Source organism: Pseudomonas sp. GW822-FHT04H02, from assembly GCF_058800645.1.
On sequence record NZ_JBXAMM010000004.1, the window covers coordinates 765,778 to 996,463 of the forward strand.

Annotated in this window: 179 protein-coding genes, 3 tRNA genes and 2 pseudogenes (2 of these 184 running past the window's edge); 89 read left to right on the top strand and 95 right to left on the bottom strand. The window is 65.4% G+C overall.

All coding sequences use genetic code 11. The features are described 5' to 3' along the window. Nucleotides 1-221 carry the 5' end (the start) of a DUF2242 domain-containing protein gene (locus tag AC1RMG_RS20890; RefSeq protein ID WP_015636345.1) on the bottom strand. It extends 625 nt beyond the left edge of the window, so 221 of the gene's 846 nt are visible here — the first part of the coding sequence; the start codon lies at nucleotides 219-221; its stop codon lies beyond the left edge, outside the window. 92 nt (nucleotides 222-313) lie between these two features. Then, nucleotides 314-1,213: a LysR family transcriptional regulator gene (locus tag AC1RMG_RS20895; RefSeq protein ID WP_011062266.1), complete on the bottom strand. Its 900-nt coding sequence runs from the start codon at nucleotides 1,211-1,213 to the stop codon at nucleotides 314-316. Between the two features lie 124 nt (nucleotides 1,214-1,337). On the opposite strand from AC1RMG_RS20895, the gene AC1RMG_RS20900 reads away from it, so the two are divergent. Next, entirely contained in the window at nucleotides 1,338-2,543 is a 1,206-nt protein-coding gene (locus AC1RMG_RS20900; protein ID WP_047337323.1) for an MFS transporter, read from the top strand. 58 nt (nucleotides 2,544-2,601) lie between these two features. Here the strand turns inward: AC1RMG_RS20900 and AC1RMG_RS20905 are convergent, their stop codons facing one another. Then, complete coding sequence (locus AC1RMG_RS20905) at nucleotides 2,602-3,480, bottom strand: sterol desaturase family protein (protein ID WP_015636347.1); 879 nt, start codon at nucleotides 3,478-3,480, stop codon at nucleotides 2,602-2,604. Nucleotides 3,481-3,546: 66 nt separating this feature from the next. Between AC1RMG_RS20905 and AC1RMG_RS20910 the strand changes: the two genes are divergently transcribed. Then, nucleotides 3,547-4,512, top strand: a complete 966-nt coding sequence (locus AC1RMG_RS20910) for an AraC family transcriptional regulator ligand-binding domain-containing protein (protein WP_493170142.1) — start codon at nucleotides 3,547-3,549, stop codon at nucleotides 4,510-4,512. A gap of 69 nt (nucleotides 4,513-4,581) precedes the next feature. On the opposite strand, the gene AC1RMG_RS20915 is transcribed toward AC1RMG_RS20910, so the two are convergent. From AC1RMG_RS20915 to AC1RMG_RS20955, 9 genes are all read right to left on the bottom strand, one after another. Further along, a complete protein-coding gene (locus tag AC1RMG_RS20915) occupies nucleotides 4,582-6,453 on the bottom strand; it encodes a SurA N-terminal domain-containing protein (protein ID WP_015636349.1) in 1,872 nt (623 codons plus the stop codon). 226 nt (nucleotides 6,454-6,679) lie between these two features. Continuing rightward, nucleotides 6,680-6,952, bottom strand: coding sequence for an HU family DNA-binding protein (locus tag AC1RMG_RS20920; RefSeq protein ID WP_011062271.1), 273 nt, complete (start codon nucleotides 6,950-6,952; stop codon nucleotides 6,680-6,682). Nucleotides 6,953-7,100: 148 nt separating this feature from the next. Continuing rightward, a complete protein-coding gene (gene lon / locus AC1RMG_RS20925) occupies nucleotides 7,101-9,497 on the bottom strand; it encodes an endopeptidase La (protein ID WP_011062272.1) in 2,397 nt (798 codons plus the stop codon). A 162-nt stretch (nucleotides 9,498-9,659) separates the two neighbouring features. Continuing rightward, nucleotides 9,660-10,943, bottom strand: coding sequence for an ATP-dependent Clp protease ATP-binding subunit ClpX (clpX, locus tag AC1RMG_RS20930; protein ID WP_011062273.1), 1,284 nt, complete (start codon nucleotides 10,941-10,943; stop codon nucleotides 9,660-9,662). Between the two features lie 112 nt (nucleotides 10,944-11,055). Beyond that, on the bottom strand, nucleotides 11,056-11,691 hold the full coding sequence (gene clpP / locus AC1RMG_RS20935) for an ATP-dependent Clp endopeptidase proteolytic subunit ClpP (protein ID WP_011062274.1): 636 nt from the start codon (nucleotides 11,689-11,691) through the stop codon (nucleotides 11,056-11,058). A 92-nt stretch (nucleotides 11,692-11,783) separates the two neighbouring features. Further along, nucleotides 11,784-13,094: a trigger factor gene (tig, locus tag AC1RMG_RS20940; protein WP_011062275.1), complete on the bottom strand. Its 1,311-nt coding sequence runs from the start codon at nucleotides 13,092-13,094 to the stop codon at nucleotides 11,784-11,786. Nucleotides 13,095-13,505: 411 nt separating this feature from the next. Next, nucleotides 13,506-13,590, bottom strand: a tRNA-Leu gene (locus tag AC1RMG_RS20945). A 57-nt stretch (nucleotides 13,591-13,647) separates the two neighbouring features. Further along, nucleotides 13,648-13,723 (bottom strand) — tRNA-His (locus AC1RMG_RS20950). Nucleotides 13,724-13,755: 32 nt separating this feature from the next. After that, nucleotides 13,756-13,832 (bottom strand) — tRNA-Arg (locus AC1RMG_RS20955). Between the two features lie 280 nt (nucleotides 13,833-14,112). Here AC1RMG_RS20955 and folD point away from each other — a divergent pair. Further along, nucleotides 14,113-14,967 carry a bifunctional methylenetetrahydrofolate dehydrogenase/methenyltetrahydrofolate cyclohydrolase FolD gene (folD, locus tag AC1RMG_RS20960; RefSeq protein ID WP_011062276.1) on the top strand — a complete coding sequence of 285 codons (855 nt, stop codon included), beginning with the start codon at nucleotides 14,113-14,115 and terminating at the stop codon, nucleotides 14,965-14,967. A 282-nt stretch (nucleotides 14,968-15,249) separates the two neighbouring features. After that, nucleotides 15,250-16,188 carry a D-alanyl-D-alanine endopeptidase gene (gene pbpG / locus AC1RMG_RS20965; RefSeq protein ID WP_011062277.1) on the top strand — a complete coding sequence of 313 codons (939 nt, stop codon included), beginning with the start codon at nucleotides 15,250-15,252 and terminating at the stop codon, nucleotides 16,186-16,188. A 53-nt stretch (nucleotides 16,189-16,241) separates the two neighbouring features. Here the strand turns inward: pbpG and AC1RMG_RS20970 are convergent, their stop codons facing one another. Beyond that, nucleotides 16,242-16,916, bottom strand: coding sequence for a PA2778 family cysteine peptidase (locus tag AC1RMG_RS20970; protein ID WP_493170144.1), 675 nt, complete (start codon nucleotides 16,914-16,916; stop codon nucleotides 16,242-16,244). 222 nt (nucleotides 16,917-17,138) lie between these two features. On the opposite strand from AC1RMG_RS20970, the gene AC1RMG_RS20975 reads away from it, so the two are divergent. Further along, nucleotides 17,139-17,309, top strand: a complete 171-nt coding sequence (locus AC1RMG_RS20975) for a hypothetical protein (RefSeq protein WP_011062279.1) — start codon at nucleotides 17,139-17,141, stop codon at nucleotides 17,307-17,309. Nucleotides 17,310-17,388: 79 nt separating this feature from the next. Here the strand turns inward: AC1RMG_RS20975 and AC1RMG_RS20980 are convergent, their stop codons facing one another. Both AC1RMG_RS20980 and AC1RMG_RS20985 read right to left on the bottom strand, forming a co-directional pair. Next, complete coding sequence (locus AC1RMG_RS20980) at nucleotides 17,389-18,144, bottom strand: TerC family protein (RefSeq protein ID WP_493170146.1); 756 nt, start codon at nucleotides 18,142-18,144, stop codon at nucleotides 17,389-17,391. A gap of 30 nt (nucleotides 18,145-18,174) precedes the next feature. Further along, nucleotides 18,175-18,426 carry a hypothetical protein gene (locus AC1RMG_RS20985; protein WP_011062281.1) on the bottom strand — a complete coding sequence of 84 codons (252 nt, stop codon included), beginning with the start codon at nucleotides 18,424-18,426 and terminating at the stop codon, nucleotides 18,175-18,177. A 134-nt stretch (nucleotides 18,427-18,560) separates the two neighbouring features. Here AC1RMG_RS20985 and nhaR point away from each other — a divergent pair, with 134 nt between their 5' ends. After that, on the top strand, nucleotides 18,561-19,466 hold the full coding sequence (gene nhaR / locus AC1RMG_RS20990; RefSeq protein ID WP_019092849.1) for a transcriptional activator NhaR: 906 nt from the start codon (nucleotides 18,561-18,563) through the stop codon (nucleotides 19,464-19,466). On the opposite strand, the gene AC1RMG_RS20995 is transcribed toward nhaR, so the two are convergent. Next, nucleotides 19,467-20,624 (bottom strand): MFS transporter, encoded by a 1,158-nt coding sequence (locus tag AC1RMG_RS20995; protein ID WP_019092848.1) that lies wholly within the window; start codon nucleotides 20,622-20,624, stop codon nucleotides 19,467-19,469. It abuts the gene before it with no gap. Between the two features lie 341 nt (nucleotides 20,625-20,965). Here AC1RMG_RS20995 and sstT point away from each other — a divergent pair, with 341 nt between their 5' ends. Beyond that, nucleotides 20,966-22,195 carry a serine/threonine transporter SstT gene (gene sstT / locus AC1RMG_RS21000; RefSeq protein WP_011062284.1) on the top strand — a complete coding sequence of 410 codons (1,230 nt, stop codon included), beginning with the start codon at nucleotides 20,966-20,968 and terminating at the stop codon, nucleotides 22,193-22,195. 63 nt (nucleotides 22,196-22,258) lie between these two features. Here sstT and AC1RMG_RS21005 read toward each other — a convergent pair whose 3' ends face one another. Both AC1RMG_RS21005 and AC1RMG_RS21010 read right to left on the bottom strand, forming a co-directional pair. Next, complete coding sequence (locus AC1RMG_RS21005; protein ID WP_011062285.1) at nucleotides 22,259-22,768, bottom strand: DUF1993 domain-containing protein; 510 nt, start codon at nucleotides 22,766-22,768, stop codon at nucleotides 22,259-22,261. Nucleotides 22,769-22,840: 72 nt separating this feature from the next. Continuing rightward, nucleotides 22,841-23,863, bottom strand: a complete 1,023-nt coding sequence (locus AC1RMG_RS21010) for an AraC family transcriptional regulator (protein WP_410040521.1) — start codon at nucleotides 23,861-23,863, stop codon at nucleotides 22,841-22,843. Nucleotides 23,864-24,040: 177 nt separating this feature from the next. On the opposite strand from AC1RMG_RS21010, the gene AC1RMG_RS21015 reads away from it, so the two are divergent. Together AC1RMG_RS21015 and AC1RMG_RS21020 are read left to right on the top strand one after the other, a co-directional pair. Beyond that, complete coding sequence (locus AC1RMG_RS21015; protein WP_493170149.1) at nucleotides 24,041-26,560, top strand: flavin-containing monooxygenase; 2,520 nt, start codon at nucleotides 24,041-24,043, stop codon at nucleotides 26,558-26,560. 220 nt (nucleotides 26,561-26,780) lie between these two features. Further along, entirely contained in the window at nucleotides 26,781-27,431 is a 651-nt protein-coding gene (locus tag AC1RMG_RS21020) for a YceH family protein (RefSeq protein WP_019092845.1), read from the top strand. Between the two features lie 101 nt (nucleotides 27,432-27,532). Here AC1RMG_RS21020 and AC1RMG_RS21025 read toward each other — a convergent pair whose 3' ends face one another. Then, the gene (locus AC1RMG_RS21025) at nucleotides 27,533-28,351 is read right to left on the bottom strand and encodes a shikimate 5-dehydrogenase (RefSeq protein ID WP_493170150.1); all 819 of its coding nucleotides are present in this window, start codon (nucleotides 28,349-28,351) and stop codon (nucleotides 27,533-27,535) included. 249 nt (nucleotides 28,352-28,600) lie between these two features. Between AC1RMG_RS21025 and AC1RMG_RS21030 the strand changes: the two genes are divergently transcribed. From AC1RMG_RS21030 to AC1RMG_RS21040, 3 genes are all read left to right on the top strand, one after another. Further along, nucleotides 28,601-28,969, top strand: a complete 369-nt coding sequence (locus AC1RMG_RS21030; protein ID WP_015636359.1) for a hypothetical protein — start codon at nucleotides 28,601-28,603, stop codon at nucleotides 28,967-28,969. Nucleotides 28,970-29,217: 248 nt separating this feature from the next. After that, on the top strand, nucleotides 29,218-29,412 hold the full coding sequence (locus AC1RMG_RS21035; protein ID WP_011062291.1) for a hypothetical protein: 195 nt from the start codon (nucleotides 29,218-29,220) through the stop codon (nucleotides 29,410-29,412). A 107-nt stretch (nucleotides 29,413-29,519) separates the two neighbouring features. Then, nucleotides 29,520-29,702, top strand: a complete 183-nt coding sequence (locus tag AC1RMG_RS21040) for a hypothetical protein (RefSeq protein ID WP_053152771.1) — start codon at nucleotides 29,520-29,522, stop codon at nucleotides 29,700-29,702. Here AC1RMG_RS21040 and AC1RMG_RS21045 read toward each other — a convergent pair. Then, nucleotides 29,699-30,760 (bottom strand): AI-2E family transporter, encoded by a 1,062-nt coding sequence (locus AC1RMG_RS21045; RefSeq protein ID WP_011062293.1) that lies wholly within the window; start codon nucleotides 30,758-30,760, stop codon nucleotides 29,699-29,701. The two genes, AC1RMG_RS21040 and AC1RMG_RS21045, sit on opposite strands and share 4 nt — an antisense overlap. Before the next feature lie 159 nt (nucleotides 30,761-30,919). Here AC1RMG_RS21045 and trhP point away from each other — a divergent pair, with 159 nt between their 5' ends. Continuing rightward, on the top strand, nucleotides 30,920-32,245 hold the full coding sequence (gene trhP / locus AC1RMG_RS21050) for a prephenate-dependent tRNA uridine(34) hydroxylase TrhP (RefSeq protein ID WP_019092843.1): 1,326 nt from the start codon (nucleotides 30,920-30,922) through the stop codon (nucleotides 32,243-32,245). A 149-nt stretch (nucleotides 32,246-32,394) separates the two neighbouring features. On the opposite strand, the gene ctpM is transcribed toward trhP, so the two are convergent. After that, the gene (gene ctpM, locus AC1RMG_RS21055; protein ID WP_011062295.1) at nucleotides 32,395-34,074 is read right to left on the bottom strand and encodes a methyl-accepting chemotaxis protein CtpM; all 1,680 of its coding nucleotides are present in this window, start codon (nucleotides 34,072-34,074) and stop codon (nucleotides 32,395-32,397) included. Between the two features lie 191 nt (nucleotides 34,075-34,265). Then, complete coding sequence (locus tag AC1RMG_RS21060) at nucleotides 34,266-35,582, bottom strand: Na+/H+ antiporter family protein (protein WP_493170261.1); 1,317 nt, start codon at nucleotides 35,580-35,582, stop codon at nucleotides 34,266-34,268. Between the two features lie 566 nt (nucleotides 35,583-36,148). On the opposite strand from AC1RMG_RS21060, the pseudogene AC1RMG_RS21065 reads away from it, so the two are divergent. Further along, nucleotides 36,149-37,219, top strand: a pseudogene (locus AC1RMG_RS21065) (cache domain-containing protein); the annotation flags it as partial. Between the two features lie 102 nt (nucleotides 37,220-37,321). Then, nucleotides 37,322-38,077, top strand: coding sequence for a methyl-accepting chemotaxis protein (locus AC1RMG_RS21070; protein ID WP_370059513.1), 756 nt, complete (start codon nucleotides 37,322-37,324; stop codon nucleotides 38,075-38,077). A gap of 58 nt (nucleotides 38,078-38,135) precedes the next feature. Here the strand turns inward: AC1RMG_RS21070 and AC1RMG_RS21075 are convergent, their stop codons facing one another. The 4 genes from AC1RMG_RS21075 to AC1RMG_RS21090 are packed head-to-tail and all read right to left on the bottom strand — an operon-like array spanning nucleotide 38,136 to nucleotide 40,739. Further along, entirely contained in the window at nucleotides 38,136-39,449 is a 1,314-nt protein-coding gene (locus AC1RMG_RS21075; RefSeq protein ID WP_011062298.1) for a sensor histidine kinase, read from the bottom strand. Continuing rightward, the gene (locus AC1RMG_RS21080; protein ID WP_041119167.1) at nucleotides 39,446-40,114 is read right to left on the bottom strand and encodes a response regulator transcription factor; all 669 of its coding nucleotides are present in this window, start codon (nucleotides 40,112-40,114) and stop codon (nucleotides 39,446-39,448) included. Before AC1RMG_RS21080 ends, AC1RMG_RS21075 begins: the two co-directional genes overlap by 4 nt. Further along, complete coding sequence (locus AC1RMG_RS21085) at nucleotides 40,114-40,431, bottom strand: PepSY domain-containing protein (protein ID WP_011062300.1); 318 nt, start codon at nucleotides 40,429-40,431, stop codon at nucleotides 40,114-40,116. Before AC1RMG_RS21085 ends, AC1RMG_RS21080 begins: the two co-directional genes overlap by 1 nt. Next, nucleotides 40,431-40,739 carry a PepSY domain-containing protein gene (locus AC1RMG_RS21090; protein ID WP_011062301.1) on the bottom strand — a complete coding sequence of 103 codons (309 nt, stop codon included), beginning with the start codon at nucleotides 40,737-40,739 and terminating at the stop codon, nucleotides 40,431-40,433. The genes AC1RMG_RS21085 and AC1RMG_RS21090 overlap by 1 nt, the downstream gene beginning before the upstream one ends. 161 nt (nucleotides 40,740-40,900) lie before the next feature. Between AC1RMG_RS21090 and AC1RMG_RS21095 the strand changes: the two genes are divergently transcribed. The 16 genes from AC1RMG_RS21095 (at nucleotide 40,901) to codA (ending at nucleotide 55,088) form a co-directional block, all read left to right on the top strand. Continuing rightward, nucleotides 40,901-41,980 (top strand): patatin-like phospholipase domain-containing protein, encoded by a 1,080-nt coding sequence (locus AC1RMG_RS21095; RefSeq protein WP_053159522.1) that lies wholly within the window; start codon nucleotides 40,901-40,903, stop codon nucleotides 41,978-41,980. A 130-nt stretch (nucleotides 41,981-42,110) separates the two neighbouring features. Next, nucleotides 42,111-42,467 (top strand): 6-carboxytetrahydropterin synthase QueD, encoded by a 357-nt coding sequence (gene queD, locus AC1RMG_RS21100; protein ID WP_011062303.1) that lies wholly within the window; start codon nucleotides 42,111-42,113, stop codon nucleotides 42,465-42,467. An 83-nt stretch (nucleotides 42,468-42,550) separates the two neighbouring features. After that, nucleotides 42,551-43,003, top strand: coding sequence for a GNAT family N-acetyltransferase (locus AC1RMG_RS21105; protein ID WP_210458351.1), 453 nt, complete (start codon nucleotides 42,551-42,553; stop codon nucleotides 43,001-43,003). Nucleotides 43,004-43,020: 17 nt separating this feature from the next. Then, entirely contained in the window at nucleotides 43,021-43,527 is a 507-nt protein-coding gene (locus tag AC1RMG_RS21110) for a nucleoside 2-deoxyribosyltransferase (RefSeq protein ID WP_210671435.1), read from the top strand. A 140-nt stretch (nucleotides 43,528-43,667) separates the two neighbouring features. Next, nucleotides 43,668-44,528 (top strand): MurR/RpiR family transcriptional regulator, encoded by an 861-nt coding sequence (locus AC1RMG_RS21115; protein WP_015636369.1) that lies wholly within the window; start codon nucleotides 43,668-43,670, stop codon nucleotides 44,526-44,528. Between the two features lie 32 nt (nucleotides 44,529-44,560). Further along, nucleotides 44,561-45,118, top strand: a complete 558-nt coding sequence (ddpX, locus tag AC1RMG_RS21120) for a D-alanyl-D-alanine dipeptidase (RefSeq protein ID WP_011062307.1) — start codon at nucleotides 44,561-44,563, stop codon at nucleotides 45,116-45,118. A gap of 148 nt (nucleotides 45,119-45,266) precedes the next feature. Continuing rightward, nucleotides 45,267-46,841, top strand: coding sequence for an ABC transporter substrate-binding protein (locus tag AC1RMG_RS21125; RefSeq protein WP_019095855.1), 1,575 nt, complete (start codon nucleotides 45,267-45,269; stop codon nucleotides 46,839-46,841). 118 nt (nucleotides 46,842-46,959) lie between these two features. Beyond that, complete coding sequence (locus AC1RMG_RS21130; RefSeq protein ID WP_011062309.1) at nucleotides 46,960-47,976, top strand: ABC transporter permease; 1,017 nt, start codon at nucleotides 46,960-46,962, stop codon at nucleotides 47,974-47,976. A 1-nt stretch (nucleotide 47,977) separates the two neighbouring features. Continuing rightward, on the top strand, nucleotides 47,978-48,877 hold the full coding sequence (gene ddpC / locus AC1RMG_RS21135; RefSeq protein ID WP_015636372.1) for a D,D-dipeptide ABC transporter permease: 900 nt from the start codon (nucleotides 47,978-47,980) through the stop codon (nucleotides 48,875-48,877). After that, on the top strand, nucleotides 48,874-49,869 hold the full coding sequence (locus tag AC1RMG_RS21140; protein ID WP_493170154.1) for an ABC transporter ATP-binding protein: 996 nt from the start codon (nucleotides 48,874-48,876) through the stop codon (nucleotides 49,867-49,869). Before ddpC ends, AC1RMG_RS21140 begins: the two co-directional genes overlap by 4 nt. Continuing rightward, on the top strand, nucleotides 49,866-50,837 hold the full coding sequence (locus tag AC1RMG_RS21145) for an oligopeptide/dipeptide ABC transporter ATP-binding protein (protein WP_015636374.1): 972 nt from the start codon (nucleotides 49,866-49,868) through the stop codon (nucleotides 50,835-50,837). Before AC1RMG_RS21140 ends, AC1RMG_RS21145 begins: the two co-directional genes overlap by 4 nt. Nucleotides 50,838-50,938: 101 nt before the next feature. Then, complete coding sequence (locus AC1RMG_RS21150) at nucleotides 50,939-51,562, top strand: NUDIX hydrolase (protein WP_103408075.1); 624 nt, start codon at nucleotides 50,939-50,941, stop codon at nucleotides 51,560-51,562. 86 nt (nucleotides 51,563-51,648) lie between these two features. Then, nucleotides 51,649-52,023 (top strand): hypothetical protein, encoded by a 375-nt coding sequence (locus AC1RMG_RS21155; protein WP_011062314.1) that lies wholly within the window; start codon nucleotides 51,649-51,651, stop codon nucleotides 52,021-52,023. Next, a complete protein-coding gene (locus AC1RMG_RS21160) occupies nucleotides 52,020-52,217 on the top strand; it encodes a helix-turn-helix transcriptional regulator (RefSeq protein ID WP_015636377.1) in 198 nt (65 codons plus the stop codon). The genes AC1RMG_RS21155 and AC1RMG_RS21160 overlap by 4 nt, the downstream gene beginning before the upstream one ends. 172 nt (nucleotides 52,218-52,389) lie before the next feature. After that, nucleotides 52,390-53,661, top strand: a complete 1,272-nt coding sequence (codB, locus tag AC1RMG_RS21165) for a cytosine permease (RefSeq protein WP_493170157.1) — start codon at nucleotides 52,390-52,392, stop codon at nucleotides 53,659-53,661. A 170-nt stretch (nucleotides 53,662-53,831) separates the two neighbouring features. Beyond that, on the top strand, nucleotides 53,832-55,088 hold the full coding sequence (gene codA / locus AC1RMG_RS21170) for a cytosine deaminase (protein ID WP_210458347.1): 1,257 nt from the start codon (nucleotides 53,832-53,834) through the stop codon (nucleotides 55,086-55,088). An 83-nt stretch (nucleotides 55,089-55,171) separates the two neighbouring features. Here the strand turns inward: codA and AC1RMG_RS21175 are convergent, their stop codons facing one another. After that, a complete protein-coding gene (locus tag AC1RMG_RS21175; RefSeq protein WP_401025903.1) occupies nucleotides 55,172-56,161 on the bottom strand; it encodes a diaminopimelate epimerase in 990 nt (329 codons plus the stop codon). A gap of 108 nt (nucleotides 56,162-56,269) precedes the next feature. After that, on the bottom strand, nucleotides 56,270-57,268 hold the full coding sequence (locus AC1RMG_RS21180; RefSeq protein WP_493170160.1) for a cyclase family protein: 999 nt from the start codon (nucleotides 57,266-57,268) through the stop codon (nucleotides 56,270-56,272). 98 nt (nucleotides 57,269-57,366) lie between these two features. Here AC1RMG_RS21180 and AC1RMG_RS21185 point away from each other — a divergent pair, with 98 nt between their 5' ends. Continuing rightward, a complete protein-coding gene (locus tag AC1RMG_RS21185) occupies nucleotides 57,367-58,257 on the top strand; it encodes a LysR family transcriptional regulator (protein ID WP_011062320.1) in 891 nt (296 codons plus the stop codon). 3 nt (nucleotides 58,258-58,260) lie between these two features. Here AC1RMG_RS21185 and AC1RMG_RS21190 read toward each other — a convergent pair whose 3' ends face one another. Further along, complete coding sequence (locus AC1RMG_RS21190; protein ID WP_011062321.1) at nucleotides 58,261-58,731, bottom strand: Lrp/AsnC family transcriptional regulator; 471 nt, start codon at nucleotides 58,729-58,731, stop codon at nucleotides 58,261-58,263. A 241-nt stretch (nucleotides 58,732-58,972) separates the two neighbouring features. Here AC1RMG_RS21190 and AC1RMG_RS21195 point away from each other — a divergent pair, with 241 nt between their 5' ends. Beyond that, nucleotides 58,973-60,124 carry an MFS transporter gene (locus AC1RMG_RS21195; RefSeq protein ID WP_011062322.1) on the top strand — a complete coding sequence of 384 codons (1,152 nt, stop codon included), beginning with the start codon at nucleotides 58,973-58,975 and terminating at the stop codon, nucleotides 60,122-60,124. Between the two features lie 110 nt (nucleotides 60,125-60,234). Here AC1RMG_RS21195 and AC1RMG_RS21200 read toward each other — a convergent pair whose 3' ends face one another. The 4 genes from AC1RMG_RS21200 to AC1RMG_RS21215 all read right to left on the bottom strand — a co-directional run bounded on the left by AC1RMG_RS21200 (nucleotide 60,235) and on the right by AC1RMG_RS21215 (nucleotide 64,544). Then, complete coding sequence (locus tag AC1RMG_RS21200) at nucleotides 60,235-62,673, bottom strand: TonB-dependent siderophore receptor (protein ID WP_493170162.1); 2,439 nt, start codon at nucleotides 62,671-62,673, stop codon at nucleotides 60,235-60,237. A gap of 97 nt (nucleotides 62,674-62,770) precedes the next feature. Continuing rightward, nucleotides 62,771-63,754 (bottom strand): FecR family protein, encoded by a 984-nt coding sequence (locus tag AC1RMG_RS21205; protein WP_493170164.1) that lies wholly within the window; start codon nucleotides 63,752-63,754, stop codon nucleotides 62,771-62,773. A gap of 43 nt (nucleotides 63,755-63,797) precedes the next feature. Next, nucleotides 63,798-64,298: a sigma-70 family RNA polymerase sigma factor gene (locus AC1RMG_RS21210; RefSeq protein WP_011062325.1), complete on the bottom strand. Its 501-nt coding sequence runs from the start codon at nucleotides 64,296-64,298 to the stop codon at nucleotides 63,798-63,800. 93 nt (nucleotides 64,299-64,391) lie between these two features. Then, entirely contained in the window at nucleotides 64,392-64,544 is a 153-nt protein-coding gene (locus tag AC1RMG_RS21215) for a hypothetical protein (protein ID WP_011062326.1), read from the bottom strand. A gap of 124 nt (nucleotides 64,545-64,668) precedes the next feature. Between AC1RMG_RS21215 and AC1RMG_RS21220 the strand changes: the two genes are divergently transcribed. From AC1RMG_RS21220 to AC1RMG_RS21230, 3 genes are all read left to right on the top strand, one after another. Continuing rightward, the gene (locus AC1RMG_RS21220) at nucleotides 64,669-65,244 is read left to right on the top strand and encodes a helix-turn-helix domain-containing protein (RefSeq protein WP_011062327.1); all 576 of its coding nucleotides are present in this window, start codon (nucleotides 64,669-64,671) and stop codon (nucleotides 65,242-65,244) included. 69 nt (nucleotides 65,245-65,313) lie between these two features. Then, the gene (locus AC1RMG_RS21225; RefSeq protein WP_015636386.1) at nucleotides 65,314-65,760 is read left to right on the top strand and encodes a hypothetical protein; all 447 of its coding nucleotides are present in this window, start codon (nucleotides 65,314-65,316) and stop codon (nucleotides 65,758-65,760) included. A 41-nt stretch (nucleotides 65,761-65,801) separates the two neighbouring features. Continuing rightward, nucleotides 65,802-66,248, top strand: a complete 447-nt coding sequence (locus AC1RMG_RS21230) for a GNAT family acetyltransferase (protein WP_011062328.1) — start codon at nucleotides 65,802-65,804, stop codon at nucleotides 66,246-66,248. Nucleotides 66,249-66,265: 17 nt separating this feature from the next. On the opposite strand, the gene AC1RMG_RS21235 is transcribed toward AC1RMG_RS21230, so the two are convergent. Further along, nucleotides 66,266-66,682, bottom strand: coding sequence for a hypothetical protein (locus AC1RMG_RS21235; protein ID WP_493170166.1), 417 nt, complete (start codon nucleotides 66,680-66,682; stop codon nucleotides 66,266-66,268). A gap of 202 nt (nucleotides 66,683-66,884) precedes the next feature. Continuing rightward, nucleotides 66,885-67,700, bottom strand: coding sequence for an AraC family transcriptional regulator (locus AC1RMG_RS21240; RefSeq protein WP_011062330.1), 816 nt, complete (start codon nucleotides 67,698-67,700; stop codon nucleotides 66,885-66,887). Nucleotides 67,701-68,240: 540 nt separating this feature from the next. Between AC1RMG_RS21240 and AC1RMG_RS21245 the strand changes: the two genes are divergently transcribed. The 5 genes from AC1RMG_RS21245 to AC1RMG_RS21265 all read left to right on the top strand — a co-directional run bounded on the left by AC1RMG_RS21245 (nucleotide 68,241) and on the right by AC1RMG_RS21265 (nucleotide 70,402). Next, nucleotides 68,241-68,558: a YXWGXW repeat-containing protein gene (locus AC1RMG_RS21245; protein ID WP_041119210.1), complete on the top strand. Its 318-nt coding sequence runs from the start codon at nucleotides 68,241-68,243 to the stop codon at nucleotides 68,556-68,558. A 48-nt stretch (nucleotides 68,559-68,606) separates the two neighbouring features. Continuing rightward, nucleotides 68,607-69,188, top strand: coding sequence for an RNA polymerase sigma factor (locus tag AC1RMG_RS21250; protein ID WP_015636390.1), 582 nt, complete (start codon nucleotides 68,607-68,609; stop codon nucleotides 69,186-69,188). Beyond that, complete coding sequence (locus AC1RMG_RS21255; protein ID WP_011062333.1) at nucleotides 69,185-69,616, top strand: hypothetical protein; 432 nt, start codon at nucleotides 69,185-69,187, stop codon at nucleotides 69,614-69,616. Before AC1RMG_RS21250 ends, AC1RMG_RS21255 begins: the two co-directional genes overlap by 4 nt. 8 nt (nucleotides 69,617-69,624) lie before the next feature. Then, entirely contained in the window at nucleotides 69,625-70,092 is a 468-nt protein-coding gene (locus AC1RMG_RS21260) for a periplasmic heavy metal sensor (protein WP_401155683.1), read from the top strand. A gap of 91 nt (nucleotides 70,093-70,183) precedes the next feature. Next, a complete protein-coding gene (locus tag AC1RMG_RS21265) occupies nucleotides 70,184-70,402 on the top strand; it encodes a YXWGXW repeat-containing protein (RefSeq protein WP_011062335.1) in 219 nt (72 codons plus the stop codon). 3 nt (nucleotides 70,403-70,405) lie between these two features. Here AC1RMG_RS21265 and AC1RMG_RS21270 read toward each other — a convergent pair whose 3' ends face one another. After that, a complete protein-coding gene (locus AC1RMG_RS21270) occupies nucleotides 70,406-71,281 on the bottom strand; it encodes a LysR family transcriptional regulator (RefSeq protein ID WP_011062336.1) in 876 nt (291 codons plus the stop codon). A 227-nt stretch (nucleotides 71,282-71,508) separates the two neighbouring features. On the opposite strand from AC1RMG_RS21270, the gene ampC reads away from it, so the two are divergent. Next, nucleotides 71,509-72,681: a class C beta-lactamase gene (gene ampC, locus AC1RMG_RS21275; protein WP_011062337.1), complete on the top strand. Its 1,173-nt coding sequence runs from the start codon at nucleotides 71,509-71,511 to the stop codon at nucleotides 72,679-72,681. Between the two features lie 296 nt (nucleotides 72,682-72,977). Beyond that, nucleotides 72,978-73,694, top strand: coding sequence for a phosphatidylcholine synthase (pcsA, locus tag AC1RMG_RS21280; RefSeq protein ID WP_011062338.1), 717 nt, complete (start codon nucleotides 72,978-72,980; stop codon nucleotides 73,692-73,694). 116 nt (nucleotides 73,695-73,810) lie between these two features. Here the strand turns inward: pcsA and AC1RMG_RS21285 are convergent, their stop codons facing one another. Beyond that, entirely contained in the window at nucleotides 73,811-76,258 is a 2,448-nt protein-coding gene (locus tag AC1RMG_RS21285; protein WP_015636392.1) for a PAS domain-containing protein, read from the bottom strand. A 203-nt stretch (nucleotides 76,259-76,461) separates the two neighbouring features. On the opposite strand from AC1RMG_RS21285, the gene AC1RMG_RS21290 reads away from it, so the two are divergent. Beyond that, nucleotides 76,462-77,082, top strand: coding sequence for a LysE family translocator (locus AC1RMG_RS21290; RefSeq protein WP_152686327.1), 621 nt, complete (start codon nucleotides 76,462-76,464; stop codon nucleotides 77,080-77,082). A gap of 16 nt (nucleotides 77,083-77,098) precedes the next feature. Here the strand turns inward: AC1RMG_RS21290 and AC1RMG_RS21295 are convergent, their stop codons facing one another. Further along, on the bottom strand, nucleotides 77,099-77,881 hold the full coding sequence (locus tag AC1RMG_RS21295) for a sulfite exporter TauE/SafE family protein (RefSeq protein ID WP_011062341.1): 783 nt from the start codon (nucleotides 77,879-77,881) through the stop codon (nucleotides 77,099-77,101). Between the two features lie 332 nt (nucleotides 77,882-78,213). On the opposite strand from AC1RMG_RS21295, the gene AC1RMG_RS21300 reads away from it, so the two are divergent. Beyond that, the gene (locus AC1RMG_RS21300; protein WP_493170169.1) at nucleotides 78,214-80,814 is read left to right on the top strand and encodes a hypothetical protein; all 2,601 of its coding nucleotides are present in this window, start codon (nucleotides 78,214-78,216) and stop codon (nucleotides 80,812-80,814) included. A 25-nt stretch (nucleotides 80,815-80,839) separates the two neighbouring features. Here the strand turns inward: AC1RMG_RS21300 and AC1RMG_RS21305 are convergent, their stop codons facing one another. The 4 genes from AC1RMG_RS21305 to AC1RMG_RS21320 all read right to left on the bottom strand — a co-directional run bounded on the left by AC1RMG_RS21305 (nucleotide 80,840) and on the right by AC1RMG_RS21320 (nucleotide 85,707). Further along, nucleotides 80,840-81,370 carry a DUF3087 domain-containing protein gene (locus AC1RMG_RS21305; RefSeq protein WP_011062343.1) on the bottom strand — a complete coding sequence of 177 codons (531 nt, stop codon included), beginning with the start codon at nucleotides 81,368-81,370 and terminating at the stop codon, nucleotides 80,840-80,842. Between the two features lie 134 nt (nucleotides 81,371-81,504). After that, nucleotides 81,505-82,983 carry a PepSY domain-containing protein gene (locus AC1RMG_RS21310; protein ID WP_410919474.1) on the bottom strand — a complete coding sequence of 493 codons (1,479 nt, stop codon included), beginning with the start codon at nucleotides 82,981-82,983 and terminating at the stop codon, nucleotides 81,505-81,507. Nucleotides 82,984-83,036: 53 nt separating this feature from the next. Beyond that, nucleotides 83,037-85,205: a TonB-dependent receptor gene (locus AC1RMG_RS21315; RefSeq protein WP_123472796.1), complete on the bottom strand. Its 2,169-nt coding sequence runs from the start codon at nucleotides 85,203-85,205 to the stop codon at nucleotides 83,037-83,039. 118 nt (nucleotides 85,206-85,323) lie between these two features. Next, the gene (locus AC1RMG_RS21320; RefSeq protein ID WP_015636398.1) at nucleotides 85,324-85,707 is read right to left on the bottom strand and encodes a DUF2946 family protein; all 384 of its coding nucleotides are present in this window, start codon (nucleotides 85,705-85,707) and stop codon (nucleotides 85,324-85,326) included. 497 nt (nucleotides 85,708-86,204) lie between these two features. Here AC1RMG_RS21320 and AC1RMG_RS21325 point away from each other — a divergent pair, with 497 nt between their 5' ends. Both AC1RMG_RS21325 and AC1RMG_RS21330 read left to right on the top strand, forming a co-directional pair. After that, on the top strand, nucleotides 86,205-94,892 hold the full coding sequence (locus AC1RMG_RS21325; protein WP_493170172.1) for a glycoside hydrolase family 94 protein: 8,688 nt from the start codon (nucleotides 86,205-86,207) through the stop codon (nucleotides 94,890-94,892). A gap of 68 nt (nucleotides 94,893-94,960) precedes the next feature. After that, on the top strand, nucleotides 94,961-95,698 hold the full coding sequence (locus tag AC1RMG_RS21330; RefSeq protein ID WP_011062348.1) for a Crp/Fnr family transcriptional regulator: 738 nt from the start codon (nucleotides 94,961-94,963) through the stop codon (nucleotides 95,696-95,698). A gap of 14 nt (nucleotides 95,699-95,712) precedes the next feature. Here AC1RMG_RS21330 and AC1RMG_RS21335 read toward each other — a convergent pair whose 3' ends face one another. From AC1RMG_RS21335 to AC1RMG_RS21345, 3 genes are all read right to left on the bottom strand, one after another. After that, nucleotides 95,713-96,624, bottom strand: coding sequence for a universal stress protein (locus AC1RMG_RS21335; RefSeq protein ID WP_011062349.1), 912 nt, complete (start codon nucleotides 96,622-96,624; stop codon nucleotides 95,713-95,715). 92 nt (nucleotides 96,625-96,716) lie between these two features. Further along, entirely contained in the window at nucleotides 96,717-97,790 is a 1,074-nt protein-coding gene (locus AC1RMG_RS21340) for an NAD(P)-dependent alcohol dehydrogenase (RefSeq protein ID WP_053152835.1), read from the bottom strand. A 149-nt stretch (nucleotides 97,791-97,939) separates the two neighbouring features. Continuing rightward, a complete protein-coding gene (locus tag AC1RMG_RS21345; protein ID WP_123430443.1) occupies nucleotides 97,940-99,073 on the bottom strand; it encodes an MFS transporter in 1,134 nt (377 codons plus the stop codon). Between the two features lie 99 nt (nucleotides 99,074-99,172). Here AC1RMG_RS21345 and AC1RMG_RS21350 point away from each other — a divergent pair, with 99 nt between their 5' ends. Next, nucleotides 99,173-99,940 carry an AraC family transcriptional regulator gene (locus tag AC1RMG_RS21350; protein WP_401155699.1) on the top strand — a complete coding sequence of 256 codons (768 nt, stop codon included), beginning with the start codon at nucleotides 99,173-99,175 and terminating at the stop codon, nucleotides 99,938-99,940. Nucleotides 99,941-99,946: 6 nt separating this feature from the next. Here AC1RMG_RS21350 and AC1RMG_RS21355 read toward each other — a convergent pair whose 3' ends face one another. From AC1RMG_RS21355 to AC1RMG_RS21410, 12 genes are all read right to left on the bottom strand, one after another. Continuing rightward, a complete protein-coding gene (locus tag AC1RMG_RS21355) occupies nucleotides 99,947-100,822 on the bottom strand; it encodes an SDR family oxidoreductase (protein ID WP_493170175.1) in 876 nt (291 codons plus the stop codon). A gap of 25 nt (nucleotides 100,823-100,847) precedes the next feature. After that, nucleotides 100,848-101,996, bottom strand: a complete 1,149-nt coding sequence (locus tag AC1RMG_RS21360; protein WP_368995523.1) for an acetyl-CoA C-acetyltransferase — start codon at nucleotides 101,994-101,996, stop codon at nucleotides 100,848-100,850. Next, nucleotides 101,989-103,065: an acyl-CoA dehydrogenase family protein gene (locus tag AC1RMG_RS21365; RefSeq protein WP_370059409.1), complete on the bottom strand. Its 1,077-nt coding sequence runs from the start codon at nucleotides 103,063-103,065 to the stop codon at nucleotides 101,989-101,991. Before AC1RMG_RS21365 ends, AC1RMG_RS21360 begins: the two co-directional genes overlap by 8 nt. Nucleotides 103,066-103,075: 10 nt before the next feature. After that, nucleotides 103,076-104,242: an acyl-CoA dehydrogenase family protein gene (locus tag AC1RMG_RS21370; protein ID WP_401021390.1), complete on the bottom strand. Its 1,167-nt coding sequence runs from the start codon at nucleotides 104,240-104,242 to the stop codon at nucleotides 103,076-103,078. Between the two features lie 10 nt (nucleotides 104,243-104,252). Further along, entirely contained in the window at nucleotides 104,253-105,008 is a 756-nt protein-coding gene (locus AC1RMG_RS21375) for an enoyl-CoA hydratase family protein (protein WP_072452578.1), read from the bottom strand. Between the two features lie 11 nt (nucleotides 105,009-105,019). Continuing rightward, nucleotides 105,020-106,087, bottom strand: a complete 1,068-nt coding sequence (locus AC1RMG_RS21380) for an NAD(P)H-dependent flavin oxidoreductase (RefSeq protein ID WP_262212521.1) — start codon at nucleotides 106,085-106,087, stop codon at nucleotides 105,020-105,022. 2 nt (nucleotides 106,088-106,089) lie between these two features. Then, nucleotides 106,090-106,959: an enoyl-CoA hydratase gene (locus AC1RMG_RS21385; RefSeq protein WP_262212523.1), complete on the bottom strand. Its 870-nt coding sequence runs from the start codon at nucleotides 106,957-106,959 to the stop codon at nucleotides 106,090-106,092. 27 nt (nucleotides 106,960-106,986) lie between these two features. Next, nucleotides 106,987-107,784: a CoA-transferase subunit beta gene (locus AC1RMG_RS21390; protein WP_401155705.1), complete on the bottom strand. Its 798-nt coding sequence runs from the start codon at nucleotides 107,782-107,784 to the stop codon at nucleotides 106,987-106,989. A 12-nt stretch (nucleotides 107,785-107,796) separates the two neighbouring features. Next, on the bottom strand, nucleotides 107,797-108,684 hold the full coding sequence (locus AC1RMG_RS21395) for a CoA transferase subunit A (RefSeq protein ID WP_072452570.1): 888 nt from the start codon (nucleotides 108,682-108,684) through the stop codon (nucleotides 107,797-107,799). Further along, the gene (locus AC1RMG_RS21400; RefSeq protein WP_072452569.1) at nucleotides 108,681-109,586 is read right to left on the bottom strand and encodes a VOC family protein; all 906 of its coding nucleotides are present in this window, start codon (nucleotides 109,584-109,586) and stop codon (nucleotides 108,681-108,683) included. Before AC1RMG_RS21400 ends, AC1RMG_RS21395 begins: the two co-directional genes overlap by 4 nt. 211 nt (nucleotides 109,587-109,797) lie before the next feature. Then, on the bottom strand, nucleotides 109,798-110,919 hold the full coding sequence (locus AC1RMG_RS21405; protein WP_123724911.1) for an LLM class flavin-dependent oxidoreductase: 1,122 nt from the start codon (nucleotides 110,917-110,919) through the stop codon (nucleotides 109,798-109,800). Nucleotides 110,920-111,041: 122 nt separating this feature from the next. Beyond that, the gene (locus AC1RMG_RS21410) at nucleotides 111,042-112,226 is read right to left on the bottom strand and encodes an acyl-CoA dehydrogenase family protein (RefSeq protein ID WP_342402335.1); all 1,185 of its coding nucleotides are present in this window, start codon (nucleotides 112,224-112,226) and stop codon (nucleotides 111,042-111,044) included. Nucleotides 112,227-112,484: 258 nt separating this feature from the next. On the opposite strand from AC1RMG_RS21410, the gene AC1RMG_RS21415 reads away from it, so the two are divergent. From AC1RMG_RS21415 to AC1RMG_RS21440, 6 genes are all read left to right on the top strand, one after another. Next, on the top strand, nucleotides 112,485-113,000 hold the full coding sequence (locus tag AC1RMG_RS21415; RefSeq protein WP_493170180.1) for a flavin reductase family protein: 516 nt from the start codon (nucleotides 112,485-112,487) through the stop codon (nucleotides 112,998-113,000). 8 nt (nucleotides 113,001-113,008) lie between these two features. After that, on the top strand, nucleotides 113,009-114,679 hold the full coding sequence (locus AC1RMG_RS21420; protein WP_493170182.1) for an FAD-binding protein: 1,671 nt from the start codon (nucleotides 113,009-113,011) through the stop codon (nucleotides 114,677-114,679). After that, nucleotides 114,667-115,434 carry a glucose 1-dehydrogenase gene (locus tag AC1RMG_RS21425; protein ID WP_072452561.1) on the top strand — a complete coding sequence of 256 codons (768 nt, stop codon included), beginning with the start codon at nucleotides 114,667-114,669 and terminating at the stop codon, nucleotides 115,432-115,434. The genes AC1RMG_RS21420 and AC1RMG_RS21425 overlap by 13 nt, the downstream gene beginning before the upstream one ends. Nucleotides 115,435-115,436: 2 nt before the next feature. Further along, a complete protein-coding gene (locus AC1RMG_RS21430; RefSeq protein WP_370059412.1) occupies nucleotides 115,437-116,528 on the top strand; it encodes a 2Fe-2S iron-sulfur cluster-binding protein in 1,092 nt (363 codons plus the stop codon). Between the two features lie 101 nt (nucleotides 116,529-116,629). Next, the gene (locus AC1RMG_RS21435; protein WP_072452559.1) at nucleotides 116,630-117,376 is read left to right on the top strand and encodes an SDR family NAD(P)-dependent oxidoreductase; all 747 of its coding nucleotides are present in this window, start codon (nucleotides 116,630-116,632) and stop codon (nucleotides 117,374-117,376) included. A gap of 157 nt (nucleotides 117,377-117,533) precedes the next feature. Further along, a complete protein-coding gene (locus tag AC1RMG_RS21440) occupies nucleotides 117,534-119,108 on the top strand; it encodes a FadD3 family acyl-CoA ligase (RefSeq protein WP_493170184.1) in 1,575 nt (524 codons plus the stop codon). A 205-nt stretch (nucleotides 119,109-119,313) separates the two neighbouring features. On the opposite strand, the gene AC1RMG_RS21445 is transcribed toward AC1RMG_RS21440, so the two are convergent. Beyond that, nucleotides 119,314-120,192 (bottom strand): SDR family NAD(P)-dependent oxidoreductase, encoded by an 879-nt coding sequence (locus tag AC1RMG_RS21445; protein WP_342402327.1) that lies wholly within the window; start codon nucleotides 120,190-120,192, stop codon nucleotides 119,314-119,316. Beyond that, nucleotides 120,189-121,937 (bottom strand): FAD-dependent oxidoreductase, encoded by a 1,749-nt coding sequence (locus AC1RMG_RS21450; protein ID WP_493170186.1) that lies wholly within the window; start codon nucleotides 121,935-121,937, stop codon nucleotides 120,189-120,191. Before AC1RMG_RS21450 ends, AC1RMG_RS21445 begins: the two co-directional genes overlap by 4 nt. Before the next feature lie 254 nt (nucleotides 121,938-122,191). Between AC1RMG_RS21450 and AC1RMG_RS21455 the strand changes: the two genes are divergently transcribed. Both AC1RMG_RS21455 and AC1RMG_RS21460 read left to right on the top strand, forming a co-directional pair. Beyond that, nucleotides 122,192-123,769 (top strand): DUF1302 domain-containing protein, encoded by a 1,578-nt coding sequence (locus AC1RMG_RS21455; protein ID WP_072452552.1) that lies wholly within the window; start codon nucleotides 122,192-122,194, stop codon nucleotides 123,767-123,769. Nucleotides 123,770-123,792: 23 nt separating this feature from the next. Continuing rightward, a complete protein-coding gene (locus tag AC1RMG_RS21460) occupies nucleotides 123,793-125,178 on the top strand; it encodes a DUF1329 domain-containing protein (protein ID WP_123724918.1) in 1,386 nt (461 codons plus the stop codon). 85 nt (nucleotides 125,179-125,263) lie between these two features. On the opposite strand, the gene AC1RMG_RS21465 is transcribed toward AC1RMG_RS21460, so the two are convergent. Then, a complete protein-coding gene (locus AC1RMG_RS21465) occupies nucleotides 125,264-125,707 on the bottom strand; it encodes a nuclear transport factor 2 family protein (protein ID WP_493170189.1) in 444 nt (147 codons plus the stop codon). 270 nt (nucleotides 125,708-125,977) lie between these two features. On the opposite strand from AC1RMG_RS21465, the gene AC1RMG_RS21470 reads away from it, so the two are divergent. Then, the gene (locus AC1RMG_RS21470; protein ID WP_493170191.1) at nucleotides 125,978-126,679 is read left to right on the top strand and encodes an EthD domain-containing protein; all 702 of its coding nucleotides are present in this window, start codon (nucleotides 125,978-125,980) and stop codon (nucleotides 126,677-126,679) included. Nucleotides 126,680-126,781: 102 nt separating this feature from the next. On the opposite strand, the gene lipP1 is transcribed toward AC1RMG_RS21470, so the two are convergent. Further along, a complete protein-coding gene (lipP1, locus tag AC1RMG_RS21475) occupies nucleotides 126,782-127,708 on the bottom strand; it encodes a LipP1 family hormone-sensitive lipase (protein WP_262212541.1) in 927 nt (308 codons plus the stop codon). Then, entirely contained in the window at nucleotides 127,698-128,534 is an 837-nt protein-coding gene (locus AC1RMG_RS21480; protein WP_368994728.1) for an SDR family NAD(P)-dependent oxidoreductase, read from the bottom strand. The genes lipP1 and AC1RMG_RS21480 overlap by 11 nt, the downstream gene beginning before the upstream one ends. A gap of 177 nt (nucleotides 128,535-128,711) precedes the next feature. Between AC1RMG_RS21480 and AC1RMG_RS21485 the strand changes: the two genes are divergently transcribed. The 3 genes from AC1RMG_RS21485 to AC1RMG_RS21495 all read left to right on the top strand — a co-directional run bounded on the left by AC1RMG_RS21485 (nucleotide 128,712) and on the right by AC1RMG_RS21495 (nucleotide 131,323). Next, nucleotides 128,712-129,755 (top strand): 3-ketosteroid-9-alpha-monooxygenase, oxygenase component, encoded by a 1,044-nt coding sequence (locus tag AC1RMG_RS21485; RefSeq protein ID WP_262212542.1) that lies wholly within the window; start codon nucleotides 128,712-128,714, stop codon nucleotides 129,753-129,755. Between the two features lie 138 nt (nucleotides 129,756-129,893). Beyond that, nucleotides 129,894-131,024 carry a helix-turn-helix transcriptional regulator gene (locus tag AC1RMG_RS21490; protein WP_368994727.1) on the top strand — a complete coding sequence of 377 codons (1,131 nt, stop codon included), beginning with the start codon at nucleotides 129,894-129,896 and terminating at the stop codon, nucleotides 131,022-131,024. Between the two features lie 137 nt (nucleotides 131,025-131,161). Continuing rightward, nucleotides 131,162-131,323: a hypothetical protein gene (locus AC1RMG_RS21495; RefSeq protein WP_176876786.1), complete on the top strand. Its 162-nt coding sequence runs from the start codon at nucleotides 131,162-131,164 to the stop codon at nucleotides 131,321-131,323. A 36-nt stretch (nucleotides 131,324-131,359) separates the two neighbouring features. Here the strand turns inward: AC1RMG_RS21495 and dmpG are convergent, their stop codons facing one another. The 4 genes from dmpG to AC1RMG_RS21515 are packed head-to-tail and all read right to left on the bottom strand — an operon-like array spanning nucleotide 131,360 to nucleotide 134,949. After that, nucleotides 131,360-132,394 carry a 4-hydroxy-2-oxovalerate aldolase gene (gene dmpG / locus AC1RMG_RS21500; protein WP_072452537.1) on the bottom strand — a complete coding sequence of 345 codons (1,035 nt, stop codon included), beginning with the start codon at nucleotides 132,392-132,394 and terminating at the stop codon, nucleotides 131,360-131,362. 13 nt (nucleotides 132,395-132,407) lie between these two features. Next, nucleotides 132,408-133,316, bottom strand: coding sequence for an acetaldehyde dehydrogenase (acetylating) (locus AC1RMG_RS21505; protein ID WP_493170194.1), 909 nt, complete (start codon nucleotides 133,314-133,316; stop codon nucleotides 132,408-132,410). Nucleotides 133,317-133,333: 17 nt separating this feature from the next. Next, entirely contained in the window at nucleotides 133,334-134,125 is a 792-nt protein-coding gene (locus AC1RMG_RS21510) for a fumarylacetoacetate hydrolase family protein (RefSeq protein WP_493170196.1), read from the bottom strand. Continuing rightward, entirely contained in the window at nucleotides 134,122-134,949 is an 828-nt protein-coding gene (locus AC1RMG_RS21515; RefSeq protein WP_370059415.1) for an alpha/beta fold hydrolase, read from the bottom strand. Before AC1RMG_RS21515 ends, AC1RMG_RS21510 begins: the two co-directional genes overlap by 4 nt. 160 nt (nucleotides 134,950-135,109) lie before the next feature. On the opposite strand from AC1RMG_RS21515, the gene AC1RMG_RS21520 reads away from it, so the two are divergent. Together AC1RMG_RS21520 and AC1RMG_RS21525 are read left to right on the top strand one after the other, a co-directional pair. Further along, the gene (locus AC1RMG_RS21520) at nucleotides 135,110-135,886 is read left to right on the top strand and encodes an SDR family oxidoreductase (RefSeq protein ID WP_123724927.1); all 777 of its coding nucleotides are present in this window, start codon (nucleotides 135,110-135,112) and stop codon (nucleotides 135,884-135,886) included. A 63-nt stretch (nucleotides 135,887-135,949) separates the two neighbouring features. After that, nucleotides 135,950-136,420, top strand: a complete 471-nt coding sequence (locus tag AC1RMG_RS21525) for an SRPBCC family protein (RefSeq protein ID WP_262212545.1) — start codon at nucleotides 135,950-135,952, stop codon at nucleotides 136,418-136,420. A gap of 45 nt (nucleotides 136,421-136,465) precedes the next feature. Here AC1RMG_RS21525 and AC1RMG_RS21530 read toward each other — a convergent pair whose 3' ends face one another. From AC1RMG_RS21530 to AC1RMG_RS21570, 9 genes are all read right to left on the bottom strand, one after another. Beyond that, entirely contained in the window at nucleotides 136,466-136,849 is a 384-nt protein-coding gene (locus AC1RMG_RS21530) for a steroid Delta-isomerase (RefSeq protein WP_072452523.1), read from the bottom strand. A gap of 9 nt (nucleotides 136,850-136,858) precedes the next feature. Beyond that, nucleotides 136,859-138,061, bottom strand: coding sequence for an acetyl-CoA C-acyltransferase (locus tag AC1RMG_RS21535; RefSeq protein WP_342402311.1), 1,203 nt, complete (start codon nucleotides 138,059-138,061; stop codon nucleotides 136,859-136,861). Nucleotides 138,062-138,092: 31 nt separating this feature from the next. Further along, nucleotides 138,093-138,551, bottom strand: a complete 459-nt coding sequence (locus AC1RMG_RS21540; protein ID WP_072452519.1) for a MaoC family dehydratase — start codon at nucleotides 138,549-138,551, stop codon at nucleotides 138,093-138,095. A 2-nt stretch (nucleotides 138,552-138,553) separates the two neighbouring features. After that, nucleotides 138,554-139,336, bottom strand: a complete 783-nt coding sequence (locus tag AC1RMG_RS21545) for an SDR family oxidoreductase (RefSeq protein WP_493170199.1) — start codon at nucleotides 139,334-139,336, stop codon at nucleotides 138,554-138,556. Nucleotides 139,337-139,351: 15 nt separating this feature from the next. Continuing rightward, on the bottom strand, nucleotides 139,352-140,545 hold the full coding sequence (locus tag AC1RMG_RS21550) for an acyl-CoA dehydrogenase family protein (protein WP_262212547.1): 1,194 nt from the start codon (nucleotides 140,543-140,545) through the stop codon (nucleotides 139,352-139,354). Beyond that, on the bottom strand, nucleotides 140,542-141,714 hold the full coding sequence (locus AC1RMG_RS21555; RefSeq protein ID WP_493170201.1) for an acyl-CoA dehydrogenase family protein: 1,173 nt from the start codon (nucleotides 141,712-141,714) through the stop codon (nucleotides 140,542-140,544). Before AC1RMG_RS21555 ends, AC1RMG_RS21550 begins: the two co-directional genes overlap by 4 nt. 356 nt (nucleotides 141,715-142,070) lie before the next feature. Further along, nucleotides 142,071-143,513 (bottom strand): mechanosensitive ion channel family protein, encoded by a 1,443-nt coding sequence (locus tag AC1RMG_RS21560; protein ID WP_019094668.1) that lies wholly within the window; start codon nucleotides 143,511-143,513, stop codon nucleotides 142,071-142,073. A 133-nt stretch (nucleotides 143,514-143,646) separates the two neighbouring features. Further along, nucleotides 143,647-144,273: an isochorismate family cysteine hydrolase YcaC gene (gene ycaC, locus AC1RMG_RS21565; protein WP_011062354.1), complete on the bottom strand. Its 627-nt coding sequence runs from the start codon at nucleotides 144,271-144,273 to the stop codon at nucleotides 143,647-143,649. Between the two features lie 146 nt (nucleotides 144,274-144,419). Continuing rightward, nucleotides 144,420-145,295, bottom strand: coding sequence for a pirin family protein (locus AC1RMG_RS21570; protein ID WP_123472798.1), 876 nt, complete (start codon nucleotides 145,293-145,295; stop codon nucleotides 144,420-144,422). Between the two features lie 97 nt (nucleotides 145,296-145,392). Here AC1RMG_RS21570 and AC1RMG_RS21575 point away from each other — a divergent pair, with 97 nt between their 5' ends. Next, the gene (locus AC1RMG_RS21575; RefSeq protein ID WP_444434524.1) at nucleotides 145,393-146,301 is read left to right on the top strand and encodes a LysR substrate-binding domain-containing protein; all 909 of its coding nucleotides are present in this window, start codon (nucleotides 145,393-145,395) and stop codon (nucleotides 146,299-146,301) included. A gap of 221 nt (nucleotides 146,302-146,522) precedes the next feature. Beyond that, entirely contained in the window at nucleotides 146,523-147,326 is an 804-nt protein-coding gene (gene dkgB / locus AC1RMG_RS21580) for a 2,5-didehydrogluconate reductase DkgB (protein WP_072444609.1), read from the top strand. 76 nt (nucleotides 147,327-147,402) lie between these two features. On the opposite strand, the gene AC1RMG_RS21585 is transcribed toward dkgB, so the two are convergent. The 5 genes from AC1RMG_RS21585 to AC1RMG_RS21605 all read right to left on the bottom strand — a co-directional run bounded on the left by AC1RMG_RS21585 (nucleotide 147,403) and on the right by AC1RMG_RS21605 (nucleotide 154,382). Further along, complete coding sequence (locus AC1RMG_RS21585) at nucleotides 147,403-147,849, bottom strand: ANTAR domain-containing protein (protein ID WP_072452503.1); 447 nt, start codon at nucleotides 147,847-147,849, stop codon at nucleotides 147,403-147,405. A gap of 328 nt (nucleotides 147,850-148,177) precedes the next feature. Then, nucleotides 148,178-148,894, bottom strand: coding sequence for an MgtC/SapB family protein (locus AC1RMG_RS21590; protein WP_015636409.1), 717 nt, complete (start codon nucleotides 148,892-148,894; stop codon nucleotides 148,178-148,180). Between the two features lie 204 nt (nucleotides 148,895-149,098). Next, nucleotides 149,099-151,864: a magnesium-translocating P-type ATPase gene (gene mgtA, locus AC1RMG_RS21595; RefSeq protein WP_011062359.1), complete on the bottom strand. Its 2,766-nt coding sequence runs from the start codon at nucleotides 151,862-151,864 to the stop codon at nucleotides 149,099-149,101. Between the two features lie 548 nt (nucleotides 151,865-152,412). Next, nucleotides 152,413-153,750: a lysine N(6)-hydroxylase/L-ornithine N(5)-oxygenase family protein gene (locus tag AC1RMG_RS21600; RefSeq protein ID WP_011062360.1), complete on the bottom strand. Its 1,338-nt coding sequence runs from the start codon at nucleotides 153,748-153,750 to the stop codon at nucleotides 152,413-152,415. Nucleotides 153,751-153,899: 149 nt separating this feature from the next. Next, nucleotides 153,900-154,382 carry a sigma-70 family RNA polymerase sigma factor gene (locus AC1RMG_RS21605; protein WP_026020154.1) on the bottom strand — a complete coding sequence of 161 codons (483 nt, stop codon included), beginning with the start codon at nucleotides 154,380-154,382 and terminating at the stop codon, nucleotides 153,900-153,902. A gap of 326 nt (nucleotides 154,383-154,708) precedes the next feature. Here AC1RMG_RS21605 and AC1RMG_RS21610 point away from each other — a divergent pair, with 326 nt between their 5' ends. From AC1RMG_RS21610 to AC1RMG_RS21630, 5 genes are all read left to right on the top strand, one after another. Next, nucleotides 154,709-155,881 carry an efflux RND transporter periplasmic adaptor subunit gene (locus AC1RMG_RS21610; RefSeq protein WP_493170205.1) on the top strand — a complete coding sequence of 391 codons (1,173 nt, stop codon included), beginning with the start codon at nucleotides 154,709-154,711 and terminating at the stop codon, nucleotides 155,879-155,881. Continuing rightward, nucleotides 155,882-157,855 (top strand): MacB family efflux pump subunit, encoded by a 1,974-nt coding sequence (locus AC1RMG_RS21615; protein WP_493170207.1) that lies wholly within the window; start codon nucleotides 155,882-155,884, stop codon nucleotides 157,853-157,855. A gap of 7 nt (nucleotides 157,856-157,862) precedes the next feature. Continuing rightward, nucleotides 157,863-159,254: an efflux transporter outer membrane subunit gene (locus AC1RMG_RS21620; protein ID WP_493170209.1), complete on the top strand. Its 1,392-nt coding sequence runs from the start codon at nucleotides 157,863-157,865 to the stop codon at nucleotides 159,252-159,254. A gap of 100 nt (nucleotides 159,255-159,354) precedes the next feature. Next, nucleotides 159,355-159,654, top strand: a complete 300-nt coding sequence (locus AC1RMG_RS21625; RefSeq protein ID WP_015636415.1) for a DUF3349 domain-containing protein — start codon at nucleotides 159,355-159,357, stop codon at nucleotides 159,652-159,654. 18 nt (nucleotides 159,655-159,672) lie between these two features. Next, complete coding sequence (locus AC1RMG_RS21630) at nucleotides 159,673-160,110, top strand: SMI1/KNR4 family protein (RefSeq protein ID WP_053159572.1); 438 nt, start codon at nucleotides 159,673-159,675, stop codon at nucleotides 160,108-160,110. 10 nt (nucleotides 160,111-160,120) lie between these two features. On the opposite strand, the gene pvdP is transcribed toward AC1RMG_RS21630, so the two are convergent. Beyond that, on the bottom strand, nucleotides 160,121-161,749 hold the full coding sequence (gene pvdP / locus AC1RMG_RS21635; protein ID WP_210458322.1) for a pyoverdine maturation tyrosinase PvdP: 1,629 nt from the start codon (nucleotides 161,747-161,749) through the stop codon (nucleotides 160,121-160,123). A 207-nt stretch (nucleotides 161,750-161,956) separates the two neighbouring features. Between pvdP and pvdM the strand changes: the two genes are divergently transcribed. The 3 genes from pvdM to pvdO are packed head-to-tail and all read left to right on the top strand — an operon-like array spanning nucleotide 161,957 to nucleotide 165,588. After that, a complete protein-coding gene (pvdM, locus tag AC1RMG_RS21640; protein WP_077934544.1) occupies nucleotides 161,957-163,330 on the top strand; it encodes a pyoverdine-tailoring dipeptidase-like protein PvdM in 1,374 nt (457 codons plus the stop codon). 21 nt (nucleotides 163,331-163,351) lie between these two features. Then, nucleotides 163,352-164,647, top strand: coding sequence for a pyoverdine-tailoring periplasmic protein PvdN (pvdN, locus tag AC1RMG_RS21645; protein ID WP_011062369.1), 1,296 nt, complete (start codon nucleotides 163,352-163,354; stop codon nucleotides 164,645-164,647). Between the two features lie 47 nt (nucleotides 164,648-164,694). Beyond that, on the top strand, nucleotides 164,695-165,588 hold the full coding sequence (gene pvdO, locus AC1RMG_RS21650) for a dihydropyoverdine dehydrogenase (protein WP_493170212.1): 894 nt from the start codon (nucleotides 164,695-164,697) through the stop codon (nucleotides 165,586-165,588). Between the two features lie 54 nt (nucleotides 165,589-165,642). On the opposite strand, the gene AC1RMG_RS21655 is transcribed toward pvdO, so the two are convergent. Next, nucleotides 165,643-166,506: a formyltransferase family protein gene (locus AC1RMG_RS21655; RefSeq protein WP_493170214.1), complete on the bottom strand. Its 864-nt coding sequence runs from the start codon at nucleotides 166,504-166,506 to the stop codon at nucleotides 165,643-165,645. 344 nt (nucleotides 166,507-166,850) lie between these two features. Here AC1RMG_RS21655 and AC1RMG_RS21660 point away from each other — a divergent pair, with 344 nt between their 5' ends. Together AC1RMG_RS21660 and AC1RMG_RS21665 are read left to right on the top strand one after the other, a co-directional pair. Further along, a complete protein-coding gene (locus AC1RMG_RS21660; protein ID WP_125063808.1) occupies nucleotides 166,851-168,500 on the top strand; it encodes a cyclic peptide export ABC transporter in 1,650 nt (549 codons plus the stop codon). A gap of 95 nt (nucleotides 168,501-168,595) precedes the next feature. Continuing rightward, on the top strand, nucleotides 168,596-171,082 hold the full coding sequence (locus AC1RMG_RS21665) for a TonB-dependent siderophore receptor (protein ID WP_125063809.1): 2,487 nt from the start codon (nucleotides 168,596-168,598) through the stop codon (nucleotides 171,080-171,082). A gap of 432 nt (nucleotides 171,083-171,514) precedes the next feature. Here the strand turns inward: AC1RMG_RS21665 and AC1RMG_RS21670 are convergent, their stop codons facing one another. The 3 genes from AC1RMG_RS21670 to AC1RMG_RS21680 are packed head-to-tail and all read right to left on the bottom strand — an operon-like array spanning nucleotide 171,515 to nucleotide 207,042. Continuing rightward, a complete protein-coding gene (locus AC1RMG_RS21670; protein ID WP_493170217.1) occupies nucleotides 171,515-189,295 on the bottom strand; it encodes a non-ribosomal peptide synthase/polyketide synthase in 17,781 nt (5,926 codons plus the stop codon). 12 nt (nucleotides 189,296-189,307) lie between these two features. Then, nucleotides 189,308-195,895, bottom strand: coding sequence for an amino acid adenylation domain-containing protein (locus AC1RMG_RS21675; protein WP_493170219.1), 6,588 nt, complete (start codon nucleotides 195,893-195,895; stop codon nucleotides 189,308-189,310). Then, entirely contained in the window at nucleotides 195,895-207,042 is an 11,148-nt protein-coding gene (locus tag AC1RMG_RS21680) for a non-ribosomal peptide synthase/polyketide synthase (protein ID WP_493170221.1), read from the bottom strand. Before AC1RMG_RS21680 ends, AC1RMG_RS21675 begins: the two co-directional genes overlap by 1 nt. Before the next feature lie 212 nt (nucleotides 207,043-207,254). Here AC1RMG_RS21680 and AC1RMG_RS21685 point away from each other — a divergent pair, with 212 nt between their 5' ends. Further along, nucleotides 207,255-208,223 carry a siderophore-interacting protein gene (locus AC1RMG_RS21685; protein ID WP_015636427.1) on the top strand — a complete coding sequence of 323 codons (969 nt, stop codon included), beginning with the start codon at nucleotides 207,255-207,257 and terminating at the stop codon, nucleotides 208,221-208,223. A gap of 181 nt (nucleotides 208,224-208,404) precedes the next feature. Here AC1RMG_RS21685 and AC1RMG_RS21690 read toward each other — a convergent pair whose 3' ends face one another. Further along, nucleotides 208,405-209,145: a thioesterase II family protein gene (locus AC1RMG_RS21690; RefSeq protein WP_015636428.1), complete on the bottom strand. Its 741-nt coding sequence runs from the start codon at nucleotides 209,143-209,145 to the stop codon at nucleotides 208,405-208,407. Between the two features lie 70 nt (nucleotides 209,146-209,215). Next, a complete protein-coding gene (locus AC1RMG_RS21695; protein WP_011062379.1) occupies nucleotides 209,216-210,388 on the bottom strand; it encodes an MFS transporter in 1,173 nt (390 codons plus the stop codon). Nucleotides 210,389-210,523: 135 nt separating this feature from the next. Here AC1RMG_RS21695 and AC1RMG_RS21700 point away from each other — a divergent pair, with 135 nt between their 5' ends. From AC1RMG_RS21700 to AC1RMG_RS21740, 9 genes are all read left to right on the top strand, one after another. Then, a complete protein-coding gene (locus tag AC1RMG_RS21700) occupies nucleotides 210,524-211,111 on the top strand; it encodes a TetR/AcrR family transcriptional regulator (protein ID WP_011062380.1) in 588 nt (195 codons plus the stop codon). A gap of 112 nt (nucleotides 211,112-211,223) precedes the next feature. Beyond that, nucleotides 211,224-212,024, top strand: coding sequence for a glucose 1-dehydrogenase (locus tag AC1RMG_RS21705; RefSeq protein ID WP_011062381.1), 801 nt, complete (start codon nucleotides 211,224-211,226; stop codon nucleotides 212,022-212,024). Next, entirely contained in the window at nucleotides 212,017-213,843 is a 1,827-nt protein-coding gene (locus AC1RMG_RS21710; protein WP_065363171.1) for a glycoside hydrolase family 15 protein, read from the top strand. Before AC1RMG_RS21705 ends, AC1RMG_RS21710 begins: the two co-directional genes overlap by 8 nt. Before the next feature lie 66 nt (nucleotides 213,844-213,909). Next, nucleotides 213,910-214,287 (top strand): VOC family protein, encoded by a 378-nt coding sequence (locus tag AC1RMG_RS21715; RefSeq protein WP_011062383.1) that lies wholly within the window; start codon nucleotides 213,910-213,912, stop codon nucleotides 214,285-214,287. After that, a complete protein-coding gene (locus tag AC1RMG_RS21720; RefSeq protein WP_011062384.1) occupies nucleotides 214,284-214,745 on the top strand; it encodes a cysteine hydrolase family protein in 462 nt (153 codons plus the stop codon). Before AC1RMG_RS21715 ends, AC1RMG_RS21720 begins: the two co-directional genes overlap by 4 nt. Nucleotides 214,746-215,171: 426 nt before the next feature. Further along, nucleotides 215,172-216,077, top strand: a complete 906-nt coding sequence (locus tag AC1RMG_RS21725; protein WP_493170224.1) for an alpha/beta fold hydrolase — start codon at nucleotides 215,172-215,174, stop codon at nucleotides 216,075-216,077. A gap of 76 nt (nucleotides 216,078-216,153) precedes the next feature. Further along, nucleotides 216,154-216,627, top strand: coding sequence for a hypothetical protein (locus AC1RMG_RS21730; protein ID WP_015636431.1), 474 nt, complete (start codon nucleotides 216,154-216,156; stop codon nucleotides 216,625-216,627). 15 nt (nucleotides 216,628-216,642) lie between these two features. Next, nucleotides 216,643-218,085: a TIGR01777 family oxidoreductase gene (locus tag AC1RMG_RS21735; protein ID WP_019094101.1), complete on the top strand. Its 1,443-nt coding sequence runs from the start codon at nucleotides 216,643-216,645 to the stop codon at nucleotides 218,083-218,085. A gap of 14 nt (nucleotides 218,086-218,099) precedes the next feature. Further along, nucleotides 218,100-220,538, top strand: coding sequence for an alpha/beta hydrolase (locus tag AC1RMG_RS21740; protein WP_493170226.1), 2,439 nt, complete (start codon nucleotides 218,100-218,102; stop codon nucleotides 220,536-220,538). A gap of 9 nt (nucleotides 220,539-220,547) precedes the next feature. Here the strand turns inward: AC1RMG_RS21740 and AC1RMG_RS21745 are convergent, their stop codons facing one another. Beyond that, nucleotides 220,548-221,531 carry a GlxA family transcriptional regulator gene (locus AC1RMG_RS21745; RefSeq protein WP_493170228.1) on the bottom strand — a complete coding sequence of 328 codons (984 nt, stop codon included), beginning with the start codon at nucleotides 221,529-221,531 and terminating at the stop codon, nucleotides 220,548-220,550. A gap of 92 nt (nucleotides 221,532-221,623) precedes the next feature. On the opposite strand from AC1RMG_RS21745, the gene inhA reads away from it, so the two are divergent. Beyond that, on the top strand, nucleotides 221,624-222,310 hold the full coding sequence (gene inhA, locus AC1RMG_RS21750) for an isonitrile hydratase (protein ID WP_493170230.1): 687 nt from the start codon (nucleotides 221,624-221,626) through the stop codon (nucleotides 222,308-222,310). A gap of 4 nt (nucleotides 222,311-222,314) precedes the next feature. Here inhA and AC1RMG_RS21755 read toward each other — a convergent pair whose 3' ends face one another. Next, entirely contained in the window at nucleotides 222,315-222,659 is a 345-nt protein-coding gene (locus AC1RMG_RS21755; protein WP_011062391.1) for an antibiotic biosynthesis monooxygenase family protein, read from the bottom strand. Nucleotides 222,660-222,683: 24 nt separating this feature from the next. Next, nucleotides 222,684-223,316, bottom strand: a complete 633-nt coding sequence (locus AC1RMG_RS21760) for a LysE family translocator (protein WP_220223050.1) — start codon at nucleotides 223,314-223,316, stop codon at nucleotides 222,684-222,686. A gap of 87 nt (nucleotides 223,317-223,403) precedes the next feature. Between AC1RMG_RS21760 and AC1RMG_RS21765 the strand changes: the two genes are divergently transcribed. Continuing rightward, nucleotides 223,404-224,729: an aminotransferase-like domain-containing protein gene (locus AC1RMG_RS21765; RefSeq protein WP_015636436.1), complete on the top strand. Its 1,326-nt coding sequence runs from the start codon at nucleotides 223,404-223,406 to the stop codon at nucleotides 224,727-224,729. Nucleotides 224,730-225,063: 334 nt separating this feature from the next. Here AC1RMG_RS21765 and AC1RMG_RS21770 read toward each other — a convergent pair whose 3' ends face one another. Then, a complete protein-coding gene (locus AC1RMG_RS21770) occupies nucleotides 225,064-225,867 on the bottom strand; it encodes an aminoglycoside phosphotransferase family protein (protein ID WP_011062394.1) in 804 nt (267 codons plus the stop codon). A 78-nt stretch (nucleotides 225,868-225,945) separates the two neighbouring features. After that, nucleotides 225,946-226,404, bottom strand: coding sequence for an SRPBCC family protein (locus AC1RMG_RS21775; RefSeq protein ID WP_011062395.1), 459 nt, complete (start codon nucleotides 226,402-226,404; stop codon nucleotides 225,946-225,948). Between the two features lie 133 nt (nucleotides 226,405-226,537). Here AC1RMG_RS21775 and AC1RMG_RS21780 point away from each other — a divergent pair. The 3 genes and pseudogenes from AC1RMG_RS21780 to AC1RMG_RS21790 form a co-directional block, all read left to right on the top strand. Then, a pseudogene (locus tag AC1RMG_RS21780) lies at nucleotides 226,538-227,437 on the top strand (ADP-ribosylglycohydrolase family protein); the annotation flags it as partial. Continuing rightward, nucleotides 227,411-227,860, top strand: a complete 450-nt coding sequence (locus AC1RMG_RS21785; protein WP_225368814.1) for a GFA family protein — start codon at nucleotides 227,411-227,413, stop codon at nucleotides 227,858-227,860. The pseudogene AC1RMG_RS21780 and the gene AC1RMG_RS21785, both read left to right, overlap by 27 nt. 37 nt (nucleotides 227,861-227,897) lie before the next feature. Further along, nucleotides 227,898-228,299, top strand: coding sequence for a lysozyme inhibitor LprI family protein (locus tag AC1RMG_RS21790; protein ID WP_169894098.1), 402 nt, complete (start codon nucleotides 227,898-227,900; stop codon nucleotides 228,297-228,299). A 102-nt stretch (nucleotides 228,300-228,401) separates the two neighbouring features. Here AC1RMG_RS21790 and peaD read toward each other — a convergent pair whose 3' ends face one another. The 3 genes in view from peaD to peaB are tightly spaced (at most 23 nt apart) and all read right to left on the bottom strand, a layout consistent with a single transcriptional unit that may run on beyond the window. Next, nucleotides 228,402-229,520: a quinohemoprotein amine dehydrogenase subunit beta gene (gene peaD / locus AC1RMG_RS21795; protein WP_493170233.1), complete on the bottom strand. Its 1,119-nt coding sequence runs from the start codon at nucleotides 229,518-229,520 to the stop codon at nucleotides 228,402-228,404. A gap of 23 nt (nucleotides 229,521-229,543) precedes the next feature. Continuing rightward, the gene (gene qhpC, locus AC1RMG_RS21800) at nucleotides 229,544-229,867 is read right to left on the bottom strand and encodes a quinohemoprotein amine dehydrogenase subunit gamma (protein WP_011062399.1); all 324 of its coding nucleotides are present in this window, start codon (nucleotides 229,865-229,867) and stop codon (nucleotides 229,544-229,546) included. A 1-nt stretch (nucleotide 229,868) separates the two neighbouring features. Then, on the bottom strand, nucleotides 229,869-230,686 hold the 3' portion of the coding sequence (gene peaB / locus AC1RMG_RS21805) for a quinohemoprotein amine dehydrogenase maturation protein (RefSeq protein WP_015636440.1). It continues 616 nt past the right edge of the window; 818 of the gene's 1,434 nt are visible here — the last part of the coding sequence; its start codon lies off the right edge, out of view — the gene reads right to left on this strand; its stop codon occupies nucleotides 229,869-229,871.

Here is a 230,686-nt window from a genome sequence, read left to right on the forward strand (position 1 = left end):
AGCTTCGGATCGTTGCTGGTGATGATGTAGCCCTGGCTGAGCAGGGCACGCCGCGCGGCCTCACAGGAGGCGGCATCGCTCACCGGGTAATTGCGCGAAAACGTGCCGGAATCATCGAAGCTTTCGTGCTCGTAGATGGCGGTCTTGTGCGACGAACAGCCGGCCACCGCAGACAGCAGCAACACCCCGGCCGTGGCGCGCAGATGAAATGATTTAAACATCGAGAATCCTGAGGAAAACGCTCCGGCGCGTATTGTGCAACAGATCAGCGTCCCGCAGCGCGGGTAATTGGTGCCTTAAATCTCTCATCAGTTTACTGACCACTGTTTGCCGGAAAAAGTCGCTCGCTCAAGTGCTCGATCAGCACCCGCAGCTTGGCCGCTGCATGCCGGCTCGAGGGCCACAACACCCAGAAGGCGCCGTTGTGCTCCAGGTATGGGTCGAGCACGGTTTGCAACTCGCCACGGCGCACCGCGGCCTGGACCATGAAGTCCGGCAGGCAGGCAATGCCCAGCCCGCTGCGCGCCGCGTGCTCCACCGCCTCGATGGAGCTGCTGGTCAGGCGAGTGGGCAGCACCGGCTCCGGCGCATCCGCTTGAACCTTGAAGGGCCAGGCCTCGAGCTTGCCGGTGTGGTGAAAGGTATGCCGCAGGCAGGAGTGACTGCGCAATTCCTGCGGGGTCTGCGGCACGCCACGCTGCTGGAAATAGCCGGGGCTGCCCACCAGCACCATGCGAAAGCGCCCCAGCTGCCGGGCCAGCAACCGCGAGTCCTTGGGGTTGCCGGTGCGCACTACCAGGTCGAAACCCTCTTCCACCACATCCACCATGCGATCGGAGAGGTCGATATCCAGCTCGATCTGCGGATAGCGTTGCATGAACTCGGCCAGTACCGGCATCAACAACCCATGGACCTGCGGCGCGCTGACCCGCAGCTTGCCCACCGGCGCGCTGGAAGAGTCACATAGCTGGAACTCCGCCGCCTCGACTTCGGCGGCGATCCTGCGGCAGCGTTCGAGGAATCCGGCGCCTTCGGCGGTGAGGCTGATGCTGCGGGTGGTGCGATGAAACAGACGAGTCTCCAGGCGCTCCTCCAGACGGGCAATACTTTTGCCAACCGCCGAGGAAGAGACTCCCAGAAGGCGCCCCGCTTCGGTGAAGCTGCGGGTTTCCGCCACCTGCATAAATACCGGGATACTGCCGAGCCAGTCCATCGCGCCGCTCCGAAATTAAGGACACCTGTGTCCGATAAGTTCGGAACCTTAGCCTATTTTTCCGCCATGAACAGCGCCCTACCCTAGGCCCCTCACTTCCGAACCCACCCATCGGGGCCTTTCCATGAGCAATTGCGTCAATGCCTGCGAACCCTTGCAAGTACCTGCCACAACCCACGAACGCCTGCCTGTCGGCGGCCTGCTGGCCCTGGCCACTGCCGGGTTCATCACCCTGATGACCGAAACCCTGCCCGCCGGCCTGCTACCGCAGATGAGTGCCGACCTGGGCGTGTCTGCAGCGCTGATCGGCCAACTGGTGACCGTCTACGCCCTGGGCTCACTGCTGGCGGCCATTCCGCTGATCCTCCTCACCCAGGGCTGGCGGCGCCGGCCCCTGCTGCTGATCGCCATCGGCGGTTTCGCCGTGGTCAACAGCATCACGGCCCTCTCCACCGAATACAGCCTGATCCTGGTGGCGCGCTTCTTTGCCGGAGTCTTCGCCGGCTTGCTCTGGGCCCTAGTGGCAGGTTATGCCAGCCGCATGGTGGCGCCACACTTGCAGGGCCGGGCGATTACCCTGGCCATGCTCGGCGCGCCGCTGGCGCTGTCGGTGGGCATGCCCGCCGGGACCTGGCTGGGCGCCCTGCTGGGCTGGCGCATGAGTTTCGCCGTGATGACTGTGCTGACCCTGGGCCTGATCGGCTGGGTACTGGTGCAAGTGCCGGACTTCCCCGGGCTGCGGGCGCAGAAGCGGCTGTCGCTGAGTCGTGTCCTGACCCTGCCGGGGATCCGGCCGGTGCTGTTCGTGACCTTCGCCTATGTGCTGGGCCACAACATTCTCTACACCTACATCGCGCCTTTTCTTGAGCCGGCCGGGCTTGGCGGGGAAATCGAGCGGGTGTTGCTGGTGTTCGGCCTGGCCGCCTTGCTGAGCATCTGGCTGGTGGGCCTGCTGATCGACCGCTGGCTGCGTGAGCTGGTACTGGCCAGCTGTCTGCTGTTTATCGGCTCGACCCTGCTGCTGGGCCTGCTCGGCGACCGGCCACTGGCAATCTATGGGGCAATCGCTATCTGGGGGCTGTCCTTTGGCGGCATGGCCACCTTGCTGCAGACTGCGCTGGCCAAGGCCGCCGGCGAGCACGCCGATACTGCGCAGTCGATGCTGGTGACCCTGTGGAACCTGGCAATCGCCGGTGGCGGCCTGGGCGGCGCGCTGCTGCTGCAGGGGCCGGGCGTGGCCACCTTCCCCTGGGTGATTGCCGCCCTGTTGCTGGTGACCCTGCTAGTGGCGATGAACGCCCGACGCCAGGGCTTCCCTGCCCGGGCTTAAAATCCGGCTCCCGGCTCGGGTGGCCGGGGCTCCAGCACCAGGGCTCGTGAAAGAATGCCTAGCCTTGCGAAGCAGGGTTCGCCGGCAAGGCGCCCTCTACCTTCGCCCCTGCACTGGAGCGGGCTTTACGGCTGCGTACCAGCGGCCAGAACAACTCTTGCGTCCAGCTCACGGGTGCCAAGTGTTCGATGCCATAGGCAACGGGCCGGCGCCGAGTGATCTTCGCCGTACCAAACAGCACATCCCAGAGGAACAGCAGGTTGCCGAAGTTGCCCTTGTAATGGGTCACACCATCCTCGGCGCTCAGGCCGTGGTGCGCCGAATGGGTGGACGGCGTAGAAAAGACCCGCTCCAGCAACCACATCAGCGGCCGCAGAAAACCGATGCGGTACAGCTTGTCATCCCAGGCCACACTGCTGTGAGCGGCGAAGATCACCGTCATCTTGAGAATCAGGTAACCGTAGTAGACCGGCGCCAGCCCCAGATAAATCAGCACTCCCGAGAACCAGATGCCGGGCATCAGCAGGTAATAGAAGCTGTTGTTGCGGTAGACGATGCGAATGCTCATGTAGGGCGCCGAATGGTGCGCGCGATGCAACGCGTACAGCGCCGGTACGCGGTGGGTCAATCGGTGCCACCAGTACTGGGTCATGTCATCGAAGACCAGGAACAGCAGCAGGCCGAGTACCCAGGGGATCTGTGCCAGTGCTCCCTTTGCTTCGGGCAGCGATAGCTGCATGAGCGCGCCGCTGGCCCACATCACCAGGGGAAAGGTCACACCGAGCAACAGGCTTGAGCCCACCGCCTCGATCAACACATCACGGCGCTGGCCGCGAGGTTGGCCAAAGGCCGAACAGGTGATTTCCAGGAGGATGAAAAACACAAAGATCGCCGAAACGATCAGCAGCGGGTTGTTGGTCAGCAGGTCGTGGTTCATGGCATTCTCGCTCTTATCCTTGTGGGCATCGCCCCACCATTAGAGATCAGCAAGGCAGCCCGCTCTATGCGCGAACTGGACAGAATTCCGCGAGATCCGGCCAAGGGCATGGCCCCGCGTTTCCATCGCGGGCGCCTGGGTGAAGTCCTGCAACGCTTTCTCGATGACCAGAACACCGGCCCCCAGCAGGACTACAACCTGCTGCAGCTGGAGCAGCTGTGGCGCGCCGCGGCAGCGCTGGAGCCGGCCATCGGCCTCAAGCTGTTCGAACGCTTCACCCCCCAGGACTGGCACGTGATCGCCCACGCCAGCCTGTACTGTCCGGATGTCGCCGCGTCCATGGCGTTCTGGGTGCGCTACGCGCCCTTGGGTTCGGATACCGACCGGGTACAGCTGGTGGCGGATACCCGGGGGGCCGGTGTCGAGGTTGATATCGACACATCGGCGCAACTCGGCCGCTACCTGATCGAGCACTATGGCGTCATGTCCATCACTCAGTTGCGCCGTGGCACCGGCCTTGCAGTGCTGCCGGTACTGGCCTGCTTCAGCCATCCGCGCCCGGCCTATCACGCGCAGTACCATCACTGGTTCGGCGAGCGGATCGAATTCGATTGCCCGGCCAACCGTTTCTACTTCGACCCGCAAACCCTGCAACTGCCGCTGCAAACCCGCCACGCCGGCATGCTGGAACTGCTGAGCGAGGAGCTGGATCGACGGGTGGCCCTGCACCGGCGACAGAGCGGTTGGGCCGCCAAGGTGGCAGCGGCTTGTCGCCAGGCCCTGGCCGCCGGCCACTCACCAACCCTGGAAAGCCTTTGCGCGCAACTGCATCAAACCCCGCGAACGCTTCGGCGACGCCTGGACGAACAGGGGTTGAGCTTTCGCGAATTGCTCGACCAGACCCGCGCCGAGCTGGAAATGCACCTGCAACTGCAAGGCGAATCCCGGGCCCAGATTGCCCTGCAGTTGGGCTACAACGATCAGGCGGCCTACCTGCATGCACGCAAACGCTGGAAGAACGCCCTTGGCTGAGGTTTTTTCCAGCCCAAAAAAAGACCCCGGCATTGCGGCCGGGGTCTTTTCAACACTGTGGGTCAGGCATCAGTAACGCTTGATGTCCGCCTGGTTTTCCAGCTGCTTGCGGTAGGCGGCAAAGTCTTGCTGCCCTACCCGCGAGGCCAGGAAGCGACGGTATTGAGCCTTCTCTTCCTCGGTCGGCGCAGCGGCTTCGTTGACACCATTGAGCTGCAGCACCAACAGGTTGCCATTAGGCAGGGTCACGCTGGTGAAGGTCGGTTTGTCCTTGGACTCAGGCTTGGTCATGCGGAACAGCGCCTGCAGCACGGTCGGATCGATCCCTTCCTGGCCACGGGTCACGGCGTGCGCGACTTTCCAGTCCTGGCCATCCACCGGCTTGTTCAGCGCGGTCTTGCCGTCGCGCAGGCTGGCGATCAGCTCTTCAGCCTTGGTCTTGGCCGCGGCACTGGCGTGCTCTTTGGCCAATTGCGTGCGAATGGCACTGGCAACGCTTTCCAGTGGCAGTTGCTCAGGTTTGCGGTGCTCCTTGGCACGCAGCACTACCACGGTTTCCGGGTCCAGTTCGATGGCGGTGCTATTGGCACCCTCATCGAGGACTTCGGTGCTGAACGCCGCTTGTATCACGGCGCGGTTGGCTGCGATGCCGTCACCACCTTCACGGCCGAATGGCGCGGAAGTGTGGACAGTCAGCTTCAGGTCCTGGGCCGGTTGTGCCAGATCGGACGCTTCGAACGACGAGTCTTCCAGTTGCTTGGTGGCCTCGACGAAACGCTGCTCGACCTGCTGGGTCTTCAGATCCCGGGTCAGCTTGCCCTTGAGGCTGGCGAAGCTCGGCACTTCCGGCGCTTCGACACCCAGTAGCTTGATCAGGTGGAAACCGAAGTCGGTACGTACCGGCGCCGATACCTGGTCCTTGTTCAAGGCGTACAGGGCTTTCTCGAAGGTTGGATCATAGACGCCAGGACCTGCGAAACCCAGGTCGCCGCCGTTGCTGGCCGAACCCGGGTCCTGGGAGAACTCCTTGGCCAGTGCCTCGAAGCTTTCGCCCTTGGCCAGACGTGCCTGGATCTCTTCGATCTTGGCCTTGGCCTGGGCCTCATTCACCTTGTCATTGACTTCGATGAGGATGTGCGCGGCGCGGCGTTGCTCGGACAGGTTGGCAATTTCCTTCTGATACAGCGCTTGCAGGTCCTCGTCCTTGACGCTGACCTGATCGAAGAAGGCGGCCTTCTTCAATTCGATGTAATCAATCACCACCTGGTCCGGAGTCATGAACTCCTTGGCGTGCTGGTCGTAGTACGCCTTGACCTCGTCGTCGGTCAACTTGACCGCTGCCGGGTCGGCCTTGATGGTCAGGGAAGCGAAGTCACGGGTCTGCTTTTCCAGACGGGCGAATGCCAGCACCTGGGCGTCGGTGACAAAACCGCTGCCTGCCAGACCGGCGCGTACCTGGCCGATCAGCATTTCCTGAGTCAGCATCTGGCGAAATTGCAGGCGGGTGTAACCCAGTTGACGGATCACCTGGTCGAAACGTTCGGGGCTGAACTTGCCATCAACCTGGAACTCCGGCGTTTGCAGAATGACCTGGTCCAGCGCACCTTCGGAGAACGCGAACTTGGAATCCTGCGCACCTTGCAGCAACAGCTTGCGGTCGATCAGCCCTTTGAGAGCAGCTTCGCGCAGCATCTTCTCGTCCAGCAGGGAGGCATCGAAGTCTTTGCCCAGCTGCTGCATCAACTGACGACGTTGCATGTCGACGGCCTGGCTCAACTCGTTCTGAGTGATTTCCTCACCGTTGACCTTGGCCGCGTCCTGATTGTGGGTAGTGGCCTTGAAAATGGCATCGAATCCCGTCAACGCCAACAGCGCGACGATAACCCCGATGATGGTTTTGGCAATCCAGCCTTGTGAATTGTCCCTGATATTCTGCAGCATGCGTCCCCCAGAAACGGTTGTACTTCAATTTGAGCAACCGTGGAGCGTGGGTAGAGTCCGGATAGAAGAAAGGCGCATCCGAGGATGCGCCTTCTCGTAACTGGCGGAGCGGACGAAGGTTAAACCCGCGACCCTCGGCGTGAACCGGTGGTAGACCGGTTGACTAGCGCCCCGCTGCCAGATCAGGCATGACCCCGACCCGGATGGGCAAAGACCCTGAAGAAACTTAGTTAACGGCTTCTTTCAGTGCTTTACCGGCTTTGAAACCTGGCTTTTTAGCAGCAGCGATTTCCAGAGTCTTACCGGTCTGTGGGTTACGACCGATACGCGCTGGACGATCAGTTACGGAGAAAGTACCGAAACCAACCAGCACCACAGAGTCACCGGCCTTCAGAGCGCCAGTAACGGATTCGATTACTGCGTCCAGCGCACGGCCAGCAGCAGCTTTCGGGAGATCAGCAGATGCAGCGATAGCATCAATCAGTTCCGACTTGTTCACTCTAAGTCCCCTTATATATCTATGAGTATGATTCTAAGTTTTTTGGTGAAAGCAAAAACGAGTGCTGAATGGCCTACAGACACTTAAGAGCCGCTTTATAACAAGGGCTCTAAAAAGCTGTCAAGGAAGCCCCCCAGGCTAATGCGTACTAATGCGTGCTAATTCTTTCCTTAGAGTCAGACTCGCGTTTTTCGTCCTTTGCGACTATCTCGGGAGCCACATCCGGCAAGGGCTCCGGCGCGTATTGCAGCGCAATTTGCAGGACTTCGTCAATCCATTTAACCGGTTTAATCTGCAGATCCTGCTTGATATTGTCAGGAATTTCTTTCAAATCGCGAACATTCTCTTCCGGAATGATCACTGTCTTGATTCCACCCCGATGAGCGGCGAGTAATTTCTCTTTCAACCCGCCGATAGCCAATACCTGACCACGCAGAGTGATCTCGCCCGTCATTGCCACATCAGCCCGCACCGGAATGCCGGTCAGCGCCGAAACCAGCGCCGTGCACATGCCTACACCCGCGCTGGGGCCGTCTTTCGGGGTCGCCCCTTCAGGCATGTGGATATGGGTGTCACGCTTCTCGTGGAAGTCCAGGGGAATGCCCAGGCTCTTGGCCCGGCTGCGCACCACGGTCAGTGCTGCAGTGATCGACTCGACCATCACATCGCCCAGGGAACCGGTCTTGATCAACTGGCCCTTGCCCGGAACCACAGCGGCTTCGATGGTCAGCAGTTCACCGCCCACTTGAGTCCATGCCAACCCGGTCACCTGACCGATCTGGTCTTGCTGCTCGGCCAGGCCGTAGCGGAATTTGCGCACGCCGAGGAAGTGCTCCAGCAGGTCGGAAGTGACCTTCACCGAGAAGCGCTTTTCCATCGCATGCTCTTTCACCGCCTTGCGGCAAACCTTGGCAATCTGCCGCTCCAGGCCGCGTACACCGGCCTCGCGGGTGTAGTAGCGAATGATGTCGCGGATCGCATCCGGCTCGAATTCCAGCTCGCCCTTCTTCAGGCCGTTGGCTTGAATCTGCTTGGGCGAGAGGTACTTGACCGCGATGTTGATCTTCTCGTCCTCGGTGTAGCCAGGCAGACGAATCACCTCCATCCGGTCCAGCAAGGCCGGCGGAATATTCATCGAGTTGGAGGTGCAGAGGAACATCACATCGGACAAGTCGTAATCGACTTCCAGGTAGTGATCGTTGAAATTATGGTTCTGCTCAGGGTCCAGCACCTCGAGCAATGCCGAGGCCGGATCACCGCGCATATCGCTGCCCATCTTGTCGATTTCGTCGAGCAAGAACAGTGGGTTGCGCACCCCCACTTTTGTCATCTTTTGAATCAATCTTCCTGGCATCGAACCGATGTAAGTCCGACGATGCCCACGAATCTCCGCCTCGTCACGCACGCCACCCAGGGCCATGCGTACGAACTTGCGGTTGGTAGCGTTGGCGATCGACTCCGCCAGGGAGGTCTTACCCACCCCAGGAGGCCCCACCAGGCACAGTACCGGGCCACGAATCTTTTTGACCCGTTTCTGTACGGCGAGGTATTCGAGAATCCGTTCCTTGACCTCTTCCAGGCCATAGTGGTCGGCATCGAGAATATCTTCGGCACGTGCCAGATCGAGACGAACCTTGCTCTGTGCCTTCCACGGCACCTGAACCAGCCAGTCGATATACGAGCGAACAACAGTAGCCTCGGCAGACATCGGCGACATCTGCTTGAGCTTGTTCAGTTCGGCCTGAGCCTTGGTCATCGCGTCTTTTGGCAGGCCTGCGGCATCGATACGCTTTTTCAGCTCCTCGATTTCGTTGTGCCCTTCGTCGCCATCACCCAGTTCTTTCTGAATGGCCTTCATCTGCTCATTCAGGTAGTACTCGCGCTGGCTGCGCTCCATTTGCTTCTTGACGCGACCACGGATGCGCTTTTCCACTTGCAGCAGATCGATCTCGGCGTCCAGCAATGCCAGGACATGCTCGACCCGAGCGGACAGATCGATGATCTCGAGGATTTCCTGCTTCTGCTCGATCTTCAACGCCATGTGCGCAGCCATGGTATCCACCAGGCGGCTTGGCTCATCGATGCTATTGAGGGACGACAGCACCTCGGCAGGGACTTTCTTGCCCAGTTGCACGTACTGCTCGAACTGGGACAGCAGACTGCGAACAAACACTTCCGACTCACGGTCAGGAGCATCGACTTCGTCAATCAGGGAGACTTCGGCACGGCAATGGCCATCAACTTCGCTGAAGCGCTCAACAGCACCACGCTGTTCGCCTTCAACCAATACCTTGACGGTGCCATCAGGCAATTTGAGCAACTGCAAGACAGTCGCAATGGTACCTACGCGATAGAGTGCATCTTCACCGGGATCGTCATCAGCAGGGTTTCTCTGCGCCAGCAAGAGAATCTGCTTGTCGCCCGTCATCGCTGCCTCGAGGGCTTCGATCGACTTCTCGCGCCCCACGAACAGCGGGATAACCATGTGCGGATAAACCACAACATCACGCAATGGCAGGAGAGGCAATTCGATGGTTGTCTTCATGATTTCGCCTCTACGGCGGCCGTAAGGCCGTAAACAGATGGAAGTAAGCTTGAAACCAAGATGGGGGCTGACTGGAAAAAAAACAAGCTCAAAGACAGCACTTTAAGGCGCTAAAAACAAAGGGGCCCGAAGGCCCCTTCTTTCATTCCAACAGCGCGACGCTTACGCGTCTGGCGCCGCCTTGGCCGTCGGCTCACTGTTCTCATAGATGTACAGTGGCTGGGACTTGCCTTCAATAACGCTTTCGTCGATCACTACTTTACTCACCTCGGACTGCGAGGGGATTTCATACATAGTGTCGAGCAGAACACCTTCAAGAATGGAGCGCAGGCCACGAGCACCAGTCTTGCGTTCAAGGGCTCGCTTGGCGACGGACTTCAAGGCATCGGTACGGAACTCCAGGTCAACACCTTCCATCTCGAACAACTTGGCGTACTGCTTGGTCAAGGCGTTCTTCGGTTCGGTGAGGATCTGAATCAATGCCGCTTCGTCCAACTCATCCAAGGTCGCCAGGACAGGCAGACGACCGACGAATTCCGGGATCAGACCGAACTTGACCAGATCGTCAGGCTCGACTTCACGCAGGGACTCACCGACTTTCTTGCCTTCTTCCTTGCTGCGAACTTCTGCGTTGAAACCGATGCCGCCCTTGGTGGAACGGTTTTGAATAACCTTTTCCAGACCCGAGAACGCACCACCACAGATGAACAGGATGTTACGGGTATCGACCTGCAGGAATTCCTGCTGCGGATGCTTGCGACCACCTTGCGGAGGAACGGAGGCAACCGTGCCTTCAATCAACTTCAACAGGGCTTGCTGAACGCCTTCGCCGGAAACATCCCGGGTAATCGAAGGGTTGTCAGACTTGCGGGAAATCTTGTCGATCTCATCGATGTAGACAATGCCCATCTGGGCCTTCTCTACGTCGTAGTCGCACTTCTGCAGCAACTTCTGAATGATGTTCTCGACGTCTTCCCCCACATAACCGGCTTCGGTCAGGGTAGTGGCATCGGCGATGGTGAAAGGTACATTCAACAAGCGAGCCAGGGTTTCGGCCAACAGCGTCTTACCCGAACCTGTAGGGCCGATCAGCAAGATGTTGCTCTTGCCAAGTTCGACGTCGTCACTCTTCTTGTCACGCTGGTTCAGACGCTTGTAGTGGTTGTACACCGCTACTGCTAGAACCTTTTTTGCACGCTCCTGACCAATCACGTACTGATCAAGGATGCCGCTGATTTCTTTAGGCGAAGGCAATTTATGCGCGCTGCTCTCGGCCTGTGCTTCCTGCACCTCCTCACGGATGATGTCATTGCACAGGTCGACGCACTCGTCGCAGATAAAGACCGAGGGGCCGGCAATCAATTTGCGCACTTCATGCTGGCTTTTGCCACAGAAGGAGCAATAAAGCAGTTTGCCGTTGTCCTCGCCGTTGCGGGTGTCAGTCATTCGTTCGATCCAAATCCGATAGGCTTGCAACACAAGATGAAGGCTATTGCGGGCTTTTTCAAGCCCGCCACTGATCGGAACAACCGACCATGCCTATTTTGAGCTGCTTATTTTAAGCGGGGCGCTGGTTGATGACTTCGTCGATCAACCCGTACTCACGCGCAGCTTCGGCGCTCATGAAGTTATCGCGATTGGTATCGCGCTCGATTTCTTCCAGGGTGCGCCCGCTATGCTTGGCCATCAGCGTGTTGAGACGCTCACGGATAAAGAGGATTTCCTTGGCATGGATTTCAATATCCGATGCCTGGCCCTGAAAACCGCCCAGTGGCTGGTGAATCATCACTCGGGAGTTTGGCAGGCAGAAACGCTTGCCTGGGGCACCAGCTGTCAGCAAGAACGCGCCCATGCTGCATGCCTGGCCAATACAAGTGGTTGAAACGTTAGGCTTGATGAACTGCATGGTGTCGTAGATCGACATGCCGGCTGTCACCGAACCGCCCGGGGAGTTGATATAGAGATGGATGTCCTTGTCCGGGTTTTCCGCTTCAAGGAACAGCAGTTGCGCACAGATCAGGTTGGCCATGTAGTCCTCTACAGGGCCCACCAGAAAGATCACTCGCTCCTTGAGGAGGCGCGAGTAGATGTCGTAGGCGCGCTCGCCACGAGCGGACTGCTCGACAACCATCGGGACCAGGCCGCCTGCGGCCTGGATATCAGAGTTCTGCTGAATATACGAATTACGGAACATGCTCTGCAGTCACTCCCAAATAGTCACGTCTTGAATACGCATAAGCCAGCGCGAAGGCTGGCTTATGGTGTGTGCTTCGAACGAGAAGAAAATCAGTCGGCTTGAGGTGCTTCTACCGGCTTGACCGCTTCTTCGTAGGAGACCGATTTGTCGGTCACGCTAGCTTTCTGCAGAACAGTATCCACAACTTGTTCTTCCAGCACAACCGAACGAACTTCGTTCAATTGCTGCTCGTTCTTGTAGTACCAGGACACGACCTGCTCAGGTTCCTGATAAGCCGAAGCCATTTCCTGGATCAGCTCGCGAACGCGGTCTTCATCAGGCTTCAGATCGAACTGCTTAACAACCTCGGCAACGATCAGACCCAGCACCACGCGGCGCTTGGCCTGCTCTTCGAACAGCTCGGCTGGCAGTTGATCCGGCTTGATGTTGCCACCGAATTGCTGGACAGCTTGAACGCGCAGACGGTTAACTTCGTTGTCCAGCAGCGCCTTCGGCACTTCGATCGGGTTGGAGGCCAGCAGACCGTCCATGACCTGATTCTTCACTTTGGACTTGATGGCCTGACGCAGCTCGCGCTCCATGTTCTTGCGAACTTCGGCGCGGAAGCCTTCCAGACCTGCTTCCTTGATACCGAACTGAGCGAAGAACTCCTCGGTCAGCTCTGGCAGCTTAGGCTCGGAAACGCTGTTGACAGTCACAGTGAACTCGGCGGCCTTGTTGGCCAGATCCAGGTTCTGATAGTTCTCAGGGAAGGTCAGATTCAGGACGCGCTCTTCACCCGCCTTGGCGCCTACCAGGCCTTCTTCGAAGCCAGGAATCATGCGACCCGAGCCCAGCACCAGCTGGGTACCCTTGGCCGAACCGCCAGCGAAGACTTCACCGTCGACCTTGCCAACGAAATCGATGTTCAGTTGATCGTCGTTCTGCGCAGCACGATCGGCCACTTCAAAACGCACGTTCTGCTTGCGCAGGATTTCCAGCATGTTATCCAGGTCGGCATCAGCCACATCAGCGCTCAGGCGCTCAACGGCGATGTTTTCGAAACCGGCAACAGTGAACTCTGGGAACACTTCAAAAGTGGCAACGTACTCCAGGTCCTTGCCCTTCTCCAGCACTTTAGGCTCGACCGAAGGAGCGCCGGCAGGGTTCAGCTTCTGCTCGACAACGGCTTCATAGAAGGAAGCCTGGATCACATCACCTACTGCTTCTTGACGCGCATCAGCCTCATAACGCTGACGGATCACGCTCATTGGAACCTTGCCAGGACGGAAGCCTGGAATCTTGGCCTTTTGGGCAGTCTGCTGCAGACGCTTGTTGACCTGGCTCTCGATGCGCTCAGCCGGCACGGTGATGCTCATGCGGCGCTCAAGAGCAGAAGTATTTTCAACAGAAACTTGCATGGATATTCCTCGTTGCACAGACGTTAGCCGGCCGTTTTCCGACCCCAGAATCAAGGGCATGCATTCTAGAGGGTCAAACTCAAGAAGTCACCCTACTGAAAACGGGTAAAAAACCGCCGGCAATGTGAAGGCGGGGACAAAGGATTGAGCCTCGCCATGAGAGCAAATATTGCGAACCAAACCAGGGCCTCTACTTCAACCCTTCTATATATAGAAGGAGTCGTTCAGCACACCCCTGAAAAACGCCAGCCAATAGCTGAAACCCGGAACCTTCAACGACCAAAGGACAACATTCTGCCACTCAACCGGCTCATCGGATGCAGCCACTTAGAGGTATCGAATCCAGAAACGAAAACGGCGCAGCCCTTTTCAGGTGCTGCGCCGTTATCTGCTATTAACTAGCTACTTTATTGGTGCGGACGAAGAGACTCGAACTCTTACACCTTGCGGCGCTGGAACCTAAATCCAGTGTGTCTACCAATTCCACCACGTCCGCGTAACAAGCTTTTAAAGCAAAGGCGCCAGACTATTAATCTGGCGCCTTCTTCGAATATGGGGTGGACGATGGGGATCGAACCCACGACAACAGGAGTCACAATCCTGTGCTCTACCAACTGAGCTACGCCCACCATATTGCGTTACTTGTGCCAAAGCTGCCTAATGGCGCACCCGGCAGGACTCGAACCTGCGACCATCCGCTTAGAAGGCGGATGCTCTATCCAGCTGAGCTACGGGCGCCTTATTAATCTGTATTCTTTAACGATTACAAACTAATTGCTTTCAGTCGTTACGAGTTAAACATCAACTCTGCCCGACCTTCTTAACCAGTGCTAGGCTGTGCCCGACAAGTGCGACGAATGTTATAGACGGTCCGTTAGGTCGTCAACTCTTTTTTGAAAAAAATTCATTTAATTAAAGGGCTTAGGGGAATTTGCAGACCAAGCGCCTTTGCCCTCACGTTCCGACATGCGAGAATGCGTTCTCTTTTTCTCACCCTCTCGATGGTTAATCACGCGTCATGACTGCACAACTAATCGACGGCAAGGCGATCGCCGCTAGCCTGCGCCAGCAGATCGCCAAACGCGTCGCCGAGCGTCGCCAGCAAGGCCTGCGTACTCCAGGCCTCGCGGTGATTCTGGTCGGCAGCGACCCGGCCTCTCAAGTTTATGTCTCGCACAAGCGTAAAGACTGCGAAGAGGTCGGCTTCCTTTCCCAAGCCTATGACTTGCCCGCCAACACCACTCAAGAGGACCTGGCCGGCTTGATCGACCGCCTCAACGATGATCCGAACATCGATGGCGTCCTGCTGCAGTTGCCGCTTCCCGAGCACCTGGACGCTTCTCTATTACTGGAGCGTATTCGCCCGGACAAAGACGTGGACGGTTTCCATCCTTATAACGTCGGTCGCCTGGCCCAGCGCATTCCACTGCTGCGCCCTTGCACCCCCAAGGGCATCATGACCCTTCTGGAAAGCACCGGTGCCGATCTGTACGGCATGGATGCAGTGGTTGTCGGCGCTTCCAATATCGTTGGTCGCCCGATGGCCATGGAGTTGCTGCTGGCCGGTTGCACCGTGACTGTGACTCACCGCTTCACCAAGGATCTGGCTGGTCATGTCGGCCGTGCCGACCTGGTAGTCGTAGCTGCCGGCAAGCCGGGCCTGGTCAAGGGCGAGTGGATCAAGGAAGGCGCAATCGTCATCGACGTTGGCATCAATCGCCAGGACGACGGCAAGCTGGTGGGTGACGTGGTGTATGAAACCGCCCTGCCCCGCGCCGGCTGGATCACCCCAGTACCTGGTGGCGTCGGCCCCATGACCCGCGCCTGCCTGCTGGAAAACACGCTGTACGCAGCCGAATCGCTGCACAGCTGAGTTTGCTGCCCCGCAACAGAAAACCCGCCAATGGCGGGTTTTTTTATTCTGAAATTAAAGGCCACCCGGGCTCTTTATCACCCCTGACTCTTAGCCCACGCCCATTGCTGCGCAAAGCCCTACCGTTCAGGAAAAAAACGTGTTTTTTCTTTATTTTTAAGGGCTTTCGGCTGACCGTGGAAGAACAATCGACAGTTCTTCAGCCATACTCATAAAATGTAACGTTTTTCCCAGAAAGCCCGTTAGCCAACGGCATATCCATTCTTTATCGAGTCCGCCCGCGTGAAAATTCGTCTCTCCATTCTCAGCTTGTTGTTTGCTGTGTCCGGCACACTGATCGCGCACAGCGTCGACGCCAGCGAAACCACCGCGGCGCCAAGAGACACTTCACAATTGCATATCGCGTCCGGCAGCGCCCTGCTGCTGGATCTGCAGACCAACAAAGTCATCTATTCCAGCAACCCGGACGTGATAGTCCCCATCGCCTCGGTGACCAAGCTGATGACCGCCATGGTGGTCCTGGACGCCAAGCTGCCCCTGGACGAATACATCTCCATGAACATCAGCGATACCCCGGAAATGAAAGGGGTGTTCTCCCGGGTCAAGCTCAACAGTGAGCTGAGCCGCCGGGACACCCTGCTGATCGCCCTGATGTCTTCGGAAAACCGTGCTGCCGCCAGCCTGGCCCATCACTACCCGGGCGGCTACGCGGCGTTCATCGCAGCAATGAACGCCAAGGCCAAGTCCCTGGGCATGACCCACACCCGCTACGTGGAGCCTACAGGCCTGTCGATCCACAACGTTTCCACCGCCCGTGACCTGAGCAAGTTGCTGGTGGCTTCGCGCAAGTACCCGCTGCTCAGCGAACTGAGTACCACCAAGGAAAAGACCGTAGCCTTTCGCAAGCCCAACTACACCCTGGGCTTCCGTAATACCGACCATCTGGTGAACAAGGAAAAATGGGACATCAAGATCACCAAGACCGGCTTTACCAACCAGGCCGGCCACTGCCTGGTGCTGGTCACCAGCATGGGTAATCGCCCGGTAGCGCTGGTGATTCTCGATGCCTTCGGCAAATACACCCACTTCGCCGATGCCAGCCGCATCCGCAATTGGGTCGAAACCGGTAAGAGCGGCTCGGTACCGGACGTCGCCCTGCGCTACAAAGCGGACAAGAACCTGAAGAACCGTCAGGTCGCCGCTCCCCAGGCCTCACACTGATACCCGGCAAAAAACAACGGCGCCCTCAGGCGCCGTTGTTGTCTGTAGCACACTCAATGACTGTCCAGTGCCTTGCTCGCCCGGGCTGCCGCCTGCTCCTGGCCGGCCTGGGCCAATTCATTGACGGCTTTCAACCAACGCTGGCGATCCACCTTGGCCGGCAACTGGTTGGGGGCCTGGATCAATACCGCAAAGCTGCCGGCACTCTTCCAGGATGACTCGAACTCGCTGAAGCTCATCAGTTGCCGACGGCTTTTCGCCCCACGCAACAGCACTGTCTGCTTGTCGCGGTTGTAGCCGGCCAGTACGGCATAGCGCGGCTCAGCCCAGAATGTCGAACCCTCGGTAAAGCGCACCAGCACCGGGTAACCCGCCGCCACCTGCGTCAGCAACGCCGACAATTGGTTATCCAGGGGATAGACGACCATGCCGTATTCACGCGCCAGGTTCTGCATGTTCTGCTGCAACTGCCCCTCGGCACCCGGCAGATGCAATGGCTTGTCCAGCAGACCGGGCGTGATCACCACGCCCTGCTGCGACAGCATGCTGGCCAGTGCACCTGGGCCGCTCTGGTACATCTGGCCACGGAAAGACGGCACGCTGTTGAGTTCGACACGTTCCGGCAGGCGCTGGATGTCAGGCTGCACGCTACCGGCACAACCGGCCAGGGCCAAGACACAGGCGCTGGCCAGCAGCGCCACTCGAAACCGAGGAAATACCCGCACCATCTTTGCTCTCTATTCAGACACCGGGCGACCCGCCTCCGGCTGGGGCCCTGATAATAGGGCGCCCGCGGGCAAGGGTATAGCGTTAGGCGCCAGTTAATTGAAAACCATAGAGCGAAGTGTTCGAAGACTCTCGACTATTGGTCAATAGCTTGAAACACATAGGCTACTAGACTGTCGATTGTTAAGAGTGTGTGCCCCGCACGGGGCATAAAGGAGGCACTTATGAGCCTGACAACGACCATCCTGATGCTGATCCTCGGCTGGCTGGCGGTAGCCGCCGCTATGCTCTGGGGCGTGCTGCGCATCACCCGCCGCCACCACCATCAGCCCCGGCAAGCAGCCCCCGCCATCAAGGCTGGAAAGAGCGCCCGGCGTCCTGCCGCTGCCCACTGATCAAGGTTTCCCCTACCCCTGAAACAAAGCGGCCGCCTGACTCCAAGGAGTACAGGCGGCCGCCAGTCATGGCTGCGGATCAAGCGTCGCTATGGGCCGCCTGACGCTTCTGCCGGGCCCGGCGGGCCAGCATGTTGAGACTCTCAATGGCCGCCGAGAAGGCCATCGCCGCATACACATAGCCCTTGGGCACATGGGCGCCGAAACCTTCGGCGATCAGGGTCATGCCGATCATGATCAAGAAGCCCAGGGCCAGCATCACCACGGTCGGGTTGTCATTGATGAACTTGGCCAGCGGTTCGGCCGCCAGCAGCATCACCATCACCGACACCACCACGGCAATGATCATGATCGGCAAATGCTCGGTCATGCCGACTGCAGTAATGATGCTGTCGATGGAGAACACCATGTCCAGCAACAGGATCTGACCGATCGCTGCGGCAAAGCCGATAGCCACGCCCGGAGTCTCGTTCTTGGCCTGCTCAGGTTCAGGGTCCATGCTGTGGTGGATTTCCGTGGTGGCTTTCCACACCAGGAACAGGCCACCGGCAATCAGGATCATGTCCTTCCAGGAGAAACTCTGCCCCATCACTTCAATCACCGGCTCAGTGAGCTGGACGATGAACGCAATGGTACTGAGCAGCGCCAGGCGCAGGATCAAGGCCATGCCGATACCGATGCGTCGTGCCTTGGCCCGGTGCTTTTGCGGCAACTTGTTGGTGAGGATGGAGATAAAGATCAGGTTATCGATGCCAAGCACGATCTCCATCACCACCAGGGTGGCCAGGGCGACCCAGGCGGTGGGGCTTGCAGCGAGCTGTAAAAGGTAATCCATGGGTCAATCCTGACTCGGTTGTATGAAAGATCAGATTTCCTGGGACGCAGGCGCTGGTTTCTTCTCGCTGTCGTCCTCTGGCTTTTCCTTGCCGGTCACGCTCTGTGTCGCATCGCTGAGCGCCTGTTCTGCCGCTTTGTGGGTATCGTCGATGGCCTGCTTGGCCGACTCCGCCGCCTTGCCCAGCATCTGCTGCGCGCTTTTTTCCGCCTGGTCACAACCCGCCAGGGTCAGCATAGACAGGGCCAGCAGCGACGCTGCGCCCAAGGTTTTGAAAGACATGCCGTATTCCTCGATAGAACGGACGGGACCAAGTAGGGCCCCGGCGATAGCGAGGCATTCTAAGGAGAGTGATACTTCAGGAAAATTCGTTTTTTTAGCAGTTATACTTCGCTTTTTACGAACTGAATGTGCCCATGCTCAACTACCGCCAGCTGCATTATTTCTGGGTTGTGGCCAAGACCGGCAGCATCGTCCGCGCCTGCGACCAGTTGAACCTGACCCCGCAAACCATCAGCGGCCAGATCAGCCTGCTGGAACAGACTTACGGCATCGAATTGTTTCGCCGGGTTGGCCGCCAGTTGGAGCTGACCGAAGCCGGACGCCAGGCCCTGCCCTACGCCGAGCAGATGTTCCAGCTCGGGGGCGAGCTGGAAGCCATGCTCCGCGCCCGCCCCGACGAACAGCAGATCCAGTTCCGGGTCGGCGTGGCGGATGTGGTGCCCAAGTCCATCGTCTATCGCCTGATCGCCCCGACCATGGAGCTCAGCGAGCCGATCCGCCTGACCTGCCGCGAAGACAAGCTCGAACGCCTGCTGGCGGACCTGGCCATCCAGCGCCTGGACCTGGTGATTTCCGACAGCCCGATGCCCTCGCACCTGGACATCAAGGGCTACAGCCAGAAGCTCGGGGAATGCGGCATCAGTTTCTTCGCCACCGAGGAGCTGGCGCGACGGCACGGCGCCGACTTCCCCCGGGGCCTGCACGGCGCGCCACTGCTGATTCCCGGGCAGGAAACCGTGGTCCGCAGCCGCCTGCTGCGCTGGTTCGCCGAGCAACAGTTGCAGCCACGGATCATCGGTGAATTCGACGACAGCGCCCTGATGCAGGCCTTTGGCCAATCCGGCAGTGGAATCTTCATCGCCCCGAGCGTGATTGCCGACGAGGTCATGCAACAGTACGGAGTGCAACTGATTGGCCAGACCGATGCCGTGGCCGAGTCGTTCTACGCCATTTCCGTGGAGCGCAAGGTCAAGCACCCCGGCATCGTGGCCATTACCGAAGGGGCGCGACGGGAATTGTTCACGCCCCTCAATCTCTGATCAGGAAGCGCAGGCACTCGGCGCTTTGAGCTTCATCAGCAGCAGCGCCAGGGCGATCGACAGCAGAATGAAACCCGAGGCCGCGAACCCCAGGCTGCCCAGGCCCAGGGTATCGATCACCCGGCCGCCGACCATTGCCCCCAGGCCAATGCCCAGGTTGGCCCCGGCAATGTTCAACGAAGCGGCGAAGGCCGGCGCCTGGGGAGCCGCCTTGATCAAGCGCACATGGCTCACCAGGAACATCGCCGCCTGGGTCACGCCCCAGATGGCCATGGCCGCTGCCAGCCCCAGGGTCGAATGAATGCTCGGCACCAGGGCTACCATGCCGCCGATCATCAGTGCGCAGAACACCATGGAGGCGATCAGCGGGTGACGGTCCACCGCCCGGCCGCCCAGGGAATTGCCGATCAGGCCCACCGCGCCAAAGCCCATCAGGCACCAGCCCACCAATGCACCGTCGAACCCGGCCAGGCGCTCGAGTATGTCCGCCAGGTAGGTGTAGGCAGTAAACATGCCGCTAAATACCAGGATCGACAGCAGCACATGCCCTTGCATCAGCGGGCTGCGCAGGATGCGAAACTGCGCCCGCAGGCTCACCTGCTCGTTGTGCTGGCGGGTTTGCGGCAGGTAGATAAACAGCAACAGGGCCTTGGCGAACGCCACCACCGCCAGGATGCCGAAGGCGCTGCGCCAGCCGAACGCATCGGCAATCAGGGTGCCCACGGGAATCCCGAACACCGTGGCGCAGACAATGCCAAAGCCGATCTTGGCAATCGCCCGCCCGGCGTAGTCCGGGCCGACGATGTCCACCGCCGTCTCGCTGGCCAGGGCCCAGAACACCGGCAACCCCAGGGCCGGCACCAGCCGCGCCAGGGACATCACCCAGATGTTCGGCGCCAGCGCCGCCAGGGTATTGGCCAGGCCGAACATCACCAGCACGCTGATAAACAGCTTCTTGCGGGGAAAACGCGCGAAGTAGGCGGTCAGAAATGGCCCGAAGGCAGCCACGGTAAAGGCGAACAGGGTCACTAGCAGCCCGGCCTGGGACACGCTGACCTGCAGGTCGCGAGCAATCGACGGCAACAGGCCGACGATGATGAACTCCGTGGTCAGCACGGTAAAACCGGCGGCCGACAACAGCAGGATGGGCAACAGCATGCAGAACTCCAGAAACAGCGACAGCAGCGACAGCCCGAAGGGCCCGCTGACTGGATAGAAAAAGGGGATGGCGAATCTTAACAGAGTGCGCCCGGCTCCGGGCAACCACCGCGTGCACGGCTCTGCAAGGGGCAAGTGGCAGATCGTCACATCGACGCGGTAACCCCGGCCTGCTGTGATAAAGTCCGCCCCCTGCTGAAAACAGGCCCTGTCGAGTTCGTCTACCCTTCAAACGTCTCGATCGCCCGTCGCCTTTTCAGACTGCGTCTGTGCCTGGCGGTTCAACCACCGGCGCTGGCGACCGGCAGGCTCCGCACATTAAAAAAAACAGAGATACCGCTATGAGCGCTTCACCCCCTTCCTTTCTGCATTCCCTCAAACGCCTGAGCCTGGTCACGCAGATCGTTATCGGCCTGATCGCCGGTATCGCCCTGGCACTGCTGGCACCGGAGGTGGCGAAATCCACCACCTTTATCGGCAAGGTATTCGTCTCGGCGCTCAAGGCCGTGGCCCCGATCCTGGTGTTCGTGCTGGTGATGGCCTCCATCGCCAACCACAAGCACGGCCAGGAAACCCATATCCGGCCGATCCTGGTGCTCTACCTGCTGGGTACCTTCGCCGCCGCCGTGGTCGCGGTGATCGCCAGCAGCCTGTTTCCTTCCGCCCTGGTGCTGTCCACCCACGACGTGGCCATCAGCGCGCCCGGCGGGATCACCGAGGTGCTGCAAAGCCTGCTGCTGAGCGTGGTGGACAACCCGGTCAGCGCCCTGATGAACGCCAACTTCATCGGCATCCTGGCCTGGGCCATTGGCATGGGCGTGGCCATCCGCCATGCCGGCGAGACCACCCGCACCGTGCTCGATGACCTGTCCAACGGGGTGACCGTCATCGTGCGCGTGGTGATCCGCTTTGCGCCCCTGGGGATCTTCGGCCTGGTGGCCTCGACCCTGGCCACCTCGGGCTTCAACGCCCTGCTCGGCTACCTGCACCTGCTGGCGGTCCTGATCGGCTGCATGCTGTTCGTGGCCCTGGTGATGAACCCGCTGATCGTGTTCTGGAAGATCCGCCGCAATCCCTTCCCGCTGGTGCTGACCTGCCTGCGCGAAAGTGGCATCACCGCCTTCTTCACCCGCAGCTCGGCGGCCAACATTCCAGTCAACCTGGAACTGAGCAAGCGCCTGGGCCTGCATGAAGACACCTACTCGGTGTCGATCCCGCTGGGCGCCACCATCAACATGGCCGGCGCGGCAATCACCATTACCGTGCTGACCCTGGCCGCCGTGCACACCCTCGGTATCGCCGTCGACCTGCCCACCGCCGTGCTGCTCAGCGTGGTCGCGGCCATCTGCGCCTGCGGTGCTTCCGGCGTGGCCGGCGGCTCGCTGCTGCTGATTCCCCTGGCCTGCAGCCTGTTCGGCATTCCCAGCGAAATCGCCATGCAGGTGGTGGCCGTAGGCTTCATCATCGGCGTTCTGCAGGATTCGGCGGAAACCGCGCTGAATTCCTCCACCGACGTACTCTTCACCGCCGCCGCGTGCATGGCCCAGGAAGACAAGGCGCAAGCCGCCTGATCCAACGGCCACAAAAAAGCCCGGCCAGGGTCAACCTGGCCGGGCTTTTTTATCGCCTGGGGTTTAGAACGCGCCCATATAGTCGCGCTTGCCCACTTCCACACCGTTGTGACGCAGGATTGCGTAGGTGGTGGTGACGTGGAAGAAGAACTGCGGCAGGCCGTAGGTCAGCAGGTAAGACTGGCCACTGAAGCGCTTCTCTTTCGGGGTGCCCGGACGGGTCACGATCTCGATGCCTTCCTTGCCATCGATCTGCGCCGGTTGGATGCCGTCGATAAAGGCCAGGACCTTGGCGATCAGCGCCTGCAGGTCGGCGAAGGTGGTTTCAGTGTCGTCGTACTTGGGCAACTCGACTTCGGCCAGGCGCGCCGATACGCCCTTGGCGAAGTCCACGGCGATCTGCACCTGGCGCACCAGTGGGAACATGTCCGGGTACAGGCGCGCCTGCAGCAGGGCGTTGGGCTCGATGTTCTTCGCCGTGGCGTGGGCTTCGGCCTTGTGCAGCACGTCGCTCAAGGCATTGAGCATTTGCTTGAAGACAGGAACGGAAGCGGCGTACAGGGAAATAGTCATGACAGTCTCGACAGGGAATGGCGGGAATACAGCGAGCAGCGATTATAGCCACAGCACGCCAGCACGGGGCCTTTATCCGCAGCGCTCCTGGCGATACACGCTGGGGGCCACGCCGAACCAGCGCTTGAAGCTCTGGGAAAAACTCGACAGGTCACTGAAGCCAAGCCTTTCGGCCACCTGGGACAGGCTCAGCCGCGGATTGCCCAGCAACTCCAGGGCCCGGGCGCCTCGATGCCCGGCCAGTACCTGCCGATAGCAGGTGCCCTCCTCCTGCAAGCGTCGCTTCAAGGTCCGCACGCTGGTGCATAGCAGCCGGGCCATGGCCGGCAAGTCCGGTACGCTTGCCGCCGGCAGGGCATCCAGGTGCTGGCGGACCAGCGCGGCAACCCCCTGATGGGCCTGTCGCCGCTCCAGCAACTGCGCGCACATCTGCTCGCACATGGCCACCGTCAGCGGGTTGGCCTGGGGCAAGGGCCGTTGCAGGAAACGCCGGTCGAAGGCCAGGGTATTGGCGTCGGCCCGATAGTCGGCGGGCACCCCGAGAATCTGCGCCGGCTCGTCCCCTTCCAGCTCAGGGCTGACACTGCGACCGAAACGCAGCAGGCGAAAATCCGCACCGACTATTTCCTGCATCAGCGTCGCGGCGGCCGCCATGTCCCGCTGTAACAGGAACTGCGCCAACAAGGGGTCCGCCACCCGAGGCTCGGCAAATGTCAGCACCCCGAGCCCCGGCTCCACCCGGTAGCCGATCTCGGCAAAGGCATAGGTCAGCGGCAGGAAGCGCAAGGCCAGGGCCAGGGCATCCGCCGGGGTGGCGCTGCTGATCAGGCCGTAGCCGAACAGGCCATAGGTGGAGAAGTGATAACGCGCCCCCACTGCATACCCCAGGCCCCGGGGCTGGCCGAGCAGCGCCAGCAGGTTACTGGCCAGGCGCAACTCCTGGGCCGCCGACAGCAGGCTGTTGGGGTTTTGCAACTGCTCCCGGGACAGCCCGCAACCGGCCAGCAACCGCGCTGACGCCAAGCCCTTTTCGCAGCCGAAACCGAGCAGCAGCAAGGCGCTGGACGGTCCCCGGGTGAACGACTGAGTGCTCATGGGCGCGGCTCGTGAAGAAAGGTGTTGGCCCAAATACTAAAGCACTTGTCCCGTTACAGCATGGGGTCCACGGTTTATTCCCCGCATGCTTCACTGATCGGGGCTGCACCGCAGAAACAAGGAAGTGGCCCCGGGAGCATCAACCCTGCGCCGCACAACAATAACAACGAGGTCGTCATGCGCGAATTCGCACCTGCTACACACCCCGCCCCCGACTCGGCCACACCGCTGGAGGCCATCATCATCGGCAGCGGCTTTGGCGGCCTGGGCATGGCCATCGCCCTGCGCAAGGCGGGCGTGCACCGTTTCGTCATTCTTGAAAAAGGCCAGGACGTGGGCGGCGTCTGGCGCGACAACAGCTATCCCGGCGCTGCCTGCGACGTGCCCTCGCACCTGTATTCGTTTTCCTTCGAACCCAACCCGCACTGGTCCCGGGTGTTCGCGCCCCAGGCAGAAATCCATGGTTACCTGCAACATTGTGCCGGCGTCTATGAGCTCACACCCCATATCCGCTTCGGCGCCGAGGTGCGCCATGCCGAATTCGATACCGCCAATGCCTGCTGGCATGTCACCTGCGCCAATGGCCAGCGCCATGCCGCCCGCCTGCTGATCAGCGCCACCGGCCAGTTGAGCCGCCCGGCCCTGCCCGACCTGCCGGGCATGGACAGCTTCCGCGGCCGGGTCTTCCACTCCGCCCACTGGGATCATGACTATCCCCTGGCGGGCAAGCGGGTGGCGGTGATCGGCACCGGCGCCTCGGCCATCCAGTTCGTCCCGGAGGTTGCCAGGCAGGTGGCCGAACTCAAGGTCTTCCAACGCTCACCGGCCTACATCATGCCCAAGGCCGACCGCCCCTACAGTGCCGAGGAAAAGCAGCGCTTCCTGCGCCAACCCTGGAAGATGAAGCTGGTGCGTGCGGCCCACTACCTGCACTTCGAATCCCGGGCTTTGGGCTTCACGCGCCTGCAGGGCCTGACCAAATGGGTGGTCGGTGGCCCGTTCAAGAAGCTGCTGCACACCTCGGTCGCCAGCCCCGAACTGCGCCGCCAGATGACCCCGGACTACCCCATCGGCTGCAAGCGCATCCTGCTGTCCAACGACTACCTCAAGACCTTCGACCAGCCCCATGTGCACCTGCTGACCCGAGGCATCCGGCAGATCACCGAGCACGGCATCGAAACCCTGGACGGCGAGGAACACGCCGTGGACGCGATCATCTATGGCACCGGTTTCGCCGCCACCGAGTTCCTCTCGCCCATGCGCATCACCGGACGCGACGGGCTCGACCTGAACCAGGCCTGGCAAGGTGGCGCGGCGGCCTACCTGGGCATCAGCGTGCCGGGTTTTCCCAACTTCTTCATGCTCTACGGGCCCAACACCAACCTGGGCCACAACTCCATCATCCATATGCTGGAAAGCCAGATTTCCCACGTCATGCAGGCCCGCCAGGCCCTGCTGGACAGCGGCGCCAGCCATGTGGAAGTGGACGAGCAGCGCCACCAGCGCTTTCAACTGGGCATCCAGCGCCGCCTGGCCACTTCGGTGTGGAGCGGCTGCAAGAGCTGGTATGTCGACGAACGGGGGCACAACAGCACCAACTGGCCAGGCTTCACCTGGTCCTACCGCTGGCTGGCGCGCTATGCCGGGCTGGCGGCCTATCGCCTGTCCAGCCCGCTGGACACCCAATCCCCAGCCTGCGACGGGCAACGCATAGCCGCCCCCCGGGACTGGTTGGAGCGGGCCAACGCAGCCTTCCTGCGGGTTTTCCTGCGGGTCAGTTTCAGGGCCTTGATCGGCCCGCCCCGGGCCCTGGCCAGCCAGCGCAAGATCGTCGACCGGTTGTCATGGCTGATGCCCGGCTGCCTGGGCGTGAACCGCCGGAGCATGCAGTTGGACGGGCTCTCGTTGCAGATTGTCGACGCCGGAACCAGGGCGCCCAAGGGGGTGATTCTCTACCTGCACGGTGGCGCCTTCTGCCTGGGCAGCCCGCGCTCTCACTACAGCGTCACCAGCCGCCTGGCCAGGGGCAGCGGCTGCGCGGTGTGGGTGCCGGACTACCGGCTGGCCCCGGAACACCCCTACCCCGCCGCGCTGGAGGATTGCCTGGCCTGTTACGACGCGATCCGCGCCCAGCTCTGCCCGGCGGACAAGCTGCTGATTGCCGGCGACTCCGCCGGCGGCGCCCTGGTGCTGGCCCTGGCCCTGGCCCTGAAGGAGCGTGGTGACGGGATTGCCGCCGGGCTGATGCTGCTGTCGCCGGTCACCGATCCGGACCTGGGCGGCGCCAGCATGCAATCGCGCCAGGAGGCCGACCCGATGATCCGCCGCGACTGGCTGGAGCAAGCCCTCAAGGCCTACGCAGCGCCCGTTCAAGCACTGAGCCACCGCCCCCTGGAAGCAGACCTGCGCGGCTTGCCACCGATGCTGATCCAGGTGGGCGACCAGGAACTGCTGCTATCCGACTCCACGCGCCTGGCCGAGCGTGCCAGGCAGTCCGGGGTGGCTTGCCAGTTGGAAATCCACCAGGGCCGCTGGCATGTGTTCCAGTTGCAGGCGTTCTACCTGCGCTCCGCGAGAAACGCCCTGCTGGGCCTCGCCCGGTTTGCCCGCCAATGCCTGGAGACCGCGGGCCAAACCCCGCAGGCAGCCGACTCACCCCGTACGACACAGCCTGCAACAGATCCGCAACCCAGCTGAACCGGCCGCCCTCGCCCAAAGCATGGTGGCGGGGGCGGCCCGGTCAACCGGCGCCAGCGCGGGCCGCGCCAAGTTCTGATGGCAAGATCCGGGTTCTGGAGGTAAAACAGAGCCCCTCGAAAGTGGCCGACCCGGCCACGCAGAAAACCCGGACGCTGTTCCAGCGCCCGGTGGCGTTTTTTTCACGATCCATCCATCAGTGACCAAGGGACCAGCACTTATGAGCAGCGAGCACGACACACCTGGTGAAGCACTGCGCTTGAGCAGTACCGATATCCGCATCCTGGGTTCGTTGATCGAAAAGCAGGCCACCAGCCCGGAAACCTATCCCCTGACTCTCAACGCCCTGGTGATTGCCTGCAATCAGAAAACCAGCCGCGAACCGGTGATGAACCTGACCCAGGGCCAGGTCGGGCAAAGCCTGCGTGCCCTCGAAGCCCAGGGCTTCACCCGCCTGGTGATGGGCAGCCGCGCCGATCGCTGGGAACAGCGCCTGGACAAGGCCCTGGAACTGGTGCCGGCGCAACTGATCCTGTGCGGCCTGATGTTCCTGCGTGGCCCGCAGACGGTCAACGAACTGCTGACCCGTAGCGGGCGCATGCATGATTTCGAAGACAGCGAGCAGGTCCTGCACCAGCTCGAACGCCTGATTGCCCGGGGCCTGGCCCTGCACATTCCGCGGCAGGCCGGCCAGCGCGAAGACCGTTATACCCACGCCCTGGGTGACCCGGCGGACATCGAGGCAATCCTCGCCGCCCGCAGCAACCCGGTTGAGCGCAGCGCCGGCGGCGCGGTTTCAGTGGAACGCATCGAAGAACTGGAAGCGCGGATCGCTGCCCTGGAAGAGCGCCTGGCCCAACTCGAAGGCTGAACCCCGGAGCCGCTGCCGCAGGCTGCGATCGACCTCGAAGGGGGCTTCAGGGCCCTGCTGGCCTTGTCGCGGCCTGCGGCAGCGGTGACAGGGCTTCGGGCTCAGTGGCGGGCGAAGGCCACGGCCTTCTGGAACTGCTCTTCGCTCGGGCGCACCCCGGTATAAAGCACGAACTGCTCCAGCGCCTGGATGGCAATCACTTCCAGCCCGGTGATGACCTGCTTGCCCTCGGCCCGGGCCCGCAGGATCAACGGCGTCTCCGGCGGCACCGCCACTACATCGAACACCGTCTGCGCCGCCTTTATCGCCTCGGCGTCGAACGCCAGCTGCTGCGCCTCTGGCCCGCCGCTCATGCCGATCGGGGTGACGTTGATCAGCATCTGCGGCCGCAGGCTGCCCAACTCGCCCTGCCACTCATAACCCAGGGAGCTGGCCAGGGCGCGCCCGGCCACTTCGTTGCGGGCCACGATCACCCCGTTGGCATAACCACCATCACGCAAGGCACTGGCCACGGCCTTGGCCATGCCGCCGCTGCCGCGCAGGGCAAAGCTCGACTCTCGAGGCACCCCGTGGCCCGCGAGCAATTGCGCCACGGCGATGTAGTCGGTGTTGTAGGCCTTGAGATGGCCGTTGGTGTTGACGATGGTATTGATCGAGGCAATGGCCCGGGCCGAGGCATCCAGCTCATCCACCAGGGCGATGCAGTCTTCCTTGAACGGCATGGACACCCCGCAACCGCGGATGCCCAGCGCCCGGATCCCGGCGACGGCGCCGGGCAGGTCCTGGCTGCTGAAGGCCTTGTAGTAGAAATTGAGACCCAACTGCTCATACAGGTGGTTGTGAAAACGCAGGCCGAAATTCCCCGGGCGCCCGGACAAGGACATGCACAACTGAGTGTCTTTGTTGGGGTTCATTTGCATATCAGTTTCCTCGCTCGGCACTTTCAGATGGACGGGATTGGTCTGGCGCGCCGCTTGGCCTGATCATATCGGCGCGTGTTCACCGGCCTTCGCCACCGCCCAGGGATGACGGTAAAGAGACCGGTACAGACCTTACACAATATTTACTCAGCGGCTGTGCAGATTTCGCAGGAACCGCTGTCTTAGAAGTATCCCCGCGTCAGTTCTTGAGTCTGGTGCAGACCATAAACGCTGGGGTTGAACCGAGGAATGACCATGATCTCCAAAATCCCCAAGATAGCCTTGCTCATTGGTGCACTCGCTGTCGCAGGCCAGGCTTCAGCCCACGGTGGTGGTGGCTGGGTCGGGCCCGCCGCCTTGGGTGCTGTTGTCGGCGCTGCCGTAGTGGGTTCGGTGATCGCCAACCAGGATCGCCCGGTCTATGTGCAGCAAGCGCCGGTGTATGTCCAACCGCAGCCGGTCTATGCCGCACCGCCACCACCGGTCTACTACCAGCCGGCACCGGTCTATGTGCAGCAACCGGTCTACTACCGCCCGGCACCGGTGTACTACGGGCCACCTCGCGGTTACTACGGCCACCCGCATTACTATTACGGCCCGGGTCCCGGCCGCTGGTAAGCACTGGCAGAATCAAACAACAGGCCCCGCCCCCAAAGCGGGGCTTGTTGCATTTTGCCACTATCCGAATGTCTGAATAATTCTCAAGCATGTCGTGACTGGAACAGTATTTGCGTTTAAATCCGGCAATAGTGTACTGATCCCACGGCTGCGGTGAGCGACATGCGACTGTCATGTTTGTGTCATTCAAGGACGACAAGATCGACACAGTCCGCTCGCCACAGGCCCATAACAACAAGGACGAATCCATGCCCACGCAAAACCCGCACCGCGTCGCCGGCCTCTGCACCTCCAGCCGGGTGTACGACGCCCTGACCGAACTCAAGCACCTGGAAGGCCACCGCAGCGCCAAGTTCCTCTCGCTGCTGGCCCAGAACCTGGTGCGCAAGGGCCTGCTCAACGAGCAGGAAGTGCTGCACATGCTCGACCAGGTGGTGGACTGAACTGCCGGCTGCGGTAGCACCGGCATCAATGTCCACTATCAGATTGGGTGATTTTTCGTAGCACTTGGGGCTTTGTAAGGTAACCCCCTCAGATCGAGGAGGTTGTCATGCCCAAGGTTCAGATCATGTCCGTCATCGGCAGCGCGGTCCCCGCATCGCTCAGGGAACTGGGGTTGCTGGCTTGCTGGTACCTGGTGCGCGACGGCGAGATGGTCAGCGGCCCGCTGACCTCCCTGCCCGCCGCCCAGACCCTGTCCCGGCAACTGGCGCTGCGCATCGTCCAGCCCTAGGGCAACTGCACCCGGGGCCGGGTCTCGACGAACAGGGCCCAGCTGGACATGAACAGCGCGGCAATCAGGGGCCCGATGACAAAGCCGTTGAGGCCGAAGATCGCCAGCCCTCCCAGGGTCGAGATCAGGATCAGGTAGTCCGGCATCTTGGTGTCCTTGCCCACCAGGATCGGCCGCAGCAGGTTGTCCACCAGGCCGATCACGAACACCCCGAACAGCCCCAGCACCACCCCTTGCCAGATCGCTCCGCTGATCAGGAAGTAGGCCGCCACCGGCCCCCAGACAATCCCCGCCCCCACGGCCGGCAACAGTGACAGGAACGCCATCAGCACCGCCCAGAGCAAGGCGCTGGGAATGTCGAGGAACCAGAAGATCAAGCCCCCCAGGGCGCCCTGGGTCACCGCCACCAGCACATTGCCCTTGACCGTGGCCCGCACCACTCGGTTGAACTTCAATTGCAGGCGGCGCTTCTGGTATTCCGCCAGGGGCACGGCGGTGCGGATCTTGCGCACCAGCTCCGGGCCGTCGCGCAGAAAGAAGAACAGCAGGTAGAGCATGATAAAGAAGCTCACCACGAACTCGAAGGTGCCCTGGCCGAAGCTGAAAGCCTGGGTCGCCAGGTACTGGCTGCCCTGCATCGCGCTCTTGACCACCTTCTCCTGCAGCCCCTTGAGTTCGCCCAGGCCGAAGCGGTCCAGCAGGTGCTGGAAGTACGGCGGCAGGCTGTGCTTGAACTGAGCCAGGTAGGCGGCGATATCCAGCTGGCCGCTTTCGATTTTCTTGTACAGCTCGGCCCCCTCCTGCACCAGCAGCACGCTGGTGATGATCACCGGCAGAATCGCGATCACCAGGCAGATCAACAGGGTGCACAGGGACGTCAAGTTGCGCTGCCAGCCGAAGCGGGCCTGCAGCCGACGCTGCAAGGGGGCGAAGACAATGCCCAGGATCACTGCCCAGAACAGCGCACCGTAGAACGGCAGCAGAATCCAGATAAAGGCCAGGGTCACCAGTGCCAGCAACAGCAGCAGGCTTTTGTTTTGCAGGTTGGTTTGGTTCATCTACAGGTCCAGGTCTGTCACGCGGAAAATCAGCGTCCTGAGGCTTAGTCCCCGGCCGCGGCGCCGAGTGCCGTTTTTTCTGCTGTCGGCATAGATCCAGATCAATGAATACCCTAGCGCACTGGCTTACCCTCGCGACCTTTTGCGACCGACAGCCCCATGACGCTCCTCGCCAAACCCGAACTCCTGGCCCCCGCCGGCACCCTGAAGAACATGCGCTACGCCTTCGCCTATGGCGCCGACGCGGTGTACGCCGGCCAGCCGCGCTACAGCCTGCGGGTACGCAACAACGAATTCGACCATGCCAACCTGGCCCTCGGTATCCGCGAGGCCCAGGCCCAGGGCAAGCGCTTCTACGTGGTGGTCAACATCGCCCCACACAATGCCAAGCTCAAGACCTTCCTCAAGGACCTGGCGCCGGTGATCGAGATGGCCCCGGATGCGCTGATCATGTCCGACCCGGGGCTGATCATGCTGGTACGCCGGCACTTCCCGCAGATGCCGATCCACCTCTCGGTGCAGGCCAACACGGTGAACTGGGCCAGCGTCGAGTTCTGGCAACAGCAGGGCCTGACCCGGATCATCCTGTCCCGGGAACTGTCCCTGGAGGAGATCGAGGAAATCCGCCAGCAGGTGCCGGGCATGGAGCTGGAAGTCTTCGTCCACGGGGCGCTGTGCATGGCCTACTCCGGGCGTTGCCTGCTGTCGGGCTACATGAACAAGCGCGACGCCAACCAGGGCACCTGCACCAATGCCTGCCGCTGGAAATACAGCGCCCAGGCGGCCACCGAGAATGCCGTGGGCGACATCGTGCAGAGCTACCAACCGGAGCCGACCCTGGGCCTGGGCGCCCCCACCGACCAGGTGTTCCTGCTGCAGGAAGCCAATCGCCCGGGCGAGCTGATGCCGGCCTTCGAAGACGAGCACGGCACCTACATCATGAACGCCAAGGACCTGCGGGCGGTGCAGCACGTGGAGCGCCTGACCCGCATGGGCGTGCACTCGCTGAAGATCGAGGGGCGCACCAAGTCGCACTTCTATTGCGCACGCACCACCCAGGTCTATCGCCGGGCCATCGACGATGCCGCCGCTGGCCGCGAGTTCGACCGCCAGTTGATGAGCGATCTGGAGTCCCTGGCCCAGCGCGGCTACACCGAGGGTTTCCTGCGCCGGCATGTGCATGACGAGTATCAGAACTACCAGAACGGCAGCTCGGTGTCGGAGCGCCAGCAGTTCGTCGGTGAACTGACCGGCGAACGCCGCGACCGCCTGGCCGAAGTGAAGGTGAAAAACCGTTTCGCCCTGGGCGATCACATGGAACTGATGACCCCTCGGGGCAACTTCCACTTCGACCTGCACCAGTTGCAGAACGCCAAGGGCGAAGCCATCGAAGTGGCGCCAGGTGACGGCCATACGGTGTACCTGCCGATCCCTGATCAGGTGGACCTGCGCTTTGGCCTGCTGATGCGCGATATCAGTGCCTGAGCCGTGCAGTTAACACCCTGATGTAGCTGCTGACGGGGGCGGTGGGACCTTCTGGCGGGCTGCCAAAAGACCGCCACACAAGGCCCTTCGGGCCTTCTCGCAGCCTCGCAGGCTTGGCAGCGGCTACACCAGCCACCGGCGCCCCGCCCTCAGATACGGAATTGTCCCACCAGCCGCCCCAGGCGCTGACCCAGGTCCGCCAGGCTGCGGGAAGTCTGGGCGCCGCGCTGGGTTTCATCGGCCACACTGTCCACCGCCACGGCGATCTGATGCACGCTGCGATTGATCTCCTCGGCCACCGCAGTCTGTTCTTCCGCCGCACTGGCAATCTGCGCGTTCATCGAATTGATGGTGCCGATCAACTGGGCCATGGTGTCCAGCGACGCCCCGGCTTCGTTGGCCTTCACCGAGGTGCCGTCGCCGGCATCGCTGGAACGGCGCATGGCGTCCACCGCCACCCGGGTGCCCTGCTGCAGGCGGTCGATCATGCCCTGGATTTCCTGAGTGCTCTGCTGGGTGCGGCTGGCCAGGGCCCGTACTTCGTCGGCCACCACCGCAAAACCGCGCCCGGCCTCCCCGGCCCGAGCCGCTTCGATGGCGGCGTTCAGGGCCAGCAGGTTGGTCTGCTCGGCGATCGAGCGGATCACGTCCAGCACGCTGACAATCGACGTCACGTCCTGCTGCAGGCTGTCCAGGGAAGTACCGCTGTTGCGGATATCGCTGACCAGCGCATGGATCTGCTGAATACTGCCATCCACCACGCGCTTGGCCGCCTGGCCCTCTTCATCGGTCTGCTGGGCGGCAACGGCTGCGCCCTGGGCGCTGCGGGCCACCTCATGGGCTGCGGAGGACATTTCGTTGATCGCCGTGGCCACCTGATCGGTCTCGTGGCGCTGGCGCTCCATGGCCTGTTCCGAACGCTGGGCCTGATCCGAGACCTGGGTCACCAGCTCGGTGAGCTGGCCGGTCATCTCGGTGATCTGCCGCACCAGGCCGTGGATCTTGTCGACAAAGCGGTTGAACGAGCCGGCCAACTGCCCCAGTTCGTCCTGGCTGGTAATGGCCAGGCGCCGGGTCAGGTCGCCCTCGCCGGCGGCGATATCGTCGAGGTTGGCTTTCATCAGGTTCAGCGGGCGCAGCATGGTGTTGGCCACCAGCATGCCCAGGGCGGCGATCACCACCAGCACCACCGCGGCGATCCCGAGGATGCTCAGGACCATGCCTTCCATGCGCTGGTTGACGCTGCTCTGCACTGCGGCGACCTGGGCGTCGATGCCATCGAGGTTGACCGAGGTGCCCAGCACCATGTCCCACTTGGGCAGGTACTCGGTGTAGCCCAGCTTGGGCACCAGCACGTCGCTGCCCGGCTGGGTCGAGCTGTATTGCACATAGTGGCTGCCGTCCTTGCCGACCCGCACCAGCTCGCGGTTGACGTACACACCGTTGGGGTCGCGGTTGTCCTTGAAGCTCTTGCCCACGCCGTCCGGGCTGTTGCCCTTGAACAGGCGCACAGTCTCGGAGTCGTAGCCGAAGAAGTAGCCGTCCTTGCCATAGCTGATATTGGACAGCAGCTTGACCACTTCGGCCCGGGCGGCCTGATCGCCCTGCGCCGCCGCATCGTAGAGCGGCTTGACGGTAGTCAGCGCGACTTCCACATAACTCTGCAGGGTGGCCTTGGCTTCAGTCAGCAGCCGGTTGCGGGTTTCCTCGACTTCCTTCTGTGCCTGCTGGCGCAGCATGAGCACGGTGCTCAGGCTGATCACCAGGGCGAACAGCAGTACCGGGAGTACTGCCAGGGACAGGACTTTGGCCTTCAGGCTCAAGCGCATAGGGGGCTCACTCTTGGTTTTTTATTGGCGTGATATGCCGTTAACGGCACGCCAAAAAAAAAGTTGAGCCTGAACCCGTAGGAGCCGGCTTGCCGGCGAAGGGGCCCTCGAGCCTTGCACCGACCTTGCCGATGCCTTCGCTGGCAAGCCAGCTCCTACGACAACCCCCGGCTTCTACGAGAGCGAGATGATCAGAGGACCATGGCCGCCACCCAGCCGAAGGCCAGCAGCGGCAGGTTGTAGTGCAGGAAGGTCGGAACCACGGTGTCCCAGATGTGGTGGTGCTGGCCGTCGATATTCAGGCCCGAGGTCGGTCCCAGGGTCGAGTCCGAGGCCGGCGAACCGGCATCGCCCAGGGCACCGGCGGTGCCGACGATGCAGACGATGGCCAGCGGGCTGAAGCCCAGTTGCACACACAAAGGCACGAAGATCGCCGCGAGGATCGGCACCGTGGAGAACGACGAACCGATGCCCATGGTCACCAGCAGGCCCACCAGCAGCATCAGCAAGGCGCCCACGCCCTTGCTGTGGCCGATCCAGGCCGCCGAGGCCTGGACCAGGGAATTGACCTCGCCGGTGGCCTTCATCACTTCGGCGAACCCCGAGGCGGCGATCATGATGAAGCCGATCATGGCCATCATCTTCATGCCTTCGGTGAACAGGTCGTCGGTCTCGCGCCAGCGCACGATGCCCGACACCGAGAAAATCAGGAAGCCGCACAAGGCACCGATAATCATCGAGTCCAGCAGCAGCTGGATCACGAACGCCGCGACTATGGCCGCCGCGGCCACCAGCAGGGTCCGCGGGTTGTACTGCACCGCCACCTGCTCGACCTTCTCGATGCGGTCCAGGTCATAGACGCGCTTCTTGCGGTAGCTGAAGAACGCCAGCAGCAAGCCGCAAAGCATGCCCAGGGCGGGAATGCCCATGGCGTGGGTGACGTTGACCTGGCTGATATCGACGCCGCTGCGGGCCACGTTGGCCAGGAGGATTTCGTTGAGGAAGATGTTGCCGAAACCCACCGGCAGGAACATGTAGGGGGTGATCAGGCCGAAGGTGATCACACAGGCGATCAGCCGGCGATCCAGTTGCAGCTTGGTCAGCACATACAGCAGCGGCGGCACCAGCAGCGGAATGAAGGCAATGTGGATCGGCAGGATGTTCTGCGAGGCAATCGCCACCACCCACAGCAGGCCGATCAGCAGCCACTTGACCTGGCCGCCGCCGTTGGCGTCCTGCCGGTCCACCAGCAGCAGGATCTTGTCCGCCAACGCATGGGCCAGCCCGGATTTGGCAATCGCCACGGCGAAAGCACCGAGCAAGGCGTAGGACATGGCCACGGTGGCACCGCCCCCCAGGCCGCTATTGAAGGCCTTGAGCGTGGCCTCGATGCCCAGGCCGCCCACCAGGCCGCCCACCAGGGCGCCAATGATCAGGGCGATCACTACATGCACGCGGGACAGGCTGAGCACCAGCATTACGCCAACCGCGGCAATTACTGCGTTAATCATCGTTACCTCATTACTGCGCCGCTAAAAATGGCGCAAAAGCCTGTGACCGACCGGAAGGCAGCGGGCTGCCGACATCGAAATGAAAGAGGTTCTTATTAGGGGGGCGCACTTTGCAGCAGCCGACCCGGCTTGTCAAAACCCCGCACCCCGCCGCCCGCAGGAGCTAGCTTGCTCGTAAAGCCCCCAAGACCAACCCCGTACCCGTGGCGAGGGAGCTTGCTCGCACTGGGCTGCACAGCAGCCCCAGCGCCTCGCGGTTTATTTCGAACAAGCGTTTAAAGAACGCCATTGGTCGGCCGCTACAGTGCAAAGTCTCAGATATTTATCGAATAAAGGACGTCTCCATGTCGCTCAGACAACTTTCCATCCAATGGAAAATCACCTTGCTGGCCGGACTCTGCCTGTTGGGCATCGTGTCGCTGTTGGTGGGGCTTTCGCTGTATCGCATGGAGCACAGCTCCGAGCTGGTGAAGGCCTCGAGCATGGGGATGCTCAACGAAGCCGCCCAGGCGCGGATCGAGGCCCAGGGTGAAGTCCAGGCACTGGGCATTCGCCAGCAATTCATGGACGCCTATCAATACGGCCACGGCTTCTCGCGCCAGGTGCTGTTCCTGCGGGAACAGGCCGAGAAACGCTTCCTCGACGCCTTCGACCTGCGCGAGGACCTGACCCGCCAGGTCAAGTCGGCGCTGCAGGCCAACCCCGACTTGCTGGGCCTGTCCCTGGTGTTCGAAGCCAACGCCCTGGACGGCAAGGACGAGTTGTTCGGCGGCCAGAGCGAACTGGGCAGCAACGAAAAGGGCCGCTTCGCCCTGTACTGGTCCCAACCCACCCCGGGCAAGCTGACCTCCATGTCACTGCCCGAAAGCGACATGAGCGACACCCGCACCGGCCCCAGCGGCCAGCCGGCCAACGCCTGGTTCACCTGCCCGCGCAGCACCCTCAAGCCCTGCGTGATCGAACCCTACTTCTATGACATCGACGGCCAGAAGGTGCTGATGACCAGCATCGTCTTCCCGCTGATGGTGGACGGCAAAGTCATCGCTTCGCTGTCGGTGGACATCAACCTCAACAGCCTCCAGGCCATCAGCCAGAGCGCCAGCAAGCGCCTCTATGCCGGCCAGACCAACGTCAGCATCCTGAGCCCGGCGGGCCTGCTGGCCGGCTACAGCCCGGACGCCAGCAAGCTCAGCCAGCGCCTGGACAGCGTCGACACCACCAACGGCGCCGAGCTGATCCGCCTGCTGGCCAACAGCACCCAGACCCAGAGCCTGCACAGCAACCGTGAACTCAAGGTGCTGGCGCCCTTCACCCCGATCCCCGGTGGCAAGGCCTGGGGCGTACTGCTGGATGTTCCGGAAAAAGTCCTGGTAGGCCCGGCCGAAGCCCTGAAAAGCGAGCTGGATGCGCGCAACAACAGCGGCACCCTGATCGAGCTCGGCCTGGGCCTGCTGGCCGCGGTGGTGGGCCTGTTGCTGGTGTGGCTGATGGCCCGCAGCGTGACCCGGCCGATCCTCGGCGTGGCCCACATGCTCGAAGACATCGCCAGCGGCGAAGGCGACCTGACCCGGCGCCTGGCCTACGACAAGCCGGACGAACTGGGCCAACTGGCCGGCTGGTTCAACCGCTTCCTGGACAAGCTGCAGCCGATCATCGCCGAGGTAAAACGCTCGGTGCAGGACGCTCGCGGCACCGCCGACCAGTCCTCGGCCATCGCCACCCAGACCAGCGCCGGCATGGAGCAGCAGTATCGCCAGGTGGACCAGGTGGCCACCGCTTCCCATGAAATGAGCGCCACCGCCCAGGACGTGGCCCGCAGCGCGGCCCAGGCCGCCCAGGCCGCGCGGGATGCCGACCAGGCCACCCGCCAGGGCCTGAACGTGATCGACCACACCACCCGCAGCATCGACTTGCTGGCCGCCGACATGAGCGCCGCCATGACCCAGGTCGAAGGCCTGGCTGCCAACAGCGAGCAGATCGGTTCGGTGCTGGAAGTGATCCGCGCCATCGCCGAGCAGACCAACCTGCTGGCCTTGAACGCGGCCATCGAAGCCGCTCGCGCCGGGGAAGCCGGCCGCGGCTTCGCGGTGGTGGCCGATGAGGTGCGCAACCTGGCCCAGCGCACCCAGGAGTCGGTGGAAGAAACCCGCCAGGTGATCGAGCAACTGCAGAACGGCACGCGGGAGGTGGTGGGTTCGATGAACAACAGCCATCGCCAGGCCCAGGGCAGCGTCGAACAAGTGGGCCAGGCGGTCACCGCCCTGCGCCAGATCGGCGATGCGGTAACCGTGATCAGCGACATGAACCTGCAGATTGCCAGCGCCGCCGAACAGCAGAGCGCGGTGGCCGAAGAGATCAACAGCAACGTGGCGACCATTCGCGATGTCACCGAATCGCTGTCGGGGCAGGCCAATGAATCGGCGCGGGTCAGCCAGTCGCTCAACAGCCTGGCCAACCAGCAACAGAGCCTGATGGACCAGTTCCGCGTCTGACCCCGCTGTCGCAGGCTGCGATAGCCATCACGGGCGCCGAACCTGGCGCCCGGCAAGTTCAGCGCCTGGGCAGTTCGATCTCTACCCGCAAGCCGCCCCACTCGCTTTCCCCCAGGTTCAGGGTTCCACCGCAGGCGTCGACGATGTCGCGCACGATGCCCAGGCCCAGCCCGTGGCCGTGGGTCTGTTCATCCAGGCGCGTGCCCCGGCCGAATACCTCATCGCGCCGCGCTTCGGGAATGCCCGGACCGTCGTCGTCCACCGCCAGGCAGAAGCCCTGCGGCCGCTCTTCCACGCTCAGGCGCACCTGGGCATCCGCCCATTTGCAGGCGTTGTCCAGCAGGTTGCCCAAGAGCTCCAGCAGGTCTTCCCGGTCCCAGGGCAGGCGCAGCCCCGGTGGCGCCTGGTAGCTCAGTTCCAGGTGCTGGCCATGGATCATGTTCAAGGTCGCCAGGAGCCCCGGCAGTTCGGCATCGCACTCGAACAGCACCCCGGGCAACGCATCCCCCGCCAGCCGCGCGCGGTTGAGTTCGCGATTGAGGCGCTGCTGCACCTGCTCCAACTGTTCCTGGAGCATCCTGCGCACCTCGGGGTGGCCGTCGAGCCTGGGGCTCGACGCCAGGCTCAGGAGCACCGCCAGCGGGGTCTTCAAGGCATGGCCCAGGTTGCCCAGGGCATTGCGGGAACGGTTGAGACTGTCTTCGGTATGGGCCAGCAAGTGGTTGATCTGCGCCACCAGGGGCTCCAGTTCCACCGGCACCTGGGCATCCAGTTGCGAACGCTGGCCCTGTTGCAACTGGGCGATCTGCTCGCGGGCGGTTTCCAGCGGGCGCAGGGCGCGGCGCACGGTCAGGCGTTGCAGCAGCAGGATCAGCAGCAGCCCGGCCAGCCCCAGCCCGAGGCCGATCTGGCGCATGCGCTGGAAGCTTTCACGCACCGGGGTGTAGTCCTGGGCCACGCTGATGGAGATCGACTGCCCGAGGCGCTTGTAGTCGCTGCGCAGCACCAGCAGTTGCTGGCCCTCCGGCCCCAGTTGCAGGTTGCCCTGCAGGCCGGCGCGCTCCAGTTGCGGCAGTTCCTGGTCCCACAGTGAGCGCGAGCGCCAGTGCACATCGGCAAAATCGATACGGAAATAGTGCCCCGAAAACGGCCGCTGGTAGGCCGGCGACAGACGTCGTTCATCCAGCTGCAGCCCCTGAGGGCCGCGCACCAGGGCCAGCAGCAGGCTCTCGCTGTCGTTGCGCAGGCCGGCTTCCAGGTAGCGTTGCAGGCCCACCTCGAACAGCCAGAGGCTGGTCTGCGCCAGCACCAGCCCGACCACCACCATCACCGTGATCAGGCCCAGGCTCAGGCGGCGCTGGATCGATCTCACGAAGTGGTTCCGCCGAACAGATAACCCTGGCCGCGGCGGGTTTCGATCACACTGCGACCCAGCTTGCGCCGCAGGTGGTTGACGTGAACTTCGAGGACGTTGGAATCGCGCTCGGTTTCACCGTCGTAGAGGTGTTCGGCCAGGTGGCTTTTGGACAGGATCTGCTGCGGGTGCAGCATGAAATAGCGCAACAGGCGGAACTCCGCGGCGGTCAGCAAGACATCCTGGCCGTCGCGGACCACACATTGCCGGCCCTCGTCCAGGTGCAGCCCGGCGGCCTGCAGGGTCTGCTGGTTGGCCTGGCCATGGGAGCGGCGCAGCAGGGCCTGGACCCGCAGGTGCAGCTCTTCGGGATGGAACGGTTTGCTCAGGTAATCGTCGGCGCCGGCCTTGAGCCCCTCGATGCGCTCGGCCCAGGAGCCGCGGGCGGTGAGGACCAGCACCGGCGTTGCCAGGCCATCGGCGCGCCACTTTCGCAGCACCTCCAGGCCCGGCACCCCGGGCAGGCCGAGGTCGAGGATGATCAGGTCATAGGGTTCGCTGGCGCCCTGGTACAGCGCGTCGCGGCCGTCGGCCAGCCAGTCCACGGCGTAGCCCTGGCGGTTCAGGCCTTCAAGCAGTTCATCGGCCAGGGATACGTGGTCTTCCACCACAAGCAGGCGCATCAGTCGTCTTCCTCATCTTTCAACAAACGCCCGGTGGCGGCTTCCAGGTCCAGCTCGCGAACCACCCCGTCCACAGTCAACAGCTCGACTTCATAGATGTACACATCGTGCTTTTCTTCCAGCTCGGCCTCCAGCAGCTTGGCCCCGGGGTAACGGTCCATGGCCTGCTTGAGCAGTTGCTCCAGGGGCAGGATCACCCCTTGCTGGCGCAGGCGCAGGGCCTCGTCCTGGTCCAGGTCGCGGGCCATGGCCAGGGAGCAGAACAGCAGCAGCGCCAGGGCTGCACGGCTGCCGGCGGTGCGCAGAGTGCGGTTCATTAGGTGTCCTGATGATCCTTGAGTACCTGGCCGCTCACGGCGTCCAGTTCCAGGTCCCATTCCAGCCCCTGCGGGTCGCGCAGTTCAACCTGGTAGATGTACTTGCCGTACTCTTCTTCCAGCTCGGTTTCACTGATGCTCGCCCCAGGATGCCGGGACAGGGCCGTGGCATTGAGTTTTTCAAAGGACACAATGGTACCAGCGTCGCGCAGTCTCAGGGCTTCGTCCGGCCCCAGGTCGCGGGCGTGGGCCAGGCTGGCGGTCAGGGCGACAAGGCTGGCGCCGAACAGCGCGGCAAGGGTCTTCATGGCAGTTCTCCAAAGTCGGTGGCCAAAGGCCGATGCCGCAGACCATACCCAAGGCAACTTAATTGAAACTGAATGGCCAGCATGGGTCTGACACAGGTTTCACTCGGCCCGCGGCCCCAGGTGTCTCTATACTCGGCGGCTGATTCAAGAGTGAGCCCGGTATGACCGCCATCCATATCAAGTTTCCCGCCCTGACCCTCAAGGCCGGCCCCCGCGCCCTGGCCCGCATCCGCCAGCAAGGCCTGCACCCCCGTGAAGTCGGCACCTTGCCCGGCGCCGCCGGCGGCCCCAAGGCCCTGGGCATCCAGGGCCTGGACCTGGCGCTGTTCGGTGAATGGCTGCCATCGGCGCCCCGGGAACGCTCGCTGATCGGCGCCTCGGTGGGTTCCTGGCGCTTCGCCAGCGCCTGCCTGCCGGACGCCGCCGAAGGCATCCGTCGCCTCGGCCAGTTGTACAACGCCCAGAGCTTTGCCAAGGGCGTGACCATGGCGCAGATCAGCCAGAGCTCCCGGCGCATGCTCGAGGACCTGCTGGAGGGCCGCGACGCTTCGATCCTCGACAACCCTCACTACCGGCTGAACATCATGGTGGTCAAAAGCCACGGCCTGCTCGCCGACGACCATCGCGGGCGCCTCGGCCTGGGGCTGTCCTCGGTGATCGCCGACAATCTGCGGGGCCGCGCGCGCCTGGCCCGGCACTTCGAGCGCCTGGTGCTGCACGACCCGCGCCTGGCCCCGCCCTTGCACACCCTGGAAGACTTCCCCTCGCGCTTCGTGCCTCTGGACCGCGGCAACCTGCGCCAGGCGCTGCTGGCCTCGGGCTCGATCCCCATGGTCATGCAGGGCGTGCGCGATCTGCCCGGCGCCGGGGCCGGCACCTTCCGCGACGGCGGCCTGCTGGACTACCACCTGGACCTGCCCTACAGCGGCAGCGACATCGTGCTCTACCCGCACTTCACCGACCGGGTGATCCCCGGCTGGTTCGACAAGACCCTGCCCTGGCGCCGGGCCAGCCCCGAACGCCTGCGGGACGTCTTGCTGCTGGCGCCATCGAAGGAATACCTGGCGCGCCTGCCCTACGGCAAGTTGCCGGACCGCAACGACTTCAAGCGCTTCATGGGCGACGACGCCGGCCGGCAAAAATACTGGCGCAACGCCATGGACGAAAGCCGGCGCCTGGGGGACGAGTTCCTCGAGCTGGCCGCACAGAACCGCCTCGGCGAGCGCCTGCAGAGCCTCTAGAGAAGGCTTGCCGCTGCGGACTGACCCTTTAGTCAGGGTTTTTCCGCAAGCGCCGGGGCAAGCTGATAAACTCGCCGCCTGCCTCAACTCGCCCCCGGGCGATAGCCATCTGACAGAGCTGACCGACACTGTGGAAATCTTCAAAGAATTCACCTTCGAATCCGCCCACCGCCTGCCTTTCGTGCCCGAGGGCCACAAGTGCGGCCGCCTCCATGGCCACTCGTTCAAGGTGGCGATCCACCTCAGTGGCGAGGTCGACGCACACACCGGCTGGATCCGCGACTTCTCGGAAATCAAGGCGATCTTCAAGCCGCTGTACGAGCGCCTGGACCACAACTACCTGAACGACATTCCCGGCCTGGAAAACCCCACCAGCGAAGTCCTGGCCAAATGGATCTGGAATGAGCTCAAGCCCCTGCTGCCGGAGCTGAGTGCGATCCGCATCCACGAAACCTGCACCAGCGGCTGCATCTACCGCGGCGAATAAGCCCGCCGAAGAAACCACCCCACGGGGTGGTTTTTTTATGCCTATGATTGCCCCACCCCGCCGTTACCCGAGCACTCGCGCCCATGCCGCCGACCATTCGCCCCGCTGCCCTGCCCGACCTCGCCGCCATCGAAGGCATCGCCAAGCGCGCCTATGCGCCCTATATCGCGCGGATCGGCCGGGAACCGGCGCCCATGCTCGAAGACTATTCGTGCCTGGTGCTGGCCCGGCAGGTCTGGGTCCTGGAGGAGCAACAGGCAATCGCCGGTTTCGTTGTCCTGCTGGACGCCCATCAAGCCCTGCTGCTGGACAACCTGGCGGTCCACCCCGAGGCCCAGGGCCGGGGCCATGGCCGGCAACTGCTGGCCTTTGCCGAACAACAGGCCGCGGCCGCCGGTCACCGTTGCGTGCGCCTGTACACCAACGCAGCCATGAGCGAGAACATCGCCCTGTACAGCCGCCACGGCTACGTGGAAACCCACCGCGCCGTGGAGCACGGCCTGCACCGGGTGTACATGAGCAAGCCACTGGACTGAACCCAGGAGCCCTCTCCATGCCTCCACGTATCTACCTCGCCGGCTTCGATGTGTTTCGCGCCGACGCCCCGGCCCATGGCGAATACCTCAAGCAACTGTGCAGCGCCCAGGGCCTGCACGGCCTGTTTCCCCTGGATAACCAGGCGCCACCTCGCCTCACGCCAGAAGCCACCGCGCAGTGGATCTACCGGCAGAACCTGCTGATGATCCGCGGCTGCGATGCATTGCTGGCCAACCTGAATGACTTTCGCGGCCTGGAGCCGGATTCCGGCACCGCCTTCGAAGTGGGCGCGGCGGTCGCCCTGGGCAAACCGGTGTGGGCCTACTTCGAAGGCCCCGCCACCCTGCGCCGGCAGGTGCCCCACGATCACGCCGGGCGCGACGCCCAGGGCTTTGCGGTGGAGGACTTCAACCTGCCGCGCAACCTGATGCTGGCCTGCAGCTGGAGCGGCCGCAGCAGCAGTGTGGAAGCCGCCATCTTCGACCTCGGGTGCTGGCTGAGCGCTTCCCCTCCATCGGGCTGAGATAGCCGGCAACGTCACTTTCTGCCGAAAACGACCACCCCGGACAAAAGCCTTGTCTTGTCGCGAAAGCCGATGTTATGTTTCTAACACGAGATACAAAAATGAAACACAAATAACATTTCCAGCGAACGCCCGGCGAGATGGTCATGGACAAGAACAGTTTCCAAGTCACCCTGGAACAGCAGTTTGCAAGCCTGACCCCCACCGGCAAGCGCATCGCCACCTACCTGCTGGCCAACCTCCAGCAGTTGCCCTTCGAGACCGCCGACAGCATCGCCCAGCAAGCCGGCACCACGGGGATTTCCGTGGGGCGCTTCCTGCGCTCGCTGGGCTATCGCAACCTGGATGACGTCAAGCAAGGCCTGCGCGGCGATGCCCCGGCCTCCTGGCTGATCACCGATCGGCTCGGCGCCTTTCGCAGCGAAGCCCATCAGGACGATGCCCTGGAGCGCTCGATGCATCGCGAGATCGAGGCCATCCAGCATGTCTATGGCCTGGCCCGCAGCCAGCCCTTCGCCGCCATCGTGCAACAGATCGTCGAGGCCGACGCGGTGTTCATCATCGGCATCCAGTCGACCCGGGGCATCCTCAACGCCTTCCACAGCCACCTGGAATACATCCGGCCCAAGGTCTACTACGTGGACGGGCTTTCAGGCATCTACGCCGAGACCCTGAACTCCGGCTTTGCCAAGCCCTACGCGATCATCTCCGACTTTCGCGCCTACTCCAGCATCACCCAGACCTTCTGCGAAGTGGCCAATGCCAACGCCCTGCCCCTGGCCCTGGTCACCGACCTGCAGTGCCCCTGGGCCCGGGACTACCCGCTGGACCTGCTGCAACTGAAAACCGATGTCGGCCAGTTCTGGGATTCCCTCGCGCCCCTGACCTGCCTGTTCAACCTGATGGTGTCCGCCGTGGCCGAGGGCTATGGCGAGCGCCTGGACCAGCGCCTGGCCAAGAACCGACAGTTGCAGGAAGCCTTCGGCCAGTTCGAGTCCTGACCTTCAAGCGTTAACCCAGATGGAGTGAGTGAGTGAACAACAGCCCCCTTGTCGAAATCGACGCCCAGCGCCATCAGCTTCAGATCGACCTGATCTACGCCGGCGCCGACAACCTGGCCGGCCAGGTGATCTATCGCAACGCCCGCTGCCTGCTGCACAAGGACGCCGCCGCCTGCCTGTACAAGGCCAGCCAGCTGGCACGCATGGCCGGCCTGGGCCTGCGCATCTACGACGCCTACCGCCCGGCCTACGCCCAGCACCTGCTGTGGCAGGCCCTGCCCAACCCGGACTACGTGCGCGACCCGCGCCTGGGCTCGCACCACACCCGGGGCGTGGCCGTGGACCTGACCCTGGTGGATGAAACCGGCGAGCCGCTGGACATGGGCACCGCCTTCGACGCCATGGAGCCCAAGTCGCACCAGTTCTACAGCGACCTGCCGCCCCAGGTGCAGCGCAACCGCCTGATGCTGCTGGGGATCATGCTCAGCGCCGGCTTCGAGGCGATCCCCACCGAGTGGTGGCACTACGAGCTGCCCAACGCCGAGGACTTTCCCCTGATCCAGGAGCACGACCAGCCCTTCGAACACTGATTTCCCGTTCCCCACCGGCCACAACAACAGGCAGCTAACTGCCCCAAGCCGGTCCTACTGCAACACTGCTTCAGCAACAACTGCCCGGTTATAGCTTTTATAAAAAACCTGACGAACTTCCCAACATCGAATGATCAAGGAAACCGGCATGACCCCTAACCGCAATCACCCTGATGTGCGTCTGTCCACCCGTGTCGCCCTGTCCCTGCTGTGCGCCGCCCTGAGCCTGGGCGCGTGGCAGGCAGCCAGCGCCGCCGCGCCCAAGGACACCCTGATGATCGGCAAGGCCGCCGACCCGCAGACCCTCGACCCCGCCGTGACCATCGACAACAACGACTGGGCCGTGACCTACCCGGCCTACCAGAAGCTGGTGACCTACAAGGTCGAGAACGGCAAGGGCAGCACCGAAGTCCAGGGCGACCTGGCCGAGAGCTGGAGCACCTCCGCCGACAACCTGACCTGGGATTTCAAGCTCAAGCCGGGCAACAAGTTCGACGACGGCAAGCCGGTGGACGCCGCCGCGGTGAAGTTCTCCTTCGACCGCCTGATGCAGCTCAAGCAAGGCCCGTCCGGCGCCTTCCCGGATGACATGAGCGTGGCCGTGGTCGACCCGTTGACCGTGCGCTTCACCCTGAAGAAACCCTACGCGCCCTTCCTCTACACCCTGGCCCACAACGGCGGCGGCATCATCAACCCGGACGTGGCCAACAAGGGCGAGGACGTCAACGCCTACCTCTCGACCCACACCGCCGGCTCCGGGGCCTTCCGCCTGAGCAACTGGCAGAAGGGCCAGGCGCTGACGCTGGAACCCAACAGCTATTACGCCGGCCCCAAGCCGAGCCTGAACAAGGTGGTGATCAAGATCATCAGCGAGGCCTCGGTGCGCCGCCTGCAACTGGAACGCGGCGACCTGGACATCATCGAGGACATGCCCGAAGACCAGCTCGGCACCCTGGCCGGCAAGCCAGGCATCGTGATCCAGACCTTCCCCTCGCTGCGGGTCAACTACCTGTACCTGAACAACAAGCGTGCGCCCCTGGACAACGTCGAAGCGCGCCAGGCACTGGTCCAGGCCATCGACTACAAGGGCATCGTCGACGGCATCCTCAAGGGCCAGGCCAAGCTGATGAACGGGCCGATCCCCGACGGCATGTGGGCCCACGACCCGAGCCTGCCGCTGATGCAGCAGAACCTCGACGGCGCCAAGGCCAGCCTGGCCAAGGTCCCGCAGAAAATCAGCAACCTGACCTACCTCTACTCGGACAAGGACGCCAACTGGGAGTCCATCGGCCTGACCCTGCAAGCGGGCCTGGCGCCCCTGGGCATCAACCTGAAGATGGAGAAGCTGGCCAACGCCACCATGCGTGAACGGGTGGGCAAGGGCGACTACGACGTGGCCATCGGCTCCTGGAGCCCGGACTTCGCCGACCCCTACATGTTCATGAACTTCTGGTTCGACTCCAGCCTGCAGGGCTTGCCGGGCAACCGCTCGTTCTACAGCAACCCCGAGGTGGACAGCCTGATCCGCGAGGCGGCGGCCACCAACGACACCGCCAAGCGCATCGAGCTGTACCAGAAGGCGCAGAAGATCGTCCTCAAGGACAACGTCTACGCCTACCTGTACCAGAAGAACTACAGCCTGCCGATGCGCGATTCGGTGAAGGGCTACGTGTTCCACCCGATGCTGGAACAGGTGTTCAACATCGCTGAAATCAGCAAGTAGGACCGGCCCTGCGTTCCCCGTCGCCGGCCCCTGAAACGGGGTGGCGCCGGGTTGCCGTGTCCCCGGCGAGGGGCCGTCGTGCCCCCTGCCGTTCGTCAAGCGTTAACGAGGTTGCCTCATGGCCTTCCTGAATATGTTGCGCAAACGCCTGCTCGGCCTGTTGCTGGTCGTGGTCGGGGTTTCGCTGATTACCTTCACCATCTCGCACCTGATTCCCGGTGACCCGGCGCGGCTGATCGCCGGCGACCGGGCCAGCGATGCCATCGTGCAGAACATCCGCCACCAGCTGGGCCTGGACCTGCCGCTGTACCAGCAGTACGGGCGCTACATGCTCGACCTGCTGCACGGCGACCTGGGCACCTCGATCCGCACCAGCCGCCCGGTGCTGGAGGACCTGCAGAGCTTCTTCCCGGCAACCCTGGAGCTGGCCCTGGCCGCCCTGCTGCTGTCGGTGCTGGTGGGGGTGCCGCTGGGGGTGCTGTCGGCGGTCTATCACAACCGCTTCATCGACCAGATCGCCCGCACCCTGGCGGTCACCGGAATTTCCACCCCGGCGTTCTGGCTGGGGCTGGGGCTGATCGTGCTGTTCTACGGCCACCTCGGCTGGCTGCCCGGCAGCGGGCGCCTGGACGAAGGCCTGGAGCCGCCGCCCACGGTCAGCGGCTTCTACCTGATCGACTCGCTGCTGGCAGGGGACATCCCACTGTTCCTCAATGCCCTGCAGCACCTGATCCTCCCGGCAGTGACCCTGGGCTTCGTCAACCTCGGGGTGGTGGCGCGGCAGATCCGCTCGGCCATGCTCGACCAACTGGGCGAAGACTACATCCGCACCGCCCGGGCCTACGGCCTGTCGCGCTGGGCGGTGATCCTGCGCCACGCCCTGCCCAACGCCCTGATCCCCTCGGTGACGGTGCTCGGCCTGACCCTGGGCGATTTGCTGTACGGCGCGGTACTGACCGAGACGGTATTCGCCTGGCCGGGGATGGGCGCCTACGTGGTGAAGTCGATCCAGGCCCTGGATTTCCCGGCGGTGATGGGCTTCGCGATCCTGGTGTCGTTCATTTATGTGCTGCTGAACATGGCGATCGACCTGCTGTACCGGGTGATCGATCCGCGCATTGGCGAGGTAAGTTGAGATGTCCGCTCCCTTGAACATTCCCCTGCCACAACCCACCGCCCAGGCCAGCGGCTGGCGCACCCGCCTGGCCTACCTGGGCTACCGCGTGCGGCAAAGCCCGCTGACCATCGCCGGGCTGTGCATGACCCTGCTGGTGCTGCTGTGCATGGCCTTCGCCCCCTGGCTGTCGAGCCATGATCCCAATGCCCTGAACCTGGCCCAACGCCTGGCCGCTCCCAGCGCCGCCCATTGGTTCGGCACCGACGAAGTGGGCCGCGACCTGTTCAGCCGGGTGCTGCACGGCAGCCGCCAGTCGGTGGGCGTGGGCCTGTTCGTGGCCTTCGCCTCGTGCCTGGCCGGGGGCCTGTTGGGCTGCCTGTCGGGGATCATCGGCGGGCGCTTCGACAGCCTGATCATGCGCCTGATGGACATCATGCTCTCGGTGCCGTCGCTGGTGCTGATCATGGCCCTGGCCGCCGCCCTGGGCCCGAGCCTGTTCAACGCCATGCTGGCGATCACCCTGGTGCGCATTCCGTTCTATGTGCGCCTGGCCCGGGGCCAGGCCCTGAGCATCCGCCAGATGGGCTACGTCAAGGCGGCCCAGACCTACGGCGCCGGGCGCTGGCACATCGTCAGCTGGCACGTGGGGCGCAACGCCATGCCGCCGTTGCTGGTGCAACTGAGCCTGGACATCGGCAGCGCCATCCTCATGGCCTCGGCCCTGGGCTTCATTGGCCTGGGTGCGCAGCAGCCCACCGCCGAATGGGGGGCGATGGTGGCCACCGGGCGCAACTTTATCCTCGACAACTGGTGGTACTCGACCTTTCCCGGGCTGGCGATCCTGTTCACCGCCACCGGTTTCAACCTGCTGGGTGACGGCATCCGTGACCTGCTCGACCCACGGCAACAGGGGAAATGACCATGAGCTCATCCGCCGTTCTCAACATCGACAACCTGAGCCTGGAATTCCCCGCCTACCGCAGCAATGTGCAGGCCCTCAACGGCGTGTCGCTGCACGTCAACCCGGGGGAAATCGTCGGCGTGGTCGGCGAATCCGGCTCGGGCAAGTCGGTGACCGCCATGCTCAGCCTGCGGCTGCTGCCCGAGCGCAGCTACCGCATCACCTCCGGCAGCCTGAGCCTGCTGGGCCGCGACATGCTCGCCACCCCGGAAAAACAGCTGCTGCAGATCCGCGGCCGCGATGCGGCGATGATCTTCCAGGAGCCGATGACCGCCCTCAACCCGACCCGGCGCATCGGCCGGCAGATGCTCGACGTGATCATCCATCACCAGCGCCTGAGCCGGGAACAGGCCCGGGCCAAGGCCATCGACCTGCTGCGCGACATGCACATCGCCGACCCCGAGCAGGTGCTGCAGGCCTACCCCTTCGAGCTGTCCGGCGGCATGCGCCAGCGGGTGATGATCGCCCTGGCGTTTTCCTGCGACCCGCAGTTGCTGATCGCCGATGAACCCACCACCGCCCTGGACGTGACCGTGCAGCGCCAGGTGCTGCTGTTGCTGCGCGAGAAAGCCCGGCAACGGGGCACCGCGATCCTGCTGATCACCCACGACATGGCGGTGGTCTCGCAGTTCTGCGACCGGGTCTATGTGATGTACACCGGCGCCGTGGTGGAGCAAGGCAGTACTGCCCAGGTCATGCTCGACCCGCAACACCCCTACACCCGTGGCCTGCTCAGCGGCCTGCCGGAACAAGTCACTCCCGGCGCGCCGCTGCTGACCATTCCCGGGCAGGTGCCCAACCTTGCTCACCTGCCCGGCGGCTGCACCTTCCGCGAGCGCTGCAGCCAGGCCATGGCGGTGTGTGCCCAACGGCCGCCGCTGCATTCGATCAACGCCAGCCAGCAGCACAAGAGCGCCTGCTGGCTGGCTGCCCCGGAGTCCGCCCAATGAATGCTTCGCAACCCCGGGCCGGCAGCGAGCCGCTGCTGCGCCTCAACGATGTACAGGTGCGCTTTCCCCTGAGCAACGACTGGCTGGGCCGGCCGCGGGCCTTCGCCCATGCCCTGAACGGCATCGACCTGGAACTGCGCCCCGGGGAAACCCTGGGCATCGTCGGCGAATCCGGCTGCGGCAAGAGCACCCTGGCGCAACTGCTCATGGGCCTGGTCAAGCCCAGCAGCGGCGACCTGCGCTGGGCCTACGCCAGCGACCGCGAGCGCCACAGCCACGTGCAGATCGTGTTCCAGGACCCGCAGTCGTCCCTCGACCCGCGCCTGCCGATCTGGAAGATCATCACCGAGCCGCTGTTCGCCCTGGGCAACACCCCGGTGGCGCAGATGCGCGAAATCGCCGCCAAGGTGGCGCAGCAGGTAGGCATCCGCGGCGAATACCTGGAGCGCTACCCGCACCAGTTCTCCGGCGGCCAACGCCAGCGCATCGCCATTGCCCGGGCCCTGGCGTCGAACCCGGACATCATCGTCCTCGACGAGCCGACCTCGGCCCTGGACATCTCGGTGCAGGCGCAGATCCTCAACCTGCTGGCGGACCTGCAACGCAGCCGCGGCCTGACCTTCGTGCTGATCTCCCACAACGTCTCGGTGGTCCGGCACATGGCCGACCGGGTGGCAGTGATGTACCTAGGGCAGATCGTCGAGCTGGGCAGCGCCGAACAGGTGCTGGAGCGCCCGCGCCACCCCTATACCCAACTGCTGCTGGAGGCGGTGCCGCGCCTCGGTGCGCCCCTGGCGGACAGCCAGCTCTCGGCGCCCACCGAACTGCCGGGCAACCGCAAGCTGCCCGCCGGCTGTTTCTTCTTCGACCGCTGCAGCCGCCGCGGCCCGGGCTGCGAGCTGCCGCAACAGCTGCTGGGCGATGCGACGCAGCAAGTGCGTTGCCATCGGCAACAGCTCACCGGGTGATCCCACTGCGCCACGCCGCCGGCCACGGCGTGGTGCTTGCTCCCTGCGCGCCAAGGGCTTAAAACAAGCGCCTTCTCTCTGACGTTGCAGGAACCTCTCTCATGGAAAGCAGCTGGCTGACCCACGCCAAACGCCTGCAAGCCATCGCCTCCACCGGCCTGCATTTTTGCCGCGACGTGCATGATCGCGAGCGCTACCAGGAAGTCGCCGAGATCGCCCACGACATGCTCGCGCAACTGGGCAACGTGCCCCTGGAGCGCATCAACGAACTGGTCTCGGACTTCGCCCAGCGCTACTCGACGCCGATGGTGGAAGTGCGCGGCGCGCTGATCGAGAACGGCAAGATCCTCCTGGTGCGCGAGCAGCACGACGGACTCTGGGCCCTGCCCGGGGGCTACGCCGATGTGGGCCTGTCGGCGGCGCAGAACATCATCAAGGAAATCCGCGAAGAAGCCGGGCTGCAGGTTTCGGTGCGCCAGCTGTACGGCCTGCGGCACAAGGCCAAGGGGCCCTACAAGCCCGACCACCGGGACTTCTACAAGCTCTACTTCCTCTGCGAACGGCAAGACGCCGAGGCCCCGATGGCCGGCAGCGAAACCAGCGACGCGGCGTTCTTCGCCCCAGACCAGTTGCCGCCGCTGTCCCAGGGACGCACCGTGGAACGGGATATCCAGGAGGCCTTCGACTTCCACGAAGGCCGGCGCAGCGTGGCCCTCTTCGACTGAGCGTGACGGCGCCGATGTAAAGCACACTTGACATGAAAAAGCGCCCCGCCTAATGTAAAGGACACTTTACTAAAAGGAGATCGCCCATGGGCACCAAACGCTATTTCAGGGAATTCGGCCTGGCCTTGCTGGCCTACATCGCCTGCGTGCTGCTGAGCAGCCACTGGCTGGCGGACATGAACCCGGGCCCGGGCAAGATCGCCCTGGCCCTGGTGCCGGTGATCCCCATGGTGGCCATGGCCCTGGCGGTGGTGCGCCAGTTGCGGCGCATGGACGAACTGGCCCGGCGCATCCAGCTCGAAGCCCTGGGCCTGTCCTTTGTCTGCACCGCGCTGATCACCTTCAGCTACGGCTTCCTGGAAACCGCCGGCCTGCCCCGGCTCTCGATGTTCTACGTATGGCCCGTGATGGGCCTGGTCTGGGCCCTGGCCACGGTGGCCGGCGTGCGGCGCTACCGATGAACAACCAACTGCGCGAACTGCGCACCCGGCAAGGCTGGTCCCAGGCCGAACTGGCCACCCGCCTCGAGGTGTCACGGCAGACGGTGAATGCCATCGAGACCGGGCGCTACGACCCCAGCCTGCCCCTGGCGTTCAAGATTGCCCGGGCCTTCCAGCTGCCCATCGAAAGCATTTTCAGCCCCGACGAGGACTGAACCGCCGGTGAACCAATCTGGCCCAAGGGTGCACCGCTTTCGCCCCCGGGCCACAGGCACCCGGTGCAGGGGCACGGGCATCGGCTATAACTGCTGGGGCGCCCGGCCCTGCCGTCAAGGATTGGCACGGCGCCTGCAACAGCGTGGCATCACTGCGACCAGGGACAGGCCCATGACCCAGCACGAACCCGGCAACGACTACCCCTTGAGCGAAGTTCCGCAGCACGCCCGCAAGGGCCTGGCCTCCATGGCCATGGTGCTGCTGGGCTTCACCTTCTTCACTGCCACCATGTTCGCCGGCGGCAAGCTGGGGGTGGCCTTCGACTTCACCACCCTGCTGGTGGTGATCCTCGTCGGCAACCTGCTGCTGGGGATCTACGCCGCCAGCCTCGGCTACATCGCCTTCAAGAGCGGGCTGAACACGGTGCTGATGGGGCGCTTCTGCTTCGGCGAACGGGGCAGCAAGCTCAGCGACCTGATCCTGGGTTTCACCCAGATCGGCTGGTACGCCTGGGGCACCGCCACCGCCGCGGTGGTGCTGGGCAAGTATTTCCAGCTGGATCCGGGTGCGGTACTGGGGCTGATGCTGCTGTTCGGCATGGCCTTCTGCGCCACCGCCTACATCGGTTATCGCGGCCTGGAGATCCTGTCCTGGATCGCGGTGCCGGCCATGGGCCTGCTGTTGCTGCTGTCGATGTGGGTGGCCACCCGGCAGGTCGGCGGCCTCGACGGTTTGCTGGGGGTCACGCCTAGCGCCAGCCTGGACCTCTCCAGCGCCATCACCCTGGTGTTCGGCACCTTCGTCAGCGGCGCCACCCAGGCCACCAACTGGACCCGATTTTCCCGCTCGGCGCGGGTGGCGGTGAGCGCCAGCCTGATCGGCTTCTTTATCGGCAACGGCCTGATGGTGCTGATCGGTGCCTACGGCGCCATCGTCTACCAGCAGCCGGACGTGGTCGAAGTGCTGCTGCTCCAGGGTTTTGCCATGGCGGCCATGGCCATGCTGCTGTTGAACATCTGGAGCACCCAGGACAACACCATCTACAACTTCGCCGTGGCCGGCTGCAACCTGTTGCGCACCGATCGGCGCAAGACCGTGACCCTGGTGGGCGCGCTGATCGGCACCCTGCTGGCGATGCTCGGCATGTACGACCTGCTGGTGCCCTACCTGATCCTGTTGGGCACGGTGATTCCGCCGATTGGCGGGGTGATCATGGCGGACTTCTTCTACCGCTGGCGCGGCCGCTACCCGCGCCTGGCCGACAGCCAGTTGCCGGCCTGGAACTGGCCGGGCCTGGCCGCCTATGGCCTGGGCACCCTGGCGGCCTTCTGCTCGCCCTGGGTCGCGCCGTTGGTGGGCATCGGCGTAGCAAGCCTGAGCTGTGTCCTGCTCAGCGCCTGGCTCGGCGCCCGCACCAGCGCCACCCTCGACGCCCGGGCCTGAACCCGGGCCTTGCCCTCCCGGCGCGTTCCGGGTCTATCATGACCCGCCCCGAACCACCTGCCTGCTTCGACCGGTACCGGTTGAAGCACAGCCCAATGACCGAGGGACAAGGGCCGCCGCCCGGATCCCACGGCTGAACCGCTGATTGCCCGACCCGAGGAACCGCTCCGATGCTGATCACCAACGCCCGCCTGCGCCACCGTGAAGGCCTGCACCAACTGCACCTGGAAAACGGCCGCATCGCCCGCATCGTCCAGCAGGGCCCGGACGCCCCCACCGCCGCGCCGGCCTTCGGCCCCGAGCACCTGGATGCCGGCGGCAACCTGGTGGTGCCGCCCTTCGTCGAACCGCACATTCACCTGGACGCCACCCTCACCGCGGGCGAGCCGCGCTGGAACATGAGCGGCACCCTGTTCGAAGGCATCGAGTGCTGGGGCGAACGCAAGGCCACCATCACCGCCGAAGACACCCGCGCCCGCGCCCACAAGACCATCCGCGCCCTGGCCGCCCACGGCATCCAGCATGTACGCACCCATGTCGACGTCACCGACCCGGACCTCACCGCCCTCAAGGCCATGCTCGAAGTGCGCGAGCAAAGCGCGCACCTGATCGACCTGCAGATCGTCGCCTTCCCCCAGGAAGGCATCGAATCGTTCCGCAACGGCCGCGAGCTGATGGAAGAGGCCATTGGCCTGGGCGCCGATGTGGTGGGCGGTATTCCGCACTTCGAATACACCCGCGACCAGGGCGTGAGCTCGGTGAAGTTCCTCATGGACCTGGCCGAACGCACCGATTGCCTGGTGGACGTGCACTGCGACGAAACCGATGACCCGCACTCGCGCTTTCTTGAAGTGCTGGCCGAAGAAGCGCGCAGCCGGGGCATGGGCTCCCGGGTCACCGCCAGCCACACCACCGCCATGGGCTCCTACGACAACGCCTACTGCGCCAAGCTGTTCCGCCTGCTGGGGCATTCGGGCATCAGCTTCGTCTCCTGCCCCACCGAAAGCATCCACCTGCAGGGGCGCTTCGACAGCTTCCCGAAACGCCGCGGCGTGACCCGGGTCAATGAGCTGCTGGAGGCCGGGATGAACGTGTGCTTCGGCCAGGACTCGATTGTCGACCCCTGGTACCCCCTGGGTAACGGCAACATCCTGCGGGTACTGGAAGCCGGCCTGCACATCTGCCACATGCTCGGCTACCGCAACTTGCAGAACGCCCTGGACCTGGTCACCGACAACAGCGCCAAGGCCCTGGCCCTGGGCGAGCGCTACGGCATCGAAGAAGGTCGCCCGGCGAACCTGCTGATCCTGTCTGCCGACAGCGATTACGAAATGATCCGAAGCCAGGGCCTGGCGCTGTACTCCATCCGCCACGGCAAGGTGCTGATGCAACGGCAGATGGCCCAGGTGCAATGGCAAGACGCATGACCTGCAAAAAACCGTAGGCGCCAGCTTGCCGGCGAAGGCGCCCGTCAGATCGCTTTCGCCGGCAAGCCGGCTCCTGCAAGAAGCTACAAGCGCACGGCCTGACCAAACAGGCAGACCCGGCGCAGCTCGCCATCCTGTTCCTCCAGGCGCAACGGCGCGGTGCCGCCGGGCATCACCACCTGCACCTCGCCAGCCTTGACCCAGCCCACCCGCCACGCCGCGCTGGCCACGGCGCTGGCGCTGGTGCCCGACGACGCGGTCGGCCCTTCGCCGCGTTCGAACACCCGGGCGACGATGCGCTGCGCCGATTCCCGCGCCGCCCATTGCAGGTTGACCCCCGCCGGGCAGGGTTCGCCGCTGCCCAGGGGCAAGGCAAAAGCAGTGGCCGTCAGCCCTTCGGCCAGTGGCGCTTCGAGCATCTGCGGGTTGCCGGGCAAGGCCTCGGCATCCTCCAGCAGGGTCACGCAGTGGGGGTTGCCGATGCGCACGAACTGGCTGTGCTCCCACCGCGGGTCGAGTGCCTGCAACGGTGCCACCCGGCTCAGCTCGCGACCGTTCAGGGTCACCGCCTCGACGCCAATGGCGGCCACCGCCTCGGGCCCGAAGGACGGCTGGCCGAGGTCCAGCCAGAACCCCGGCACCCCCGCCACCCGGGCCGGCTCCACCACGGTGGCCACCGGCGAGGTACCGGTGGGCTGGTCATGGTGCACCTGCAACAGGGTTGGCCCCTGCTCGGCCAGCAACCCCTGCTCGGCCAGGGCCTGGGAAAAGATCGTCAAACCATTGCCACTGCGCTCGGCCAGGGTGCCGTCGGTGTTGACGATCAGCAGATCGAAGGGCGCCACGTCCTGGAACGGCCCCACCAGCAGACCGTCGCTACGGTGGGCCTTGGCCCCCGGCGGTCGGGTGCCCGGAGCCCAGTCACAGAGGGCGGCGATGGCCTGCTCGCTCCACAAGCGCCTGTCCCGCGCGGCCTGGGCGGCGCTGCCGGGCAAGGCGACCCCCAGGCTGCGCAACCGCGCGGGTGTCACCACCCCATAGATGTTGCCCCGTGCATCGTAGAACGCCGCCATCACACCGCCTCCTGGAAAACCGAGCCGCTGACATTACGGAGAAACCGGCGGCTCGACCAGAGGCCTGGAGACTCCCGGTGAGCGCGCGGGGCATCGCCACGCCTCGGCTCAGCGGATCGGCAGGGCCATGGGCCGGATCGGCGCGGCGTCCGCGCCACGCAACTTGAGCGAGGCACCGATAAAGGCGAACTGGTAGACCTTGTCCCGGGCCAGCCCTTCCAGGTTCACCAGCTCCATGATCGGCGCGCCCTGCATCGCCAGCAGGTAAGTGTGCAGCGGCAGGTAGTTGCCCTCGACCTCGGACGGGAAGGTTTCAAAGCTCAGGTTGTCCGCCCCCACCACCATGGCGCCGCCCTCTTCCACCAGGAACTTCGCCGCGTCCAGGCTCAGGCCCGGCGGGTTGGCCATGTAGCGCTGGGCATTGTCGTAGTCACGCATGCGCCCGGTGCGGATCAGCACCACGTCGCCCTTTTCCAGCGCCACCTTCTGCCTGGCCAGGGCCTGCTGCAGGTCGGCGCGGGTGACCCGGTAGCTGTCCGCCAACTGCTCCAGGCCCTTGGCCGCGGGCACATCGATCAGCACACCGCGAGCAATGATCGGCGGCAGTTTTTCCGCACCAGTGACGTTCCAGCCGCGGTCCCCCAGGTGCTGGTCGGCGCGGTAGCCGTTCCAGATCTTGCCGTTGAGGCCGAAGTGGTTCAGGGCATCGATATGGGTGCCCATGTGGGCGTACATCGACACCGCCGAACCGCTGTAGCTGACGTGCTGGTTCATTGGCTCGCCCACTTGCATCGGGTCGGCGATCACGTTGCCGTGGGGGGTGTGGGTCATCCACATCTGGTAAGGCGGGTCGCCGGCGGCCTGCCAGCTGGGCATGCCGACAAAGTAATCCACCGCCAGGTCATAGGCCTGTTCACCAGTGACCCGGGCCATGATCGCCGCCCGGGAATGGGGGGTGATCAGGTTCAGGCGACCGATCTCGTCCTTGGGGCCCCATGGGCTGATGCCCACCTCGGGCCGGGCCGCCTCGGCGGCACTGCACAGCCCGCTGACCAGGGACAGGGCCAGTAGCCCGGAAACCATCTTCGACATTGCGCGAATCGCCATGACAACACTCCTGTGAAATGAGGTGCCCATGGTATTGAGTGGCAGATCAGAGATAATCAGCCATTTCGTGGATACATATTCAACCCGGGAGAAACAATATGGATGTGTTGTTGGCCATGCGCACCTTTCGCCGGGTGGCGGAACGCTCCAGTTTCAGCCAGGCCGCCACCGACCTCGGGCAGTCCACGGCGGCGGTGAGCAAGCAGGTGCGCCAGTTGGAAGAGCGCCTGGGCAGCCTGTTGATCCTGCGCACCACCCGACGCATGAGCCTGTCGGAAGCCGGGCAGCGCTACTTCAGCGAGTGCTGCCACCTGCTGGACGAACTGGACGCCCTGGAGCGGGCCACCCAGGCCGGCCTGCACGAACCCGGCGGGCGCCTGCGAGTGAATGCGCCACTGTCCTTCGGGCTCAAGGTGCTGTCGCCGATCCTGGTGGCCTTCATGCAGCGCTACCCGCAATTGCAGGTGGACCTGACCCTCAACGACCAGGTGCTGGACGTGGTGGGCGAAGGCTTCGACGTGTCGCTGCGGATTCGCCGGCAACTGGAGGACTCCTCGCTGATCGCCCGCCAGCTAGGGCAGGTGGAGCAGATCATCTGCGCCGCGCCGGCCTACCTGCAGGCCGCGGGCACGCCGGCAAGCATCGCCGACCTGCATCAGCACCGCTGCCTGGCCTACCGCCTGGCGGAACACCCGGGGCGCTGGCACCTGCAAGGCCCGGAAGGCCAGACGCGGCTGGAGCTGCCGGTGCATTTTTCCGCGGACAACAGCCTGCTGCTGGCCGACATGCTGGTGGCCGGCCTGGGCATCGGCGCCCTGCCGGGCTTTGTCGCCCAGCCATTGCTGGACAGCGGCCAACTGCTGCGGGTGCTGCCGGACCAGCACCTGCCCGGGCGGCATATCTATGCGCTGTACCCCAGCCAGCGGCACCTGTCGCAGAAGGTCCGGGTGTTCGTGGATTTCCTGGTGGAAGCGCTGCAGGCCCGCTGAACCTCAGCCGGCCGTGGGCACTTCCAGGCCGACCTTGACCCGGTTCATCGCCACCAGGGTCTTGAAGCGCTTGACGTTGGGGTTGTCGAAGAACAGTTCGCGGGTCAGCTGGGTGTACTGGGCCATGTTGCGCACGCAGAAAATCAGCACGAAATCGCACTCGCCGGCCACGTAGTAGCACTGCTGGACCTGGGGGCAGGCCTGGAAGTTGCGCTTGAGGGCGTCGATCTGGTCGATGCGCTCACTCTCCACTTGCACCTCGACGATGATGCTCAGTTCGTGCCCCAGGGCATCCGGCGCGACGATGGCGCTGTAGCGCTCGATCACCCCCTCGTCGCAGAGGCGCTTGAGCCGCCGGTTGACCGCCGCGGTGGACAGGTTGACCCGCAGCCCCAGCTCGCTTTGCGCGGTGCTGGCGTCACGTTGCAGCTCGGCGAGCAGCTTCAGGTCGTAGGCGTCGAGGCTGGCATTCATGGGCAGGAAAACTCCGGGAAGGAACGGCACGCACTGCAACGTTTTTGTGCAAAGCCGCCGATTATGCGAAACAAACCGCCGGCCTGCGCAAATTTATTTCACCCGCAACCCTGTGCAGAAGCACTGCGCTGCGGATTTCTGCAACCTTCGAGGGCCAGATTTGTCACAATCCCCACCCGGCCGCCATCACGCCATGGGGGCATCAGGCGGCCGGCAGCGAGTTCGATCGCCAAGGATTTTTATGACTGCCAGCAACACCCACTTCCAGGCCACCCCCGGCCGCCTCGAACAGATGTCCACGCGCATCGCCTTTTTCATCGCCGGCTTCGGCATTGCCGCCTGGGCCCCGCTGGTGCCCTACGCCAAGGCCCGGGCCGGGCTCGACGAAGGCACCCTGGGCCTGTTGCTGCTGTGCCTGGGGGTGGGTTCGATCCTTGCGATGCCGATTGCCGGCGCCCTGGCCGGGCGCTTCGGCTGCCGCAAAGTGATGGCCGGCGGCACCCTGCTGATCTGCCTGGCCCTGCCCTTGCTGGCCACCCTGACCTCGATTCCGCTGCTGATGGCCGCGCTGTTCATGTTCGGCGCCGGGCTGGGCGGCGTGGATTCCACGGTCAACCTGCAAGCGGTGATTGTCGAGCGGGCCAGCGGCAAGACCATGATGTCGGGCTTTCACGGGCTGTTCAGCCTGGGCGGGATCGTCGGCGCCGCGGGGGTCAGCGCCCTGCTCGGCCTGGGCTTGTCGCCACTGGGCGCGACCCTGGTGGTGATCGCCCTGATGCTGCTGGCGCTGCTCAAGGCCGCGCCGCACATGCTGCCCTATGGCAGCCAGAGCTCGGGCCCGGCCTTTGCCGTGCCCCATGGTGTGGTGCTGTTCATCGGCTGCCTGTGCTTCGTGGTGTTCCTCGCCGAAGGCGCGGTGCTGGACTGGAGCGCGGTCTTCCTCACCGCCGAGCGCGACCTGGATGCCGCCTACGCCGGCCTGGGCTACGCCGCCTTCGCCCTGACCATGACCCTGGGCCGCCTGACGGGCGATGCCATCGTCCATCGCCTGGGCGCGCGCCGGGTGATCATCATCGGCGGCACCACGGCCGCCGCTGGCCTGTTGCTGGCGACCCTGGCCCCGGCCTGGGAGGCGGCGCTGGTGGGTTATGCCCTGGTGGGCGCGGGTTGCTCGAACATAGTGCCGGTGCTCTACACCGCCGTGGGCAAGCAGAACGTCATGCCCGAAAGCATCGCCGTGCCGGCCATCACCACCCTGGGTTACGCCGGCATCCTGGCCGGGCCGGCGGTGATCGGCTTCATTGCCCATGGCAGCAGCCTGAGCGCGGCCTTCGGCCTGATCGCCGTCCTGCTGCTGGCAGTGGCCGCCAGCGGCAAGGTACTCAAGGTCTGAGCCACTGAAGCAGCCATGGGCCGAACTCTGCGTTGCGTCAGAGATTCGCCGGCAAGCCGGCTCCTACAGGCGCCATCGTCATGTAGGAGCTGGCTTGCCAGCGAAGGGGGTCAGAAGCCGACGCTGGCCTGGACAAAGAAGGTCCGGGGCGCGCCCACATAGATCCCCGAGTTGTTGTCGCTGGAACGGGTGAAGTACTGGCGGTCGAAGACGTTCTTCACGCCGGCCCCCAGCTTCAGGTTCGACAACTGCGGCCCGAAGTCATAGCCACCACGGATGTTCCACAGCACATAACCCGGCATGTCGCCGTACCGGCCATCGGCGCTGCCATCGGTGATGTAGTTGCCGTTGAAGCTGCCGTTGGCGTTCACCCCGGTGCCCGGCGAGTGCTGCTTGGACTGGGCGAAGGCATCGATGTTGTAGGTCCAGCGGTCAATGTCGTAGCGCAGGCCGACAGTGGCCACCTGGCGCGAGTAGAACGGCAGGTCGCGGCCCTTGAAGCCGGGGATCTCGCCTTCATAGCTGGCGCGGGTGTAGGTGAAGCCGGCGTTGGCGGTCAGGCCGTCAAGGCGTGGGTCCAGGGCTGCCAGGTCGTAATGCATCGAGGCTTCCAGGCCCTGGTGCTTGGTGGCCCCCAGGTTGGTCCAGCCCACGTCGTTGCTGATGTATTGCAGCTCGTCGTCGAAGTCGATGTAGAACAGCGTCACTTCACCGCCCCATACATCGTCGTTGTAGCGGGTGCCGATCTCGTAGGTCTTGGCCTTCTCCGGGCTCAGGCCGTTGGCCGTCTGGTCGCCCTTGCCGCCCTGGCCCAGCTGGAAGTACTGCAGGCTGCCAAAGGAAGTCTCGTAGTTGGCGAACAGCTTCCAGGCATCGGACAGGTGATACATCACGCTCAGGGCCGGCAGCGGTTCGTTGCTGTCGATGCTGCGGCGCTTCTCCTGCACTCGCACGCCGTTGGTGCCCGGGACCGGCCGGTCGTGCCAGTTGGTGCTGATGTCCTCGAAGCGGATGCCCGGGGTGATGGTCCAGTTGCCGACGTCGATCTTGTCGTCGATGTAGTAGGCATTGGCCTCGGTGCCGCCGGTACGGTCCTGGTAGACATGGCCGTCGGAATCCGCGGTGAGCACCGGCTGGTTGTTCACCAGGGCCACGCGGCTGGCCTGTTCATGCATGCCTTCCTTGAGGTAGCGATAACCCACGCTGACTTCCTGGGTGGTGGGCCCCAGGTCGAACACATGGGACACCCGCGGCTCGATGCCGAAGGTGTAGTAGGTGCGCGGGTAGGAGACCAGGGTCTTCTGGTCGCTGGCGGCAATGTTGCTGCCGCGGAAGCTGTCGGAGTAGTAGGTCAGCACTTCGAACTGGGTGCGGTCGTCGACCTGACGCTGGTACTTGAAGGACACATCCTTGCGCCGGCCGCTGAAGTTGTCCCAGTCGCGATCGGAGTCGTAGGGCTTGGCGTCGTACTGCTTCTGGGTCAGGCCGCCGGGCATGTCGGCGGTGGCGTCGTAGTAATGCAGGTTGAACCAGAACTCGTCCTGCTCGGTGGGTGCCCAGTGGGTCTTGAGGATCACGTCGTCGATGTCGTTGCCGTTGTTGCCCTCGCGGTAGCCATTGCCGTTGACCCCGGAATACAGCAGCGCCACCCCCAGGCCGTTGTCCGCAGTGCCGCCGAGGAAAGCCGTGTCGATGTGCTTCCAGCCGCCCTGCCGTGAGGTTTCCAGGGTGGTGCCGATTTCCCCGGTGGCCTTTTCCGGAATCGCCCGGGTCACGAAGTTGATCACCCCGCCGACGTTCTGCGGCCCGTAGCGTACGGAACCGGCGCCGCGCACCACATCGATGCTGTCCAGGTTGCCGGAGGAAATCGGCGCCATGGACAACTGCGGCTGGCCATAGGGTGCAAAGGCCGCCGGCACGCCGTCGATCAGCACCGTGGAGCGCGGCGACAGGCGCGAGGTCAGGCCGCGCACGCCGACGTTCAGGGAAATATCGCTGCCACCGGTGCCGTTGGCATCCTGGACCTGCACCCCGGGCACCCGGCGCAACACGTCACCGACGTTCATCGCGCCCTGCTCCACCATGGCCTCACGGCGGATCACTGTGCGTGCACCGGGGTGGTTCTGGACCTTTTGCACATCGGCATCGCCCAGCCAGTCGCCCACCACGCTGATGCTGCTGGTGCCCAGTTCCAGGGCACCGCCCGTGGCTGCCGGAGCCGGGCTCAGGGTCACCGAACCGCCGTCGATCCGGTATTGCAGGCCACTGCCCTGGAGCAACTGGCCCAGGGCCTGTTCCGGGGACAGGTTGCCGTCCACCGCCGGGGCCTGCTTGCCGGCCACCAGCTCGGGGCTGAAGAACACCTGCAACGAGGTCTGCAGGCCCAACTGGCTCAGGGCCTGGCCCAGCGGCTGGGCCTGGATGTGAATGGCGGCTTGCCCGGCCTGGGCCTGGGGCAAGGCCGCACTGACCGCCAGGGCCAGGGCCAGGGGCAGCCAGCGGCGCGCGGGCAACGGGGATACGGCGGGAGAAACGGCTATTTTTTTCACGTCGGCGGCAGTCCTGTCGATCACACTAAGGTGCGTCTGTTAATGCAAACCAGTTGCAGTTGGACAAGAAGACGATGAACTGAAAAAAAACCTGAATCTAACGTGAAAAAATTTCCTGGCTACCGTCGGCAAGGGTCCGCACCTCCACCGGCAGGATGCTCGGCAGGGCCTTGAGCAGGGCCTGGGTGTCGTCGGACTTGAATACGCTGGTCAGGCGCAGCTCACCCACTGCGGCGCTGGCCACCCGCAGGGGCTGTTCGCGATAACGCGAGACTTCGGCCACCACCTCAGCCAGGGAGGCGTTGTTGAATACCAGCTTGCCGCTGCGCCAGGCCGTGAGCGCCTCGGGGTTCACCGCGTAGGCCTGAGCCACCTTGCCGTGCTCATCGACATGGGTGCCCTGGCCCGGGGTCAGGGCAATGAAATCATCCGTCGCGGCGTCGCGCCCCTGCACCTTGACCCGGCCCTGCTCCACCGCCACCCGGGTCTGGCGTTCATCGCGGCGCACATCGAAGCGGGTGCCGGTGACCGTGACCTTGCCCGCTCCCGCCGCCACCACGAAGGGCCGATCCGTGTCGTGCTCGACGTTGAACAGGGCTTCGCCTTCCACCAGCTCGATCAGCCGCTGGTTCCGGGCATAACGCACCTGCAGGTGGCTGCGGCTGTTCAGGTCGATCTGCGAGCCATCGGGCAAGGCCACATGGCGGCGCTCGCCCAGGGCGGTCACGAATTGCGCACTGTAGGAAACCGGCTGGTTGAGGCCACTGAACAGCCCCAGGCCCACGGCCAGCGCCGCCACCCCGGCAGCCAGGGCAAAGCGCAGCAGCGGGCGCCGCCGGGCCTTGGCCGGCGGGGTGGCGCACAGCGCTTGCAGGCGCGCCCTGGGCACCAGGTCGGTGGCCGCCCACAGGGCTTCGAGCAACTGGAACTCGTGCCGGTGCTGCGGATCCTCGGCCAGCCACTGCTGGAACTGCAGTTGCTGCTCCGGGCTCACCTCGGGCTCCTGCAGCCGCGTGAACCAGGCCGCCGCCTCGTCACGAATCCTGGCCTGCGCGCTGGCGCAATCGCGGCTGTCCATCATGCAAATTCCTGTTTGGCAGAGGGTGAGAAATCGCCACGACTGATCATGGGGCCGACCCGTCCAGACGGTCGCGCAGATGCCGCAGGGTGCGGATCATATACTTTTCCACCATGTTCTTTGACAGCCCCAGGCGCTCGGCGATCTCGGCCTGGGTCAGGCCCTCGATCTTCTGCCAGACAAACACCTTGCGACAGTTGACCGGTAACTCGCCAAGCGCCCGTTCGATGGAATCGGCCAACTGGATCGCGTGCATGAAATGCTCCGGGTCGCCGCTGGGCGACACGCTGAGGTGGACCCCCTGTTCTTCCAGGGCACCGCGCCGGTCTTCTCGGCGAAAGGCATCCACGGCGATATTGCGCGCGGTCTGATGCAGGTAGGCCCGCGGCTGCTGCACCGTGGCGGCATCGGATTCCAGCACCCGGACAAAGGTGTCGTGGGCCAGGTCCTCGGCCTGCTGGCGATTGCGCAAGCGCCGGGTCCAGGTGCCGATCAACTCTTCGTAGTGCTCGAAAAAGCCTGGTCTGCGGGGCGGCTTGGCTGTCATCGCGGGGCGCTGGGGAAGTGGGGCGTGAATAGTAATGCTTCGCATTAATGCAGGCAATGGATTCACCGCCCACCTCGCGCCCGGCGGTCGGCCCTAGCGGCTGTACCAGCGCGGCGACTCGACAAACAGGTGAGTCTGCCCCGCCACCAGCCAGTCCCCCAGGCACTGTTGCAGGTGGGCCAGGCAATGCACGGCCAGGTAGATTTCGTGGTACGGAATGACCATCAGGCGCAGGCTCAGGCCCATGGGCCCGCCTTGTACAATCGGTTCATCTCGGCGCCCTTGTTTTATTTATACCGAACATTTAACCGATATAATGAACGGCTAAATTTATCTGCGTCAAGAGAATCAAGGATGATTTAATAGAGATATGAACGATAAAACGAACGACCCAACCTCCCTGTCGCCCATCGGCCTGCTGGCCATGGCCATCAAGCGCGAGCGCCTGAACGCTGGTTTCTCCGTTTCGGAACTGGCCAAGCGGGCTGCGGTGGCCAAGTCCACCCTGTCCCAGCTGGAAGCCGGGCTGGGCAACCCGAGCATCGAGACCCTGTGGGCCCTGGCCCAGGCCATGGGCTTGCAGGTGACGCGGTTTTTCCAGCAACCGGCGCATCAGCTGAAAGTCATCCGTGCCCACGAAGGCACCACCGCCCATGCCGAGGATGCCCACTACGCGGCGACCCTGCTCGATGACTGCCCGCCGGGGGCGCAGCGCGACCTGTATCGCCTGAAGGCGCAACCCGGCCAGGCGCGCCAGTCCAAGGCCCACCTGCCGGGCACCGTGGAACACCTGGTGATCTGCAGCGGGCGGGCCCTGGCCGGGCCTGCGGACAGCCCGGTGAGCCTGGAGGCCGGCGACTACATCCGCTACAGCGCCGACCTGCCCCACGTGTTCGAAGCCCTGGAGGCCGACACCACGGCGATCCTGGTCATCGAACATCGCTAGAGCCCGGGCATTTATCTGCAGGGCCAAGTCTGGAATCATGGCCCACCGCCTCAACAGGAGTGAGCATCAATGCCGTATTTCTCCCGCCGCGCGCCCCTCCTCGGCCTGCTGCTGGCCAGCCTTGCCGCCCAGGCCGCCCCCAAGCAGGACCAGGACCTTCACATCTACTACAGCATGGTGCCCGGCCAGTTCATGCTGATCGGCAAGGAGCCCGATGGCGGGCCGACCTATTCGGGCACCGCGGTGATCCGCTACGAGAACCAGGCCCTGACCCTGGTCAAGACCATCGACGGCAAGACCACCACCGCCACCGGCAAAGTGGAACGGGCCACCATGGCCGAGGCCGATGTGCTGCGTTTCAGCTGGCCGGGGCACAACGCCACCTGCCTGGTGCGCGGCGACTTGGACAACTACTCACGCTTGAGCTGCTACTGGACCCGGGACGGGGTGGACCACAAGGAACCGGGGCTGGAGGCCTATTTCCCCACCGAAACCTGGCCCGGCCATCAGGACTGAAACCCGCCCTTCTGTGCTCCCACACTTTAGCGAGCCACGCCATGATCCAGATCGTCGAATACAGCAACCCCCACCATCGCCAGCCCGTGATCGACCTGTGGAACCGCAGCTTCGGCTACGACACGGCCCACAACACCCCGAGCCTGGCCATCGACCGCAAGCTCGCGGTGGATGACGCTCTGTTCTTCGTCGCCCTGGACCAAGGACAGGTCATAGGCACCCTGATGGCCGGCTATGACGGCCACCGCGGCTGGCTCTACGCCCTGGCGGTGGACCCGCAACAGCGCCGGCTCGGCACTGGCCGGGCCCTGGTGCGCCATGGCGAACAAGCCCTGCAGGGCCGCGGCTGCCTGAAGATCAATCTGCAGATCCTCAGCAGCAACGCCGCCGTGCAAAGCTTCTACCAGGCCCTGGGCTATCAGGTCGAACCGCGGATCAGCATGGGCAAGGTGATCAGCGCCAACCTCCCCGAACACCTGCGTGGCTAGGGGCCGCCGCCCCGCCCTCACCAGTTGTGCCGGTTGCTGCGCGGTGGCGCCAGCAGTTGCTGGGCCAGGCTGGCAGCCGCCAGCGGCGAGGCACTGTGCAACAGCGGATAACCCCAGAACTTTTCATAGGTATCGGCAAAGGCCTCGACCCCGGCCTGGACCTCGGGCTCCGGGGCGATGACGATCATGGCCTTGATCCAGCGACGGATCGCCGCCTTGTTGCGTTTCATCCATAACGCCCCCTGCTTGAGCAATGCCTTGCTCTGCTCGGTGTTGCGCTGCGCAGGATCGGGCATGGCATCGCTCATCAGGACGAAGGCCTGACCGCGCTGCATCAACGCCTCCAACTGCTGGAACGGCTCGACTCCCGGCTGCCCGGCGCCTTTGGCGGGGCGCATCCAGACCAGGGGAAAATGCTGATGATCGAAGTACATGGGAACACCTCAAGAAAGCTGACAAACAAGAATGGTTATCATCTTCCCGTACAAACCTGTCCGCATCAGTCGAGATTGACAAATTATTGATCAATCCGGCCAAACGACCACAGTGATGGAGGTGGCCGTGGCGGTTTTGCAGGCGCTGGTGTGCGTCAAGCAAGGCCCTGCGAGCCTTTGCGCAGCCTCGCGGGCGCGGCGGCTACAGGGGTAGGTCGTGTTCCAGGGCCTGGCGGCGTTCGGCAAAGAAGCGCCCCGGCGGCTGGCCGACGGCTTTCTTGAACATGCGGATAAAGGCGCTGGCGCTGTCATAGCCCAGGGTCAGCGCGACCCGTTCCACCGAGTCGCCCCGGCCCAATTGCTTGAGCCCCAGAAGAATGTGCAACTGGCGCTGCCAGCGGCCGAAGCTCAGGCCGGTCTCGGCCACAATCAGACGGCTCAGGCTGCGTTCGCTGAGGCCGATCTGCTCGGCCCATTGCCCAAGGCTCAGGCGGCGTTCCGGCTGTTCAAGGATCTGCCCGGCCAGGCGCCGCAGCTGTTCATGCCGGGGCATGGGCAGGTGGATCTGCTCCCGGGGCGCCGCCGCCAGCTCGTCCAGGGCCACGGCCATCAACCGCCCCTCGGCACCCTGCTGGTCATAGAGATAGGGCAATTGCGCGCAGCGTTGCAGCAGCTCCTGCAATAGGGGCGACACTGCCAGGGTGCAGCAGGCCTGCGGCAGTGAGCGGGCATGCTCGGGTTCGACGAACAGGCAATAGCCCAGGGCGTTCTCCAACCCCTGGACCCGATGGTCGGTGGCGCTGGGGATCCATACCGCGCATTGCGGCGGTGCCAGCCACAGGCCCTCGGCGCTCTCGCAACTGAGCACGCCGGACAATGGGAACAGCAGCTGGGCCTTGCGGTGGCTGTGCCACGGCCGCTCCCAGCGCTGTTCCTGAGTCGAGATGCGCAAGGCGCACACCGGGCGCGCAATCGCATCCGGATCCTGGGGCTGATCCTGTTCGTTCAAGACGGGCATCCACCTTCCTCCACGGCATCGGGCCATGCCCGCCATCCGTCTGACGGCCAGGCAAGCCCTGCAAGGTCGAGGATTGTGCCGGGCCCCTGGGGGTTAGCCAAGAACCGCGGGGCACACCGCTATTCATCCCAGTGCCCTAGCGGTAATAGCCATAGCGATAGCAGCAGCCGTGGTAGTGCCCGGGGTAAACCACGCAACCGCCCAGGGAGAGCAGGGTGGCCATGACAATCAGCAGTGCAATGCGACGGGACATGGTGAATTCCTCATGGGTTCAGTGATACGACCGGCAAGCGCCGCTGGCGACCATCGCCAGCCGTGGCTGCACGGTTACTGATTCAACGGCGTAGCGCGCAGAGATCCGTCGCCGCCCCTGCACAAATATTTCCAGCCGCCGCTGCCCGCGCCCTGCCCCCGCCAGCTGAACCCGGGTTGAACCAGGCGCGGATAAAAATTTCATTTGCCCGCGACGGATTCCCCGCCCATCTATCGTTGAACCCATCAGCTGCGTTCATCAGCGAACGCAGGCCTGAAGGAGTCATCATGAAGCTTGTCCGTTCCCTGCTGCGTCTGCGCACATTGCTGCTGATCCCCCTGGCACTTGGTGCGCTGGCAAGCACGCCCTCCTATGCCGAAACCATCATCATCCAGCAGGCACCACCGCCCATGCGCTATGAGCCGATGCCGGTGGCCCGCCCCGGCTACGCCTGGGACCGAGGCAACTGGCGCTGGCGCGGGCACGGCTACGTCTGGGTGCCCGGCCACTGGCAACCGGTGATGCAGCGCGGGCGCTGGATGCCCGGCCATTGGCAGGCCCATGGGCCGCGCTGGTACTGGGTCGAAGGCCGCTGGGTGCGCTGATGCCGTGATGCCCTGGACTACCCCGTTAGCGCACCGAGACTTGCCCACTTGAACGAAACCGACCCGGATCTGGAGTTGCTCAAACGCATCGGCAACAACGACGCGCAGGCCGTGAAGGAAATGGTCACGCGCAAGCTGCCGCGCCTGCTGGCCCTGGCCAGCCGGCTGCTGGGGGATGCCGACGAAGCCCGGGACATCGCCCAGGAGAGCTTTCTGCGGATCTGGAAACAGGCCGCCAGCTGGCGCAGCGAACAGGCACGGTTCGACACCTGGTTGCACCGGGTGGCGCTGAACCTGTGCTACGACCGCCTGCGCCGGCGCAAGGAACATGTGCCGGTCGATAGCGAGCACGCCTGCGAGGCCCTGGACACCCGCCCGGCGCCCGATGAACAACTGGAGGCCAGCGCGCAGAGCCGGCGCATGGCCCAGGCCCTGGACCAACTGCCGGATCGCCAGCGCGAGGCGATCGTCCTGCAGTACTACCAGGAACTGTCCAACACCGAGGCCGCGGCGCTGATGCAGATCAGCGTCGAAGCCCTGGAAAGCCTGCTGTCGCGGGCCCGGCGCAACCTGCGCAGCCACCTCGCCGAGGCCCCCGGCGCGGACCTCTCAGGAAGGAGAAAACCATGACCCCCGAACGCTTCGTGCACCTGGCCGACGCCTATGGCGCCGACCTGCAACGCTGGCCCAGCGCTGAACGCGCCGCCGCCCAGGCCCTGCTCGACTGCGGTGATGCCCAGGCCGTGGCAGCCCTGCGCCAGGCGCACTGGCTCGACAGCCAGCTGGACCGCTACCAGGTGCCCGCACCGAGCCCGGCCCTGGCCCAGCGCATCATCGCCGCCGCGCAGCAGCCCGGCGCGCCGTTCTGGAGCCGCTACGCCGGCTGGCTGGCCTCCCTGGGCTGGGTCGGGGTCGGCCTTACCGGAGTCGCCGCCGGCATGCTTGCGGTGGCCCTGAGCCTGCCGCTGTCGACCTCCGCCGAGGCCCTGCCCAGCGTGTTCGACCAGAGCGATGCGGAATTCGTCCTGAGCATCAATGCCGAGGAGGCCGAACAGTGAGCCTGTCCATGCGTGCGCTGAAAACCTGCCTGGTGCTGTCACTGCTGCTCAACGTGTTCCTGATCGGCGGCGTGGCCGGCGGCCTCTATCAGTGGCTTGGCCACCCCAAGCCGGCCCAGGCCCTGGCGGTACCCCAGCACGGCCTGCGCCAGGCCATGGCGCAGATGCCGGAAGAGCGCCGGCGCCAGTTGCGCCAGTTGCTGCGCCAGACTCGCATCGACAGCCAGCCGCTGATCATCGCCGGGCGCGAGGCGCGCCAGGCGGTGGTGCGTGAACTGGGGGCCGAACCACTGGACCGCAATGCCCTGGATGCCCAACTGGGCAAGTCCCGGGATGCCGACATCGCCCTGCGGGCCCGGGTCGACGAGGTCCTGGCCGACTTTGCCGGCAGCCTGTCGCTCAAGGAGCGCCAGCAACTGGTGGACGCCATGTACCTGCGGGGCCCGGGGAAAAACCGCGCAGCCAATAAAGATTGAAGGCCCGGCGACGGATTTCGCCCCGGGCCACGTTCAACCCTCAACCGCCCGCGATGGCCGCGGGCCCACTGCCCCCCTCAGGAAACCGCCCATGCTTCGTACGATCCAAAGCATTCTCATCGCCACCTTGCTTGGCACCACCCTGGCAGGCTGCGTGGTGGCCCCGGCCCATCCTCGCCGGCCGCCACCGCCGCCGCCCATTGTCGAGGTGATTCCGATGGCGCCGGCGCCGAGCTATCACTGGGTTGCCGGGCATTACCGCTGGCACGCCGGCCAGTGGGTCTGGACACCGGGGCATTGGCGCTATTGATGGCTAGCCGGCCACCGCTTCCAGCAGCCAGGCCTTGAACGCGCCCATGGCCGGGGTTTCGGCCCGGGACTGCAGGCGGGTCAGCCAGTAGCTGCCGGTGACAATGCCGATGTCGAAGGGCTGCACCACCGCGCCACTGGCCAACTGGCGCTGGAACATCAAGGGCGGCGCCAGGGCCACGCCCAGGCCTTGCAGCGCCGCTTCGAGCATGCCCAGGGACGAGTCGAAGACCACGCTCTGGGGCAACAGGCTGTTGGCCCCCAGCCCCGCCGCCTGGAACCACTGCGGCCATTCGTCGGTGCGGTAGGAGCGCAGCAAGGTCTGCCCCAGCAGGTCCGCCGGGCTGTGCAACTGGCGGGCAAGTTCCGGCACGCACAAGACCGACAGTGGCGCCTGCAACAACGCCAGCGCCTCGATGCCGTGCCAGGCCCCGGTGCCAAAGCGGATGGCATAGTCCAGGCCCTCCGCCGCCACGTCCACCCGGTTATTGTTGGTGCTCAGGCGCAGGTCGACATAGGGATGGCGTGCCTGGAAGTCCTCCAGCCGCGGCAGCAGCCAGCCCACGGCGAAGGTGCCCACCGCGCCCACCGTCAGCACTTCACGATAGTGCCCACCCTCGAATCGTCCCAGGGTCTGGGCGATGCGGTCGAAGCATTCGCGCAGCACCGGCAGCAGGGTCTCGCCTTCGCTGGTGAGCATCAGGCCCCTGGGCAGGCGCTTGAACAGGGTGACGTTGAGCTGGGCCTCCAGGCTCTTGACCTGGTGGCTGACCGCCGCCTGGGTCACGCACAGCTCGATGGCCGCACGGGTGAAACTCAAGTGCCGGGCCGAGGCTTCGAAAGCCCGCAGCGCATTCAGGGGCAGATGGGGACGGAGCATGGGCATTCCCTAGTTTTTCTAATGGCTCGTGCGAAATATGGTCGTTTGTCGATCTGCCCTAAACTGCCTACATTGGCCTCGCTCGCGCAGCACCGGCCACGCCCTCCTGTGCCAGGAAGGCTTCGCGGGCAGGCCGCCCGGAGCGTTCCCACGAAGAACGCCGGGGCCGCAAAGCCGCTGGGACAAACGCGGCGTACATAACCAGAACCCAGGGAAACCAACCAATCATGCGGCACACAACCTTGACCGGACTAAGCGTCATCAGCGCCTGCGCACTGCTACTGGGCGCCTCCAGCGCCTTCGCCGAGACCACCGCGGACAGCGCGCTGAAAACCACCGTGGACGCCACCATCCGCCCGCTGATGCACCAGCAGGGCATTCCCGGCATGGCGGTGGCGATCATCGCCAACGGCAAGCGACATTACTTTAACTACGGGGTTGCCTCCAAGGACAATCAACAGCCGGTGGACAACGACACCCTGTTCGAGGTGGGTTCGGTGAGCAAGACCTACACCGCCACCCTCGCCGGCTACGCCCAGGCCAGCGGCAAGCTGGCCCTTGAGGACCACGCCAGCCAGTACCTGCCGGCCCTGCGCGGCAGTGCCTTCGACGGCATCAGCCTGCTGCAGCTGGGCACCTACACCGCTGGCGGCCTGCCCTTGCAGTTCCCCGACGAGGTGCAGGGTGAAGACAAGACCCTGGACTACTACAACACCTGGAAACCCACCTTCAGCCCCGGCACCCAGCGCCAGTATTCCAACCCCAGCATCGGCCTGCTCGGCTACCTGGCCGCCCGCAGCCTGGGCCAGCCCTTCGACCGGCTGATGGAGCAGACGCTGTTTCCCAAATTCGGCCTCAAGCACAGCTACATCCATCTGCCCAAGGACCAGCTGGGGCACTACGCCCAGGGCTACGACAAGCAGAACCGGCCGATCCGCCTCAGCCCCGGGCCGCTGGACGCCGAAGCCTACGGGGTCAAGACCAGCGCCCCGGACCTGCTGCAATTCATTGCCGGCAACCTGCAACCGGGCCAGTTCGACCGCCCCCTGCAACAAGCCATGGTGGCGACCCAGAGCGGCTACTACCAGGTCGGCGACATGACCCAGGGCCTGGGCTGGGAGCGCTACGCCTACCCGGTGCCCCTGGCGCGCCTGCTGGCGGGCAACTCATCGGCCATGGCCCTTGAGCCGCACCCGGTGCAATGGCTGACCCCGGCCGCAGCCCCCAAGGCCGACGCGCTGTACAACAAGACCGGTTCCACCAGCGGTTTCGGCGCCTATGTAGTGTTCGTGCCGAGCCAGCAGATCGGCATTGTCCTGCTGGCCAACAAGAACTACCCCAACGAGGAACGGATCAAGGCCGCCCACGCCATCCTCACGGCCCTGGAGACCGGGAAGTAATCAACCCGGCAGCCCCTCCGGTGCCTGCGCCTGCCCGCAACGCCACCTGATCTTCGGTCACGTGGCGTTTTTCCTGTTGCCTCGTCCAGAGTGGCGCCTAGACTCAAACCAGCCCCCTCGACCGCGCACTCGGGCCAGGCCAGCCACTGGCCCGGCGCTTGCAGCGCCGGGCCTGATTCAAGGTTCGCGCTGAACCTTCTGCCAGGCTTTCCGGTCGATAACTGCAACCTGGCCAGGCTTGCCGGCGCTGCTGCGCCGGACATCGCCCGGGCACCACAGCCGCTGGAGAAACGTCCGTGATATCGACCCTGCAGATCGCCAGAATCAAAGCCTGGGGCGCCCATGGCTTCACCGCCACCGGGGTGGTCAGCGCCTTGCTCGCCACCCTGGCACTGTTCGACAACCAGCCCAAGGCCTGCCTGCTATGGCTGGGGGTGGCGCTGCTGGTGGATGGCGTCGACGGCTCCCTGGCGCGCAAGGTCAAGACCAGCTCGGTGCTGCCCAACATCGACGGCTCCGTGCTGGACCTGGTGATCGACTACCTGACCTATGTGTTCATCCCGGCGCTGTTCATCTACCGCTACATTCCCCTGCCGGAATACAGCGCGCTGCTGGCCACCTCGCTGATCCTGCTGTCGTCGCTGCTGTGTTTCTGCAACGTCAACATGAAGAGCCACGACAACTACTTCCAGGGCTTTCCCGCGGCCTGGAACGTGGTCGCCCTGTGCTTCTATCTGATCGAGCCCGGCCCCTGGCTGAGCCTGCTGAGCATCTTCGCCCTGGCCCTGCTGACCGCCACCCGGGTGCAGTTCCTGCATCCGTTCCGGGTACGTAAGTGGATGGGGCTGAACATCATCGTGACCTTCGTCTGGCTGCTCAGCGGCGCATTGCTGATCCTCAGCCACCCGCTGCACAGCCCGCCTATCATGGGCTTGTGGCTGGCAGCCTCGGCCTACTTTCTCGGCGTGTGCCTGTGGCGTTCGGCCCAGGAATGGTTCAGCAAGGCCAGCTGAACCCGGGCCGCGCGAACCATTGCCGGGGCCCGGCAAGCATGCAAGACTCCTGCGCCCAAGCCTCTGCAGCAGAGGCTTGGCGACTATTTGCCCGCCCGATGAGCGGGGACGGGTGCCTACGGCACCTCGGGCTGGCCGATCGCCGCGCTCAGGGCCAGGGCCAGTTCCGCCACCGAGTAGGGCTTTTGCAGGAACACGAATTCCCGGGTCTGGCCCTGGGCCAGGGCCGGGCTGTAGCCGCTGGTGAGGATGACCGGCAACCGCGGGTAGTCGCAACGGATCCGGCTGGCCAGTTCGATACCGCTCATGCCCGGCATCACCACATCGGAAAACACCGCCTGGAATCGGGTCCGCTCCTCGCCCAGGCGGCGCAGGGCCTCCGCCGCGCTGGTGGCCCATTCGGTCTGGTAGCCCAGCTCGTTCAGGGACTGGGCCAGCAGCACGCCGACTTCGGGATTGTCCTCCACCACCAGCAGGGTCATGCCCTGGCCGTCGATCATGGGCACCACCGCCTGGGTTGGCGTCGGCAAGCCGGCCAGGGCCTCCGCGCGCGGCAGGTACAGGGTAAAGCACGTGCCCTGCCCCGGCTGGCTGTGCACCGCCAGGCCGCCGCCCGATTGCTGGGCGAAACCGAACACCTGGGACAAGCCCAGGCCGGTGCCCTTGCCCACCTCCTTGGTGGTGAAGAAGGGTTCGAAGATCCGTTCGATCTGCTGGGGGTCGATGCCGGCGCCGGTATCAGTCAGGGATACCGCGACAAAGTCCCCGGCCTGGGCACCCTGGCTGGCACTGGGGGGAATCTGCGCCACCCGCTCCACAGCCACCACCAGCAAGCCTTCGCCCTGCATGGCGTCCCGTGCATTGACCGCCATATTGATCAGCGCCGTGTCGAACTGGCCGGCATCGGCGTGGATGTAGCAAGGCTGCTGCGGCAACTCGATACGCAGTTCGATGCAGGCGCCGATCAGTGGATTGATCATCTGCGCCAGCAACTGCACGCTGGCGCCGACGTCGAAGGTCTCCGGGCGCAGGTTCTGCTGGCGGGCATACGCCAGGAGCTGGCCGGTGAGCTTGCTGGCGCGGTCGACGGTGTCGGAAATCGCCTTGATGTACAGCTGCCGGCGCTCTTCGCTGAGGTTGCGGCGCAACAGGTCGGTGGAAGAGCGGATCACCGTCAGCAGGTTGTTGAAGTCGTGGGCCACGCCACCGGTCAGTTGCCCCACCGCCTCCATCTTCTGCGCCTGGCGCAGGATGTCCTCGGTCTTGCGCAGCGCCTGGGCGGCCTCGCGCTCGGCCTGCATGTCACGGCCCACGGCGTGAATGTGGTGCGGGTCCGGCACGGCGCTCCAGGCCATCCAGCGATAGGAACCGTCGCGGTGGCGAAAGCGGTTCTCGAAGCGCGAAAAGCTCTCGCCCCGGGACAGATCGGCCGCCGCCCCCGCTGCGGCCAGGCTGTCCTGGGGGTGGATGAAATCGTAGAAACTGCTGCCTTCCAGTTCCTCGCGCTGCCAGCCCAGGAGCTGGGTCCAGGCCGGATTGACGGCGACGATGCGGCCATTGAAGTCCGCCACCAGCATCAGGTCCGTGGACAGCTGCCAGATCCGGTCGCGCTCCTGGGTACGCTCCTGGACCCGCTGCTCCAGAGACTCATTGAGCCGCCGCAGTTCCTCCTGCGCCTCGCGGGTGGCGCTGATGTCCCGGGAAATGCAGAGGATCTTCTCCGGCTGGCCGGCCGCGTCGAGCATCGGCGTAACCTGCACATCCCACCATTTGGTGCGCCCCTGGAGGGTATCGGCGGCGCCCTGGAACCGCGCCGAGCGACCCTGGCGCGCGGCAGCAATGGCATCCCGGGCCTCCTGGTGGCCCTGGCCCTGCCAGAAGTCCGGCCAGGGACAGCCCCGCACCGCATTGAAATCACTGACCTCCATGACCCGCAGGCCACCTTCGCTCATGAACGACAGCTGGCCATCGAGGTCCAGCACCTTGATGCAGTCGTTGCTGGCGGCCAGCACCCGGGTATTGAGCTCGCGGGTTTCGCGCAGGTGCGCCTCGGTCTGCCGGGCGTGCCGGGCCAGCAGCACGCGATCGGTGGTCTCCACGGTGTGGCACAGCACTCCGAGCACCTGTTCGTCGTCCTCGTCATACACCGGGCTCATGGAGAACGACCACCAGGTCAGCTCTTCGCCAGGGTAGCGCTGCATGTTCACCGGCAGGTCTTCGTGGCGGCAGGAGTAACCGAGAAACGCCTGCTCCACCATCGGCTGGACATCCGGCCAGGCATCGGCCCAGAGGGTCTGGATGGTCTGCCCCAGGGCATTGGCCAGGCGCGGGCCGAGGACCGGGCGGTAGGCATCGTTGAAGAAGAACTGCATCTGCGGCCCCCACAGCAGGTACAGGCTCTCCGGGGACTCGAGCATCTGGCTCAAGGTACTGCGCAGCAGGCCGGGCCAGCCTTCACGAGGGCCCACCGCGGTCTGCGACCAGTCGAAGCGACGGATTGCAGCACCGATCTCGCCGCCGCGGGAGGTCTTGGGCGCTGCACCACGAGGTGGGGAAGTAGTCATGAACACATCACAGAAAAGGAAAAAGGCAACACTGCCATCCAATGGCCAGCGCAGGATAACTGACCCCGTGGATCCGCAGAAGTTGGCAAGCGGCAACGCTGATTCGACAACGGCGGCCAAAGTGCCCGGCGAATGCCTTTAAACCCGCGCCGGCCTGGGGCATTCTGCACCGGCATTGCCACCTGCCCGCCGAGAACCGCGCGATGAATACCACCACCTTGCTGCTCTACACCTCCAGCTGTTTTATCGGTGCCCTGATTCCCGGGCCGACCTCACTCCTGGCCATGGCCAACGGCACCTCGCGCAATCGCCAGCTGGTGGCGGTAGGCATGGCCGGTGCGGCACTCTCGGATGTGCTGATCATCGCTGCCGTGGGCCTCGGGCTGGGGGCCATGCTGATGGCCTCGCAGCAGTTGTTCATGGCCTTGAAATGGCTCGGGGTGTGCTACCTGGCCTGGCTCGGCATCCAGCTCTGGCGCAGTGCGCCCCAGGCCCTCGGAGCCCAGCAGGTGCAGGCCGGGTCACGGCGCGTCGAGGTGTTCCGGCGCAGCTTCTCGGTGGCCATGACCAACCCCAAGGTGCTGCTGTTCTTCACCGCGTTCCTGCCGCAGTTCGTCGACCCCGCCCAGCCGGTCTTCATCCAGTACGCCACTCTGGCGCTGGTCACTGCGGTGGTGGAGGTGCTGGTGATGGGGCTGTACGCCGCGGGTGGCGTGCAGGCGGCGAAGTTCCTGACCGCCAGCGGCATGCGCCGGCTCAATCAATGCTGCGGTGCGGCGATGCTGGCGCTGGCGGGGTTTCTAGCGCTGTATCGGCGCAGCTGAAACGCCGCGCCAGGTTTCAGAAGGCCAGCTTGTAACCGATGGAAAACAGCATGACCGCCAGGCACGGGCGCAGGATCTCGTCGGAAATGCGCCCGGTCATGTGGCTGCCGATCCAGATCCCGGGCAAGGAGCCCATCAGCAGGAAACCCAGCAGGTGCCAGTCCATGTTGCCCATGCTGGCGTGGCCCAGGCCTGCCACCAGGGTCAGGGGTACGGCGTGGGCGATTTCAGTGCCCACCAGGCGCTTGGTGGCCAGGAACGGATAGAGGATGAACAGCGCCACGGTGCCCAGTGCACCGGCGCCGATGGAGGTCAAGGCAACCATGGTGCCCAGGATCACCCCGGTGACCACGGTCAGGCCATTGAGCCCGCCGGGGCTGGGCTGGTAGTCGCTGCCATGGCGCTGGGCGAAGGCCATGAGTTTCTTCTTGAAGACAATGGCCAGGGCCGTGAGCAGCAGGACGAACCCCAGCCCCTGCTTGATCACCGCGTTCAGGGCCTGGGGGTCGGTGTCGAGATTCTTCAGGAACCACAGGGTCAGCGCCACCGCCGGCACGCTGCCCAGGGTCAGCCAGCCGGTGATGCGCCAGTCGATGTTGCGGTTCTTCTGGTGCACCAGCACCCCACCGGATTTGGTGATGGCCGCGTACAGCAGGTCGGTGCCCACGGCCGTGGCCGGGTTGATGCCGAACCAGAGCAGGATCGGGGTCATCAGCGAACCGCCCCCCACACCCGTCATGCCTACGATGAAACCCACTACCAGGCCCGCGACTACAAAACCGAAGTTACCCACATCCATCAATAAAGCCCTACAAATCACGCGGCCAGGTCAAAAACTGGCGGCAGCATAGCGGCTAAAGCTTATGTCCATTTATATGAATAAAATCTAACGTTATAACCAGGCCCATTTTTCTCATGCACAAGGCGCATGGCAGCCCCTGCGCAATTGCAGCCGCCACATGCCACGGCGCCCCTGGCACGCGGCTAAAAAAAACACTTGCCGACAGACGCCGAACGCTCTGCGCTGCACATCAGGGCCGCGGCATCCGGTATTCTGCCGGTCGCTTGCCGGGGCACCCGGCCTGGCACTCCCCCTGGCTCGTGCCCCACACCCGATTCCAAGGAAGGCCCATGACCTCTGCCGACACCTCGTACCAGATCGAGCACCAACGCATCCGCTTCAGGCGCCAGAGCCTGCAACAGGAAGCCCCCGAAACCGGCGCCCCCGGCCGGGGCAACTGGGGGCTGGCACTGTCCGGTGGCGGCATTCGCAGTGCAACCTTCGGCCTTGGGGTGCTGCAGGCCATGGCCCGGGCTCCGGCCCCCGCCGAGGCGCAACCACAGCCTGCGGGCGCGCGCGAACACAGCCTGCTGTCGCGCATCGACTACCTGTCCACGGTCAGCGGCGGTGGCTATATCGGCAGTTTCTTCAGCAGCCTGTTCCTCCCCGGGCGCCTGCAGCCGCAGGCTCCCCAGGACCCGGTGGCCCATGCCGCCCACAACGCCTACCAGGCCCTGCGCTTCGAGCCGCCGGGGCGCATCAGCACCGGCGTCGACTACGCCACCCGGCCACCGGGCCAGGGCCCCGCGGCCTGGCTGCGGGAAAACGGCCGCTACCTGACCCCCACCGGCTCCGGCGACATGCTCTATGCCCTGGCCATGACCTGGCGCAACTGGCTGTCGCTGCAGGCCATGATCGGCCTGCCCATCGTGCTGCTGCTCAGCCTGCTGAGCCTGTTCCAGGTCCTGAGCCAGGCCAGCCTGCTGCTCTGGCCGCTGATGGCCGGCGTGCTGTTCGCCCTGCCCTGCGCCGTGGCGTACTGGCTGGTCATTCCCCAGGGCGACCTGGACCGGCCGCCGAGCATGGGCAACGCGGCGTACCGGATCATGCTCGGCATAGTCATCGGCCTGTGGCTCAGCGGCGCCCTGGCCTACTGGCTGGCCCAGTGGCAGGCAGTGGGCGCCCTGACCCTGGGCTGTGCCCTGGTGGGCAGCTGCGCCTTGCTGATCACCCGGCAACTGGTGCGGCGCCTGGCCGACAACCGCGACCCGGCCAAGGACAACGCCTGCGCCAACAGCGTGCGCAACTATCGGGTGCAGATCACCCGCGCCCTGGGCCGGGCGATGGCCGCGGTGGCGGTGCTGGGTTTTCTCGCCCTGCTGGTGACTGCGGCCCAGGCGCTGTACAGCTACCTGCACGACCTGAGGGCCCTGGGCAGCCTACTGTTGCTGGTGGGCCTGGTGTGGCTGGTGCGGCGCCTGGCCCTGCTCAAGGATGAAAAACGCCTGCCGGGCTGGATGCACAAGCTGCCGCTGGACGTGCTCGCGCTGATTGCCGGCGGCCTGCTGCTGAGCCTGCTGTGCCTGTGCTGGGGCTTGCTGGTGCAGTGGATCGCCCACGACGGCGGGGTGGCGTCCGGCGACCACGCGGTGGCCTGGCGGCTGGCGGCGCTGAGCCTGCTGGCGGCCGTGCTGACCCACATCAGCGGGCGCTTCATCGGTTTCCTCAATACCTCATCGCTGCAGGCCTTCTACTCGGCGCGGCTGATCCGCGCCTACCTGGGCGCCTCCAATGGCCGACGCTTCAACGGCCCGGCCGCACAGCGCCGCACCTACATGAGCGTGGCCGAGCCCATGTCCAGCGACGACCTGTCGCTGCAGCAGTACTACGCCAGCCCCAGTGCCGGCCCGGTGCACTTGATCAACGTCACCATGAACCTGACCGTCGACCCGGCCGAACAACTGGTGCAGCGCGACCGCAAGGGCAAGCCGCTGTGCATCGCGCCGAACTGGGCACCCGACAGCCCGGCCCCCAGCGCCGAATGCCCGGCAGAACGCTACATTCTCGATGGCACGGCCTATCGTCGCGACCTCGACCATGGCCCGGCCTCGGAGATCATGAGCCCGCTGACCCTGGGCCAGTGGATCGGCGTCTCCGGCGCCGCCTTCAGCACCGGCCTGGGTCGCGCCACCAGCCTCGGCATGTCGCTGGTGCTGGGGCTGGCCAACGTGCGCCTGGGCATCTGGTGGCCCAGCCACTTCCTCGACCCCGGGCAACAGCACTGGGTGCCCCGGGACCTCAAGCCCTGGACCCGCTACGGCACCCAGGCCTACCTGTTCTATGAACTGACCGCGCGCTTTCACGGCTACCGCCGCGACTACCAGTACCTGTCAGACGGCGGGCACTTCGAAAACACCGGTACCTACGAACTGCTGCGCAAGGAGCGCAAGGTGGAATTGATCGTCACCTGCGACGCCGGCTGCGACCCCGACTACCAGTTCGACGACCTGGCCAACCTGGTGCGCCTGGCGCGCATCGACCAGGCGCTGGAGATCCGCGAAGACCCGGGGGCTCTGAGCCATCCGCAGCTCAAGACGGTGTTTGCCAGCCTTGAGGAATTCCGCCAGCCACCGAGCGCCGAGAACCAGAAGTGCGCCCTGCTGCTCAACGTCCATGCCCACTCCCCGGGCAGTGACGATGACCTGTGCCAGACGCCCCACTGCCGGATCCTGGTGCTCAAGCCCCGGCTGATCGCCGGACTGACGCCGGACGTGCTGAACTACGCCCGGACCAATCCGGGCTTTCCCAACCAGAGCACCGTGGATCAGTTTTTCGACGAGGCGCAGTTCGAGAGTTACCGGCAACTGGGCCTGAGCATTGGCCAGGCAGTCTTCGGCACCCAGTGCCAGCCCAGCGAGATTGCCCAGGCGTTGTGGCGGTATCTGCAATAGCCCCGGCAGCGCCGGGGCCTGCCGGTCAAGGGGTCTTGTGCCGCTTCACCGCTTCCAGCCATTGCGCTTCAAGGCGTTCCTGGTGCGGGTCGATGCCATGCTCGGCCAGCAGCGCCAGATGCCGCTCCACCTCACCGTGCATCTGCCCGTGGGCGCTGGAGTTGGCGTCCAGCTGGTGCATCTGGATCAGCCCCAGGTGATAGAAGCGCAGCAGCTTGAGGGCCGCAGGATCACCTGCCGCCACCCCGGCGGTGACCTGGTGCATGACGTTGGTCACCCGCATCAGGCTGCGCTTGAGGCGCCAGCCATAGACCGCCGCCGCCATCCACGGCTTGCTCCAGAACACACTGCGCAACAACGCCGCGCTGATCAGCAGGCCGGTGAACACACCTGCCGCGTTCCACAGCAGGTTGTCCCCGCCGGGCTGGCCGAACAGCGCCACCGCCGCGCTGGAAAACAGCATGGCCAGGGCAATGAACACCAGCGCGATGATCAAGGTGCTGCGCCGGGTTTGCCGACGGTAAGTCTCAGGGTCCTGCGGGGTGATGACGAACATGGGCGCGACGGGCTCCAATGGCTGAACGTGAGTGGCTGGCGCGCATTATCACCGCTGGACCGGCCGCCGGTGGGTTAAACGGGAAAAATATCCCATTAGGCTGATCCAGGTCGGTGTATTCCCCTGCCCCCGCGTCAACGCCGCTGCAACGACCGCCCCAGGCGCCGCCAGCCCAGCACCACCCCGCTGGCGCTGACCAGCAAACCTCCGGCGCTGAAGGCGATCATCCACAGATCCCACAACGGCCGGTTGGCCAGCAGCGGCAGCCAGTCCCAACTGTGCAGCAGGGCGAACAGCCAGCGCGAGGCGCGGCGCGGCTGGTCCAGTTGGCCGACGATGGCGCCGGTGTGCAGGTCCAGGTGCAGCCAGGTCTGCGCCGGGTCGTCGAAACGCACCCGCAGCACCGGCAGGCGCTGCTGCAGGTGGCCCATCATGCTCTGCGGTTCCCGGGCGTAGTAATAGAAGTCGTAGGCGGCAAGTTGCTCGACGAGCATCGGTTGCCCTGGCCGGATGGCCCAGGCCGCCTGCTGCAAGGTGCCGGGGTGGAACCGGCGCTGGACCCGATCCCCGGCCATGTCGAAGATCCGCGTACGCCCGGCGCCGTCATAGCCAATCACATACCCCTTGCCGGCGATCATCCGCCACTCCAGTTCCCGGGCCTGCAGGCCGTCATCGGCAAAGCGTTGCAGGACCTGCCCGGCATTCAGCGGGAAGGCCAGGGCGCCCAGTGGACCACCCTGGTACGCCGCCACCGACAAGGGCTGGGCGCTGCTGAAGAGCTTCCACGGGTTCATCGACATCAGGCCACTGAAGATCCAGGTGATCAGCAGCACGCCGAACAGCATGCCCCCCAGGTGATGCCAGCGGGCAAAACCCTGGTACGGCGAGTGCGAGCCGTTGCGGTAGGTGCGCTTGAAGCGCCAGCGCAGCACGCCCACCGCCAGGCCGAGCACCGCCATCAGGGTGGCGGCCAGGGACAGGTAGGTGACGATCGGCCCCCAGGCGCCATCGATGCCGATGCCCCGCAACGGGTACAGCCAGTGCAGCCAGGCGCCGATCCAGTTCCAGCCGCGTTCGCTGGCGGTAGCGTCACGCACCACCTCGCCGGTGGTGCCGGAGATATACAGCAGGCGCCGCTCGGCATCGGCAATGGCCACCCGGTGCAGCGGCCGGTCGGCATCCAGGGCCCGGGACAGGCTCCACATGTCTTCCTGCACGACGCCACGATCACGCGCCACCGCTTCGGGGGCGAACTGCCGGGCCGCGGCCAGGGCTTCGACCCTATCGGGGGGCGCCGCCGGCTGGCCGCTGTGGGAGTCGACCGCCACCTTGCGCGGCCCGGGGTATTCAAGGATGTAGCGCGGCTGCCCCGCCACCGTGGTCAGGCGGATGCGGGTGGGCGGCTGGTGCGGATCGGCGGCGTGCAGCACCTGCCCCAGGTCGGCTGGGGCCGGCTCCAGTTGCAGCACCGGCAGGTGGGCCAGGTGCTCGGCCGGGGTCAGCTTGGGGTAGCCGACATACAGCATCACCACCCCGGAGATAAACCACAGGGCCATGAACAGGCAGGCAACGATGCCCAGCCAACGGTGCCAGAGGTACAGGTAACGCTTCATCACGGGTAACTCGCAGATGCGCGGGGCGCCACCGGGCGCCCCGCTGGCTCAGGTTAAAAGCGCGTTTGCAGCGCCAGTTCGAAGGTCCGCGGCGCCCCCAGGTACAGCTGGCTCGGCGCGGTGGTGCGGGCGTAGACCTGATCGGTGAGGTTGCGCACCCGCCCGGTGATCCGCGTATCGGCGTTCACCTGATAGCCGACAAAGGCACCGAAGATCGTGTAGGCCGGCGCGTAGCGGCTGTTGGCCGCATTGGCGTACATCGAAGACACGTAGCGGGCGTCGCTGCCCACCTGCCAGGACGGCGCCAGGTCATAGGTCAGCCACAGGTTGCCGACCTTGTCCGGAGTGTTGGTAGGCCTGTTGCCCTTGCGCGATACCGGGCGCCCGCCGACGTTTTCATAGAACTCGTCGTATTGGGCATCGACGTAGGCGAAGTTGCCTTCGGCCAGCAGCCTGGGCGTCACCCGCAGCGATGCCGCCAGTTCCACGCCCCGGGAAGACTGCTGCCCCACCGGTTGGCTGCTGCCGGGGTTGCTCGGGTCGGCGGTGGACAGGTTCTTGCGCTCGATGCGGTAGGCGGCCAGGGTCGCCGAGCCGCGGCCGTCGAGGAAATCGAACTTGCTGCCGACCTCCCACTGGTTGCCGGTGCTCAGGTCGAAGTCGCGCACCTGGCCATAGCTGGCGGTGGTCAGGATGCCCGCCGGCGGGTCGGCGGCGGTGCTGTATTGCACGTACACGTTGGCCGCCGGGGTCAGCTCGTAGACCAGCCCCAGGCGCCCGGTGGTCGGGCGGTATTTACGCTGGAAGAACGCCGGGTTGGCCTCGGTGACGGCGCGGTAGTTGGTCACCTGCAGGTCGATCTGGTCGTGGCGCAGGCCGCTGAGCAGGGACAGGCGCTCGCTCAGTTGCAGGCGGTTTTCCAGGAACAGGGCCCAGGTGTCCACCTGGTTGCGGCGGTTCTTGTCGAAGCCGCGCTGCATGCCGGGCAAGTCCCAGAAGCTGCCCGGGTCGAAATCGCCCGGATCAACGCCGGGCAGTGAGCCCGACACCGAGCGCGGGAAGTTGCTCATCACGTTGTGGCTGTAGTCGATGCCCGCCGACCATTGGCTGTCCAGGCCGAACAGCGTGTTGTGATGCAGCAGCTCGAAGCGGTTGCCATTGAGTTCCTGGGCGTGGCGCTGGAGCAGGATGCCGGAACGCACCACCTGGCTGTTGTCGCTGTTGTAGGCGTAGGTCTCCAGGTTGCGGTATTCGCGGTCGGCGTTGTAGTGGTACAGGGTGTTGCGCAGCGAAGTACGGTCATCGACCTGATAGTCGATGATCGAGCGCAACCACTGCACCCGCTGTTCGTAACGGCCATCACGGACGTTGTAGTTCTCGAAGCGCCGGCTCTTGTCCACCTCCATCTTGCCCCCCAACGGGTTCAGCGCCGGGGTGCCCCAGTAGGGGCTGTCGACGCGCTCGTCCTGGTACTCGTAGGCCAGGGTGTGGGACAGCTGGTCGTTGAAATCCGTCAGCAGGGAGAAGGCCGTGGTCCAGGCGTCGCGCTGTTCACGGTCGACATAACCGTTGCTGGTGGTGTGGCTGAGGTCCAGGCGCGCGTAATGCCGCGGGCCGGCCCCCTCGTTCAGCGCGTGGTTGAAGCCGAAGGAGGTTTCAGTGCTGTCGTAGGAGCCGTAGCTGACCCGCCCTTCATTGAACGATTCGGTGCGCGACGGCAGCTTGGTGATGTAGTTGATCGAACCGCCCACCGCGCCGGCGCCGTAGAGAAAGCTCGACGGGCCGCCGACGGCCTCGACCCGGTCGTAGATCCAGCTGTCCACCGGGCGCGCGGCGATGGAGTCGTACTGCACGCTGATGCCATTGAACAATTGGGTGATCTGCGCCCCGGAGAAGCCGCGATAGGACACGAAGCCCGGCACCCCGGGGGACGAGGCCGCGTTCATCCCCGGCACGCTGGCCAGGATGTCCTGGGTATTGGCGGCGCCACGCTGCTCGATCTGCTGGCGGTTGACCACACTGACCGAAGCCGGGGTTTCCCGGGGCGTCAGGCCCAGGCGCGAGCCGGTGCTGCCCTGGGTATCGAGTTGCAGGCCGATCTTGCGTTCTTCGTCGGTGCTGATGCGCATCTGCGGCAACTCCAGCGGGGAGTCGGCCAGGGCATTGAACGACAGGGCGCAGCACAGCGCCGCGCAGTGGGGGGAGCGATTGAGGTGTTTCATGGACTCGGACTCGAAAAAAAATCATCGAACAGCGTCCGGCAACAGTCGCCGGAGCGACCGTGCAGCTAGTGCCGGAGGACGAGAAAGCGCGACCGCCGATGACGGTCGCCGGAGCGAGTCAGCCCAGAGGAGGTGCCCGGGGATTGAGCGCAGGCCAGCAAGAGCGCGGCGGTGCCTTGCTGCGCTGCTCGCCCCCCAGCCGTGGCGGGCGTTGGCGGCGCAGCATCCAGCCCAGGCAAAACAGCAGCGCGATGCCCAGGCTCACGGCCGAGCACAATGGGCACATGAACGTGCTCAACCCACCGGCGACGGCCTGATCGCTGAAGTCGCCGTCCAGGGCCGGGCCCGGGTTGCCCATGGCGGAACAGAATTGCCCGCCGACGCCATTGAGCTCCAGCCCGGCCATCTGCCCGTGGCCCAGGCCACAGACGAACACGTTGAACAGCACGCAGAAATACAGCGTCCAGGCAATGTGGGGGCGATGGGGGGAGGCATGGGTCATGGCGGCAAGATTAACAGTGAAAAAAGCGGCGGAAAATCACCCATGCAGGGCAAGCGAGACTCATGGGCCTGCCAGCGGTGAGGTTGTGGCGATCTTTATAGCCGACTCCCGAAGAGTGCAGTGTCGGACCAGAACTAAAAAGAAGGCGCATCGCCTCACCTTCAAAGCAGCTCCCAGCCCATGCGGTCCCTGTAGCCGCCGCAGGCTGCGAACGACTGCGAAGCAGGCGCCGCTCTTGAGAGTGCTGAAGGTCCTGCGGCCCTTGTCGCAGCCTCGCAAGCTCGGCAGCGGTTACAAGCAGCGTCACCCTTCATCCTTATCGCCAGGCTATGTGCCCCAGCGCACAGACAACCCTCGCCTCTGCCCGGCAACCTCAAGGTTGCAGATTTTTGCCTGACACGCTCGTCGCGACGGTGCCTCGATTTGACCGCACGCCCCGCTCCCGGCCCTCCCTCGCACCCCGTGCCGAGGGACGGCTCTGTTATGCCAAGGAAAACATGGACAGTCATTGGACCCACGCATTCCTGAGGTTCTGGCGGCTGCCCGCCGCCCGATACGGCCAATGGAAGGCCTCGCGCAACAGCGTCGAATACCAGGCGCCGCTGCGCTCGGAGCTGTTCAGCACTGAACAGATGGCCCGCCACGGCACCCTGCTGGCGCAACAGCATCGCCTGAGCCCGAGCCGCACCCCAGACTGGCTGCTGGCCCGCCTGGCGGACAACGCCAGCGCCCTGGCCAGTTGCTGCAAGAGCCTGACCGCCGCCACCCACGCCTCGCCCCGGGCCACCCCCGCCGCGGAATGGCTGCTGGACAACTACTACCTGCTGGAAGAACAGATCCGCATCACCCGCACCCACCTGCCCCGGGGCTACAGCCGGCAGTTGCCGCGCCTGGCCAACGGCCAGTCGGCGGGCCTGCCGCGGGTCTATGACATCGCCCTGGAAACCATTTCCCACGGCGACGGCCGGGTCGACACCGACAGCCTGGGGCGCTTCGTCGACAGCTACCAGAGCGTCACCCCGCTGATGCTCGGCGAGCTATGGGCAATCCCCATCATGCTGCGCCTGGCCCTGATCGAGAACCTGCGCCGGGTGGCCTTCCGGGTCATGGCCAACTGGAGCGAACGCAACCTGGCCAACGACTGGGCCGACCGCCTGATGGAAACCGCCGAGCAAGACGCCAAGAGCGTGGTGCTGGCGGTGGCCGACATGGCCCGCTCGGCACCGCCCATGACCGCCGCCTTCGTCGCCGAGCTGGCGCGTCGCCTGCAAGGACAGAACGCGGCCCTGGTGCTGCCCCTGGCCTGGATCGAGCAACTGCTGGGGGAAACCGGGCTGAACATCGAGCGCCTGGTGCAGCTCGACGCCCAGCAGCAGGCCGCCGACCAGGTCTCCATCAGCAACAGCATCTCCAGCCTGCGCCTGCTCTCGGCCAGCAACTGGCGCGAGTTCGTCGAGCTGATGAGCCGGGTCGAACAGGTACTGGAACAGGACCCCGCGGGGGTCTACCGACGCATGGATTTCGCCACCCGCGACCATTACCGCCATGTGCTCGAACGCCTGGCCCGGCACTGCCGCCACAGTGAAGAACAGGTGGCCCGCCAGTGCATCGAGCTGGCCCGCGCCCAGTACCGCGCCGAGGCGCCGGAAGCCGTGGCCGGCCACGTCGGTCACTACCTGATCGGCGCTGGCCGGCGCACCCTGGAACAGCAGATCGGCGCCCGAGTCCCCCTGGCTGAACGTGGCCGCCGCCTGCTGACCCAGGCGCCCCTGGGCTTTTTCCTGGTGCCGGTGATCCTGCTCTCGGCCCTGTTCGCCTGGCCCTTCCTCAGTGCCCTGTATCAGGAAGCGACTTCCGGCCACTACTGGCTGGGGCTGTTGGCGGTGCCGGCGCTGCTGCTCGCCAGCCGGCTGGCCATCGGCCTGATCAACGGCCTGGTGACCCTGACCGTGGCCCCCGGCATCCTGCCGCGCCTGGACTACAGCGAAGGCATTGCTCCCCGAGCCCGGACCCTGGTGGCGGTGCCCTGCCTGATCGGCTGCACGGCGGATGTCGAGGAGCTGGTGGAAGGGCTGGAGGTGCGCTTCCTGGCCAACCGCGACGCCCAGCTGTATTTCGCCCTGCTCAGCGACTTTCTCGACGCCCCCAGCGAAACCCTGGACGCCGATGCCGGCCTGCTGATGCTGGCCCGGCAACGGATCGAGGCGCTGAACCTGAAGTACCCCGAAGAAGCCGTGGAGCGCTTCTACCTGCTGCACCGGCCACGCCTGTGGAACCCGGCGGAACATTGCTGGATGGGCCACGAACGCAAGCGCGGCAAGCTCGAAGACCTCAATGCCCTGCTGCGCGGCCGGGGTCGGGAGCGTTTTTCGCTGATCGTCGGCGATATCCAGGCACTGCCTGAAATCACCTACGTGATCACCCTGGACAGCGACACCCAGTTGCCCCGGGACGTGGCCCAGCAATGCGTGGGGGCCATGGACCATCCCCTGAACCGGCCCCTGGCCGACCCGTTGAGCGGGCGCATCGTCAGCGGCTACGGGATTCTCCAGCCGCGGGTCGGCATCAGCCTGTCGAGCACCGCCCGTTCGGCCTATGCCCGGCTGTTCGCCAGCGACGCCGGGATCGACCCCTATACCCGCGCCGTATCGGACGTCTATCAGGACCTGTTCCAGGAAGGCTCCTTCGTCGGCAAGGGCATCTATGCCGTAGACACCTTCGAGCAGACCCTGGGCGGGCGCTTCGCCGACAACCGGATCCTCAGCCATGACCTGATCGAGGGCTGCTACGCCCGCTCCGGGCTGCTCAGCGATGTGCAGCTGTTCGAGGAATACCCGGCCCGCTACAGCGCCGACATCAAGCGCCGCCAGCGCTGGATCCGCGGTGACTGGCAACTGCTGCCGTGGCTCCTGCCCTGGTCGCCCAAGGCCGGTGGAGGCCTGGAAAGCAATCGCCTGAGCCCCCTGGCGCGCTGGAAGATCCTCGACAACCTGCGCCGCAGCCTGGAGCCCATGGCCCTGCTGGGCATGCTGCTGTGGGGCTGGCTGGGGGCCACCCACCCCGTGGCCTGGACCCTGGCGGTGCTGATTCTGCTGCTGGTGCTGCCACTGTCGGCGGCCTTTCGCGAGCTGCTGGAAAAGACCCCGGATGTGCCCCTGCAACAACATCTGGTGGCCGCCTTGGGCACAGCCGGCCAGCACCTGTGCCGGGCGCTGCTGCCCCTGGCCTGGCTGCCCCATGAGGTGGCCTACAGCCTGGGTGCCCTGGGCCGCGCGCTATGGCGCATGAGCATCAGCAAGGAGTATCGCCTGCAATGGCAACCGTCCCGGGAAGCCGAACGCGGCCCCGATGACAGCCTGCTGGAGCTCTACCGGCGGATGTGGGTCGGCCCGGCCCTGGCGTTGCTCCTGGCCGGGCTGTCGTGGCCGCGCCCACAGTTGCTGGTGGCCGTGCCCCTGCTGCTGGCCTGGCTGGCCGGCCCGGCCCTGGCCTGGTGGCTGAGCCGCCCCGCCAGCCAGGTGGCCTTCGTGCCCAACACGGGCCAGCGGCGTTTCCTGCAGAGCCTGGCCCGCCGCACCTGGGCCTTTTTCGACCAGTACGTCGGCCCCCAGGACAACTGGCTGGCCCCGGACAACCTGCAGGAGCAACCCCAGCAGCGGGTAGCCCATCGCACGTCCCCCACCAACCTGGGCCTGGCCCTGCTGGCGCACCTGGCGGCCCATGACTTCGGCTACCTGAGCAGCAGCCGGCTGCTGCAGCGCCTGGAACGGATGCTCGCCAGCATGGGCCGGCTGGAGCGCTATCGCGGGCACTTCTACAACTGGTACGACACCCAGAGCCTGGAGCCCTTGCCACCGCGCTATGTGTCCACGGTGGACAGCGGCAACCTGGCCGGGATGCTGCTGACCCTGCGCCCGGGCTTGCAGGGCCTGAGGGACAGCCCGCCGTCCCCGGTGCAGATCGCCAACGGCCTGCTGGACTGCCTCGACGTGCTCCAGGACGCCCTCACCGCAGCGGGTCAGGACACCGCGGCCGTACTGCGCTGGCGCCTGGAAACCCGCGCCGTGCATGAACATCTGAGCCTGCATGCCGGGGTCAGCGCCGAGGGCCTGCTGGGCCTGTTGCAACGCATTGGCGAGAGCGCCGCCGACTCCCACGGCGAGGCATCCGATGACAGCGCCTTCTGGCACCAGGCGCTGACCGCGCAATGTCGCGACCTGCATGACGAATTGCTCTGGCGCACCCCACCGCCCATGGCCGACGGTCGCCGCTTCGGCCTCCTCAGTTGGCGCCAGCTGGCCGAGCTGGACACCGACTATTGGCTGCCCCGGCACCATGGGCGGATCGCCGCGCTACGGGAACTGGCGCTGGAACGCTGCACCGCGGTGAACCAGTTGCTGGAGCAGGTGACCGGCATGGCGCAGATGGATTTCGGCTTCCTCTACGACACCCGGCGCCATCTGCTGGTGATCGGCTACAACGCCGACGAGCACCGCCTGGATGCCGGCTACTACGACCTCTTGGCCTCGGAAGTGCGCCTGACCCATTTTGTCGCCATCGCCCAGGGGCAGTTGCCCCAGGAAAGCTGGTTTGCCCTCGGCCGCCTGCTCACCAGCAGCGCCGGTACCCCGGTGCTGCTGTCCTGGACCGGTTCGATGTTCGAATACCTGATGCCGATGCTGGTGATGCCCAGTTACCAGGGCACCCTGCTGGACCAGACCTGCCACGCCGCCGTGGCCCTGCAGATCGAGCACGGCCAGCAACTGGGCCTGCCCTGGGGCGTGTCCGAGTCGGGCTACAACACCCTCGACAGCCAGTTCAACTACCAGTACCGGGCGTTCGGCGTGCCGGGGCTGGGGCTCAAGCGTGGCCTCGGCGCGGAACGGGTGGTGGCGCCCTACGCCAGCGTCCTGGCGCTGATGGTGGCGCCCCAGGCAGCCTGCCAGAACCTGCAGCGCCTGGCCCAGTTGGGCCTGCAGGGCCGCTTCGGCCTCTATGAAGCCGTGGACTACACCGAGTCGCGCCTGCCCCGGGGCCAGAACCATGCCGTGGTGCAATCGTTCATGGCCCACCACCAGGGCATGAGCCTGCTGTCCCTGGCATGGCTGCTGCTGGACCAGCCCATGCAGCGGCGCTTCGAATCCGACCCGCAGTTCCAGGCCATCGCCCTGCTGTTGCAGGAACGAGTGCCGAAAACCGCTGCCCAGTACCTGCATGCCGCCGGTGCCCCGGCGGCCGACGAAGCCGCCCGGGCCCACGAGAACAAACTGCGGGTGTTCGCCGACCCGGACCGCAAGCGCCCGGCGGTGCAACTGCTTTCCAACGGCCACTACCACGTCATGCTCAGCAGCGCCGGCGGCGGCTACAGCCGCTGCAACGAGCTGGCGGTGACCCGCTGGCACGAAGACCCGACCCGCGATCACTGGGGCCAGTTCTGCTACCTGCGGGACGTGGCCAGCGGCACGTTCTGGTCCGCCGCCTACCAGCCGACCCGAGGCCGCCCTTCAAGCTTCGAGGCGATCTTCACCGACGCCCGGGCCGAATTCCGCGTGCGTGAACAGGACTTCGACAGCCACACGGAAATCGTCGTGTCCCCCGAAGACCCCATCGAGCTGCGCCGCCTGCACATCTGCAACCGCGCCCGGGTACGCCGCAGCATCGAGCTCACCAGCTACGCCGAAGTGGTGCTGGCCCCGGCTCCAAGCGATGCCGCCCACCCGGCCTTCAGCAACCTGTTCATCGAGACCGAGCTGCTGCCCGATTGGCAGGCCATCGTCTGCAGCCGCCGTCCACGTTCCCAGGAGCAGCCGGTGCCCTGGATGTGCCACCTGCTGGCGGCCCACGGCGTGGACATCGACGCGATTTCCTATGAAACCGACCGCGCGCGCTTTATCGGCCGTGGCCGCGACCTGGCCGCGCCCCAGGCCCTGGACCCGCAGACCGAACGGCTCTCGGGCAGCGCCGGGCCGGTGCTCGACCCGATCGTGGCGATCCGCTGCCGGATCACCCTCGACCCCGGCCAGAGCGCCACCATCGACCTGGTGACCGGGGTCGCCGAAAGCCGTGAACACTGCCTGCAACTGATCCACAAATACCGCGACCGGCACCTGGCGGACCGGGTCTTCGACCTGGCCTGGACCCACAGCCAGGTGCTGTTGCGCCAGCTCAACGCATCCCTGGCCGAGGCCCGGCTGTTCCAGCAGATGGCGGCCTCGCTGCTCTACGCCAACGCCACCCTGCGCGCCGACAACAGCCTGCTGCAGGCCAACCGGCGCAGCCAGTCCGGGCTCTGGGGCCAGGGCATTTCCGGCGACCTGCCGATCGTCCTGCTGCAAGTGGGCGACCTGGCCAACATTGCCCTGGTGCAGCAGTTGATCAAGGCCCACGCCTACTGGCGGCAAAAAGGCCTGGCGGTGGACCTGGTGATCTGGAACGAGGACCAGGCGGGTTACCGCCAGCAGCTCCAGGACCTGATCATGGGCCTGGTGACCTCCGGCAGCGAAGCCAGCCTGATCGACCGCCCGGGGGGCATCTTCGTGCGCCCGGCCCAGCAACTGTCCGGCGAGGACCGCACGCTGATGCTGGCGGTGGCGCGCCTGGTGGTCAGCGACAGCCGCGGCAGCCTCGCCGAGCAAGTCCACCGGCGCCGCGCCGACCCTTCGCTGCCGCGCCTGGAAGCGCCCCTGGTACGCCTGCCACCACCCGCCAGCCGAGCCAGCACCGCTGCAGCGCCAGAGCTGATCCTGGAAACCCCCTACGGCGGTTTCAGCAGCGACGGCCGTGAATACCTGATCACCCTCAACCCCGGGCAGCCGACGCCCGCGCCCTGGGCCAACGTGCTCGCCAACCCGCTGTTCGGCACGGTGATTTCGGAAACCGGCGGCGCCTACAGCTGGCGTGAGAACGCCCACGAATACCGCCTCAGCCCGTGGCACGACGACCCGGTCAGTGACCCCAGCGGCGAGGCCCTGTACCTGCGCGACGAAGACAGCGGGCGGGTCTGGTCGCCCACTCCCCAGCCCTGCCCCGGAAGCGGCAGCTACCGCACCCGCCACGGCTTCGGCTACAGCGTCTTCGAGCATGAAGAGGACGGCATCCACAGCGAGCTCACGGTTTATGTGGCGCTGCAGGCGCCGATCAAGTTCTCGCGGCTGAAGATCCGCAACCTCAGCGGTCGGCCACGGCGCTTGTCGGCCACCTGCTATGTGGAATGGGTGCTGGGAGAGTCCCGCAGCCGCTCGGCCATGCACGTGGTCAGCGAAAGCGACCCGGTGAGCGGCGCACTGTTCGCCCGCAACCCCTACAACATGGAGTTTTCCGGGCACACGGCGTTTCTCGATACGGACGCCGAGGTCAGCAGCTTCACCGGCGATCGCAGTGAGTTCATCGGCCGCAACGGCAGCCTCGCGGCGCCGGCAGCCTTGACTCGGGGGCGCCTGTCCGGGCGCTCCGGTGCCGGTTTCGACCCCTGCGCGGCGATGCAGGTGAGCCTGGAACTGGAGGACGGCCAGAGCCGGGAGGTGCTGTTCCGCCTGGGGGCCGAAGTGGATGCCAAGGCCGCCACCCGCCGGGTCCTGCAGTACCGCGGCAGCCAGATGGCGCAGGCCGAGCTTGCGGCCGTGCACCAGCATTGGCAGCGCAGCCTCGGCGCGGTACAGGTGCGCACACCGGACCCGGCCATCGACGTCATGGCCAACGGCTGGCTGATGTACCAGACCATTGCCTGCCGCTTCTGGGCCCGCAGCGGTTTCTACCAGTCCGGCGGTGCCATCGGCTTTCGCGACCAGTTGCAGGACAGCATGGCGATGATCCACGCCGAGCCGGCCCTGGCCCGCGAGCACCTGTTGCTGTGCGCCGCCCACCAGTATCCCGAGGGCGACGTCCAGCACTGGTGGCACCCGCCACAGAATCGCGGGGTGCGCACCGGCTGCTCCGATGATTTCCTGTGGCTGCCCCTGGCCACCAGCCGCTATGTACAGATCACCGGCGACCACAGCGTGCTGGAGGTCGAAGTGGGTTACCTGGAAGGCCGCCTGCTCAATTCCGGGGAAGAGTCCTACTACGACCTGCCCCAGGCCAGCGGGCTGCGGGAAAGCCTCTACCTGCACTGCCGGCGCGCCATCGAGCACGGCCAGCGGCGCGGGGTCCACGGCTTGCCGCTAATGGGCACCGGGGACTGGAACGACGGCATGAACCGGGTCGGTGAACACGGCCTGGGGGAAAGCGTGTGGCTGGGCTTCTTCGGCCATGAAGTGCTGCAACGCTTTGCCGTCACCGCCGAGCAGCACCAGGACCCGGACTTCGCCCGGGAGTGCCGCGCCCAGGCCCTGGCCTTGCGCGCCGCCCTCGACAGCCAGGCCTGGGACGGCCAGTGGTATCGCCGCGCCTGGTTCGACGATGGCCAGATCCTGGGCAGCGCCAGCAACCAGGAGTGCCGCATCGACTCCATCGCCCAGAGCTGGTCGGTGCTGTCCGGCGCCGCCAGCGATGCCCGCCAGCACCAGGCCATGGCCTCCCTGGACCAGCACCTGGTGCGTCGCGACAGCGGCGTGGTGCTGCTGCTCGACCCACCGTTCGCCCACAGCTCCCTGGACCCGGGCTACATCAAGGGCTACGTGCCCGGGGTGCGGGAAAATGGCGGCCAGTACACTCATGCCGCGGTCTGGGCGAGCATGGCCTTCGCCCGCCTGGGGGACAGTGCCCGGGCCTGGGAGCTGCTGCACATGATCAACCCGGTAAGCCGGCGCAGTGCCGAACAGGTCGCCACCTACCGGGTCGAGCCCTACGTGATGGCCGCCGACGTCTATGGCGTGGCGCCCCACACCGGGCGTGGCGGCTGGAGCTGGTACACCGGTTCGGCGGGCTGGACTTACCGGCTGATCGTCGAGTCGCTGCTGGGCCTGCGCCGCGAAGGCCAGAGCCTGTACATCGAACCGGTGATCCCGGCGCATTGGCCGGGCTACAGCCTGGACTATCGGTTCGGCGAGACGCTCTACCGTATTGAAGTGCGGCAGAACCCCGGCGCCACCCTCAGCCTGAGCCTGGACGGCCGGCCGCTGGTGGGGCTGGCCATACCGCTGCTGGATGACGGCAGTACGCGCCGGGTGCTGCTCACCTGGCCCGCGGCCCTGCCCGCGCAGGCCGGGCATACCCCGACAGCGACCCATACGGAGCCGGCACCATGACAGACACCCGGCCACACCCTGGACTACCCTGAGTGAGCGCTGACGCCTTGCCATCCGGTGGTTCTGAGATGTTCGACAACCTTGGGCACGGGCCCAATCACTTGCTCAATGCACTGCCGGCGGCGGTGCAGGAGCGCCTGCTGCCCCACCTCAAGCCGGTGGCCCTGAGCCTGGGCCAGGTGCTCTACGAGTCCGGGGACATACCGCGCCACGTGTACTTCCCCACCGATGCAGTGGTGTCGTTGCTGTACCTGATGGAAAACGGCGCCTCGGCGGAAATCGCCGTGGTGGGCAACGAAGGGCTGGTGGGGGTGGCCCTGGTCATGGGCGGCGAAAGCACCACCAGCCGGGCCATCGTGCAGAGCGCCGGGCACGCCTTGCGCCTGCCCGGCCAGCGCCTCAAGGACGAGTTCAACCGCCACGGCGAAATGCTCCTGCTGATGCTGCGCTACACCCAGTCGCTGATCACCCAGATGGCCCAGACCGCGGTGTGCAACCGCCACCACTCCATCGACCAGCAACTGTGCCGCTGGCTGCTGCTGTCTTTGGACCGGCTGCCGGGCAACCAGCTGGTGATGACCCAGGAACTGATCGCCAACATGCTCGGGGTGCGTCGCGAAGGCGTGACCGAAGCCGCGGGCAAACTGCAGCGCCAGGGCATCATCGAATACAGCCGCGGCCGGATCAATGTGCTTGACCGGCCGCGGCTGGAGCAGCACAGCTGCGAGTGCTATGGGGTGGTGCGCAAGGAAACCGAGCGCTTGCTGCCGTACCTGCCTGGCAGCAAGCGCGCCGATCCGGACTGAAACGGGCGTGGGTGTCAGGCCGCGCCAGACGCCTTCACCGCCAGGATGCTCCCCGGCATCGAGTACAAGGCGCGTTCGGTGGTGCTGCCGATCAAGCGGCCAAAGCCGGTGCGGTGCACCGTGCCCATCACCACCACGTCCACCAGGTATTCGTCGACGAACTGGGCGATGCCCGGCACCGGCGGGCCCATGATGAAGTGGCGGAATTCCTGGGGCACGTTGTGCTCATCCCCCAGGCGTTCGAATTCCTTGTGCAGGGAGTCGCGCAGCTCGTCCAGGCAGTTGACGCTCCAGGCGGTGGACGCCACCGGCGCCACGCCATCGAGCATCGGCATCAGGTCGTAGGCGTACAGCAGGTGCAACTGGGCGTCGCATTGCAGGGCCAGGGCGTGGGCGGTCTGGATGATCTGCGTATTGAGCCCGCGGATCTGGGTGTCGGACTGGGCCGGGTCCACCGCGGCGACAATCCGCCGGGGCAGCTTGTGCGGCGCGTCGTTGACCAGGTGCACAGGCACCGGCGCCTCGCGCAGCAGGTGGCAATCCAGCGGGGTGACGAACACGCGCTTGAGGGCCGACTCCAGGGTCACGTCCTTGATCAGCAGGTCAGGCCGGAACTCGTCGATGTAGGCGAGCATGTCCTTGAGCACCTGGGTGCTCCAGATCACCTGGGTGGTGACCTGCACGCCCTCCTCGGCCATCCACTGCGCTTCCACCTGCAACCAGCGCTCGTGGCGCTGCAGGTAGGCTTCGCGCTCGCTGTCTTCCAGGTGTTCTTCCCATAGGTAGGTGCGCGCCGGCGGTTCGACGAACACCAGGGCGTGCAGCGCCGCGCCGCTGGCCCGGGCCAGGGCAACGGCACGGCGCGCCGCGGGGGATTGGTGCTGCTGTGGATCGGCGATCAGCAACAGACGCTGGTACTGGCTCATGGTGCTCCTCCTTGGGCGATACGTGAGCTTGAGTGTGGAATGCCGTGCTGCCGGGCGCCTTGACCGGTATCAAGGGCGCCCGGTGGCACGGATCATGGGGTGATGGCGATCTTCATCACGCCGTCGCGCTGGCTGGCGAACAGCTCGTAGGCGGCCTCGATATCGTCGAGCTTGAAGCGGTGGGTCACCAGCGGCTTGAGGTCCACCTGGCCACTGGCGACCACCTCCATCAGCCGGCGCATGCGTTCCTTGCCGCCCGGGCACAGGGTGCTGAGGATGCTCAGGTCGCCCAGGCCGGCGGCATAGGCATCCAGGGGAATGCGCAGGTCGCTGGAATAAACCCCAAGGCTCGACAGCTTGCCCCCCGGGCGCAGCACCCGCAGCGCCGACTCGAAGGTGCCCTGGGTGCCCAGGGCCTCGATCGACACATCGACCCCGCGACCGTCGGTGAGGTCCATGATCTGCTTGACCACGTCGCCCTGCTTGAAGTCCACCACATGGGTCGCCCCCAGCCCGCGCGCCACGCTCATGCGCGCGGCCACGGTGTCGACGCCAATGATGGTGGTGGCACCCTTGAGCCTTGCTCCGGCCACCGCGCACAGGCCGATGGGGCCCAGGGCGAACACCGCCACGCTGTCGCCGATGTTCACCTCGGCACGCTCGGCGCCGGAGAAACCGGTGGACATGATGTCCGGGCACATCAGCACTTCTTCATCGCTCAGGCCGTCGGGGATCGGGCACAGGTTGGCCAGGGCGTCCGGCACACGCACGTATTCGGCCTGGCAGCCATCGATGGTGTTGCCGAACTTCCAGCCGCCCGTGGCGCGAAAGCCGTGACGGGTGTCCGGGCCGTCCTGGGAGCCGCAGCCGCAGAGGCAGGCGTAGCTCTGGCCACTGGGGGTGATGGCCCCGGCGATCACTCGCTGGCCCTCGTGGAAGCCGCGCACCTGGGAGCCCAGGCGCTCGATCACCCCCACCGGCTCGTGGCCGATGGTCAGGCCCTTGGCCACCGGGTATTCACCTCGCAGGATGTGCACGTCGGTGCCGCAGATGGTGGTGGTGGTGATCCGCACCAGGGCGTCCAGCGGACCGATTTCGGGGATGTCCTTGTCTTCCAGCACGATGCGGTTCTTCTCCACGAATACCGCTGCTTTCATCTTGGCCATGTTGCCGATCTCCATTGCCGGGAAGGGGTCTGCGCGAATCCGCAGGTCTGCTGACAGACTGCGCGGATACCCCGGGGAAGGGCTTGATCATGGTCAAACAATGGCCCCTTGGCGGCCGCTGGGGCGACCGTGTGTCGCAAACTCGCCCTTCAGCCCTGCTGCCGGCGCGGCACCAGGCACAACAACAGCGCCGCAACCCCGCACAGGCCCAGGGTCGGCCCCAGGGCCTGGCCCCAGCCCACCAGCAGCAACCCGACGCCAATCAGCAGGTAGTAGAACAGCCCGAACCCGGCCCCGGCGCTGCCCAGCCGGTCGCTGTAGGCCGCCAGCGCCGAGCCGAGGATATTGGGGATGGCCAGGCCGAAGCCCAGCACCACGCCGAGCATGGGCAGCAGCAACCACAGGCTGTGCCCAAGCGCTGTCACCCCCAGGCCACCCAGGGTCACCGCCAGGGCCGCCAGCCGCAGCAGGGTGTCACCGGACCAGCCCCGCCCCAGCAGCCGACGATTGAGCCAGGCCCCCAGCCCCGAAGCCAGGGCCAGGCCCGCACCGCTGTAACCAAAGCCCTGCTCGCCCCACCCCAGGTCGCGAAACAGGAACGGCCCGAGGCTGTAGTAGCTGAGCAAGGCCACATTGAACAGCGCCACCAGCAGCGCCGAGCGCCAGATGCCCGGGTCCCTGAGCATGTGCCACAAGGTCCCGGCCAGGGGCGCCAGGTGCGGCGCCGGCGCACGGGTTTCCGGCAAGGCCCGGGCGCACCAGCCGAGCAAGGCCAGGGCCAGCACCAGCAACCCGGCCAGCGCGCCCTGGTAGCCCCAGGCCCGCACCAGCCCGGCCCCACTGAACAGGCCAATGGCCGGGCTGGCCGCCAGGACCATGCCCACCAGGGAAAACACCCGCACCAGTTCACTGCCGCGAAACAGGTCGCGCAGCAGGGTCTGGGTCACCACCGAGCCCGCCGCCACGCCCAGGGCGGCGAGGGCCTGGCACAGCAACAGCGCGGTAAAACTCTGCACCTGCAATTGCAGCCCGATGGCCAGGACGTACAGCGTCAGGCCACCCAGCAAGGCCGGGCGCCGGCCCCAAAGATCGCTCAAGCGCCCCCACAGCAGCACCCCCGGGGCAAACCCCAGGACAAACACCGAAAGGCTCTGGGCCGCTTGCGCGGGGGCCACGCCAAAGGCCCGGCCAAGATCGGCCAGGGCCGGGCTGTAGAGGGTCTGGGCGAGCTGCGGGAACATCAGCAGAGCCAGGGCCAGGGGCAACAGGGAACGGGGATTCATCAGGCAGTGCTCGGCAAAAAAAACATGCCGGCGATTCTAGGCAGCGGCGCCTGGCGTATTATCGCAACCCTGCCAACAAACATCGGAAGTACGCCAATCATGGCCTGGCTCGAACCACAGGCACTCTTCGACCCCGACCGCTTCGACGCCCCCCTGCTGGGCATCGCCGCGACCCTCGGCGACCACGACTCCGGCCTGCACCGCCACCGCCGCGGGCAATTGCTGTACACCCGCCAGGGCTGCACGCGGATCACCCTGGACCATCGCCTGTGCCTGCTGCCGCCCTCGCGGGCGGCGTGGATTCCCCCGGGGGTCACGCACCGCGCGCAAATGCAGCAGAGCGTGGACTACCGTTCGCTGTACTTCAGCGCCGAACTGAGCCAGCGCCTGCCGGCCGAAGTGGCGGTGATCGAGGTCAGCCCGCTGCTCCAGGCCGTGCTGGAACCCATGGCCCAGGCCGCCTTCGACTGCGACTGGAGCCAGGGCCGCTACCCGCACCTGCTGGGCCTGTGCATCGAGGAAATCCGCCAGGCCCTGCACCAGCCCCTGTCGCTGCCCCTGCCCCGGGACAAACGCCTGCAACCGCTGCTGGCGAACCTGGAGCAACTGCCGCCGCAATTGCAGGTACTGGCCACCCAGGTCGGCGCCAGCAGCCGTACCATCGGCCGGATCTTCCAGCGTGAAACCGGCCTGAGCTACCAGCAATGGCGCCAGCAGTGGCGGCTGATGCGCGCCATCGAACTGCTCGCCACAGGCCGCGGCATCGGCTACAGCGCCTGCGCACTGGGCTTTGCCAGCGACAGCATCTTCATCGCCTTCTTCAAGGCCATGACCGGCACCACGCCGCGGGCGTATTTCAACACCTGAAAGGCCTCAGCTACCGTAGACCTTCTGTGCCGGCGCCCGCTGCTCCAGCAGTTGCGCCACCGCCGCACCTATCTGCGTCACCTCCCAGCGCGCCTGGCGATCCAGGCTCGGCCCGGAACGCCAGCCCTCGGCCAGCGCGAGCTTGCCGCCTTCGATCTCGAACATCTGCCCGCTGACCCCCGCAGACTCCTCAGAACCGAGCCAGACCACCAGCGGCGCGACGTTTTCCGGAGCGAAGTGATCGAAACCGGACTCGGGCTTCTTCATCACTTCGGCGAACACCTGCTCGGTCATGCCGGTGCGCGCCGCCGGAGCCAAGGCATTCACGGTCACCCCGTAACGCTGCAACTCCGCGGCCTGGACCAGGGTCAGGGAGGCGATGCCGCCCTTGGCCGCGGCGTAGTTGGACTGGCCGACGGAGCCCTGCAGGCCGGCCCCGGAACTGGTGTTGATGATCCGCCCGCTGACCGCAACCCCGGCCTTGGCCCGATCCCGCCAGTAGCGCGCGGCGTGGCTGGCGATGCAGAAATGGCCCTTGAGATGTACGGCCACTACCTGGTCCCAGTCGGCCTCGCTGAGGCTGCTGAACATGCGGTCGCGACAAATTCCGGCGTTGTTCACCAGCACATGCAGATCACCGAAGCACTCCAGGGCTTGCCGGACAATCCGTCCGGCCGCCTCGTAGTCGGTGATGTCGTCGCTGTTGGCCACGGCGCTGCCGCCCTGGCCGGTGATCTGCGTTACCACCGCATCGGCCGCTGCTCGATTGATGTCATTGACCAGCACCCGGGCGCCGGCCTCGGCAAAAGCCAGGGCATAGCAGCGGCCCAGGCCTGCGCCGGCCCCCGTGATGATCACAACGCGGTTTTCACAGATATTCATCTTTACGAGTCCTCGGGCTGCTGTTCTACAAACGTTCGATGATGGTCACGTTGGCCTGGCCGCCGCCTTCGCACATGGTCTGCAGGCCAAAGCGCCCACCACTGCGCTCCAGCTCATGCAGCAGGCTGCACATCAGCCGGGTGCCGGTGGCGCCCAGGGGATGACCCAAGGCAATGGCGCCGCCATTGACGTTGGTCTGGGCGTGGGGATAACCGGTTTCCTTGAGCCAGGCCATGGCCACCGATGCGAAGGCTTCGTTGATCTCTACCCGGTCGATGTCTTCCAGGCGCATGCCGGCGCGGCGCAGGGCATGAGCGGTAGCGGGGATCGGCGCGGTGAGCATCCAGATCGGGTCGGCGGCGCGCACGCTCAAATGATGGATACGCGCGCGCGGGGTCAGGCCATAACGCTTAAGCGCGGTTTCGGAGACGATCAGCAGCGCGCTGGCGGCATCGCAGGTCTGGCTGGATACCGCCGCCGTCACCCGGTCGCAACCGAACAGGAATTCCAGCTCCGCCATTTGCGCCAGGCTGGTGTGGCGCGGCGTCTCGTCCTGTTCGACCCCAGCCAGGGGCAGGATCTCCCGAGCAAAGCGCCCCTGTTCCTGCGCCTGCAAGGCCCGGCGATGGGACTCCAGGGCGTATTCCTCGAGCGCGACCCGGGACAGGCCCCACTTCTCGGCAATCATCTGCGCCGCGCGAAACTGCGTCGGCGGCTGCGGTCCGTAGCGCCGCACCCAGCCCTCGGAACCGCTGAACGGATCGCTGAAACCCAGGGGTTCGGCGGCGCTCATGGCCGAGGCGATGGGAATCTGGGTCATGGTCTGCACACCACCGGCGATCACCACATCCTGGGTACCGCTCATCACTGCCTGGGCGGCAAAATGCACCGCTTGCTGGGACGAACCGCACTGCCGGTCGATGGTGGTGCCGGGCACTTCCTCGGCCAGCCCGGCAGCCAGCCAACTGGTCCGGGCGATATCCCCGGCCAGGGGGCCAATGGTGTCGACGCAACCGAAGATCACGTCGTCGTAGTCCACTTCGGGGATGCCGTTGCGTGCCACCAGAGCGCGCAGCACATGGCCCCCCAGGTCAGCGGCGTGGACCCGGCTCAGGCCGCCCTTGCGCCGTCCGGTGGGGGTACGCAGGGCATCAACGATATAGGCTTCAGGCATGTCTGCCTCCACATTCAAAGGTCTGGCCGGCGCCAAGCGGCGCCTGCGGGTCGAACAGCGCCTGGCGCACCCGTGCCTTGTGCAGGCAACGGTCGCCCCAGGTTTTGTCCAGGGCCCAGGCACGCTTCATGAACAGTTGCAGATCGACTTCCCAGGTGTAGCCCATGGCGCCATGGGCCTGGATCGCGTTCTTCGCGGCCAGCAAGGCCGCCTCGGCACAGGCCAGCTTGGCGTGAGAGACGTGCGCGTCCAGGCCGGGACCACCCTGATCCAGGGCCCAGGCCGCGCGAAACAGCGGGCCCTTGGCGAACTCGACCTGCACCGCGACATTGGCCATCAGGTGCTTGACCGCCTGGAACGACCCCACCGGCTGGCCGAACTGCTTGCGCTCGAAGGTGTAGTCCACCGCCAGGTCGACCATGCGCCGGGCCAGGCCGAGCAACTGCGCCGCCGTCCCCACAGCGCCACGATTGAAGGCCTCGGCCCAGAGCTGTCGGCCTTGAGTAGCGTCGGCCACGCAGGTGGCAGCGCTGGGCGTCCAGTGGACCTGGAACAACTGGCGGCTGGGGTCCATCGATTCGTTGCGAACCAGACGCACCGCCGCCGGCTCCAGCGCATGCACCTCATCACCGTGGGCCAGTAACAGCAGGTCGGCGACATGGGCATCGCTGACCAGAACCTGCCCCGGCTGCGCCACCGCCAGCCGCGTGCCGCCCTCGGCGATACGCGTCAGCCAGTGCTGCTTCAGCACTGCCCGAGCCTCATCGAGGGCCGCCAGCAGCGGCACGCCGATCAGCGCCGTGTCCACCCAGGGCTCGGCCAGGGCGGCATAACCACACTCCTGGGCCAGCAGCACCACATCGACCATTTGCAGGCCCATGCCACCGTATTGCTCGGGCACCGTCAGCAGGTTCAGGCCCAGGTCCGACAACTGGCCCCAGAGCCGCTCGCAACGGCCGCTGGGGCTTTGCCACAGCTCGCGCAAGCGTTCCGGAGGCACCTCGTTGATCAGGAATTTGCGCAGGTTGTCCTGGAACAGCAATTGATCGGGAGTAAAGCTGAAATCCATGGTCTGCTCCTCAGGCCCGGGGCATGCCCAGCATGCGTTCGGCAATGATGTTGCGCTGGATCTCGTTGGTCCCGGCGTAGATCGAACCGGCCTGGGCGAACAGGAAGCCCTCCAGCCACTGGCCGACGTCGCCGGCCGCAGGAGCATCGGACAGCAACTCGCCGCGCTGGCCGAGAATGCTCATGGCAATCTCGTGCAAGCGTTGGTCGAGCTCGGACCAGAAGATCTTGTTGGTGGACGATTCCGGGCCGATCTTGCCGCCCTGGACCAACTGCGAAGCGGTCATGTAGGTGTTCAGGGTATAGGCCTCGGCATCGAGCCAGGCGCGCATCACCGCCTCGCCAATACTCGGGTCGAGGTCGGCGCTGGCGCGGTTGGCCTGGTACAGCTGCACCAGGCGGCGCGCGCTTTCCTGATAGCGCGCCGGCGAACGCAGCAGCAGCCCGCGCTCGAAACCGGCGGTGGACATCGCCACGTGCCAGCCCCGGCCCTCGCCGCCCAGGACATTCTCCAGCGGCACCTTGACGTCATCGAAGAAGATGTCCGCAAAACCCGGCAAGCCGTTGAGCTGGCGGATCGGCCGCACGGTCACCCCCGGGCTGTCCAGGGGCACCAGGATGAACGTCAGGCCGTGGTGGCGCCGGGACTCGGGGTCGGTGCGAAAGATCCCGAACGCCCAGTCGGCCCAGACTGCCCGGGTCGACCAGGTTTTCTGGCCGTTGAGCACATAGTGGTCGCCGACCCGTTCGGCCCGCGAGCGGATCGCCGCCATGTCCGAGCCGGCACCGGGTTCGGACCAGGCCTGGGCCCAGATCTGCTCACCCGTGGCCATGGCCGGCAGGAAGCGCATTTTCTGCTCTTCGCTGCCGAACTCCATCAGGGTCGGACCGAGGAGGAAGATACCGTTCTGGTTGACCCGCGCCGGAGCCCCCGCGCGGTAATACTCCTCTTCGAAGATCAGCCACTGGATCAGGTCGCAGCCGCGTCCGCCCATCTCCCGGGGCCAGGTGACCATGCCCCAGCGCCCCTGGTTGAGCCTGGCCTCCCAGGCCCGGTGCTGGGCAAAGCCCTGTTCGGTATCGAAGGAAGCCAGCGGCTGGTCGGGCACGTTGGCCTCCAGCCAGGCCCGGGCCTCGGCCCGCAGCGCCTGCTGCGCGGGGGTGTAGTTCAGATTCATGCAAGTGCCTTCAGCCGTTGAAGTGAGCAGCGCGCTTCTCGACGAACGAGTCACGGGCTTCCTGGGAGTCCAGCGAGCGATAGGCTTCGAGGGTCAAGCCTTGCTCACGGCGGTATTTGTCTTCGAGGTCGCCATCCTCGATGGCATTCAAGGCTTCCTTGGCCAGGGCGATCATGGCCGGGCTCTTGGCGGCGATGGTCCGGGCCACCTCCAGGGCCGCCGCGCGCAGCTCCTCGCGCTTGACCACCCGCTCCACCGCCCCCAGACGCCAGGCCTCGGCGGCATCGATCATCTGTCCGGTGAAGTACATGTGGCGCACCTTCTGCAACGGAAACAACCGTTGCAGGTGCGCGCCGCCGCCCATGGCCCCGCGGTCCACCTCCGGCACGCCGAAGCGCGCGCAGTCGGCGGCCAGCACCAGGTCGGCGGCGCCGCAGATGCCGATGCCGCCGCCCAGGACAAAGCCATGGACCGCGACAATCACCGGCTTGGGGTTGCGATGAATGGCCTTGAAGGTGTCGTAGTTGCCCTTGTTCACCGCCACGATCAGGTCGCTGTCGGCAGCCAGCTCCTTGATGTCGACCCCGGCGCAGAAGCCCCGGCCCTCGGCCCGGATCAGAATCACCCGGACTTCAGGGGCCTGGCCCAGCCGCTGGATTTCCCGGGCGATGTCGGCCCAGCCCTGGCAGTTGAAGGCATTCACCGGGGGCCGGTCGAACACCAGCTCGGCGATGCCGTTTTCGATACTCACTTTGAATGCTTGCATGGGGGGCTCCTTCACGAGAGACGGCGGCACAGGTCCTCCAGGCGCGCTTGCGCGTCCTGGACGATCTGCTCGATCAATTCGGCGCAGCCGGGCAGGCTGTCGATGCTGGCGGCGACCTGACCGGCAGGCAGCACACCCTCGGCCGGAAGGCCTTCAACCATGGCTTTCTGGATCACCATCGGTGCATTGGCGGCCATCAGGCTCTGGGCCAGGGTCAGCCCGCCGCTCCGCTGCTGGTTCAAGGCCGCCAGCAACAGTTGGACCAGGCTCAGCCCACTGTGCCGGCGGTAGGCCAGCCCGCTTCCCAGGGCCAGCCACAGGCGGCGCAAGGCTCCACCGGTTTCCAGGCGCTGGAGCAATTCGTTGCGGATCATCCGCTGCGGCATGCCGTCGACGGCCCGGCTGACGATGATCTGCGCCGGGTCGCTGACCGCCAGGTAACGCGCCAGGGTCGCCGCGGGCACCGGGCTGTCGGCGCTCATCAGAAAGCGCGTGCCCATGGCGATGCCCGCCGCACCCTGGGCCAGGGCGGCCACCAAGCCGGCGCCGTCCTTGAACCCTCCAGCCGCCACCACCGGCACCGGCACCGCGGCCAGCACCTGACTCAGCAACTGCGAGGTCGGCACCGTGCCGGTGTGCCCGCCGCCCTCGGCGCCTTGCACCACTACCGCGTCGGCGCCCATGGCCACCGCCTTCTGCGCGTGCTTGAGCGCGCCCACCGTCGGAATGCAGACCACCCCGGCGTCCTTGAGCCGGGCAATCATCTGCTGGCCCGGCGAACGGCTGTAGCTCACCGCGCGCACCCGGTGCTTGAGCACCAGTTCGACAATCTGCGGTGCATTGGCCTGGTACAGATGGAAGTTGACCCCGAACGGCTGCGCCGTCAGACGCCGGGTTTCGAGGATTGCCGCCTCCATCTGCTGCGGCTCGATGGTGGCCCCGGCGAGAAAGCCGAAGCCGCCAGCATTGCCGGTGGCCGCCACCAACCTGGGGTCGGCGACCCAGCCCATGGCGGTCTGGATGATCGGGTAGCGGCAACCGAGCAGTTCGGTCAGCGGCGTATCGAGGGCAATCGCCATGTTCAGGCACCCTCGCGGCGCTGGGAACGGGCCATGGCCCGAGCGTCGTAACCCCCCAGCCGGTCGCCGGAGACCAGTTCGTTGTGGGCATGGGCAAAGTGATGCAGGCCGAAAGCCATGTCCATGCTGGAGCGCTTGCCCATCAGGTCCTCGGCGTTGTTCACCGCCTGTTTGCTCAGTTGCAGGCCCAGGCGCGGCATCTGCGCGATGCGCCCGGCAATGTCCAGTGTTTCCCGCTCCAGCTCGGCACGCGGCACCACTCGGTTGAGCATGCCCATCTGCAGCGCCCGAGCCGCTGGCATGCGTTCGCCGAGGAACAGGAACTCCTTGGCGATGCGGGCATTGAGTTCATGCACATGGGCGAAATACTCGACCCCGGGAATGCCCATGCGCACCACCGGGTCGGCGAAGTAGGCGTCGTCGCTGGCGATGATCAGGTCGCAGACCCAGGCCAGCATCAATCCGCCGGCAATGCACGCCCCCTGGACCATGGCGATGGTCGGCTTGGGCATCTCCCGCCAGCGCCGGCACATGCCCAGGTAGACCTCCTGCTCCCGGGCATAGAGAAACTCGCCACCGGGCTTGTCGACATGGTCGTACCACAGGCTGGCACGCTCGAAGCTCTGGTCGACGTCGCGGCCCGGGGTGCCGATATCGTGGCCGCTGGAGAAATGCTTGCCGGCGCCGCGCAGCACGATGACCTTGACCCCGTCGTCGTCACAGGCCCGGCGAAAGGCTGCGTCCAGGGCGTAGGTCATGCGCGAATTCTGCGCGTTGTGGTACTCCGGGCGGTTCAGGGTGACCAGGGCCACTCCCTCGCGCACTTCGTACAGCACCACCGGCTCCGGGCTCTTATCGTTGTGTTCAGGCATTGCTTGGCTCTCCGAAACGGGGTCCGCTCAGCCGACGCTGCGCAGCCCCGGCGGGTTGTCTTTGAGTTGCAGGGCCCGCAGGTTGTGCGGATCAAGGCGCTGGATCAGTTGCAACTGCTCAAGGGTCGGTGCCGCTGTGGTCGGGCAATGCTGCGGCACATGCAGGGCAAAGCCGGTGTTGTCCTGCACCTGGGCAAGGCTCACCCCGGGGTGCAGCGAACGCACGCGCATCTGCCGTTGCGGGCCCAGGAAATCGAGGACGCAGAGGTCGCTGACGATCAGGCGCAGGTCGATGTCGTCCAGGGACCAGCCCCGGGCCAGGCGCGCCGGGTTGTAGCCGACCGAAGCCACCACATCCACCTCGCCTTCGACGAACACCCGACGGCTGTGGCTGGTCACGCAAAACGAGTTGGCATGGCTGATGGAGTTGCCGGGAAAACCGCGCACCCCGAGCATCTGTGCCTTGGGCCGGGCGTAGTCGCCAATGCAGGAAATATTGCCCTGGCCGAAACGATCGATCTGCGACGGGCCGACCATGGCGTGGCGCCGCCCGCCCCAGAGGTTGTCGAAGATCCGCGAAAAGCCCATCCAGGCATCGCGCTTGGGCTGGTAGCCATCACGCGGGCCAAGGGGCACCGGCTCGGCCACCAGCCAGGCTTCGGAGTCGGTCATCAGCAACTGGCGGTTGCAACTGAGCATGGCCAGGGAAGCGGCCAGCCGCGGGATCACCCCGATCCCGGTGGCGAGGACGTCACCGTCCTCGGCGAAGGCTTCTGAGGCCGCGCAGATCATCAGTTCGGCGAGACTGTAAGTGCTGCTGTTCATGGCGAGGCTTCCTTAGAAAATCGGCAACGGCAGTTGGCGGATGGCCTTCAGGCCGCCGACCTTGTCCAGGTAGTCCTGATGGCTGCAGTCGACGTACTCGCGGCGGTACTCCTGCCAGCCATCGGCACGCTGCGCCGAGGCGTTGTAGGTATTGAAATGCGCGACATCGAAGCCATACAGCGGTGCACAGGAAGACGGGTGCGCACCACCGGGCACATGGGCCACGGCGCTGGTCAGGTTGGGCTCCCAGAACACCTGCCGGGCCTGCCCCGGATCGCTGTGCAGGGTGTCGCGCTCCAGCAGCTCGTCGCAGGTCACGTAGGTACGGGCCGCAGCGCGCACCAGCAGGTCATCCATGTAGTGGTCCGGTCCGCCGATCTGGCACAGCCCTCGGCTGTCGGCACGGTCGACATGGATCAGCGCCGCATCCAGCTTCAGCGCCGGCATCGCCACCCAGTCCCGGGCGTCGGCGTAGGGCGAGGCGATCAGCTTGATCTCGGGGTTGTGGCGCAACACATCAGTGCCCAGGCCCGCCGCCGTGGGCAGGAACGGCACGCGCATCGCTGCCGCCCGCAGCCCCAGCAACAGCATGCCTTCGTCGATTTCCATGACCTGCAACTCGCCCTGCTGGCGAGCCTTGCGGAAGTAAGGCTCCAGCGCAATGAAATCCAGGGAGACAAAGGCGAACACCAGCTTGCGGATCTTGCCGGCGGCGCACAGCATGCCGACGTCGGCACCGCCATAGGCGACCACCGTCAGGTCCTTGAGGTCCGAACGCAGGATCTCGCGGATCAGTGCCATGGGCTTGCGCCGCGGCCCCCAGCCGCCGATGCCCAGGGTCATGCCATCGCGCAACTGAGCGACCATCTGCGCGGTGCTCAGGGTCTTGTCCTGGCTCATTGTGCTTGCTCCCGGCCGACACTGAAGTCATGGCCCCAATGGCTGACCACCGTGCTCTCGAACGGCGTGTGTTGCTGCCAGTCCACCACCAGGCCGTCGCAGCCGTATTCCAGGTCAAAGCCCGATGGGGTCTTGATGTAGAAGGAAATCATCTGATCGTTGGTGTGCTGGCCCAGGGTCGCGGAAAGCTTCACCCCGTGGGCGTGGACCCGATCCAGGGCGCGACCGACTTCGTCCAGCCCCTGGACCTCCACCATCAGGTGCACGCAGCCATGGGGCATGGGGCATTCGAAGATCGCCAGGGAATGGTGGCGGGCGTTGTTGCAGTGCAGAAAGTGCAAAGCCTTTTGCGGCTCGGCCGGGTCGGGGGTGAAACGCACCTTCATCAGGTCGGAAAGGCCAAACCCCATGACCTGCTCATAGAACTCGCGGCAGCGCTCGAAGCTCGGCGCCGGCAGCACCACATGGCCCATGCCCAGGTCGTTGGTGACAAACCCCTTGAGCCCCACCGGCGAGACGAACCGGGCGAAATCCTGGCGCGGTCCCCAGAACACTTCATGGCGGTTGCCATCGGGGTCGAGAAAATGCGCCAGCTCCTGGACCTTGCGCTCCTCGGCCTGCGCGGCGCTGCCACGGTGCGCTGTCACCCCGTGCTGTTGCAGCTGCGCCAGGGCCTGCTCGAAGGCATCCTTTCCGGCCACTTCCCAGCCGCAGGCGCCGAAGCCGTCCTCGTTGCTGTGCTGGACCAGGATCCGGTAGGGCCGGTCGTCCATCTTCAGGTACAAGTGCTGCTCATCAGCCCCCGGCACGACCATCATCCCCAGCACCTGGCTGGCGTAATGGCGCCACTGCGACAGGTCCCGTGACCGCAAGGTGACGTAGCCCAACCCGCGAATATCCATGCAAGCACTCCTCGTTCAGCTCAACCCGTCCTCCTGGCAAGGAGGCCTTATGCAGCAGGATTTAATCGCCTGAGCGCGGCCCCGGCATCGTCCAATGGGACTAGCGCATCTGTGTGCCGAAGGCGGCCGGAAATGCCCCGGCGCAAAAACAAAAAAAGCCGCTTTGCCCTTACGGCAAAGCGGCGTGGCCAAAAGCTTGCAGCGCTAAGAGTCAGGCCTTGCGAAAATGCGGAATGACCTTCTCGCCGATATTGCGCAGGGTCTCCAACTGCGCCCATTGCGGCACGGTGCCCATCTGGCAGATGAACAGGATCTCGTCGGCGCCGGCATCCACCAGGCGCTGCACATAGCCGATGCAGTCCTCCACGGTGCCGTAGGCGTGGTTGGGGTTCATCATGGCCATGGTCGGATCGGAGAAATCCACGCTGACCTCCTCGGAGGCAAAACGCGACTTGATCACGCTCTGGCCACTGCCGTCGACGTAGGTATCGTCCTGCCACTTCGCCGGGTCCGGGCGCTCGCCGCCGCCGTACCAGTAGCCCAGGGACTCCATGAAATAGCGCTGGCCGCGAATGCCAATGCGCCGCGCCTCCAGGTTGTCATCGAGGACGATCGCCGGGCACAGCGCGGCGATGTGCCGGTTGGGCCGGAAGCCCACCTGCTGGCGAGGGTCGCGGCTGTCCCAGGCCTGGTGATAGACCTCGACCTTCTTGGCGATTTCCTCGGGGCCACCAAAGCCCAGCACCAGGGCGCCCATGCCCCGGCCGCCGGCGTTCTTCAGCGATTCAGTGTTAGTGCAGGCCAGGTACATCGGCGGGTGCGGGTCCTGGTAGGGCTTGGGGTGGATCGGCCGCTTGGGGATCTGCACAAAGTCGCCATGGTGCTCGATTTCGTCCTGGACGAAGATTTTCGGGATCAGGTACATGGCCTCGTCGATCTGCGGTTGCAGGGTCGCCAGGTCGTAGCCGAAGGTCCCGGCCTCCTGCTGGGTGCCGCCCTTGCCCACGCCAAAATGCACCCGGCCCTTGGACAGCAGGTCGAGGGTGGCGATGCGCTCGGCGACCTTGACCGGGTGGTTCATCGCCGGCGGCAGGCAGACCACGCCGTGACCGATGCCGATGCGCTCGGTCTTGCCGGCGACAAAGGCCAGCACGGTTTCCGGGGCGGACATGTGCGAATAGTTGGTCAGCGCCGTGTGCTCGACACACCAGAACGTGTCGAACCCCAACTGGTCGGCGAGCACGGCCTGCTCGACGGTTTCTTCGAAGACCTGCCGATCGCCGGCACGGCTGGCGTCCAGGGTCTGGGCTTCATAAATCAGGGAAAATTTCATGCTCGATCCTTGTGGTCGTAAAAAGCAGGCTCGGCGTGCTGCTCGTGCCTTGGCCTGCATGCTCGGGCAAAGCCCGGCCGGCGGAATCACGCAAACGGACTAGGGTTGTCGAGGCCTGCCGCCTAGAGGAAAAAGTCGCTGCTGTCCTGGCCCATGGCGACGCTGCCCAGGTTCCAGGCGTACTTCGCCGGATGGTTGGCGACGTGGGCACGGCCGGTATGGATGTCACGGAAGGCGCGGTTGATGCCGTGCCCGCGAAAGATCGTCGAGGCGCCGCTGTTGAACATCAGGTCGGTCACCGCCGTGGCGCACTTTTGCACCACCAGCGACGAGTCGTAGCGCATCTTCACCCGCTCCTGCATGCCCAGTGGCGTACCCTCCCGGGCCCGTTGCAGCATCAACTCGAAGTTGCTCAGCAGCACCGTCCGGCATTCGTCGACACATACCATGGCGTTGGCCAGGGCCGACTGGGCCGCTGGGTCCTGGACCATCTTGCGACCGTCATTGACCCCCACCCGAGCCCGGTTATGGGCAATGAACTGCGCGACCGCTCCTTGCAGGGCTCCGATGGCCGAGGACGACACTGCGCGCACGAAGATCTGCCCGAACGGCAGGCGGTACAGCGGGGCATCGTTGACCGCGTTGCCCGGGCTGTCCTGCATGAACCCGTCGAGGGCACGATGGGTGCGGTACTCGGGAACGAAGGCGTTCTCCACGAGGATGTCGTGGGAACCGGTGGCCGCAAGTCCCATGACGTCCCAGTTGTCGAGAATCTGGTAGTCCTGGCGCGGCACCAGGAAGGTCCGGTAGTCCGGCGCGCCGCCGGGTTCCGCGGCCGGCACCATGGCGCCGAGGAACACCCAGTCACAGTGCTTGCAGCCCGATGAGAAGCCCCAGCGGCCGCTCAGGGTGAAACCACCCTCGGTACGCGCCACCCGTCCCACCGGCATATAGGAAGAGGAAATCAGCACGCTGCTGTCCTCGCTCCACACGTCCCGGGCCGCGCGGTCATCGAACAGCGCCAGTTGCCAGTTGTGGATCGCGACCACCCCCAGCACCCAGGCCGACGACATGCAGCCCTCGGCGAGGGTCATCTGCACCCGGAAGAAATCGTTCGGCTCCAGTTCGTAACCGCCCCAGCGTGCCGGTTGCAGAATGCGAAAGAACCCGGCCTGCTGAAAATCGTTCAGGGTCTGGTCCGGCAAGCGGCCGAGCCGCTCGGCCTCGGCCGCTCGTTCGCGCAGAACCGGCACCAGTTCCTCGGCCTGTTGGTAGAGACGCTGGCGAAGCACATCGTGGTTGAGCATCAGGTCGTTCTCCTTGGGAACCCCGTCCGCCGGGGCGCGCGTGCTACGGCGGGCAACCGCCTGTTGCGGCGCATTCAAACAACCGTCCGCCCACCCGGCATCCCTCAAACGGACCATATGCCCGGGCTGGCGGATTTCCTCCGGGGTCAGGGCCTGTTGCTGTTTGACGACAGGTCCTAGTCCCCTTGGACGATGTTGGCCCCCTGCCCCGTTGCCAGAATTCATCGCACTCCATGCACCACGAACGAGGGCTGTGCGATGAAAGACGTCAATCTGCAAGCAGACATGCTCCAGGCCATGCGCCGCCTGGCCAAGTCGGTCACCATCATCAGTACCAGCAACGGCGCCGAGCGCTTTGCCATGGCCGCCACCGCGGTGGACTCCCTGAGCACCGAGCCGCCATCGCTGCTGATCTGCATCAACAAGAGCGCCTCCTCCCACGCAGCCCTGGCCACCGGTGCCGGGTTCTGCGTGAACATCCTCGGCCTGGAGCAGCAGGCCCTGGCCCACCTGTGCAGCGGCGCAATCAAGGGCGAGGCACGCTTCAGCAGCGGCAACTGGCTGACCAGCGTCGAAGGCATTCCCTACCTGGGGGACGCCCAATCAGCGATTCTGTGCCGCCAGGACGGGCACTTCAGCTACGGCACCCACACTGTGTTCATCGGGCGTATCGTGCGCATCCATACCAGCCCCAGTATCACCCCGCTGGTCTACCTCGACGGCCGCTACACCACCACCGCCCAGCCGGCCCAAACCCAGGCCTGCGCCGGTTGATTCGGGACATGGACTGCCGCGCGCCGCTGCGCATCGACACTCACGCCCCGCCCCACTGGGACGACGCCTGTGACTGGCTGGTGGTGGGCTTCGGTGCCGCCGGAGCCTGCGCCGCCATCGAGGCCGCCGAGCAGGGCCTGCAGGTGCTGGCCCTGGACCGCTTTGCCGGCGGTGGCGCCAGCGCCCTCAGCGGCGGGGTGATCTATGCCGGCGGCGGCACGCCCTACCAGCGCCAGGCCGGCTACAACGACAGCCACGAGGCGATGTTCGACTACCTGCGCGAGGAAGTCGGCGATGCCGTCGGCCAGCGCACCCTGGCCGACTTCTGCGCCGCCAGTCCCGGGCAACTGCAATGGCTGGAGCGCCAGGGCGTGGCTTTTGAAGCCAGCGTGCCACCGCACAAGACCTCCTACCCCAGCGACCGCTTCTATCTTTATTACTCGGGCAACGAAGCCCTGCCGCGCTATGCAGCGCTGGCGGCCCCCGCTCCCCGAGGCCATCGCTGCAAAGGCCCGGGCCTGTCCGGAGCGCACCTGTTCCAGGCGCTCAAGAACAGCGCCCTGGCCAAGGGCGTGCGCCTGCAGAGCCAATGCGCGGTACGCCGCCTGGTGGTCGACGATCAACAGCGGGTGGTCGGCGTCGAAGCCTGGCGCCTGGCTCCCGATAGCCGCCCCGCGCGCCGCCATGCACGCCTCGAGCGCTGGGCCCAGGCCCTGCACATGTATGTTCCGGCACTGGCCCGCCACCTGCGCAAACGGCAACAACGCATCGAAGCCAGCAGCGCCGAGCGCCGGCTGATCAGCGCCAGAAAAGGCGTCCTGCTGAGCGCCGGCGGTTTCATTCTCAACCGCCTCTGGGTGGCCGAGCATGCGCCGCGCTACCTTGCCGGCCTGCCCCTGGGCGCCGGTGGCTGCGACGGCAGCGGCATCGCCCTGGGCCAGAGCGTGGGCGCCGCTGTCGCGCGGATGGACAAGGTCAGCGCCTGGCGTTTCATCAACCCGCCCCTGGCGTGGGCCCGGGGCTTGATCGTCAATGGCCAGGGCCAGCGCTACGCCAATGAAGAGCAATATGGCGCCACCCTTGGCCAGGCGATGGTCGAACAGCAGCAGGGGCGTGCATTGCTGGTGCTCAATCGGACACTGGTGCGCCAGGCCCTGAAACAGATAGGCCCGGGCCAGGTCTGGCAGTTCCAGCGCCTGCCAGTGCTGCTCAACCTGCTGTTCAACGCCCGACGGAGCAACGACCTGGCAACCCTGGCCCGGCGCTGTGGCCTGCCGGAGCAGGCCTTGAAAGATAGCGTCGAGCGCTACAACCAGAGCGCCCGGGGCGAATGCGCCGATCCGTTTGGCAAGTCCGCGGCCATGCTCGCTTCCTTGGAACAGGGCCCCTGGTATGTCCTCGACCTGTCCTTTGCCAGCCGCCTGTTCCCTTGCCCGGTGATCACCCTCGGCGGCCTCAGGGTCTGCGAACGAAGCAGCCAGGTGCTGGATGCCCAGGGCACACCGATCGCCGGCCTCTACAGCGCCGGGCGCAACGCCGTGGGCGTCGCTTCCAACCTCTATGTGTCGGGCCTGTCTCTGGCCGACTGCATCTATTCCGCGCGCCGGGCCGCCCGTCATGTGGCCGGGCAAACCGCGGCTCAACCCGCACCATCAGGAGAATCACCATGCAACGTGTAGAAGGCAAAGTCTGCATCGTCACCGGCGCCGCCAGCGGTGTCGGCCGTGAGGACGCCCTGCTGCTGGCCAGCCAGGGCGCCAAGGTCGTACTGACCGACGTGAACCAGGAAGCCGGCCACCAAGTGGCTGCGCAGATCGGCGAAAACGCCCTGTTCCTGGCCCACGACATCACCCGCGAAGACGACTGGCAGCGGGTGGTGGAAACCACCGTGCAGCACTTCGGTCGCCTCGATGTGCTGGTCAACAATGCGGCGATCCTGGCCATGGCCAATATCGAGGACACGTCGCTGGAGCTGTGGCGCAAGGTGCTGACCGTCAACAGCGACGGCTATTTCCTGGGCTGCAAGTACGCCATCGCAGCGATGAAGCACAGCGGCGGCGGTTCGATCATCAACATGTCCTCGGTGGCGGCCCTGGGCGGTCTGCCGCTGTTCTGCGCCTACTCCGCCTCCAAGGGCGCGGTGGCGGCATTGACTCGCTCCGTGGCCGTGCACTGCAAGCTGCAGGGCTACCGCATCCGCTGCAACAGCGTGCACCCGGACGGCATCAACACACCGATGACCCAGGCCCTCATCGGCGGCCAGTCGGTGCCCCAGGAAACCCTCGACCAGGACCCGATGAACCGCATGTGCGCGCCGCGTGATGTGGCCAACGCGGTGCTGTTCCTGGCCAGCGACGAGTCGCGCTTCGTCAATGGCGCGGAGATACTCGTCGACAACGCGCAACTGATCAGCGGGATCTATGAGCCGAGGTGAAGATGGGCACGCCAATGTTCAACGCCAGCGTATCGGACAGCGCCGCATCGGCCGCTGGCAGCTATCGCCTGCAGGTGGCCGCGGTGATCGAGGAAACCGCCGACGCCCGCTCCCTGGTGCTCGATGTCCCCAGCGAGTTGCGTGAGCGTTTTCGCTACAAACCGGGGCAGTTCCTGAGCTTTCGCGTGCCCTGCGCCGGCCAGTTGCTGACCCGCTGCTATTCCATGGCCAGCTCGCCCCTGTGCGATCCACAGCCCAAGGTCACGATCAAGCGTGTGGCCGGGGGCCGGGTATCGAACTGGATGAACCAGCAGGTGCAGGTCGGTGACTGGCTGGAGGTGCTGCCCCCGGCCGGGCACTTCTGCCTGGAGAGCAATGCCGATAGCGACGAGCAGCGTCCGCTGGTGCTGTTCGGCGGCGGCTCGGGCATCACCCCGGTGTTCTCCATCCTCAAGTCGGTGCTGCACGCCGGGCGCCGGCCGGTGACCCTGGTCTACGCCAACCGCGACGAAGCCTCGGTGATCTTCAAGGACGAACTGCAACAGCTGGCCCGGACCCACGAGCCGCGTCTGGAAGTCCTGCACCTGCTGGACTCGGTTCAGGGTTTCGTCACTGCGGCCCAGGTTCGCCAACTGCTGCATGCGCGCCGGGGCGGCGAGTATTTCATCTGCGGCCCGGCGCCCTTCATGGACACTGTGGAAAGCACCCTGCTAGACCTGGGTGAGCCACGCCAGGCGATCCATGTCGAGCGCTTCCTGTCGCCGCCCGACCCGCAACCCCAGGCACAGCAGCAGGTCGAGCACACCGCCGGGCAGTCCTGCCAGAGCCTGACCGTCGAACTCGACGGCCAGGCCCACAGCCTGGCCTGGCACCCGGGGCAGACTCTGCTGCAAAGCTGCCGGGCCGCCGGGCTGGAGGTACCGGCGTCTTGCGAGGAAGGCATCTGCGGCGCCTGCATGTGCCGGGTGGAACAGGGCCGCACACGGCTGGCCCACAACGCCGTGCTCAGTGCCCAGGAGCTGGCCGATGGCTGGACGCTGGCCTGCCAGAGCCACCCCGACACGCCGGTGGTGCGGGTGCGCTTTCCGGATTAGGGGCGCCTGCGCCTCTAGTCTCAACGGACGACCCGGCAGCGCCGGGCAACGATTAGACTCGACCGCCAGGATTGGCCTACAACAATAAAAGAGGTGTATGCATGGCTCGGTTGCAAAACAAGGTCGCGGTGGTCACCGGCGCGGCTTCAGGTATCGGTCTGGCCTGCGTCCGGCGCTTCGCCGCGGAGGGTGCCCAGGTGGTGGGGCTGGACATCGGCAACGCACCGGCGGACTTTCCCGGGCGCTTCATGACCCTCGACGTGCGCGACGAGGCCCAGGTCGAACAGGTGATGGAAGAAATCATCGGCCACTATCGCCGGGTCGATGTGCTGGTCAATGCCGCGGGCGTCGCCGACCAGGGCAGCGTGACCCAGACCAGCACCGCCAACTGGCAACGGGTGCTGGACATCAACCTGACCGGCAGCATGCTCACCAGCAAGTACCTGCTGGGGGCCATGGAGGCGCAACGCGGCGGCTCGATCATCAACATTGGCTCGATCTTCGGCCTGCAAGGCTGCGACGGCAATGTCGCCTACAACGTGTCCAAGGGCGGTATCAACCAGCTGACCCGCTCCATGGCGGTGGACTACGGTTACGCCAACATCCGCGTCAATGGCCTGTGCCCGGGGCTGATCGAAACGCCGATGACCAGCATGGTCCGCGAACAGGCCGAATTCCACGCCTACTTCGCTTCCCAGCACATGCTCAACCGTTCCGGGCAACCGGAAGAAGTGGCCGCCGTGGCGCTGTTCCTGGCCTCCGACGAGGCCTCCTTCGTCAGCGGCCAGATGATCGCCGTGGACGGCGGTTTCTCTGCCGGCCGCCGCTTCGCGCCACCGCCAGCCTGAGTGGTTAGAGCCTGTTCACGATCTAGCGAGCGACGCTCAGGCACTTTTAACGCCGCATGAGCTAAGCGCAGCAGATCGTGAACAGGTTCTTAGCGGCCTGGCTCTCTGCCAGGCCGCCTCCCCCTTCGTTCAACAATCCTCTGCCTGAGGAGGCACCATGCCGTCTGCGCTCAACGCTCCCACCATCGCTCATCTGTTCGCCCGGGCAGCCCTGGCCTACGGCGACCGCCCGGCCATCGAGGACGCCGGCAGCATCAGTTACCTGCAGCTCGACCGCCTGCGCCAGCAGGCCGCCCGGGCCTTGCTGGCCCTGGAGGTCAAGGCCGGGGACCGGGTGGCGATCTGGGCCCCCAATACCTGGGAGTGGATTGTCGCCGCCGGCGCCCTGCACAGCGTCGGCGCCGCCCTGGTGCCGCTCAATACCCGGATGAAGGGCAACGAGGCCGGCTATATCCTGCGCCAGAGCGGCGCCTGCGTGCTGTTCGCCATCGGTGAGTTCCTCGGCGTCGACTATCCGCAGATGCTTGCCGGCGAAAACCTGCCTGAACTGCGCCAGATCATCAGCCTGCGCTCGCCCTCGCCGGCGGCCCTGGACTGGGACAGTTTCATGGCCCTGGCCGGCCGAGTGCCCGGCAGCAGCCTGCGCCTGCGTCAGGAACAGCTCGGCCCGCAAACCCTGTCCGATGTACTGTTCACCTCCGGCACCACCGGCAAGCCCAAGGGCGTGATGACCAGCCATGGGCAGAATCTGCGGATAGTGCGCGACTGGAGCGACGTGGTCGGCCTGGGCGAAGGCGATCGCTACCTGATCGTCAACCCGTTCTTCCACTCCTTCGGCTACAAGGCGGGATGGCTGGCGGCGCTGATGCGCGGTGCGACCATCATTCCCCAGCAGGTGTTCGACGTCGACGCGGTGCTCGAATGCGTGCAGCGCCAGCGCATCAGCGTGCTGCCCGGCCCGCCGACGCTTTATCAGTCGCTACTGGCTCACCCCCGGCGCGATGCCTACGATCTGTCCTCACTACGGGTGGCGGTGACCGGTGCCGCGGTAATCCCGGTGGACATGATCGGACGCATGCGCGACGAGCTGGGCTTTGCCACCATCGTCACGGCCTACGGCCTGACCGAAGTCTGCGGTTTCGCCACCATTTGCCGCCCCGGCGACGATCCGCTGCGAGTCGCCCAGACCAGCGGCCGGGCGATGCCCGGGGTAGAGGTGCGGATCGTCGCTGCCGACGGCCAGTGCCAACCGCCCAATGTCCCCGGGGAAATACAGATCCGCGGCTACAACCTGATGCAGGGCTACCTCAACGACCCACAAGCCAGCCAGGAAGTGCTGGACGCCGATGGCTGGCTCAATACCGGTGACGTCGGGGTCCTCGACGAGCAGGGCTACCTGCGTATCACCGACCGCCTCAAGGACATGTTCATTACCGGCGGTTTCAACGTCTATCCGGCGGAAATCGAGCAGTGCCTGCTGAAGTTTCCCGGGGTGGCCCAGGCGGCGGTAATAGGTATACCGGACGAGCGCCTCGGCGAAGTGGCCATGGCCTTTGTCCTGGCCACGCCGGGACAACTCCTGGAGTCGACAGCACTGCTGGGCTGGTGCCGGGAACAGATGGCCAACTACAAGGTGCCGCGACGATTCCAGGTACTGGAAGCCATGCCGCTGAACGCGGCGGGCAAGGTGACCAAGCAGGTGTTGCGCCAGTGGGCCGAAAGCCGCAATTGAGGGTGGCGAGGCGCGTCCCTCCTTGGGACGGGCCAGCCTGCGGAGCCTGACTGCCGCGTTTTTGCCGTCGCTTTGCGCGGTGCCTGTGGAATGCGTGAATCAGTGTGCGAGTGCCGAAACCCGGTGGCTGGCATTGGGGCGGCTCCGCCCCCCGCGGGAGCAAGCTCCCTAGCCACCGGCTAATTTGCGCTCGTTGCGCCGGGGTTTATATCACTCGCGCCGGATGCTGGCGCCGGGGCTCGCCCAGCAATGAGCGATGGGACGGCGGCTGGCGCCCCTGATCCTCGCTGATGCCATAGCCCGGGGCGATTTCCGCGGTGATCAGGGTCTGCCCGGACAGGCTCATCAGCCCGGGGTCATTGAGCAGCGCATGAATGACCCGGCCGTTGAACTGCGGGGTCTCGGCGTCCGCGAGAAAGGCCTGGTACTGCTCGCCGTGGTGCTCGCCGACAATCCGCGTGCGCTCGGTCAACTGCGGCCCCAGCCACAGGGACAGCGCCGCCACGCCACGCCCTTCAAAATCGATTGCCATGTCCGCCGCCAGCTTGTCGCAACCGGCCTTCTGCGCTCCGTAGGCGGGGCCGTGCATGTAGCAGCCGGCACCGAACGACGAAGTGAAACAGACCAGCCCCTGGGCACTGCGCAGCAACAACGGCGCGGCGTAGTAACTGGCGATGTAGGCCGAGCGCAGGCCGACATCGAGGATATCCACCAACTCCAGGGGCTTGTCCCAGAACGGCCCGGGCTCGATCAAGCGCTCATGGATGGCGGCCACGTTATTGACCAGCAGATCGAGGTGGCCGGCCTCCTCGGCGATCCGCGCAAACAGGGCCTGCACCTGGGCGTCGTCGGCATGCTCGCAGACCACCGGGATGCCCCGGCCACCGGCGGCGGTAATGGCTGCCGCGGTGTCCGCCAATGAACCTTGCAGCGCCTGTTCATAAAGCCGTGCCCCGGCCTTTTCCGGCGCACGCCCGGTCACGTAGACGGTCATGCCCTGTGCCCCGAGGGCCAGGGCGATGCCACGGCCCACGCCGCGACTGGCACCGGTGACCAGGGCCACCTGGGGTTGCTTGCTCTTCATTGACTGCTCCTTGCCAGAAAGGACGCCGGCTGCGACTGGCGCAGGCTTTGCGCCTTGATGTGATTGGCGGCGATATAGCCGAAAGTCATCGCCGGGCCGATGGTCGAGCCGGCTCCCGGATACGTGCGCCCCATCATCGATGCGGCGCTGTTGCCGATTGCGTAAAGGCCGAGGATCGGATGGCCGTCCTCGTGCAACACCCGGGCGTTGGCATCGGTCAGCAGGCCGCCCTTGGTGCCAATGTCCCCGGCATCCACCCGCACCGCGTAGAACGGCGCCTTGAGCAAGGGCGCCAGGCAAGGGTTGGGGCCGACGTGGGGGTCGCCGTAGTAGCGATCGAACAGCGACTCGCCCTTGTTGAAATCCTGGTCCCGGCCCTCCCGGGCCATGATGTTGAAACGCTCGATGCTACGCATCAGGCCCGGGCCGTCGATGCCGATCTGCGCCGCCAGGTCCGGCAGGCTGGCGGCCTTGTAGAAGTAGTCCTGCAGGTGTTCCGGCAGCCGCCAGTCGGGCTGGGCATAACCGGGCAACAGCGCGCCGCAGGGGTATTTGCGGCGGAACTCGGCGTCGAAGATCATCCAGCACGGCACGCTGACCGCTTCGGCCCGATTGCTCTCATACATCGCATAGACAATATCGGTATAGGGCGCCGCCTCGTTGACGAAGCGTTGCCCTGCCGAGTTCACCAGTACGCAGCCAGGCAAGGTGCGCTCGACGAACAGCGCACGCTGCTTTTCCTCACCTGCAACCCGGGTAGTGGGCGCCCACCAGCCGTGGTCCATCAAGGCAGTACGGGCGCCAATCACCTGGCCTGCACGAATACCGTCGCCGGTGTTGTGCGGTGGCGTGGCACTCCACTGGGCCTGGGACGGCTGCGGCAGGTACTGCTCGCGCATGGCCTGGTTACGCTCGAAGCCACCGGCGGCGATGATCACCCCGTGGCGCGCCTTGATGTTCAGGGTCTGGCCGTCGCGGCAGACCCGCGCGCCGCCGACTCGCTCACCGACAATCAGCAGTTCCTGCAAGGCGCAGTTGAGCCACAGCGGCCGCTGGCGATCCTGCAGCGAACAGCGCAAGGCGCCCACCAGGGCATTGCCCAGGGTCAGGAAACGGTCGCGACGCGACAGCCGCCGCCCCTCGCGATCACGCCAGTAGCGCCACATCACTCGCAGGGTCAGGCGCAGCCAGCCGGGGCCACGACACAGCAGCACCTGCGCCTCCTTCATGGTCATCGCCATGCGTCCCATCATCAGCGTGCCGGGGGAAGGCGCCCGCATGCGCAGGAACTCCTCGCCCAGCTCGGCGGCATCGAAGGGTTGCGGGTCCATGGAGCGATAGCCGGGCTTGCCACCGGGCACCTGCGGGTAGTAGTCGGAGTAAGCGGGCTGGGCCTCGAAGCGCACCCGGGTCTGCGCCTCCAGGTAGCGGACCATGTCCCGGCCCTGCTCGACATAGGCTTCGATGCGCCCGTCGTCGATCTCGCCGTGGGTCACCGCGCGGACATAGGCGATCCCTTCGGCCACCGAATCGCTACCGCCCAGGGCCTGGATCCGGTGGTTGTCGGGAATCCAGATGCCACCGCCGGACACCGCCGAGGTGCCGCCGTATTCGCCACTCTTCTCGATCAGCAACGTGTTCAACCCCAGGTCATGGGCCCGCAGCGCGGCGGTCATGCCTCCTGCGCCGGAACCTATCACCAATACATCGCAGCACTCATCCCATTTGATCTTGGCGTGTTTCATCCGCGCATCTCCGCAAGGCGCCTACAGGCAGGAAGCCGCCGCCACCGGCCCGGACTCCGGCGCAGTCGGTCCCGGGATTGTTCGGCAGCCTCAAGGCCCGGGCATCGTCCAATGGGACTAGCGCCCGCCACGGCCAAAACACTTAGTCTGGTTGGACGATGTCCGGGCGGGCCGCTGCTTCCATAGTCGCTCCTGCTGCACTTCCCCCCCTTACATCGCAGGTCGGGCGGGCCTGACCTGGGCACGAGGACGAGATGACAAAAACAATAATCGCCCCACCATCGCTACTCCCCCGACTGCACACTGCCCTGCTGATACTGGCCGGCGGGCTGGGCGGACCGGCCAGCGCCATGACCTTCCAGCCCAACGAGGATCTGACTGTCGACTGGGACACCACCCTGACCTACAGCCTGGCCTGGCGTACCGAATCCCGGAGCCACAAGCTGGTGGCCAATGCCAACGGCAACGATGGCGACAACGCTTTCGCCAGGGGCAGCCTGATCAACAATCGCAGCGGCTTTCTTACCGAAGCCAACCTGCGCTGGCGTGACGACTACGGCTTTTTCATTCGCGCCGACGGCTTCTACGACAACGTCTACGACCGCGACAACGACAACCCCAGTGGCACTTCCAACTGCTTTGCCGGCGGCAACTGCAGCCGTCCCGACCGTTTTTCCCAGGACACCATCGACCAGCACCGCAACGACCTGCGCCTGCTGGACGCTTATGCCTATGGCACCTGGAACCTGTCCGGGCACAACCTCAACGTGCGCCTGGGCAAGCAGGTGGTGAGCTGGGGCGAAAGCCTGTTCTACCCGGGAATCTCCGCGGCCCAGAGCCCGGTGGACGCCACCAAGTCGACCACCCCCGGGGTCGAGGTCAAGGAAGTGCTGCTGCCGGTGGGCCAGCTGTTCACCCAGTTCAGCCTGAGCGACAGCCTGGACGTCCAGGCCTACTACCAGTACCAGTGGCAGAAGACCGACCTGTTCGGCGTGGGCAGCTTTTTCTCCACCACCGACTACATCGATCGCGGAGGGGAAAACGACGCCACAGGCTTTGTCCACCGCCTGAAGAACGACACCCCGAGCAACAGCGGCCAATACGGCCTGGCCTTCACCTACGCCGCCGAATCGCTGAACAACACCGAGTTCGGCCTGTACTATTCGCGCTACCACGACAAGACCCCGTCCCTGGACTTCCAGAGCCAGCTGGGCAGCTACCGGGCAATCTACTTCGACAACATCGATCAGTACGGCGCGAGCTTCTCCACGGTGCTTGGCGACACCAGCATCGCCGGCGAGGTCAGCTACCGCGACGGCCAGCCGGTGATGGTGGACAACGGTTTCGCCAGCCCGGTGCGAGCCAAGACCCTGCAAGCCCAGGTTTCGGTGATCGAAGTGCTGGGGCCCACTTCCTGGGCCGACAACACCACCCTGACTGGCGAGCTGGTGTACAACCAGGTGCTGAGCAACGACAGCTCGCAGCCGACCCAGCTGGCCCCGGGGTTCAGCCTGCCGGGTACCGACAAGCTGCTCTACGACCGCTCGGCCTGGGGCTACACAGTGCAGGCCAGCTTTGACTACAACGATGTGTTCACCGGCTGGGACCTCTCGGTCCCGATCACCTTCAGCACCGCCGCGCACAACGACAGCTCCCTGGTGGGCTCGATCAACTCGGGCCAGGGCGACGACCGCGCAAGCATCGGCAGCTCCTGGCGCTACCTCGGCAACTTCACCATCGAGGCCCGCTACAACGCCTACCTGGGCAACGCCAACAACAGCCCGCTGGCGGACCGCGACAACCTCGCCCTCAACTTCAAGTACCGGTTCTGATTCCCTGCCCCAAGGAGCACAGCATGTCGAGCACTATCTACACTCAGTTGTTGCGCACGACCCTGGCCGCCAGCCTGCTGGCCGCAAGCCTGGCGACCCAGGCCAAGGTCAGCCCCGAGGAAGCCGCCCGGCTAGACCGGGACCTGACCCCCATGGGTGCGGAGCGGGCCGGCAACGCCGACGGCAGCATTCCTGCCTGGTCGGGAAAGTGGCTGGGCCTGCCCCCTCAGCTCAAGTACGACGGCCCCGGCAGCCCCTACCCCGATCCTTATGCGGCGGAAAAACCGCTGTTCGTGATCACCGCGGCGAACATGCAGCAGTACGCCGCCAACCTCACCGATGGGCAGAAGGCGCTGTTCAAACGCTACCCGCAGACCTTCACCATGCCGGTATACCCCAGCCACCGGGACTTTCGCTTCGACCAGCGGCTGTATGACGACATCAGGAAAAACGCCGTCAACGCCGAGCTGATCAACGACGGCAACGACACCCGCAACGCTTGGGCCGCCTCGCCGTTCCCGATCCCCAAAAACGGCAGTGAACTGATGTTCAACCACACCCTGGCCGGCCGCGCCTACACCGAGGAGGCCAACTACCAGCAGGCGGTGGTGTACTCCAACAAGGAGCAGGTGCTGGAGCAGGTCAACTACAAGATCTATTCGATCTGGTCGGCCCCGGACAAGACCCCCGAAAGCGCCAACGGCGTGCTCACCAACTTCCTTCTGACCACCCTGGAGCCGATCCGCAAGAAGGGCGAGATCATCGTCGGTCGCGAGTTCATCACCCCCACCGCCGCGCCGCGCCAGGCCTGGCAGTACAGCCCCGGGCAACGCCGGGTGCGACGCGCACCAACGGTTGCGTATGACTCGCCCACCGGCGCCGGAGGCTTTCGCGTGCAGGACGAGGACCGCCTGTTCAATGGCGCTCCGGACCGCTACGACTGGACCATCATCGGCAAACGAGAGATCTACATTCCCTATCACAACTACCGGATCGACGATTCCAGCGTGAATCTTGCGCAGATTCTCGCCACCACCGGCCACGTCAACCCGCAGTACATGCGCTACGAGAAGCACCGGGTCTGGGTCCTGCAGGCGACCCTCAAGGAAGGCGCACGGCATATCTATGCCAAGCGCGTGCTCTACCTTGACGAGGACACCTGGGCCGCCACCCTGGCCGACAACTACGACAGCCGTGGCCAGCTGTGGCGCACCAACATGCAAACCTCGGTCTACGCCTATGAGATGCAGCGCTACCAGGCGCGCCTGGGGATCTACCAGGACCTGATCGCCGGCTCCTACCTGGTCGACCGACTGCTGGTGGACCAGAAACCGGCCAAGCTCAATGCCAGCAACTTCGTCGATGACGACTTCACCCCGGGCAACCTGCGCAAGCTCGGTACCCGCTGAACCCGGCTGGCCCGGGCGGTTCACACTCCCGGGCTGGCTATCGCGCCGGCTGGCTGCAAAATCAGCTGCCTGCGGCGCTTCAGGCTCAGGCTGGTACTTGCCCTGCCACCATCGAGTGCGCGCTGAAACGGCATTCGACCAGCTTCCATTGCCCGGCAATACACCGGTAGCGGTCCTGGTAGATCCCCCCCAACTGGCGCGTGGCGCCACTCTCGGCATCCAGGTTGAAGTAGTACAGCGCCCAGCGCCCCCGGGCCTGATCCTCGCCGAGCAATTCAATCTCCGGGTTGGCGCCATGGTGGATGTCGATCACTCGTGGCTGGCAAGCCAGTTCCTGATACAGCGCGAGAAAGCTGTCGCGATCGCGAAAGCTGCCCAGTGGGCCGTAGTCGATCAGTATCTCGCCCTCGGCAAAGCAGTCGCGTATCACCTCCACCTGCTTCAAGTCACAAGCATTCAAGTAGCAATGCTTCAACTGGCGGATCGCTTCTAGCGCCTCCAGGCGGGCAATACGTTGTTCAAGAGTCATGGCACAGGCCTCGCAATCATCGTGGATCGACGCCGGGTGGCGGTCATCGTGCGTGCTTGTTCACCAGCCGCACATGCCAGGAAGTGTATCGACCGGCCGGCGCCGGCTGATCGTCTGTTGGGACTAGCCCCTGGCGCTCGACCCCACTCACGAAGCGGTTGCCCCACGGGCACTAGTCCGTTTGGTGGATTCGGCAAAGTGGCTCAGGCCCGACCCTGTCCTTCGCAGGACCCACCTGCCGTCGACCATCAACAGAGGAATCTGCCCGCCATGGAAAAAGTCATCTATCTGCTCTGGCGTGACCCCAGCAGCACCGATGAAACATTCGCCCGGCACGTGCGCCACGAGGTCATAGGGCAACTGCAAGCCCTGGGCGCCCAGGGCCTGCAGTTGAACCTGGCGGATAGCGAAGTCGCTCCCGCTGCGGCCCTGCGCCAGGAGAACCGGCCACCGCTGCCGGATGCCTGCCTGTCGCTGTGGCTGGACAGCGCCAACGCCGCTCCCCGGGCGCCTTTCGACCGGGTATTGGCACAGGCCACGACCCGCCTGGCGGCCTATCTGGTGTGCGAGTCCGAAGCGATCCGCAACACCCGTTTCCCCCCCTCACCTGGTGAGCGCACTTACGGCTTCGCCCAGGTGGCCCTGCTGACACGCCCGCCGCGCCTGACCCCGCAGACCTGGCTGGAGATATGGCGCAACCAGCACACAGAGGTTGCCATCGTCACCCAGGACAACTTCCAGTACGTGCAGAACCTGGTGGTGGCGGCCCTGACCCCGGACGCGCCGCCCATCGACGCCATTGTCGAGGAATGCTTCCCGCCCGCGGCGATGACCGACCCCCAGGCCTTCTTCGACGCAACGGGGGACGAAGCACGGTTCGAGAAAAACCTGGCGGCCATGATGCAAAGCTGTGCGCGCTTTATCGACTTCGACAAGATCGATGTACTGCCCACCAGCCAATATCGATTCTGACGCCTGGCCGGGCACTTTCGCGCAACGCCAAAGCCCGACGCCAGGCGTCGGGCGTCGGGCTTTGGTATCGGGCTTCGCCACCCGAAGGCCGACGCTGTCGCTTCAGCCGAGCGCCTTGCGCAGCTCTGCCGTTGCTTGTGCCAGCACCTGGGCGGCGCGTTCGACAAAGGGCGACAGGCTGATGAAGCCATGGATCATCCCCTCGCAGCGCTGCAACCGAACCGGTACAGCGCTTGCCTGCATGCGCCTGGCGAAGGCTTCGCCCTCATCGCGCAGCGGGTCGAACCCGGCGGTGATCAAGGTCGTGGGCGGCAGGTCGCCCAGATCTTGCGCGCGCAACGGCGAGGCCAGCGGTTCATCGACCAGGGAGGCTCCGGCACCGTACAGGCTCCAGAACCACCTCATCATCGCGGCCGTCAGCATGTAGCCTTCGGCAAAGTCGCGGTAGGAAGGGCTGTCGCACGCGGCGTCGAGTACCGGATAGAACAGGCATTGGTGGCGGATCTTCGGTCCCTGGCGCTGCGATGCCAGGCGGCTGACCGCCAAGGCCAGGTTGCCACCGGCACTGTCCCCGGCTAGCGCCAGGCGCGAGCCGTCGATACCCAGCTCGGCCGCGTGCTCCACCAGCCAGCACGTGGCCGCGTAGCAATCGAGCGGCGCGGCCGGGAAAGCCGCCTCCGGCGCCAGCCGATAAGCCACCGACACCACCACGGCCCCGGTCTGGCTGGCCAGGGCCCGGCACAGGTAATCGTGGGTATCGAGGGTGCCCATGATGAAACCGCCACCATGAAAGAACACCAGCAGCGGCAGGCGCTCCTGATCCAGCGGACGATAGAGCCGGGCATCCAGTTCGCCGGCATCGCCAGCCACGCGCAACTCGCGCACTTCATGCATGGCCGCGCCAGGGGGCATGGCCATCAGGTTGTCGGCGAACTGCCGGTACTGGGTCGCGTCCAGCTGGCTGAAGTCCGGCGGCGCCAAGCCCTCCAGAGATTGCAGTACAGCGGCGATCTGCGGATCAAGAGACATGGTCGGCCCCCTCGGTGTCAGGCATACGGAACTGCGGATTGGTTTCGTCGAGGATGCTGCGCACCCGGCGCTGCAGGGCCTCCTTGAAATCCTTGTGGGGCAAAACCCAGAAACGCTTGGCATCGATGGCATCGAACACCAGCGCGGCCAGTTCGGCGGGGCTCATGCCCTCGCGAATGCGTCCATCGAGCAACTGGCTCAAGCCATCGCCAGCGGCATCGCTGTGCTGGTTCGAACCCATGATGGCGCTGGCCACGGGCCCCGGGCAGATCACCGAAACCGCGATGGGCGCGCCCAGCAGCGCCAGTTCGTAATGCAGGGTTTCCGAAAGCGCCACCACCGCCTGCTTGGTGACGTTGTAAGGCGCCAGCAACGGGCTGCTGAGCAAGCCGGCCAGGGAAGCGGTGTTGATCACATGGCCACCACGGCCCTGGCGCAGCAGCAGCGGCAGGAAACTGCGGATGCCGTGGATCACTCCGTTGAGGTTGATGTCGAGCATGCGCTGCCACTGGGCCTGGCTGATCTCCCAGCTGTAACCGGTCTGCATCACCCCGGCATTGTTGAACAGCAGGTCGACGCCACCAAAGGACTCGACGGCGCAATCGCGCAAGGCCTCGACCTGGGCCAGTTGCCCAACATCGGTAACCCGGCTCACCACCTCGGTTGCGTTGGCCCGCAAGGCGTCACAGACCCGAGCCAGCCCGGGGGCATCCAGGTCCGCCAGCACCAGGCGCATGCCACGCCGTGCGGCCTCTTCGGCCAGGCCCCGGCCAATCCCGCTGGCGGCGCCGGTAATCACTGCTACCTGCCCTGTTTGACTGCTCATCGATAACTCCTGCGGTGGTCAAAGGCCTCAGTAGAGCCGGCTGGCCGGCACTGGCCATCGTCCATTCAGACGATGCCCCAAGGCACAGGGGCGGCAGAATCGATCAGGAGTGCAAGCACCGCCGGGCTTCGGCCTGAGGCCACGGCGGCCCCACCGTGACCCGGAGAAGAACAAGAGATGAACACCCTGCACCGAATCGAGACTCAACCCCTGCAATCACGCTACGCCAGAGGCTGGCATTGCCTGGGGCTGGCGGCCCAGTACCGCGACGGCAAGGCCCACCGCCTGGATGTGTTCGGCACCCGGCTGGTGGCGTTCGAGGGCGAAGACCGCCAGTTGCACATTCTTGACGGCTACTGCCCGCACATGGGCGCTGACCTGAGCACCGGCTGCATCGAAGGCAACGCGCTGCGCTGCCCCTTTCATGCCTGGCGCTGGGGCGCCGACGGCGTCTGCGACGACATTCCCTACGCCAAGCGGATTCCGCCACGGGCACGAATCAAGAGCTGGCCGCTGATGGAGGAAAACCAACTGTTGTTTGTCTGGAATGACCCCCAAGGCAACCCGCCCATCGAGCAGCAGCGCATACCGCGGATCGACGCCTGCTTCGACGAACAATGGGCCAACTGGGAAGTGGCGGAGCTGAAGATCGAGACCAACTGCCGTGAACTGATCGACAACGTCGCCGACATGGCGCACTTCGGCACAGTCCATGGTGCCCCGGTGCAGGCCTTCAGCAACCGCTTCGAAGGCCATCTGGCCACCCAGGAAATGCGCGCCCGCAGCGAACGCCTGTCCGGCGACAGCGAGCTGAGCACCACCGCCACCTACTTCGGGCCGGCCTACCAGATCACCGAAATGACCGGCGCGATGAACGGCCAGCCGATCCATTCGATCCTGCTCAACTGCCACGTACCCATCGACCTGGACAGTTTCACCCTGCGCTACGGAGTGCTGGTGAAGAAGATCCCCGGCCTCAGCGAAGAACAGAACCAAGCGATGGCCAAGGCCTATGTGCAACAGGCCCAGGAAGCCTTCTACGAGGACGTGGCGATCTGGCACAGCAAGACCCGAGTGGACAATCCGCTGCTGTGCGACGGTGACGGCCCGGTGTACCAGTTGCGCAAATGGTACGAGCAGTTCTACACCGATATCGAAGCCTTGCCGGCCAGCACCCAGGAGGCACGGGACTTCATCGTACGCGAGGGCCAGAACCTCTGACACAGGACCTTTTTCACCCCTGATCCGCCCCGGAGAGCTGCCGATCAGATGCCTTGCAAGAACCATTGCGCGCCAGCGATGCCGACCCTACTCTCGGCCCCCGCTACTACCCAAACAATAATAAAAACGGTTTTCGCCATGCAGAAGAACCTCAGCCTTGAGACGTTCAGTGACCTGATCGGCAATCTCTACCAGGGGCCCATGGAAAACATTCCATGGGCCACCTTCCTCAACCAGCTCAACCTCCATCTGAACAGCAAATACGTGACCTTTATCCTGCGCCCGCCCAGCGCCCAGGTGGATGGGCTGATGGTCAACACCACCGGCAGCTCCAGCGAGGTCACCACCTCCTACAACACTCACTTCTTCAGCCTCGATCCGTTCGTCGACCTGCCCAACCGCCAGGTGGTGACCCTGGCGGAGTTCGTCTCCAACGACGACTGGTTGCAATCGGAGTTCTACCGCAACTTCCTGGAGCCGGTGGGGGTGTTCCATATCCTGGGCGCCGACATCAACACCAGTGAAGGCGCCCAGTGTCGCCTGCGCATCAGCCGCGGACGCGACGACCAGCCATTCGACCAGCAGGAAAAGGAGCTGCTGGCGCAGTTCGTGCCGCACCTGGAACGCTCGATCAAGATGCACATGAAGCTCAACCGCATCGAAACCGAGCGCAATCTCTATGCTGGCGCCGTAGACCAGATGGCGGTCGGCACCATCATCCTCGACGAGACCGGCAAGGTGTTGCAGACCAACCAGGTGGCCGAGCGGCTGATCCAGGAAAAGGACGGCATCAAACTGGTCAACGACGGCCTGCAGGTCGGCACCGCCCGCGACACCCAGGAATTTCGCCGCCTGGTGAAACAGTCGCTGCTGTCGCATAAACGCAGCAACCCTTCGGTGGTCGAGGCGCTGCGGGTGCAACGGCCCTCGGGGCGCGCCGACCTGGGCATCATCGTACGCTCGGTACCGCTCTCTGCCTGGAGCGAAGGCAAGCGCTGCCCCACGGTAGTGATCTTCATCAGTGACCCGGAGCAGCAGTCCTGCGCGCCCCAGGAGATCGTCCGGGTGCTGTTCGACTTCACGCCGGCCGAAACCCAACTGGCCATGCTCCTGGCCAACGGCCTGACCCTGGACGAAGCCTCCCAGGAGCTGGGCATCAGCCGCAACACCTCCCGCGCCCACCTGCGCTCGACCTTCTCCAAGACCGGAGTCACCCGCCAGACCATGCTGGTGCGCCTGATCCTGCGCAGTGTGGCCGCCTTGGGCTGAGCGCCCGAAGAAGGTTCGCCGGCTGACGCTGCACCACTCGGCTCGCGTCCCGCCGGCTAGTCCAATCGGACGAGGCCGGACCCAGGGCTACGACATAAGGTCGACCTACAAGAACAACACCGCCGTGGAGGCTCGCCATGCGCAAATCCACCCTTTGCCTGCTGCTGTTCATCATCATCGGCACCAGTGCCGGCGCCTATCAGGTCTTCAAGAAACCGGCCTACCGTGCCGCCAGCATGCTCAGCCAGTGCGCCGCCAATCCCTGCTATCCGCCCCAGGTACGCGGCCTGCTGCCCTGAACCCCCGGTGTGGGCGTCCAGGGTGCGCCCTGTGCATCAGGTGGGCAGTACGCCACGGGCCCGGGACAGAGTCAGCGCCAGGTCTTCGATCATGTCTTCCTGGCCACCGACGGTGCCGCGCCGGCCCAGCTCCACCAACAGCTCGCGGGCCGAGATGCCGTACTTGCGCTCGGCACGCTTGGCGAACAGCAAAAACGAGCTGTAGACCCCGGCGTACCCCAGCGTCAGCGCATCACGGTCGAGCCGGATCGGCTGGTCGAGCATGGGCACCACCCGGTCCTCGGCGACATCCATGATCGCGTACAGATCCACCCCGCTGCTGACACCCATGCGCTCCAGCACCGCCACAAACACCTCCAACGGCGTATTGCCCGCCCCGGCACCGAGCCCCGCCACCGAACCATCGATGCGCGCCGCCCCGGCCTCGATCGCCGCCAGGGAGTTGGCGATCGCCAGGCCCAGGTTGTGGTGGCCGTGGAAACCGACCTCGGTCCCGGGGTTGAGCCCCTGGCGCAGCACGCCGATCTTCTCGCTGACTTCATCGGGCAGCATGTAGCCCGCCGAGTCGGTGCAGTAGATGCAGTTGGCGCCGTAGCTCTGCATCAGTTGCGCCTGCTGCAGGAGTTTCTCGGCGCTGAGCATGTGCGCCATCATCAGGAACCCCACCGTATCCAGGCCCATCTTCGCCGCCATGCCGATGTGCTGGCTGGAGACATCGGCCTCGGTGCAGTGGGTCGCCACCCGCACCGTGCTCACCCCGTGCTCGTGGGCCATGCGCAAGTGGTCGAGGGTACCGATGCCCGGCAGCAGCAGTGCCGAGACCCTGGCCTGTCTGAGCTGCGGAATCACCGCGGCGAAATACTCCTCGTCGCTGTGAGCCGGCAGGCCATAGTTCAGCGACGCGCCGCCAAGGCCGTCGCCGTGGGTGATCTCGATCAGCGGCACCCCCGCCGCGTCGAGCCCGGTGGCCACCGAGATCATCTGTTCCAGGCTGATCTGGTGGCGCTTGGCGTGCATGCCGTCACGCAGGCTCATGTCGTGCAGAACAACGCTTCTACCTTGCAGATTCATGGCAATTCTCCGGTCAACGAACAGGCAGTTGCAGGGCGCCCCGGTGGGCTTCTTCGGCAAACATCTCGGCGGTGCGCAAGCCGGCGGCGGTCATGATGTCGAGGTTGCCGGCGGACTTGGGAAGGAAATCCCCCAGCCCCTCGACCTCGATGTAGATGCTCACTTGGTTGCCGTCGAACACCGGGCCGTTGATCAGCTTGTAGCCCGGCACATAGCGCTGCACTTCCTTGACCATGCGCAGCACCGAGGCGCGGATCGCCGCCTGGTCGGGCTCCTGGTCGGTCAGGCAGTGAATGGTGTCGCGCATCATCAGTGCAGGTTCGGCCGGGTTGATGACGATGATCGCCTTGCCGCGCCGGGCACCACCGATGCGCTGCACAGCCTCGGCGGTGGTGCGAGTGAATTCGTCGATGTTCTGCCGGGTGCCCGGGCCCACCGAGGCCGAAGACACGGTGGCGACAATCTCGCCGTAGCTGACCGGCTGCACCTGGGCCACCGCGGCCACCATGGGGATGGTCGCCTGGCCGCCACAGGTGACCATGTTGACGTTCAGCGCCAGGCTCTGGGCGTGTTGCTGCAGGTTCACCGGCGGCACGCAGAACGGGCCGATGGCCGCCGGGGTCAAGTCAATCATGATCACCCCCAGGGCATTGAGCTGGCGGCTGTTCTCGGCGTGGACATAGGCCGAGGTGGCGTCGAAGGCGATGCGAATATCGTCGTCCAGGACATGAGGCAGCAAACCGGCCACCCCGTCCGAGGTGGTCTTGATGCCCAGCTCCCGGGCGCGTTCGAGGCCCACGGACTGCGGGTCGACACCCACCATCCACACCGGTTCGATCCATTCTGAGCGGCACATCTTGAGCAACAGGTCGGTACCGATATTGCCCGGGCCGATAATGGCCGCCTTGAGTTTCTTGCTCATTCACATACCCCCTTGGGTCAGGCGCAGAACGACACCCGGGCACTGCCCAGGCCATCGATGGTCAAGGAAAAGTGATCGCCGGCCCGGGCCGGCTCCAGGGGCACCAGGGACCCGGAGAGAATGATTTCCCCGGCCTTGAAGGCAATCCCGAAAGCGCCCAGGGTGTTGGCCAGCCAGGCCACCGCGGTCAGGGGGTTGCCCTGCACCGCCGAACCCAGCCCCTGGCTGATCAGGCAGCGGTTCTTGAACACCTGCATGCGCAGGTTGGGCAGGTCCAGGTGGTGTGGGTCGGCCCGCTCCTCCCCGAGCACGAAAACCCCGCAGGAAGCGTTGTCGGCCACGGTGTCCTGGATGCAGATGCGCCAGTCGTGAATCCGCGAATCGACGATTTCAAAGCACGGCGCCACCCATTCGGTGGCGGCCAGCACCTGGGCCTCGGTGACGCCGGGGCCCAGCAGGTCGTGCTTGAGCTTGAAGGCGATCTCGCCCTCGGCCCGGGGCTGGATCAGGCGGTTGCCCGACAGGGAAATGCTCGCGCCGTCGGCAAATGCCATGCCCTGGGTGATAAAGCCGAAATCCGGCTGGTGCACGCCGAGCATCTGTTGCACCGCCGCCGAGGTCACGCCGATCTTCTTGCCGACGATACGGTCGCCGTCCGCCACCCGCCGCTGGATGCCGTACAACGAGATCTGGTAGGCGTCCTCGATGCTGATGGCCGGCCAGCGTTCAGTCAGCGGTGCTAAGGTCCGGCCCTGGCGCAGGGCCTGGTACAGCTCTTCGCCGTACTGCTGTTGCAGAGTCTGGCTCATGGCTGCGGCTCTGCAAGAAAGTCCAGGCACTGGCGGTTGAACAGCTGGCGGTATTCGACCATCACCCAGTGCCCGCATTCGCTGAGCAGCAGCATGCGGATCTGCCGGCAATGCTCCATCAACGTCTGCGCCCCGGAGGCCGGGCAGAACTGATCGTTGACGCCCCAGAAACCGAGGATCGGACAACTCAGCTCGGCCAGGCGCGCCGTCAGGTTCGGCACCTGCATGGTGGACAGCACCTCCTGGGGTTGCTCCTGCACCACCGCGACCCGCTCGGCGACCGTTTCGTCGCTGATCAGGCTCGGGTCGAACAGTTGCAGGCTCAGCAGGCGACGCATGCCGGCGGCGTCCCGCAACTCCCCCTGGGCAAACGCTGCGGCCATCTGCTGGATACCGGCCATGCGCAGGTAGTACTGCTCCTTGTCCATCAACCCACCGGGGGCCATCAGCACCAGGCGGCTGACCCGCCGTGGCTGGTCCAGCGCCAGTTGCAGGGCAATCGCGCCACCCAGGGAGTTGCCGATCAGCACGCAGCGGCCAATGTCCAGAGCATCGAGCAGGCCGCTCAGGGCCTCGACGAAAAAGTCCAGGGTGTACTGGGCCAGCGGTTTGTCCGAGGCGCCGTAGCCCGGCAGGTCGGGAACGATGCAGCGATAGCCGGCGGCGGCGAACGCCGGGTAGTTGCCCTTGAAGTTGCTATGGCCGCTGGCACCCGGGCCGCTACCGTGGATGAACACCACCGGATCGCCGCTGCCCATGTCCTGGTAATGCAGTTGCATACCGTTGGGCAGCGTCACTGTCCGCCCCTGTGCTGAAGCCTTCATCTCCGGTCCTCCGGCCTGTTGTAGTGGGCCGATTGTGGGCAGCCCACGGGCCTGCAACATCGTCCGACAGGACTAGCCCACCTAGTCCCTTTGGACGTTGGAGGGCCAGGGCACGCGCTCTAGGATCAACGCCTCGACAACAGCCCAGAACGAGGCAGGCATGCACGATCCGATGGATTTCAAGGGCCGCGTGGTGCTGGTCACCGGCGGTGGCAAGGGCGTTGGGCGCGGCATCAGCCAGCGCTTTCTGGACTGTGGCGCCACGGTGCTGATCTGCGGGCGCCAGGCTCCGGAGCAGGTGCCCGCCTGCGCCGCACGCAAGGCCCTGTTCATCACCTGCGACCTGCGACAGGCAGAGCAGTCCCAGGCGCTGATCGACCAGGTGCTGGAGCGCTGTGGCCGGCTCGATGTGCTGGTCAACAATGCCGGGGGCGCGCCTCATGCCGAAGCCGCCAGCGCCTCGCCGCGCTTCAGCGAGGCGATCATCCGCCTCAACCTGCTGGCACCATTGAACCTCTGCCAGCAGGCCAATCGGGTGATGCAGGCCCAGGCCGAAGGCGGCTGCATCATCAATATCGCCAGTGTCAGCGCCAGTCGCCCCTCCCCCGGCACCGCCGCCTACGGCGCAGCCAAGGCGGGGCTGCTGAGCCTGACTCGTTCACTGGCGGTGGAGTGGGCCCCCAAGGTGCGCCTCAACAGCCTCAGCGCCGGGTTGATTCTCACCGAGCAGGCAGCCTTGCACTATGGCGACGCCGCCGGCCTGGCACGGGTCGCCGCCGGCATTCCCCTGCAACGCCTGGCCCGCCCCGAAGACATCGGGGATGCCTGCCTGTACCTGGCCTCGCCCCTGGCCCGCTATGTCAGCGGCAGCGATCTGCTGGTGCATGGCGGCGGCGAGCGGCCGGCCTTTCTCGATGCGGCCCAGGCCCGGGCCTGAACCCTGTATGCCAAACGCTGCCGCCGCTGGCGGCAGATCGCTCAACGTTTCCAGGAGGCATCAATGTCCGCAATTGCCAGCCACAGTGTCCTGCTCAACCTCGACAGCGCCGCTGCCTGGGCCATCCTGCGCGATCTGCGCCTGGCCCCGCATTATGTTCCAGGGCTGACCGGCTGCCGCCTGCACCCGGGGCCGGAACAGCAGGTGGGCGCCAGCCGCCGGGTATTTCGCAAAGGCGGGCAATGGCTGGATGAAAGCGTGGTGCAGTGGCAGGAGGGCCAGGGCTTTGTCCTGCGCCTGCACCGGGAACAGGCCGGTGCGCCCTTTCCCTTTCGCCAGGCATGCTTCCACTATCAGTTGCTGGGTGACGGGCCCGCGACCCGGGTCATCACCAGCCTGCATTACCAGATGCACGGCGGCCGCCTGGTGGAACGCTTGCTGGGCAAAGCCATGAACCAGGTAGTGAGGCAGATCGCCGAGAACCTCAAGGCGTTCTACGAGACCGGACGCACCCAGAATCCGGACTTCAAGTAGCAGGTTGCGGCGAGGCAGGCACACGGCGCCCCGCCGCCCTGGCCTTCAGCCCTGCGGCTGGATGTTGACGGGGCCCCAGTACGCCTTCATCGAGCGGATCAGGCCCTGCTCGTCGAACTCCATGACATCGATCACCTGCAACGAGCAGGGCTCGCCCTGCCAGAGCATATCGACGCGAAAAGCCATTGCCCCGCAGCCATTGAGGGTGGCCCGCACCGGGCCGGTGAGAGTCGCCGCGACCTTGATCTGGCCCAGCCCCTGGCGATAGAAGTCGCCAATGGCAGCCAGGCCGCGCAACGCTGGCTGGCCCACCGGGTCTTCCACCACGGCGTCCTCGGCGTAGAGCGCGACAATCGCCTCGATGTCGCCGGCATCCACCTTTTGCACGTAGCCGGCCATGATCGCCTGGATTCGTTCGCTACTGATCATTACTGCCTCCTAGACCACTTCGAACAGGGCGGCGGCCCCCATGCCGCCACCAATGCACATGCTGACCACCACATAACGCACGCCACGGCGCTGGCCCTCGATCAGGGCGTGACCCACCATGCGCGCCCCGGACATGCCAAACGGGTGCCCCAGGGCAATGGCGCCGCCGTTGACGTTCAGGCGCTCCATGGGAATGCCCAGGGTGTCGCGGCAATGCAGTACCTGGCAGGCAAAGGCCTCGTTCAACTCCCACAGGCCGATGTGATCCACCGTCAGGCCGTGACGCTTGAGCAACTTGGGAATCGCGTAGATCGGGCCAATGCCCATTTCATCGGCGTGGCAGCCGGCCACCGCCAACCCCCGGTAGATACCCAGGGGCTCCAGCCCGCGGCGTTCGGCCATCCGCGCACTCATCAGCACCGAGGCCGAAGCGCCGTCGGACAACTGCGAAGCGTTACCGGCGGTGATGAAGCTTCCGGGCCCGGACCACTCGCCACCGCCCCACACCGGCTCCAGGGCGCTGAGGCTGGCCAGGCTGGTGTCGCTGCGATTGCACTCGTCACGCTGCAGGGTCAGGGTTTCGTAACGGGTTTCGCCGCTGGCCTTGTCGAAGATCGCCTTGCGGCTGCTCATCGGCGCCAGCTCCCGATCGAAACGCCCGGCCTCCTGGGCACGGGCGGTGCGCAGTTGGCTCTCCAGGCTGTAGGCATCCTGGGCCTGGCGCGAAATACCGTAGCGTTGGGCGACGATCTCGGCGGTTTCAATCATCGGGATATAGGCTCGCGGGTCTTGCTCGATCACCGCCACGCTCTGATTGCGGTAGGTGTTCTTGTGGCTGTTCTGCACCAGGGAAATCGACTCCAGGCCACCGGCCACGGCAATCTCGATTTCATCGCAGATGATGCCCTTGGCCGCTGTGGCGATGCTCATCAGCCCCGAGCCGCACTGGCGATCCAGAGCCATCCCGGCCACTGTCGCGGGCAGGCCGGCGGCCATGGCGCACAGGCGTCCCAGGTTGTAGCCCTGAGTGCCTTGCTGGGCGGCGGCGCCCATCAATACATCATCCACTTCACCGGGCTCGACCCCGGCGCGGCGCAGCGCTTCGCGCACCACATGGCCACCCATGCGCGGTGCCTCGGTGTCGTTGAAGGCACCGCGAAAGGCCTTGCCGATCGGTGTGCGAGCGGTGGAAACGATGACGGCTTGGTTCATGCTCTGATCCTCGAATAGACAACTGGCCGGTTCAGGCCGGGTAGTAACGACTGATGGTGTCGACCACGCAGCCAGGACGTTCCTGGCCCTGGATCTCGACGCTGACCCGCAGGGTCGCCTGGACCCCGCCCTTGACCTGCTCCACGGCCACCAGCCGGGCACTGCCGCGCACCCGCGAGCCGACGCTGATCACCGCGGGGAAGCGCACCCGATCGCAACCGTAGTTGACCCCCATCGCCAGCCCGCGGACTTCGACGATTTGCGGCAGGAACAGGTTGACCAGGGCCAGGCTCAGGTAGCCATGTGCAATGCAGGCACCAAAAGGCCCGCTGGCGGCCCGCACCGGATCGACGTGAATCCATTGGTGATCGCCGGTGGCATCGGCGAACAGGTCAATGCGCCCCTGCTCCAGCAGCAGCCAGTCACTGACGCCCAACTCCTCGCCGACGGCATCGGCCAGGGCAGCGGGCGTGGCAAAGATCCGCGGCATGTTCAGGCCCTCTGGCTGGAGACCGAGAGCACTTCCCCGGTCATGTAGGAGCTGTAGTCGCTGGCCAGGAACATCATCACGTTGGCCACTTCCCAGACCTCGGCGGCGCGGCCGAAAGCTTCACCGGCGGCCAGGTGCTCAAGCACCGCCGCCGGTGCGCTGCGGCGCAGGAAGTCGTGCATGGCAATGCTCGGGCTGACGGCGTTGATACGAATCCCGTGTTCGGCCGCTTCCAGCGCCGCGCAGCGGGTCAGGGCCATGACCCCGGCCTTGGCCGCGGCGTAGTGGGACTGTTCTTTCTGGGCCCGCCACCCCAGCACCGATGCGTTGTTTACGATGACCCCGGCACCACGGCGGATCATCCCCGGGAGGATCGCCCGGGTCATGCGCATGGTCCCGGTGAGGGTCACATCCAGCACCCGCTGCCACTCCGCGTCGGGCATGTCCAGCAAGCGTCGCGAGCCGCCAAGGCCGGCGTTGTTGATCAGCACGTCGACCCCGCCCAGTTCGCGCTCGCCGCAGGCCACCAGATGCTGGACCTGGGCTTGGTCGGCAACGTCGCACAACTCGCCGTGCACCGCCTCAAGCCCGGTGGCCTGGCGAATGCCCGCCACTGCCTCGGCCAGCCGCCCCGGATGAATGTCACTGAGCATCAGCGCCCGACAGCCCTCCTCCGCCGCCCGCAACGCCGCGGCATAGCCGATGCCGGCACCGGCGGCCGCGGTGATCAGCACCGACTTGCCCCGCAGCAGGCCGTGGCCCTTTACATATTCAGGAACCGCCATGAACACACTCCTCGATCAAGAACCCGCGCGCGGTTCCCGGGGCATGCCCAGGGCGCGCTCGGCGATGATGTTGCGCTGGATTTCATTGCTGCCGCCGTAAAGCATGTCGGCACGGGAGAACAGGAACAGCGCTTGCTCGGGACTTAGTGCATAAGGCGCTCCCGGTAGCAGTTCGGCGTCGGCGCCGAGCACGTCCATCGCCAGTTTGCCGAGGCGCGCATGCCAGGTGGACCAGAACAGTTTGTAGATGCTGGCCTCGCGGCTCAGGCTGCCGTCCTGAGGGCCGCTGAGCATGCGCAGCGAGTTGTAGCGCATGGTCCGCAGGCCGCACCAGGCCTCGGCCAGGCGCTGGCGCAGCAACGGATCGCGGGCCGCGCCATTGCCGCGGGCAATATCGATGATCCGCTGCAATTCGTTGTGGAACTGCATCTGCTGCCCCAGGGTGGAAACCCCGCGCTCGAAACCCAGCAGAGCCATGGCGATCTTCCAGCCCTCGCCCGGACGGCCGACGATGTTCTGGGCTGCGGTGCGGGCGTCATCGAAAAACACCTCGTTGAACTCCGAGGTGCCGGTCATCTGTTCGATGGGGCGTACCAGCACGCCGGGCTGAGCCATGGGCACCAGCAGGAACGACAACCCTTGATGGCCGACGCTGCCGGCTTCGGTGCGGGCCAGAACAAAGCACCAATCCGCTTCGTGAGCCAGGGAGGTCCAGACCTTTTGCCCCTTGATCAACCAGTCGCCGCTCGCCGGGTCCTGGCTGGCCCGAGTCTTGACGTTGGCCAGATCGGAGCCGGCATCGGGCTCTGAATAGCCCTGGCACCAGAACGTTGTGCCATTGCGGATACCCGGCAACAGGCGGCGCTGCTGTTCTTCGTTACCGAAGGCGGCGATGGTCGGCCCCGCCAGGCCCTCGCCGATATGGCCCATGCGTCCGGGCCCTCCGGCGCGGGCATATTCTTCATGGAAGATCACCTGCCGGCTGATGGACAGGCCGCGCCCGCCATGCTCCGCGGCCCAGCCGACACAGGTCCAGCGCCCCTCGGCAAGGCGCCGCTCCCAGGCTTTGCGTGCCTCGGGAAAACTGTGTTCGTCCCCCGGACCGCCGCGAAAACGCAAGGCGGCAAACTCACCGCACAGGTTGGCCGCCAGCCACTGCGCCACCTCCTGGCGAAACGCCTCGTCCTCTTGGCTGAAACCGATCTTCATGACTGTTCCCCCAAAATCCGTGTGGCGATCTGTTCGCGGTGCAGCGCCGGTGAGCCAAGAAAGGCCTCGCTGGCCCGGGCACGCTTGAAGTACAGGTGCGGATCGTATTCCCAGGTGAAACCGACGCCGCCGTGCAACTGGATCGATTCGGCAGCGCACTGGTAATAACTTTCCGAGCACTGGGCCTTGGCCAGGGCCGCGGCCAATGGCAACTCCTCGGCCACCTTGGCGTCGCCTGCCGGGGCCAGCACCTCTTGCCCCACGCAAGCGGCGTAGTAGCCGGCCGAACGGGCACACTCCAGTTGCAGCATCAGGTCGGCGGCGCGGTGTTTGAGGGCCTGGAAGCTGGCGATCGGACGGCCAAACTGGCGACGCTCCTGCATGTAAGCCAAAGTCAGGTCGAGGACCTGCTGGGCACCACCGACCTGCTCTGCCGCCTGGGCAATGCAGGCCAGTTGCAAGACCCGTTCGAGTACCGGCCAGGCCGTGCCGTAGTCCCCCAGCAGGTGCTCTGCGGGCAGGTACAGCTGACGCAGCTCGATGCGCCCCAGGCGCCGGGTCTGGTCCAGGGTCGGCAGGCTCCGGCGCTGGATCGCCAGGTGCCCGACCTCCACCGCGAACAGGCTGATCCCGTCGGTGCCCACGCTGTGCGGGTGGCGCGCGGCAATGATCAACAGCTGCGCGCTGTGGCCATCGGGCACATGTTCGAGCACCCCATCGAGGAGGTAGCCATCGCCTTCGGCCAGCGCACTGACCTGAACCTGCCCAGCGCCCCAGCCATTACCGCTGCTGCTGGCCAGTGTCGCGGTGAGCGAACCTTCGGCGATCCGCGGCAGCCAGCGTTGCTTCTGCGCCGCCGAGGCTCCCAGAAGCAGGGCCGGAGTGGCCAGGCAGGCGGTGGCGAAGAATGGCGAGCACAACAGCCGGCGCCCCATCTGCTCCAGGAGGATCGCCAGCTCGACGAACCCCAGCCCCAGGCCGCCGTACTCTTCGGGAATATGAATTGCCGGCCAGCACAGGTCCCGGCACAGGCGCTGCCACAGCGCCGGGTCATATCCCAGCTCGCTGGCCATGGCCGCACGCACGGCGCCGCTGGTGGAAACGTCGGCGAGAAACTCCTCGGCCGACGCACGAATCATTTCCTGCTCGTCGCTGAATGCAAAGTCCATCGCTCACGCCTTGCTTGCTGAAGGTGGCGGGTGGCAACACCCGCGCCGCAAGCCACTATGGCGAGTCGCGCCCGAGGAATAATCGTCAGCCTTGCCTAGTCCGAATGGACGATGCGCGAACAGGCTATCCAGGCATGCCGGCTCATGACTTCGGTCCAGGCCAGGGCGGGAGATCGCCAGGCAAGGCCCTGCGGGCCTTTGCGCAGTTTCGCAGGCTCAGCAGCGGCTACAGGGCCAGGGCCGATCGGCGATTTTTGTAGCCGCTGCCGCAGGCTGCGAACGGCTACGCGCAGATGCGGCGATGCCAGGGATATTGTCAGGCCAGGGCTGGGCCGGGGCTTGGGGTGGCCGGCGCCTCAGGTGCGGCTGCGCAGCCATTGCAGGAAACCCTTCCTGGGCACTGGCTTGGGCGCAGCCTGGGACAGGGTCTGGGCCATGTGCCGGCGAAAATCCAGGAGGTTCTTCATGGCCTCGTTGATGTCGTGGCGCGCATCCAGGCAGGGCTTGAGGAACTCGTTGTCGATGCGGTAGAGGCTGCAGAAGGTCTTGGCCGCAAACTGCGCCACTGTGGCTTGATCGGCCACCACGCCGGCTTCGCCGATGACCTCCCCCGGTCCCATGCGCCCGGCCTCGAAGGGCTTGCCGTCGCGCTGCATGGTCACCGAAACCACCCCGGATTCGATGATGAACAGGTGATCGCTGACCTCGCCCTGGGCCAGGATGGTCTCGCCGGCACGGTAGGTCTGCAGGTGCATGTTCTGGCTGAAGGTGTCCTTCTCATCCTGGCGCAGGGTGGAAAAGATGCTCGAGGCGTCCAGCAGTGCCCGGGGCCGCGACAGGGTCGCCGCCTGGGCCGGCTCGGCGGCGGACAGCAGGCCGATGCCGCTGGCCTGCAAATGGCGGAAGGCCAGGTCGAACAGCTGGTTGCGCACCTCGCGCTTGTGCCCCATGTCGGCGACAAAACCGCTGATCTCGTATTCCGCGCCACTGCTGCTGGTGCTCTTCATCGCCACGCTGGCCGCCGGGGTGCTCAACAGCAGGCGGCAGCCCAGGGTGGCCCGTTCCAGGGCCTCGATGACTTTCTGCGGGCGCGCGTGGGGGCTGACCTGCACGCTCACCGACAGGCCATGAACATCCACCGGCCGGCTGAAGTTGGTGATCTTGGCCTTGGACGCCAGGGAGTTGGGGATCACCACCATGCTGCCCTGGGAGGTCTGCAGCCGGGTGGCGCGCCAGTCGATGTCCAGCACCCGCCCCTCGGTGCCGTCGATGGCGATCCAGTCATCGATCTGGTAGGGCTTGGTGGTGTTGAGGACGATCCCGGAAAACAGGTCGCTGAGGGTGCTTTGCAGCGCCAGGCCGACGATGATCGCCAAGGCCCCGGAGGTGGCCAGCACGCCCTTGACCGGCAGTTCCAGCACATAGGCCAGGGCGGCGATGATGGCGATGAGGAAGATCACCGCGCCCATCAGGTCCTGCAGCAGGCGCCCGGTATGCCCCACCCGCTGCATCATCAGGGTGCCCAGCAACACCGTCAGGGTCCGCGCGCCAAACAGCCACCAGCCAATTTCCAGGCCGGTGGCGGCCAGGTGCAGGGGCACGTCGTCGGGCCAGGGCGCGGCCTGCATCGGGTTCATGCCCTGGTTGAACAGCATCAGGCTGTAGAGGGAAAAGATCAGCACCCGTACCGCCAGCTTCCAGTAGTCGCCACGGCTGCCGATCAGGCGCCAGAGCAGCATATCCAGGAACAGCAGGAACAGCGCGGCCAACAACGGATGATCGCTGAACAGGGAAGACATCGAGGCACTCCGGCATGACGAAGACGGCACGATCGCACGAAAGACGCAGGAGCAGGTATAGCTGGAAAAGCCCGGGGCGTGCGCCCCGGGCCGGGATCGGGCGACGGGCGCAGGGCCCGCCGCGACTCAGGGATTACTGGCCCTGGGTCAGGGTGTTGTAGCTGGTCATCAGGTTGCGGTAGTCGGGGATGTGGTTGGAGAACAGGGTGCCCAGGCCTTCGATGTCGTTGCGCCAGTCGCGGTGCAGCTCGCAGGCCAGGCCGAACCAGGTCATCAACTGGGCGCCGGCATTGGACATGCGGTTCCAGGCCGAATCGCGAGTCAGGGCATTGAAGGTGCCGGAAGCGTCGGTAACCACGAACACTTCAAAGCCTTCTTCCAGGGCCGAGAGCGCCGGGAACGCCACGCATACTTCGGTAACCACGCCGGCGATGATCAGTTGCTTCTTGCCGGTGGCCTTGATCGCCTTGACGAAGTCCTCGTTGTCCCAGGCATTGATCTGGCCCGGGCGGGCGATGTACGGCGCATCGGGGAACAGCGCCTTGAGCTCCGGCACCAGCGGGCCGTTGGGGCCGGTTTCGAAACTGGTGGTGAGGATGGTCGGCAACTTGAAGTACTTGGCCAGGTCGGCCAGGGCCAGCACGTTGTTCTTGAAACGATCGGGCTCGATATCGCGGACCAGCGACAGCAGGCCGGCCTGGTGGTCTACCAGCAGAACGGCGGCGTTATCCTTGTCCAGACGCTTGTATGCAGTGGTCATGTGAAGTCCTCGCTAATGATCGATGCCGGAAGACCCGGCTTGGATGAAACCCGTGGCACGCTCCGCCGGGGTAACGGCGGGCGTCGGGGAGTAGCACGCGACTGACAAAGCCTGGTGACCGATGCCCGCCGCGCCAGTGCAACCGGTCAGTGACCGGTTGCGTCCATCTGGCCGAAGCGTCCCGATTGGAAATCGACGAAGGCCTGATGAATTTCTTCTTCGCTGTTCATCACGAACGGGCCGTGGCCGACGATGGGTTCGTCGATGGGCTCGCCGCTGAGCAACAGCACGATCGCGTCGTTGTTGGCCTCCAGGCTGATGTCCTGGCCGTCACGCTCCAGCAGCGCCAGCTGACCTTCGCGCACCAGCTCCTGGCCATTGACCTGCACCGTGCCGCGCAATACCACCAGGGCGCTGTTACGCCCCGAATGCAGAGGCAGGTCCAGGTGCTTGCCGGCTTGCAGGCGGATGTCCCAGACGTCGATCGGGGTGAAGGTCCGTGCAGGGCCCCGGTGGCCATCGAACTCGCCGGCGATCAGGCGCAGGCTGCCGGCATCGCCCGGCAGCGGGACCTGCGGGATGTCCGCCGCAACGATGGTCTGGTAACCGGGCGCCGCGAGCTTGTCCTTCGCCGGCAGGTTGACCCACAACTGGACCATTTCCAGGTTGCCGCCACGCCGGGCGAAGTCCGTGGAATGGAACTCCTCATGGAGGATCCCCGAGGCCGCGGTCATCCACTGCACATCGCCAGGGCCGATCTTGCCGCCGCTGCCGGTGGAATCCCGGTGTTCCACCTCGCCGTCATAGACGATGGTTACGGTTTCGAAACCGCGATGGGGGTGCTGGCCGACGCCGCGTCGGGCGCTGGTGGGGCTGAACTGCGCGGGGCCGGCGTGATCCAGCAGCAGGAACGGGCTGATGTGCTGGCCCAGGTTGTCGTAGGAAAACAGGGTACGGACCGGGAAGCCGTCACCGACCCAATGGGGCCGTGGACTGGTGTAGATGCCGATGATGTTTTTCATGTCGTCCTCCAGAACTATCTGATGGACACACCTTAAAACTCAGACCTTTGCCGCGCTAGACTGCAAAAATCACCCTTAGCGTTCTATCTGGAGAACGATCTTGGAAGATCTGAACACCCTCTACTACTTCACCCAGGTGGTGGAGCACCGTGGCTTTGCCGCCGCGGGACGGGCCCTGGACATGCCCAAGTCCAAGCTCAGCCGGCGGATTTCCCAGTTGGAGGAACGCCTTGGAGTGCGCCTGATCCATCGCACCAGCCGCCACTGTTCGCTGACCGAGATCGGCCAGGAGTACTACCAGCGCTGCCTGGCCATGCGGGTGGAAGCCGAGGGCGCGGCGGAAGTCATAGAACGCAACCGCTCCGAACCCCAGGGGCTGGTACGCGTGGCTTGCCCCACCGCCCTGCTCAATTCCTGGGTGGGGCCGATGCTTACCCGCTTCATGCTCAAGTACCCCCTGGTGGAACTGTTCATCGAGAGCACCAACCGCCGGGTCGACCTGATCCACGAGGGCTTCGACATCGCCCTGCGGGTGCGCTTCCCGCCCCTGGAAAACACCGACCTGGTGATGAAGGTGCTGGGCAACAGCACCCAGTGCCTGGTTGGCCACCCGGGTTTTCTCCAGCGCCTGTCGGTCCCGGCAACACCGGCCGACCTCAGCGGTTTGCCGAGCGTGCACTGGGGGGCGGCGCAACGTGAATATCAATGGCAATTGCTGGGCCCGGACGGCGCCGAGGCACTGATCCGCCACCGACCGCGGATGGTCACCGACGACCTGCTGGCGCTGCGCCATGCAGTGCTGGCGGGCATCGGCATCGCCCACCTGCCCAAGGTGGTGGTGCGTGAAGACCTGGAGGCCGGGCGACTGCTGGAACTGGTGCCCGACTGGGCGCCAAGGTGCGGCATCGTGCATGCGATCTTCCCCTCGCGCCGAGGGCTGCTGCCTTCGGTACGCAGCCTGATCGACTTTCTCGGGGAGGAATTCAGCCACAGCGACATGGCCTGAGGCTCAGAAGCAAGCGCCTGGAGCGGCCAGGCGGTGGCGGTTGGGCAGCCTCCCTGTGGGGTTCGTGCCTGGGTTGCACGATTCGCCGGCAAGCGGGTTCCTACAGGGGCAGGTGGATTCGTGAACGCGGGGCAATATTCCTTTGTGCCGGCGGCGGTTTTTCGCAGCGACGCAGGTACGGATACTGCCGGCCAATCCCACTGCAATGCCCGGAGTGACCCATGTCTGTACCCGCCTTTGGCCTCGGCACCTTCCGCCTTCAGGGCCAGGTGCTCATCGATTCCCTGAGCAGCGCCCTGGAACTGGGCTATCGCGCCATCGATACCGCGCAGATCTACGACAACGAAGCCGATGTCGGCGCCGCGGTGGCCGCCAGCGGCATTCCCCGCGACCAGCTGTTCATCACCAGCAAGATCTGGATCGCCAACCTGTCCCGGGAGCGCCTGATCCCCAGCCTCAAGGAAAGCCTGCACAAGCTGCGCACCGATTACCTGGACCTGACCCTGATCCACTGGCCCTCGCCAGACAACCAGGTGCCGGTGGCGGAGTTCATGCAGGCCCTGCTGGAAGCCAAGACCCAGGGCCTGACCCGGCAGATCGGCGTGTCCAACTTCAGCAATGCCTTGCTGCAGCAAGCCATTGATGCCGTCGGGGCCGAGCAGATCGCCAGCCACCAGGTGGAATTGCACCCCTACCTGCAGAACCGCAAGGTGGTGGAATTCGCCCGCAGCCAGGGCATTCACATCACCTCCTACATGACCCTGGCCTATGGCGAAGTGCTCAAGGACCCACTGATCCTGCAGATCGCCCAGGCACGCCAGGCCACCCCGGCCCAGGTGGTGCTGGCCTGGGCCATGCAGTCGGGCTATGCGGTGATCCCCTCCTCCACCCGCCGGGCCAACCTGCAAGGCAACCTCGCAGCCTGCGCCTTGACCCTGAGCAGCGCGGAGCTTGAGAGCATCGCCGGCCTGGAGCGCGGCCAACGCCTGACCAGCCCGGCAGGCATTGCCCCGCAGTGGGACTGAAGCGCGAACGGCGCTGACAAAAACGCCAAACGGCATCCCTGGGGATGCCGTTTGGCGTGGGGTGCGCAAACCTCGGTCAGTTCGGGCTGCCCCAATGGCCATGCAACTGCGCCAGCCGCTGCCGGGAAGGCCCGGCGGCATCGGGCAATGGCGGGTCCACCCACAGCATCAGGCGCTTGATCGCCGCGCTGTCCGGCCATTCGGCCGGGCTGACATGCACCTTGCACCACCGGCTGCCGGAAGTGGCTGCAAGATGCTGGCTGCCGTAGATCAGGGCTTGCTCGATATGCGGGTGGTCCAGGCAGAAAGCCAGCAGGTCGAAATCGCTGCGGACAGCCAGGTTGGCGTTGATGATCAGCAGGTCGAACGACTCGCAGGAATACTCCACCAGCGTCAGCAGTTCCTCCAGCCTGTGCACCGGGGCCACTCGGTAATAGTTCAGTTGATTCAGGGCTCTTTCGATCTGCATGCGACGAAAGTGCTGATCATCGGCAATCAATATGCGCAATGCTCTGTTGGACATTTTTCTGATCCTGCTGACAAGACTTCGGCACTGCGAATACCGGCCCTACTCCCGGGCCGCTGGAAGGCTAAGCCAGTGCGTGGAGGTTGGCTCTAGGAACAACCTGAAAGTCGCTGCCGAGGGCGCCCCGGCGGACGGCGCTCTACCCCAGCCGCCTGGCGCTCGCGGCTCGTCCTCCAGCCCCGCTGTGCAACCGTGCCCTACCATAACCACCGGCCACGGCTTTTAGCAGGGGCCAGCCCGCGGAAAAGTCTTGTTGTCCGGTAAGCCCCTTCCGAGAGAAACCGAGCCGTATCTCATGCCTCCCCTGGGCGGAGGCGAAAAATGCTCATTCGGTGGTGCTCGGGCTCCAGAACGCCTGCTGCACCCAGGGCGATGTGGACAGCCGGGCCACCAGCGCATCCAGTTCGTCACCGTCCACCGAGGTGGTCGCCAGGGTCGCCTCGATCTCCACATCCTCCGTACCGAAGGCGTGCACATCAACGTCGCTGGCGGGGTAGTTGCAGCGCGCCAGCTCCGCTTCCAGCAGGGCGAACACTGCCTTCTGCTTCGAGCGGTGGGCGATCACGTAGACGATATTGGTGACCTCGGCGGACACCACGTCCAGGGGCTGGCGGTTGATGTTGTTGACGATGGGCCGCAGCAGGGTATTGGCGGCCAGCACGAACAGGGTGCCCAGCAGTGCCTCGAGGATCAGGTCGGCACCGGCGCAGGCCCCCACCGCCGCCGAGGCCCAGAGGGTGGCGGCGGTATTCAGCCCACGGACATTACCCTCCTCGCGCATGATCACCCCGGCGCCGAGAAAGCCGATGCCGGAGACCACGTAGGCCACCACCCGCACCGCCCCTTCGGCGCCCCCCAGGCGGTTGGCCATGTCGACGAAGATCGCGGCCCCCACCGCCACCAGCACATTGGTGCGCAAACCCGCGGTGCGCTGGCGGTACTGGCGTTCGAAGCCGATCAGGCCCCCGAGGATAAAGGCGGCGCTGAGGCTGACCAGGGTATCGATCAGCGAGTCCAGGTTGATGTTGTGCAGGGCTTGCATGGCGACTGTCCTTGAGCGAAGGGCATGAATGGCACCAGAGGACTCTAGCAGCGGTCCATGAACGTCTCATGGCCTGCCGTGATGCACGGCTGACCGTAGGAGCTGGCTTGCCAGCGAAGAGGCCCGTGAGGACGCCTTCGCCCGCGGGGTAACTCTCGCTGGCAAGAAAGCCTTCGCCAGCAAGCTGGCTCCTACAGGGCAGCATTACTGCCAGCCGAAGCGCCGCACGTAGAAGCCCTTCACCGCCTGGGTCAGGGCCATGTAGGCCAGCAGGATCAGCGGCAGGAACACGAAGTACAGCGACGGCAGCGCCTGCAGCTTGAAGTAGTGCGCCAGCGGGCCCATCGGCAGGAAGATCCCCACCGCCATGATGACGCCGGTCATCACCATCAACGGCATGGCCGCGCGGCTCTGCAAAAACGGAATCTTCGGCGTGCGGATCATGTGCACGATCAGGGTCTGGGTCAGCAGCCCCACCACGAACCAGCCGGACTGGAACAGCGTCTGGTGGTCCGGGGTATTGGCGTCGAACACGTACCACATCAGGGCAAAGGTGGTGATGTCGAAGATCGAGCTGATAGGCCCGAAGAACAGCATGAACCGCCCCACATCCGCCGGCTGCCAGCGCTGGGGTTTTTTCAGCATTTCCTCATCGACGTTATCGAAGGGAATGGCGATCTGGGAAATGTCGTACAGCAGGTTCTGCACCAGCAGGTGCATCGGCAGCATCGGCAGGAACGGAATGAAGGCACTGGCCACCAGCACCGAGAACACGTTGCCGAAGTTCGAGCTGGCGGTCATCTTGATGTACTTGAGCATGTTGGCGAACGTCCGGCGCCCTTCCAGCACGCCCTCCTCCAGCACCATCAGGCTCTTTTCCAGGAGGATGATGTCCGCCGCTTCCTTGGCGATGTCCACCGCGCTGTCCACGGAAATACCGATGTCGGCGGTGCGCAGCGCCGGGGCGTCGTTGATGCCGTCGCCCATGAAGCCCACCACGTGGCCGTTGGCCTTGAGCAGGCGGACAATGCGCTCCTTGTGGGTCGGGGTCAGCTTGGCGAACACGTTGGTGGTTTCCACCGCCTGGGCCAGTTGCTCGTCGCTCATGCGCTCGATGTCGTTGCCCATCAGCAGGCCCTGCTGCTCCAGGCCCACTTCGCGGCAGATCTTCGCCGTCACCAGTTCGTTGTCACCGGTCAGCACTTTCACCGCCACGCCATGTTCGGCCAGGGCCTTGAGGGCCGGCGCAGTGCTTTCCTTGGGCGGGTCGAGGAATGCCACGTAGCCGATCAGGGTCAGCTCGCACTCGTCCGCCAGGCTGTAGGTATCGCGCCCGTCGATCATCGGCCGCGCGGCCACCGCCACCACCCGCAGCCCCTCTTCGTTGAGGTCGGCGGTCACCTGGCGGATCCGCGCCAGCAGGCTCTCGGTCAGGGCTTCCTCGGCTTCGCCGTGGCGTACATTGCGGCACACCGCCAGCACTTCCTCCACCGCCCCCTTGCAGATCAGCAGGTGCGGCCGGTCCTGTTCCGCCACCACTACCGACATGCGCCGGCGGGTGAAATCGAAGGGGATTTCATCGACCTTCTGGAATGCCGTGCCGACCTTGAGCTCGCGGTGCACTTCGACGTGCTCCAGTACCGCCACGTCCAGCAGGTTCTTCAGCCCGGTCTGGTAGTAGCTGTTGAGGTAGGCCATTTCCAGCACGTCGTCGGAATCCTCGCCCCAGACGTCCACGTGCCGCGCCAGGAAGATCTTGTCCTGGGTCAGGGTGCCGGTCTTGTCGGTGCACAGCACGTCCATGGCGCCGAAGTTCTGGATCGCGTCCAGGCGCTTGACGATGACCTTCTTGCGCGACAGGAACACCGCGCCCTTGGCCAGGGTCGAGGTGACGATCATCGGCAGCATTTCCGGGGTCAGGCCGACGGCGATCGACAGGGCGAACAGCAGCGCCTCCATCCAGTCGCCCTTGGTGAAGCCGTTGATGAACAGCACCAGGGGCGCCATGACGAACATGAAGCGGATCAGCAGCCAGCTGACCTTGTTGACCCCGCTCTGGAACGAGGTGGGCGCGCGGTCGGTGGCGCTGACACGCTGGGCCAGGGCGCCGAAATAAGTGCTGTTGCCGGTGGTCAGGATCACCGCCGTGGCGGAACCGGAGACCACGTTGGTGCCCATGAACAGGATGTTGTCCAGATCCAGGGGGTTGCTGGTGTCGGCGTCCTGCTGGCGGGGGAATTTCTCCACCGGCATGGATTCGCCGGTCATGGCCGCCTGGCTGACGAACAAGTCCTTGGCGCTGAGCACCCGGCAGTCGGCGGGAATCATGTCGCCGGCCGAGAGCACGATCAGGTCGCCGGGCACCAGTTGCTTGATCGGCAACTCGATGCGCTGAGCGCCCTTGACCTCGGCGGCGGCCCCCAGCAGGCGGCCGAGCATCGGCGCGGCCTGGGGCGCCGACCCTGGGCGCATGACCGTGGCGGTGTTGCTGACCATGGCCTTGAGGGCATCGGCGGCCTTGTTCGACTTGGCCTCCTGCCAGAAGCGCAGCAGGGTCGAGAGCACCACCATGGAGAAGATCACCGTGGCCGCCTTCATGTCTTCGGTCAGCCAGGAAATCACCGCCAGCAGGGTCAGCAGCAGGTTGAAGGGGTTCTTGTAGCAGTGCCACAGGTGGGTCCACCAGGGCAGCGCCTGCTCGTGCTCGACCTCGTTGAGGCCGTGACGCTCACGCAGGGCATCGGCCTCCTCGGTGCTGAGGCCGTCGGTGTGGCTGCCGAGCTGGTCCAGCAGTTGCGCGGCATCGCTGTTGGCCGCCGCCACCAGGGTTTGCGCCAGGGTCGGCGGCACGTCGCGACTGACGCTGGCATCGCTGAAACTTTCCAGCAGTGCCAGGCGGCGGAAGTGCCGGGCGAAATGCCGGGTCCGCAGGAAGCCGGCAAAGAACTCTTTCAACAGGGTGAGCTTCATGGTGATGACTCCTGCAGCAACGGCGTAGGGAAAACCGCAGGCAGGTACGATCGGGCGTTGCCGGAGGGTAATCCTCCATGCATGCCTGATCCGCAGGTCCTGGACCTGCGCGTCGATGCCACCACGACACGGCAGCCGGCCGGGTCGAAGGGGAAATAGAAGTCGCCAGGAAGTGGCGTCGGGAAGCGAACCATAGAAGTTCGCGATCGGGATGCCGCATCTCGCTGGACGGCGAGACAGCGGCAGGAAAAAGGCTGCGCGCTATCTTGCCGGGACTGCGCCGGTTACTGAAACCGGCCGACTCCTGTCACTCGAACAAGTACCCACACTGGGCCTCCACTGATTGAAAACGCGCGCAGCTTACGCCGCACTATTTGCAGAGTAAACCGGAGGGAAACCCTGGCAGAGGGAATCGAAAAGTTCTTCAGCCAAGGTTCAGGAATGCCTTCGCCGGCAAGCCGGCTCCTACAAAAAACACCCGGGATAGCCCCGAATGGCAGGAGCCGGCTTGCCGGCGAAGAGGTCCGCAAGAACGGAGGTGGCGCCGATCAGCTGGCGGTGGCCAGCAGCATGTCACGCACCGAACGGCTGTGACCGCGGCTCTTGCCGTGTTCGTAGAGCGAATCGGCAATCTCCTGGGCACGGATCGGCAGCACCGACAGCAAGGTGTCGCTCAGGCCATGGCTCGCCTGGCTGAAGCCCTGCATGTAGACGCCGGCCTTGCAGCGCTCGTCGGTCACCAGGCGGTAATTGCGGTCCACCTCGAAGTCACCCAGGTAGGCCTGCAGCGGCGCCAGCAGTTGACGATGCATCTGCCGCTCGTAGCCGGTGGCCAGCACCACCGCATCGTAGTGACGTACTTCGCGCTCGCCGCTGGCACTGTTGCGCAGGATCAGCTCGATGCCCAGGTCGGTAGCGGTGGCCTTCTCCACCGTGGTCATGGTGCGGAAGGTGTGGCGCGCGATGCCGGAAACCTTCTGCCGGTAGAAAATCCCGTAGATGCGCTCGATCAGGTCGATGTCCACCACCGAATAGTTGGTGTTCTGGTACTCGCTGACCAGGCGCTCGCGCTCACTGCCGGTCTGCTGGAACACCAGGTCGGTGAAGGCCGGGGAGAACACTTCGTTGACGAACGGGCTGTCATCCGCCGGCTTGAGTGCCGAACCGCGCATGATGATGTCGGCCTGCACCGAAGGGAAACTGTCGTTGAGGTCGATGAAGGCTTCTGCCGCGCTCTGCCCGCCGCCGATGATGGCGATGTTCATCGGTTTGCCACTGACACAGGGCTGGCTGGCCATGCGTTCCAGGTACTGGGAATGGTGGAACACCCGCGCATCGCCCTTGAGCCCCTTGAAGGTTTCCGGAACCCGCGCCGTGCCGCCGGCACTGACCACCACCGAACGGGTGGTGCGCACCAGTTCGCTGCCCTGGGCATCCCGGGAAATCACCCGCAACGCCTCGACCTGCTGGTTGTGCAGCACTGGCTCGATGGCCAGCACTTCTTCGCCGTAGCGGCTGTGTTCCTGGAAATGCCCGGCCACCCAGCGCAGGTAGTCGTTGAACTCCATGCGGCATGGATAGAAGGTGCCCAGGTTGATGAAGTCCACCAGGCGCCCGTGGTGCTTGAGGTAGTTGACGAAGGAATAGGGGCTGGTGGGGTTGCGCAGGGTCACCAGGTCCTTGAGGAAGGAAATCTGCAGTTCGCTCTGGGTTACCAGGGTGTTGCCGTGCCAGCGATAGTCAGCCTGCTTGTCGAGGAACAACGCGTCCAGCGGACCGTGCTCCTGCCCGCGCTCCTCCAGCGCAATGGCCAGCGCCAGGTTCGAGGGGCCGAAACCGATACCGATCAAATCGTGAACGTGGGCCGATGCAATTGCCTGTGTCATTTCCAGTGTCCTCTGGATAAACCGCCTCAACGCGGGGGATAAAGTGTCACGGTGACCCGACTGGCCCATGCAGGACAGCAGATCGTCTGTTGAGTAGGGACGAGGACAATGAAAAAAAATTTAACTAAATACGTCTCAACGGCAACGCGTTATTGAGCATCCCACTGGCGCAGGCGCGACCGGCAATGCTTCATGGCATTGACGATGTGTTTCTCCACCAGGCTGCGGGAAATCCCCAGCTGTTCGGCGATCTGCGGGTGGGACAGGCCTTCGAGCTTGCGCAGCAGGAAGCTCTCGCGACACAGCCGGGGCAGCTCGGCCAGGGCCCGTTGCAGCATTTCCAGGCGCTGGCCGTGATCCAGGCTGGTCTGCGGCGAAGGGTTGAAGTAACGCTCTTCGTTGTCCAGCACCTCCAGGGGCTCGGACTGGCGCAAGGCATTGCGCCGATGGCCGTCGATCACCAGGTTCAGGGCCGTGCGATAGAGAAACGCCCGCGGCTGCTCGATGGGGGTATCGCTGGAGCGCTCCAGGACCCGCACATAAGCGTCATGCACCACATCCTCGGCCACCTGGCGATTGCCCAGTTTGGCGTTGAGGAAGCACATCAGCTCGCGATAGTAGTTTTCCAACAGGGCTCCCGAGCGCCCACTGGGGCGGTTCTGTCCTTGAGCAAGTCCGGCCATGGCCGATTGCACCCGGTAATTCGTGATGGCTGTTTAGTAGCGGCGTAATTTATAGTAATTCTCATATAGATTTAAAGTAGCGCAGCACCGCGGTGGGTTTATTTTCAGTGTTCCGACAGCTGTAACGCCATGTGTCGGCAGTTAAATTCCCCCCCCGGCATCTCGTTTACCTGACAGCTCCCCGTCTCTGCCGTTCCTGCGGCAGCCCCAAGCCTGGCTGCCCCTTGTGCAGCTGGCCGTTGTGACGGGCCGATATCCCCTGGCCGGAACCCTGCATGAAACGTCCTCGCCCTACCCGACGCGCCCTGCTTGCCGCACTGTGTGTGATCCCCCTTGTTGCCATCGCTGCCTGGAAGTTCATCCCGGCAGGCCGTGACCAGTTCACCACCGTGCAAGTGAGCCGCGGCGATATAGAAAGCAGCGTCACCGCCCTGGGCACCTTGCAGCCACGACGCTACGTGGATGTGGGCGCCCAGGCGTCCGGGCAGATCCGCAAGATCCACGTCGAATCCGGTGATCAGGTCAAGGAAGGCCAGTTGCTGGTGGAGATCGACCCCTCCACCCAACAGGCAAAACTCGACGCCAGCCGTTTCTCCATCGAGAACCTACAGGCCCAGTTGCAGGAGCAGTACGCCCAGAACCAGCTGGCCCGGCAGAAGTACCAGCGCCAGCAGAACCTCAAGGCCGGCGGCGCCACCCGCGAGGAAGACGTACAGACCGCCCAGGCCGAACTCAAGGCCACCCAGGCGCGGATCGACATGTACAAGGCGCAGATCCGCCAGGCCCAGGCCAGCCTGCGCAGCGACCAGGCCGAACTGGGCTACACGCGCATCTATGCGCCCATGTCCGGCACCGTGGTCGCGGTGGACGCCCGCGAAGGCCAGACCCTCAACGCCCAGCAGCAGACCCCGCTGATCCTGCGCATCGCCAAGCTCTCGCCCATGACCGTCTGGGCCGAAGTCTCGGAAGCCGATATCGGCCACGTCAAACCCGGCATGCACGCCTACTTCACCACCCTGAGCGGCGGCAACCGACGCTGGACCAGCACTGTGCGGCAGATCCTGCCGATCCCGCCCAAGCCCCTCAACGAATCCAGCCAGGGCAGCGGCAGCCCCAACAGCACCAGCAAGAGCGGCAGCGGCCGGGTGGTGCTCTACACCGTGCTGCTGGACGTGGACAACGCCGACAACGCCCTGATGGCGGAAATGACCACCCAGGTGTTCTTCGTCGCCAATCAGGCAAAAAATGTGCTCACTGCCCCCATCGCCGCCCTGCACGGCAGTACCGAGCCGGACCTGCAGATGGCTCGGGTAGTGGCCAAGAACGGCTCGATCGACGAACGCAAGGTCCGGGTCGGCATCAGCGACCGCCTGCGCATCCAGATCCTCGACGGCTTGAACGAAGGTGATCATCTGCTGATCGGCCCGGCCAACAGCAGCGGGGGTTGAATGCAGACGCCTCTGATCGACCTCAGGAACATCCGCAAATCCTACGGCGGCGGCGACAGCCCGCAGGTCGATGTCCTGCGGGGCATCGACCTGTCGATCCACGCCGGCGAGTTCGTCGCCATCGTCGGCGCCTCGGGCTCCGGCAAGTCGACGCTGATGAACATCCTCGGTTGCCTGGACCGCCCGACCTCGGGCGAGTACCTGTTCGCCGGGGAGAACGTGGCTCACCTGGACAGCGACGAACTGGCCTGGCTACGCCGCGAAGCCTTTGGCTTCGTGTTCCAGGGCTACCACCTGATCCCCTCGGCCTCGGCCCAGGAAAACGTCGAGATGCCGGCCATCTACGCCGGCACCCCGACCGCCGAACGTCACGCCCGCGCCGCCGCCCTGCTGGCGCGCCTGGGCCTGGCCAGCCGCAGCGGCAACCGCCCGCATCAATTGTCCGGTGGCCAGCAGCAACGGGTATCCATCGCCCGCGCCCTGATGAACGGCGGCCACATCATCCTCGCCGACGAACCCACCGGCGCCCTGGACAGCCACAGCGGCGCCGAAGTCATGGCCCTGCTGGACGAACTGGCCAGCCAGGGCCACGTGGTGATCCTCATCACCCACGACCGCGAAGTGGCGGCCCGGGCCAAGCGCATCATCGAGATCCGCGACGGCGAGATCATCAGCGACACCGCCACCAGCGATCCCTCGGTACAACTGAGCGCCAACGCCGGCGCCCTGCAAGCCGTGGACCTGCGCCAGCGCCTGGCCGACGGCAGCGAGCCCACCGGTGCCTGGAAAGGCGAACTGCTGGAAGCCATACAGGCCGCCTGGCGGGTGATGTGGATCAACCGCTTCCGCACCGCCCTGACCCTGCTGGGGATCATCATCGGCGTGGCCTCGGTGGTGGTGATGCTGGCGGTGGGCGAAGGCAGCAAGCGCCAGGTGATGGCGCAGATGGGGGCGTTTGGCTCGAACATCATTTACCTGAGCGGCTACTCGCCCAACCCGCGCACCCCGGAAGGCATCGTCACCCTGGATGACGTCGCCGCCCTGGCCAACCTGCCCCAGGTGAAACGGATCATGGCGGTCAACGGCGCCAAGGCCGGGGTGCGTTTCGGCAACGCCGACTACGTGAGTTTTGTCGGCGGCAACGACACCAACTTCCCGGAGATCTTCAACTGGCCCGTGGCCCAGGGCAGCTACTTCAGCGAGGCCGACGAACGCTCGGCGGCGGCAGTGGCGGTGATTGGCCACAAGGTCCGGGAAAAGCTCCTCAAGGACGTGGCCAACCCCATCGGCCAGTACATCCTCATCGAAAACGTGCCGTTCCAGGTGGTCGGCGTACTCTCGGAAAAAGGCGCCAGCTCCGGCGACAGCGACAGTGACGACCGCATCGCCGTGCCCTACTCCGCCGCCAGCATCCGCCTGTTCGGCGACCACAACCCGCAGTACGTGGCGATCGCCGCCGCCGATGCCAGCCGGGTCAAGCAGACCGAACAGGAGATCGATGAACTGATGCTGCGCATGCACGGTGGCAAGCGCGACTTCGAACTGACCAACAACGCCGCGATGATCCAGGCCGAGGCCCGGACCCAGAACACCCTGTCGCTGATGCTCGGCGCCATCGCCGCGATCTCGCTGCTGGTGGGCGGCATCGGGGTGATGAACATCATGCTCATGACCGTGCGCGAACGCACCCGGGAAATCGGTATCCGCATGGCCACCGGTGCCCGCCAGCGCGACATCCTGCGCCAGTTCCTCACTGAAGCAGTGATGCTTTCGGTGGTCGGCGGCCTGGCCGGCATCGGCGTGGCCCTGATCATCGGTGGCATCCTGATTCTCAGCGAGGTGGCGGTGGCCTTCTCCCTGGCCGCAGTGCTCGGCGCCTTCGCCTGCGCCCTGGTCACCGGCGTCATCTTCGGCTTCATGCCGGCCCGCAAAGCTGCCCGGCTCGACCCGGTCACGGCCCTTACCAGTGAATGATCGATCTATGAAAGTGCACCTGACCCTCCTGGCCGCCAGTATTTTGCTGGCGGCCTGCAGCAGCCCGGCGCCGCGCCCGGAAAGCGGCCTGCAAGCACCGGCGTCCTGGCACTCTCCCGCCAGCCAGGGCGACCGGCAGCAAGACCTGCGCTGGTGGACCCGTTTCGGCAGCCCGGAGCTGGACCAACTGATCGCCGAAGCCCGGGCCGGCAGCCATGACCTGGCCGCCGCCATGGCCCGGGTCCGCCAGGCCCAGGCCAGTGCCATCGTCGCCGGGGCACCGCTGCTGCCCAGCGTCAATGGCACCTTCAACGCCAGCCGCAGAAAACAGTTGCGGGGCAACGACTCCAGCCAGCTCGATTCCAGCAGCAACAGCAAGGTCACGAACTCGTTCGACGCGGGCCTGAGCGCCACCTATGAAGTCGACTTCTGGGGTGGTCGCCGCGCCGCCTACGACAGCGCCCTGCTCGGAGTCCAGGCCAGCGAATTCGACCAGGCCACCGTTGAGCTGACCCTGCTCAGCGGCGTGGCCAACAGCTATGCCCAGGTCCTGTCGTTGCGGGAACAGAGCCGTATCGCCGAACTCAACCTGGCCAATGCGCAGAACGTGTTGCAACTGGTGCAGACCCGCTATGACTCCGGCTCGGCCACCGCCCTGGAACTGGCCCAGCAGAAAAGCCTGGTGGCCGCCCAGCAACGCCAGGTGCCCCTGGTGCAACAGCAGGCCGAAGAGGCGCAGATCACCCTCGCCACCCTGCTGGGCCGGCCGGTACAGAGCCTGAAACTGAACGACCAGCCCTTTGCCCAATTGAACTGGCCGACCATCGATGCCGGGGTGCCCAGCGAACTGCTGACCCGCCGTCCCGATATCGCCGGTGCCGAGGCCCGGCTGGCGGCGGCCCAGGCCGATGTCAAAGTGGCGCGGGCGGCCATGCTGCCGACCCTGACCCTGACCGCCAACCTGGGTTCGAACGCCGACAAGCTGGGCAATGTCTTGCGCAATCCCTTCTACAACCTCACCTCCGGGCTGGTGGCGCCGATCTTCAACAACGGGCGCCTGAGCGCCGAACGGGACAGGGCCACAGCGCGCCAGCAAGAGCTGCTGGAGACTTATCGCGGGGCGATCATCAATGGTTTTGCCGATGTGGAAAAAGCCCTCAACAGCATTCGCGGACTGGACCAGCAGCGCCAGTGGCAGAGCGAAGAGCTGAACCAGGCGCAGCGCGCCTTCGAGATCGCCCAGAGCCGCTATCAGGCCGGCGCCGAAGACATGCTGACCGTCCTGGAAACCCAGCGCACCCTGTACACCGCCCAGGACCAGAACGTGCAACTGCGGCTGTCGCGCCTGCAGTCGAGCATTGCCCTGTACAAGGCCCTGGGGGGCGGCTGGAGCCACTGACACGGCGGGAGTGCCCGGCCCGGTCACTCCCGCGCCCGGCGCAGCGGTCGAGCGTGAAATCGCTTAGAATCCCCTCCCGCCCCACCGCCAACAGAACCCCATGTCCCTCGAAAATGCGCCGCACGACCCACTGGCAGACCTGCTGGCCCTGCTGCGCAAGGTCTACCCCGACGGGCTCGACAACCGCGACTACAAGCGCCTTCTGGTGCTGCTGTACCCGCACTTGTGCGACCGCAATCTGGCGCAGTTGATGGCGCAGCTCACCCACAGGGACGCGGACCTCATTCTCAACGACCTCTACGCCGCCGTGACCGGCCAGCCGCCGCCCGCCGCAGAGCTGGAAGCGTTGCAGGCGCTACTGGAGCGGCACGGCGCCCGGGCCATCCTGACGGACGACTGACTGCGCAAGGAGCAAACAATGAACGTCGAGGACTTCAAGCAACTGCTGGACGAGCGCAAGCGCAGCCATCCGATCTGGTTCGAACTGCCGTCGGACCGCCTTGCCAGCCAAACCCAGATCCTGGAGGCGCAGCAGGCCTTGGGGCTGCAACTGCCAGCCGAATACGCCTGGTTCCTAAAGGAGTGCGGCGGCGGCTACTTTGCCCTGGGCACGCTCTACTCACTGGACAGCAGCAGTGATTTCCACCTGGTGCAGATCAACCGGGCGCACCAGGCCATCACCGGCCGTCACCTGCTGTTTTCAGAGAACGGTTGCGGTGACTTCTACGGGTTCAGGATCGAGAACCGGCACTGCCTGGCACCGGTCGAGTTTTTCGACCACAGTTGCGGGCAATGGCAAACCAGCCGATACAACGGGCTCTTGAGCTTCCTCGCCGAAGTGGCCCTGAGCAACTGAATCCCCCGCCTCAGAGCTTCAAGTGCTGGGCATACCAAGGCCGCCGCGGTGCCCGCTTGAGCAGGTCCGGCACCTCTTCGTCGCGGCTCAGGGCGATGCGCAAGGCCAGCTTCATGACCTCCTGATCCATCTCCAGGGACATTTCTCCCGGGGCATTGCCCAGGGGGCCGCAGCCATGGGTCGAGGCCCCCAGCCACGGGTCGTCGATCTCGACCCAACGCCCGGGGGCGAACCAGGGCACGCCATTGACCTCACGGCGCAACACTTCGCCGGGGTGGTAGCGCTCGTGGGCCCGGAACCAGTCGTCGATCCGGTCATCGATCCAGCCATGGAATTTCCAGAACATGGGGTGCACGTGGGACGAGAAGGGATCGCCGAGAAAGTCATTCTGCGGCTGGTACCAGCGCCCGGCGAAGTCCGAGGACAGGCGCGCTTCCATCACCGGCATGCCGTTGGAAGGATCGCGGGCGACATCCGCCCAGCGCATGTGCAGCCAGTCGTGCAGGCCCAGCTCGACCTCGGACCCGAACTGGCCCAGGGTCAGGCGGCTGAGGTACTCGGGGTCCTGGTACTGCGACTCCCAGACCTGGAAATTGCCATAGAACGCCGCATCGCTTTTCAGCCCGTGCAGCCATTGGGTGAACTCTTCATCGTCGTCGGCCACCCAGGCCGGCGGCACCGAGCAGCCGTCACGGTTTTCGTAATAGCGGATAAAGGCCTGCCGGTCCTGCTCAAGGCGGGCACAGGGCAGCGGCAACTGCTGCCAGGACACCAGGTCCGGCTGCAACGAGCGGGCGTGCAGGAGCATGTGCCGGTGCATGAACAGAAAATCGATGCCCGAGGCATTGCGGTGCTTGCGCCGCCCACGGGCGTCACGTTCATGCTTGACCGGGCCCGGCTGCCAGCCGAGCCCCCGCAGGCTGTTGCGCTTGTCCTTGGGCAGGGTGTGCCAACGGTCCCGCGAAGCGTGCCAGAGCTGATGGAACAGGCGGTGCTGCGGCGAGACCAGCCACGCCAGCAAGGCGGGGCTCAGCCCGCTCTGGTCCCGGGCGGCAGGAAAGACTCGCTTGCGCGCCACAAAACGCGCCGCGGATACCGGCGCCAGTGGCGACGCCTGCAGCGACTGCAGGCTGCCACTGAGGGTGCCGCTGCCGGCATTGCCCCAACTGGCCCAGACCTCATCGAGCACCACCTGGCATTCATGGCTGGGGGCACCGGCGATGCGGCCACCGGCAAACAAGCGCCAGCGCAACCTGGCGGCGTCCACCGACGCCAGGTCGCCCTGCACCATGAACTCCACCGGGCCGTCGCCTCGCAGGCTCTGCGCACGCCCCAGGAGGCCACGCAAGCCGCGCCCGGTGGGGCCGGCATCCAGTAACAACTCACAACCTTTACGAGGCAGGGATTGCGGTCCGTTGGCGTCGAGAAACTCGATATCCCAGATGCCCCGCAGGTGATCGGCAAGGCGCACGCCAGGGTCCAGGGCCACCTCCAGCTTGGCTTCCCCGGGGGTGATCTCCTGCTCTTCCTTGCGGCGAACATCCTGACGCAGCAACTCCTTCTGGGTGTAGTACGCCACAGGGATAGCCGCTCCCGTCACCGCCAGACCGGTCAAAAATCCTCTTCTCGAAAACCTCATCGCTCTACCTTTATCCAGTGGCGCGTCACGCATCTAGCTAGAACGTTGGATTTGCAGGGAAATTTACCGGCCAGCGATTGCCGCGACGCTAAATTTGCTCTCGGCCAGCTCGTTTATCGCGGATAGATGTGCACAAAAGGTCGGACCCGGCAGCACTGAACCCCAGGGCCCGACCCCGTCATCAGCCCGCCTGCGACTGGGATAGCAATGATCAAAATATCTGGTAAGAAAACCCTCTATCTGAGCCTGCTGATACTTATCATCGCCGCCCTCGGCGTCGGTGCCGGCGCGGCCTGGCACTACTACTGGAAAGACCGGGTGTCCTACCCCAACGAGATCGTCAAGCACGCCAACGACCTGCAAGAACGCATCATCTCCTTCGACAGCCACATCACCGTGCCCCTGGATTTCGGCACCGAAGGCAGCGAAGCGGACAAGGACACCTCTCGCCAGTTCGATCTGGTCAAGGCCGGTCGCGGCCGCATGTCCGGCGCCGCCCTGAGCATCCTGGCCTGGCCGGAGATGTGGAACGGCCCCAACGCGCCGCACCGCCCCACCGCTGGCTTCGTCGAGGAAGCCCGCCACCAGCGCGAGACCCGTTACCGGATCATCCAGGGCATGGTGCGTGACTTCCCCAACCAGGCCGCCATCGCCTACACCCCCGCCGACCTGCGCCGCATTGCCTCCGAAGGCAAGGTGGCGGTGGTGATCAGCCTGCTCAATGCCTACGCCATGGGCGACGACCTGGACCAGCTGGACCAGTGGGCCGCACGGGGCATGCGCCTGTTCGGCTTCAGCTATGTGGGTAACAACGACTGGGCCGACTCGTCGCGCCCGCTGCCCTTCTTCAATGACACCCGGGACGCCCTCGGCGGCCTCTCGCCCGTCGGCAAGCAGGCGGTGCAGCGGCTCAATGACCTGGGGGTGGTGATCGACGTCTCGCAGATGTCGAGCAAGGCCCTGGACGACGTTGCGAGCCTGACCCGGGCACCGGTGGTGGCTTCCCACTCCGCCCCCAGGGCGCTGGTGGATATCCCGCGCAACCTCAGCGACCAGGAAATGCAACAGATCAAGGCCACCGGCGGGGTGATCCAGGTCGTGGGCTTCTCCACCTACCTGCGCCCCCTCAGCCAGCCGACCCTGGACAAGCTCAATGCCTTGCGCAAGCGCTTCGACCTCGGGCCACTGCAAGGCCTGGAGAACGCACTGATGCCCGGCGACGCCGTGATCACCATCTGGCCGGAACAGCGCTTTGGCGAATACGCCAGCTCCCTGTACGGCATCCTCGATGAGGAACCCAAGGCCAGCCTCAAGGACTATGTCGACGCCATCGATTACACGGTGAAGAAAGTCGGCATCGACCACGTCGGCATCAGCTCGGACTTCAACGAGGGCGGTGGCGTCAATGGCTGGATGAGCGTGGCGGACAACCGCAACGTCACCGCCGAGCTGATCCAGCGTGGCTACAGCGATATCGAGATCGCCAAGCTCTGGGGCGAGAACTATCTGCGCGTCTGGGAACAGGTGCAGAAACTGGCCAAGCCTGCAAAACCCGCCCCTCAACCCGCCATCGCCGGCTAACCCATGACCACGAGCCTTCCTGTGACCAACCGTCGGACATTCCTCAAACAAGCAGGCCTGTTGGCCGCCGCCCTGCCCCTGGGCAACCTCGCCATCAGCCAGGCCCGGGCCGACAGTGCCACCGCCAGTGCTTCGCAGTGGACCCAATTGCGCCAGTTGTTCGACCTCGACCCGGACTACGTGCACCTGGCCAATTTCCTCATCACCTCGCACCCGAGGCCGGTGCGCGAGGCCATCGAAAAATACCGCGCAGTGCTCGACCGCAACCCGGCCATGGCCATGGACTACGACACCCAGTACACCTGGAAGCGCGAGGCCCAGGTGCGCGAAAGTGTCGGCCGCTACCTGCAGATCAAGCCCGGCCAGGTGGCCCTGACCGGCAGCACCACCGAAGGCCTGGCCCTGATGTATGGCGGCATCCACGTGCGCCCCGGACAGGAGATCCTGACCACGGTTCACGAGCACTACTCGACCCGCAACGCGCTGAAGTACCGCACCCAGCGCGACGGCACCCAGGTGCGCACCATCGAACTGTTCAAGTCGCCCCACCGGATGTCCACCGACGAAGTGCTGGGCAACATCGACCGCAACATCCGCGCCAACACCCGCGTACTGGGCATGACCTGGGTGCAGTCGGGCAGCGGCGTGAAACTGCCGATCGGCGAGATCGGCAAGCTGGTGGACCAGCACAACCGCAATCGCGATGAGCACGAGCGGATTCTCTACTGCGTCGATGGTGTGCACGGGCTGGGGGTGGAGGACATCACCTTTGCCGACCTGAACTGCGACTTCTTCGTCGCCGGCACCCACAAATGGATGTTCGGCCCGCGGGGCACCGGGATCTTCTGCTCGCGCTCGGAACAGCTCGAACACCTGACGCCGATGGTGGCGACCTTCTCCGAAAACCAGAACTTCGCCACCACCATGACCCCCGGTGGCTACCACAGCTTCGAGCACCGCTGGGCCGTGGACCAGGCTTTCGACCTGCACATGCAGCTGGGCAAGGCCAACATCCAGTCGCGCATCCATGAACTCAACAGCTACCTCAAGCAGCGCCTGCAGGAGCACCCGGGCATCGAACTGGTCACGCCCCTGAGCCCGGAGCACTCCGCCGGCTTCACCTTCTTCCGCGGCCAGAACCTGGACACCGACGCCACCGCCGCCTGGCTGATCGAGAACCGCATCCTGGTGGACGCGGTGGACCGCGATGCCGGGCCGGTGGTGCGCATGGCCCCCGGCCTGCTCAACAGCGAGGCGGATATCGACCGGACCATGGACCTGCTGGGCAAGCGCCTGCGCAGCAGCAAGACCGCCTGAGCCGTTGCCACGCCCCCTGAACTCACATTGCACAAGGCTATTGACTGATGAAACCCATCGCCTGTTCCTCCCTGGCCGCCCTGGCCGGTTGCCTGATCAGCCTCAACGCACACGCGGTAGAACCGCCCAGGCCCGGCAGCGTGTTCAAGGACTGCAAGAACTGCCCGGAAATGGTGGTCCTGCCGGCCGGCAGCTTTGTCATGGGCACCCCGGAAGACGAAGTGGGCCGCGAGCCCGATGAAGGCCCGCAGCACACCGTGACCTTCAAGAACGCCTTCGCCATGAGCCGCTTCCATGTCACTGCCGCCGAGCTTGATGCCTACATCCGCGAAACCGGTACCGTGATCAAGGACGGCGACGACCGCCCCGGCCGCCTGTGCCAGGCCAGCAAGCCACGCTATGAACAGGGGCCGCGCCAGCCGGCGGTCTGCGTCGACTACGCCGACGTGCAGGCCTATACCCAGTGGCTGTCGAAGAAAACCGGCAAGCACTACCGGATGGTCAGCGAGGCGGAACGCGAATACGCCGCACGCGCCGGCAGCACCGGTTCCTTTCCCTTCCCTTTCGACGAGGAAGGCCAGTACCAGATCACCAAGCACGCCAACACCTACGGCCCCAAGGACGGCTTCAGTTTCACCGCCCCGGTGGGCAGCTATCCGCCCAATGCCTTCGGCATGTATGACATGCACGGCAACGTCTATGAATGGGTCGCCGACTGCTGGCACCCCGACTACGTGGGCGCACCTGCCGATGGCCGGGCCTGGATGGAAGAGTCGGAAGGGGTGTGCCTGGATGCCCAGATTCGCGGCAACGACTGGGGCGAGGCACCGGTATTCTCGCGTTCGGGCAACCGCAACAGCCGCAAGCGCGAAGTGCGCGGGGACTGGCTGAGCTTCCGGGTCGTGCGTGAGCTGGAACAGCCCGGCGCCAGCCACAAGTAGACACCCCGATGAACAGCGGCCCGGGGCAACAACCGCACCGGGCCACTGGCAGTATCAGGCGACGTCCCGGGCCTTGCCGGCCTGAGCCTGGCGAAGGTTCTCCAGCATCAGCCACAGGCCCTGGCGCAAGGCCGGGAACAGGCTGTTGTTGAAGTTGTTCCAACGCAGTTCGAGGATGGTGTCCTCGGGGCCGATTTCGGTGTTGAGCACGTCATGCAGCACCTCGCCGGAGTCGATACCGTTGTCCACGTAGTGGAACGACGCCCCGGTCAGGTATAGCGGCGCGGTCGGCTCGGTTTCCTTCGTCGCCCAATCCACTACTTTCTGCCCACGGGCGCCGTACAGGGCATTCCAGGTGGCATAGGCCCCGCGACGCTCATAGGGCGATTCGATGCGGGTGATGCCCGGGTGGATGTTCATGATCCGCCGGGCGAAAGGCGCTCCCGGGCGCACCAGTTCATCGAGGATCACCAGCAGGCCGTCGAGCACCACGATATCGGCTTTGAGCTCCACCAGGGTGTCGTGCAGGCGGCGTTCGAAATCCTGCTTGCCGGCGATGTGTTCGGCACTGCCGCGGGGATGGCGGCGATAGGTGGACGGCACGCTCAGCAGCAAGTCGTTGACCCGCTTGCCCTGCACTTCCAGGTCCGCCGGGTACAGCCACTGGCGGCCCGGCTGGTAGGCAAAGCCGTAGTCGCTGACCAACTGCTGGTCCCGTGGCGACTGCTCGTCATCGTCGTAGACCACGCCCACCAGTTCGTAGGCCTCGCCCAGGGGCGTCTGGTTCAGCGTCTGGACCAGAAACTCCAGCACCGATTTCATGTAGCGCTCGTGGTCCTTGTAAGCCACCGCCTGCCCGGCCTTGTCGGCGGCGGCATTTCGCAGGGACCAGATGTAGGCAAGCTTTATCTTCTTCATGGGTTCGCAATCTAGGAAGGAATCGGGAGCTGCAAAACCGCCGGCAACAGAACGCGACCACAGCGTTCAGCCAAGGGTTGTCACAGCGTGCTCCCTTGATTAACGAACGGCCAGGCGACGGATTTACGTGGCGAAGTCGAGGTTTTACCGCCCCAGCCCCCCGGCTCCCATGGCCACGACTGCAGCCTTTGCCCCTCTAAATCGCCACGGTGGTACTTCGTTTAGTCATTCAAGAGGTAATGGGTCCGACAGGCCCCTTACGCCTGCCGCCCTGCCCCGCCCTTTTTGCGCAGCAGCTTGCCCCAGCGCGGCCCATAGACCACAGATCGAAACAGGAATACCTAATGACCAATCCGGCACGCGGCGCCACCCGCGAACTCCTGGGCCTGCTACGGCCTTTCTGGTTCATCGTGACCGTCTCCATCCTGCTGGGGGGGCTCGCGGGGCTGAGTGTCACCAGCTTGCTGGCGACCATCAACAGCGCACTCAACACCGACGAGGGCATGAGCCGAGGGGTCGCCCTGCTGTTTGCCGGCCTTTGCCTGCTGGCCATCTTCAGCTCGATCTTTTCCGATATCGGCAGCCACTATGTCGGGCAGCAGATCATCGCCAAACTGCGCAAGGAGTTGGGGGGCAAAGTACTCTCGGCGCCCATCGAGCAATTGGAACGCTTTCGCAGCCACCGACTGATCCCGGTGCTGACCCACGATGTCGACACCATCAGCGACTTCGCGTTCACCTTTGCCTCCCTGGCCATTTCGCTGTCGATCACCATCGGTTGCCTGGTCTACCTGGCCACCTTGTCAGTGCCGATCTTTCTCATGGTGCTGGTGGCCGTGGTGATCGGCGTGCCGGTTCAGTACTGGGCCAGCGCCAAGGGCATCAAGGGTTTCGACGACGCCCGGGAAGAAGAGGATGTGCTGCAAAAGCACTACAGTGCGATTGCCGACGGCGCCAAGGAGCTGCGCATTCACCGACCACGCCGCCAGCGCATGCTGACCGATAAGATCCAGGCCACCGCGGACCGGATCTGCGCCCTGCAGATCAAGTCGGTGAACACCTTCATCATTGCCAGGAGCTTCGGCTCCATGCTGTTCTTCGTGGTCATCGGCCTGGCCATCGCCCTGCAGGCTATCTGGCCCAGTGCCGACAAAGCGGCGATGAGCGGCTTCGTGCTGGTGCTGCTGTACATGAAGGGGCCACTGGAACACCTGCTGGGCACCCTGCCAACCGTCAACCGCGCACGCATCGCCTTCCACCGGATCATGCAGTTGTCCGAGCAGTTCTCCTCCCCTGAACCCCATCTGCTGAGCCATGATGCCGAGGTGCGCAAGCAAGCAGTGCAGAGCATCGAGCTGTGCAACGTGCGCTACGACTATCCGACCGTGAGCGGAGGCAATCCCTTCAGCCTGGGGCCGGTGAACCTGAAGATCGAGCAAGGCGACATCGTCTTTATCGTCGGCGAGAACGGCTGTGGCAAGACCACCCTGATCAAGTTGCTGCTGGGCCTCTACAGCCCGCAATCCGGCGAGGTCCGACTCAATGGCCAGGCGGTCCAGGCCCGGGACCTGGATGACTACCGGCAGTCGTTCACCACGGTGTTCTCCGATTACCACCTGTTCGACGACCTGATCCAGGCCAATCCGACCCTGCCGGTGGACGTCAGCCAATACCTGGAGCGTCTGGAGATCGCCCACAAGGTCAGCATCCACGAAGGCAACTTCAGTACCACCGACCTGTCCACCGGCCAGCGCAAACGCCTGGCCCTGGTCAATGCCTGGCTGGAAGAACGCCCGGTACTGGTGTTCGACGAATGGGCTGCCGACCAGGACCCGACCTTCCGGCGGATTTTCTACACCGAGCTACTGCCGGATCTCAAGCGTCTGGGCAAAACCATCATCGTCATCAGCCACGACGATCGCTACTTCGATATCGCCGACCAACTGGTGCGCATGGAGGCCGGGCAAGTCATGACACATCTGCAACCGGCGTGATTGTTTCCGGTTTATGGCAACTGGTGCGTCATACAGATAGAACTGAGAATTACTAGCATTAACAATCATTACATCTGCCGGATCTATAAGAGCATATGAGCATGCCCGCACAACACCGACTGACCCCTCTGACCAAAGCACTGCTTTGCCAGGCGTTCTCGCCCAAGATAGCTTCCCGCACCCTGGGCCTGGCCCTGACGGTGCCCTTGATGGCCCAGGTCCAGGCGCAGGAGATCCATTTCAACATCGCCGCCCAGTCCATGGCCTCGGCCCTGCAGGAGTTCGGGCGCCAGGCCAACATGCAGGTGTTGTATAGCCCTGACGATGTGCAAGGAAAACGCAGCAACGCGCTCACCGGCAGCTATGCGCCGGAGCGGGCCATCGCGGCCATGCTCAATGGCACGGGGGTGGCCTACACCCTCAAGGACAACTCGCTGACCATCCTCAATCGCACCAGCAGTGGCACACTGGAACTGGGGACCAGCACCATCAGTGGCCAGAACCTGGGCAGCACCACCGAGGACACCGGCTCCTACACCACCGGCCCCATGCAGACCGCCAGCAAGCTGGCCCTGACCGCTCGGGAAACCCCGCAATCGGTCACGGTCATCACCCGCCAGCGCATGGATGACCAGAACATGCGGACCCTGGAGGATGTGCTCAAGAGCACCCCCGGCATCGCCATCACCAAGGACGGCCCGCAGCGCTCGACGTTCTACTCCCGCGGGTTCGCCGTGGAAAACCTGATGACCGATGGCTTGCCCAACGACCTCTCCCACTACCTCAGCCGGGACATGAACTCCGCCCCGGACATGGCGATCTTCGACCGGGTGGAAGTGGTGCGCGGCGCCACCGGGATGATGCAGGGCTCGGGCAACCCGGCGGCGGCGGTCAACATGATCCGCAAGCGCCCCACCGCCACCCCACGCGTCACCATCACCGGCAGCGCCGGCAGCTGGGACAACTACCGTACCGAATTCGACGCCTCCAACGCCCTGAACGACAGCGGCACCCTGCGTGGCCGGGTGGTTACCGCCTATGAGAACAAGGACAGCTTCCAGGACCATGTCAGCTCCGAGCGCTCGGTGTTCTACGCCATCACCGAAGCCGACCTGAATGAAGACACCACCTTCACCTTCGGAGCCTCCAACCAGAACGCCAACAACAACAGTGCCTGGGGCGGCTTGCCCGTTGCCCGCGATGGCAGCGACCTGCACCTCAAGCGCTCCAGCTACCTGGGCAGCGACTGGGAATACTGGGACCAGGACAACACCACCGCCTTCACCCGCCTGGAATACCGCTTCGCCAACAGCTGGAAAATGCTCCTGTCCGCCAGCAAGAGCTGGTCTGACGTTAAGATGCATGGCTCGCTCCCGGAGCGCACCATGGACAGTGACTACCTTGAGTTTGGCCAGTACATCGGTCGGTACGAGTACGAAGACCAGCAAAACAGCTACGACGGTTATGTCACCGGTCCCTTCTCGCTGTTCGGCCGCACCCATGAACTGGTGGTGGGCGCCAGCCGCCGCGACTTGTCGTTCAAGGGCAAGGGCAACGCTGAGAGTTACGCGACCAACACCAACATTTACCGCCCCAGCAGCATCCCCAAGCCGGACATGAGCGCCACCCCCTGGACCCAACGCCGCACCAGCCAGCAGGAAGGCACCTACATCACCACTCGGCTGAACATCACCGATGACCTGAAATTCATCCTCGGTGGGCGCCTGGACTGGTACGACTTCGATGTGACGACGGCCTGGAACGGCAAGCCCAACTCCTCCAGCCTGCCGAACAAGGTCACCCGCCACTTGACCCGTTACGCCGGTGCCATCTATGACCTGGACCAGAATCACTCGGTGTATGTCAGCTACACCGACATCTTCCGTCCACAGACCGAGCTCGATACCCAGAACAACGCACTCAAACCCATCGAGGGCAAAAACTACGAACTGGGTATCAAGGGCGAGTACTTCGACGGCAGCCTGAATGCCAGCGCGGCGATCTTCCGCATCGATCAGGAAAATCGCGCCAAGGAAGTCACCAACCGCAACCTCTGCACCCCGGCAGGCACCACCTGCTACGAAGCGGCCGGCGCGGTTCGCAGCGAAGGTATCGAACTGGAGATCAACGGTTCCCTGGCGCCAGGCTGGGAGCTGGGGGCCGGCTACACCTACTCCGCCGCCAAGTACACCAAGGACGCCAACGAGGACAATGTCGGCCGCCTGTTCAGCACCAACATTCCCCGTCATATCTTCAAGGCCTTCACCAGCTACCAACTGCCTGGCGACCTCAATCGCTGGACCATCGGTGGCGGCCTGTATCGACAGAACACCGTCTACAACAAGGGCTCCAACGACGCTGACGCGCCGCCGCCCTACAGCTACCGCATCGAACAGAAGTCCTACACCCTGGTGGACCTGATGGCCACCTACAAGGCCACCGAGAACGTCGATGTGCGCCTGAACCTGAACAACATTTTCGACAAGCGCTACTACCGGGACATCAGTTCCAATCCTGACTTCGGCAACAGCCTGTACGGCGACCCGCGCAACGCCATGGTCACGGTCCGCTGGTCCCTCTGATCCCCTGCCCCACGCCTGGGGGACGTCGCCAAAGGCGACATCCCCCTCAAGGCGGCCATACCCGTTCCCCCTCCTTCCCTGCCTGATTCCCCCAGATCCCTTCCTGCATCCTGTAGGAGCCGGCTTGCCGGCGAAAGGGCCCCCAAGCCTGATGTAAGCCTTGAAGCCGCCTTCGCTGGCAAGCCAGCTCCTACGCGGGGGATGGACGCGCAAGCGACCTGTAGGAGCCGGCTTGCCGGCGAAAGGGCCCCCAAGCCGGGTGTAAACCTTGAAGCCGCCTTCGCTGGCAAGCCAGCTCCTACCCCGGGGGAATGGGCGCGCCAGCTCCTACGGGGGTGGCCCCATGCGCTCAGCGGGCTGCTGGTGACCTTTGGCCACCCATAAAAAAGGCCCGGACCGTTGCCGGTCCAGGCCTTGGGGCTACTTTTGGGTTCAGGCCATCAACTGCTCCTTGAAACTCTCCAGGAGCTCGGTTGAATAGACCATGTCCTCGTGGCCACTGGCGATCCGCAACGAAGCCCGCAGGCCGCCCTCCCCGACCTGGCCGGCCAGGGCCCGCTCAAGCTCGACAATCTCCTGTTCGCTGTAGTCACTGGACCACCACAGATGCGGCGCAACCTGCAACGGCCGGTAGGCATACTGGGCAAACAAGTGGCTCAAGTCTTCGAACACCGAATGGATCAACGAAGCGTCGAACTCCGCCTTGAACGCACTCACGGCCCGTTCGAGCTCGGCGGCATCCAACTGGACATGCCTGACGACCCAGGCATGAATGCTCTCCCAGGTCAGTTCGGCCTCCTGCGCCAGGCGGCTACCGATCAGTTCGGCATTGCCAGGGAACAACAGGCTCAAGCGCTCGATCACCGCTTGCCACTCGGACTCGGCGTTCACAGGCTTGGGCGTGTCCCGCTCCAGCAGATGGATCTCGCCGTTCACCTGGGGCGGTGTCGGATCGAACAGGCCGAGGAAATGCACCTCTTCACCTGCCGCCTCCAGTTCAGTGGCCGCATCCATCGCGATTGAACCACCCAACGACCAACCCATCAGGTGGTAAGGCCCGCTCGGCTGGATCTTGCGGATATTGGCCACATAACGCTCAACCATGGCCTGCCACGAAACCTCGTTCCAGTCTGCTTGCAGGTAGGACTGATGCAGTACCCCATACACGGTGCAATGGTCGCGCAACTGCCCGGCCAGGGCGAGGTAGCCGTAGACACTGCCACCTGCTGGATGGAAGCAGAACAGTGGTTGCCCCGAGCCCCCCAACAGAACGATGTTATCCGTCCCGCGCGGGTTGTCGGCAGCGATCAAACGGGCCATTTGCGCCACACTCGGCGAAGTGAACAAGGTATTGACGCCCAACTCCAGGTGCAACGCCCGATTGATCATCCCGATCAGCCGCAATGCATCCAGAGAATGCCCGCCCAGCTCGAAGAAGTTATCGTCACGACCAATCCGCTCGACCCCCAGCGCCTCGCCCCAAAGGGCTGCAATCCGCTCCTCCAGCTCACCCTGAGGGGCCTGGTACTGATGCTGCAGCGTGGCCGCGTCGGCGGCAGGCAGGGCCTTGCGGTCCAATTTGCCGTTGGGGCTCAGAGGCAGCCGCTCGAGGAACAACAGATACGCCGGCAGCATGTAGTCCGGCAATACGTCCTTGAGTGCCGAGCGCAAGCACTCACGCAGAACGGCCTGGTCCTCGATGGTCTGCGCCGCCACGCCCGCGGCCGGCACGATGTACGCCACCAGCTGTGGCCCACTCGCCCCGTCCTGAGCCAGGACAATCGCCTCGCGCACCTGGACCTGTTCCAACAGGCGCGCTTCGATCTCGCCCATTTCAATGCGGAAGCCGCGGATCTTCACCTGATGGTCGATGCGTCCGGCGTAGTCGATCACCCCATCGGCATCGTAACGAGCCAGGTCGCCGGAGCGGTACAGACGCCCGCCGTCGGTGCTGAACGGATCAGGAATGAAGCGCTCCGCCGTCAACCCCGGACGCTCGTGGTAACCCCGGGCCAGCAGGTCGCCGCCGATCATCAATTCACCGATGGCACCAGGCAGCGGCAACTGGCCGCTGGTGTCCAGCAGGTAGATGGCACGGCCCGGCAGCGCCCTGCCCAGGGGAATCATGCTCGGCAGCGGCTCGTCGCCCTTGAGGTAACGCGTGCAGTCATGGGTGGCCACACTCACCGTGGCTTCGGTGGGTCCATAGGTGTTGAGCAGGCAGGCCTGGCTCAGCCCGGCTTTTTTCCACGCGGCCACACCTTCCGCCGCCATGGCCTCGCCCCCCAGGTTGAGCTGGCGCAAGCGACCGAAGTCCCGCGGCGGCTTGGCCGCGTAATCCTTGCCCAGCATGAACCAGTAGGCGGTGCTCAAGTCGACGATGCTGATGCCCTGCTCGATCAACTCGCGGTAGAAGGTTTCGCTGTCCCACAGCGCCTTGCCGCGAATCACCACCGAGGCACCGCAGATCAGCGCCGGGTACAGCTGTTCGACAAAGGCGTCGAAGTTGAAGGTGGAGAACTGCAGGCCACGGTCGGCGGCGGACATCTTGAAATGAATCACCGAGGCACGGGCATGCTGGCTCAGGGCGTTATGGCTGATGCCCACGCCCTTGGGCCGACCGGTGGAGCCCGAGGTGTACATCACATAGGCCAGGTTGTCGGCATCGCTGCGCGACGGCGGATTGCCAACCGCCTCGGCGGCGGACCAGGCCTGGCGTTGATCCAGGCACAGGTGCATGAGCTGATCCGGGATTGCCAGGCGATCCAGCAGCGGCGTCTGGGTCAGCAGCAACTGGATGCCGCTGTCCTGCATCATGTAATGCAAGCGATCTTGCGGGTATTCAGGGTCCAGGGGCACATAGGCGCCACCGGCCTTGAGCACCGCCAACAGGCCGACAATCATGTCCAGCCCGCGCTCCACGGCAATCCCCACCCGCACGTCCGGGCCCACGCCCAATTCGATCAGCCGGTGAGCCAACTGGTTAGCCCGCTGGTTGAACTGGGCGTAGCTCAGTTGCTGATCAGCGCACAGCAGCGCCAGTGCATCCGGAGTCTTGGCGGCCTGCATCTCGAACAACTGATGAACGTTCGGGCCACGGCCAATCTCCCTCGCGGCACGACTGGATTCACCTTCGATGCGCGCGCGCTCACCGTCACTGAGCAGCGACAGATCACCCAGGCACAGGTCGGCACTGTCGATCATGCTCAGCAGCAACTGCTGCAGGCCGGCCGCCAGCTGGTCGATAACCGTCGCGCTGAAATGCTGCAACGAATAGCTGTAGTCGAAGGACAGCAGCTCGGTCACGTACACCGACAGCGTCAGCGGGTAGTTGGTCTGCTCGTGGTTGCCCACTTCACCGAAACTCAACTGCGCCGGGGCGCCTTTCTCCAGGGCCTCGGACACCGGGTAGTTTTCGAACACCAGAATGTTGTCGAACAGGGCATCCGCTCCCAGGCCGGCCCAGCGCTGCACTTCAAACAACGGCGTGTGCTCATAATCACGCAGGGCCAGGTTGCGCGCCTGCACCGCTTGCAGCCAATCCCCCAGGAGCATTTGCGCACGGGGAGCAGCCACTACGGGCAAGGTGTTGATGAACAGCCCGATCTGCTGCTCCACGCCCTTGAGCTCCGCCGGGCGGCCGGACACCGTGGCACCGAACACCACCGTGTCCTGGCCCGTGCAGCGTTGCAGCAACAGCAGCCACGCCGCTTGCACCAGGGTATTGACCGTGACCTTCTGCTGGCGGGCGAACTCGCTCAAGCGCCGGGTCTGATGGGCATCCAGGGTATACACCTGCTCAGCGTGTCCTGGCGTCCCGGGAACATCCGGGGCAATGGCCTGGGCCAGGCGGGTCGGCTCCTCCAGAGTCAACAGTTGCTCTTTCCAGAAGCGCTCGCACGCCTGGGCATCCTGGCGCTGCAACCAGCCGATGTAATCCCGATAGCGACCGGGAGCCGTTGGTGACGACTGCCCGTCATAGCGCTGCAGGACCTCTCCGAGCAACTGCGAGTTGCTCCAGCCATCCATGAGGATGTGATGGTTGGTGTAGACCAGGTGGTAGCGTTGCTCAGCAGTGCGCACCAGGGTCAGGCGCAACAGCGGCGCAGCCTGCAGATCGAAACCTCGCTGGCGCTCGGCCTCGGCCAGGGTGTCGAGGGCCTCGGACACTTGCGGTTGGCCACGCCAGTCGTGTTCGACGCACTCCAGGGCGACCTGCTTGTGCACCACCTGGATCGGTGTCGACAACTCGCCTTGCCAGAGGAAGCCGGTACGCAGGATGTCATGCCGATCGACGGTGGCTTGCCAGGCCTGGACGAAGCGCTCGGGATCGAGGCCGTCCACATCGACCCGCAGTTGGTTGATGTAGTCGCCCCCCTGTTGCTCGTACAAGGTATGGAACAGCATGCCCTGCTGCATCGGCGACAACGGATAGAGGTCCTCGACCTCGGCCAGGGCCAGTGGCAGCCGGTCCAGTTGCTGCTGGTTCAGGCCCGCCAGCGGGAAGTCCGACGGGGTCACCCCACGGTGCTCGGGCTGGCTGCAATGCTCGATCAGCGCCTTGAGCTCCCGGGCGTAGTCATCGGCCAGATGCTGGATCGTCGCCGGTTTGAACATGGCCTGGCTGAAGGTCCAGTCCAGCTCCAGTTCACCGCCATAGACCTGGCCGTTGATGCTCAGCCAGTTGCCCAGAGGCGCTTGCAAGCTCTGATCCTCGCCCTTGGCTTCGGCGGCAGGGGCGAACCAGGTATCCGGCTCGTCGAAGCTGCCGTCGAACTGGCCCAGGTAGTTGAAGGTGATGCGCGGTACCGCCAGCGCCGCCAGGGTCTGTTGCGCCACCTCGTCTCCCAGGTAGCGCAGGGCGCCAAAGCCGATGCCCTTGTTCGGCACCGCACGCAGTTGCTCCTTGATGAACTTGATCGAGTCGGCCAGGGCCGGCTGCGGCGTCAGCTTCACCGGGAACACGCTGGTGAACCAACCCACGGTGCGGGTCAGATCAACCTCGTCGAACAGCTCTTCGCGACCGTGGCCTTCCAGTTGCACCAGGGCGCTGGATTCACCGGTCCAGCGAGTGATGACCCGAGCCAGGGCGGTCAGCAGCAGATCGTTGATCTGGGTGCGATAGGCCGCCGGGGCCCCTTGCAGCAGTCGCTGGGTATCGGCTTTGTCCAGGCGCATGCTGAGGCTGATGGCGTGCTGGTTCTGCAGCCCTCCGGCCTGGTGATCACAAGGCAGGCTCGCGCCGCCATCCTGCAATTGTGCCTGCCAGTACGACAGTTCCTGTTGCAACGCCGGGCTGCGGGCGTAGGTCTGCAAGTGCTCGGCCCAGGCCTGGGTCGAGCTGGTCTTGGCCGGCAGTGGCTGGCAGCTCAACAGACGCTGCATGTCCTCCAGCAGGATGCGCCAGGACACCCCATCCACCACCAGGTGGTGGATGCTCAGCAGCAAGCGCTGGCTGTGGTCGGCCAGGGTCAACAACACCCCGCGCAACAACGGCCCCTGTTGCAGGTTGAGGCTGCGCTGGGCCTGCTCACAGAACTCGCGCAACTCCTGGTCGTTGGCCACCGTGGCCTGCCAGAGCAAGGCCGGCTGTTCAGTGACTTCGGCAAAAGCGGCGCTCCAGCCGTCCTGCTGTTCGGCAAATCGCAGGCGCAGGGCATCATGCTGCAGCACCAGGGCCTGCAGCGCCGCCTCAAGTGCCTCGGCCTGCAACGGCCGCTGCGGCTTGAGCAGCACCGACTGGTTCCAGTGGTGCCGTTCCGGCACCGGGGTGTCGAAGAACCACTGCTGGATCGGCAGCAGCGGCATTTGCCCACGCACCGGGCCCTGGTCGATCTGCAAACCGCCCTCGCCCTGCTCCGCCACCGTGGCCAGCCCCTGCACCGTCTGGTGCTGGAACAGGTCCTTGGGGGTGAAGCGGATACCGGCCTGCCGGGCACGGCTGACCACCTGGATCGAGATGATCGAGTCGCCACCCAGTTCGAAGAAGTTGTCGGTGACGCCCACCTGCTCAAGCTTCAGCACATCGGCCCAGATCGCCGCGATCTGTTGTTCCAGCGGGTTCTGCGGCGCGACGTAGGTCTGCTGCATCAGCTGCGCATCGACTTTCGGCAGCGACTTGCGATCCAGCTTGCCGTTCGGCGTCAGCGGCAGCGCTTCGAGGAACAGCAGGTAAGTGGGCACCATGTAGTCCGGCAGGCTCTCGCGCAGGCGAGCCTTGATGCTCTCGCGCAACTGCGCCTGGCGCTCGTTACTCGACGCCACCTCGGCGTCCACCGGCACGATGTAGCCCACCAGCTGCTGGCCGCTCGGCCCTGGCTGGGCGATCACCGCCACTTCCAGTACCGGGTCCTGCTCCAGCAAGCGCGCTTCGATCTCGCCCAGCTCGATACGGAAACCCCGCACCTTCACCTGATGGTCGACACGGCCTACGTACTCCACCAAGCCATCGGTGCGATAGCGGGTCAGGTCGCCGCTGCGGTACAGCCGGGCGCCGGTGGTGCTGTAAGGGTCGGGAATAAAGCGTTCCGCTGTCAGCCCCGGACGATCCAGGTAACCCCGGGCCACGCCCAGGCCACCCAGGTACAGCTCGCCTGCCACGCCAACCGGTAATAGGTTGAGGTTGGCATCGGCCACGTAGGCGCTGCGGTTGCCAACGATATTGCCGATAGGCGCGTAGGCCACGTCGCAGGGATCACCGACACGGGCCTTCCAGATCAATGGCGTAACCACCGTCTCGGTCGGGCCGTAGCCGTTGAAGATGTACTTGGGCCGCAGCACTCGCCACGCCAAATCGTAACTGGCCTGGGGCACTGCATCGCCGCCGAAGCAGTAGACCCGCACCGCCGGCGGATTGCCGTCGCGCTCGGCGTGCACCGCCAGTTGTTGCAGGTACACCGGCGGGAACACACCGACGGTGACGCCGTAGCGATGCATCTGTTCGTAGGTGAATTCCGGCGACCACAAACTATCGTCGCGGATCAGCACGCTGGCACCGTAGATCAGCGGGTGCATCCAGCCTTCATGGGAGCCGTCGAAGGCGAAGGACATGAAGTGCAACTCGCAATCCGCCGGGCTCATTTCATAGCGCTCGCCGGTGGCCAGGCTGTGCATGGCCAGCGGGCCGTGGGACACCGCCACGCCCTTGGGCAAGCCGGTGGACCCAGAGGTGTAGATCACATAGGCGAGGTTTTCCTCGGCCAGATCCACTTGGGGGGCGCTGGCCGGGTAGCCGGCAAAATCTGCGGCCCGTTCCACCGACAAGGTCGGCAGGCCATCGGGGATCGGCAAGCGATCCAGCAGGTGGCTCTGGGTCAGCAGCAGCCACGCGCCACTGTCTTGCATCATGTAGCGCAGGCGGTCCTGGGGGTACTCGATATCCAGCGGCACATAAACCCCGCCGGCCTTGAGCACGGCCAGGAAGGCCACCATGATTTCCGCGCAACGCGGCATGGCGATGGCCACCCGCACTTCCGGGCCAACGCCCAGCTCGATCAACTTGTGCGCCAGCTGGTTGGCTTGAGTATCCAGCTCGCGATAGCTCAGGCGCTGCTCGGCGAAGAACACCGCCGGGGCATCCGGCGCCTTGGCCGCCTGATCGGCGAACAGCTGGTGGACGAAACGGTGGGTCGGGTAGACCACATCGGTGTGATCCCAGTCCTCGCGGATTCGACGCTGCTCGTCCTGAGTCAGCATGGGCAACTCGCCCAGGCCCGTCTGCGGATGCTCCATCAGGTTCAGCAGCAGGCTCTGCAAGTGCCCGCCCAACTGTTGCATCGACGCCGCGGTGAACGACTCGCGGGCATAGATGAACTCGAACGACAGGCTCTCACCCAGATTGACCGCCACCGTCAGCGGGTAGTTGGTCTGCTCGTGGTTGCCCACTTCACCGAAACTCATCTGCGCCGGTGCGCCTTTTTCCAGGGCCTCGGACACCGGGTAGTTCTCGAACACCAGGATGTTGTCGAACAGGGCTTCACCGCCCTGGCCGGCCCAGCGCTGCACCTCATACAACGGCGTATGTTCATATTCCCGCAGGGCCAGGTTGCGCGCCTGCACCGCTTGCAGCCAGTCGTTGACCGCCATGTCCGGACGCGGCGTGGCCACTACCGGCAAGGTATTGATGAACAGCCCGATCTGCTGCTCCACCCCACGCAGCTCGGATGGCCGCCCCGAGACCGTGGCGCCGAACACCACGGTGTCCTGGCCCGTGCAGCGTTGCAGCAACAGCAGCCACGCCGCTTGCACCAGGGTATTGACCGTGACCTTCTGCTGCCGGGCGAACTCGCCGAGGCGGCGAGTCTGAGCAGCATCCAGCCCATGTCTGTGCGCCGCGTGACCGTGGCCGCCAAGGCCCTGGGCATCCCGGGCAATGGCCTGGGCCAGGCGGGTCGGCTCATCCAGGGCCAGCAACTGTTCTTTCCAGAAGCGCTCGCAGGCCTGGGCATCCTGGCGTTGCAGCCAGCCGATGTAATCCCGATAGCGACCGGGCGCCTGATGCGGCAACTGCCCGGCATAGCGCTGCAGGACTTCGCCGAGCAACTGCGAGTTGCTCCAGCCGTCCATGAGGATGTGGTGGTTGGTGTAGATCAGGTGATAACGCTGCTCGCCGCTACGCACCAGGGTCAGTCGCAGCAGCGGTGCCGCCAGCAGGTCGAAGCCGCGCTGGCGCTCGGCCGCGGCCAGGTCGTCCAGGGCCTCGGCCAGTTGCGGTCGGTCACGCCAGTCATGCTCGGCACACTCCAGGGTGATGTGCTTGTGCACCACCTGGATCGGCGTCGCCAGTTCGCTCTGCCAGAGAAAACCGGTACGCAGGATGTCATGGCGATCGATGGCCGCCTGCCAGGCCTGCTGGAAGCGCTGGGGATCGAGGCCGTCCACATCCACCCGCATTTGGTTGATGTAGTCCCCCGCGGCCTGCTCGTACAGGGTGTGGAACAGCATGCCCTGCTGCATCGGTGACAGCGGATAGAGGTCCTCGATCTGGGCGACCGGCAGCGGCAGGCGATCCAGTTGCTGCTGGCTCAGGCCGGCCAGAGGGAAGTCCGACGGGGTCACGCCGCGATGCTCGGGCTGGCTGCAATGTTCGATCAGCGCCTTGAGCTCCTCGGCGTATTCATCCGCCAGGCGCTGGATGGTCGCCGGTTCGAACATGGCCTGGCTGAAACTCCAGCCCAGGCTCAATTCCCCCCCATAAACCTGGCCGTTCAGGGTCAGCCAGTTACCCAAGGGGGCTTCGCCACTCTGATCTTCGCCCTTGGCTTCGGCCGCCGGGGCAAACCACCCGGCCTGCTCGTCAAAGCTGGCGTCGAACTGGCCCAGGTAGTTGAAGGTGATGCGCGGCACTGCCAGGGCGGCCAGGGTCTGTTGCGCCGCTTCGTCCCCCAGGTAGCGCAGGGCACCAAAGCCGATGCCCTTGTTCGGCACCGCACGCAATTGTTCCTTGATGAGCTTGATCGAGTCGGCCAGGGCCGGCTGCGGCGTCAGCTTCACCGGGAACATACTGGTGAACCAGCCCACGGTGCGGGTCAGATCGACGTCGTCGAACAACTCTTCGCGACCGTGGCCTTCCAGTTGCACCAGGGCGCTGGACTCACCGGTCCAGCGGGTGATGACCCGGGCCAGGGCGGTGAGCAGCAGATCGTTGATCTGGGTGCGGTAGGCCGCCGGGGCATCCTGCAACAAGCGCTGGGTGCTGGTTTTATCCAGCCGCGTGCTGACGCTGCCGGCGTGCTTGTTGTGCAGTTCCGCAGATGGATGATCGCAAGGCAGGTTCGCCCCGCCGTCCTGCAACTGCGCCTGCCAGTACGACAGTTCCTGTTGCAGCGCCGGGCTGCGGGCGTAGGCCTGCAAGTGCTCGGCCCAGGCCTGGATCGAGCTGCTCTTGGCCACCAGTGGCTGGCCATCCAGCAGCAGTTGCAGGTCCTCCAGCAGAATTCGCCAGGACACCCCATCCACCACCAGGTGATGGATGTTCAGCAGCAGGCGCTGGCTGTGGTCGGCCAGGGTCAGCAACGTAGCGCGCAACAACGGCCCCGCTTGCAGGTTCAGGCTGCGCTGGGCCTGCTCGCAGAACGCTTGCAGTTCCTGGTCGTTGGCCACCGTGGCCTGCCAGAGCAAGGCCGGCTGCTCAGTGACTTCGGCAAAAACGGCGCTCCAGTCGCCCTGCTGTTCGACAAACCGCAGGCGCAAGGCATCATGCTGCAGCACCAGGGCCTGCAGTGCCGTCTCAAGTGCCTCGGCTTGCAGCGGCCGCAGTGACTTGAGCAACACCGACTGGTTCCAGTGATGACGTTCCGGCACCGGGGTGTCGAAGAACCACTGCTGGATCGGTAACAGCGCCGTGGCACCACGCACCGGCCCCTGGTCGATCTGCAAACCGCCCTCACCCTGCTCCGCCACCGTGGCCAGCCCCTGCACCGTCTGGTGCTGGAACAGCTCTTTCGGGGTGAAGCGGATACCGGCCTGACGCGCACGGCTGACCACCTGGATCGAGATGATCGAGTCGCCGCCCAGCTCGAAGAAGTTGTCGGTGACACCGACTCGCGCAAGCTTCAGCACATCGGCCCAGATCGCTGCGATCTGCTGTTCCAGCTCGCTCTGCGGAGCGATATAGGCCTGCTGCAGCAGGCTGGCGTCGGCCTGAGGCAGAGCCTTGCGATCCAGCTTGCCGTTGGGGCTAAGAGGCAGCGCCTCAAGGAACAGCAGGTGAGCCGGCAGCATGTAGTCCGGCAGCACCTCTTTGAGTGCTGCTTTCAACTGCTCACGCAGCAGCGTCTGGTCTTCCTGACTTTCTGCCACCACGCCCGCGGCTGCGACCACGTAGGCCACCAACTGCTGGCCGCTGGGTCCCGGCTGAGCCAGTACCACGGCTTCGCGCACCAGCGGCAGTTCCAGCAGCCGCGCTTCGATCTCGCCCATTTCGATACGGAAGCCGCGGATCTTCACCTGATGGTCGATACGCCCGGCGTACTCGACCACGCCCTCTGCGTCATAGCGGGCCAGGTCGCCGGAGCGGTACAGGCGCCCGCCGTTGCTGCTGAACGGGTCGGGGATGAAGCGCTCTGCCGTCAGGCCTGGGCGGTCGTGGTAACCCCGGGCCAGCAGCTCGCCACCGATCATCAGCTCGCCGGTGGCGCCGCCGAGGGTCAGGTTGCCGCTGTTGTCCAGCAGGTAGATGGAACGGCCCGGCAAGCCCTTGCCCAGGGGAATCTGGCTGGGCAGAGGCTCTTCGCCCAACAGATAACGACTGCAATCATGGGCGGTAACGCTCACCGTGGCCTCGGTCGGCCCGTAGGTGTTGAGCAGGCAAGCCTGCTTCAGGCCGGCCTTTTTCCAGGCGGCCACGCCTTCCGCCGGCATGGCTTCGCCACCCAGATTGAGCTGGCGCAAACGACCGAAATCCCGAGGTTCGCCGGCGGCAAAATCCTTGCCCAGCATGAACCAGTAGGCGGTGCTCAAGTCGACAATGCTGATGCCCTGGGCCAGCAGTTGTTCATGGAACGTCTCGCTGTCCCACAGGTCCTTGCCGCGAATCACCACCGAAGCGCCACAGATCAGCGCCGGGTACAGCTGTTCGACAAAGGCGTCGAAGTTGAAGGTGGAGAACTGCAATCCACGATCTTCGGCACTCATATTGAAATAGTCCCGGGAGACCTGGGCATGCTGGCTCAAGGCTCGGTGACTGATATCCACCCCCTTGGGCCGGCCGGTGGAGCCGGAGGTGTACATCACATAGGCCAGGTTGTCGGCCAGCGCCCGTGGCGACGGATTGGCCGGTGACTGGCCGTGCAAGCCCTGCTCCTGCGAGTCCAGGCACAGGTACGGTACCTCCATGCCGGCGCGCAAACGCTCAAGCAGGGGCGCCTGGGTCAGCAGTAGCTGGATGCCGCTGTCCTGCATCATGTAATGCAAGCGATCCTGCGGGTATTCAGGGTCCAGGGGCACATAGGCGCCACCGGCCTTGAGCACCGCCAGCAGGCCGACAATCATGTCCAGCCCGCGCTCCACGGCAATCCCCACCCGCACGTCCGGGCCCACGCCCAGTTCGATCAGCCGGTGAGCCAACTGGTTGGCCCGCTGGTTGAACTGGCCATAGCTCAGTTGCTGGCCGGCACACAGCAGTGCCACGGCATCCGGGGTACGTTCGGCCTGGGCTTCGATCAATTGATGGACACACTCCGGCACCAGGTTCCGGGCCGGAGTGCGGCTGCGCTGCTGCTCGATCACATCGCGCTCGGTGGCACCGATCAAAGACAGCTCGCCGATACTGCACTGCGGATTGTCCACCATGGCCATCAGCAACTGCTGCAGATAAGCCGCCAGTTGCTGGATGTTCCCCTGAGCAAAGTGCTCCCGGGCATAGCTGAATTCGAAGGCCAGGGCCTGGCCCAGGTAGACCGACAAGGTCAGCGGGTAGTTGGTCTGCTCATGGTTGTCCACCGCACCGAAACGCAACTGCGCCGGGGCGCCTTTCTCCAGGGCCTCGGACACCGGGTAGTTCTCGAACACCAGGATGTTGTCGAACAGGGCCTCGCCTCCCAGGCCGGCCCAGCGCTGCACTTCATACAGTGGCGTGTGCTCGAAGTCGCGCAGGGCCAGGTTGCGCGCCTGCACGGCCTGCAGCCAGTCACTGGTCGCCATGTCCGCGCGGGGTGAGGCCACCACCGGCAGGGTGTTGATGAACAGGCCGATCTGCTGCTCCACGCCCTTGAGTTCCGCCGGGCGGCCGGAGACCGTGGCGCCGAACACCACGGTGTCCTGCCCGGTGTAGCGCTGCAACAACAGCAGCCAGGCCGCTTGCACCAGGGTGTTGACCGTGACCTTCTGCTGCCGGGCGAACTCGCTCAAGCGCTGTGTCTGCAGAGTATCGAGTTGCTGCTCATGGGCTCCGTGGCCCCTGCCCGCCGGATTCTGTGCACCACGGCTGATGGCCTGGGCCAGGCGAGTCGGCTCATCCAGAGTCAACAGTTGCTCTTTCCAGAAGCACTCGCAGACCTGGGCATCCTGGCGCTGCAACCAGCCGATGTAATCCCGATAGCGCCCAGGTCCCTGCCCCGACAATTGCCCCGCATAACGTTGCAGCACTTCGCCGAGCAACTGCGAGTTGCTCCAGCCATCCAGCAGGATGTGATGGTTGGTATAGATCAGGTGATAGCGCTGCTCTTCGGTGCGCACTAGGACCAGGCGCAACAAGGGCGCAGCCCCCAACTCGAAACCGCGCTGACGCTCCTGCTCGGCCAATGCGTCCAGAGTCTGGGAGTCGGCGGCGGATGCACGCCAGTCATGCTCGATCAGGCCCAGGGTGATGCGCTTGTGCACCACCTGGATCGGCTTCGACAACTCGCCCTGCCAGAGGAAACCGCTACGCAGGATGTCGTGGCTATCGATGGCCGTCTGCCAGGCCTGCTGGAAGCGCACCGGGTCGAGGCCGTCCACGTCTACCCGCAGCTGGTTGATGTAGTCGCTTCCCTCCTGCTCATACAAGGTATGGAACAGCATGCCCTGCTGCATCGGCGACAGCGGATAGAGGTCCTCGATCTGGCCCATCGACAACGGCAAGCGGTCCAGCTGTTGCTGGCTCAGGTCCGCTAGCGGGAAGTCCGACGGGGTGGCGCCACGGTGCTCGGGCTGGCTGCAATGCGCCACCAGCGCCTTGAGCTCCTCGGTATAGTCGTCGGCCAGCCGCTGCACGGTGGCGGTATCGAACATCTGCTGGCTGAAGGTCCAGTTCAGGCTCAACTCGCCGCCATAGACCTGGCCATCCAGGCTCAGCCAGTTGCTCAGCGGGGCCAGTGGGCTCTGGTCGTCGCCCTTGGCTTCACCGCTGGGTTTGAACAGGGAATCCTGCTCGTCGAAACTGCCGTCGAACTGGCCCAGGTAGTTGAAGGTGATACGCGGCACGGCCAGGGCTGCCAGGGTCTGCTGCGCCTGAGCATCCCCCAGGTAACGCAGGGCGCCAAAGCCGATGCCCTTGTTCGGCACCGCCCGCAGTTGCTCCTTGATGAACTTGATCGAATCGGCCAGGGACGCCTGCGGCGTGAGCTTCACCGGGAACATGCTGGTGAACCAGCCCACGGTGCGGGTCAGGTCGATGCTGTCGAACAGGTCTTCGCGGCCGTGGCCTTCCAGTTGCACCAGGGCACTGGCTTCGCCGGTCCAGCGGGTGATGACCCGGGCCAGGGCGGTGAGCAGCAGATCGTTGATCTGGGTGCGGTAGGCCGCCGGGGCATCCTGCAGCAGGCGCTGGGTACGGGCCTTGTCCAGGCGTGAACTCAGGCTGCTGGCGTGCTGGTTCTGCAACTCGGTCACCGGGCGATCCAGCGGCAGGTTCGACTCGACGCCCTGCAACTGGGCCTGCCAGTACTTGAGTTCTTCCTGCAGCGCCGCACCTTGGGCATAGGCCTGCATCTGCTCCGCCCAGGCCTGGGTCGAGCTGGTCTTGGCCGGCAATGCCAGAGTCTGGCCGGCGCTGAGTTGAGTGTGGGCCCGTTGCAGATCCTCCAGCAGGATCCGCCAGGACACCCCGTCCACCACCAGGTGGTGAATCACCAGCAACAGGCGCTGGCTGCCGTCCTCCAGGCTGAACAGCACGGCCCGCAGCAGCGGCCCGTCCTGCAGGTTCAGGCTGCGCTGCGCCTCGATCGCCGACTGTTCCATGGCCTGGGCGCCATCCACTGCGACCTGCCAGAGCAGCTCCGGCCGCTGGCCGGCATCGGCAAAACGCGCCGACCAGCCATCCGCCTCCTGGCTGAACTGCAAGCGCAAGGCGTCATGCTGCACCCACAGGGCCTGCAAGGCGTTCTCTACCACCTCGGCGCGCAGCGGCTGGGCCGGCTTGAGCAGCACTGACTGGTTCCAGTGATGGCGTTCGCTCATGGGCAGCTCGAAGAACCACTGCTGCACCGGCAGCAGCGCAGTTGCGCCACGCACCGGGCCCTGGTCGATCTGCACCCCGCCCTCGCCCTGCTCGGCCACTGCCGCCAGCCCCTGTACCGTCTGGTACTGGAACAGATCCCGCGGGGTGAAGCGGATACCGGCCTGCCGCGCGCGGCTGACTACCTGGATCGAGATGATCGAATCACCGCCCAGTTCGAAGAAGTTGTCGGTGGCACCGACCTGCTCAAGCTTCAGCACATCGGCCCAGATCGCCGCGATCTGCTGCTCCAGTTCGCTCTGCGGCGCCACGTAGACCTGCTGCATCTGCTGGGCGTCGACCTTGGGCAGGGCCTTGCGATCGAGCTTGCCGTTCGGTGTCAGCGGCAACGCTTCGAGGAACAGCAGGTACGCCGGCACCATGTAGTCCGGCACATGCTCTTTCAGCGCCGTCTTGATGCTTTCGCGCAGGGCTGTCTGGGCTTCCCCTGCCACCGCCATAGCGGCGTCGCTCGGCACGATATAGGCCACCAGTTGCTGGCCGTTCTCGCCGTCATGGGCCAGGACAAAGGCTTCACGCACCGCCGCCTGCTGCACCAGCCGCGCTTCGATTTCACCCAGCTCGATACGGAAACCGCGGATCTTCACCTGATGGTCGATGCGGCCGATGTACTCGATCACCCCATCGGTGCGGTAACGGGTCAGGTCGCCGGTGCGGTACACCCGGCCACCGTCGCTGGAAAACGGATTGGGCACGAACTTCTCGGCGGTCAGCCCTGGGCGCGCCAGGTATCCGCGAGTCACCCCTGCGCCGGCCAGATACAGCTCGCCGGCACTGCCCACCGGCACTGGTTGCAGGTCCGGGCTGAGGATGTAGCTCTGGGTGTTGCTGATGGCCCGGCCGATATTGGCCTGCCCTCCCGCCTCACGCCGGGTGTAGGTCGAGTAGGTGGTGTCTTCCGAAGGGCCGTACAGGTCGTAGACATGCACCAGCCCGGGCTGCTGGTAGAGGCTATCCACCAGCGCCTGTTTCAGTGGCTCCCCCGCCAGGTTGATGATCCGCACGCTGGGCGGAATCTGCCCGCTGCGGTGCAGCGCGGCAATCGCCGAAGGCACGGTATTGATCAAGCGCACCCGGTCGCGGTCCGCCAGCTCCGGCAGTTCCAGGGCGTTGCGGGCCAGGACGATGGAACCGCCGCTGGACAGGGTGACAAACAGCTCCCACACCGACAGGTCGAAGCAGATCGAAGTCGAGGCCAGCACCCCTTGCAGGTCGTCAGTGCTGTACACCCGGTTCGACCAGTCGATCAGCGCCAGCACGTTGCGATGGGCAATCGCCACGCCCTTGGGCAGGCCGGTGGAACCGGAGGTGTAGATCACATAGGCCAGGTTGTCCGGGGTCGCGCGTGGCGCCGGGTCGTCTGTCGAGTAGCCATCCAGCCAGCCTGGCTGGGCATCCAGTTGCAGGGTCTGCAAGGACTCCACGGACGGCAGCAGCGACAGCAAGGCGCTTTCGGTCAACAGGATCTGTGCCTGACTGTCACGCAGCATGTGGGCCAGACGATCCTGGGGATAATCCGGGTCCAGGGGCACATAGGCGCCACCGGCCTTGAGCACCGCCAGCAATGCCACGACCATTTCCGGGGTGCGCTGCAAGGCCACGCCCACCCGCACTTCAGGCCCCACGCCCAGCTCGATCAGCTTGTGCGCCAGGCGGTTGGCCCGGGCATTGAGTTCCCGGTAGCTCAGGCGCTGGCCAGCGAACAACAGGGCCTCGGCCTCCGGGCTTTTCAGTGCTTGTGCTTCCACCAACTGCTGCACGCAACCATCGCTGGGGAACTCACCGGTGGCCGGGGTCCACTCGTGCAGCAACTGGTGCTGCTCGGCAGCGCCCAGCAGCGGCAGGTCCCCCAGGCGCTGGCGCGGCTGCTGGACGATGCCCTGCAGCAACTGCACCCAGGACTGGGCCAGACGCTCGATGGTGGACGCCTCGAACAGGTCGGTGGCGTAGGTCAGGGAGGCCCAGAGGCCATCCTCGGATTCGAAGGTATCCAGGGTCAGGTCGAACTGCGCGGCACGCCCCTGCCAACTCAGGGTCTCGATGCTGAGGTCGTCCAGGCGCTGGCTCTGCCCGCCCTTCTTGACCGCGGTCTGGTGGTTGAACATTGCCTGGAACAGCGGGCTGTGACTCAGGCTGCGCTCGGGGCGCAAGGCTTCCACCAACTGCTCGAAAGGCAAGTCCTGGTGGGACTGGGCCATCAGCGCGGTCTGCTTGACCTGCTGCAGGAAATCATTGAAGCCCAGTTGCCCGTCGACCTCGGCCTTGAACACCTGGGTATTGACGAAGAAGCCGATCAGGCGCTCGGTTTCCACCCGGTTGCGGTTGGCGGTCGGCACCCCGACGCGGATGTCCGCCTGGCCGCTGTAGCGGTGCAGCAAGACCTGGAACGAGGCCAGCAACAGCATGAACAGGGTCGCCCCTTCACGCTGGGCCAATTGCTTGAGGCCCAGGCGCAGCTCTTCCGGCAACGGGATATCCAGCAGCGCCCCCCGATAGCTCTGGATCGCCGGGCGCGGGTGGTCCAGCGGCAGCATCAGCAAGGGCTGCTCCCCGGCCAGTTGCTCCAGCCAGTAGCCCAGTTGCCGCTCACGCTCGCCGGCATCCATCCACTGGCGCTGCCAGTTGGCATAGTCGGCGTATTGAATCGGCAGGTCCGGCAGGCTGACCGTGCGCCCCTGGCGGTAGCCGGCATAGAGCTGGATCAGCTCGTCGACCATCACCCCCATCGACCAGCCATCGGAAACGATGTGGTGCTGGGTCAGGACCAGCACATGCTCGTCTGCTGCCACCCGCAGCAATTTGGCCCGCAACAGCGGGCCATTGCGCAGATCGAAGGGCGGCTGGCTCTTGCTGTCGGTCAGGGCATGGACCTGGGCCTCATAGGACAGGCCGCCGGCGTGCAGTTCGATGACCTCGATGTCCAGCGGCGCCGGTGGGTGCACCACCTGCACCGCCGTGCCATCTTCTTCGGAAAAGGTAGTGCGCAGGGTTTCATGCCGGGCAATCAGGGTATCGAATGCATGGCGCAGCGCGTCGAGGTCCAGTTCTCCGGTCAAGCGCAGCGCCGTGGTGATGTGGTAGGCGGTGCTGTCGGGCTCCAGTTGCCAAAGGAACCACTGGCTTTCCTGGGTATAGGAGAGAACCGGCGCCTCGTCGGCGCCGCGGCTGCAGATAGGAGCGATACCAAAGAGGTTGATGCCCTTTTCTTTAAGCAAAATCGCCAGGGCTCTTCTTTCCTTGGAAGAAAGCGTGCCTACCGAGTCGATTAAAGCTTGCATGTACTACCTCGCCTAAGAAATTATTTTTTCAAGATCATCGGGAGATAAACGTTTGAGGGCCTCCAAAGATTTAGCCAATTCATCCTGCAGTGAAGAAGTTGTCTGCCGCAGGGCCTGAACCTTCTCGACAAAGGCCGCGAGGCTCTCCGCGCCGAACAGCGACTTGATGGGCATATCCACGCCAAACTGCTGCTTGACCCGAGTCACCACCTGAGCCACCAACAGGGAGTGGCCGCCCAGCTCGAAGAAGTTGTCGCTCATGCCCACCCGATCCAGCTTCAGCACATCGGCCCAGATCGCCGCGATCTGCTGCTCCAGTTCGCTCTGCGGCGCCACGTAGACTTGCTGCATCTGCTGGGCGTCGACCTTGGGCAGGGCATTGCGATCGAGCTTGCCGTTGGGGGTCAGCGGCAACGCTTCGAGGAACAGCAGGTAGGCCGGCACCATGTAGTCCGGCACGTGTTCCTTGAGTGCCGTCTTGAGGCTTTCGCGCAGGGCGGCCTGGGCTTCCCCTGCCACCGCCATAGCGGCGTCGCTCGGCACGATATAGGCCACCAGTTGCTGGCCGTTTTCGCTGTCATGGGCCAGGACAAAGGCTTCACGCACCGCCGCCTGCTGCACCAGCCGCGCTTCGATTTCACCCAGCTCGATACGGAAACCGCGGATCTTCACCTGATGGTCGATACGGCCGATGTACTCGATCACCTCATCGGCGCGGTAACGGGTCAGGTCGCCGGTGCGGTACACCCGGCCACCGTCGCTGGAAAACGGATTGGGCACGAACTTCTCGGCGGTCAGCCCTGGGCGCGCCAGGTATCCGCGAGTCACCCCTGCGCCGGCCAGATACAGCTCGCCGGCACTGCCCACCGGCACTGGTTGCAGGTCCGGGCTGAGGATGTAGCTCTGGGTATTGCTGATGGCCCGGCCGATATTGGCCTGGCCGCCGGCCTCGCGCCGGGTGTAGGTCGAGTAGGTGGTGTCTTCCGAAGGGCCGTACAGGTCGTAGACATGCACCAGCCCGGGCTGCTGGTAGAGGCTATCCACCAGGGCCTGTTTCAGCGGCTCACCCGCCAGGTTGATGATCCGCACGCTGGGCGGAATCTGCCCGCTGCGGTGCAGCGCGGCAATCGCCGAAGGCACGGTATTGATCAAGCGCACCCGGTCGCGGTCCGCCAGCTCCGGCAGTTCCAGGGCGTTGCGGGCCAGGACGATGGAACCGCCGCTGGACAGGGTGACAAACAGCTCCCACACCGACAGGTCGAAGCAGATCGAAGTCGAGGCCAGCACCCCTTGCAGGTCGTCAGTGCTGTACACCCGGTTCGACCAGTCGATCAGCGCCAGCACGTTGCGATGGGCAATCGCCACGCCCTTGGGCAGGCCGGTGGAACCGGAGGTGTAGATCACATAGGCCAGGTTGTCCGGGGTCGCGCGTGGCGCCGGGTCGTCTGTCGAGTAGCCATCCAGCCAGCCTGGCCGGGCATCCAGTTGCAGGGTCTGCAAGGACTCCACGGACGGCAGCAGCGACAGCAAGGCGCTTTCGGTCAACAGGATCTGCGCCTGACTGTCGCGCAGCATGTGGGCTAGACGGTCCTGGGGATAATCCGGGTCCAGTGGCACATAGGCGCCACCGGCCTTGAGCACCGCCAGCAGCGCCACGACCATTTCCGGGGTGCGCTGCAAGGCCACGCCCACCCGCACTTCAGGCCCCACGCCCAGCTCGATCAGCTTGTGCGCCAGGCGGTTGGCCCGGGCATTGAGTTCCCGGTAGCTCAGGCGCTGGCCAGCGAACAACAGGGCCTCGGCCTCCGGGCTTTTCAGTGCTTGTGCTTCCACCAACTGCTGCACGCAACCATCGCTGGGGAACTCACCGGTGGCCGGGGTCCACTCGTGCAGCAACTGGTGCTGCTCGGCAGCGCCCAGCAGCGGCAGGTCCCCCAGGCGCTGGCGTGGCTGCTGGACAATGCCCTGCAGCAACTGCACCCAGGACTGGGCCAGACGCTCGATGGTGGACGCCTCGAACAGGTCGGTGGCGTAGGTCAGGGAGGCCCAGAGGCGGTCCCCGGACTCGAAGGTAACCAGGCTCAGATCGAACTGGGTCGTGCTGTCCTCGCCACTGAGCATCTGCACCTGCAACCCTGGAACCTCCAGGGTTGCAGCGTCCTGGCGGGCGGCCGCCTGGTGGTTGAACATCACCTGGAACAGCGGGCTGTAGCTCAGGCTGCGCTCCGGCTTGAGGGCTTCCACCAGTTGTTCGAAGGGCAGGTCCTGATGCTCCTGGGCCTCCAGCGCGGCTCTTTTGACCTGACTTAGAAAGTCGCTGAAGCTCAGTTGCCCGTCGACTTCAGCCTTGAGCACCTGGGTATTGACGAAGAAGCCGATCAGGCGCTCGGTCTCCACCCGGTTGCGGTTGGCGGTGGGCACCCCGACGCGGATGTCCGCCTGACCGCTGTAGCGGTGCAGCAGGACCTGGAACGAGGCCAGCAACAGCATGAACAGCGTGACCCCTTCGCGCTGGGCCAGCTGTTTCAGGGCCCCCGGCAAGGCGCCATCCAGGCTGATGCCATGGCGCGCGCCCTTGTGGCTTTGCTGCAACGGCCGCGGATGGTCCAGGGGCAAATCCAGAACCTGAGCGCCGCCTTCCAGTTGCTGCAACCAGTAATCCAGTTGCCGCTCGCGCTCACCGGCTTCCATCCACTGGCGTTGCCAGGCCGCGTAGTCCGCGTACTGCACCGCCAGCGCCGGCAACTCGGCCTCCTGCCCCTGGCTATGGGCGCCATAGAGCCGGATCAGTTCCTCCACCATCAACTGCATCGACCAGCCATCGGAAACGATGTGGTGCTGGACCAGCACCAGCACATGCTCGTCCTCCGCCAGGCGCACCAGGGTGGCCCGCAGCAACGGCCCCTGGCGCAGGTCGAACGGCTGACGTACCTGGGTGTCGATGACCTGCTTGATCAAGTCATCGGTGTTGCCGGCCTCCACCAGCAGGGACAAGTCTTGCTGGCTGATGGGCAAGCGGGCCTGGGCCGCGATCACCTGGGTCAGGCCCCGGGCGCTCTCGACAAAGTGCGTGCGCAAGCTTTCATGGCGGGTGATCAAGGCATCGAAACTGCTTTGCAGGGCCCGGCTATCCAGCGAGCCGCGCAGGCGCAGGGCCATGGGGATGTGATAGGCGCTGCTGTCGGGGTCCAGCTGCCAGAGGAACCACTGGCGTTCCTGGGCATAGGACACCGCCAGCGGCTGCTGCCGGTCCACCAGGGGAATCGGCTGGAGTGGCTGGGCAGTTTCCGGGCCCAGCAGGCGGACGAAATCTTCCAGCGACTCGCCTTCGAACAACAGCTTGAGGGGGGCCTCGATGCCCAGCTCCTGGCGGATGCGCGACATCACCTGGGTAGCCAGCAGCGAATGGCCGCCGAGCTCGAAGAAGTTATCGGTCAAGCCGACCTTTTCCAGTTTCAGCACCTGGGCCCAGATCCCGGCCACTTGCTGTTCGCGCTCGCTGCGCGGGGCCACGTGGGCCTGCTGCAACAGGCTGCCGTCGATGGCCGGCAAGGCAGCGCGATTGAGCTTGCCGTTGGCGGTCAGGGGCAGCGCCTGGAGGAACAGCACATGGGCCGGAACCATGTAGCCCGGCAGGTGCTCGCGCAGCCCGGCCTTGATGGCGTCGCGCAGGGGCAGTTGCTCGGCAAGCGGGTCCTGGCCGTTCCAGTCCAGGCCGGCGGGCACCACGTAGGCCACCAGTTGCGGGCCATCGGGACCTTCCGGGGCCAGCACCACCGCCTCGCGCACCGCAGGCAACTCCAGCAGCCGCGCTTCGATCTCCCCCAGCTCGATGCGGAAACCGCGGATCTTCACCTGGTGGTCGATACGGCCGATGTAGCCGATCGAACCGTCGGCCTGATAACGCGCCAGATCGCCGGTACGGTAGAGCCGCCCACCAGCCTCGCCAAACGGGTCCGGGACAAACCGCGCCGCACTCAAGTCGCCGCGGTTCAGGTAGCCCCAGGCCAGCCCGGCACGCCCGACATAGAGTTCACCGATGCAGCCCTTGGGCACCGGTTGCAGGTTGCTGTCCAGCAAATACCAGGACATGTCGGGGATCAGCTCGCCAATCGGGCTGGCCCCCGCCAGGCTCAGGTCCGCCACGGACAAGGGACGGTAGGTCACGTGCACCGTGGTTTCGGTGATGCCATACATGTTCACCAACTGCGGGCGCTGATCGCCGAAACGCTGGAACCAGGGTTGCAGGGTATTGACCTCCAGGGCCTCGCCACCGAACACGATGTAGCGCAACCGGTGCGCAGGCTCGGCGCTGCAGGCCACGTGCATCAACTGGCGGAACGCCGACGGCGTCTGGTTGAGCACCGTCACGCCCTCGCTGCAGAGCAGCGGGTAGAAGTCCTGGGCCGAGCGCGCCACCTCCTGGGGGACGATCAGCAGCCGCCCGCCATACAGCAGGGCACCGAAGATCTCCCACACCGAGAAGTCGAACGCATAGGAGTGGAACAGGCTCCAGACATCCTCGGCGCCGAACTGGAACCACTGCTCGGTGGCCGCGAACAGGCGCAGGACGTTGTGGTGTGGCTGCAAGGTGCCCTTGGGCTTGCCGGTGGAACCGGAGGTGTAGATCACGTAGGCCAGGTCTTCGGGCGTCACCCCGACCTCGGGGTTGTCGACCCGGTAGCCGTCCAGGGGTTGCTCCAGCAACCAGGTACTGCCGGCAAACGCCGGCAAGCCCTGCAGCAGATGCTCCTGGGTCAGCAGCAATGCGATGGCGCTGTCCTGCATCATGTGCTGCAGGCGGTCCTGGGGATAGGCCGGGTCCAGCGGCACGTAGGCGCCGCCGGCCTTGAGGATCGCCAGCAGGCCGATGACCATCTCCAGGCTGCGCTCCACCGCCAGCCCCACCAGCACATTGGGCCCCACGCCCTGCTCGATGAGCTTGTGCGCCAGGCGATTGGCCCGTTCGTTGAGCTGCTGGTAGTCCAGGCTCTGCCCGGCGAAGGTCAGGGCAATGGCCTGGGGCGCCCTGGCGGCCTGGGCCTCGATGAGCTGATGGACGCAGGCCCGGGAAGGGAATGCCTGCTGCTGCCGGTTCCACTGGTCGAGGATCTGCGCCCGCTCATCAGCCTCGAGCAAGGGCAACAGGCCGATGCGCTGCTGTGGCTGGCTGGCCACGCTTTGCAGCAACTGGCGCCAATGGGCGGCCAGGCGCTCGATGGTGGCGGCGTCGAACACATCGGTGGCATAGATCAGGGACGCGGCGATCCGGCCCTGGGTTTCCACGGTGTCCAGGGTCAGGTCGAACTGCGCCGACTGCCCCTGGGCGTCCAGGGCCTCGATGCTCAGGCCAGGCAGGTTCAGGGGTTTGCCTGCGCCCGCCGCTTCCACCTGGTGATTGAACATCACCTGGAACAGCGGGTTGTGGCTCAGGCTGCGCTCCGGCTGCAAGGCCTCTACCAACTGCTCGAACGGCAGGTCCTGGTGCGCCTGCGCCGCCAGGGCGGTCTGGCGTACCTGCTGCAGCAACTGGCTGAAGGACATCTGCCCGTCGATCTCGGCCTTGAGCACCTGGGTGTTGACGAAGAAGCCGATCAGGCGCTCGGTCTCGACCCGGTTGCGGTTGGCAATGGGCACACCGACGCGGATATCGGCCTGGCCGCTGTAGCGGTGCAGCAGGGTCTGGAAAGAGGCCAGCAACAGCATGAACAGGGTCACCCCTTCCCGCTGGGCCAGGCTGCCCAGGGCTTCACTCAAGGGCTGCTCCAGGGTCAGCTCCAGGCGCCCGCCCCGATGGCTCTGCACCACGGGGCGCGGGCGATCCAGAGGCAGTTCGAGCAAGGGTTGCTCGCCGCCCAGTTGCGCTGTCCAGTAGGCCAGTTGCCGGTCCTTTTCACCGGCCTCCATCCAGTGGCGCTGCCAGAGGGCGTAATCGGCATACTGGATCGGCAGCGCCGGCAACGACGCCGTCTGCCCTTGGCAGAAACCGATGTAGAGCGCGATCAGTTCATCCACCATGACCTGCATCGACCAGCCATCGGAGACGATGTGGTGCTGGGTCAGGACCAGCACATGGTCATCCTCGGCCACCTGCAACAGGCCGACCCTGAGCAACGGCCCGGCCAGCAGATCGAACAGCTGCCGGGTCTGGGCCTGGACGAAGTCCTGCACGGCCGCATTGATCTGCTGCTGGCTCGCCTGGGCCGGCAGTGCCTGGCGCACCAGCTCCAGGCGCGCCTCGGGGGCGACCACCTGCAGCGCCGTGTCGGCCTCCTCGACGAAATGCGTGCGCAGGCTTTCATGCCGGGCGATCAGGCTGTCGAAGCTGCGCTGCAAGGCCTCGACATTCAGTTTCCCGCGCAGACGCAGGGCCTTGGGAATGTGATAGGCCGTGCTCTCGGGCGCCAGTTGCCAGAGGAACCACTGGCGTTGCTGGGCATAGGACAGCGGCAGGCGCTCCTGGCTCAGGCGCACCTCGGGAATCGGCAGGTTGGCCGGGGAGATGCCCTGTTCGAGCATCTTCTGCAGGTAGACCTTGCGCTTCTCCAGGGGCAGCAGGATGAAGCCTTTGACAATTTTCAGCGCGGTGGTGTTGTCCATTACACAGCCTCCATTTCGTCGAGCAACAGTTCCAGCGCACTCAGGTCGGCGCCTTGCACCTGGCCGGGCGCCTGTTGCAACTGGCTGACGAACAGCCCCAGGGTGGGAAATTCAAACGCCATCTGCACACTGACCTGGCGCCCAAGCTTGAGCTGGACTCGAGAGACCATCGCGGTTACCAACAAGGAATGCCCACCTAGTTCAAAGAAGTTATCGTTCATGCCCACTTGCTCGACCTCCAGCACCTGGGCCCAGATCGCCGCGACCTGCTGTTCCAGTTCGCTCTGTGGGGCGATGTAGGCCTGCTGCAACAGGCTGGCGTCGGCCTTGGGCAGGGCCTTGCGGTCCAGCTTGCCGTTGGGGCTCAGCGGCAGGGCCTCAAGGAACAGCAGGTGCGCCGGCAGCATGTAGTCCGGCAGCACCTCCTTGAGGGCCGCTTTGAGTTGCTCGCGCACCTGTGCCTGCTGTTCCGGGCTCTCTACCGCCACGCCCGCGGCCGCCACTACGTAGGCCACCAGCTGTGGACCACCGGCCGCCTCCTGGGCCAGCACCACGGCTTCGCGCACCAGTGGCAACTCCAGCAGCCGCGCCTCGATCTCGCCCATTTCGATGCGGAAACCGCGGATCTTCACCTGGTGGTCGATGCGCCCGGCGTACTCGATCACGCCCTCGGCGTCATAGCGGGCCAGATCGCCGGAGCGGTACAGGCGACCGCCATCGCTGCTGAACGGATCGGGAATGAAACGCTCGGCAGTCAGGCCTGGGCGGTCGTGGTAACCCCGGGCCAGCAGCTCGCCCCCGATCATCAGCTCGCCGGTGGCGCCGCTGAGGGTCAGGTTGCCGCTGTTGTCCAGCAAGTAGATGGAGCGGCCCGGCAAGCCCTTGCCCAGCGGTATCTGGCTCGGCAAGGCTTGCCCGTCCTGCAGGTAACGGCTGCAGTCATGGGCGGTAACGCTCACCGTGGCCTCGGTCGGCCCGTAGGTGTTGAGCAGGCAGGCGTGTTTCAGGCCGGCCTTCTTCCACGCCGCCACGCCTTCTGCCGGCATGGCTTCGCCCCCCAGGTTGAGCTGGCGCAGGCGGCCAAAGTCGCGGGGTTCGCGGCTGGCGAAGTCCTTGCCCAGCATGAACCAGTAGGCGGTGCTCAGATCGACGATGCTGATGCCCTGCTCGATCAGCTCGCGGTAGAAGGTTTCGCTGTCCCACAGCGCCTTGCCGCGAATCACCACCGAGGCGCCACAGATCAGCGCCGGGTACAGCTGTTCGACAAAGGCGTCGAAGTTGAAGGTGGAGAACTGCAGGCCACGGTCTGCCGCGCTCATGTTGAAGTAGTCCCGGGAAACCTGGGCGTGCTGGGTCAAGGCGCGGTGGCTGATATCCACACCCTTGGGCCGGCCGGTGGAACCGGAGGTGTACATCACATAGGCCAGGTTGTCGGCCTGGGCCCGCGGCGCTGGATTGTTCAGGGAGTAGCCGTCCAGGCCCTGCTGATCCAGGCACAGGTGGGGTACCTCCACCCCGTCGCGCAGGCGTTCCAGCAGCGGCGACTGGGTCAGCAGCAGCTGGATGCCGCTGTCCTGCATCATGTAGTGCAGGCGCTCCTGGGGGTATTCGGGGTCCAGCGGCACATAGGCGCCACCGGCCTTGAGCACCGCCAGCAGGCCGACAAGCATGTCCAGCCCGCGCTCCACGGCAATGCCCACCCGCACATCCGGGCCCACGCCCTGCTCGATCAACGCATGGGCCAACTGGTTGGCCCGCTGGTTGAACTGGCCATAGCTCAGTTGCTGGCCGGCGCACAGCAGCGCCACGGCATCCGCAGTGCGTGCGGCCTGGGCCTCGATCAACTGCTGGACGCAGAGCGGCGACAGGTCTCGCGCCGGAGTACGGCTGCGTTGCTCCTCGATCAAGCGGCGCTCGGTAGTGCCAGTCAACGCCAACTCGCCGATGCTCGACTGCGGCTGCTCCACCAGCGCCAATAACATCTGCTCCAGGTAGCCCGCCAGTTGCCGGATGTTCGCCTCGGCGAAATGCTCCAGGGCATAGCTGTAGTCGAACGCCAGGGTCTGCCCCAGGTACACCGACAGGGTCAGCGGGTAGTTGGTCTGCTCATGGTTGGCCGCCATGCCGAAGCTCAACTGCGCCGGTGCACCTTGGGCCAGGGCCTCGGACACCGGGTAGTTCTCGAACACCAGGATATTGTCGAACAGCGCCTCGCCCCCCAGGCCCGCCCAGCGCTGCACGTCGTACAGCGGCGTGTGTTCGAAGTCGCGCAGGGCCAGGTTGCGTTCCTGCACCAGTTGCAGCCAGTCACTGACCGGCATGTCCGGGCGCGGCGCAGCCACGACCGGCAGCGTGTTGATGAACAGGCCGATCTGTTGCTCCACGCCCTTGAGCTCCGCCGGGCGCCCGGACACGGTGGCACCGAACACCACGCTGTCCTGCCCGGTGTAGCGTTGCAGCAGCAACAGCCACGCGGCTTGCACCAGGGTGTTGACCGTGACCTTCTGCTGGCGGGCGAACTCGCTCAAGCGTTGCGTCTGTTGCAGGTCCAGGTGCTGTTGATGGGCGGCGTAGCCCTTGCCGGCCAGGGCCTGGCCACCGCGGCTGATGGCCTGGGCCAGACGGGTTGGCTCATCCAGGACCGCCAGTTGCTGCTTCCAGAAGGTCTCGCTGAGCTGGGCGTCCTGGCGTTGCAGCCAGGCGATGTAGTCGCGGTAGCGCCCGGGCGCATGGCTCGCGAACTGCCCCGCATAGCGTTGCAGTACTTCCCCGAGCAGCCGTGAGTTGCTCCAGCCGTCCATCAGGATGTGGTGGTTGGTGTAGATCAGGTGGTAACGCTGCTCGCCAGTGCGCACCAGGGTCAGGCGCAGCAGGGGCGCGGCCAGCAGGTCGAAACCACGCAGGCGCTCTTCTTCGGCCAAGCCATCCAGGGCGGCCGGCACGGCCTCGTTCGCCCGCCAGTCATGCTCGACAAAGTCCAGGCGGATACGCTTGTGCACCACCTGGATCGGCGCCGGCAGCTCGCCCTGCCAGAGGAAGCCGCTGCGCAGGATGTCATGGCTGTCGATGGCCGCCTGCCAGGCCTGGCGGAAGCGCTCGGGTACGAGCCCGTCCACATCCACCCGCAGTTGGTTGATGTAGTCGCCCGCGCCCTGCTCGTAGAGGGTGTGGAACAGCATGCCCTGTTGCATCGGCGACAGCGGATAGAGGTCCTCGACCTCGGCCAGGGCCAGTGGCAACTGGTCCAGTTGCTGTTGGTTCAGGCCCGCCAGCGGGAAGTCCGACGGGGTTACCCCACGGTGCTCGGGCTGGCTGCAATGCTCGATCAGCGCCTTGAGTTCCCGGGCGTAGTCATCCGCCAGGTGCTCGATGGTGGCGGTATCGAACATCGCCTGGCTGAAGGTCCAGCCCAGCTTCAATTGGCCGCCATAGACCTGGCCATTGATGCTCAGCCAGTTGCCCAGCGGAGCCTGGGCGCCTTGATCGTCACCCTTGGCTTCGGCGCTGGGGGCAAACCAGGCATCCGGCTCATCGAAGCTGCCATCGAACTGGCCCAGGTAGTTGAAGGTGATGCGTGGCACCGCCAATGCCGCGAGGGTCTGTTGCGCCGCTTCGTCCCCCAGGTAGCGCAGGGCACCAAAGCCGATGCCCTTGTTGGGCACGGCCCGCAGCTGTTCCTTGATGAGCTTGATCGAGTCGGCCAGGGCCGGCTGCGGCGTCAGCTTCACCGGGAACACGCTGGTGAACCAGCCCACGGTGCGGCTCAGGTCGATGCTGTCGAACAGCTCTTCGCGGCCGTGGCCTTCCAGTTGCACCAGGGCGCTGCTGTCGCCGGTCCAGCGGGTAATGACCCGGGCCAGGGCGGTGAGCAGCAGATCGTTGATCTGGGTGCGATAGGCCGCCGGCGCATCCTGCAACAGGCGCTGGGTATAGCTTGGGTCCAGCTCGGTGCTGACACTCCTGGCATCCTTGATCACCACCTGATCCGTTGCCCGGTCGCAGGGCAGGCCCGACTCCACGTCCTGCAACTGCGCCTGCCAGTAACCCAGCTCTTGCTGCAGCGCCGCGCTGCGGGCATAGGCTTGCAACTGGCCGGCCCAGGCCTGGGAAGAGCTGGTCTTGGCCGGCAGCTTGATGGTTTGCCCGGCGGCCTGCTGTACCAGGGCCTGATGCAGGTCCTCCAGCAGTACCCGCCAGGACACCCCGTCCACCACCAGGTGATGGATGGCCAGCAGCAGGCGCTGGGTGCCATCACGCAACGTGAAGAGCACGGCACGCAACAAAGGCCCCTGTTGCAGATCGAGGCTGCGTTGCGCGGTATCGCACAGGGCCTGCAACGAATCTTCAGTGGCGTCGTCCGCCAGCCACAGCAGCGCATCGGCCTGCGTCGCCGCCAACGGTGCCGCAGTCACCTGCCCCAGCGGGGCATAAGTCGCGACCCAGGCTGCGCCTTCTTCGACAAACTTCAGGCGCAGGCCGTCGTGGTGTTCGAGCAAGGCTTGCAAGCCCTGCTGCAGTGCCTCGGCACTCAGAGCCTTCAGCGGCTTGAGCAGCACCGACTGGTTCCAGTGATGCCGTTCCGGTACCGGGGTGTCGAAGAACCACTGCTGGATCGGCAGCAGCGGCATTTGCCCACGCACCGGGCCCTGGTCGATCTGCAAACCGCCCTCGCCCTGCTCCGCCACCGTGGCCAGCCCCTGCACCGTCTGGTGCTGGAACAGGTCCTTGGGGGTGAAGCGGATACCGGCCTGCCGGGCACGGCTGACCACCTGGATCGAGATGATCGAGTCGCCACCCAGCTCGAAGAAGTTGTCGGTGACGCCCACCTGCTCAAGCTTCAGCACATCGGCCCAGATCGCCGCAATCTGTTGTTCCAGCGGGTTCTGCGGCGCGACGTAGGTCTGCTGCATCAGCTGCGCATCGACTTTCGGCAGCGACTTGCGATCCAGCTTGCCGTTCGGCGTCAGCGGCAGCGCTTCGAGGAACAGCAGGTAAGTGGGCACCATGTAGTCCGGCAGGCTCTCGCGCAGGCGAGCCTTGATGCTCTCGCGCAACTGCGCCTGGCGCTCGTTACTCGACGCCACCTCGGCGTCCACCGGCACGATGTAGCCCACCAGCTGCTGGCCGCTCGGCCCTGGCTGGGCGATCACCGCCACTTCCAGCACCGGGTCCTGTTCCAGCAGGCGCGCTTCGATCTCGCCCAGCTCGATACGGAAGCCCCGCACCTTCACCTGATGGTCGACACGGCCTACGTACTCCACCAAGCCATCTGTGCGATAGCGGGTCAGGTCGCCGCTGCGGTACAGCCGGGCGCCGGTGGTGCTGTAGGGGTCAGGGATAAAACGCTCGGCCGTCAGCCCCGGACGATCCAGGTAACCCCGGGCCACGCCCAGGCCGCCCAGGTACAGCTCGCCGGCCACGCCAACCGGCAAAAGGTTGAGGTTGGCATCGGCCACATAGGCGCTGCGGTTGCCAACGATATTGCCGATAGGCGCATAGGCCGCGTCGCACGGATCGCCCGCCTTGGCCTTCCAGATCAAAGGAGTCACCACGGTTTCAGTCGGGCCGTAGCCGTTGAAGATGTACTTGGGCCGCAGCACTCGCCACGCCAAATCGTAACTGGCCTGGGGCACTGCATCGCCACCAAAGCAGTACACCCGCACCGCCGGCGGGTTGCCGTCACGCTCGGCGTGTACTGCCAGTTGTTGCAGGTACACCGGCGGGAACACGCCCACGGTGACGCCGTAGCGGTGCATCTGTTCGTAGGTGAATTCCGGCGACCACAGGCTGTCATCACGGATCAGCACGCTGGCGCCGTAGATCAGCGGGTGCATCCAGCCTTCATGGGAGCCGTCGAAGGCGAAGGACATGAAGTGCAACTCGCAATCCGCCGGGCTCATTTCATAACGTTCGCCGGTGGCCAGGCTGTGCATGGCCAATGGACCATGGGACACCGCAACGCCCTTGGGCAAGCCGGTGGAACCGGAGGTGTAGATCACATAGGCGAGGTTTTCCTCGGCCAGATCCACCTGCGGACTGGTCACAGGGTAAGCCGCAAAATCGGCCGCGCCTTCGACGCTGAGGGTCGGCAGCCCCTCAGGAATCGGCAAGCGATCCAGCAGATGGTTCTGGGTCAGCAGCAGCCACGCGCCGCTGTCCTGCATCATGTAGCGCAGACGGTCCTGGGGGTATTCGATATCCAGCGGCACATAAACCCCACCGGCCTTGAGCACGGCAAGGAAGGCCACCATGATTTCCGCGCAACGCGGCATGGCGATGGCCACCCGCACTTCCGGGCCAACGCCCAGTTCGATCAACTTGTGCGCCAGCTGGTTGGCTTGAGTATCCAGCTCGCGATAGCTCAGGCGCTGCTCGGCGAAGAACACCGCCGGGGCATCCGGCGCCTTGGCCGCCTGATCGGCAAACAGCTGGTGAACAAAACGCTCGGTCGGGTAGACCACATCGGTGTGGTCCCACTCCTGGCGAATGCGGCGCTGCTCGTCCTGGCCCAGCATCGGCAGCTCGCCCAGGGCTTGCTGCGGTTCAAGCATGCCTTGCAGCAGATTGCGCCAGTGATCGGCAAGGCTCTGGACGGTGGAGACCTCGAACAATTCGCCGGCATAGATGAACGAAGCGTTGATCCCGGCGTCGGTCTCCAGGGTTTCCAGGGTCAGGTCAAATTGCGCGGTACCGCCCTGCAGGACCATTTCCTCGGCTTGCAGGCCCGGCAGGCTGGTGCCGTCGGTGCTTTCCCCGGCAATGCTCAGGTGGTTGTACATCACCTGGAACAACGGGTTCTGGTCCAGCGCACGCTGGGGCTTGAGGGCATCCACCAGACGATCGAACGGCAGGTCCTGATGGGCCTGGGCGGCCAGGGCCGTGGCCTTGACCTGACGCAGCAACTGCCCCACCGGCAGGCTCGGCGCCAGCTCGACGCGCATCACCAGGGTGTTGACGAAGAAGCCCATCACCCCTTCCATTTCCTGGTGGCGGCGATTACTCACCGGCACTCCGATGCGGATATCCGGCTGATCGGAGTAACGGTGCAGCAGCAACGCGAACGACCCCAGGAACAGCTGGAACAGGGTCATGTCATGTTCCCGCGCCACTCGCCGCAGCCCTTGCTCCAGGTCCGCCGGCAGGCGCAGGCCCAGGCGTTCCTGGCGGTGGGAGACCAACGCCTGGCGTGGATGATCCAGAGGCAGCTCCAGAACCGGATGCTCCAGCCCCAGTTGCTGGCGCCAGTAATCCAGCTGGCGCTGTTGCTCGCCCTGCTCCAGCCAGCTGCGATGCCAGTTGGCGTAGTCGGCGTACTGCACGCTCAACGGCTCGAACTGCGGTGCCTGCCCCTGGATCAAGCCGCGGTACAGCGCGACGAATTCCCGGGCCAGCACACTCATGGAGGCGCCATCGGAAATGATGTGGTGCAAGGTCACCACCAGCAGGTAATCGCGCTCGGCGATCTGCAGCACCCGGGCCCGGCACAGGGGCCCGCGCTCCAGATCGAACAGTTGCTGGGTCTCCTCCAGGGCGCGGGCCTGGACGGCTTCGCGGGGTAGGCCCGGCGTCAATCGCTCCCAGGCCACGCTGATCGCGCCCTGTGCATGCACCACCTGGCACAGGCGTTCCTGATGCTGGGTGAAGGTGGTGCGGAACGCTTCATGGCGCTGGGCCAGGGCATCGAAGGTCTGCTGCAAGGCAGCCTGGTCCAGTTCCCCCTGCAAACGGACCACGATCGGCGTGTGGTAGGCGGTGCTCTGCGGATGCATCTGCCAGAACAGCCATTGCCGCTGCTGGGCATGGGAGGCCGGCAAGGGCCCATCACGCTCCAGTACCTCGATCTGCGGCAGTGCCGCGGCGCCCGCGCAGGCCTGTACCTGTTCGACGAATTCGTCCAGGCGCGAGGTTTCGAACAGCACCCGCAGCGGCACGTCCGCCCCCAGCAGGCGACGCACCCGGGACATGATCTGGGTTGCCAGCAATGAATGGCCACCCAGGGCGAAGAAGTTGTCGCCTAGGCCCACCCGCTCGACCTTGAGCACCGCCTGCCAGATCGCCGCGATGCCCTGCTGCAGCTCGCTGACCGGGGCCACAAAGGCCTCCACCGGCGCCTGCTGCTGCAACGGCGGCAAGGCCCGCAGGTCGAGCTTGCCGTTGGGGGTCAAGGGCATGCCGGCCAACGCCAGGAAATGCATGGGCAGCATGTAGTCGGGCAAGGCCACCGCCAGTTGCCGGCGGATCTCCTGCCACGCCGCCTCCGGTTCCTGAGCCTTGGCCAGTACCACATAGGCCGCCACTTGCGACTCGCCCGCCACACTGACCACCTGTGCCACGGCGTCTTCGACCTGGGGCAACTGCTTGAGGGCCGCGGTGATTTCCCCCAGCTCGATACGGTAACCGCGGATCTTCACCTGATGGTCGATGCGGCCCAGGTAGTCGATAACCCCGCCGTCCAGATAGCGCGCCAGGTCACCGGTGCGGTACAGGCGCTGCCCGTCGCCGCTGAAGGGGTCCGGCACAAAGCGCTCGGCGGTCAAGGCCGCGCGCTGGTGGTAACCCCGCGCCAGGCCGGCGCCACCCAGGTACAGCTCGGCCGGAGTGCCGGGCGCCACCGGTTGCAAGGATGCATCCAGCACCCGCGCACGGACGTTGGCCAGCGGCAGGCCCAGGGGCACCACCGCCCGCTCGTCCGCCAGCGCAGCGGCGGCCATGGTCAGGGCGCCGACCGTGGTTTCCGTGGGGCCGTAGTGGTTGAACACCGCGCACTCTGGCGCCAGGGTCGCGATCCTGCGGACCAGAGCCACCGGGCAGGCCTCGCCGCCCAGCACCAGGCACTGGCGCGGCAGGGAACGGGCCGGTTCTTCGCCACTCATCAGCGCCTGCAAATGCGACGGGACGATCTTCAATACATCAATCTGGTGGGTGTGCAGGTAGGCGCCGAAGGCGTCGGCGTCCAACCCGGTATCCAGGTCGATCACGTGCAGGCAACTGCCGGAGCACAGGGCGCCGAACAGCGTGGTGTGGCCAAGATCCGCGGCGATGGTCGAGACCACGGCCATAGTGCGCGCAGCCCCCAGCGGCAGGCGCTGGATGATCGCCTGCACATAGTTGGCCAGGGCTCCGTGGGTGATGCTCACGCCTTTGGCGGCACCGGTGGAGCCGGAGGTGTAGATCGAATAGGCCAGGTTCCCGGCAGCCATCCCGGGCAAGGCTGCCAGCGGATCGCTGTCCGGCGCCCAGGCCTGTGCCTGATCCAGCAACAGCACCTCGACCCGGGCCGCCACCGGCAGCCGCGGCTGCACCGCCGTCTCGCTCAGCAGCAGGCGTACGCCGCTGTCTTCAAGCATGTAGCTCAAGCGCTGTTCGGGGTATTGCGGGTCCAGGGGCACATAGGCACCGCCGGCCTTGAGCACCGCCAACAGGCCCAGCACCATCTCCAGGGAACGCTCCACAGCGATACCCACCGGCACTTCCGGCCCCACGCCACGCGCCACCAGCGCTGCGGCCAGACGGCTGGCACGCAGGTCCAGCTCGCGGTAGCTCAGGCACTGCCCGGCGAATACCAGGGCCGGTGCTTCGGGCTGCGTGGCGACCTGGCGGGCAAAGAGTTCGAGCACCGATTCGGCGCTGAACACCTCTTCTGCGCCAGCCCCCTGGGCCAGGAAGCCCCGGTGCTGCTGGGCACTGAGCAGCGGCAGTTCGGCAAGCGCCGACTGCGGCTCGCGCACCATCGCCCACAACAGGTTCTGCCAGTGGCCGGCCATGCGCTCGATGGTCTGCGCTTCGAACAACTGGCAGTCGTAGGTGAAGGCGGCCTGCAACTGGCCACCGCGTTCGAAAGTGTCCAGGGTCAAGTCGAACTGCACCGTGCGCTCGTTGCGCGGCAAGGCCTGCACTTGCAGCCCGGAGCGGCTGTGCAAGGTGGTCAGTTCGGTGACCTGGGGCTGGTGGTTGTACAGCACCTGGAACAGCGGGCTGTGGCTCAGGCTGCGCTCCAGGTGCAGGGCTTCCACCAGGCGCTCGAAGGGCAGGTCCTGATGGGCCTGGGCGCCCAGGGTAGTCTCGCGGATATCGGCCAGCAGTTGCTGCACTGTCAATTGCGGGCTCAGTGCGGTACGCAGTACCTGGGTGTTGACGAAGAAACCGATCAGCCCCTCGGCTTCCTGGCGCGTGCGGTTGGCGATGGGCACGCCGACCCGGATGTCCTGCTGGCCGCTGTAGCGCGATAGCAGCAGCTTGAAGCCGGCCAACAGCACGGCAAACAGGGTCACCCCCTGCTGGCGCGCCAGGGCGCCCAGTTGCTGGGCCAGGGGTTGTTCCAGGGCAAAATCCAGGCGGCGCCCCTGGCGGCTGGAATGGGCCGGCCGCGGATGGTCGGTGGGCAGTTTCAGCGGCGGATGCTCGTCACCCAGCTTGGCCCGCCAGTAGTCCAGTTGCCGCTCCTGCTCCCCTGCCTCCAGCCAGCTGCGCTGCCACAGTGCGTAGTCGCGGTACTGGATCGGCAGCGCCGGGACGTTCGGCACCTCACCCTGGAGCAGGCTGTCGTAGGCGTGCAGGAATTCTTCGATCAAGACCCCCATCGACCAGCCATCCGCGACGATATGGTGCAGGGTCAGCAGCATCACGTGCTCCTGTTCGCCCAGGCCCAGTACGCAGACCCGCAGCAACGGCCCCTGTTGCAGATCGAAGGGCCGGCGCGCTTCGGCGTCGGCCAGCTGTTGCACCCTGGTTTCGCGCTGCGCCGGGTCGAGGTCGCAGAGCTCCCGATAATCGATGTCGACCCGCGCCTCCTGGATCACCTGCCGAGGCTCATCGTCCTCCAGGGCAAAGACCGTGCGCAGGCTCTCATGCCGCTCCAGCAGCCAGTCGAAGGCCTGCGCCAGCACTGCCCGGTCCAGCGGCCCGCTCAGGCGGACCGCGTTGGGCAGGTTGTAGGCCGCGCTCTGCGGATCCAGTTGCCAGAGAAACCACATGCGCTGCTGCGCATAGGACAGGGCCTGGCGATCAGGCACCGCAACCCCCGCCGGAATCGGCAGCAGAGAGAAGTCGACGCCTTCCTTGTCCAGAGCCTTCAAGAACAGCCGGCGCTTTTCCAGCGGCAGTTCAATGAATCTGCGGGCGAGCTTCAAGGAGTCTTCTGCATTCATCGGGAGTCATCCGTACTTACTTGTTGGGTATCGAGCATTGGCTCGGTCATCCCTACGGAACGGATGAAGGCCGGGGAAAATTAACCCCGCACAGCGCCAGAACAACCCGCTTGCGGGCCCCTCAGGGTGATTGGGCAGGCGCCGCCAGCAGTAAATCACCCCGCTCATCCTTCGTTCCTTCCTTATCCTCCCCTTGCAGCAGGTACCCGCCCATGTCTTCCGCTCAATCGCTGACCGGCCTCCTCACCCAAGGCTTGCGCAAACTGACCGGCATCGACCGGTCCAGGCCAAAGGGCTACCGGGTAATCAACGTCGAGCTCAAGCAGCGCATCCACCTCAGCCCGTCCATGGCCCGCCTGGTGTTCACCGGCGAGGACATCGCCCAGGCGCGTACCCTGGCACCGGACCAGCGCATCAAGCTGCTGTTTCCCGGGGCCGATGGCACGCCCTCGCAACTGCCGGTGGAAGGCGACTGGCAAGCGGCCCGGCGCAAGCTGCCGGCCGAGCAGCAACCGCCAATGCGCACCTACACCATTCGCGCCCTGCGCCTGCAGCCTGCGCAAATGGATGTGGATTTCGTCCTGCACGGGGTCAACGGCCCGGCCTCCGCCTGGGCCACCCATGCCCGGCCCGGCGACCGCCTGCAGATGGTGGTGCCGAACAAGGCCTACAGCGGCGACCCCGGTGGTTATGAATGGCTGCCGCCGGCGGGGATCCGCAAGGTGCTGTTGATGGGCGATGAAACCGCGCTGCCGGCGATTGCCGGCATTCTGGAAGAACTGCAGGGTTATCCGGACCATCCGGATGTGCAGGCGTTTATCGAAGTGCCCTATGAAAGCGATTGCATCGACCTGCGCTGCCACCCGCTGGCGCGGATCAACTGGTTGCCCCGGGACCTGCTGGGCGCACGCCATGGCGAAACCCTGATCCATGCCGCCCGGGAGCTGGCCGAACTGCCACCGGCCAACAGCCAGCGCCGGCCGATCAAGGTTTCCGAACGCAACGACGAACAACGCCTCTGGGAAACCGCCCAACCGGCGGACAACGATTTCTACGCCTGGGTGGCCGGCGAGTCGGCCACGGTGATGAACATTCGCCGCCACCTGATCAACGAGCGCGGCCAGGAGCGTCGCAACCTGACCCTGATGGGCTACTGGCGCCTGGGCAGCTCCCTGGGTTGAGCCCCACCAACCGCCCCACCCTCTTCCCTGTAGCCGCTGCCGAGGCCGCGAAGCTGCACAAAGGCCCGCCGGACCTTGCTTGGCGATCGCCAGCCGAACCCCTGGCGAACCCGGGATTTTTGCGCCCCTGCGGGCCGTGCGCAGCCTGCGCCAGTGGCTACAGCAAGCGGGTGTGTAGCCGCTAGGAAACCGCGGCTACCGGTTGCAGGTGGCGGCGGCGATGCACCTCCAGATGGCCCTTGAGCAGGCTCAGCACCTTGGCCTCGTGCTCGTGGATGAAAAAGTGCCCGCCCGCCAGCATGTCCACCGAAAAACTGCCGTGGGTTTCCTTGCTCCAGCCGATCAGTTGCTCGGTGGTGGCGCGATCCGTCTTGCCGCCCAGCACATGCACCGGGCAATTGAGCAGTGGCCGTTGCACCGGGCGAAAGCGCCCGCACAAGAGAAAGTCGGCCCGCAGGATCGGCAAGGTCAGGCTCATCAGTTCCTGGTTGGCCAGCACTTCTTCACTGGTGCCGTTGAGGGTGCGCAACTGTTCGATCAGTTGCTCATCGGTCTTGGGCTCGGCAAACCCCCGGTCGTATTCGGTGCGCAGGGTCGGCGCAGCAGTGCCCGAGGCGAACAGCGCCACCGGCTCCGGGCACCCCAGGGCGCGCAGGGCATGGGCCAGTTCGCAGGCCAGCAAGGCGCCCAGGCTGTGGCCGAACAGGGCGTAAGGGGTGCGCAGCGTGCCCCGGATTTCCAGGGCAAGCTGCCGCGCCAGCTCGCGCATGTCGGTGTGCAGCGGCTCGGCATAACGGGCGCCACGCCCGGGCAGCTCCAGCGGTTGCAGGTGCAGCCACTGCGGCAGCTTGCGGCGCCAGCGGCTGTAGACCATGGCGCTGGCGCCGGAATACGGCAGGCACAGCAGGTTCAACTGAGTCACGGTTATTCCCTCGACGGATGGACGCTAAAGAAACGCAGCACGAGGGGAACAAATTAGTCCACCGATCAGCTCAGCGCATGCGTCGATAGCTCTGCAACGCCGCCCCCAGTACCACCGCGCCGCCCGCCAGGGCCAGCCAGAAGCCGCTGCGGGCGCCGAACTGGTCCACCAGCGCTCCGGACCCCGCGGCCCCCAGGGCCACGCCGATGCTCAGGCCGGTGACCAGCCAGGTCAGGCCCTCGGTGAGCTTGGCCGGCGGCACGCTGCGTTCCACCAGGGCCATCGCGACGATCAGGGTCGGCGAGAAAAACAGCCCGGCAACGAACACCGCCAGGGACAGGCCGAGGATGTTGCTCGCCAGCAGCAGCGGCAAGGTGGTCAGCGCCGTGGCGATGCCGCCGTACATGAACAGCCGGGGCAAGGGCGTGGCCAGTTTCAGGGCGCCAAAGGCGATGCCCGCCAGGCATGAGCCGATGGCGTACACCGAGAGCACGATGCTCGCCGCCGCCGGCTGCCCCTGTTGCTGGGCGAAAGCCACGCTGACCACGTCCACCACCCCGACGATGGTGCCCATGGCGGTCATCAGCAACAGCAGCAGGCGGATTTCCACCGAACGAATGATCGAGCCAGCGTGCCCTTCCTCATGGGGATGGACCGGCGGCTCGGTGCTCTTCTGCATGACGAACACACTGACCCCCAGCACCAGCATCAGCAGCGCCGCCAGGGGCCCGGCTTCGGGAAACAGGCCGACGCTGAGGCCCACCGACAAGGGCGGGCCGACAATAAAGCAGACCTCATCGAGCACCGACTCCAGGGCATAGGCGGTCTGCAGCTGCGGCTGGCCGCGGTACAGCTCGGTCCAGCGGGCACGGACCATGGCCGACATGCTGGGCATGCAGCCGGCCAGGGCGGCGCAGAGGAACAGGGTCCAGTGCGGGGCCTGCAAGCGGGTGCACAGCAGCAGGGCCAGCAGCGCCCCGCCCCCCAGGCCGGCGGCCAGGGGCAATATCCGGCTCTGGCCGTAACGGTCCACCAGGCGCGATACCTGGGGCGCGCAGAACGCCGTGGCCAGGGCGAACGTCGCCGCCACCGAGCCGGCCAGGGCGTACCCGCCGTGCAGTTGAGCCAGCATGGTGATCAGGCCGATGCCGGTCATGGAGATCGGCATGCGCGCGATCATCCCGGCCAGCACAAAGGCCCGGCTGCCGGGGGCCTTGAACAGTTCGCGGTAGGGGTTTGCCATTTACAACGACTCCTTGGGGGGCTGCAACTTGCCACAAAGGGCAGGCACAGTAGAAACACATACGCCTCGTATGTTAAAAATCATGTAAACATACGCCTCGTATGTCAACCCGCCATTTGTTGGAGAACTGTGTCCATGAGCAGCCGCCCACGCGCCGCGATGATCGAGCAAACCCGCGCCAGGCTGATTGCCAGCGCGCGCCAGGCCTTTGCCCGCCTGGGCTACGCCAAGACCTCGATGGACGACCTGACCGCCGAAGCCGGGCTGACCCGGGGCGCGCTGTATCACCACTTCGGTGACAAGCAGGGGTTGCTGGCGGCGGTGGTGGAGCAGATCGACAGTGAAATGGATGAGCGCCTGGAGGCCATTTCCGCAGCGGCCAGTGATCCCTGGCAAGGCTTTGCCCAGCGCTGCCGGGCCTACCTGGAAATGGCCCAGGAAGCCGAAATCCGCCGCATCGTCCTGCAGGATGCCCGGGCCGTACTGGGGCAACGGCAGCCAGCCGAGGAACACTGCATCGACTCCCTCAGCCGCCGCCTGCAAGCGCTGGTCGAAGCCGGGCTGATCACGCCCGCGCCGAGCCAGGCCCTGGCGCGCCTGATCAACGGCAGCCTGGTGGACGCGGCGCTGTGGATCGCCGCCGCCGAGCAGCCCGGGCAACGCCTGCAACAAGCCCTGCAAGCGCTTGAGCTGCTGCTGCGCGGGCTGCAACCACCGCGCTGAACTGAACTCCTGAACCGCGTCCGGGGTCAGCACAACAGGGGCCACTGATGCGTTGCGTGTCGCATGGGCGCATCAGCCCCGGCCTTCGACAGCGGCGACAGGAGTGCAGTGCATGCAGATATCCCTCGACCAGCAGGTAGCCCTGGTCACTGGCGCCAGCTCCGGCATTGGCGCCGCCACCGCAATCGCCCTGGCGGCGGCCGGTGCCAGCGTGGTGCTCAACTACAACTCCCAGGCCGCGCCGGCCGAGCAGTTGGCCGCGCGGATCAATGCCGAAGGCGGCCGGGCCATTGCCATTGGCGCCGATGTGGCCGATGAGGCCCAGGTCGAGGCGCTGTTCGCCCAGGCCATCGAGGCCTTTGGTTTTCTCGACATCCTGGTGGCCAATTCCGGCCTGCAAAAGGATGGGCCGGCCGCCAGCCTGAGCCTGGACGACTGGAACCGGGTGATCGGCGTCAATCTCACCGGGCAGTTCCTCTGTGCTCGCGCGGCGCTGAACATCTTCCAGCGCCAGGGGGTGCGCGCCGGGGTGTCCAAGGCGGCGGGCAAGATCATCCACATGAGTTCGGTGCACCAGTTGATTCCCTGGGCCGGGCACGTGAATTACGCGGCTTCCAAGGGCGGCGTGGACATGCTGATGCGCACCCTGGCCCAGGAAGTCAGCCAGCAGCGGATCCGCATCAACGGCATCGCCCCGGGGGCGATCCGCACCGCCATCAACCGCACCGCCACCGAGGGCGCGGCAGAGCAGGAACTGCTCAAGCTGATTCCCTACGGCCGGGTCGGCGACCCCGAGGATGTGGCCAATGCCGCGCTATGGCTGGCCTCGGACGCCTCCGACTATGTGGTCGGCAGCACCCTGTTCATCGACGGCGGCATGAGCCTCTATCCGGAGTTTCGCGGCAATGGCTGAGCAGCATCCCACGGCACAACGCCCCATCGACGCCCACGGCATCATCGGCGACATGCGCAGCGCCGCCCTGGTCGACGACCAGGGCAGCATCGACTTCTTCTGCTGGCCGGAGTTCGACAGCCCGAGCATCTTCTGCTCGCTGCTGGACTCCCCCGCCGCCGGGATCTTCGAACTGGCACCGGTGCTGGCCGACGCCCGGCGCCAGCAGATCTACCTGCCCGACAGCAACGTCCTGCAGACCCGCTGGCTGGGAACCGAGGCGGTGGTGGAAGTCACCGACCTGCTGACCATCGACGACGACCCCGAGCAGCTGCCGCTGCTGATCCGCCGGGTACGGGTGGTCAGCGGCCAGGCCACCCTGCGCCTGCACTGCGCGCCGCGCCTGGACTATGGGCGGGCCGCCACCGGGGCACGACAGGAAGGCGACTCGGTGTGCTTCGAAGCCCCCGGGCAGCCCGGGCTGCGCCTGCTGGGCGACCAGCCGCTTTACCTTGAACGGGACTCGGCGCGGGCCGAGTTCGTGCTGCAACAGGGCCAGGGCGCCGAATTCATCCTCGGTGGCGTCGACGATCTGCGGGTGCGGCACGGCGATAGCGAGCTGCACCTTACGCGCACCCTGAAGTTCTGGCGCGACTGGATCGGCCAGTCCAACTACCGCGGCCGCTGGCGCGAGATGGTCAACCGTTCGGCCCTGGCGCTGAAACTGCTGACCTCCAGGCGCCATGGCGCGATCCTCGCGGCGGCCACCTTCGGCCTGCCGGAAAGCCCCGGCGGCGAACGCAACTGGGACTACCGCTACACCTGGGTACGCGACGCCTCGTTCACCGTCTACGCCTTCATGCGCCTGGGTTTCGTCGAGGAGGCCAACGCCTACATGGGCTGGCTGCGGGGCCGGGTCAGCGACTGCCATGGGCAACCGATGAAGCTCAATATCCTGTACGGCATCGACGGCCGCCAGGAGTTGCCGGAGACCGAGCTTGGGCACCTCTCCGGGCACGGCGGCGCGCAACCGGTGCGCATCGGCAACCAGGCCTACGACCAGGTGCAGTTGGATATCTTCGGCGAGCTGCTGGATGCGGTGTACCTGGTGAACAAGTACGGCGAGGCCATCTCGCACGAAGGCTGGAAACACACGGTACAGGTGGTGGACCAGGTCTGTGACAGCTGGCAGAGCAAGGATGTGGGCATCTGGGAGATGCGCGGCGAGCAGCACCACTTCCTGCACTCGCGGCTGATGTGCTGGGTGGCGGTGGACCGCGCCATCCGCCTGGCCTCCAAGCGTTCGCTGCCGGCCCCCTTCGCCCGCTGGGACCAGACCCGGCAAGCCATCTACGACGATATCTGGAGCCGGTTCTGGAACCAGGAGCACGGGCATTTCGTCCAGCACATCGGCAGTACCGCCCTGGACGGTTCGATGCTGCTGATGCCCCTGGTGCGCTTTGTCAGCGCCAAGGACCCGCGCTGGCTGGCGACCCTGGATGCCATCGAAAAGAGCCTGGTGCGTGACGGCATGGTCTACCGCTACCGCAATGACGACAGCCAGATCGACGGCCTGGCCGGCACCGAAGGCGCCTTCGCCGCCTGCTCGTTCTGGTACGTCGAATGCCTGGCCCGGGCCGGGCGCCTGGAGCAGGCGCACCTGGAGTTCGAGCAACTGCTGCGCTACGCCAACCCCCTGGGCCTGTACGCCGAGGAGTTCGACAGCCACGGCCGCCACCTGGGCAACACGCCCCAGGCCCTGACCCACCTGGCGCTGATCAGCGCGGCAAGTTTTCTCGACCGGCGCTTGAGTGGCGACAAGAGCGTCTGGCAACCTTGAGCCCGGCCCCGGTGCTGACACCGGGGCGTTCTTCCCTTGGTGCCCGACAGAAATGGAACTCGCCCCATGCCCGACTCGCCGATCATCGCCGTGATGATCCATGCCGCCGACTGGCGTGCCGCCACCCATTGGTACGCCCAGGCCTTTCCCCAGGCCCGCCGGGTGCTGCACGAGCCGGATGATTTCGGCCATTTGCAGCTCGCGGGCCTGTCCCTGGAAATCGTCCCCTGCGACGCCAAGGTCGGCCAGGGGCCGGCGGGCACGGTGGTGTACTGGCAGGTCGCCGATCTGCCCGGCCAGGTGCAGCGCCTGACCGGGCTGGGTGGGCGCCTGTATCGCGGGCCCATGGTCATTGAAGGCGGCGACTCGATCTGCCAGGTGCAGGACCCCTGGGGCAACTGCATCGGCCTGCGCCAGCCGGCCCGTTTGGGGCAAGCGTCATGAACCAAGTGCTGCTGATCATCGACGTGCAACCCTGCTTCAACCCTCCGCAGTGGCTGGTGGACGGCATCAACCGCCTGCTCGGGCGCATGCCCTCGGTGGCCACGGTGGAGCGCCATGATGAAAGCCGCACGCCCTTCGCCCGGCAACTGGGCTGGCAGCCGGCGGTGGATGACCAGAGCCTGGTGGCCGCCGACAAGGTCTTCATCAAGCACGGCTACGGGCCGACGACGGAGATTCTCGAGCACCTCAAAAGCCTTGCCCCCGAGCGTGTGCTGGTGTGCGGTATCCAGACCGACACCTGCGTGCTGGCCGCAGGTTTTGCCCTGTTCGATGCCGGCTTGCAGCCGACCCTGCTCACCGACCTGACCGTGGGTTCGTCCCTGGACCGCAGCGGCGGCCTGGGCATCGACCTGTGGCGGCATCACTTCAAGCACCTGGCCCGCAGCGACGAACTCTAGGGGCCGGCTTGCGGGCCCCTTCGCTGGCAAGCCAGCTCCTACAGCCCTCAGGTGGCAGCGCCGTTGCGTAGGTGCCGGCTTGCCGGCGAAGGCAATCTTGCGGGCCTCTTCGCTGGCAAGCCAGCGCATACAGCCCTCAGGTGGCGGCGCCGTTGCGTAGGGGCCGGCTTGCCGGCGAAGGCGATCTTGCGGGCCACACAGCGCTAGAGTCCGCATTCGCGCTCCCTCACCAGGCCCCTCATGAGCTTCACCGGCGGCCTGCGCTGCTACGTGCACATCAAGGGCCCCGAACCGTAGGGCCACAGTTCCCTGGAAGACATCCGCCGGCTGCTGGCGCGACGCCCACGGGCTGCATGCCGCTAAGGCTTGAGGACAGCACGCAAGTTTTGCGCTAGCTTTTCCCGGCCCACCGGATCCGGAGTCGTCATGCCCAGCCCAGCCTCCCTGCACCAGGTCAGCACCCCCAGCCTGCATATCGCCTATGAGGAACATGGCCCGCGCAGCGCCGAACCGGTGATCCTGCTCCACGGTTTTCCCTACGACCCGCGGGCCTACGACGAGATCGCCCCGCCGCTGGCCGAGCGCGGCTATCGGGTCATCGTTCCCTACCTGCGGGGCTACGGCCCGACGCGCTTTGTCAGCGAGCAGATCATGCGCTCCGGGCAGCAGGCGGCCCTGGCCCGGGACCTGCTGGAACTGATGGACGCCCTGCACCTGCCCCAGGCCACCCTCGCCGGCTACGACTGGGGTGGGCGCGCCGCGTGCATCGTCGCGGCGCTGTGGCCGCAGCGGGTCAAGGGCCTGATGAGCGCCGACGGCTACAACATCCAGGACATTCCCCGGGCCATCGAGCCCCGGGCGCCGGAGACCGAGCTGCGGCTGTGGTACCAGTACTACTTCAATACCCAGCGCGGGGTGGACGGCCTGACGGCCAACCGCCGGGAATTCTGCGAGCTGTTGTGGCGCCTGTGGTCGCCAACCTGGAAACAAGGGCCGGGGCTCTATGGCCTGAGCGCGCCCTCTTTCGACAACCCGGACTTCGTCGCGGTGGTGATCCATTCCTACCGCCATCGCTTCGGCTATGTGCCGGGCGACCCGGGCCTGGAAAGCATCGAGCGGGCGCTGGAGGCGCAACCGCCGATCCGGGTGCCGACCATCGCCCTGTGCGGCGCTGACGACGGCGTCGGCCCGGCCACCGAGCCGGACCCCGATGTCGGTCTGCTCAGTGGGCCCTATCAGCGGCGGATCCTCCCGGGGATCGGCCACAACCTGCCCCAGGAAGCGCCGCAAGCCACCCTCGACGCGCTGCTGGAGTTGCTCGGCAAGCCCTGAGATGGGCACCGGCGCACGCCATGGGCCGGAAAAAATCGGTACACTTCGCGGCCTCGATCCCCCCACAGGACATGGAATGTTATCTGTCGCCGCTTCTCCCCGACCCGGCCTGCGCCGGGCCCTGGTGCTCTGGCTGTATGCCGTCGGCGCCGGCCACCTGCTGGCCGGGCTGCTGCTGACCTGGGCCGGCCACAGTGGCCTGTTCAACGATTACCTTGCGGGCATCGAACAGGCCTTCTGGGGCGCCGCCGCGCCGGCACCGGCCCGGGCCCAGCAGATCTGGTGGCTGGGGCTGTTCGGCGCCACCCTGCAAAGCTATTCGCTGTTCCTGCTGGGGCTGGTGCACCTGGGCAACCGCCTGCGGGCCCCTGCCGCCTGGGCCTGGCTGATGGCCGGGATTGTGCTGTGGGCGCCCCAGGACATGTGGCTGTCCTGGCAGATGAACATGACCGCCCACCTGTGGATCGACAGCTTCGCCCTGCTGGTGCTGCTGCCGCCGTTACTGTGGCTGCAGCGCCACGACCGCCGTACCTCTCGTCTTCCCTCGTAAAAGGACTTCACCATCGTGGCTGATTTGCCAATCCTGCAGTGGGCTATCGCCCTGTTGCTCGCCCAGGGCGTGCTCGGCGCCCTGGATACTCTCTACCATCACGAACTCACCGTGGCCCTGCCGCAGCGTCACAGCGCCCGCAAGGAACTGAGCATCCATGCCCTGCGCTCGTGCTTCTACGGCGTGCTGTTCATGGGCATCGCCCACCTGGCGTTCCAGGGCATCTGGGCCCTGGTGATCGCCCTGCTGTTCGCCCTGGAAATCGGCCTGACCCTGTGGGACTTCGTGGTCGAGGATCGCAGCCGCAAGCTGCCGGCCATCGAACGCATCATGCACACCGTGCTGGCGATCAACGCCGGGGCCTTCTTCGCCCTGTACGGCCTGCAACTGCTGGAATGGTCACGCCTGCCCAGTGCCTTGAATCCCATCGACCTGGGCTGGCAGGGCTGGGCCCTGAGCCTGTTCGCCGTGGGCGTCACCGCCTCGGGCATCCGCGACGGCCTGGCGGCGCTGCGCCTGCAACGCCAGGGCCAGGGCGCCAACCCCTTTGCCGGTGGCAGCGGCAAGCGGGTGCTGGTCACCGGTGGCACCGGTTTTATCGGCGAGACCCTGGTCAACCAACTGCTGGATGCCGGGCACACGGTCAGCGTGCTGGCCCGGGACCCGCTGCGCGCCGCCTACCTGTTCGACGGTCGCGCCCGTTGCCTGCGCTCGCTGAGCAAGCTGGGCCACGGCGAAGCCTTCGACGTGATCATCAACCTGGCCGGTGCCCCGGTGGCCGGGCCGCGCTGGTCGGCCAAGCGCCAGGCGCAACTGCTGGCCAGCCGGGTCGGCACCACCGAAGCCCTGCTCAACTGGCTGCAACACGCCCAGCACAAGCCGGAGCTGTGGATCCAGGCTTCGGCCATCGGCTTCTATGGCGTGCGCGACGCCAGCCAGAGCCTGGATGAAAACGCCGAGCGCGGCGAAGGCTTCATGGCCGACCTGTGCGCGCGCTGGGAATCCTCCGCCGAACCGGCTACCCGCTTCGGCGTGCGCCAGGTGGTGCTGCGCCTGGGGATCGTCTTCGGTCCCGGCGGCGCCCTGAAGCCATTGCTGATGCCCTTCCATTTCGGCTTTGGCGGACGCATGGGCGATGGCCGGCAGATCATGAGCTGGGTGCACCGCGACGACGTGTTGCAGGTGATGGCCCGGGCCATGAACGACCCGACGCTGTCCGGCACCTACAACATGGTGGCGCCGGAAGCGGTGAGCCAGGGCACCTTCGCCACTACTGTCGGCAAGGTGCTCAAGCGCCCGGTGTGGCTGCACGTGCCGGCTGCGCCGGTACGGGCCCTGGCCGGGGAGATGGCCGAGCTGTTCTTCGATGGCCAGAAGGTAGTGCCGGCGCGCCTGCTGCAGGCCGGCTACCGCTTCCGTTACCCGACCCTGGACGCCGCCCTGCGCGACCTGACCTGAGCTGAGGAATGCCCATGAGCAAGCCCCTGTTGTACCTGCTGGCGGGCAATGGCAGCGCCGCCGACTGGTGGGACGATGCCCTGCCGCACTTCCAGCGCTATCAGGTGCAGCCCCTGGAGCTGCCGGGGTTTGGCGACAACCCGCTGCCGCCCTGCCAGGACCTGGGTGAATACGCCGAGGCCCTGCTGGGCATGACCGAGCCGGGCCAGGGGATTGTCGCGGTGGGGGTCAGCGCGCTGATCGTGCTGCACGCCTTGCAGCGCCGCCCGGGGCACTTCTGCCGCAGTGTGCTGTTGTCGCCGGTGGGGGCCTTTCTCTGGCAACGGCGCTTGCCGGCGCTGATGTCGCCGCTGCCCGCGCGCTTGCTGATTCACGGCTTGCTCAGCCATAAACCGACGTGGTTTGCCGGCAAGTTCTCGCGCCAGCCGTGGAGCCAGGAGCAGTACCGGCGCATGGGCGCCGGCTATGGTCGGTGCCGGGCCTTCGTACCGCTGTGGGAGCAACTGCGGGCCGATACCGCGCTGCCGCTGCTGGAGTGGATCAAGGACCCGGTGCAACTGGTCTGGGGCGACCAGGACCGGCTGCTGGGGATTGCCCAGGCCGCAGCCTGGTCGGCCATCCTGGCCCGGGCCGACCTGCGGGTCAGCCTGCGGCCGGGCTGGGGCCATTACCCCTGGATCGACCACCCCGCCGAGTTCGTCGCCTGGCTGGAATCCGCCGACAACGGCTTCGTCGCCCACACCAAGGGCGGCCGCCTGCGCCTGGCGGAGCTGGCCGGCCAGCCGGTGCCCAGCGCCCTGTCCCTGGACAGCGCCATCGACCCGCAGCTGCCGGCCCTGCTCGCCAGCCAGCCTGCGGCGCTGTGGGCGGTGCGTTCCTCCAGCTACGGCGAGGACCAGGCCGACTCGGCCAATGCCGGCTTGAGCACCACTTACCTGCGGGTGCCCAGCGAGCAAGTGCCCGGGCGCATCGGCGAACTGCGCGATGCCGGGGTCGAGGAAGTGGTGGTGCAGCGCTTTATCCAGCCGACCCTGTCGGGGATCGCCTTCGTCCGTCACCTGGCGGTGGAACTGGAGTGGGTCGAGGGCCATCTGGAAAGCCTTGCCGACGGTCAGGTCAGCCCGCAGCGGGCGATCCTTTCACGCCTGGGCGCGGCCTGGGAAAGCGGCCATTTCGCCACCACCCGGGGCCTGAGCGCCAGCGCCCTGTGGGATTTCCTGCAGGGGGTGCTCAAGACCTTCCACTACGTGCCCGGTGATGTGGAATGGGCCTGGGACGGCCAGCAACTGTGGCTGCTGCAGTACCGCCCCATCAGCGACTACGGCTGGCGCCGGCACCTGACCGCGGCCAATATCGCCGAGATCCTGCCACCGCAACCCAGCCGTTTCGTCGAGTACGGCCAGCGCCGGGCGGCGGCGAGCATTCCGGCGATCATGGCGCGCTGGGACGCCCGTGTACTGCAGGACAACGAGCCCTTCACCGCAGTGTTCGGCGGTGCTTCCTATATCAACAATGACCTGTTCCTGGCGCGCCTGGCCGACTGGGGCCTGCCCTCCTCCAGCTATGCCGGCGAGGTGGGCGGCGCCACCCCGCAGCTGCCCTTGCGGCCCCTGCGCCTGTTGCGCTCGCTGCCACGGTTCCTGCGCATGCAGCACATCGCCCGCGGCCACCTGCTGAGCCTGGAACCGGGCCTGCGGCGCTTCGACCGGGAACTGGCGCAGTTGCACGCCGCCGGGGCCGACGGCCAGCAACTGGCAGACTGGTTCAGCCGCTTCTATGTGTTCGTGGTGCAGGGCAACCTGTGCATCGCCACCGCCCTGGCCAGCAGTGGCGGCGCGCTGCTGGGGCGTCCGCCCACCGCCTACGACAACCTGGACAACAGCCCCCATCGCCTGCCCTGGGAAACCGACCCAGGCACCCCGCGCCCGCAGTGCGCCGAGTTGCCGTTGCAAGCCTTCCCGCACTGGAGCCCGGCCATCACCCTGGCCCACCGCCTGGGCTTGCCGGGCATGCGCGGCTATTACCTGCAAGTGCGCGAGTGGTACCGGGACAACCTGATGCGGATCTTCTTCCGCCTGCACCACGCCGTGCCCGAGGCTGATCGCGGCTACTGGTTCGCCCCCCATGAGCAGGTGCGCAACCGTGGCGGCAGCTTCTGGCAGGACGGCCGCGAAGGCAGCGAGCAGGCGGCGGGGTTCATGATCTACCCGGGCCAGGTCCAGGGCGTGCTGGGGGTCGACATTCTGCTGGAGGACACCCTCGACCCCGGGCGCCATGCCCACTATCAGCAGGCCCGGGCAGTGATCGCACGCATGGGCGGGCGCCTGTCCCACGGTTCGACCCTGTTGCGCGAACTGCGCAAGCCCTCGGCGGTACTGCCCCAGGTAGACCCGGCCTGGATCGGCCGCGAAGTGCTGTATGCCGACGGCCAACTGAGCCTGGTAGAAGGCTGAAACCCGCGCTCAGGGCTGCGCAATGCTGGCGAAGCGTTCGCGGTAGGCCTGGGGCGTCACGCCCAGGGCCCGCAGCACGCTGCGACGCAGGGTTTCCTCGCTACCGAAACCGCACTGGGCGGCGATGCGCTTGATCGGCAGGGTGCTGTCGGCCAGCAGGCGCCGGGCGCATTCCACACGGATCAGTTCAATGGCCCGGGCCGGGGTCTGGCCGGTGTCGCCGCGGTAGTGACGGACGAAACTGCGCTCGCTCATTCCCGCCTGCTCGGCCAGCACCGGCACCGTCAGTTCGCGGTCCAGGTGCTCGGCGATCCAGGCGTGCAGCCGGTCGAAACGCCCACCCTGGTTCTGCAGCGACAGGGTTACGCTGAACTGCGACTGGCCCCCCGGGCGCTTGAGAAACACCACCAGTTGCCGCGCCACTTCCAGCGCCACTGCGCGCCCCAGGTCGGCCTCCACCAGGGCCAGGGCCAGGTCGATGCCGGCGGTGACCCCGGCCGAGGTCCACACCGGGCCATCGTTGATGAAGATCGGATTGGCCTCCACCTGCAGCCGCGGATATTGCTCGGCCAACTGCTCGCAGCGGGTCCAGTGGGTGACCACCCGGCGCCCGTCCAGCCAGCCGCTGGCGGCCAGCAGAAAGGCCCCGGTGCAGACCGACGCCACCCGCCGTGACGCCGCAGCCCGGGCCGCCACCCAGGCCACCAGTTCAGGATCACGGGCCGCCTCGTAGACGCCCCAGCCACCGGCAACGATCAGGGTGTCGCAGGGCTCTTGCGGCAGCGGCAGCGGCTCGGCCAGCAGCGCCAGACCCGAGGAGCTCAGGGTCGCCCCGCCCGGGCTGGCAATCACCCGCGGGTGGTAGGGCAAGGGCAGGCCCAGGCCGCGGGCCCGGTCATTGGCCGAGGCGAACACCTGCAGCGGCCCGCTGACATCCAGCAACTGGGCATTGGCGAAGGCCAGGACAAACACGTTTTTCGGCGCAGTGGGCATGGTTGGCGTAAATCGAGGGCTGGTTGGCGTATGCGCCAAATCCTAGAGCGCTAGAGTCAAGCCGTCCACTTCATCGACACAAGGAACAGGCAATGGCAGTGCAGATAGGTTTTCTGTTGTTCCCCGAGGTCCAGCAACTGGATCTGACCGGTCCCCACGACGTACTGGCCTCGCTGCCGGATGTGCAGGTGCACCTGATCTGGAAGGAGCCGGGGCCGGTGGTGGCCAGCTCCGGGCTGGTGCTGCAGGCCACCACAAGCTTCGCCGACTGCCCGCCGCTGGATGTGATCTGCATCCCCGGCGGTACCGGGGTCGGGGCGCTGATGGAAGACCCGCAGGCCCTGGCGTTCATCCGCCAGCAGGCCGCCCGGGCGCGCTACGTGACCTCGGTGTGCACCGGCTCCCTGGTGCTCGGCGCCGCGGGCCTGCTCCAGGGCAAGCGCGCCACCACCCACTGGGCGTACCACGAACTGCTGGCGCCGCTGGGGGCGATACCGGTGCATGAGCGGGTGGTGCGTGACGGCAACCTGCTGACCGGCGGCGGTATCACCGCCGGCATCGACTTCGCCCTGACCCTGGCCGCCGAACTGTTCGACGCCGCCACCGCGCAGCGGGTGCAACTGCAACTGGAGTACGCCCCGGCGCCGCCGTTCGAGGCCGGCAGCCCGGATACCGCGCCGGCCAGCGTGGTGCAGCAGGCCCGCCAGCGCGCTGCGGATTCGCTGCACAAGCGCCGGGAAATCACCCTGCGCGCGGCCGCGCGGCTGACAGCCGGCTGAGCTTTCAGGCACGGCGCACCGGGCCCTGGCGGGCATTGCCCAGCAACTGGGTGATGGCGCCATCGCCATAGGTGCGCTCGACCCTGGAAATCACCACCTGATAACCGGCGTACCAGCGCCGGTACTGGCGCTTGGCTTCGATGTGCCTGGGGTGGCTGGCAAAGGCCTGGATCGAGGCTTCGTCCTCCCAGTAATAGCTGGCGTTGATCAGCCCCTGGTCGGCGCTGGTCCAGGATTGGGCGCCGACGAAGCCCGGCAGGCTGATGGCAATTTCGTCGATCAGCGCACTGAGGCGGTGGAACTCCTCGTCGCGCTGGCCCGGCTGGTAGATAAAGGCGGCGATGTACATGGTCAAACTCCATTGGCTGATGAATCAGAGCGGACGCGCCAGCAGCGCCAGGCGCAGGGCCAGGGCCAGCAGCACCGCCGCCAGCAGCCAGGATTGCCAGCGGGCCAGCCGCGAATCGCTGCCGGGCAAGCCACGGCGCAAGGCCGCGCCGAAGATCCCCAGGCTGGTATGGAAGACCCCGCTGACCAGGGTCAGCAGCAAGCCCAGGACCACCAGTTGCACAGCGATGCTGCCGTGCTCGGGGCGCACGAACTGCGGCAGGAACACCATGAAGAACAGCAGCGCCTTGGGGTTCAGCAGGCTGTTGCACAGGGCCCGGACAAACACCGTGGCCAGCGGCACCCGGGGTGTATCGGCAAGGTCCAGGCCCCCCCGCTGGCCCAGGGCCTTCCAGGCCAGCCACAGCAGGTAGGCAACCCCGGCATAGCGGATCAGGTCGAACGCCGGCGGCCAGTTGGCCACCACGGCGGTGACGCCCGTGGCCGTGAGCAGGGTCAGGCCGATATCCGCTGCGCCGATCCCCAGCCCCGATGCCACCCCACCGCGCCAGCCATAGGCTGCGCCGTGGCTGATGACAAAGGCCATGTTGGGTCCCGGCGACAGCAGCAACAGCAGCACGGCGCCGAGGAAGATCGACAGGGTGGAAAGGTCCGGCATGTGAGCGCTCCTGCGCAAAAGCCGCTAGATTAGGACGCCTGTCTGATACAAACAAAAAAGTGTTCTAGATACACAAGGTGGCCGAGCATGCGCCGTACCCGCTACAAAACCATCGTCGATCACTTCGCCCAGCGCATCCGCGCCGGCCAGCTGTGCCCAGGCACTCAGCTACCGACGGTGCGGGCGCTGATGGCCAGCGAGCAGGTGGCGCTGGCCACGGCGCTGCGGGTGTATCACGAGCTGGAAGCCATCGGCCTGGTGGTGGGCGAGCCCGGGCGCGGTACCTTTGTCCGCGACACCAGCCTGCCCCGGGGCATGGGCCTGGAACAGCACCCGGCCAGCGCCGCCTCGGTGGACCTGGCGTTCAACTACCCGTCCCTGCCCGGCCAGGCGGAAAGCCTGCGCGAGGGGCTGCGGGCGATAGCCGCCTCCGGCGACCTGGATGCCCTGCTGCATTCCGCGCCCCAGGGCGGCCGCCCCCATGAACGCCAGACCGCGGCGCGGCACCTGCGCAACCGCGAGATCCGCGTCGCCGCCGAGCAGGTGCTGATCGTCAACGGCGCCCAGCAGGGGCTGGCGGTGAGCCTGTTGGCGCTACTCCAGCCCGGGGACATCCTGGCAGTGGACGCCCTGACCTACCCCGGCCTCAAGACCCTGGCCCAGGTCCATCGCCTGGACCTCGAAGCGCTGCCCCAGCACAACGGCCAGATGGACCTCGACGCCCTGCAGGCCCTGTGCCGCCGGCGCCCGGTGCGGGCGCTGTACTGCATGCCGACCCTGCACAACCCCCTGGGCACGGTGATGCCCCTGGCCGAACGCCGGCGCCTGGCGCAACTGGCCCGCGAGCATGACCTGCTGCTGATCGAGGACGGCGCCTACGCCTTCCTCGCCGAACCGGCCCCGCCGCCGCTGCAGACCCTGGCCCCGGAGCGCACGCTGTATATTTCCGGGCTGTCGAAAAGCGTCGCCTCGGGCTTGCGCCTGGGGTTTATCGTCGCGCCCCTGGAGATGATCCCGGCCCTGGAACGGGCGATCCGCGTGTCCACCTGGAGCACCCCGTCGCTGACCGTGACCCTGGGCTGCCGCTGGATCGAGTCGGGGCTGGTGGACAGCCTGGAAGAACAGAAGCGCAACGATGCCCGCAGCCGCCAGCAACTGGCCCGGAGGGTGCTCAAGGGCTGCGATTACCAGGCCTATGGCTCATCGTATTTTCTCTGGCTGAAACTGCCGGAAGGACGGCGGGCCGATGCCGTGGTGGCGGCCCTGGAACATCAGGGGGTAACGGTGACCTCGGCCGAGCCCTTCGCCACCACCGCCCATGTGCCCCAGGCGTTGCGCCTGGCCCTGGGCTCCATCGGCCTGCCGCTGCTGGAGCAGGCTCTGGAAAAGGTCCGCAACGAAATCACCCGCTAAGCACACCTGCAGAAGCCCGCGCTTAGCGTCGGGCTGAAAAGAACCTGCCACGTTCATGTTCCACTGCGTGAAGTATCAAAGCGGCCACCGCACCCAGGCTGCAGGCACGAAATGCCGGACGAAAAAAAACCCGCCGAAGCGGGTTTTTTCCAAGACCATCATGACTTCCTGTCTGCAGCATCCGTGCTAATGGTCGACCTTCCCTGATCCTGAGCGCTTCCTGCGCTGCAGTTGTGGGAAAGAAGATTAAACACAAAGCCCGGTGCGCAGAAGGCGCATTGAATTACAGCGCGTGTAGGAAATTCGCTATGCCGCACTTACGCAAACCCCTAGTTCACCCCTCCAGTGCCTGGGCGGCCAAAGCCGCGAGCTTGAGCTGGTGCTGCGCCCCGGGCTGATGATCGTCCTGGAGAAACCAGGCAGCGGACAAACCACTGAAGGCCAGCACCCACTGCACCAGCCGGCGCGGCTCCAGTTGCGCCGCCCGGGCAATCACCTGCACCTGGCGGGCAAAGCGCACAGGGTCGGTGGCGCTGGGCAGGTCCGGGTTGCAGATCAGGTTGGCGAAATCGAAGGTGCGCTCGCCATGGACCCGCTTGGGGTCGATCACCCGCCAGCCGCGCTCGGCGAAGTCCAGCACATTGTCGTGGTGTATATCGCCATGCAGCACCACCGGTTCCCGGGGCGTGGCCAACAGGTGCTCGGCTTCGGCCAGGCAGCGCAGGAACAACCCGCCCTGCTGCGGCGCCGCCTCGCGCAGGTCGGCAAACCAGCGATCCAGCGACACCAGCGGCGGCCGCGGTTGTGCCCGTGGCCGGTGCAACTGTTGCAGGGTGGCGCAGACGATATGGCTGACCTCATCGTGCTGGCCCGCCAGGGCCATGCGCATCAGCGAACCCTTGCCCATGGCGCGCTCCATCAGCAGGGCATCGCCTTGCTGGGCATGAACCCGCGCCGCCCCCTCCCCGGCCCACCAGGCCATCAGCCGGTTGCCGGCCTGCTCGTGTTCATCCAGGGCAATCTTCAACATGGCCGGCGCACCGTCTTGCAGACGCACCGGCAACAGGCGGCTGCCCGGGGTGACGATGGGATCGCCATCGGGCGTCAGGCGCCAGCGTTTCATATAGGTTTCGAACAAGGGGCTGCTCCAGACGGGAAGCGGCCAGTTTCAGGCGACAGGCCTGGCTCTGCAACGTGCCGCTTGCAACTGCCTGTTTCAACCCTGCTGCAGGTAGTTCTCGATATTGCTCATCTGCTCGTCCCAGCCCCGGCTGTTCATGCGAAAGGCCTTGAGCCGGCGCTCGGCGGGAATGCCGTCGAAGCCCGACTCGGTAACCCGCAGCAAGGTACCACCGGCGTGCTCTTCCAGTTCGAACCGGACCAGGGTGCTGGGCTCTGCCGAATAGTCCTGAGCGGGATCGATGGCGTAGGGGTGCCAGCGGAAGGAGAACAGCTCCTGGGGCAGCATCTGCTCCACCAGGACATCCCAGGTCAGGTGCTCATAGCCTGGGTAAGTCACCGCGCCCCGGGCCCGCTGGCCGGGTATGAACTGCTGGCCGGCCAGGGCCACGCCAAACCAGCGGCCGAAGCGTTCGGCCTCGCTCAGCGCCTGCCAGACCTGGGCCGGGTCGGCCTTGAGCAGGATCTTGCGTTCGATGCGATCTGAAGAATTCATGGGCCACCTCCAGTGATGAACACTAGACCTCTCTGAATCGAGCGCAACCTTTATCTGGCCGAAGGACCCACTGATTACCCAGAACGAAAAATGCTACTGTCGCCGGCGCCAATACCTCTGCAAAGGACCTGCCATGCCCCTCACCCTCACCGACCGTTACCGTGGCAGCCTGCTGGGCCTGGCCTGTGGCGATGCCCTGGGCACCAGTGTGGAATTCAAGCCACGGGGCAGTTTCCCCCCGGTCACCGATCTCTTGGGCGGCGGCCCGTTCAACCTCAAGGCCGGACAATGGACCGACGACACCTCCATGGCCCTGTGCCTGGGGGAAAGCCTGTTGCGCAAGGACGGTTTCGACCCCGCCGACCAGATGGGCCGCTACCTCAACTGGTGGCAATGGGGCTACCTGAGCGCCACCGGCGAATGCTTCGATATCGGCATGACGGTGCGCCAGGCCCTGGCCGACTATCAGGAACACGGCCAGCCCTTGGCGGGCTCCAGCGACCCGCAGACCGCCGGCAATGGCTCGCTGATGCGCCTGGCGCCGGTGGTGCTGTTCCATTACCCCGACCTGGCCCAGGTCCGCGAGTTTGCCGGGGCCAGTTCGCGTACCACCCACGGCGCCGCCGAAGCCATCGAATGCTGCCAGCTGTTGGCCGGGCTGATCGCCAAGGCCCTGGACGGTGCCAGCAAGCAGCAACTGCAACGGCTCGACGCCCAGGGCTTTCGCGAGAGCAAGGTCGCGGCCCTGGCCCAGGGCAATTACCTGGATAAAACCCGCGACCAGATTCGCGGCAACGGCTATTGCGTCGACTCCCTGGAGGCCGCGCTCTGGTGCTTCCAGCACAGCGACAGCTATGCCGAAGCAGTGCTGGCCGCCGCCAACCTGGGGGACGACGCCGACACCACCGCCGCCATCGTCGGCCAGTTGGCCGGAGCCTTCTACGGGGCCCAGGGCATACCGCCGCACTGGCTGGCCAAGCTGCACATGGGCGAGGAGATCCAGGCCATGGCCGACGACCTGCTGGCCGCCGCCCGGCGTCGCGCGCCTGCCCGGCCGCTGCATGGCAGTTGCCTGTGCAAGGCGGTGCAATACCGGGTCGACCGCCTGGACATGCCCATCGGCCACTGCCATTGCCAGACCTGCCGCAAGGCCCACGCCGCGGCCTTTGCCTCGACCGCCGGAGTCATGCGCGAACACTTCCAGTGGACCCAGGGCCAGGAACGCCTGAGCACCTACGAATCGTCCCCGGGCAAGCTGCGGCACTTCTGCTCGGTCTGCGGTTCTCACCTGCTGGCGGAGCGCCCGGGGCAGCCCCACGTGATCCTGCGGGTGGCGACCCTGGACGATGATCCGGGGCAGACGCCACAGGTGCATATCTGGACCTCCCACGATGTGCCCTGGCTGGCCGACGAAGCGCTGCAACGCTGGCCCGAGTGGCAACCCAGCCGCGGCTAGACTGTTTCTTCCTCATTGACCGATTGCGAGACTTTCCATGCGTCCGATCCTGTTGCTGGCCCTTGCGCCGCTGCTGCTGCTTGCTCCACTGGCCCAGGCCTATGAGTGCAACAACACCACCCAGACCGATATGAGCCTGTGCGCCAACGTCCAGCACAAGGCCGCGGACAAGGAGCTGAACGCCCTTTACCAACAGATCAACCAGCGCCTGAAAGACCAGCCACACAGCAAAAAGCTGCTGGTCAGCGCCCAGCGCGCCTGGGTGGCGTTCCGCGATGCCGAGTGCAGTTTTTCCACCTCGGGCGTGGAAGGTGGCAGCCTGTATCCGGTGGCCTACAGCAACTGCATCACGGCCTTGACCAAGACCCGCGTGGAGAGTTTCAAACAGTACCTGCAGTGCAAGGAAGGCGACTTGAGCTGCCCGGTCCCCGCACGGTAGGAGCGGGCTTGCCCGCGAAGGCGTCGGCGAGGGCCCTGCACGGCTTGCCGGCCTGTTCGCCGGCAAGCCGGCTCCTATAGGAGCCGGTGGCTGGCGGCGGGGTCAGCGGACGAAGATCTGCGCCGTGGTGATGGCCATGTCGCCGCCCGGCAGGGTGATCTTGCCGATCTGCTTCATGCTCTGGACATCGAAGATCGCCACGTCGTTGAAGGTCCCCGCCAGGTAGATCTTGGTCCCGGCCCGGTTGAACGAGATGCAGTAGTAGGAGTGTTCCAGGGTCGCGGCCTGGAGCAGTTTCTTCTGCTTGATGTCGTACTTGGCCAGGCGGTTGAGCACGCCGAACATCAGGTTGGGGTCCGTGGGCGAGCGCATGCCGCTGAAGTAGATCTCGGTCAGCGGGCCGAAGTCGGTGGTCTCGGTCTTGCCGGTCGCAAGATCGACGCTGAACAGCCCGTACAGCGGCTCGGCGGTAGCCGGGTCCTGCTTCTTGTCCTTGAACTTCGCCGCGGTGTAGAGCAGCGAGAAGTCATGGCGGAAGGTCTGCTGGTTCCACACGTAGAGCACGTCCGGCGCGCTGTAGTTGGGGCGTTTCCAGTGGCGGCTGGGGATCAGTACCTCGAATTTGCCGGTCTTGACGTCGACCTTGTACAGGTCCGGCCCGGCCACATACAGGGTGCCGTCGTCGCCGCTCTGCATGATGGTCAGCTGGCGCGGCGCGGGGAAACTGCGCAGCGGCTTGGCGTCGAGCCCGGCATCGGTGGCGTAGACATCCAGCCGCGGCGCCTTGACCTCATAGCGGTCATTGAGCAACAGGGTCGGGTTGGCCACGGTGTACAGCTCCTTGCCGTCGTGGCTGACGGTGAAGGCGAACATCGAGCGCGCCTTCTCCCCCGGATGCTGGGTGATGCTGGCGTGGAACACCTGCTTGCAGCTGTCGAGCTCGACGCCGTAGACATCCGCATAGTGGTTGTTCAGCACGTAGGCGATCTTGCGGTCCGGCGACAGTTGCACGGTGCCGGGGCCGAAGGCGTCGGGCATCTTGCAGGTCTTGTACAGGCTGTCGGTGGCCAGATCGAGAACGTGCAGGTTGTTCGGGTAATTGGTGGTCACCATGTACTCGTGACCGCTGTTGAGGGCCAGGCCCTCGTCGGCCAGGGCGGTGAAAGAACAGGCGCTGAGAACCGCGCCGGCGGCCAGGCCGCACACTGTGATAGCTCGCATGCTGGAATCCTTGTGCTGTCCGGTTACTTGTCTTTGGGGAAGACGGTGCCGAGGTTGCGCCAGTTGTCGTTGGAGGCCTGGGCGTCCTTGTTCCAGTCGGGGTAGGTGCTCATCATGTCCGGCACCTGGGCCGGCCACCAGCAAGGGTCGGAGCAGCCGTAGAGGTCGGCCTCCATCGGCTGGCACAGCGACGAGACGCCGCCAAAGGCATCGATTTCCCAGCCCGGGTCGGTGGTCGAGGCGCAGCCGGCCACGGAGTTCATCGCCAGCACTTCTTCGATACGGTCCTGGGCCGCGGCCTCGGTCAGTTTCTGAGCTTTGTTGTTGATCGGCTTGAGATGTTTCATGTCAGTGAGCCTTGCGCGGAGTGATGTAGCTGCTGATGAACGCAGGGTTGTGCGCCATGATCCGGCTGTAGACTTCGATGCCGAAATCCACCCAGTCACGCATCAGTTCGCAATAGTGATAAGTCGGATGCGCCGGGTCGCCGTAGCGGGCATAGCTCTCGTGGTAGCAGCCGCCGGAACACAGGTTGCGGATGCGGCAGCTGTCGCAGCCGGTGTTGGTGCGGTCCAGGCGCTGGGACAGGAAGTCATTGAGCTCCATCTGCTTGACCCCACCGTCATGCACATTGCCGAAGGTCGGCAGGGATGAGCCGGTGAAGCGGTGGCACAGGTTCAGCTCGCCCTTGTGGTCCACCGCCAGCATCTTCAGCCCGGCGCCGCAGGGCAGCGCCTTCTTGTGGCCCTCGTGGATATCGGTGATCAGCTGGTGCAGGTTGGAGAAGCCGATATTGCGGTGCTCCAGTGCCGCCGCCAGGTAACGCCGGCCCAGGCGCTTCATGCTGGCGAAGACTTCGATCAGCTCCTCGCTGCTGAGGTTGAAGCTGCTGATGTCCCCCGAGGTCACCGGGGCGAACCCCACTTCGGCAAACCCCAGCTCGTTGAACAGGTGATCCCAGATGGTCTCAAGGTCGGTGACCCCGGTGGTCAGGGTCACCCGCGCCCCCACCGGCCGGCTGTCGTAGCGTTCCAGAAGCATCTGCGCCTTGCGCCGCACCACGTCATAGGTGCCCTGCCCGCCCACGGTGATGCGGTTGCGGTCGTGCACGGTCTTGGGCCCGTCGATGCTCACCGAAAGCCCGAAGCGGTGGGCGTTGAGGTAGT

What these genes read in the sequence shown, in the direction of transcription:
- AC1RMG_RS20895 (WP_011062266.1), bottom strand. Translation starts at nt 1,213, where the DNA reads ATGGACTGGCTCGGCAGTATCCCGGTATTTATGCAGGTGGCGGAAACC.
- AC1RMG_RS20900 (WP_047337323.1), top strand. Translation starts at nt 1,338, where the DNA reads ATGAGCAATTGCGTCAATGCCTGCGAACCCTTGCAAGTACCTGCCACA.
- AC1RMG_RS20905 (WP_015636347.1), bottom strand. Translation starts at nt 3,480, where the DNA reads ATGAACCACGACCTGCTGACCAACAACCCGCTGCTGATCGTTTCGGCG.
- AC1RMG_RS20910 (WP_493170142.1), top strand. Translation starts at nt 3,547, where the DNA reads ATGCGCGAACTGGACAGAATTCCGCGAGATCCGGCCAAGGGCATGGCC.
- AC1RMG_RS20915 (WP_015636349.1), bottom strand. Translation starts at nt 6,453, where the DNA reads ATGCTGCAGAATATCAGGGACAATTCACAAGGCTGGATTGCCAAAACC.
- lon (WP_011062272.1), bottom strand. Translation starts at nt 9,497, where the DNA reads ATGAAGACAACCATCGAATTGCCTCTCCTGCCATTGCGTGATGTTGTG.
- clpX (WP_011062273.1), bottom strand. Translation starts at nt 10,943, where the DNA reads ATGACTGACACCCGCAACGGCGAGGACAACGGCAAACTGCTTTATTGC.
- clpP (WP_011062274.1), bottom strand. Translation starts at nt 11,691, where the DNA reads ATGTTCCGTAATTCGTATATTCAGCAGAACTCTGATATCCAGGCCGCA.
- tig (WP_011062275.1), bottom strand. Translation starts at nt 13,094, where the DNA reads ATGCAAGTTTCTGTTGAAAATACTTCTGCTCTTGAGCGCCGCATGAGC.
- folD (WP_011062276.1), top strand. Translation starts at nt 14,113, where the DNA reads ATGACTGCACAACTAATCGACGGCAAGGCGATCGCCGCTAGCCTGCGC.
- AC1RMG_RS20970 (WP_493170144.1), bottom strand. Translation starts at nt 16,916, where the DNA reads ATGGTGCGGGTATTTCCTCGGTTTCGAGTGGCGCTGCTGGCCAGCGCC.
- AC1RMG_RS20975 (WP_011062279.1), top strand. Translation starts at nt 17,139, where the DNA reads ATGAGCCTGACAACGACCATCCTGATGCTGATCCTCGGCTGGCTGGCG.
- AC1RMG_RS20980 (WP_493170146.1), bottom strand. Translation starts at nt 18,144, where the DNA reads ATGGATTACCTTTTACAGCTCGCTGCAAGCCCCACCGCCTGGGTCGCC.
- AC1RMG_RS20985 (WP_011062281.1), bottom strand. Translation starts at nt 18,426, where the DNA reads ATGTCTTTCAAAACCTTGGGCGCAGCGTCGCTGCTGGCCCTGTCTATG.
- nhaR (WP_019092849.1), top strand. Translation starts at nt 18,561, where the DNA reads ATGCTCAACTACCGCCAGCTGCATTATTTCTGGGTTGTGGCCAAGACC.
- AC1RMG_RS20995 (WP_019092848.1), bottom strand. Translation starts at nt 20,624, where the DNA reads ATGCTGTTGCCCATCCTGCTGTTGTCGGCCGCCGGTTTTACCGTGCTG.
- sstT (WP_011062284.1), top strand. Translation starts at nt 20,966, where the DNA reads ATGAGCGCTTCACCCCCTTCCTTTCTGCATTCCCTCAAACGCCTGAGC.
- AC1RMG_RS21005 (WP_011062285.1), bottom strand. Translation starts at nt 22,768, where the DNA reads ATGACTATTTCCCTGTACGCCGCTTCCGTTCCTGTCTTCAAGCAAATG.
- AC1RMG_RS21010 (WP_410040521.1), bottom strand. Translation starts at nt 23,863, where the DNA reads ATGAGCACTCAGTCGTTCACCCGGGGACCGTCCAGCGCCTTGCTGCTG.
- AC1RMG_RS21015 (WP_493170149.1), top strand. Translation starts at nt 24,041, where the DNA reads ATGCGCGAATTCGCACCTGCTACACACCCCGCCCCCGACTCGGCCACA.
- AC1RMG_RS21020 (WP_019092845.1), top strand. Translation starts at nt 26,781, where the DNA reads ATGAGCAGCGAGCACGACACACCTGGTGAAGCACTGCGCTTGAGCAGT.
- AC1RMG_RS21025 (WP_493170150.1), bottom strand. Translation starts at nt 28,351, where the DNA reads ATGCAAATGAACCCCAACAAAGACACTCAGTTGTGCATGTCCTTGTCC.
- AC1RMG_RS21030 (WP_015636359.1), top strand. Translation starts at nt 28,601, where the DNA reads ATGACCATGATCTCCAAAATCCCCAAGATAGCCTTGCTCATTGGTGCA.
- AC1RMG_RS21035 (WP_011062291.1), top strand. Translation starts at nt 29,218, where the DNA reads ATGCCCACGCAAAACCCGCACCGCGTCGCCGGCCTCTGCACCTCCAGC.
- AC1RMG_RS21040 (WP_053152771.1), top strand. Translation starts at nt 29,520, where the DNA reads ATGCCCAAGGTTCAGATCATGTCCGTCATCGGCAGCGCGGTCCCCGCA.
- AC1RMG_RS21045 (WP_011062293.1), bottom strand. Translation starts at nt 30,760, where the DNA reads ATGAACCAAACCAACCTGCAAAACAAAAGCCTGCTGCTGTTGCTGGCA.
- trhP (WP_019092843.1), top strand. Translation starts at nt 30,920, where the DNA reads ATGACGCTCCTCGCCAAACCCGAACTCCTGGCCCCCGCCGGCACCCTG.
- ctpM (WP_011062295.1), bottom strand. Translation starts at nt 34,074, where the DNA reads ATGCGCTTGAGCCTGAAGGCCAAAGTCCTGTCCCTGGCAGTACTCCCG.
- AC1RMG_RS21070 (WP_370059513.1), top strand. Translation starts at nt 37,322, where the DNA reads ATGGAGCAGCAGTATCGCCAGGTGGACCAGGTGGCCACCGCTTCCCAT.
- AC1RMG_RS21080 (WP_041119167.1), bottom strand. Translation starts at nt 40,114, where the DNA reads ATGCGCCTGCTTGTGGTGGAAGACCACGTATCCCTGGCCGATGAACTG.
- AC1RMG_RS21085 (WP_011062300.1), bottom strand. Translation starts at nt 40,431, where the DNA reads ATGAACCGCACTCTGCGCACCGCCGGCAGCCGTGCAGCCCTGGCGCTG.
- AC1RMG_RS21090 (WP_011062301.1), bottom strand. Translation starts at nt 40,739, where the DNA reads ATGAAGACCCTTGCCGCGCTGTTCGGCGCCAGCCTTGTCGCCCTGACC.
- AC1RMG_RS21095 (WP_053159522.1), top strand. Translation starts at nt 40,901, where the DNA reads ATGACCGCCATCCATATCAAGTTTCCCGCCCTGACCCTCAAGGCCGGC.
- AC1RMG_RS21105 (WP_210458351.1), top strand. Translation starts at nt 42,551, where the DNA reads ATGCCGCCGACCATTCGCCCCGCTGCCCTGCCCGACCTCGCCGCCATC.
- AC1RMG_RS21110 (WP_210671435.1), top strand. Translation starts at nt 43,021, where the DNA reads ATGCCTCCACGTATCTACCTCGCCGGCTTCGATGTGTTTCGCGCCGAC.
- AC1RMG_RS21115 (WP_015636369.1), top strand. Translation starts at nt 43,668, where the DNA reads ATGGTCATGGACAAGAACAGTTTCCAAGTCACCCTGGAACAGCAGTTT.
- AC1RMG_RS21125 (WP_019095855.1), top strand. Translation starts at nt 45,267, where the DNA reads ATGACCCCTAACCGCAATCACCCTGATGTGCGTCTGTCCACCCGTGTC.
- AC1RMG_RS21130 (WP_011062309.1), top strand. Translation starts at nt 46,960, where the DNA reads ATGGCCTTCCTGAATATGTTGCGCAAACGCCTGCTCGGCCTGTTGCTG.
- ddpC (WP_015636372.1), top strand. Translation starts at nt 47,978, where the DNA reads ATGTCCGCTCCCTTGAACATTCCCCTGCCACAACCCACCGCCCAGGCC.
- AC1RMG_RS21140 (WP_493170154.1), top strand. Translation starts at nt 48,874, where the DNA reads ATGACCATGAGCTCATCCGCCGTTCTCAACATCGACAACCTGAGCCTG.
- AC1RMG_RS21145 (WP_015636374.1), top strand. Translation starts at nt 49,866, where the DNA reads ATGAATGCTTCGCAACCCCGGGCCGGCAGCGAGCCGCTGCTGCGCCTC.
- AC1RMG_RS21150 (WP_103408075.1), top strand. Translation starts at nt 50,939, where the DNA reads ATGGAAAGCAGCTGGCTGACCCACGCCAAACGCCTGCAAGCCATCGCC.
- AC1RMG_RS21155 (WP_011062314.1), top strand. Translation starts at nt 51,649, where the DNA reads ATGGGCACCAAACGCTATTTCAGGGAATTCGGCCTGGCCTTGCTGGCC.
- AC1RMG_RS21160 (WP_015636377.1), top strand. Translation starts at nt 52,020, where the DNA reads ATGAACAACCAACTGCGCGAACTGCGCACCCGGCAAGGCTGGTCCCAG.
- codB (WP_493170157.1), top strand. Translation starts at nt 52,390, where the DNA reads ATGACCCAGCACGAACCCGGCAACGACTACCCCTTGAGCGAAGTTCCG.
- codA (WP_210458347.1), top strand. Translation starts at nt 53,832, where the DNA reads ATGCTGATCACCAACGCCCGCCTGCGCCACCGTGAAGGCCTGCACCAA.
- AC1RMG_RS21175 (WP_401025903.1), bottom strand. Translation starts at nt 56,161, where the DNA reads ATGGCGGCGTTCTACGATGCACGGGGCAACATCTATGGGGTGGTGACA.
- AC1RMG_RS21180 (WP_493170160.1), bottom strand. Translation starts at nt 57,268, where the DNA reads ATGGCGATTCGCGCAATGTCGAAGATGGTTTCCGGGCTACTGGCCCTG.
- AC1RMG_RS21185 (WP_011062320.1), top strand. Translation starts at nt 57,367, where the DNA reads ATGGATGTGTTGTTGGCCATGCGCACCTTTCGCCGGGTGGCGGAACGC.
- AC1RMG_RS21190 (WP_011062321.1), bottom strand. Translation starts at nt 58,731, where the DNA reads ATGAATGCCAGCCTCGACGCCTACGACCTGAAGCTGCTCGCCGAGCTG.
- AC1RMG_RS21195 (WP_011062322.1), top strand. Translation starts at nt 58,973, where the DNA reads ATGACTGCCAGCAACACCCACTTCCAGGCCACCCCCGGCCGCCTCGAA.
- AC1RMG_RS21205 (WP_493170164.1), bottom strand. Translation starts at nt 63,754, where the DNA reads ATGATGGACAGCCGCGATTGCGCCAGCGCGCAGGCCAGGATTCGTGAC.
- AC1RMG_RS21210 (WP_011062325.1), bottom strand. Translation starts at nt 64,298, where the DNA reads ATGACAGCCAAGCCGCCCCGCAGACCAGGCTTTTTCGAGCACTACGAA.
- AC1RMG_RS21215 (WP_011062326.1), bottom strand. Translation starts at nt 64,544, where the DNA reads ATGGGCCTGAGCCTGCGCCTGATGGTCATTCCGTACCACGAAATCTAC.
- AC1RMG_RS21220 (WP_011062327.1), top strand. Translation starts at nt 64,669, where the DNA reads ATGAACGATAAAACGAACGACCCAACCTCCCTGTCGCCCATCGGCCTG.
- AC1RMG_RS21225 (WP_015636386.1), top strand. Translation starts at nt 65,314, where the DNA reads ATGCCGTATTTCTCCCGCCGCGCGCCCCTCCTCGGCCTGCTGCTGGCC.
- AC1RMG_RS21230 (WP_011062328.1), top strand. Translation starts at nt 65,802, where the DNA reads ATGATCCAGATCGTCGAATACAGCAACCCCCACCATCGCCAGCCCGTG.
- AC1RMG_RS21235 (WP_493170166.1), bottom strand. Translation starts at nt 66,682, where the DNA reads ATGTACTTCGATCATCAGCATTTTCCCCTGGTCTGGATGCGCCCCGCC.
- AC1RMG_RS21240 (WP_011062330.1), bottom strand. Translation starts at nt 67,700, where the DNA reads ATGCCCGTCTTGAACGAACAGGATCAGCCCCAGGATCCGGATGCGATT.
- AC1RMG_RS21245 (WP_041119210.1), top strand. Translation starts at nt 68,241, where the DNA reads ATGAAGCTTGTCCGTTCCCTGCTGCGTCTGCGCACATTGCTGCTGATC.
- AC1RMG_RS21255 (WP_011062333.1), top strand. Translation starts at nt 69,185, where the DNA reads ATGACCCCCGAACGCTTCGTGCACCTGGCCGACGCCTATGGCGCCGAC.
- AC1RMG_RS21260 (WP_401155683.1), top strand. Translation starts at nt 69,625, where the DNA reads ATGCGTGCGCTGAAAACCTGCCTGGTGCTGTCACTGCTGCTCAACGTG.
- AC1RMG_RS21265 (WP_011062335.1), top strand. Translation starts at nt 70,184, where the DNA reads ATGCTTCGTACGATCCAAAGCATTCTCATCGCCACCTTGCTTGGCACC.
- AC1RMG_RS21270 (WP_011062336.1), bottom strand. Translation starts at nt 71,281, where the DNA reads ATGCTCCGTCCCCATCTGCCCCTGAATGCGCTGCGGGCTTTCGAAGCC.
- ampC (WP_011062337.1), top strand. Translation starts at nt 71,509, where the DNA reads ATGCGGCACACAACCTTGACCGGACTAAGCGTCATCAGCGCCTGCGCA.
- AC1RMG_RS21285 (WP_015636392.1), bottom strand. Translation starts at nt 76,258, where the DNA reads ATGACTACTTCCCCACCTCGTGGTGCAGCGCCCAAGACCTCCCGCGGC.
- AC1RMG_RS21290 (WP_152686327.1), top strand. Translation starts at nt 76,462, where the DNA reads ATGAATACCACCACCTTGCTGCTCTACACCTCCAGCTGTTTTATCGGT.
- AC1RMG_RS21295 (WP_011062341.1), bottom strand. Translation starts at nt 77,881, where the DNA reads ATGGATGTGGGTAACTTCGGTTTTGTAGTCGCGGGCCTGGTAGTGGGT.
- AC1RMG_RS21300 (WP_493170169.1), top strand. Translation starts at nt 78,214, where the DNA reads ATGACCTCTGCCGACACCTCGTACCAGATCGAGCACCAACGCATCCGC.
- AC1RMG_RS21305 (WP_011062343.1), bottom strand. Translation starts at nt 81,370, where the DNA reads ATGTTCGTCATCACCCCGCAGGACCCTGAGACTTACCGTCGGCAAACC.
- AC1RMG_RS21310 (WP_410919474.1), bottom strand. Translation starts at nt 82,983, where the DNA reads ATGAAGCGTTACCTGTACCTCTGGCACCGTTGGCTGGGCATCGTTGCC.
- AC1RMG_RS21315 (WP_123472796.1), bottom strand. Translation starts at nt 85,205, where the DNA reads ATGAAACACCTCAATCGCTCCCCCCACTGCGCGGCGCTGTGCTGCGCC.
- AC1RMG_RS21320 (WP_015636398.1), bottom strand. Translation starts at nt 85,707, where the DNA reads ATGACCCATGCCTCCCCCCATCGCCCCCACATTGCCTGGACGCTGTAT.
- AC1RMG_RS21325 (WP_493170172.1), top strand. Translation starts at nt 86,205, where the DNA reads ATGGACAGTCATTGGACCCACGCATTCCTGAGGTTCTGGCGGCTGCCC.
- AC1RMG_RS21330 (WP_011062348.1), top strand. Translation starts at nt 94,961, where the DNA reads ATGTTCGACAACCTTGGGCACGGGCCCAATCACTTGCTCAATGCACTG.
- AC1RMG_RS21335 (WP_011062349.1), bottom strand. Translation starts at nt 96,624, where the DNA reads ATGAGCCAGTACCAGCGTCTGTTGCTGATCGCCGATCCACAGCAGCAC.
- AC1RMG_RS21340 (WP_053152835.1), bottom strand. Translation starts at nt 97,790, where the DNA reads ATGGCCAAGATGAAAGCAGCGGTATTCGTGGAGAAGAACCGCATCGTG.
- AC1RMG_RS21345 (WP_123430443.1), bottom strand. Translation starts at nt 99,073, where the DNA reads ATGAATCCCCGTTCCCTGTTGCCCCTGGCCCTGGCTCTGCTGATGTTC.
- AC1RMG_RS21350 (WP_401155699.1), top strand. Translation starts at nt 99,173, where the DNA reads ATGGCCTGGCTCGAACCACAGGCACTCTTCGACCCCGACCGCTTCGAC.
- AC1RMG_RS21355 (WP_493170175.1), bottom strand. Translation starts at nt 100,822, where the DNA reads ATGAATATCTGTGAAAACCGCGTTGTGATCATCACGGGGGCCGGCGCA.
- AC1RMG_RS21360 (WP_368995523.1), bottom strand. Translation starts at nt 101,996, where the DNA reads ATGCCTGAAGCCTATATCGTTGATGCCCTGCGTACCCCCACCGGACGG.
- AC1RMG_RS21365 (WP_370059409.1), bottom strand. Translation starts at nt 103,065, where the DNA reads ATGGATTTCAGCTTTACTCCCGATCAATTGCTGTTCCAGGACAACCTG.
- AC1RMG_RS21370 (WP_401021390.1), bottom strand. Translation starts at nt 104,242, where the DNA reads ATGAATCTGAACTACACCCCCGCGCAGCAGGCGCTGCGGGCCGAGGCC.
- AC1RMG_RS21375 (WP_072452578.1), bottom strand. Translation starts at nt 105,008, where the DNA reads ATGCAAGCATTCAAAGTGAGTATCGAAAACGGCATCGCCGAGCTGGTG.
- AC1RMG_RS21380 (WP_262212521.1), bottom strand. Translation starts at nt 106,087, where the DNA reads ATGGCGATTGCCCTCGATACGCCGCTGACCGAACTGCTCGGTTGCCGC.
- AC1RMG_RS21385 (WP_262212523.1), bottom strand. Translation starts at nt 106,959, where the DNA reads ATGCCTGAACACAACGATAAGAGCCCGGAGCCGGTGGTGCTGTACGAA.
- AC1RMG_RS21390 (WP_401155705.1), bottom strand. Translation starts at nt 107,784, where the DNA reads ATGAACAGCAGCACTTACAGTCTCGCCGAACTGATGATCTGCGCGGCC.
- AC1RMG_RS21395 (WP_072452570.1), bottom strand. Translation starts at nt 108,684, where the DNA reads ATGAGCCAGGACAAGACCCTGAGCACCGCGCAGATGGTCGCTCAGTTG.
- AC1RMG_RS21400 (WP_072452569.1), bottom strand. Translation starts at nt 109,586, where the DNA reads ATGGATATTCGCGGGTTGGGCTACGTCACCTTGCGGTCACGGGACCTG.
- AC1RMG_RS21405 (WP_123724911.1), bottom strand. Translation starts at nt 110,919, where the DNA reads ATGAAATTTTCCCTGATTTATGAAGCCCAGACCCTGGACGCCAGCCGT.
- AC1RMG_RS21410 (WP_342402335.1), bottom strand. Translation starts at nt 112,226, where the DNA reads ATGCTCAACCACGATGTGCTTCGCCAGCGTCTCTACCAACAGGCCGAG.
- AC1RMG_RS21415 (WP_493170180.1), top strand. Translation starts at nt 112,485, where the DNA reads ATGAAAGACGTCAATCTGCAAGCAGACATGCTCCAGGCCATGCGCCGC.
- AC1RMG_RS21420 (WP_493170182.1), top strand. Translation starts at nt 113,009, where the DNA reads ATGGACTGCCGCGCGCCGCTGCGCATCGACACTCACGCCCCGCCCCAC.
- AC1RMG_RS21425 (WP_072452561.1), top strand. Translation starts at nt 114,667, where the DNA reads ATGCAACGTGTAGAAGGCAAAGTCTGCATCGTCACCGGCGCCGCCAGC.
- AC1RMG_RS21430 (WP_370059412.1), top strand. Translation starts at nt 115,437, where the DNA reads ATGGGCACGCCAATGTTCAACGCCAGCGTATCGGACAGCGCCGCATCG.
- AC1RMG_RS21435 (WP_072452559.1), top strand. Translation starts at nt 116,630, where the DNA reads ATGGCTCGGTTGCAAAACAAGGTCGCGGTGGTCACCGGCGCGGCTTCA.
- AC1RMG_RS21440 (WP_493170184.1), top strand. Translation starts at nt 117,534, where the DNA reads ATGCCGTCTGCGCTCAACGCTCCCACCATCGCTCATCTGTTCGCCCGG.
- AC1RMG_RS21445 (WP_342402327.1), bottom strand. Translation starts at nt 120,192, where the DNA reads ATGAAGAGCAAGCAACCCCAGGTGGCCCTGGTCACCGGTGCCAGTCGC.
- AC1RMG_RS21450 (WP_493170186.1), bottom strand. Translation starts at nt 121,937, where the DNA reads ATGAAACACGCCAAGATCAAATGGGATGAGTGCTGCGATGTATTGGTG.
- AC1RMG_RS21455 (WP_072452552.1), top strand. Translation starts at nt 122,192, where the DNA reads ATGACAAAAACAATAATCGCCCCACCATCGCTACTCCCCCGACTGCAC.
- AC1RMG_RS21460 (WP_123724918.1), top strand. Translation starts at nt 123,793, where the DNA reads ATGTCGAGCACTATCTACACTCAGTTGTTGCGCACGACCCTGGCCGCC.
- AC1RMG_RS21465 (WP_493170189.1), bottom strand. Translation starts at nt 125,707, where the DNA reads ATGACTCTTGAACAACGTATTGCCCGCCTGGAGGCGCTAGAAGCGATC.
- AC1RMG_RS21470 (WP_493170191.1), top strand. Translation starts at nt 125,978, where the DNA reads ATGGAAAAAGTCATCTATCTGCTCTGGCGTGACCCCAGCAGCACCGAT.
- lipP1 (WP_262212541.1), bottom strand. Translation starts at nt 127,708, where the DNA reads ATGTCTCTTGATCCGCAGATCGCCGCTGTACTGCAATCTCTGGAGGGC.
- AC1RMG_RS21480 (WP_368994728.1), bottom strand. Translation starts at nt 128,534, where the DNA reads ATGAGCAGTCAAACAGGGCAGGTAGCAGTGATTACCGGCGCCGCCAGC.
- AC1RMG_RS21485 (WP_262212542.1), top strand. Translation starts at nt 128,712, where the DNA reads ATGAACACCCTGCACCGAATCGAGACTCAACCCCTGCAATCACGCTAC.
- AC1RMG_RS21490 (WP_368994727.1), top strand. Translation starts at nt 129,894, where the DNA reads ATGCAGAAGAACCTCAGCCTTGAGACGTTCAGTGACCTGATCGGCAAT.
- AC1RMG_RS21495 (WP_176876786.1), top strand. Translation starts at nt 131,162, where the DNA reads ATGCGCAAATCCACCCTTTGCCTGCTGCTGTTCATCATCATCGGCACC.
- dmpG (WP_072452537.1), bottom strand. Translation starts at nt 132,394, where the DNA reads ATGAATCTGCAAGGTAGAAGCGTTGTTCTGCACGACATGAGCCTGCGT.
- AC1RMG_RS21505 (WP_493170194.1), bottom strand. Translation starts at nt 133,316, where the DNA reads ATGAGCAAGAAACTCAAGGCGGCCATTATCGGCCCGGGCAATATCGGT.
- AC1RMG_RS21510 (WP_493170196.1), bottom strand. Translation starts at nt 134,125, where the DNA reads ATGAGCCAGACTCTGCAACAGCAGTACGGCGAAGAGCTGTACCAGGCC.
- AC1RMG_RS21515 (WP_370059415.1), bottom strand. Translation starts at nt 134,949, where the DNA reads ATGAAGGCTTCAGCACAGGGGCGGACAGTGACGCTGCCCAACGGTATG.
- AC1RMG_RS21520 (WP_123724927.1), top strand. Translation starts at nt 135,110, where the DNA reads ATGCACGATCCGATGGATTTCAAGGGCCGCGTGGTGCTGGTCACCGGC.
- AC1RMG_RS21525 (WP_262212545.1), top strand. Translation starts at nt 135,950, where the DNA reads ATGTCCGCAATTGCCAGCCACAGTGTCCTGCTCAACCTCGACAGCGCC.
- AC1RMG_RS21530 (WP_072452523.1), bottom strand. Translation starts at nt 136,849, where the DNA reads ATGATCAGTAGCGAACGAATCCAGGCGATCATGGCCGGCTACGTGCAA.
- AC1RMG_RS21535 (WP_342402311.1), bottom strand. Translation starts at nt 138,061, where the DNA reads ATGAACCAAGCCGTCATCGTTTCCACCGCTCGCACACCGATCGGCAAG.
- AC1RMG_RS21540 (WP_072452519.1), bottom strand. Translation starts at nt 138,551, where the DNA reads ATGCCGCGGATCTTTGCCACGCCCGCTGCCCTGGCCGATGCCGTCGGC.
- AC1RMG_RS21545 (WP_493170199.1), bottom strand. Translation starts at nt 139,336, where the DNA reads ATGGCGGTTCCTGAATATGTAAAGGGCCACGGCCTGCTGCGGGGCAAG.
- AC1RMG_RS21550 (WP_262212547.1), bottom strand. Translation starts at nt 140,545, where the DNA reads ATGAAGATCGGTTTCAGCCAAGAGGACGAGGCGTTTCGCCAGGAGGTG.
- AC1RMG_RS21555 (WP_493170201.1), bottom strand. Translation starts at nt 141,714, where the DNA reads ATGGACTTTGCATTCAGCGACGAGCAGGAAATGATTCGTGCGTCGGCC.
- AC1RMG_RS21560 (WP_019094668.1), bottom strand. Translation starts at nt 143,513, where the DNA reads ATGTCTTCCCTGTTCAGCGATCATCCGTTGTTGGCCGCGCTGTTCCTG.
- ycaC (WP_011062354.1), bottom strand. Translation starts at nt 144,273, where the DNA reads ATGACCACTGCATACAAGCGTCTGGACAAGGATAACGCCGCCGTTCTG.
- AC1RMG_RS21570 (WP_123472798.1), bottom strand. Translation starts at nt 145,295, where the DNA reads ATGAAAAACATCATCGGCATCTACACCAGTCCACGGCCCCATTGGGTC.
- dkgB (WP_072444609.1), top strand. Translation starts at nt 146,523, where the DNA reads ATGTCTGTACCCGCCTTTGGCCTCGGCACCTTCCGCCTTCAGGGCCAG.
- AC1RMG_RS21585 (WP_072452503.1), bottom strand. Translation starts at nt 147,849, where the DNA reads ATGTCCAACAGAGCATTGCGCATATTGATTGCCGATGATCAGCACTTT.
- AC1RMG_RS21590 (WP_015636409.1), bottom strand. Translation starts at nt 148,894, where the DNA reads ATGCAAGCCCTGCACAACATCAACCTGGACTCGCTGATCGATACCCTG.
- mgtA (WP_011062359.1), bottom strand. Translation starts at nt 151,864, where the DNA reads ATGAAGCTCACCCTGTTGAAAGAGTTCTTTGCCGGCTTCCTGCGGACC.
- AC1RMG_RS21600 (WP_011062360.1), bottom strand. Translation starts at nt 153,750, where the DNA reads ATGACACAGGCAATTGCATCGGCCCACGTTCACGATTTGATCGGTATC.
- AC1RMG_RS21610 (WP_493170205.1), top strand. Translation starts at nt 154,709, where the DNA reads ATGAAACGTCCTCGCCCTACCCGACGCGCCCTGCTTGCCGCACTGTGT.
- AC1RMG_RS21615 (WP_493170207.1), top strand. Translation starts at nt 155,882, where the DNA reads ATGCAGACGCCTCTGATCGACCTCAGGAACATCCGCAAATCCTACGGC.
- AC1RMG_RS21620 (WP_493170209.1), top strand. Translation starts at nt 157,863, where the DNA reads ATGAAAGTGCACCTGACCCTCCTGGCCGCCAGTATTTTGCTGGCGGCC.
- AC1RMG_RS21625 (WP_015636415.1), top strand. Translation starts at nt 159,355, where the DNA reads ATGTCCCTCGAAAATGCGCCGCACGACCCACTGGCAGACCTGCTGGCC.
- AC1RMG_RS21630 (WP_053159572.1), top strand. Translation starts at nt 159,673, where the DNA reads ATGAACGTCGAGGACTTCAAGCAACTGCTGGACGAGCGCAAGCGCAGC.
- pvdP (WP_210458322.1), bottom strand. Translation starts at nt 161,749, where the DNA reads ATGAGGTTTTCGAGAAGAGGATTTTTGACCGGTCTGGCGGTGACGGGA.
- pvdM (WP_077934544.1), top strand. Translation starts at nt 161,957, where the DNA reads ATGATCAAAATATCTGGTAAGAAAACCCTCTATCTGAGCCTGCTGATA.
- pvdO (WP_493170212.1), top strand. Translation starts at nt 164,695, where the DNA reads ATGAAACCCATCGCCTGTTCCTCCCTGGCCGCCCTGGCCGGTTGCCTG.
- AC1RMG_RS21655 (WP_493170214.1), bottom strand. Translation starts at nt 166,506, where the DNA reads ATGAAGAAGATAAAGCTTGCCTACATCTGGTCCCTGCGAAATGCCGCC.
- AC1RMG_RS21660 (WP_125063808.1), top strand. Translation starts at nt 166,851, where the DNA reads ATGACCAATCCGGCACGCGGCGCCACCCGCGAACTCCTGGGCCTGCTA.
- AC1RMG_RS21665 (WP_125063809.1), top strand. Translation starts at nt 168,596, where the DNA reads ATGAGCATGCCCGCACAACACCGACTGACCCCTCTGACCAAAGCACTG.
- AC1RMG_RS21670 (WP_493170217.1), bottom strand. Translation starts at nt 189,295, where the DNA reads ATGCAAGCTTTAATCGACTCGGTAGGCACGCTTTCTTCCAAGGAAAGA.
- AC1RMG_RS21675 (WP_493170219.1), bottom strand. Translation starts at nt 195,895, where the DNA reads ATGGACAACACCACCGCGCTGAAAATTGTCAAAGGCTTCATCCTGCTG.
- AC1RMG_RS21680 (WP_493170221.1), bottom strand. Translation starts at nt 207,042, where the DNA reads ATGAATGCAGAAGACTCCTTGAAGCTCGCCCGCAGATTCATTGAACTG.
- AC1RMG_RS21685 (WP_015636427.1), top strand. Translation starts at nt 207,255, where the DNA reads ATGTCTTCCGCTCAATCGCTGACCGGCCTCCTCACCCAAGGCTTGCGC.
- AC1RMG_RS21695 (WP_011062379.1), bottom strand. Translation starts at nt 210,388, where the DNA reads ATGGCAAACCCCTACCGCGAACTGTTCAAGGCCCCCGGCAGCCGGGCC.
- AC1RMG_RS21700 (WP_011062380.1), top strand. Translation starts at nt 210,524, where the DNA reads ATGAGCAGCCGCCCACGCGCCGCGATGATCGAGCAAACCCGCGCCAGG.
- AC1RMG_RS21705 (WP_011062381.1), top strand. Translation starts at nt 211,224, where the DNA reads ATGCAGATATCCCTCGACCAGCAGGTAGCCCTGGTCACTGGCGCCAGC.
- AC1RMG_RS21710 (WP_065363171.1), top strand. Translation starts at nt 212,017, where the DNA reads ATGGCTGAGCAGCATCCCACGGCACAACGCCCCATCGACGCCCACGGC.
- AC1RMG_RS21715 (WP_011062383.1), top strand. Translation starts at nt 213,910, where the DNA reads ATGCCCGACTCGCCGATCATCGCCGTGATGATCCATGCCGCCGACTGG.
- AC1RMG_RS21720 (WP_011062384.1), top strand. Translation starts at nt 214,284, where the DNA reads ATGAACCAAGTGCTGCTGATCATCGACGTGCAACCCTGCTTCAACCCT.
- AC1RMG_RS21725 (WP_493170224.1), top strand. Translation starts at nt 215,172, where the DNA reads ATGCCCAGCCCAGCCTCCCTGCACCAGGTCAGCACCCCCAGCCTGCAT.
- AC1RMG_RS21730 (WP_015636431.1), top strand. Translation starts at nt 216,154, where the DNA reads ATGTTATCTGTCGCCGCTTCTCCCCGACCCGGCCTGCGCCGGGCCCTG.
- AC1RMG_RS21740 (WP_493170226.1), top strand. Translation starts at nt 218,100, where the DNA reads ATGAGCAAGCCCCTGTTGTACCTGCTGGCGGGCAATGGCAGCGCCGCC.
- AC1RMG_RS21745 (WP_493170228.1), bottom strand. Translation starts at nt 221,531, where the DNA reads ATGCCCACTGCGCCGAAAAACGTGTTTGTCCTGGCCTTCGCCAATGCC.
- inhA (WP_493170230.1), top strand. Translation starts at nt 221,624, where the DNA reads ATGGCAGTGCAGATAGGTTTTCTGTTGTTCCCCGAGGTCCAGCAACTG.
- AC1RMG_RS21755 (WP_011062391.1), bottom strand. Translation starts at nt 222,659, where the DNA reads ATGTACATCGCCGCCTTTATCTACCAGCCGGGCCAGCGCGACGAGGAG.
- AC1RMG_RS21760 (WP_220223050.1), bottom strand. Translation starts at nt 223,316, where the DNA reads ATGCCGGACCTTTCCACCCTGTCGATCTTCCTCGGCGCCGTGCTGCTG.
- AC1RMG_RS21765 (WP_015636436.1), top strand. Translation starts at nt 223,404, where the DNA reads ATGCGCCGTACCCGCTACAAAACCATCGTCGATCACTTCGCCCAGCGC.
- AC1RMG_RS21775 (WP_011062395.1), bottom strand. Translation starts at nt 226,404, where the DNA reads ATGAATTCTTCAGATCGCATCGAACGCAAGATCCTGCTCAAGGCCGAC.
- AC1RMG_RS21785 (WP_225368814.1), top strand. Translation starts at nt 227,411, where the DNA reads ATGGCCGACGACCTGCTGGCCGCCGCCCGGCGTCGCGCGCCTGCCCGG.
- AC1RMG_RS21790 (WP_169894098.1), top strand. Translation starts at nt 227,898, where the DNA reads ATGCGTCCGATCCTGTTGCTGGCCCTTGCGCCGCTGCTGCTGCTTGCT.
- peaD (WP_493170233.1), bottom strand. Translation starts at nt 229,520, where the DNA reads ATGCGAGCTATCACAGTGTGCGGCCTGGCCGCCGGCGCGGTTCTCAGC.
- qhpC (WP_011062399.1), bottom strand. Translation starts at nt 229,867, where the DNA reads ATGAAACATCTCAAGCCGATCAACAACAAAGCTCAGAAACTGACCGAG.